This is a genomic window from Paenibacillus sp. V4I7, assembly GCF_030817275.1.
GTDB lineage: Bacteria > Bacillota > Bacilli > Paenibacillales > NBRC-103111 > Paenibacillus_E.
In genome coordinates this window covers 7163015-7393700 of the sequence record NZ_JAUSZD010000002.1, presented here as the reverse complement: position 1 = coordinate 7393700, position 230686 = coordinate 7163015, and the positions used below count along the sequence as shown (strand labels likewise).

Annotated in this window: 214 protein-coding genes, 3 tRNA genes, 3 rRNA genes, 2 pseudogenes and 3 riboswitches (2 of these 225 cut by a window edge); of the genes and pseudogenes, 107 read left to right on the top strand and 115 right to left on the bottom strand. The window is 45.2% G+C overall.

From position 1 onward, the window contains the following. The 5 genes from QFZ80_RS34580 to QFZ80_RS34560 all read right to left on the bottom strand — a co-directional run. On the bottom strand, positions 1-497 hold the 5' end (the start) of the coding sequence (locus tag QFZ80_RS34580; RefSeq protein WP_307563236.1) for a hypothetical protein. It extends 520 nt beyond the left edge of the window; 497 of the gene's 1017 nt are visible here — the first part of the coding sequence; it begins with the start codon at positions 495-497; its stop codon lies beyond the left edge, outside the window. Positions 498-624: 127 nt separating this feature from the next. Continuing rightward, a complete protein-coding gene (locus QFZ80_RS34575; RefSeq protein WP_307563233.1) occupies positions 625-2151 on the bottom strand; it encodes a nucleoporin-interacting protein in 1527 nt (508 codons plus the stop codon). Beyond that, complete coding sequence (locus QFZ80_RS34570; protein WP_307550812.1) at positions 2148-2894, bottom strand: glycosyltransferase family 2 protein; 747 nt, start codon at positions 2892-2894, stop codon at positions 2148-2150. The genes QFZ80_RS34575 and QFZ80_RS34570 overlap by 4 nt, the downstream gene beginning before the upstream one ends. Next, positions 2887-4347 (bottom strand): alkaline phosphatase family protein, encoded by a 1461-nt coding sequence (locus QFZ80_RS34565; RefSeq protein WP_307563231.1) that lies wholly within the window; start codon positions 4345-4347, stop codon positions 2887-2889. Before QFZ80_RS34565 ends, QFZ80_RS34570 begins: the two co-directional genes overlap by 8 nt. Before the next feature lies 1 nt (position 4348). Then, entirely contained in the window at positions 4349-5317 is a 969-nt protein-coding gene (locus tag QFZ80_RS34560; protein ID WP_307563229.1) for a lysylphosphatidylglycerol synthase transmembrane domain-containing protein, read from the bottom strand. 239 nt (positions 5318-5556) lie between these two features. Between QFZ80_RS34560 and QFZ80_RS34555 the strand changes: the two genes are divergently transcribed. From QFZ80_RS34555 to QFZ80_RS34535, 5 genes are all read left to right on the top strand, one after another. After that, complete coding sequence (locus QFZ80_RS34555) at positions 5557-6519, top strand: carbohydrate ABC transporter permease (RefSeq protein WP_373460286.1); 963 nt, start codon at positions 5557-5559, stop codon at positions 6517-6519. After that, positions 6516-7367, top strand: a complete 852-nt coding sequence (locus QFZ80_RS34550) for a carbohydrate ABC transporter permease (protein WP_307563227.1) — start codon at positions 6516-6518, stop codon at positions 7365-7367. The genes QFZ80_RS34555 and QFZ80_RS34550 overlap by 4 nt, the downstream gene beginning before the upstream one ends. Before the next feature lie 78 nt (positions 7368-7445). Then, positions 7446-9206, top strand: a complete 1761-nt coding sequence (locus QFZ80_RS34545) for a sensor histidine kinase (protein ID WP_307563225.1) — start codon at positions 7446-7448, stop codon at positions 9204-9206. After that, positions 9184-10800 carry a response regulator transcription factor gene (locus QFZ80_RS34540; RefSeq protein ID WP_307563223.1) on the top strand — a complete coding sequence of 539 codons (1617 nt, stop codon included), beginning with the start codon at positions 9184-9186 and terminating at the stop codon, positions 10798-10800. The genes QFZ80_RS34545 and QFZ80_RS34540 overlap by 23 nt, the downstream gene beginning before the upstream one ends. A gap of 133 nt (positions 10801-10933) precedes the next feature. Further along, positions 10934-12253: an ABC transporter substrate-binding protein gene (locus QFZ80_RS34535; protein ID WP_307563221.1), complete on the top strand. Its 1320-nt coding sequence runs from the start codon at positions 10934-10936 to the stop codon at positions 12251-12253. Between the two features lie 135 nt (positions 12254-12388). Here QFZ80_RS34535 and QFZ80_RS34530 read toward each other — a convergent pair whose 3' ends face one another. The 20 genes from QFZ80_RS34530 to desA form a co-directional block, all read right to left on the bottom strand. Continuing rightward, the gene (locus tag QFZ80_RS34530; protein WP_028555213.1) at positions 12389-12589 is read right to left on the bottom strand and encodes a cold-shock protein; all 201 of its coding nucleotides are present in this window, start codon (positions 12587-12589) and stop codon (positions 12389-12391) included. Positions 12590-12764: 175 nt separating this feature from the next. Then, positions 12765-12977 (bottom strand): helix-turn-helix domain-containing protein, encoded by a 213-nt coding sequence (locus QFZ80_RS34525; RefSeq protein ID WP_029196808.1) that lies wholly within the window; start codon positions 12975-12977, stop codon positions 12765-12767. Between the two features lie 13 nt (positions 12978-12990). Further along, the gene (locus QFZ80_RS34520) at positions 12991-13392 is read right to left on the bottom strand and encodes a pyrophosphohydrolase domain-containing protein (RefSeq protein ID WP_307550827.1); all 402 of its coding nucleotides are present in this window, start codon (positions 13390-13392) and stop codon (positions 12991-12993) included. Positions 13393-13588: 196 nt separating this feature from the next. After that, on the bottom strand, positions 13589-14137 hold the full coding sequence (locus QFZ80_RS34515; protein ID WP_307550828.1) for a C40 family peptidase: 549 nt from the start codon (positions 14135-14137) through the stop codon (positions 13589-13591). 158 nt (positions 14138-14295) lie between these two features. Then, entirely contained in the window at positions 14296-15492 is a 1197-nt protein-coding gene (locus QFZ80_RS34510; protein WP_307563219.1) for a response regulator, read from the bottom strand. Positions 15493-15495: 3 nt separating this feature from the next. Beyond that, the gene (locus QFZ80_RS34505) at positions 15496-17259 is read right to left on the bottom strand and encodes a sensor histidine kinase (protein ID WP_307563217.1); all 1764 of its coding nucleotides are present in this window, start codon (positions 17257-17259) and stop codon (positions 15496-15498) included. A 168-nt stretch (positions 17260-17427) separates the two neighbouring features. Next, entirely contained in the window at positions 17428-18309 is an 882-nt protein-coding gene (locus QFZ80_RS34500; protein ID WP_307550832.1) for a carbohydrate ABC transporter permease, read from the bottom strand. Positions 18310-18326: 17 nt separating this feature from the next. Next, on the bottom strand, positions 18327-19217 hold the full coding sequence (locus tag QFZ80_RS34495; RefSeq protein WP_171687942.1) for a carbohydrate ABC transporter permease: 891 nt from the start codon (positions 19215-19217) through the stop codon (positions 18327-18329). A 94-nt stretch (positions 19218-19311) separates the two neighbouring features. After that, a complete protein-coding gene (locus tag QFZ80_RS34490; RefSeq protein ID WP_307563215.1) occupies positions 19312-20664 on the bottom strand; it encodes an extracellular solute-binding protein in 1353 nt (450 codons plus the stop codon). Between the two features lie 434 nt (positions 20665-21098). Beyond that, the gene (locus tag QFZ80_RS34485) at positions 21099-23402 is read right to left on the bottom strand and encodes a DUF4962 domain-containing protein (protein WP_307563213.1); all 2304 of its coding nucleotides are present in this window, start codon (positions 23400-23402) and stop codon (positions 21099-21101) included. 22 nt (positions 23403-23424) lie between these two features. Further along, positions 23425-25518, bottom strand: a complete 2094-nt coding sequence (locus QFZ80_RS34480; RefSeq protein WP_307563211.1) for a heparinase II/III domain-containing protein — start codon at positions 25516-25518, stop codon at positions 23425-23427. Further along, positions 25515-26282 (bottom strand): SDR family NAD(P)-dependent oxidoreductase, encoded by a 768-nt coding sequence (locus tag QFZ80_RS34475; protein WP_307563209.1) that lies wholly within the window; start codon positions 26280-26282, stop codon positions 25515-25517. Before QFZ80_RS34475 ends, QFZ80_RS34480 begins: the two co-directional genes overlap by 4 nt. A gap of 66 nt (positions 26283-26348) precedes the next feature. Then, positions 26349-28196, bottom strand: a complete 1848-nt coding sequence (locus QFZ80_RS34470) for a cache domain-containing sensor histidine kinase (protein WP_307563207.1) — start codon at positions 28194-28196, stop codon at positions 26349-26351. Further along, positions 28193-29233, bottom strand: a complete 1041-nt coding sequence (locus QFZ80_RS34465; protein WP_307563205.1) for a response regulator transcription factor — start codon at positions 29231-29233, stop codon at positions 28193-28195. Before QFZ80_RS34465 ends, QFZ80_RS34470 begins: the two co-directional genes overlap by 4 nt. An 89-nt stretch (positions 29234-29322) precedes the next feature. Next, positions 29323-30906 (bottom strand): extracellular solute-binding protein, encoded by a 1584-nt coding sequence (locus tag QFZ80_RS34460; RefSeq protein ID WP_307563203.1) that lies wholly within the window; start codon positions 30904-30906, stop codon positions 29323-29325. A 153-nt stretch (positions 30907-31059) separates the two neighbouring features. Then, positions 31060-31941 carry a carbohydrate ABC transporter permease gene (locus QFZ80_RS34455; protein ID WP_307550849.1) on the bottom strand — a complete coding sequence of 294 codons (882 nt, stop codon included), beginning with the start codon at positions 31939-31941 and terminating at the stop codon, positions 31060-31062. Positions 31942-31959: 18 nt separating this feature from the next. Next, positions 31960-32922 (bottom strand): ABC transporter permease, encoded by a 963-nt coding sequence (locus QFZ80_RS34450; RefSeq protein ID WP_307550851.1) that lies wholly within the window; start codon positions 32920-32922, stop codon positions 31960-31962. A 239-nt stretch (positions 32923-33161) separates the two neighbouring features. Next, positions 33162-36272: an MMPL family transporter gene (locus tag QFZ80_RS34445; RefSeq protein ID WP_307563202.1), complete on the bottom strand. Its 3111-nt coding sequence runs from the start codon at positions 36270-36272 to the stop codon at positions 33162-33164. A gap of 67 nt (positions 36273-36339) precedes the next feature. Further along, positions 36340-36966, bottom strand: coding sequence for a TetR/AcrR family transcriptional regulator (locus QFZ80_RS34440; RefSeq protein WP_307550853.1), 627 nt, complete (start codon positions 36964-36966; stop codon positions 36340-36342). Between the two features lie 139 nt (positions 36967-37105). Beyond that, entirely contained in the window at positions 37106-38140 is a 1035-nt protein-coding gene (gene desA / locus QFZ80_RS34435; protein WP_307550855.1) for a Delta(5) desaturase DesA, read from the bottom strand. Between the two features lie 591 nt (positions 38141-38731). Here desA and QFZ80_RS34430 point away from each other — a divergent pair. Next, entirely contained in the window at positions 38732-39727 is a 996-nt protein-coding gene (locus QFZ80_RS34430; RefSeq protein WP_307563200.1) for an LLM class flavin-dependent oxidoreductase, read from the top strand. A gap of 168 nt (positions 39728-39895) precedes the next feature. Here QFZ80_RS34430 and QFZ80_RS34425 read toward each other — a convergent pair whose 3' ends face one another. The 7 genes from QFZ80_RS34425 to QFZ80_RS34395 form a co-directional block, all read right to left on the bottom strand. Next, complete coding sequence (locus tag QFZ80_RS34425) at positions 39896-40507, bottom strand: flavin reductase family protein (protein ID WP_307550859.1); 612 nt, start codon at positions 40505-40507, stop codon at positions 39896-39898. A 31-nt stretch (positions 40508-40538) separates the two neighbouring features. Further along, positions 40539-41147, bottom strand: a complete 609-nt coding sequence (locus QFZ80_RS34420; protein WP_307563198.1) for an alpha/beta hydrolase — start codon at positions 41145-41147, stop codon at positions 40539-40541. Further along, positions 41144-42097, bottom strand: coding sequence for a ring-cleaving dioxygenase (locus tag QFZ80_RS34415; RefSeq protein ID WP_307563196.1), 954 nt, complete (start codon positions 42095-42097; stop codon positions 41144-41146). The genes QFZ80_RS34420 and QFZ80_RS34415 overlap by 4 nt, the downstream gene beginning before the upstream one ends. Before the next feature lie 63 nt (positions 42098-42160). Continuing rightward, positions 42161-42562 (bottom strand): DoxX family protein, encoded by a 402-nt coding sequence (locus tag QFZ80_RS34410; RefSeq protein ID WP_307563194.1) that lies wholly within the window; start codon positions 42560-42562, stop codon positions 42161-42163. Between the two features lie 84 nt (positions 42563-42646). Beyond that, the gene (locus QFZ80_RS34405) at positions 42647-43090 is read right to left on the bottom strand and encodes a MarR family winged helix-turn-helix transcriptional regulator (protein ID WP_307550865.1); all 444 of its coding nucleotides are present in this window, start codon (positions 43088-43090) and stop codon (positions 42647-42649) included. A gap of 425 nt (positions 43091-43515) precedes the next feature. Beyond that, complete coding sequence (locus QFZ80_RS34400) at positions 43516-45264, bottom strand: ABC transporter ATP-binding protein (RefSeq protein ID WP_307563192.1); 1749 nt, start codon at positions 45262-45264, stop codon at positions 43516-43518. Between the two features lie 26 nt (positions 45265-45290). Continuing rightward, positions 45291-47036, bottom strand: a complete 1746-nt coding sequence (locus QFZ80_RS34395; RefSeq protein ID WP_307555839.1) for an ABC transporter ATP-binding protein — start codon at positions 47034-47036, stop codon at positions 45291-45293. 273 nt (positions 47037-47309) lie between these two features. Between QFZ80_RS34395 and QFZ80_RS34390 the strand changes: the two genes are divergently transcribed. Beyond that, a complete protein-coding gene (locus QFZ80_RS34390; protein WP_307550869.1) occupies positions 47310-48995 on the top strand; it encodes a hypothetical protein in 1686 nt (561 codons plus the stop codon). A gap of 203 nt (positions 48996-49198) precedes the next feature. Next, positions 49199-50587: a threonine synthase gene (gene thrC / locus QFZ80_RS34385; protein WP_307563190.1), complete on the top strand. Its 1389-nt coding sequence runs from the start codon at positions 49199-49201 to the stop codon at positions 50585-50587. Positions 50588-50652: 65 nt separating this feature from the next. Here the strand turns inward: thrC and QFZ80_RS34380 are convergent, their stop codons facing one another. Beyond that, positions 50653-51276 (bottom strand): glycosyltransferase, encoded by a 624-nt coding sequence (locus QFZ80_RS34380; RefSeq protein ID WP_307563188.1) that lies wholly within the window; start codon positions 51274-51276, stop codon positions 50653-50655. Positions 51277-51553: 277 nt separating this feature from the next. Between QFZ80_RS34380 and QFZ80_RS34375 the strand changes: the two genes are divergently transcribed. After that, a complete protein-coding gene (locus QFZ80_RS34375; RefSeq protein ID WP_307564306.1) occupies positions 51554-52060 on the top strand; it encodes a hypothetical protein in 507 nt (168 codons plus the stop codon). 613 nt (positions 52061-52673) lie between these two features. On the opposite strand, the gene QFZ80_RS34370 is transcribed toward QFZ80_RS34375, so the two are convergent. From QFZ80_RS34370 to rlmN, 4 genes are all read right to left on the bottom strand, one after another. Further along, positions 52674-53366: a dioxygenase family protein gene (locus QFZ80_RS34370; RefSeq protein ID WP_307550875.1), complete on the bottom strand. Its 693-nt coding sequence runs from the start codon at positions 53364-53366 to the stop codon at positions 52674-52676. A gap of 138 nt (positions 53367-53504) precedes the next feature. Then, positions 53505-54107, bottom strand: coding sequence for a DNA-3-methyladenine glycosylase (locus QFZ80_RS34365; RefSeq protein ID WP_307550876.1), 603 nt, complete (start codon positions 54105-54107; stop codon positions 53505-53507). Beyond that, the gene (locus QFZ80_RS34360; protein ID WP_307563186.1) at positions 54108-54683 is read right to left on the bottom strand and encodes a uracil-DNA glycosylase; all 576 of its coding nucleotides are present in this window, start codon (positions 54681-54683) and stop codon (positions 54108-54110) included. 114 nt (positions 54684-54797) lie between these two features. Beyond that, the gene (gene rlmN / locus QFZ80_RS34355; protein ID WP_307550880.1) at positions 54798-55895 is read right to left on the bottom strand and encodes a dual-specificity RNA methyltransferase RlmN; all 1098 of its coding nucleotides are present in this window, start codon (positions 55893-55895) and stop codon (positions 54798-54800) included. Between the two features lie 245 nt (positions 55896-56140). Between rlmN and QFZ80_RS34350 the strand changes: the two genes are divergently transcribed. Together QFZ80_RS34350 and QFZ80_RS34345 are read left to right on the top strand one after the other, a co-directional pair. Next, entirely contained in the window at positions 56141-56560 is a 420-nt protein-coding gene (locus QFZ80_RS34350) for a hypothetical protein (protein WP_307563184.1), read from the top strand. Between the two features lie 114 nt (positions 56561-56674). After that, positions 56675-56848, top strand: a pseudogene (locus QFZ80_RS34345) (small acid-soluble spore protein H); the annotation flags it as partial. Between the two features lie 130 nt (positions 56849-56978). Here the strand turns inward: QFZ80_RS34345 and QFZ80_RS34340 are convergent. Beyond that, positions 56979-58349, bottom strand: a complete 1371-nt coding sequence (locus QFZ80_RS34340) for a sodium-dependent transporter (RefSeq protein ID WP_307550883.1) — start codon at positions 58347-58349, stop codon at positions 56979-56981. Between the two features lie 193 nt (positions 58350-58542). On the opposite strand from QFZ80_RS34340, the gene QFZ80_RS34335 reads away from it, so the two are divergent. Continuing rightward, entirely contained in the window at positions 58543-58968 is a 426-nt protein-coding gene (locus QFZ80_RS34335) for a DUF6843 domain-containing protein (protein ID WP_307563182.1), read from the top strand. Between the two features lie 182 nt (positions 58969-59150). Here QFZ80_RS34335 and hxlB read toward each other — a convergent pair whose 3' ends face one another. The 3 genes from hxlB to QFZ80_RS34320 form a co-directional block, all read right to left on the bottom strand. After that, the gene (gene hxlB, locus QFZ80_RS34330; RefSeq protein ID WP_307550887.1) at positions 59151-59708 is read right to left on the bottom strand and encodes a 6-phospho-3-hexuloisomerase; all 558 of its coding nucleotides are present in this window, start codon (positions 59706-59708) and stop codon (positions 59151-59153) included. 5 nt (positions 59709-59713) lie between these two features. Then, entirely contained in the window at positions 59714-60349 is a 636-nt protein-coding gene (hxlA, locus tag QFZ80_RS34325; protein WP_307550888.1) for a 3-hexulose-6-phosphate synthase, read from the bottom strand. A gap of 191 nt (positions 60350-60540) precedes the next feature. Further along, positions 60541-60861, bottom strand: coding sequence for a winged helix-turn-helix transcriptional regulator (locus QFZ80_RS34320; protein ID WP_307550889.1), 321 nt, complete (start codon positions 60859-60861; stop codon positions 60541-60543). Positions 60862-61020: 159 nt separating this feature from the next. Here QFZ80_RS34320 and QFZ80_RS34315 point away from each other — a divergent pair, with 159 nt between their 5' ends. Continuing rightward, positions 61021-62049, top strand: coding sequence for an NADH:flavin oxidoreductase/NADH oxidase (locus QFZ80_RS34315; RefSeq protein ID WP_307563180.1), 1029 nt, complete (start codon positions 61021-61023; stop codon positions 62047-62049). Positions 62050-62271: 222 nt separating this feature from the next. After that, the gene (locus QFZ80_RS34310; protein WP_307563178.1) at positions 62272-63465 is read left to right on the top strand and encodes an MFS transporter; all 1194 of its coding nucleotides are present in this window, start codon (positions 62272-62274) and stop codon (positions 63463-63465) included. Between the two features lie 22 nt (positions 63466-63487). Here QFZ80_RS34310 and QFZ80_RS34305 read toward each other — a convergent pair whose 3' ends face one another. The 5 genes from QFZ80_RS34305 to QFZ80_RS34285 all read right to left on the bottom strand — a co-directional run bounded on the left by QFZ80_RS34305 (position 63488) and on the right by QFZ80_RS34285 (position 69661). Beyond that, positions 63488-63742, bottom strand: a complete 255-nt coding sequence (locus QFZ80_RS34305) for a hypothetical protein (RefSeq protein ID WP_307550893.1) — start codon at positions 63740-63742, stop codon at positions 63488-63490. Positions 63743-64158: 416 nt separating this feature from the next. Further along, the gene (locus tag QFZ80_RS34300; protein ID WP_307563176.1) at positions 64159-65610 is read right to left on the bottom strand and encodes a sugar porter family MFS transporter; all 1452 of its coding nucleotides are present in this window, start codon (positions 65608-65610) and stop codon (positions 64159-64161) included. A gap of 259 nt (positions 65611-65869) precedes the next feature. Further along, on the bottom strand, positions 65870-67237 hold the full coding sequence (locus tag QFZ80_RS34295; RefSeq protein WP_307563174.1) for a response regulator transcription factor: 1368 nt from the start codon (positions 67235-67237) through the stop codon (positions 65870-65872). Then, positions 67212-68675 carry a sensor histidine kinase gene (locus QFZ80_RS34290; protein ID WP_307563172.1) on the bottom strand — a complete coding sequence of 488 codons (1464 nt, stop codon included), beginning with the start codon at positions 68673-68675 and terminating at the stop codon, positions 67212-67214. Before QFZ80_RS34290 ends, QFZ80_RS34295 begins: the two co-directional genes overlap by 26 nt. Then, a complete protein-coding gene (locus tag QFZ80_RS34285) occupies positions 68672-69661 on the bottom strand; it encodes a sugar-binding protein (RefSeq protein WP_307563170.1) in 990 nt (329 codons plus the stop codon). The genes QFZ80_RS34290 and QFZ80_RS34285 overlap by 4 nt, the downstream gene beginning before the upstream one ends. Positions 69662-69812: 151 nt before the next feature. Between QFZ80_RS34285 and QFZ80_RS34280 the strand changes: the two genes are divergently transcribed. From QFZ80_RS34280 to QFZ80_RS34270, 3 genes are all read left to right on the top strand, one after another. Then, positions 69813-71378, top strand: a complete 1566-nt coding sequence (locus QFZ80_RS34280) for a catalase (RefSeq protein ID WP_373460266.1) — start codon at positions 69813-69815, stop codon at positions 71376-71378. Positions 71379-71583: 205 nt separating this feature from the next. Then, positions 71584-72630 (top strand): phosphotransferase, encoded by a 1047-nt coding sequence (locus QFZ80_RS34275; RefSeq protein WP_307550898.1) that lies wholly within the window; start codon positions 71584-71586, stop codon positions 72628-72630. Continuing rightward, complete coding sequence (locus QFZ80_RS34270) at positions 72602-73504, top strand: phosphotransferase (protein WP_307563168.1); 903 nt, start codon at positions 72602-72604, stop codon at positions 73502-73504. Before QFZ80_RS34275 ends, QFZ80_RS34270 begins: the two co-directional genes overlap by 29 nt. Positions 73505-73630: 126 nt before the next feature. On the opposite strand, the gene QFZ80_RS34265 is transcribed toward QFZ80_RS34270, so the two are convergent. The 6 genes from QFZ80_RS34265 to adh all read right to left on the bottom strand — a co-directional run bounded on the left by QFZ80_RS34265 (position 73631) and on the right by adh (position 84520). Beyond that, positions 73631-79540, bottom strand: a complete 5910-nt coding sequence (locus QFZ80_RS34265) for an OmpL47-type beta-barrel domain-containing protein (RefSeq protein ID WP_307563166.1) — start codon at positions 79538-79540, stop codon at positions 73631-73633. Positions 79541-79634: 94 nt separating this feature from the next. Next, a riboswitch (cyclic di-GMP riboswitch) is annotated at positions 79635-79726 on the bottom strand. A 353-nt stretch (positions 79727-80079) separates the two neighbouring features. Continuing rightward, positions 80080-80538 carry a hypothetical protein gene (locus QFZ80_RS34260; protein WP_307550901.1) on the bottom strand — a complete coding sequence of 153 codons (459 nt, stop codon included), beginning with the start codon at positions 80536-80538 and terminating at the stop codon, positions 80080-80082. A gap of 34 nt (positions 80539-80572) precedes the next feature. Beyond that, positions 80573-81019, bottom strand: a complete 447-nt coding sequence (locus tag QFZ80_RS34255; RefSeq protein ID WP_307563163.1) for a hypothetical protein — start codon at positions 81017-81019, stop codon at positions 80573-80575. Beyond that, positions 81016-82212, bottom strand: a complete 1197-nt coding sequence (locus tag QFZ80_RS34250) for a ParM/StbA family protein (RefSeq protein WP_307550905.1) — start codon at positions 82210-82212, stop codon at positions 81016-81018. The genes QFZ80_RS34255 and QFZ80_RS34250 overlap by 4 nt, the downstream gene beginning before the upstream one ends. 409 nt (positions 82213-82621) lie before the next feature. Then, on the bottom strand, positions 82622-82987 hold the full coding sequence (locus tag QFZ80_RS34245; protein ID WP_307437019.1) for a DUF779 domain-containing protein: 366 nt from the start codon (positions 82985-82987) through the stop codon (positions 82622-82624). 12 nt (positions 82988-82999) lie between these two features. Then, positions 83000-84520 carry an aldehyde dehydrogenase gene (gene adh, locus QFZ80_RS34240; protein ID WP_307563161.1) on the bottom strand — a complete coding sequence of 507 codons (1521 nt, stop codon included), beginning with the start codon at positions 84518-84520 and terminating at the stop codon, positions 83000-83002. Positions 84521-84759: 239 nt separating this feature from the next. Between adh and QFZ80_RS34235 the strand changes: the two genes are divergently transcribed. From QFZ80_RS34235 to QFZ80_RS34220, 4 genes are all read left to right on the top strand, one after another. Beyond that, positions 84760-86511, top strand: a complete 1752-nt coding sequence (locus QFZ80_RS34235) for a sigma-54-dependent Fis family transcriptional regulator (protein ID WP_307555843.1) — start codon at positions 84760-84762, stop codon at positions 86509-86511. Positions 86512-86630: 119 nt separating this feature from the next. Continuing rightward, on the top strand, positions 86631-87605 hold the full coding sequence (locus QFZ80_RS34230; protein ID WP_307563159.1) for a helix-turn-helix transcriptional regulator: 975 nt from the start codon (positions 86631-86633) through the stop codon (positions 87603-87605). A 62-nt stretch (positions 87606-87667) separates the two neighbouring features. Further along, positions 87668-88063: a VOC family protein gene (locus QFZ80_RS34225; protein ID WP_307563157.1), complete on the top strand. Its 396-nt coding sequence runs from the start codon at positions 87668-87670 to the stop codon at positions 88061-88063. A gap of 4 nt (positions 88064-88067) precedes the next feature. Then, a complete protein-coding gene (locus QFZ80_RS34220; protein ID WP_307563155.1) occupies positions 88068-88577 on the top strand; it encodes a DinB family protein in 510 nt (169 codons plus the stop codon). A 30-nt stretch (positions 88578-88607) separates the two neighbouring features. On the opposite strand, the gene QFZ80_RS34215 is transcribed toward QFZ80_RS34220, so the two are convergent. From QFZ80_RS34215 to QFZ80_RS34190, 6 genes are all read right to left on the bottom strand, one after another. After that, positions 88608-89597 (bottom strand): asparaginase, encoded by a 990-nt coding sequence (locus QFZ80_RS34215; protein WP_307550918.1) that lies wholly within the window; start codon positions 89595-89597, stop codon positions 88608-88610. Positions 89598-89721: 124 nt separating this feature from the next. After that, positions 89722-90444 (bottom strand): amino acid ABC transporter ATP-binding protein, encoded by a 723-nt coding sequence (locus QFZ80_RS34210; RefSeq protein WP_307550919.1) that lies wholly within the window; start codon positions 90442-90444, stop codon positions 89722-89724. Beyond that, positions 90441-91097, bottom strand: a complete 657-nt coding sequence (locus tag QFZ80_RS34205) for an amino acid ABC transporter permease (RefSeq protein ID WP_307563153.1) — start codon at positions 91095-91097, stop codon at positions 90441-90443. Before QFZ80_RS34205 ends, QFZ80_RS34210 begins: the two co-directional genes overlap by 4 nt. 95 nt (positions 91098-91192) lie before the next feature. Further along, entirely contained in the window at positions 91193-91999 is an 807-nt protein-coding gene (locus QFZ80_RS34200) for a transporter substrate-binding domain-containing protein (RefSeq protein ID WP_307550922.1), read from the bottom strand. 288 nt (positions 92000-92287) lie between these two features. Beyond that, entirely contained in the window at positions 92288-93181 is an 894-nt protein-coding gene (locus QFZ80_RS34195) for a response regulator (RefSeq protein WP_307563151.1), read from the bottom strand. Further along, a complete protein-coding gene (locus tag QFZ80_RS34190) occupies positions 93156-94469 on the bottom strand; it encodes an ATP-binding protein (protein ID WP_307563150.1) in 1314 nt (437 codons plus the stop codon). The genes QFZ80_RS34195 and QFZ80_RS34190 overlap by 26 nt, the downstream gene beginning before the upstream one ends. A 263-nt stretch (positions 94470-94732) precedes the next feature. Here QFZ80_RS34190 and QFZ80_RS34185 point away from each other — a divergent pair, with 263 nt between their 5' ends. The 3 genes from QFZ80_RS34185 (at position 94733) to QFZ80_RS34175 (ending at position 98468) form a co-directional block, all read left to right on the top strand. After that, positions 94733-95287, top strand: a complete 555-nt coding sequence (locus QFZ80_RS34185; protein WP_307563148.1) for a DUF3231 family protein — start codon at positions 94733-94735, stop codon at positions 95285-95287. Positions 95288-95526: 239 nt separating this feature from the next. Then, on the top strand, positions 95527-96729 hold the full coding sequence (locus tag QFZ80_RS34180) for a quaternary amine ABC transporter ATP-binding protein (RefSeq protein ID WP_307563146.1): 1203 nt from the start codon (positions 95527-95529) through the stop codon (positions 96727-96729). Then, positions 96729-98468, top strand: coding sequence for a glycine betaine ABC transporter substrate-binding protein (locus QFZ80_RS34175; RefSeq protein WP_307563144.1), 1740 nt, complete (start codon positions 96729-96731; stop codon positions 98466-98468). The genes QFZ80_RS34180 and QFZ80_RS34175 overlap by 1 nt, the downstream gene beginning before the upstream one ends. 95 nt (positions 98469-98563) lie before the next feature. Here QFZ80_RS34175 and QFZ80_RS34170 read toward each other — a convergent pair whose 3' ends face one another. From QFZ80_RS34170 to QFZ80_RS34155, 4 genes are all read right to left on the bottom strand, one after another. Next, the gene (locus QFZ80_RS34170; protein ID WP_307563142.1) at positions 98564-100987 is read right to left on the bottom strand and encodes a bifunctional diguanylate cyclase/phosphodiesterase; all 2424 of its coding nucleotides are present in this window, start codon (positions 100985-100987) and stop codon (positions 98564-98566) included. Between the two features lie 498 nt (positions 100988-101485). After that, entirely contained in the window at positions 101486-102502 is a 1017-nt protein-coding gene (locus QFZ80_RS34165) for an SDR family oxidoreductase (protein WP_307563140.1), read from the bottom strand. 346 nt (positions 102503-102848) lie between these two features. Next, a complete protein-coding gene (locus QFZ80_RS34160) occupies positions 102849-103619 on the bottom strand; it encodes an SDR family NAD(P)-dependent oxidoreductase (RefSeq protein ID WP_307563136.1) in 771 nt (256 codons plus the stop codon). Between the two features lie 59 nt (positions 103620-103678). Further along, positions 103679-104251: a TetR/AcrR family transcriptional regulator gene (locus QFZ80_RS34155; RefSeq protein WP_307563134.1), complete on the bottom strand. Its 573-nt coding sequence runs from the start codon at positions 104249-104251 to the stop codon at positions 103679-103681. Positions 104252-104504: 253 nt separating this feature from the next. Between QFZ80_RS34155 and QFZ80_RS34150 the strand changes: the two genes are divergently transcribed. Genes QFZ80_RS34150 through QFZ80_RS34140 form a run of 3 tightly spaced genes read left to right on the top strand, consistent with a single transcriptional unit; the run spans position 104505 to position 105713 of the window. Next, positions 104505-104756: a hypothetical protein gene (locus QFZ80_RS34150; RefSeq protein WP_307563132.1), complete on the top strand. Its 252-nt coding sequence runs from the start codon at positions 104505-104507 to the stop codon at positions 104754-104756. Beyond that, the gene (locus QFZ80_RS34145; RefSeq protein WP_307563130.1) at positions 104704-105519 is read left to right on the top strand and encodes a serine hydrolase domain-containing protein; all 816 of its coding nucleotides are present in this window, start codon (positions 104704-104706) and stop codon (positions 105517-105519) included. Before QFZ80_RS34150 ends, QFZ80_RS34145 begins: the two co-directional genes overlap by 53 nt. After that, positions 105462-105713, top strand: a complete 252-nt coding sequence (locus QFZ80_RS34140; RefSeq protein WP_307563128.1) for a YhfC family glutamic-type intramembrane protease — start codon at positions 105462-105464, stop codon at positions 105711-105713. The genes QFZ80_RS34145 and QFZ80_RS34140 overlap by 58 nt, the downstream gene beginning before the upstream one ends. Before the next feature lie 140 nt (positions 105714-105853). Here the strand turns inward: QFZ80_RS34140 and QFZ80_RS34135 are convergent, their stop codons facing one another. From QFZ80_RS34135 to QFZ80_RS34125, 3 genes are read right to left on the bottom strand one after another with little or no spacing between them, the layout of a single operon-like run. Next, positions 105854-107620, bottom strand: a complete 1767-nt coding sequence (locus QFZ80_RS34135) for a carbohydrate-binding domain-containing protein (RefSeq protein WP_307563125.1) — start codon at positions 107618-107620, stop codon at positions 105854-105856. 21 nt (positions 107621-107641) lie between these two features. Beyond that, on the bottom strand, positions 107642-108322 hold the full coding sequence (locus QFZ80_RS34130) for a DUF4956 domain-containing protein (RefSeq protein WP_307563123.1): 681 nt from the start codon (positions 108320-108322) through the stop codon (positions 107642-107644). Further along, a complete protein-coding gene (locus tag QFZ80_RS34125) occupies positions 108319-109056 on the bottom strand; it encodes a polyphosphate polymerase domain-containing protein (protein WP_307550939.1) in 738 nt (245 codons plus the stop codon). Before QFZ80_RS34125 ends, QFZ80_RS34130 begins: the two co-directional genes overlap by 4 nt. Positions 109057-109270: 214 nt before the next feature. Between QFZ80_RS34125 and QFZ80_RS34120 the strand changes: the two genes are divergently transcribed. Together QFZ80_RS34120 and QFZ80_RS34115 are read left to right on the top strand one after the other, a co-directional pair. After that, positions 109271-109948 carry a response regulator transcription factor gene (locus QFZ80_RS34120; RefSeq protein WP_307550940.1) on the top strand — a complete coding sequence of 226 codons (678 nt, stop codon included), beginning with the start codon at positions 109271-109273 and terminating at the stop codon, positions 109946-109948. Beyond that, positions 109948-111207, top strand: coding sequence for a sensor histidine kinase (locus QFZ80_RS34115; RefSeq protein ID WP_307550942.1), 1260 nt, complete (start codon positions 109948-109950; stop codon positions 111205-111207). Before QFZ80_RS34120 ends, QFZ80_RS34115 begins: the two co-directional genes overlap by 1 nt. A 141-nt stretch (positions 111208-111348) precedes the next feature. On the opposite strand, the gene QFZ80_RS34110 is transcribed toward QFZ80_RS34115, so the two are convergent. The 5 genes and pseudogenes from QFZ80_RS34110 to QFZ80_RS34090 all read right to left on the bottom strand — a co-directional run bounded on the left by QFZ80_RS34110 (position 111349) and on the right by QFZ80_RS34090 (position 114299). Continuing rightward, positions 111349-111990 (bottom strand): MarC family protein, encoded by a 642-nt coding sequence (locus QFZ80_RS34110; protein ID WP_307550943.1) that lies wholly within the window; start codon positions 111988-111990, stop codon positions 111349-111351. A gap of 49 nt (positions 111991-112039) precedes the next feature. Then, positions 112040-112197: pseudogene (locus QFZ80_RS34105) on the bottom strand (winged helix-turn-helix transcriptional regulator); the annotation flags it as partial. Positions 112198-112243: 46 nt separating this feature from the next. Further along, positions 112244-112723, bottom strand: coding sequence for a 23S rRNA (pseudouridine(1915)-N(3))-methyltransferase RlmH (gene rlmH / locus QFZ80_RS34100; RefSeq protein WP_307550944.1), 480 nt, complete (start codon positions 112721-112723; stop codon positions 112244-112246). A 99-nt stretch (positions 112724-112822) separates the two neighbouring features. Next, a complete protein-coding gene (locus QFZ80_RS34095) occupies positions 112823-112990 on the bottom strand; it encodes a CxxH/CxxC protein (RefSeq protein WP_063860151.1) in 168 nt (55 codons plus the stop codon). Between the two features lie 85 nt (positions 112991-113075). Then, positions 113076-114299, bottom strand: coding sequence for a S1C family serine protease (locus QFZ80_RS34090; protein ID WP_307550946.1), 1224 nt, complete (start codon positions 114297-114299; stop codon positions 113076-113078). A 222-nt stretch (positions 114300-114521) separates the two neighbouring features. Between QFZ80_RS34090 and QFZ80_RS34085 the strand changes: the two genes are divergently transcribed. Then, a complete protein-coding gene (locus QFZ80_RS34085) occupies positions 114522-114731 on the top strand; it encodes a hypothetical protein (protein WP_029196124.1) in 210 nt (69 codons plus the stop codon). Here QFZ80_RS34085 and QFZ80_RS34080 read toward each other — a convergent pair. The 6 genes from QFZ80_RS34080 to QFZ80_RS34055 all read right to left on the bottom strand — a co-directional run bounded on the left by QFZ80_RS34080 (position 114700) and on the right by QFZ80_RS34055 (position 122055). Beyond that, a complete protein-coding gene (locus tag QFZ80_RS34080) occupies positions 114700-115500 on the bottom strand; it encodes an MBL fold metallo-hydrolase (RefSeq protein WP_029196125.1) in 801 nt (266 codons plus the stop codon). The two genes, QFZ80_RS34085 and QFZ80_RS34080, sit on opposite strands and share 32 nt — an antisense overlap. 65 nt (positions 115501-115565) lie before the next feature. After that, entirely contained in the window at positions 115566-116384 is an 819-nt protein-coding gene (gene yycI / locus QFZ80_RS34075; protein WP_307563120.1) for a two-component system regulatory protein YycI, read from the bottom strand. Positions 116385-116419: 35 nt separating this feature from the next. Beyond that, positions 116420-117709: a YycH family regulatory protein gene (locus QFZ80_RS34070; RefSeq protein WP_307563118.1), complete on the bottom strand. Its 1290-nt coding sequence runs from the start codon at positions 117707-117709 to the stop codon at positions 116420-116422. Further along, positions 117706-119538, bottom strand: coding sequence for a cell wall metabolism sensor histidine kinase WalK (walK, locus tag QFZ80_RS34065; RefSeq protein WP_307563116.1), 1833 nt, complete (start codon positions 119536-119538; stop codon positions 117706-117708). The genes QFZ80_RS34070 and walK overlap by 4 nt, the downstream gene beginning before the upstream one ends. Before the next feature lie 2 nt (positions 119539-119540). Continuing rightward, positions 119541-120260: a response regulator YycF gene (gene yycF / locus QFZ80_RS34060; protein ID WP_029196128.1), complete on the bottom strand. Its 720-nt coding sequence runs from the start codon at positions 120258-120260 to the stop codon at positions 119541-119543. Between the two features lie 250 nt (positions 120261-120510). Further along, entirely contained in the window at positions 120511-122055 is a 1545-nt protein-coding gene (locus tag QFZ80_RS34055; RefSeq protein WP_307550957.1) for a M23 family metallopeptidase, read from the bottom strand. Between the two features lie 271 nt (positions 122056-122326). Between QFZ80_RS34055 and QFZ80_RS34050 the strand changes: the two genes are divergently transcribed. Further along, the gene (locus QFZ80_RS34050) at positions 122327-122587 is read left to right on the top strand and encodes a hypothetical protein (protein ID WP_307550958.1); all 261 of its coding nucleotides are present in this window, start codon (positions 122327-122329) and stop codon (positions 122585-122587) included. Here the strand turns inward: QFZ80_RS34050 and QFZ80_RS34045 are convergent. The 11 genes from QFZ80_RS34045 to rpsF all read right to left on the bottom strand — a co-directional run bounded on the left by QFZ80_RS34045 (position 122584) and on the right by rpsF (position 132407). Then, a complete protein-coding gene (locus tag QFZ80_RS34045) occupies positions 122584-123246 on the bottom strand; it encodes a hypothetical protein (RefSeq protein ID WP_307550960.1) in 663 nt (220 codons plus the stop codon). The two genes, QFZ80_RS34050 and QFZ80_RS34045, sit on opposite strands and share 4 nt — an antisense overlap. A gap of 169 nt (positions 123247-123415) precedes the next feature. Beyond that, a complete protein-coding gene (locus QFZ80_RS34040) occupies positions 123416-124702 on the bottom strand; it encodes an adenylosuccinate synthase (protein WP_307563113.1) in 1287 nt (428 codons plus the stop codon). Between the two features lie 444 nt (positions 124703-125146). Next, the gene (gene dnaB / locus QFZ80_RS34035; protein WP_307436910.1) at positions 125147-126511 is read right to left on the bottom strand and encodes a replicative DNA helicase; all 1365 of its coding nucleotides are present in this window, start codon (positions 126509-126511) and stop codon (positions 125147-125149) included. Between the two features lie 615 nt (positions 126512-127126). Beyond that, complete coding sequence (gene rplI / locus QFZ80_RS34030) at positions 127127-127576, bottom strand: 50S ribosomal protein L9 (RefSeq protein ID WP_056838752.1); 450 nt, start codon at positions 127574-127576, stop codon at positions 127127-127129. Next, a complete protein-coding gene (locus QFZ80_RS34025; RefSeq protein ID WP_307550965.1) occupies positions 127573-129543 on the bottom strand; it encodes a DHH family phosphoesterase in 1971 nt (656 codons plus the stop codon). The genes rplI and QFZ80_RS34025 overlap by 4 nt, the downstream gene beginning before the upstream one ends. Before the next feature lie 18 nt (positions 129544-129561). Further along, the gene (locus QFZ80_RS34020) at positions 129562-130476 is read right to left on the bottom strand and encodes a DUF2232 domain-containing protein (RefSeq protein WP_307550967.1); all 915 of its coding nucleotides are present in this window, start codon (positions 130474-130476) and stop codon (positions 129562-129564) included. A gap of 6 nt (positions 130477-130482) precedes the next feature. Then, on the bottom strand, positions 130483-130794 hold the full coding sequence (locus QFZ80_RS34015) for a MazG-like family protein (RefSeq protein WP_029196137.1): 312 nt from the start codon (positions 130792-130794) through the stop codon (positions 130483-130485). A 72-nt stretch (positions 130795-130866) separates the two neighbouring features. Continuing rightward, positions 130867-131205: a cupin domain-containing protein gene (locus tag QFZ80_RS34010; RefSeq protein ID WP_307563111.1), complete on the bottom strand. Its 339-nt coding sequence runs from the start codon at positions 131203-131205 to the stop codon at positions 130867-130869. Positions 131206-131287: 82 nt separating this feature from the next. Further along, positions 131288-131575: a 30S ribosomal protein S18 gene (gene rpsR / locus QFZ80_RS34005; RefSeq protein ID WP_029196139.1), complete on the bottom strand. Its 288-nt coding sequence runs from the start codon at positions 131573-131575 to the stop codon at positions 131288-131290. Positions 131576-131598: 23 nt separating this feature from the next. After that, entirely contained in the window at positions 131599-132084 is a 486-nt protein-coding gene (gene ssb / locus QFZ80_RS34000) for a single-stranded DNA-binding protein (protein WP_029196140.1), read from the bottom strand. 35 nt (positions 132085-132119) lie between these two features. Then, complete coding sequence (gene rpsF / locus QFZ80_RS33995; protein ID WP_028557223.1) at positions 132120-132407, bottom strand: 30S ribosomal protein S6; 288 nt, start codon at positions 132405-132407, stop codon at positions 132120-132122. A gap of 242 nt (positions 132408-132649) precedes the next feature. Between rpsF and QFZ80_RS33990 the strand changes: the two genes are divergently transcribed. Then, positions 132650-132841, top strand: a complete 192-nt coding sequence (locus QFZ80_RS33990; RefSeq protein ID WP_307550969.1) for a YjzC family protein — start codon at positions 132650-132652, stop codon at positions 132839-132841. 25 nt (positions 132842-132866) lie between these two features. Next, complete coding sequence (locus QFZ80_RS33985) at positions 132867-133139, top strand: hypothetical protein (protein ID WP_307550970.1); 273 nt, start codon at positions 132867-132869, stop codon at positions 133137-133139. A 68-nt stretch (positions 133140-133207) separates the two neighbouring features. On the opposite strand, the gene QFZ80_RS33980 is transcribed toward QFZ80_RS33985, so the two are convergent. Genes QFZ80_RS33980 through QFZ80_RS33960 form a run of 5 tightly spaced genes read right to left on the bottom strand, consistent with a single transcriptional unit; the run spans position 133208 to position 138127 of the window. Beyond that, positions 133208-133903 carry a response regulator transcription factor gene (locus QFZ80_RS33980; RefSeq protein WP_307564304.1) on the bottom strand — a complete coding sequence of 232 codons (696 nt, stop codon included), beginning with the start codon at positions 133901-133903 and terminating at the stop codon, positions 133208-133210. Positions 133904-133920: 17 nt separating this feature from the next. Then, positions 133921-135348: a sensor histidine kinase gene (locus QFZ80_RS33975; protein WP_307563108.1), complete on the bottom strand. Its 1428-nt coding sequence runs from the start codon at positions 135346-135348 to the stop codon at positions 133921-133923. Positions 135349-135360: 12 nt separating this feature from the next. Continuing rightward, the gene (locus QFZ80_RS33970; RefSeq protein WP_307550973.1) at positions 135361-136113 is read right to left on the bottom strand and encodes an ABC transporter permease subunit; all 753 of its coding nucleotides are present in this window, start codon (positions 136111-136113) and stop codon (positions 135361-135363) included. Then, entirely contained in the window at positions 136100-136825 is a 726-nt protein-coding gene (locus QFZ80_RS33965) for an ABC transporter ATP-binding protein (RefSeq protein ID WP_307550974.1), read from the bottom strand. The genes QFZ80_RS33970 and QFZ80_RS33965 overlap by 14 nt, the downstream gene beginning before the upstream one ends. 60 nt (positions 136826-136885) lie before the next feature. Further along, on the bottom strand, positions 136886-138127 hold the full coding sequence (locus tag QFZ80_RS33960; RefSeq protein ID WP_307550976.1) for a hypothetical protein: 1242 nt from the start codon (positions 138125-138127) through the stop codon (positions 136886-136888). A gap of 194 nt (positions 138128-138321) precedes the next feature. Between QFZ80_RS33960 and QFZ80_RS33955 the strand changes: the two genes are divergently transcribed. Next, on the top strand, positions 138322-139686 hold the full coding sequence (locus QFZ80_RS33955) for a right-handed parallel beta-helix repeat-containing protein (RefSeq protein WP_307563106.1): 1365 nt from the start codon (positions 138322-138324) through the stop codon (positions 139684-139686). Positions 139687-139734: 48 nt separating this feature from the next. Here the strand turns inward: QFZ80_RS33955 and QFZ80_RS33950 are convergent, their stop codons facing one another. The 5 genes from QFZ80_RS33950 to QFZ80_RS33930 all read right to left on the bottom strand — a co-directional run bounded on the left by QFZ80_RS33950 (position 139735) and on the right by QFZ80_RS33930 (position 141848). After that, positions 139735-140169, bottom strand: coding sequence for a hypothetical protein (locus QFZ80_RS33950; RefSeq protein WP_307550980.1), 435 nt, complete (start codon positions 140167-140169; stop codon positions 139735-139737). 160 nt (positions 140170-140329) lie between these two features. Continuing rightward, positions 140330-140417, bottom strand: a tRNA-Ser gene (locus QFZ80_RS33945). Between the two features lie 69 nt (positions 140418-140486). Further along, positions 140487-140702 (bottom strand): DUF951 domain-containing protein, encoded by a 216-nt coding sequence (locus QFZ80_RS33940; RefSeq protein ID WP_029196148.1) that lies wholly within the window; start codon positions 140700-140702, stop codon positions 140487-140489. Between the two features lie 51 nt (positions 140703-140753). Continuing rightward, complete coding sequence (locus QFZ80_RS33935) at positions 140754-141593, bottom strand: mechanosensitive ion channel family protein (RefSeq protein ID WP_307550983.1); 840 nt, start codon at positions 141591-141593, stop codon at positions 140754-140756. 18 nt (positions 141594-141611) lie between these two features. Next, on the bottom strand, positions 141612-141848 hold the full coding sequence (locus QFZ80_RS33930; RefSeq protein WP_082615209.1) for a putative Se/S carrier protein: 237 nt from the start codon (positions 141846-141848) through the stop codon (positions 141612-141614). A 97-nt stretch (positions 141849-141945) separates the two neighbouring features. Between QFZ80_RS33930 and yyaC the strand changes: the two genes are divergently transcribed. Further along, positions 141946-142569 (top strand): spore protease YyaC, encoded by a 624-nt coding sequence (gene yyaC, locus QFZ80_RS33925; RefSeq protein ID WP_307550985.1) that lies wholly within the window; start codon positions 141946-141948, stop codon positions 142567-142569. Here yyaC and QFZ80_RS33920 read toward each other — a convergent pair. From QFZ80_RS33920 to rpmH, 12 genes are all read right to left on the bottom strand, one after another. Beyond that, positions 142544-143035 (bottom strand): DUF4446 family protein, encoded by a 492-nt coding sequence (locus QFZ80_RS33920; RefSeq protein ID WP_307550987.1) that lies wholly within the window; start codon positions 143033-143035, stop codon positions 142544-142546. The genes yyaC and QFZ80_RS33920 overlap by 26 nt on opposite strands. A gap of 15 nt (positions 143036-143050) precedes the next feature. After that, positions 143051-144211: an aminotransferase class V-fold PLP-dependent enzyme gene (locus QFZ80_RS33915; protein ID WP_307563103.1), complete on the bottom strand. Its 1161-nt coding sequence runs from the start codon at positions 144209-144211 to the stop codon at positions 143051-143053. 172 nt (positions 144212-144383) lie between these two features. After that, a complete protein-coding gene (locus tag QFZ80_RS33910; RefSeq protein WP_307550990.1) occupies positions 144384-145256 on the bottom strand; it encodes a ParB/RepB/Spo0J family partition protein in 873 nt (290 codons plus the stop codon). Then, entirely contained in the window at positions 145253-146011 is a 759-nt protein-coding gene (locus tag QFZ80_RS33905; RefSeq protein ID WP_307550992.1) for a ParA family protein, read from the bottom strand. Before QFZ80_RS33905 ends, QFZ80_RS33910 begins: the two co-directional genes overlap by 4 nt. Positions 146012-146172: 161 nt before the next feature. Continuing rightward, positions 146173-146988, bottom strand: coding sequence for a nucleoid occlusion protein (gene noc / locus QFZ80_RS33900; RefSeq protein ID WP_307563101.1), 816 nt, complete (start codon positions 146986-146988; stop codon positions 146173-146175). A 334-nt stretch (positions 146989-147322) separates the two neighbouring features. Next, positions 147323-148051 carry a 16S rRNA (guanine(527)-N(7))-methyltransferase RsmG gene (gene rsmG / locus QFZ80_RS33895; protein WP_307563099.1) on the bottom strand — a complete coding sequence of 243 codons (729 nt, stop codon included), beginning with the start codon at positions 148049-148051 and terminating at the stop codon, positions 147323-147325. 3 nt (positions 148052-148054) lie between these two features. Then, positions 148055-149950 (bottom strand): tRNA uridine-5-carboxymethylaminomethyl(34) synthesis enzyme MnmG, encoded by a 1896-nt coding sequence (gene mnmG, locus QFZ80_RS33890; protein WP_307563095.1) that lies wholly within the window; start codon positions 149948-149950, stop codon positions 148055-148057. A 46-nt stretch (positions 149951-149996) separates the two neighbouring features. Continuing rightward, positions 149997-151373, bottom strand: a complete 1377-nt coding sequence (mnmE, locus tag QFZ80_RS33885; protein WP_307563093.1) for a tRNA uridine-5-carboxymethylaminomethyl(34) synthesis GTPase MnmE — start codon at positions 151371-151373, stop codon at positions 149997-149999. Between the two features lie 71 nt (positions 151374-151444). Then, on the bottom strand, positions 151445-152062 hold the full coding sequence (gene jag, locus QFZ80_RS33880; RefSeq protein WP_307563091.1) for an RNA-binding cell elongation regulator Jag/EloR: 618 nt from the start codon (positions 152060-152062) through the stop codon (positions 151445-151447). Further along, positions 152059-152829, bottom strand: coding sequence for a membrane protein insertase YidC (yidC, locus tag QFZ80_RS33875; protein ID WP_307551004.1), 771 nt, complete (start codon positions 152827-152829; stop codon positions 152059-152061). Before yidC ends, jag begins: the two co-directional genes overlap by 4 nt. A gap of 71 nt (positions 152830-152900) precedes the next feature. Then, complete coding sequence (rnpA, locus tag QFZ80_RS33870; protein ID WP_307563090.1) at positions 152901-153260, bottom strand: ribonuclease P protein component; 360 nt, start codon at positions 153258-153260, stop codon at positions 152901-152903. Between the two features lie 147 nt (positions 153261-153407). After that, the gene (rpmH, locus tag QFZ80_RS33865) at positions 153408-153542 is read right to left on the bottom strand and encodes a 50S ribosomal protein L34 (RefSeq protein ID WP_029196162.1); all 135 of its coding nucleotides are present in this window, start codon (positions 153540-153542) and stop codon (positions 153408-153410) included. Positions 153543-154173: 631 nt separating this feature from the next. Between rpmH and dnaA the strand changes: the two genes are divergently transcribed. The 21 genes from dnaA to QFZ80_RS33760 all read left to right on the top strand — a co-directional run bounded on the left by dnaA (position 154174) and on the right by QFZ80_RS33760 (position 177782). After that, positions 154174-155538, top strand: a complete 1365-nt coding sequence (gene dnaA, locus QFZ80_RS33860; RefSeq protein WP_307551007.1) for a chromosomal replication initiator protein DnaA — start codon at positions 154174-154176, stop codon at positions 155536-155538. A gap of 179 nt (positions 155539-155717) precedes the next feature. Continuing rightward, positions 155718-156860, top strand: coding sequence for a DNA polymerase III subunit beta (gene dnaN, locus QFZ80_RS33855; protein ID WP_307551009.1), 1143 nt, complete (start codon positions 155718-155720; stop codon positions 156858-156860). Between the two features lie 12 nt (positions 156861-156872). After that, positions 156873-157088: a S4 domain-containing protein YaaA gene (yaaA, locus tag QFZ80_RS33850; protein WP_047684005.1), complete on the top strand. Its 216-nt coding sequence runs from the start codon at positions 156873-156875 to the stop codon at positions 157086-157088. Positions 157089-157116: 28 nt separating this feature from the next. Next, a complete protein-coding gene (gene recF, locus QFZ80_RS33845; protein ID WP_307551010.1) occupies positions 157117-158235 on the top strand; it encodes a DNA replication/repair protein RecF in 1119 nt (372 codons plus the stop codon). Positions 158236-158240: 5 nt separating this feature from the next. Further along, positions 158241-158489, top strand: a complete 249-nt coding sequence (remB, locus tag QFZ80_RS33840; RefSeq protein ID WP_307551012.1) for an extracellular matrix regulator RemB — start codon at positions 158241-158243, stop codon at positions 158487-158489. Positions 158490-158640: 151 nt separating this feature from the next. Further along, positions 158641-160557 (top strand): DNA topoisomerase (ATP-hydrolyzing) subunit B, encoded by a 1917-nt coding sequence (gene gyrB / locus QFZ80_RS33835; protein ID WP_307436812.1) that lies wholly within the window; start codon positions 158641-158643, stop codon positions 160555-160557. 46 nt (positions 160558-160603) lie between these two features. Beyond that, on the top strand, positions 160604-163096 hold the full coding sequence (gene gyrA, locus QFZ80_RS33830; protein WP_307563089.1) for a DNA gyrase subunit A: 2493 nt from the start codon (positions 160604-160606) through the stop codon (positions 163094-163096). An 81-nt stretch (positions 163097-163177) separates the two neighbouring features. After that, positions 163178-164245, top strand: coding sequence for an HD-GYP domain-containing protein (locus tag QFZ80_RS33825; protein ID WP_307563088.1), 1068 nt, complete (start codon positions 163178-163180; stop codon positions 164243-164245). Positions 164246-164592: 347 nt separating this feature from the next. Further along, positions 164593-166134 (top strand): 16S ribosomal RNA (locus tag QFZ80_RS33820). 200 nt (positions 166135-166334) lie between these two features. Further along, a 23S ribosomal RNA gene (locus tag QFZ80_RS33815) occupies positions 166335-169251 on the top strand. A 70-nt stretch (positions 169252-169321) separates the two neighbouring features. Further along, positions 169322-169438: ribosomal RNA gene (gene rrf, locus QFZ80_RS33810) — 5S ribosomal RNA — on the top strand. Together the 16S, 23S and 5S rRNA genes form the textbook arrangement of a ribosomal RNA operon. Before the next feature lie 104 nt (positions 169439-169542). Next, complete coding sequence (locus tag QFZ80_RS33805; protein WP_307551018.1) at positions 169543-170745, top strand: putative glycoside hydrolase; 1203 nt, start codon at positions 169543-169545, stop codon at positions 170743-170745. A 163-nt stretch (positions 170746-170908) separates the two neighbouring features. Further along, positions 170909-172366 carry an IMP dehydrogenase gene (guaB, locus tag QFZ80_RS33800; protein WP_307551021.1) on the top strand — a complete coding sequence of 486 codons (1458 nt, stop codon included), beginning with the start codon at positions 170909-170911 and terminating at the stop codon, positions 172364-172366. Positions 172367-172482: 116 nt separating this feature from the next. Then, a complete protein-coding gene (locus QFZ80_RS33795; protein ID WP_307563087.1) occupies positions 172483-173829 on the top strand; it encodes a D-alanyl-D-alanine carboxypeptidase family protein in 1347 nt (448 codons plus the stop codon). Between the two features lie 121 nt (positions 173830-173950). Further along, positions 173951-174832, top strand: a complete 882-nt coding sequence (pdxS, locus tag QFZ80_RS33790) for a pyridoxal 5'-phosphate synthase lyase subunit PdxS (protein WP_307551025.1) — start codon at positions 173951-173953, stop codon at positions 174830-174832. Further along, positions 174832-175410: a pyridoxal 5'-phosphate synthase glutaminase subunit PdxT gene (pdxT, locus tag QFZ80_RS33785; RefSeq protein ID WP_261303411.1), complete on the top strand. Its 579-nt coding sequence runs from the start codon at positions 174832-174834 to the stop codon at positions 175408-175410. Before pdxS ends, pdxT begins: the two co-directional genes overlap by 1 nt. 94 nt (positions 175411-175504) lie before the next feature. Continuing rightward, positions 175505-176785, top strand: coding sequence for a serine--tRNA ligase (gene serS, locus QFZ80_RS33780; RefSeq protein WP_307551027.1), 1281 nt, complete (start codon positions 175505-175507; stop codon positions 176783-176785). An 83-nt stretch (positions 176786-176868) separates the two neighbouring features. Beyond that, a tRNA-Ser gene (locus tag QFZ80_RS33775) sits at positions 176869-176955 on the top strand. A 129-nt stretch (positions 176956-177084) separates the two neighbouring features. Continuing rightward, on the top strand, positions 177085-177432 hold the full coding sequence (locus tag QFZ80_RS33770) for a hypothetical protein (RefSeq protein ID WP_307551029.1): 348 nt from the start codon (positions 177085-177087) through the stop codon (positions 177430-177432). A 20-nt stretch (positions 177433-177452) separates the two neighbouring features. Beyond that, positions 177453-177614: a hypothetical protein gene (locus QFZ80_RS33765; protein WP_307551030.1), complete on the top strand. Its 162-nt coding sequence runs from the start codon at positions 177453-177455 to the stop codon at positions 177612-177614. After that, entirely contained in the window at positions 177615-177782 is a 168-nt protein-coding gene (locus QFZ80_RS33760) for a small acid-soluble spore protein P (RefSeq protein WP_307551031.1), read from the top strand. Positions 177783-178045: 263 nt separating this feature from the next. On the opposite strand, the gene QFZ80_RS33755 is transcribed toward QFZ80_RS33760, so the two are convergent. The 4 genes from QFZ80_RS33755 to QFZ80_RS33740 form a co-directional block, all read right to left on the bottom strand. Next, positions 178046-179257: a hypothetical protein gene (locus tag QFZ80_RS33755; RefSeq protein ID WP_307563086.1), complete on the bottom strand. Its 1212-nt coding sequence runs from the start codon at positions 179255-179257 to the stop codon at positions 178046-178048. Positions 179258-179279: 22 nt separating this feature from the next. Continuing rightward, positions 179280-179726 carry a hypothetical protein gene (locus QFZ80_RS33750; protein WP_307563085.1) on the bottom strand — a complete coding sequence of 149 codons (447 nt, stop codon included), beginning with the start codon at positions 179724-179726 and terminating at the stop codon, positions 179280-179282. After that, positions 179723-180253 (bottom strand): sigma-70 family RNA polymerase sigma factor, encoded by a 531-nt coding sequence (locus QFZ80_RS33745; RefSeq protein ID WP_307563084.1) that lies wholly within the window; start codon positions 180251-180253, stop codon positions 179723-179725. Before QFZ80_RS33745 ends, QFZ80_RS33750 begins: the two co-directional genes overlap by 4 nt. A 132-nt stretch (positions 180254-180385) precedes the next feature. Next, positions 180386-181594, bottom strand: coding sequence for an MFS transporter (locus QFZ80_RS33740; RefSeq protein ID WP_307563082.1), 1209 nt, complete (start codon positions 181592-181594; stop codon positions 180386-180388). A gap of 277 nt (positions 181595-181871) precedes the next feature. Between QFZ80_RS33740 and QFZ80_RS33735 the strand changes: the two genes are divergently transcribed. Then, the gene (locus QFZ80_RS33735) at positions 181872-182708 is read left to right on the top strand and encodes a stalk domain-containing protein (RefSeq protein ID WP_307563080.1); all 837 of its coding nucleotides are present in this window, start codon (positions 181872-181874) and stop codon (positions 182706-182708) included. Positions 182709-182812: 104 nt separating this feature from the next. Here the strand turns inward: QFZ80_RS33735 and QFZ80_RS33730 are convergent. Continuing rightward, positions 182813-182886 (bottom strand) — tRNA-Arg (locus tag QFZ80_RS33730). A 167-nt stretch (positions 182887-183053) separates the two neighbouring features. On the opposite strand from QFZ80_RS33730, the gene QFZ80_RS39230 reads away from it, so the two are divergent. After that, positions 183054-183134, top strand: a complete 81-nt coding sequence (locus QFZ80_RS39230; protein WP_373460450.1) for a DUF1697 domain-containing protein — start codon at positions 183054-183056, stop codon at positions 183132-183134. Positions 183135-183272: 138 nt separating this feature from the next. Here the strand turns inward: QFZ80_RS39230 and tadA are convergent, their stop codons facing one another. Beyond that, on the bottom strand, positions 183273-183710 hold the full coding sequence (gene tadA, locus QFZ80_RS33725) for a tRNA adenosine(34) deaminase TadA (RefSeq protein WP_307555854.1): 438 nt from the start codon (positions 183708-183710) through the stop codon (positions 183273-183275). Between the two features lie 279 nt (positions 183711-183989). Next, a riboswitch (cyclic di-GMP riboswitch) is annotated at positions 183990-184076 on the top strand. Positions 184077-184179: 103 nt separating this feature from the next. Between tadA and QFZ80_RS33720 the strand changes: the two genes are divergently transcribed. From QFZ80_RS33720 to QFZ80_RS33480, 49 genes are all read left to right on the top strand, one after another. Next, positions 184180-184914 carry a PilZ domain-containing protein gene (locus tag QFZ80_RS33720; RefSeq protein ID WP_307551042.1) on the top strand — a complete coding sequence of 245 codons (735 nt, stop codon included), beginning with the start codon at positions 184180-184182 and terminating at the stop codon, positions 184912-184914. 78 nt (positions 184915-184992) lie between these two features. After that, on the top strand, positions 184993-186093 hold the full coding sequence (ychF, locus tag QFZ80_RS33715) for a redox-regulated ATPase YchF (protein WP_307551044.1): 1101 nt from the start codon (positions 184993-184995) through the stop codon (positions 186091-186093). A 36-nt stretch (positions 186094-186129) separates the two neighbouring features. Further along, on the top strand, positions 186130-187206 hold the full coding sequence (gene prfA / locus QFZ80_RS33710) for a peptide chain release factor 1 (RefSeq protein WP_307563078.1): 1077 nt from the start codon (positions 186130-186132) through the stop codon (positions 187204-187206). Further along, positions 187206-188087, top strand: coding sequence for a peptide chain release factor N(5)-glutamine methyltransferase (gene prmC, locus QFZ80_RS33705; protein WP_307563076.1), 882 nt, complete (start codon positions 187206-187208; stop codon positions 188085-188087). The genes prfA and prmC overlap by 1 nt, the downstream gene beginning before the upstream one ends. A 139-nt stretch (positions 188088-188226) precedes the next feature. Then, positions 188227-188991 carry a stage II sporulation protein R gene (spoIIR, locus tag QFZ80_RS33700; RefSeq protein WP_307551049.1) on the top strand — a complete coding sequence of 255 codons (765 nt, stop codon included), beginning with the start codon at positions 188227-188229 and terminating at the stop codon, positions 188989-188991. Between the two features lie 62 nt (positions 188992-189053). Further along, positions 189054-190127 (top strand): L-threonylcarbamoyladenylate synthase, encoded by a 1074-nt coding sequence (locus tag QFZ80_RS33695; RefSeq protein ID WP_307563074.1) that lies wholly within the window; start codon positions 189054-189056, stop codon positions 190125-190127. A gap of 64 nt (positions 190128-190191) precedes the next feature. Then, the gene (locus QFZ80_RS33690) at positions 190192-190752 is read left to right on the top strand and encodes a manganese efflux pump MntP (RefSeq protein ID WP_307551053.1); all 561 of its coding nucleotides are present in this window, start codon (positions 190192-190194) and stop codon (positions 190750-190752) included. 58 nt (positions 190753-190810) lie between these two features. Then, positions 190811-191404 (top strand): low molecular weight protein arginine phosphatase, encoded by a 594-nt coding sequence (locus tag QFZ80_RS33685; RefSeq protein WP_307551055.1) that lies wholly within the window; start codon positions 190811-190813, stop codon positions 191402-191404. Positions 191405-191480: 76 nt separating this feature from the next. Then, a riboswitch (ZMP/ZTP riboswitch) is annotated at positions 191481-191561 on the top strand. A gap of 103 nt (positions 191562-191664) precedes the next feature. After that, positions 191665-192123: a ribose 5-phosphate isomerase B gene (rpiB, locus tag QFZ80_RS33680; RefSeq protein WP_057303723.1), complete on the top strand. Its 459-nt coding sequence runs from the start codon at positions 191665-191667 to the stop codon at positions 192121-192123. Positions 192124-192163: 40 nt separating this feature from the next. Continuing rightward, the gene (locus QFZ80_RS33675; protein ID WP_373460449.1) at positions 192164-192769 is read left to right on the top strand and encodes a TIGR01440 family protein; all 606 of its coding nucleotides are present in this window, start codon (positions 192164-192166) and stop codon (positions 192767-192769) included. 65 nt (positions 192770-192834) lie between these two features. Beyond that, positions 192835-194085 carry a serine hydroxymethyltransferase gene (locus QFZ80_RS33670; RefSeq protein ID WP_307551059.1) on the top strand — a complete coding sequence of 417 codons (1251 nt, stop codon included), beginning with the start codon at positions 192835-192837 and terminating at the stop codon, positions 194083-194085. Positions 194086-194223: 138 nt separating this feature from the next. Then, on the top strand, positions 194224-196062 hold the full coding sequence (locus QFZ80_RS33665; protein ID WP_307563070.1) for an ABC transporter substrate-binding protein: 1839 nt from the start codon (positions 194224-194226) through the stop codon (positions 196060-196062). Between the two features lie 194 nt (positions 196063-196256). Continuing rightward, complete coding sequence (upp, locus tag QFZ80_RS33660) at positions 196257-196886, top strand: uracil phosphoribosyltransferase (protein ID WP_029195667.1); 630 nt, start codon at positions 196257-196259, stop codon at positions 196884-196886. Between the two features lie 95 nt (positions 196887-196981). Next, positions 196982-198118 carry a non-hydrolyzing UDP-N-acetylglucosamine 2-epimerase gene (gene wecB / locus QFZ80_RS33655; RefSeq protein WP_307563068.1) on the top strand — a complete coding sequence of 379 codons (1137 nt, stop codon included), beginning with the start codon at positions 196982-196984 and terminating at the stop codon, positions 198116-198118. A 213-nt stretch (positions 198119-198331) separates the two neighbouring features. Continuing rightward, positions 198332-198556 (top strand): AtpZ/AtpI family protein, encoded by a 225-nt coding sequence (locus QFZ80_RS33650; RefSeq protein ID WP_307551066.1) that lies wholly within the window; start codon positions 198332-198334, stop codon positions 198554-198556. Next, positions 198549-198920 carry an ATP synthase subunit I gene (locus tag QFZ80_RS33645; protein ID WP_307551067.1) on the top strand — a complete coding sequence of 124 codons (372 nt, stop codon included), beginning with the start codon at positions 198549-198551 and terminating at the stop codon, positions 198918-198920. Before QFZ80_RS33650 ends, QFZ80_RS33645 begins: the two co-directional genes overlap by 8 nt. A gap of 26 nt (positions 198921-198946) precedes the next feature. Continuing rightward, positions 198947-199720, top strand: a complete 774-nt coding sequence (gene atpB / locus QFZ80_RS33640; RefSeq protein WP_307551069.1) for a F0F1 ATP synthase subunit A — start codon at positions 198947-198949, stop codon at positions 199718-199720. Between the two features lie 85 nt (positions 199721-199805). After that, the gene (gene atpE, locus QFZ80_RS33635) at positions 199806-200021 is read left to right on the top strand and encodes a F0F1 ATP synthase subunit C (RefSeq protein ID WP_025850351.1); all 216 of its coding nucleotides are present in this window, start codon (positions 199806-199808) and stop codon (positions 200019-200021) included. An 85-nt stretch (positions 200022-200106) separates the two neighbouring features. Beyond that, the gene (gene atpF / locus QFZ80_RS33630; RefSeq protein ID WP_307551075.1) at positions 200107-200592 is read left to right on the top strand and encodes a F0F1 ATP synthase subunit B; all 486 of its coding nucleotides are present in this window, start codon (positions 200107-200109) and stop codon (positions 200590-200592) included. After that, positions 200589-201131, top strand: coding sequence for a F0F1 ATP synthase subunit delta (locus tag QFZ80_RS33625; RefSeq protein ID WP_307551077.1), 543 nt, complete (start codon positions 200589-200591; stop codon positions 201129-201131). The genes atpF and QFZ80_RS33625 overlap by 4 nt, the downstream gene beginning before the upstream one ends. An 18-nt stretch (positions 201132-201149) precedes the next feature. After that, positions 201150-202664 carry a F0F1 ATP synthase subunit alpha gene (gene atpA, locus QFZ80_RS33620; RefSeq protein WP_307551079.1) on the top strand — a complete coding sequence of 505 codons (1515 nt, stop codon included), beginning with the start codon at positions 201150-201152 and terminating at the stop codon, positions 202662-202664. Between the two features lie 128 nt (positions 202665-202792). Continuing rightward, entirely contained in the window at positions 202793-203650 is an 858-nt protein-coding gene (atpG, locus tag QFZ80_RS33615) for an ATP synthase F1 subunit gamma (protein ID WP_307551080.1), read from the top strand. 45 nt (positions 203651-203695) lie between these two features. Then, entirely contained in the window at positions 203696-205093 is a 1398-nt protein-coding gene (atpD, locus tag QFZ80_RS33610) for a F0F1 ATP synthase subunit beta (RefSeq protein WP_307551082.1), read from the top strand. A 78-nt stretch (positions 205094-205171) separates the two neighbouring features. Continuing rightward, a complete protein-coding gene (locus QFZ80_RS33605; RefSeq protein ID WP_307551084.1) occupies positions 205172-205576 on the top strand; it encodes a F0F1 ATP synthase subunit epsilon in 405 nt (134 codons plus the stop codon). A gap of 229 nt (positions 205577-205805) precedes the next feature. Continuing rightward, a complete protein-coding gene (locus QFZ80_RS33600; protein WP_307551085.1) occupies positions 205806-206171 on the top strand; it encodes an NADH-quinone oxidoreductase subunit A in 366 nt (121 codons plus the stop codon). Next, complete coding sequence (locus tag QFZ80_RS33595; RefSeq protein ID WP_189020038.1) at positions 206156-206674, top strand: NuoB/complex I 20 kDa subunit family protein; 519 nt, start codon at positions 206156-206158, stop codon at positions 206672-206674. Before QFZ80_RS33600 ends, QFZ80_RS33595 begins: the two co-directional genes overlap by 16 nt. A 302-nt stretch (positions 206675-206976) precedes the next feature. Further along, positions 206977-207720 (top strand): NADH-quinone oxidoreductase subunit C, encoded by a 744-nt coding sequence (locus tag QFZ80_RS33590; protein WP_307551087.1) that lies wholly within the window; start codon positions 206977-206979, stop codon positions 207718-207720. A gap of 3 nt (positions 207721-207723) precedes the next feature. Continuing rightward, positions 207724-208824: an NADH-quinone oxidoreductase subunit D gene (locus tag QFZ80_RS33585; protein WP_307551089.1), complete on the top strand. Its 1101-nt coding sequence runs from the start codon at positions 207724-207726 to the stop codon at positions 208822-208824. Further along, entirely contained in the window at positions 208824-209828 is a 1005-nt protein-coding gene (nuoH, locus tag QFZ80_RS33580; protein ID WP_307551091.1) for an NADH-quinone oxidoreductase subunit NuoH, read from the top strand. Before QFZ80_RS33585 ends, nuoH begins: the two co-directional genes overlap by 1 nt. 101 nt (positions 209829-209929) lie before the next feature. Continuing rightward, a complete protein-coding gene (nuoI, locus tag QFZ80_RS33575) occupies positions 209930-210382 on the top strand; it encodes an NADH-quinone oxidoreductase subunit NuoI (protein ID WP_029195651.1) in 453 nt (150 codons plus the stop codon). Then, positions 210375-210905 carry an NADH-quinone oxidoreductase subunit J gene (locus QFZ80_RS33570; protein ID WP_307551093.1) on the top strand — a complete coding sequence of 177 codons (531 nt, stop codon included), beginning with the start codon at positions 210375-210377 and terminating at the stop codon, positions 210903-210905. The genes nuoI and QFZ80_RS33570 overlap by 8 nt, the downstream gene beginning before the upstream one ends. A 2-nt stretch (positions 210906-210907) precedes the next feature. Continuing rightward, a complete protein-coding gene (gene nuoK, locus QFZ80_RS33565) occupies positions 210908-211219 on the top strand; it encodes an NADH-quinone oxidoreductase subunit NuoK (RefSeq protein ID WP_029195649.1) in 312 nt (103 codons plus the stop codon). 15 nt (positions 211220-211234) lie between these two features. Next, positions 211235-213166 carry an NADH-quinone oxidoreductase subunit L gene (gene nuoL, locus QFZ80_RS33560; RefSeq protein ID WP_307551095.1) on the top strand — a complete coding sequence of 644 codons (1932 nt, stop codon included), beginning with the start codon at positions 211235-211237 and terminating at the stop codon, positions 213164-213166. Then, positions 213156-214778, top strand: a complete 1623-nt coding sequence (locus tag QFZ80_RS33555; RefSeq protein ID WP_307551097.1) for a complex I subunit 4 family protein — start codon at positions 213156-213158, stop codon at positions 214776-214778. Before nuoL ends, QFZ80_RS33555 begins: the two co-directional genes overlap by 11 nt. A 4-nt stretch (positions 214779-214782) precedes the next feature. After that, positions 214783-216294, top strand: a complete 1512-nt coding sequence (locus QFZ80_RS33550; RefSeq protein WP_307551099.1) for an NADH-quinone oxidoreductase subunit N — start codon at positions 214783-214785, stop codon at positions 216292-216294. Between the two features lie 319 nt (positions 216295-216613). Beyond that, positions 216614-219142, top strand: coding sequence for a S8 family peptidase (locus QFZ80_RS33545; protein ID WP_307563065.1), 2529 nt, complete (start codon positions 216614-216616; stop codon positions 219140-219142). Positions 219143-219161: 19 nt separating this feature from the next. Continuing rightward, positions 219162-219422: a DUF1146 family protein gene (locus tag QFZ80_RS33540; RefSeq protein ID WP_246321231.1), complete on the top strand. Its 261-nt coding sequence runs from the start codon at positions 219162-219164 to the stop codon at positions 219420-219422. Positions 219423-219620: 198 nt separating this feature from the next. Beyond that, positions 219621-220940 (top strand): UDP-N-acetylglucosamine 1-carboxyvinyltransferase, encoded by a 1320-nt coding sequence (gene murA, locus QFZ80_RS33535; RefSeq protein ID WP_307555856.1) that lies wholly within the window; start codon positions 219621-219623, stop codon positions 220938-220940. Positions 220941-221165: 225 nt separating this feature from the next. Further along, entirely contained in the window at positions 221166-222218 is a 1053-nt protein-coding gene (spoIID, locus tag QFZ80_RS33530) for a stage II sporulation protein D (RefSeq protein ID WP_307563063.1), read from the top strand. A gap of 82 nt (positions 222219-222300) precedes the next feature. Beyond that, positions 222301-223035, top strand: a complete 735-nt coding sequence (locus tag QFZ80_RS33525; RefSeq protein ID WP_307551104.1) for a M23 family metallopeptidase — start codon at positions 222301-222303, stop codon at positions 223033-223035. Positions 223036-223305: 270 nt separating this feature from the next. Next, the gene (gene spoIIID, locus QFZ80_RS33520; RefSeq protein WP_047682268.1) at positions 223306-223596 is read left to right on the top strand and encodes a sporulation transcriptional regulator SpoIIID; all 291 of its coding nucleotides are present in this window, start codon (positions 223306-223308) and stop codon (positions 223594-223596) included. 167 nt (positions 223597-223763) lie between these two features. Beyond that, positions 223764-224762: a rod shape-determining protein gene (gene mreB, locus QFZ80_RS33515; RefSeq protein WP_029195639.1), complete on the top strand. Its 999-nt coding sequence runs from the start codon at positions 223764-223766 to the stop codon at positions 224760-224762. A 28-nt stretch (positions 224763-224790) separates the two neighbouring features. Then, positions 224791-225684 (top strand): flagellar hook-basal body protein, encoded by an 894-nt coding sequence (locus QFZ80_RS33510; protein WP_307563061.1) that lies wholly within the window; start codon positions 224791-224793, stop codon positions 225682-225684. A 24-nt stretch (positions 225685-225708) separates the two neighbouring features. Then, positions 225709-226575, top strand: a complete 867-nt coding sequence (locus QFZ80_RS33505) for a flagellar hook-basal body protein (protein WP_307563059.1) — start codon at positions 225709-225711, stop codon at positions 226573-226575. A 26-nt stretch (positions 226576-226601) separates the two neighbouring features. Then, positions 226602-226820 carry a DNA-directed RNA polymerase subunit beta gene (locus QFZ80_RS33500; RefSeq protein WP_307551109.1) on the top strand — a complete coding sequence of 73 codons (219 nt, stop codon included), beginning with the start codon at positions 226602-226604 and terminating at the stop codon, positions 226818-226820. Positions 226821-226922: 102 nt separating this feature from the next. Then, positions 226923-227441, top strand: a complete 519-nt coding sequence (locus QFZ80_RS33495) for a CDP-alcohol phosphatidyltransferase family protein (RefSeq protein ID WP_307551111.1) — start codon at positions 226923-226925, stop codon at positions 227439-227441. A gap of 278 nt (positions 227442-227719) precedes the next feature. Continuing rightward, complete coding sequence (gene fabZ / locus QFZ80_RS33490; RefSeq protein ID WP_029195635.1) at positions 227720-228148, top strand: 3-hydroxyacyl-ACP dehydratase FabZ; 429 nt, start codon at positions 227720-227722, stop codon at positions 228146-228148. A 24-nt stretch (positions 228149-228172) separates the two neighbouring features. Next, positions 228173-229876, top strand: coding sequence for a phospho-sugar mutase (locus QFZ80_RS33485; protein WP_373460448.1), 1704 nt, complete (start codon positions 228173-228175; stop codon positions 229874-229876). A 175-nt stretch (positions 229877-230051) separates the two neighbouring features. Then, positions 230052-230686, top strand: the start of a protein-coding gene (locus QFZ80_RS33480) for a DUF5693 family protein (protein ID WP_373460226.1). Its footprint extends 1420 nt past the window's final position; 635 of the gene's 2055 nt are visible here — the first part of the coding sequence; its start codon is at positions 230052-230054; the stop codon falls past the right edge of the window.

Below are 230686 nucleotides of genomic sequence, written 5' to 3'. Positions count from 1 at the left end.
CCTACGCCGAACAACCCAGGATTCCCCAGCGCTTCAAGCGCAGCATCGAAAGCTTTATTCATTTCACTCGTACCCGCCCCGACATAAGGCGCCAGTGTGTCAAAGGTCGCCTTAGCTTTGGCTAGCAAGAGTTTAGACTCTGCATAATCATCAATGCCTTTAGCAGCGTAGGTGAACCGTCGATCCAAGTTCATAACGAGGACGGCTTTGAAATTAGCAATGACTAATTTACTATCTTTGGCCTGGAAATTAGCATCTAGTGTGGCACCTATTCCTTCGCCGAAGTGCGATACGAGTTCTGCTCTTCTCTCCTTGTAGGCGCCTTCCGCAGCGTTCCAATCGTTCGCCCCATCTCCAATACTGGATTGCACCAGTTTAAAAGTTTCAGCAACATCTTCTGTATTAGCGTCACCATACGAATAGGCCAGCGCGGAGGACGGCAGGATGATCAATGCCGCTAGAACAAAAGTCATGCCGGCTAGTAGCCATCGTTTCATATCTTCACCCCTGCTATGATTGTTTGGAATCTCGTTGTCGTTGATAATCATTTTCATTGATAATGATAATCATTATGTATTCATGTGTCAACCATTATTTTGCTCTACTAAAAAGAAAAAAACCGACTTAACGCACCCACTCATATAAAATGACGTGAGCATAAGCCGGATCAAACAAAGCGTCTGACTTAAAGTCGCCGATCTGCTTCAAATGCTCCTTCACCGATTTGCCTTGCTGCTCAAAGCCTCGAACAACATGATCGGTTAGCAGTACTCGCCGCTCGGGATTCGCCCCAGCCAACGCTTGAAAGTACCCATACGTATAGATGCGCTCATGATCGTAGTCCGCCTGCAAGTACTGCAGAACTCTCGTTTCTTCCCATGTAAACAGCAGGAGAGACTCTTGCAGGCTGCTTACATAGTCATGAAGCTGATAAACGGCTGGCTCTTCCACGACCTGCCGTTTCTGAAGCTGAGCCCCGTAGACGACTTGAATGGATATGAGGCTAATGAGGAGGGCGTATAGGATCGTTGGTGCTATTCTCAATAGACGCTTCCCACGCGTGGGTGTCCTTAATCCCTCTGCGGTACGAATGATAAAAACAAACATAAGAAGCAATATCGGGGCAACGACAGGAACGATATGACGCGGTTTCTCAATGTTTTGACCAAAAAGAGCCCATAGGGTGTACAGAACGGCACAGCCAACGAGCCAGAAGATATAAAGGCGATTCTCATTGCCCTGCACAGCTGGAGGAGCGAATCTCCGACCCATAACTGCTGCAGCAACCATAATAACAAGCCAAAAGCCAATGAGAATGGAACCGCCCAGCAGTGCTGATCCCAGTAAATTGTGTCCGATGAGTTGATAGATTCGTTCTCCCAGCGGCATCGGGGTAGAAATGACGCCGCCGCCCCATTCGGAAAAGTGTCCTTCAACGAAAGCTATAGAAAGCTTCCAGAAGCCAGCTATGGTTCCTTCGGAAAGCACCAATCCAGCTATCCAAAGCAGTTGAAACAACAGCGCAGCCAAGGCCGAGCACCCCAGTCTCAACCATCTCCGCCAACCTCTCGCACCATACTTCCAAATCCCGTACCAGAGCGGCACTAGCGCTAGACCGTATGGAAAGAAGGATAGGCGTGTACCCATAAGGAAGCCGAACATCAGCAGCGCTAGACCATGGCGAAGCATTGAACCGGGACGATCCATCGCAAAGCGGATACTCCAAAGAAACCACCACAATAAGGCCATACCCGCACACTCCGACATGGGACGTGAGGACATGAGCCAAATGTAGGGGCTGCTTAATACGAGCGCAGGCAGTAAAAGACTCTTTATGCCGCTGCTCGTCAGACGATTTGCCAGTAAAAACATCGGAAGCGCGGAGCTTAAGGCTGCTAGGGTATTGAAGACAGATAAAGCTTTAACGGGATTATTCATCCACTGGTTAATAAGCCATCCGCCTAGAATGAAATACGGATAACCTGGAAAATGAGGCTGCATGGCGAGAAGATCATACCTATGTAGAGCCAATGTAAAATCGACCTCGTCCCACGTTCGCGCAAAGGGGCTGGCGTAGATAATACTCAGGCACGTCACTCCAGCAATAACCGCAGCTGCGAACAGCGCCAACCATCTTGCATTGCGTCTCATACGCCCGCATCATCTCGATTCGTCTGTGGATTCACATTGCGTTTGGCGACAGGGCGTCTCATTTCTTTATAGATCGCCGGAAGAACGGAGGTTACATATTGTCTGAATTTGATGAAAGATTGGCCTTTGGTCCGGACTTGGTATGAGATAGGAATCTCCTCCAATCGGTAGCCCTGACGAACCAAGTTTAACGTGAGCACCTGGGCGTAATTGTAGTCGTGGACAATAACGGCATTCTCCATCGCATCGCGGGAAAACCCGCGCATCCCGGATTGGCCGTCATAAATCCATCTGCGCAGCAGAATCGCCTGCAGCAGTGTGAACGTATAGTTGCCTAAGCGGCGATGCAGCTTCATGCCTTGAATTTGCCCTTTGAAGCGTGAGCCGAAGGTGTAGTCCGCGCGCCCGGCGATGATGGGTTCAAGGACACCGGGAATTTGCTCCGGCGGATACTCATTATCCGCATCAATCATGATGCCAATGTCAGCGCCGAGCAGGCAGCATTGCTTCAGCCCTTCACGAACGGCAGCGCCGAGCCCTTTATTGTGCGGGAACGACACGATGTGGTCGGCTCCCGCTTCCCGAGCGACGGCGACCGTGCGGTCCTTGGACCCGTCGTCGATCACGAGCACCTCCACCTCATACTGGGGGTGGAAAGCTCTCGGCACGCGGGCAATAACCCCGCTGATATTCTCTTCTTCGTTATGCGCAGGCATAAAAACGATGATTTTCTTCTTAGTCATGATGCTTGATAGCCTCCGATAGGACGGGTCCGCGACTATGGCTCGGGAATGGCGCGCCCAGTAGATAAGCTAGAGTTGGAGCCATAGATACAAGGGAATGCTTTTCATCAATGCGATGGCCGGACTCAATCGCTGGACCATGCAGGAAGAAAGGCACATAGCGCTCACCTTCATCCAAATGGCCATGCCCGCCAATACCATCAGCCTGTCCATGATCGGCACATATGATAAGTGTCGTATTCTCCATCATGCCGCGCTCTTCAAGCCAGCCTACAAATTCTTCAATTAATTTATCGGCTTCTGCAATTTTTTGCGTGTAATCGTCATATAAAACGCCTCGGCTGTGACCCGTTTGGTCAACACCAATCAATTGGGCAACGAGTAAATCCGGGTTTTGTTCGGCCATGATCTTCTTCGCCCGTTCGATAATATTACGATCTGCGACATCGTTGTGCATCACAGCGGTCACACTCTCAACATCGTCTCCCATGGAGTCGATTAAGTGCGCTATACCGAGCAGACGCCCTTTTTTCCCAACCTTACGCAGCGAATCAAAAATACTTTCAACCCGAATACCCAGCCTCCAAACCATATTGGAGCGAATACCATGCTCGCGCGGGTAAGTCCCCGTGAACATCGAAGAGAAACATACCACGGTACGCGCAGGATACACGGTTTCCATTTGAGCATACTCTGTGCCTTCTGCTCGCAGTTTCTTCATAAATGGCGCGTCAGCTTCTTCAAAGCGCTCTTTGCGCATCCCGTCCACGACAATCACAATAACCTTCTTGTTCAGTGCTTCTCCGCCTGCTTGTACATCGCTTGAATCGCGTGTGTACGTAGGGATTTCGGCTGGTTTCCAATCAAACAAATACCGGTGGAGAATGAAGCTGTATATCAGCAATCCACCCGCAAATAGAAGTCCCGTACCCACATCAGCGGAAATACCCCCCTCGAACTGACGGTAATAATGATTCCATACGAAAAGCAGCAGCAAAAACTTAGGCATCTGCTCCTGCGCATTGCCGCTAGTTGAGTCACTATTTTTCAGAACAAGCTTCCAGAACCGTGTGAAATTCCACCAAGTCGTCCCAATTCGTAGATGATAGTAAAAAGTGCCCCAGAAATACACCGTAAAGAAGTAGAACAACCCAAGCGCTAGCAAGTAAAGCGAGAAATCAGACCGCTCCCAAATCAGCAGCGCAGCAATTAACGGCATCCATAAATAATTTCGTAAAAAAAGCGGAAAATCGAAGCAATAATATAGTACAAAAAGAGGGAGGGTCACCAGCAACCCTAGTCCGGCAGCAGACCAAAAGCTAGGATCGGACAATACACCGATATGATAGAGCAAAAAGACGCCCACAACGAAAATCGGGGTAAACGGTTTTCCCTCATTTAGCAAGTTCCAGCAGCGAGCTGCTACAATTTCAAACGATGAAGCTTTTTTCATGTTAATCATCCTTCCGTACGTTGCCATTCAATGATGGTTTTTTGTGACTCGTAAGCCGTCCAATCCAGGTTTTCATCTCGCTCCAACGTAAGGGCATTCGCACAAGTGAATACGCCCCTAATGTATAGGCAAATAGAAATTTAAATGTATGCGACACAAGCGCCGCTCTATAAGCATCCTTACCATCCACACCCAACAAGACAAGAGACCCGCTCATAGTACTCTCATAAGTACCTATCCCACCTGGGGTAATATGAAAAATTTGTCCGGCAATCGTCATACTATTCGCCCAAACGAGCGAGATTGTCCCAAGCTGCAAGCCGATCATGTGAACAACAGCAAAGATAACACCAGCTTCTAGGATCCAGCTTAGAGCAATTAAGCCTATGATGACGACCCCTTTGCCAGAGAGCATTTTAAGATGAAAATAGGCCGAATGCTTCGCTATAAACGGAATTTTGCGAATCACAGGCAGGTAATGCGCTGTTGCCAGAATCACCGTTCCCCCAGCCAGCACCGTCACCCATATCCAAGAAGAGGGGAGTCCTAACCGTACGATGCCGATTCCCCCAATGCCAGCAAGCACGAGCATATCAAGCAATCGCATGACCGCAACGGAATGGAACGCATCTTCCCACGATTTTCCTCCATGCTTCATATATAAACCGGCACGAACGCCATCTCCCGCTTTGACCGGAAGTACATGATTGACGAGCAAGCTATAGCTAATGGCATGAAAATAGATGCTGAATCGCACCTCGGGTCCTGCGTAAATTCGCCAAGCTGCTGCCTTTAGGAGGAAGGAGAGCAGGTAGATAACAAACATGAAGACCAACCATTGCGGTTGATGAAAAAGCAGCCCTACGTCGCGTAGCCATTCCTTTGAATCAAACCATTGCCATGTTAAAAAAATAGAACAAACGATTAAAAGGAGCGCCATGAAACGAACAATTTGTTTCTTAGTTGGCATATTTGTTGTGACCTTCTTCTTTTAGTTAAGGGTACCTCAAACTATATAAATGTGAGAATGAGAATCATGGTCAGTATAGGTGGTTTAGGGGGCTACGTCAACCTAATCTTACTCTTTTGTAACTGCAAAGATTTGTTCGATTGTGAATGAATTGTGTTCATTACTCTCATTTTTCGGGTGGGCAATACCTTTTATACTTAACATAAAGGTGTTATTGAAATGAAAGGCGGTTTATCCCGATGAAGCCTGAAACTAGCATGTCTCCCCAAAAGCTTTCTTCACGCAAGCTGACAACAGCTTTTACCCTGAAAGGACGCTGGGAATCGCCCATAGCTGGGTATCTATTTATTTCCCCGTGGTTACTTGGATTTCTGCTGTTAACCTTATGGCCGATGATTCAATCGATGTATTACTCTTTCACGAAATATACGTTGTTAGATGCGCCAGAGTGGATTGGTCTGCGAAACTATGAGCGTATTTTTGCAGACGATGAAATGTTTCGTCAATCATTGAAAATAACGATTCTTTTCGTCGTTTTATCCGTGCCCCTCAAACTCTTTAGCGCCTTAATGGTTGCTATGGTGCTCAATAAGAAAATAAAAGGGATTTCTGTTTACCGAACGTTCATCTATTTGCCTTCACTAATAGGGAGCAGCATTGCTGTGGCTATTCTTTGGCAAAATATTTTCGGTATTAGCGGTTTCATCAATCGATTTTTAAGTTATTTCGGTATTGAAGGAATCAGTTGGATTAGCAATCCCAATACGGCATTAGGCACCTTAATTATTCTGGTTGCTTGGCAGTTTGGTTCTTCGATGGTTATTTTCCTAGCCGGATTAAAACAAATACCTGCCGAGTTATATGAGGCTTCTTCCGTGGATGGGGCATCTATAATCAGACAGTTTGTCAGTATTACCTTGCCTATGCTGTCGCCTGTTCTGTTGTTTAATCTGGTGCTGCAGACAATCGGTTCCTTTCAAATGTTTACCCAAGCCTTCATCATTACGAAAGGCGGACCCATTAACTCCACGTATATGTACGCTTTATACCTATATGATCGCGCCTTTTCTAGATATGAGATGGGTTATGCTTCCGCTCTGGCATGGATACTCCTTGTGGTGATTGCGATCGTAACGGCTTTAATTTTCGCCTCATCCCGTTACTGGGTATTCTATGAAACCGAAGGAGGGAGAAGAAAATGAGAAACCATCTGATTGGCTTCCGGACTTTCCGAACGCATTTCTTATTAGCATTATTTAGTCTAGTCATGATATATCCCATGTTATGGTGGGTGGGAGCTGCCTTTAAATCAAACGCGGAGATGAGCTCACCTAGTTTTTTCCCTACGGAGTGGTTATGGAGCAACTTCAGTCAAGGGTGGGTGGCCATCCCTAAGTTTACCTTTACTCATTTTTATCTGAATACATTTGAACTGATTGGCGGAGTTCTAATCACTTCTATCGTTTCCTGCAGCTTGGTGGCTTTTGGTTTCGCACGATTGGACTTTCCTCTGAAAAATTTCTGGTTTTCCATTCTGATGGTCACCCTGATGCTGCCAAGTCAAGTGACACTGGTTCCCCAGTACATCATGTTTAATTCTTGGGGTTGGGTCAATACGTATCTGCCTTTCTATGTTCCACATGCCTTAGCAGGCGGTATCGGAGGACCTTTCTTTATCTTCCTGTTGGTGCAATTTATTCGCGGGATTCCGCGGGAGCTGGATGAATCGGCCAAAATGGACGGCTGCAGCTGGTTCGGCATTTACCTACGAATTGTGCTGCCCTTAACGAAACCCGCACTCGTAACGGTCGCCATTTATTGTTTCCTTTGGAATTGGGACGATTTCTTCGGACATTTGCTGTATATCAATTCTGTGAGCAAATACACCGTCGGTCTTGCCTTGAAGCTGTTCGTCGACAGCCAATCTGCACTTCCGTGGGGACAATTACTTGCCATGTCACTCGTTTCTATTATTCCGTCACTGATTCTCTTTTTTATGGCGCAGCGCCATTTTGTCGATGGCATTGCTTCAGGTGCAGTGAAAGGATAAAATAATAGGATAAAAAAAAGGTTGCGCTACCTGCAGCCTTTTTTCCACTTTTATGGAAGTAATTGAGGGGGAGCTGCTGTGTTTAACTTATTCAAGCGCGTTCGCATCGGTCGCCTGTTCTTTGGAAGCTTCGCCGCATTCATTGCCGTGCTGCTGCTCATTTCCTCCTGGATCAGTTACAGCTTAACTTCACGTGAGTTAGCTAGCAATACCGCCAACTATCAGCAGGATTTGTTAAATGAATTGAATAAGCGCCTAGTGACTCAGCTGAACTCTATTGAGCAAATGTCTCTCGCAGCCTCCAGAAATATCGATATTATCGGGTATGATCCTCTGGAAAGTGACTTGTTTGAGCTAAAAAAACGTAAGGAAGATTTAGTAAATCTACTGGCCAGTATTACCTATAGCACGACGATGGTACAATCCATTTATTTATATATCGATCGTCCGTTTGTGACAGATGCCCACGGTCCAATTCGCGTTTATGATTGGCGTAAGGTAAAGGATGAAGACTGGTTTTCAGACATCCAGAATAATGATTTTGCATGGATTAAAGAACGTACGATTCAAACCAATACGGGCTCGTTAACGGTTACTAGCTTTGCAAGAAAGCTGTACAATAACTCGGGCATCTATTACGGTTTGCTATTACTCAACGTGAAATCATCCGAGATCCAGAATTTAATTCGAGGTGAAACGGAGGGAAGAAGCAGACTGCTAGTTGACGCTGGCGGCAGAACAATTGCTGCCATAGGCGATCCTAACTTACAAGAGAGTGAGCTGGAGAAGATTAGGTTGATTCAAGAGAAGTCCGGAAGTGTTCATTTAAAAGCGAAACAACAAAATGAATCCTTACTCGTTTGGAGTAAATCCCCCTCGAACTGGACATTAGTTGAGGTGACACCGTGGAAGAGTATTATTCATGGCAGTATCCGATTAGCGCTAATTCTCTTAACCGTTGGTTTATCCGCCATTTTTATCGCTTCCTTTTTCACTTTCTTTATATCCAGACAATTCACTAATCCCATTCGACTTTTGGTTGCTTTTATGAGTAAGCTTCCCGATCGGGGTCTTGTTTCGGACTTGCCTACGGATTACACCAATGAGTTTGGAAATTTATTTAACGGCTATCGTAAACAAATGGAACGAATTGAGGAACTTTTAACATCCTTGAAAGCTCAGCACAAACGCCAACGCGAAGCCGAAATTAAGGCGCTGCAGGCCATGATCAATCCCCATTTTCTATACAACACATTGGATCAACTAAACTGGCTAGCTATTGATTCCGGTCAAACTAAAATCAGCAAGATCCTCTCCTTAATGGGTAAAATGTTTCGCATTGGCCTATCCAATGGTGAGACATTGATTCCCATCGCAGATGAGATGACTCATGTCGAATGTTATTTGCAAATTCAGCAAATTCGTTGGGGCGATCGCTTGGCGTTTACCATTTCCGTTGATGATACAGCCAAAGATCTCTATATACCGAGATTAACCCTGCAGCCATTTATCGAAAATGCGATCATCCACGGTTTTCACGGGCGAAAAAAAGGAGAAATCCGAGTAAGTGTGCAGCTGCTAGGGCAAGACATCCAATTTCAAGTTTGGGATGATGGTGTAGGGCTGCGACCCAATTGGGATCAACCTAAGGCAAGGAAAACAGGCGGTTACGGATTACGAAATGTGAAAGAACGAATTGAGGCTTATTTCGGGTCTCCTTATGGGGTCCATATTACAAGTACGGAAGGCAGGGGCACCGAAGTCACCCTTCTTTTGCCGCAAATCCAAAATAAAGAAGAAGTCGAGGAGAGGTATCATGTGGAAAATACTCATTATTGATGACGACTTTCAAGTGTTGGAGGGTATGAAGAAGGCTATTCCTTGGGAGTCCATTGACGCAGAATTAGTGGGTGAAGCCAGTGATGGCGCCGAAGGTTTAGATATGGTCAGACAAACCCAACCGGACATCGTGATTACGGATATTTACATGCCCGTGATGAACGGCCTGGAAATGATCGAGAAGCTCCGAGAGACGAACTTTCCCGGTGAACTGATTATCCTTAGCGGTTACGCCGACTTCCAGTATGCCCGGCAGGCTTTGCGGCTGCAGGTTAGTGATTATTTGTCCAAGCCCGTAACCATTGAAGAGCTGGGGGCTGTGCTAGCCAAAGTCATTAAAGAACTGGAAACGAAAGAGCTGAAAAAAATAGAGCAAGAAGAAGTCAAAAGAAGGCTGATGATGTATGAGCCCTTTGTGCAGCAAGAATGGTTGAAGTCGGTCATTACCGGCACCTTTAATGAAACGATTGCCGCGGAAAGCATTCAGCTATCTGAACAATCCTACTGGCTGCAAAGAAACCACCTCGTGATGGGTATAGAGCTGATGAGCACTGTTCGCACGGTTAACCTATCGCTAATTGATTGGAATTTGTTTCGTTTTGCATTAGCCAATATTATTCGTGAAATCTTGGCTGAAGATTGGCCTGAGTCCGACTTTATTGAGCTTCACAGCCATCATGCCGCGATTATGTTTCATATTGAGCGTTCGAGTGTAATAGATGACGTTATGCGTAGGATTCAATTGATTGGCGAGCGTATCACGGACTGTGTCCTTACTTACCTGCGGCTAACGATCCGTCTAGGGTTAGGCCAGATGAAGCAATCCTGGCAGGAAATATCGGATTCCACCGAGGAAGCCTTTCTAGATTTATTACAAATGACCATCAACCCGCCGCTTGCACAAGAACATCCCTCTACGGTTCCATCAGAGAAGGAACTTGCTATTCGTCCTATTAAGTTTTATCAAGAGCTTGCGGAAGCGATTGTCTATTCCAAAGAAGAAACCGCTGCACAGATTGTGGAAGCTTATATCAACCGTCTGCAATCCATGTCAACCATAACCCCGGCATACTTGCAGTATTTATGTACAGAGCTGTGGACTATATTTGCTTACTCCTTATACAGCGTAGGGATTGTGCTTGATGAACTGTTTCCAGAAATAAAGCTGCAGTCGGAAATTATTCAAATCCAAACGCCGGAGCAATTACAGCAATGGCTGGGGGGCAAAATTCATATCATAGCAACTAGCCGCCATTGGAACGAGAATTCCAAACATAAAGAAGCGGTTGATTTCATGATTCAGTATGCACACGATCACTATGCCGAAGAGATCAGCTTGGAAGATATGTCGAAGCAGCTTTACTTGTCTCGCAATTATTTGAATCAAATATTCAAGAAAGCGACCGGTGAAACCTTCACGAACTACGTTATACAAGTGCGGATGAAGAAGGCACAAGCCCTCCTGGCCGAAGGCAAATATTTGATTTATGAGATATCCGAAAAAGTTGGCTATAAAAACGTCCCTTATTTTAGCTCTATTTTCAAAAAATATAATGGCATCAGCCCAAGTGAAGTAAGTAAGAGTGGGTTATAACCGGGAATGTACCTATTTGTATAATATTGTGATCAATAGTGAAAGAAGTGTGTTCATTACTCTCCTTTTTCTTCTTTTTAGTTGTCCTATAATTAACTTGTAAAGATAATGAGGTAGTGAAAGGGGATTTTCAATGAACGTGCAGATGAGAAAATGGAGCATGCTCTCGATGACTGCCATGATAGCGCTGTCCCTAAGTGCATGTGGTTCCGGAAACACACCAAGTACTACGGGAAGCAGCCCTGCAGCTGCAACAGCAGCACCCGCGGCTACAACCTCCCAGCCCGTTAAGCTCCGCATTGTATGGTGGGGTTCACAGGCAAGGCACGACGCTACATTAAAAGCACTAGATGCGTATACAAAGAAACATCCGAATGTGACCTTTGAGCCAGAATTTTCTGGGTTTGATGGATACGCGGATAAGCTGGCTACTCAAGCTGCAGCCAAAAATGCTCCGGACATTATCCAAATGGATCCGGCATGGCTCGCCGAGTATGCAGGAAGAAACCAGCTGGCTGACTTATCCAAAGGCATTCGTACCGAAGATATCGATAAATCGCTCGTGGATTCAGGGAAGTTTAAGGATAAGCTTTATGCCATCGCTCTAGGCAATAATGCAACGGGCATGATCTACAATAAGAATGCCGTTGAGAAACTAGGGGTCACTCCTCCCAAAAACGGTTGGACATGGGATGAATACTTCCAATTCGGTAAAGATGCTAAAGCCAAGCTTGATAAAGACAAATATGTGTTGATGGATGGGACATCCGATTATACCATGTATTCTTCTTATCAAATTAGCCAAGGCAAAGGCTACCCGATAACGGTAGACGGTAAATTCAATTTCGATAAAGAAACGTGGCTAACCTATGTTAAAAAATACACGGAGTTGCGAACAGCCGGGGTCATTCCACCCGCTGAAATCGCCAGCACAGATAAAGAATCGGACGCGAAGCTGGATTTAATGAACAATGACAGTGTATTGATGAAACGCACTTTCGCCGCTCTATTCCCTGGTTATGAGGGTGTTAAGCCTGGTGCTTACTCACTCATTGCTCAGCCTAAAGGGCCACAATCCAGCGGATTTCTGAAGCCTTCCATGTTCTGGTCCATAAGTGCTGATTCCAAGTATGCCGAAGAATCCAAGAAATTCATCGATTGGTTCGTGAATGATAGCGAAGCCGCAGACATTCTAACGACAACACGTGGCGTGCCGGTTTCCAAAAAAATGCTCGATTACTTAACACCTAAGTTAACTGCCGCAGATAAATTACAAATTGAACTCATTAAAACTGTTGCTCCTGACGCTCAGCCTTTCAATGCTGGGGCTAAAGGCTGGAGTAATTATACAGCTAAAGATTATAAGAGTATCGGTGAAAAAGTGATGTTCGGCAAAATAACACCAGAAGCTGCTTATGAGGAGCTTGTGAAAAAAGCAAAAGATTATCAATAATTTACATGAGTAAGGAGCCTCTTAGAGGCTCTTTATTTTTATATGGCTGCCTTTGGAGCAGAACGCAAAAAAGAACGACCCTCAACGTGATGTTAAGAGGCCGTTCTTCGAGAATGCTATTTGTGCAAGCTAAGCTTACAGTTTTACAACGTTCTCAGCTTGTGGTCCGCGGTTGCCTTGAACTACGTTGAACTCAACGCGTTGGCCTTCGTCCAAAGATTTGAAACCTTCGCCAGTGATTGCGGAGAAATGTACGAATACATCGTTGCCGCCTTCAACTTCGATAAAGCCAAATCCTTTTTCTGCGTTAAACCATTTTACTGTTCCTACTGCCATGGGTAATACCTCCAAAGTTTTATTAACATGTCTTTTTTCTTGTTTCGAACAAAAAAATTACACATTGGAAAAGGTTTCATTAACTTAATGATAACCCTTTGCAATACGCAATTCAGGGTGAATCTTTAAGACTTAACATTACTTTACCACACAATATCATGTAATGCAATTGTCCCTAGAAGGGATTTCTTGCTAAAGATAAGAACTCTTCCCTGTCCTCTATTTTCAAGGCAATAGCAAGTGCTAATGCGACATCTTTCGACGGCTCGATTCGACCATTTTCGATAGAATTAAGGATGGAATAGCTGATTCCAGCCTTCTCACCAAGCTTACGGAGAGTTAGATTTTGCTGCTGTCTGAGCTCTTTTAATTTCGTATGAAACGCCACTGTTGCGCCCTCCTCAGCCATTTTGGTTGCCTTGCTGCCTGCGAATTTCGGCTTTAATTTTGTCGAATGGGTCCTGCCAATGGGGGGGCTTGATGGTCTTGCCGGTCTCATTTTTATGAACTTGTCCATCGGGCCATACCTTGGACATATTTGCATGCTGAACAATATCAAAAATCGGTCCAGGCTCTACACCCATTTCAACCAATGTACCAAGGACAAAATATAACTCATCGATCATCGCATCCACTTCGTCTTCCAGTGTGGCTGCTTCTTTAAACTCCTGGAGTTCCTCCTCCATCCAAGCTAGACGAGCCGCTTTGCGGCTTTCGGAAAGGCGCTTTGGAGATGTGCCTACGGGATGCTCAAACGTCTCATGAAACTTTTTAACATCATCAAATGCTTTTTTTAAGGTCATTTCGTTTCTTCTGCTCCCTTGCAAACGGTTTTCTTTTATATACCATTTAAAAGTACCCTCGGTCAACAAAAAGCCCTAACTCGATTCTCCTTCGATGGTGGTAAGTACTTCACCATGATAGGAGATCGAGTGAGGGCTTGAGGAGGTAGATTGAGGCTTAAGCGCGGATTTCGCGCTTAAGCAGGCTTGTCCATTTTTATAAACGACGGCCTGTAATGAATCTATCTTTCCAGTAGCTTTGGTTTAAATCAAGAATAACTACACCAGAGCTTGGCGTGTTGCTAATGAATTTACCATTGCCAACATAAATACCGACATGATTAATGCGGCCGGGTTTCGTCGTGCTGAACATGACTAAATCACCCTTACGCAAGTTTGCTTTCTTTTTAATAGGCGTTCCTAGCTTTGCTTGATCATCGGATCCCCAAGGAATCGTGATGCCATTCTTTTTGAAAACAAGCTGTGTGAACGAGGAACAGTCTAACCTTAAACGTTGAATGTCTCGGACACCGAAACGATATTTCACTCTGCCTACATAGGACTTGGCTGTACGGACAATGCTATCTGCTCGCGACGCACTTATCGCTGTGCTTGTAACGTCAAGCGCATCTATAGTGCTGCCTGCTTCAACAGCAGCATGGGCAGCTTGCGGGCTCCACAGTACGCCTCCCGCGGTCAACAAGGAAAGACTAAGGCTTATCCCTACTAACGATTTACTAAGGCGGTTCTTATCTATGAAAATCATGATTGATTTCCTCCTTCTTGATCGTGAATATTAGGTATGACCTGTGCTACAACCATAGCACAAGATTACCCGCCTAATATTTACCACAAAAAAGAGAAAGTCGCTAACCGCCTAGCTTTATTACCATTTCTGAGAATTTGATGAGAATTTGATGAAAATCATTCCCTTGACACATATTTGTCTGGTTTATCTCCCGAATTCTCCTGACGATATTCCGAAGGGGTTACGCCGTACTTTTTGCGGAAAACTTGCGAGAAGTGGCGCATATCATGATACCCGATACGTTCGGCCACGTCAGCAAGCTTGAGTTTGGGATTCATCAGCAGCTGTTTCGCTTGCTCCAAACGCAGGTGAATAACGTACTCCTTGAAGCCTTGACCCGTCTTCTGCTTAAAAAGCTGACTAAAGTAGACAGAGTTTAAGTAAACGATCGAAGCGACCTTCTCTAGCGATAGATCGGCATGGTAGTGCGTGCGGATATATTGCAGGGCAACTTCTATAGAGCGATCGCTGCCGCTGGCATGGTGCTCGTAGACCTGCGTCGTAGACGCTTGCCTCATGCGCTGTACTTCTGCCGGCACCGCCTGGAAGCAGTCGATCAGCTCAGAGCTCATCATCTGGAAGGGCACCTTCAGGTACTTCACGAGATGGCTGCGCAGCTCATCCACCAACAGGGTCATGCTGCCACCTTCCGGCAGCGTAACAAGTCCTAGCAGGCTCTTGCTGTCGTGCACCGTCACGAAGCCCTTGCCGTAGCGCTCGATAAGCTCAAGCAGGACGTTCTCGATAATGAAATTTTCGAGGAAGACAGGCTTATCCGTCTCCATTTTAACCATAATAAGATGAAAATAAGGGTGCTGCTCCATGAAGGGTCCCATATCGATGCGCCCCGTGTCCAAGCCTTGTGCCCAGCGCTGGAAGACGGCTTCCTGCAAGTATTTGCGGTTGGTCTTCAGCAGTTCAGCCTCTTCGATCAGCTCCGTATCACGCGTAACTTCTTCACTAAGCTTGCTGATCATATCAATCAAAACCTCTTTGCCGATCGGCTTAAGCAAATAGTCCTTCGCCCCTAGCCGCACTGCCTCCTGAGCGTAAGCAAACTCCGAATAGGCCGAAATGACAACCCATTTCACATGGGGATGCCGGCTCCGAGACATATTCATGAGTTCTAGACCGGTCATGCCCGGCATCAGAATGTCCGTGAGAACGATATGAATCTGATGGCTGCGCAGCAGCGTGACGGCTTGCTCCGCATTCGCAGCCAGATGAACCTTATGCTCGGGGAAACGGTTCTGCAGCGTACGCTGAATGCCCTCTCGTATGACTGTTTCATCATCTACGATGAGAATGTCCATGTTTTACATTCCTTTCCGAGGAAGCGGCATCGCGATGATGACCGTTGTTCCTTCCCCTTGTTTACTATGAATACGGAGCCCGTAGGCATCTCCGAACATTAATGCTATGCGGCGGTGAACATTGGTAAGTCCAATGCCCCGTCTTGTTTTCACAGAAGGACTTGCCGCTTGGCCGGAGTTTGGCGCTATAGACTGCTCCATTTTCATCGAAGTAACCACACCGCTTACCTCCGTTGTATCCGCGCGCAGCAGCTCCTGCATTTCCTCTAAGGTGCTCTCCGGCATACCGACCCCGTTATCATTAATAATGATATGAAGCTCTTGCTCATGGACCTCCGTAAATACATGGAGATTACCCGGCTCACGGGAAGGCTCCAGCCCATATTTAACGGCGTTCTCGATGATCGGCTGCAAGGTCATTTTCGGGAGGATGACATCCAGATAATCGGGATCAATTTGTATGTCTGTGCTAACCCTACCCTCTAAACGGCTCTCAATAATCGTGATGTAATGCCGCATTTGATCCAGCTCCTGCCGCAGCGTCGTCTTAGACGCTTCCTGCCAGTCGCTGCTGTATCGAAACATATGGGACAGGGCCAAGATTACCTTGCCTAATCGATCGTTCTCCCGCTCATCCAACATCCAATAAATCATATCCAAGGTGTTGTAGAGGAAATGAGGATTAACCTGCGATTGAAGCGCCTGCAGCTCCGCATTCTTCTCACTCATGGAAGAGAGTGTAATGCGCTCAATAAGCTCCTCCATCCGGTTCACCATTCGATTAAACGATGAAACCAACGAATTAATTTCCTCAAACGACTTCACCGTCACAGAGCCTTTGAAATTCCCCATTTCTACTTGCTTCATCTCGCGGATGAGAAGCTTGAGCGGTGATGCAATGTTGCGGGAAATGAGACTTGCCAAAGCGGTCGACAAAATAACGAGTACAACAATAACCACATACAAATACTCTCTTGTTTTCACGACCTCAGCGTTAATATCCCCTTTGGGGGTTAAGCCGATGACCGTCCAATCCGACATCTTCGCCTTCGCGGCGACGATCAGTTGATCCGTCCGATCATCAACGATGATCTCATTGGATTGAGGACGCGGAAGCCCGCTGAAAGAAGGCGGAATGACCTGCTCTTCCGCGGTAGAAGCGATCATCCGATTCTCGCGATCAACAATATACACGAGGCTGTTCGGACTGATGGTCACATTCGAAAGTGCATCTAGAATCGGACGCGGATTCGTTTCAATGAGCATAACGCCTATCACTCGGTGGTCTGTTAAATCATACAGCTTGCGCCCAAATATGAATAACGGATCCTTCTGAAACTGATTGATGACAGAGCCTTGGAATAGCCCAAGCCAAACCATCTCTCCGGATGAATCCTGCAGCTTCCGGTACCACACCGAGGATGGATAGTTCGTGTCCATAACACTATGGAATCCTCGTTCGTAGTTATAGTTTTTGCCGGCATTCGTAATCACATGAATTCCGACAATATCATCGCGTGAGTAATAGATAGCCCCTAAGATATTGGTAATCGTGCGCTCATTAATAATGCTAATAGCTTCATCCTTATTAGTATCGCGATCTTGGATTAATCTGAGCAGCTCAAAATTGCTGTTCAGTGATTTCGTAATACTGTCATAGCCTTGCAGCAGCAAATCAAATAAACCTACCGTTTGAGAAATATTTTTCTCCGCCAAATCACTAATTTTACTATGGATGATATCCGTCGTCTTCTTATAATAAAGCACGCTTCCCAAGAGGAACGAGAACTAACATGCAGGAGATAAAGAGAAGAAATAGCCGGTTATGAATGGAGTGTAAGCCTCGTGTCACTTGGTTGTCGATCCCCTTTCGCTATACGCTATTTCCTATTTTATCATAGGCATCCTAAGAAACAGCAAAAAGAGAGGGGTGAATTAACCCTTCACCGCTCCCGCTACCATACCTTTTGTAATTTTATCAGCTAACAAGAAATAGATGAGAATGACCGGCAGCGCGCCCAGTACAAGGAAGGCACCGATTGCTCCGTAGTTAACCGAATATTGACTGACGAAGCTGTTCACCCCGAAAGGCAGCGTCTTCAGCCGCTCGGACGAGATGAAAGTCGCCGCGAGAATGTACTCGTTCCAAATACTAATGAAAGTTAAAATACAGACTGTCATCATTGGAGGAACCGAAATCGGTAAGATGATACTGCGGAAAATCCGGAAAACCCCCGCGCCATCCATAACCGCGGATTCCTCAATCTCACTCGGAATGGATTTCATAAATCCACTGAGGATAAAGACCGCAATCGGCGTCTGGAACGCTATATATGGAAGAATGATCGATATATGCGTGTTCAGTGCATGTAGATTTTTGAAAATAATCATGAGCGGCAATAACGTTGCCTGCAGCGGCACCATCATCCCGATGAGGAAAATGACCATCACGAGCTGACCATATTTCCAGCGGAAACGGGAGATCGCGAACGAAGCCAGCGAACTGAGCAGCAGGACGCTCACCATCGTAACCGAAGTGACGAATAGGCTGTTTTTCAAATATTGAAAATAGTGCCCCGCCTTGATCGCATCCGTGAAATTCTTCCATTGAAGCGTATGAGGGAGAGCAAAAAATTGGCCCGACAGGATTTCTTCATTGCTTTTTAATGAATAAATGGCCAGCCAAAGCAGCGGATATACTTGCGTAACCACGAGTAGGGAAAGAAAGGCGATCACGATGATTTTGACGATAGAGAGGCGTTTGCGTCTCCGAATGGTTGCAGGCTTAGCCGAAGCTATTTCCCGTGCGGTCTGCATGGTAACACTCCCCTCCTTCATGAAAATCTTCTCTCTAGTCGGTTGAATACCGCATTAATAATAACCGTTGCGATCAAACACATGCCAACCAAGAAAGCCGCAATCGCGCTTCCATACCCATATTTCATGGAGAGGAAGGACATGTTGTACATATGCGTGGAAATCACGTCTGTCGCGTGTGCTGGTCCCCCTGCGGTCATGACCATGACCATGTCGAAAGCTTGCAGCGAGCCGATGAAGGCGAGGACGATCGATATTTTAAAAATCGGAATATTCATAGGGAAAGTAATATGCCAGTCGGCTTTAAGCCCCTCGGCTCCGTCAATCCGGGCTGCTTCATAAATATCAGCAGGGATGTTCTGAATACCGGTAAACTGGATCAGCGTATGGTAACCTAAGTACTGCCATAGGGCTACAAAATAGAGAGAATACATCGCAATCTTAGGATCTGTCAGCCACGATCTCGTCCAACCATGTAAATTCAACATGTCGAGCACTTGATTGAGCATGCCCCCCATCGCAGCGGGGTTATAGATCGTTTTCCACAATTGACCGATGATGACGACGGATAAAATAACAGGTAAAAAGTAACTCGAAACGAGAAAATTCGGTTTTTTGATAAATCGGTTCAAGAGAATAGCTACACCTAAAGCGACCGGAATTTCAGCCATGGAAAACACAGCAAACATCAATGTACGGCGAACAGAGGGCCAGAATACAGGATCTGCGAAAAGCAGCGTTTGAAAATTTTTGAGACCGACGAATGTCGACTCGCCAATTCCGTTCCAATCCAGCAATCCACTGTAAAGAGACACGAGAATCGGGACGAAAACGAGACTAACATAGATCAGTAAACACGGTAGTACAAACATGGCAATCGTCCACTTGGAGACTCTTAACACATTCACTTGGCTCGCCTCCTTCCTGGCATATACCAATCGGAATTTACCTTCAGCCCTTTGCGGCGCTCAAGATAAATTCCGATTCGGCTGCTAATTCATCTTATTTTTTATTCGTTTCGTAAGCGGTTTGGTGCTCTTTGCCCACTTCAGCAGGATCTTTCTTCTGTACGAAAAGGTTTTGGATGCTTGTTAAGTGTCCTTGAGCTGTTCCTGGGTTCATCGTATTGTCGAACGCAAGGTCGCCGCCTTTCACTTGTTTGAACAAACCAAGCACTTCCATCGCCATATCGGAATAACCAGCGGCTTTAAAGTCGCCGTCTACTTTTTGTGCGATACCTACAGCGCCTTTTACAGCGAAAGCTTCTTTAGGGAAGTTCAGCATGAAGTAGTTCAAGAAATCTTTGGTTTCTTTCAAATGTTTGCTGTTTGCAGATACGGCGAACGCGCTTCCTGGAGCAAGCATGAACTCGTCTGGGTTCCCTTTACCTTTAACAGTTGGGAATTTGAACACGCCAACTTTACCATTAACGGAAGATGTTTCGATTCCGCCAGTTGCCCAACTGCCCATGTAGTACATAGCAGCTTTGCCTGTTTTGAACAAATTTTCACCCGCATTGTAGTCAAAAGAAGTTGCGCCTTCTTGGAACGCGCCAGCTTGAACCAAGTCTTGGAAGCTGCTTACAGCATCTGTAAATGCCGGATCAGCAAACGTCTTTTTGCCATCAACAACGGCTTGCAGGAAGCCTGGGCCGCCATTTGTGCGAAGCAATACGTTCATGAACAAGAAGGAACCCGTCCAGGAATCTTTTTCACCGATAGCCATTGGCTGAATGCCTTTGCCCTTCAGTGTTTTTACAGCTGCAACCATTTCTTCGAAAGTCTTCGGCACTTCAACGCCAGCTTGTTTGAACAAGTCTTTGTTGTAATAAACGAGACCGATGTTGTTGCCATCAGGCAAAGCGTAGATGTTGTTGTTGAATGTGTACCAGTTCAGGATGCCTTCTTGGAACGTCGCTTTAAGTCCGTTTTGCTCAACCATGTCGTTCAACGGTGCGAACAGGCCTGCATCAACGAAAGGTTTCATTTGAGCGGACGGGTTCACGATTGTGATATCAGGCACTTCTTTGGAAGCCGCTTGTGTTTTGAGCTTCAGCTTTTGTTGATCTGTGTTCAGGGAGTCAAGCTCGATCTTGATGTTCGGATTTTTCGTTTGAAAATCGTTAACGATTTTCTTCAACATGCCGTTCTTTGGATCGGTTGGATCCGGATATATATTTTGGAACGTGATCGTAATGTTCTCCTGCTTTTTAGCTGGTGCTGTCGCTGTCGGAGCCGCGCTTGTTTTCGTATCTGTTGTGCTGCCGCTCGTGCTTCCACCCGCACCGCAAGCTGTTAAGCTGATAGCTAGGAAGCTAGCTGCAACGACGCTTAATGCTTTGTATTTAGTTACCAATGTGAATCCCCCTCGTTTGTTGGTTGTTCTTGATGTCCTTATTATCGCTCGAATATGGTAACCCTTACAATGTGGGAACTATAGGTATGATGTTTGATTTTTATAGGTTTATGTTGGAATGGGTGTGGATGTTTGGTATGAGGAGTGGTGGGGGTGGGTGATACAGTGAATGTTGGATAGGAGTGACAAGTGCGAGTGGCGATGGAATGACGGACCCATACCTATACCCGACTAACCTCTCCCTTATCCGCTTCCTTGCAAAAAACAAAATAATCCTCCCTTCTGGCCGATAGACACTTATTCATACTCTCAGAGCTATTTTCTATATAAAAAACAAATAGCTTCCAATACGGCAAAAAGATCAACCTCTCACGCTAGTTCAGCGAATAAGAGGTCGATCTTTAAAGATAAATGATGAGTGCAGCTTATAAAAACTAGTAAGCCTTCGGTACCTCGACTCTGTTCGTTACACCATCTTCAGTGAAATAAATATGTGTGTCGAAGCCTTGATCATCCATGAAATAGGACACGTATTTCGGCTCGCCGTGCTTGATCGGCACGAGGAGTGTCGCGATGCGGTGGCTGCGTGCCGACTTCGTCGTTGCCTTCAGATGCCAGTGCAGCGGCAGTCCCTCGATTTCGGCTGGATCCACATCCGAAAAGCCTTGATGCTGTGTCAGCTCCAACTCACCAGATGAACAATAGACGAAACGGCCGTCCATATCCGCCTTGCGGCCTTGGACTTTGAAAGTCTGTCCGTTCATCTTCATTTCATACAGGGTCTGGAACAGCCAGTCAATAGAGCCTGTCTGCGACAGGTCGATATGGTCGACGACAACAACGTACGTGCCGAAGAAGTATAGCTCGCGTACGTAACGCTCCAAATACGGAACGTACTCCTTATATGCTGCTGTTGCGTTACTACGGGAATAACCGTAGCCTTTGCGCTGCTCGGCAACTTCAACAAACCCATTAGCCGCCATGTTCAGCACTTTATTCTTCTCGGCATATTGACCCAAACCGTCAATCAAAATATTGTTCGTCGAATGCGTCTGTCTGCGCCAGTTCATATGCATTGTGCTGCTGAATGCCACGTAATAACCGCTTTCAATGGCAAGCGGTTCCCCGTAAGCATGCAGCAGGAAGCCATTCTGGTCGCCATGACTATGGCTGACGGAGCCGTATTTGCTGCTCTTCGTCAGCAGCATGATATGGCGCTCCGGATCGGCCATTTGCGAGTGAAACGCCACCCAGCCGATGTCGCGGAACCATTTGACCGGCTCGATATTCGCATCTGTTGGGGCGATAGCTTCCACTTGCGGATAATCATGACGGTAGACCATTTCGTCGAATCGGAAATCCCACCAACCATAGTTGTAAAATTTCATTTCCGAATCGGTATCCGTTTCACGTACCCGCTCAAAATACCACTGGTACAGACCGTTACCAGTCACACCGGCGAACTGACGGATGTTAAAGCCAGTTTTCAAGCTAACCGGATCGCCAAGTGTCGATTGGTCACCGAAGCTTGCGCGAAGGGTATCCGGGCTGAATGCGTAAAGCGGGAAATCGCCTGTTTTCGTGAAAAACGGTCTTTGATAAAAATTAATGCCTGTATATTTCTTCAGCAAATTCATCGCTTCCGTGACAAAGGCCATCCCGGTCGTCCAATACATCGGACCTTCCGCCCAGCCTCCATCCGGTCCGCCCCAAGGCGAATATAAGCACGCATAGTATTCAAGGGTATAATCAAGCCATTCACGAACTTCCGGCTCCTCATTCAAGAGCGCGATGCAGCACGGGACCAATACACTGGATAACGAACGCACCGCATGGCTGTCGAACGGCACGTGATGAATCTTGGAATGCTCAATAACATGCTGGGCGATTTGACGCGTACGGGCGAGCAGGACTTGCCGCACCTGCTTACGCTCATCCTCTGTTAACCGAGCATAAAGCCAATCATAACCCCATGCGATTGCTCCAGCCATACGGAAGGAGGCTTCGTCGTTGTAGTCGCGGCTTGTTGTACCGTTCACGTCCCAGCTGCACAGATGGAGCAGCCACGTTTTCGCGCGATCTAGCAGCGTTTCGTCATTCAAAATTGTACCGGCTACCACGAGATGGCGAACCGCATAGAGAGCTTCCTGGGTATCCATGTACATTTGTCGCCATAGCTTAGCTACACGTTTATTACCCGGATATGGCAGCGGCTCTGTAATCAGCTCACGCTCAATCCAAGGCTTAACGGATTTCTCGTAAAAGATGTCAAATCCGCAATATACCGGATCTGCAGCTAGCCCGCTGCGAAAGGCATCAAGCTCAGCCGACTGCAGCCATAATCTAGGATGCTGGGAAGATGCTTCCGCGTATCGGCGTTCTCTGTTAGGCAGCGGTGTTTCCGGTAGATCGGCTGGCACCTCGAAGCGTCGAACGAGGCTCCAGACGGTTTGGGAGCCATCTTCCTGGAGAAGGGCGTACCGCCAGAAATAGGTGCCTGGGGTTAGCGCATCATCCGGTGTATATAAGTTATATGGAATTGGCTTTATCGTTTGTGTGTCAGCCTGAGAGAAGGCCTCTGAATGCGAGATTTGCAGTACATAGCGATCATGCTCCAATTGTGCAGGAATCCACGTGAAACGAGGTGGGTTTTCCAGCAGTACGGTCTGCTCATTCGGTTCGTATTGTACAGTTAAAACGCCGCTCTGCGGTTCGTATAATGGCGACAATGAAGTCATATCCATTCTCCTCCGGGTGTTCTTATATTAAAAGCAAGCCTTTATCAGCTATTAATTGAATGTGTTTTGAGCTGTTCGTTTGTCCCGGTATAGAAATGGCGATTTCCTGTGTGGAAACGCGAGTAAGTTCAGCGCGGCTGCCTGCACGATACACATGAATAAAGTCAGCCTTGCAGTCATTGCGACGGTGAAGCATCGCTGTAAGCGACTGACTCGGATCAACGGAGTCACCCGGTGTCTGTACAGCGAGAAGCTCATCGCCCGGCTGCACAAGCGCCGTATGGAACACGGTCGCGGCGGAGCCGTTAGGATCAGAGCCTAGGGCATAGGATACGCTCAATTGAGCTGAACCACTTGCCTCGATCGAATCGCTAGGCACGAACTGGCCGATGATCGGCAGATTTTGCTCAGTGACAGTGATGGCATTGGAAGCAGCATCCTTCTGTTCAATGAGAAGTTTGTAAACTTCATCTCGGCTGAGCGACTGCTCCGAATGCGTTTGAACAGCAGGATGCATCCACCACTCGATGCTCTTCGGCTCTTCTCCTGAGAGTTCGACTTGGAACCAATCCAGCAGCCAATCGCCAGTAAGAAGCAGATGGCGATTCAACGTACATCCTTCGTAGGCTTCTGTTGACTGCAGCCAAGTATAGACGGTTGAATCCGTAGCTTCATAGCGGACGCAGCGCCCTTCATGCGGCGCTTGGGATCGGCCATCCAGCGACACGGTGTTGTGGCTGGCTGTTTCGGCAAACCACGATTTCCGCATGGGCGAGCCGTAAGGCACCATCCCGAAATCGGGCGTCAGGGTTTGCTCCGTATGCATCAAGGTCAGATGCAGCTTGTCGTAATGGCCGTGGGACCCGCCGTGCTCGCCGAAGTCGGCGAGGAACGAAAGCGGGTTCCCGGCTGCGCGGCCGATGATGAAGCCGGCGTCCGGCCAGAGCCGCGACTCACGCGGCTCTAGGGCAGGCGCGCGGTCAGCGGCCTCGCCAGCGCCGTAGAGCAGCGCCTCGAGCTGCTCGCCGCCGGCAGCGCCTAGCTGCCGGTACGCTTCGCGCAGGACCGGCGCTAGCCCGGCGATGCCGTAGATCGCGAGCCCCTGCTCCGCGATCTCGGCGATCTCGCGGGCGTAGGGGTCCCGCGCGAGCGGCCCGTCATGCAGGGCCGGCAGCGCGCCCTGGTCGTCGGCCAGATCGGCCAGGGCCTCGAGCATGCCGCGCATGGATTGGCCGTCTGCGCCTGTCGTGGCGTAGAGATCAATACCGAATCGCCGCGCCATCTCTGCAGAGATTAAGTACGCGCGAAGCACGAATACGTGGTAGTACGTGCTTCCCTCGAACTCCAGCTGATCGGCCTTCACGCCGATCGATAAGTGATGCTTGAAGCCGCCTTGGCCTTCAATTAACTCTTCCAGTTCCGCTTGCTCTCCACGAGCTGCATAGACACAAGATAATGACGCGTTCAGCCAAGCGGTGTAGTTGTTCTCCGCATTGTTCCGCTCATGAATCAGGATGTGCCGATATTCTTCCATACTCCCCGCGAGTAAACCTAAGAAGGCGTCAATCGCCGCCTGCTCCTTCGCCTCGAAAACAACCCCCTCATCGCGCAGTAACAAATAAGCGCGAATCAAGGTCGTGGACCAGATCGCCTCGGTCAGTGCCTGGTGAAAAGCACGCCCCTTCAACATCCAGCTCTGAGCTTCGGGATGCACGGGGTAGAGCGGAAACTGCTCTGCGTACTCTACGAGCAGCCTTTTACTAATCTGCGCGTACGACTTTTCGCCCAGAGCTGCATAAACAGCCGCTGACTGCAAAGCCACCCGTGCAAGGGACTGGTGCTTAAATACAAGCCAAGCTCCTCGGTATACTTCTCCCTCGATTTTGCAACCGTGCGGACATAGAAATTCGGACGCATCCAGCTGCATTGTATCGAACATCAGTTCGGTATGATGGTGTGGACAGACATACTGGTGCCACCAACCCCCAGGATCCTTAGGAATGGAAAGGCTGCCTGCTTGCAGCAGCCTATCAATTTCCTCTTTCAATATATGTGCTGTACGGCCTGCCCAAGTCAGTTTTCCCAGCTTTTCGCCTAGCCTCAGCGCGGTACTCATCGCATCATCATCCCGCCGTTAATTTCGATCGTTTCACCCGTTACGTAGGCAGCTAGATCGGAAGCAAGGTAAAGCACTGCGCCTGCTACATCATCTGGTGTTCCTTCACGCTGCAGCGGAATGCCATTCACAGTTGCTTGGCGTGCTGTTTCCGTCGTGAATGTCGCGTGGAACATCGTATTGCCGATAAAGCCAGGGGAGACATTATTCACAGTAATACCACTTGCCGCTACTTCCTTGGCTAATCCCTTGGAGAATGTTTGTACAGCTGCTTTACTTGCTGCATATATGCTGGAACCAGGTCCGCCGCCGTTATGCGCAGCAACCGACGTCATATTCACGATACGGCCGTAGCCCTTCGCTTTCATGCCGGCAAGCACTCTTTTGGACATGAACACGGCACTCTTTACATTTACATCCATAATACGGTTATACATCTCTTCAAACATTTCGGAATTCGCAACACGTTGAACGAGATGGCCTGCATTGTTCACGAGAATATCAATCGTCCCACCCAAAGCTTGCTCAACTTCGCTAACGAGTCTGTCGATTTGCTCCAAATTCGTAACATCCGCCTGTACCAATACAGCCTCGCCACCTGCCGCTTGAATGGCTGCTACAACTTCTTGCCCTTGTGTAACGTTATTCAAGCAGTTCACACCAACCTTCGCCCCATTGCTAGCCAGAGCTAATGCAATTGCGCGTCCAATCCCCGCGTTAGATCCTGTCACCAGTGCAATTTTCCCCGTCAAATCGATATTCATATGAATTCCTCCCATGTATGTGTATATACAATTTTTCTTTGTCCCACTTAGCGCTACAAAACACCCTCACCCGCGCAACCGAGGCCTCACCGTCTCCGGCATTGTCATCGTCAAACAGGTCCCTCGTCCCCACTCACTGTCTATAGACAGTCCGTAGGCCTCGCCGAACACCATCTGGATCCGACGGTGGACGTTCATGAGTCCAATACCGCCACCTTGGGATTCGCCTGTCTCTTCCGGCTCCGCCAAACGGTTTTCCTCCAGCTTCGTGCGCAGCTCGGCGAGCCTCTCCGGCTTCATGCCTGTGCCATTGTCTTCGATAAACACTTGGAACAATCCGCCTTCTTTGCGGGCATCGATGCGAATGAAATGATGCGGTTCCACACCATCCGGGAATGCATGCTGAAAAATATTTTCGATGAGCGGCTGTAATGTCAACCGAACCATCTTCTCCAACAGCAACCCTGGCGGGATCGCAACATCAATTTCAAACTCTTTTCCCGTTCGGTGCTGCAAAACAATCATATAATTGCGTACATGATTCAGTTCATTCGCTACTGTAATTTCTTCTAAATTCGTCTGCACCGAGTAGCGGAGCATGAAAGCCATCGCTTCTACCATCTCTGTAATTTCACTGGAATCCTGAACAATTGCATAACAATTGATCGTTTCCAATGTGTTATATAAAAAATGCGGATTGATCTGCAGCTGCAAGGACTGAAACTCTGCCCGCTGCCGTTCAAGCTTCGTCTCACCTAGCTCAAGCTGGTTCTTTTGCTGCTCCAGCTCGGCTTCATACACCCGCTCGATCATATCGGAAAGACGCGTCACCATTAGATTGTAGCTGTGAATAAGCCCCCCGATCTCATCCGTTCGGCCAATCTCGTCGATGTACTGCCAGTTTCCTTTTTCCGTTTCCCGCATGCTGTCTTTCAGCCCTCGTATGGGGGCAATAATAGACCGGCCGAAACGGTAGGCCAACCATAGCGCGATAGCCAGTGTAACCAGACCAACGATGATGGTCGTTGTTCGAATCGTATCGGCTGGACGACGCAGCTCCTCAACTGGCATTGATGCGACAAGGTTCCAATCTGAGTAGCCGGATTTCCGTGATACAAACATACGTTCTTCCCCGTTGTATTTATGAAGGAATGTCTGATTGCCACTCGCCAAAACGAGCGATGACAGTTCGTCTTGAGGCTTCCGCTCGCTCATCGAACGAGGATAGATGTAGTTACCGGCATCGTCCACGATGAAGAAAAAGCCCTTTTTCCCTAGACTCACACGATCCCAAGTCTTTGCTAACTCATCTAGCTTAATCTCAATGGCAACAACCCCACGATTCTCATCTCCGTAAGAAGGCCCTCTTACTTTACGTGCCATTGTCACGACAGAGCCTTGATCAACCGGACGTATGCTCATGTTAAGCAGTGCTATTTTGCCATTACCAGGCGTCATTTTCATCAAATTATCATACTTCTCTTGCACCAACACGGGATCAAAGTTAAACAGATTTTGGTTTTCATAGATGACTGAACGTCCATGCTGCCCCACTACATAAATCATGTTTAACTGCTTATACAGCGTGACGATAGACTCCACAGATGCGAGTGCAAATTTCTTGATTTTATCCGAATACACATAATACTCATACGCATCATCTGGTTTGATTTCCATGAAAGCCCGCACATCAGAGTTGGACGAAAAGGCATTGCTAAGCAGCTCGTAAGCCTGCAAATAGCTATCCGTCTGATAGTTCGCACTGTCGACCATTTGCTCCATATACTGCTTCACTTGGTCGTCTAACGCCCGTGATGATTGCCAATAAGATACTGCGCCTACGGACAAAAGTGACAGCACGATCACAATGAGAAAGTACGTATAAATTTGACCTGACAACGTCTTTCTTTTCATGAACGGATACCCATTTGTTGTCGATATTCGGACGGGAGGCAGCCTTCGTATTTCTTAAACGTTTTTGTAAAATGGGGATGATCGGCGTAACCGACCTCACCCGAAATATCTGTAATTCGCCACTGTGGCTGTTGAAGCAGCTTCTTCGCCTTTTCCATGCGTCTGCGTGTTCGGTACTGCACGAATGTTTCTGTCGTACTTTGCTTAAACAGTTGGCTGAAATAAGAAGGATTAAGCCCGATAAAGTCAGCCACCTCTTCTAAGGATACTTCCTCAGCGAGATGCGTCTCTATATAGTGCTTGGCTTCCTCAACAGGGTCCTTAAGCTTGCCTTTGCGTTTGATTCGAAGCTCATCCAGATACCCACTTACCGTAGTCGTGAAGCGAAGCCACGCTTCCTCCTCGCTCACAACGCCGGTTAAATCTAGCTCACCCTGCATGAAATATACATCCCTCACATTTAACCTTTGGTGCAGGAGGGTGTGGATCTCTTGCAAAATATCGCTAACCCGGTTGAGCTTGAGCTTATTCGCCTTCAGCTCCGCCTGAATTTCCTCTACGACGCCATTTAATTCCTCCTGCTGCAGCATCCACACGGCTTGCTCCATGCGCCCTACCCACTGTTCCAACTTCGTTACAGCAACGAAGGATTCGGAGCTTACTTTACTTTGGTTACGAATTAGCTTCTCTAACACGTGCTGAAATCCCTTAATGTTGACGGGCTTCAGTAAGTACTCTTTCACCCCGTAAGACACGCATTTCTGCGCATATTCGAAATCACCATAGCCGGAAATGACCACAACTTGTATGTCGGCATCCATTTCTGCAACACGGGCACATAACTCCAGCCCATCCATCTTAGGCATCCGAATATCGGTGAACAGGAAGTCAGGTCGTTCCTCTTGAATCCGCTGCAGCGCGACAACGCCATTCTCAGCCGTTCGCAGGCTTTCGATGGGGAGCTCCGATTGTTCAACGAGTTTCTGTAAGCCTTTGCGTATCATCGGTTCGTCATCGACAATGAGTATGCGGTACATGAGGAATGCTCCTTTCAAACCCTTATGAAATGCACGCTCCCCACGGGCTTGTGGGCACGTGAGGAGGCGGTCATGCTCAGCAGATGAGCTTATTTACGCGGCATCGACACCGTCGTACCGGATTCTTTACTATTGAATTTCTCTGTTGCTTCCTTGATTACTTCATTTCCGCCTTTGGATTTCCACTCCTCCAATACTTTCGGCCAGTCGGAGATCGGCTCTTTGCCGTACACCATTTTCACCATGTGCTGGAGAATGACTGGAGGCGCTTGGTCGGAAAGCGGTGAAATATCAGGGTTTTTCATTAAAGATTCAAGACGTGGCTCGAAGCTCATACCATCGCGTCCTTCATTTTTTAACGTTGTATCATAGACATTCATTAATTTCTTACCTTCTTCAGTCAAGCTGAGTGTCCCTTTATTATAAGTCGTATCTTGGACAAGCCACAAGAAGGATTGACGGTAACGCTCTTCATCTACACCTGCTGTATCCGTTGGGGCTTTGTAGTCGATTTTGCCATCCACCGTTTTGTAAGTGTCACCTTCAATACCGAAAGTAAAGTATTTCTCTGCCTCATCGGACATCATCCAATCGAAGAACTGGATGATTTGCGCAGCATTTTTAGCATTTTTATTGATGAAGTAAGCACGCGGCGCAGGTCCGTACAAGTAGTGGCCGCCTTTGCCATCCGGTCCTGTCGGGGATGCGATAATCTCGATATCACCCGTTGGAACTGTTGTTTTTAGCTGTGTTTCCCATTGCAGCAATTCATTTGCATTCATGGACCACATCCCTGCTTTACCCGCAAGAATAGTGTTTTTGAATACTGTGGCGTTGATCGTTGCGAATTCTTTATTGATCAAGCCTTCATCAAACATTGTTTTGTACGTTTGCAGCGCTTTCGTCATATTCTCTGTGTCGAAGAATTTAGGCAGAACTTGATCGCCTGATTTCTCGAACATGGATAGGTAAGGGAACACATCGAATGCACCGAAGAAGGAGTCTGAATACTTGAAGTTTTCACGACCCATGTACGGGTTCTCAACGCCCATTTCTTTGAACTTGCGAAGTACGGCCATGTACTCGTCCACTGTTTTTGGAACCCCTAGGCCTGTTTTGTCGAGTAAATCTTTACGAATGAAAATGGCGCGGCGGGATGGGTTGGACAAGTATTCAGGAATAGCGAAAATTTTACCTTGGTAAGTTACGTTATCCCAGGCGTCTTTCGGCACTTTTTTGAGCAGATTCGGTCCATACTTCTTCAACAATTCATCAAGTGGCGTGAACACGCCAGCCTTCACGGAACCTGCCATTTCTTTACCGTTCACACCACCACTGCCCTGTACAACGTCAGGAATGTCATTGGTTGCAAACATCTGAATCATTTTTTGCTCATATTCTTTGTGAGGAACAAGTACGATATTCATATCGGAGTTCGTCATTTCTTCTAACTTTTTCACCCATTTGTCTTGATTAATATCAGGTGACTTCTCTACATGTCCGAATGCGAGTGTACGCAAGGAGATGGAGAATTTCGTTTTTTCAGCAGGCTTTGTGCTTGACGTGCCAGCCGCCGCGCTTGAAGCCGGTTGTTCAGCGGTTTTAGAAGAGCATGCAACCAGCAAACTGGCCATCATTACTGCTGCCATCGTGGTGGGAATCCATTTTTTCATTTCTACCCCTCTTTTCATTTCACTAAGATATGAACGCTTTCACATCTTCATTGTAAAAGCGTTTACAAATTGCCGATATGGAATGTCTTTAGTTCGATTTGTCTTTTTTTTAGAATGCTGTAGAAATTGTTGATTCCATACAGCACTATTTCCTTAAGATTTTACAGAACCCACCATCATTCCTTTAACAAAATGACGCTGCAAGAACGGATAGATCAGAATAATTGGGAGCGTCGCAATAATAATGGTCGCCATCTTGATGCCTTCCGGATCCATATTCGCAAGTCCGCTGAATTGGGAAGCGTTCGGATCAATACTGATATCCTCGGACACTATCAATTGACGGAGCTTTACCTGAAGCGGCCATAAGGCAGGCTTGTTGATGTAGTACAGTGCACTCTGGTACGTATTCCAGTGACCCACCGCATAAAAGATCCCTAGAGAGGCCATAACCGGTTTGGACAATGGAAGCACGATATTCCAGATCATTCTGAGCTCGGAACAGCCGTCAATACGTCCGGAATCAATCAGCTCACTCGGAATTTGCAAGAAGAACGACCGCATGACGAAAAAGTTGAAAGCACTGATAGCGCCTGGAAGCATTAAAGCCCAAAGGGAATTCGTCAAATGTAAGTTTTTCATCAAAATAAAGTTTGGAATCAGTGGAGCTGTGAATACCATCGTAATGAGAACCATGATTACTACAACGTTACGGCCAGCATATTCTGGTCTAGACACCGGATAGGCCAATGATGCCGTGGCGATGAGATTGATCAGGGTACCCACTACTGTAATATACACGGTTACTCCGAAGGAACGCCAGATTGCTGCGTCACTGAACACATATTGATAGTTGATCGTTGTAAATTGAACAGGCAGGAAGAGCACCTTACCATTCACAATGGCTTCCGAAGAGCTGAACGATTGGGCTATCACGTTTAAGAACGGCAGGAGCATCGCCAGCGATAAGAGAGTCAGAAAAAGCACATTAAAGATGTTAAAAACTTGCCAGCCGGCTGTCGGCTTGCGATTCATAAAGCGTTCACCTCCGTCTTAATACAAGCTTTCACCCGTTGTTTTTTTACTTAGCATATTTCCAGTGACAATAAAGATCACGCCGACTAACGCTTTGAAAAGTCCAATAGCGGTCGTATAGCTGAATTGTTGACCTAGCAACCCTGCGGTGTAAATATACGTATCTAGAATTTCACCATTTTCTTTATTTAACGGGTTCAAGAACACATAAACGCGCTCGAATCCAAAGTCCAAAAATTTACCGATATGAAGGAGGAACAAAATCATAATGGTTGGTAGAAGCGACGGTAGCGTAATTGAAATGGTTTGTCTCCAGCGGTTCGCGCCATCCACCTCAGAAGCTTCATACAGATCCGGATTAATTCCTGCTAGTGCGGCCAAATAAATGATCGTACCGTAGCCGGAATCACGCCAAATACCCGAGGAAATGAGCACTGTACGAATCCATGACTCTTCACCCATGAAATAAATCGGCTCGAAACCTAACCAAGTGATGAAATGGTTCAAAGCTCCCGTTGAAGGAGAAAGAATACCAATCGCAATCCCGCTCACAATAACCCACGATAAGAAGTGAGGCATGTAAACAACGGTTTGAAGTAAACGCTTGTACACTACAACGCGCAGCTCGTTAAGCAGCAAGGCGAGTATGATTGGCGCCGGAAAAGCCAGTACCAGATCATAAATGCCGATCAGAATCGTATTCTTCAAAATCTTGAGGAAGTCATAGTGGGCAAACATCCGTGTGAAATGCTCGAACCCAACCCATTCACTTCCCTTGAAGCCATCAAAAATGTTGTAATCTTGAAAAGCAATGACTGAACCTAACAAGGGCACATACTTGAAAACAATAAAATACAAAATCCCTGGCAGCGATATCAAATACAGCGCCTTATACTTCCAGAACGTTCGCAGAAAGGAACTGCCTTTACGTGCCTGCGAGCGCTGATTCATCTTTTTTACCGCTTGTGCGTTGACCGCCATTCTTGGCCCCCCTCACTATTCTTCGCTGATGTTATATCTACATCGTACCCTGCTAAAGCGCTTGCAACAATGGATTGTCTTTTCACTCACTTGTGTTTTTTTTAGGTAATGGGAAGTGGATCTGTACGGCTTGCACTAGACGTAAGACTGAATTTCATCGTTAAAGCCACCACATTCACAACAAAAAAAAACGCCACCCACAAATGTGGGAGGCGCCTATCAATCCATTCACTTCATGCTCACGCGGTTCTACTCTCCGTGGACACTTGCCTAGCCGCTGACTTCCGCTTCATCCGCAGTGCCTCAGGCATAGCGAGCAAAGCCGGCAGCAGCATCGGCAGCAAAATAAAGCAGAGTACAACGAGCCCCACGATCACGGCAACGGCTAGCTCAATCAGCAAAACTAGGCCTGATGGAACCAACGTCGCGAAGGTACCGCCGAGGATGACCATAGCCGAGATCACCACGCCGCCGATATGCTTAGCGGCCTGAACAATCGCCTTAGACGGCGATAAATCGCCCAGCTCTTTATATCGCATCATCAGGAAGATGCTGTAGTCGACACCGACGGCGATGATGATGATGAAGGAGAAGAACGGTACGAAAGACGAAACGCCGTCTGCACCGATGATTTTATCTGTAACGATATTGGTAGCGGTCATCGCAACATAGTAGGAAATCACTAAGGACACGATGATATAGACCGCTGGCCAGAAGGACCGTATCACGAACAACAGGACAATAAATACGCCAATGATCACGATGATCGCCGTGCTATTGAACGATTCTAGCTGTGCTTTGTTCGTGTCATAGGTCGTGGAGCTTGGTCCCGCGGCACCGACTTTCGCTTTCTCCAGCATCGTGCCTTTCAAACTAGACGCTAGCTCGGCGTTAATCCCCTCAATGGTGTCCATAGCCGCTGATGAGTACGGATCATCCTTCAGAATGACAATGAGTTTTGTACTCTTGCGATCTTTGGACATGAAGCTATCCAGCGATTTGACGAAATCCTCGCTAGTTAGCGCTTCTTTCGGAATGAAGAACGTTTTCGAGCTGTTCAGCTGCGTCAGGAACTGGCTCGTTTTTCCAAGCCCTTCGGACACATCGCCAAGTCCGTTGCCGCTTTGGCCGAGGCCGTCCTTCAACTGGCTCATCCCGCCAGCCAAGCCCGACAAGCCCTCGTTCAGCTTCTGCTGACCGTCCTTGACGCTGCCCAGCGCGTCATTCAGCTTCGCCATGTTCGCGGCGATCTCTTGGCTGCCCGCACTGCCTTGCTTCAGCCCCTTCGCGAGCGCCTCTGAGCCGCTCTGCAGTGAAGCCAATCCCGCAGCCAGTTGCGCCTGCGCGCCGTTAATCTGCGTAAGTCCCGCAGCAGCCTCAGCGAAAGAGCCATTCAACTTGGCGGCATTCGCGCCAAGCTCCTTCAGCCCGCCGTTCAGCTGGGCGAGTCCGGATTCCAAGCCCTCTCCCGTCTGCTTCAGCTTGATGTAGTCGCTATCCGAAGACAGTTGGCTGTACTTTGCACCTAGCCCGCCAATAAGCCCGTTCATCCCAGTCAGCCCCTGCTGAATACCAGGAAGCTTTCCTTCAATCTGACGATAACCGTCAGTTAAGGCACTATAACCCTGCTGCAGCTGTGTAAGTCCGCTGCTAATCTTCGACGTATTGGCATCGACTTGCGTCATGCCGTCCTTTAAGCTCGCAATGCCCGCAGTTAGCTCCGCAGCTCCGTCGGCACCCTGCGCAATACCCTTCGATACTTGCCCAAGCGCAACAGTAATCTGACTGTAACCATCCTGAACCTTACCCGTTCCCTCAACTAACTGGTCGGTGCCGGACAAATCCGGACTGACCAGTTTGCTCTGCATCAAATTCAAACCATCTTTTATTTGATTGACACCCTTCTGCGAAGCCGTAATTCCTTCTGCGACAGTCGACGTTTGCGTCGAAATATAGAAGTTATCAATCGGCTTCGACTGTGGCTGCGTCACACTGGACACCTTATCCACGCCGGGTACACTCTTCAATTTGTCCGTTAGCTTATCAATTGCGGCTAATCCGTCATTATTATCAAGTGCTTTATCATTCTCAATCACGACCATGGTCGGCAGTGCTTGGCCTCGGCTAAAATGATCCGCTACAAGGCTGAATCCTTTGGTGGATTCATGGTCATTCCCTAACTCTTTCAACTGGTCAAAAGACAACTTCTGATGGTTGGAAAGGGCAATCGGAATCATCACAATCAGAATAAGCAGCGTTGTGATCACTGGTCTTTTCACAGCAATGGCCGTCAAGCCCGCCCAAAATTTACTTTCCTTATGTCCGGTTGCACCCTTGGAAGGCCAATACAACTTACTGCCCAGTACTTTCATAAGAAAAGGAGTCACTGTCATAATTTCAAGTAAGAGCACCGCGGTACCAATAGCCACCACATTGCCTGATTTATAAATACCAAAATCCGAGAACGTCAAGCTCGCGAAAGCAATAAATACAGTCAAAATACTATAAAAAATCGTTTTCCCAGCCGTTTTATACGTCACAATAATCGCTTCATCCACGGACAAACCATGGGATAATTCTTCTTTAAACCGATTAAACAACAAGATGTTATAGTCAGTTCCAATGCCGAAAAGAATTAAAATTAACAGCATTTGCGTGACACTTGTCACTGGAAACTCGAACTTATCAATAAGCTGCGCGGCAATCCCCATGGAGCATAGGTAGGAAATACCCACAGCAAGCAGCGAGACGATTGGAATAACAATGGAACGGAACATAATGACTAACACCGCTAAAATGAAAATCACCGTTAACGCCGCACTTTTTTCCACACCCGACTCGGATGCTTTGATGTAATCGTTCTGAATGAAGTCCTCACCTGAGAGGTAGTAATCCACGTTCACATCTTTCAAAACAGCATCAAATTCCTGCTGAATCTCATCGACATGACGTCCTCTTTTATCCAAACTAAAGCTAGCCATTAACGTCGTCTGATCCTCCGAAATAAGCGAGGACTTCGCATCAGGCAGTGAGAAAGGATCAAGCAATTGATCGAAACCAAGCTCCGCTTGATGATTCTTCATAGAAGTTATACCTGACTCGATTTGCTTCATATCCGCATCTGACAGTTTATTCGGGTTGTGGAACACGATGATATCGCTAGTCCCTTCTACTCCATTCATTTTGTTCAAAATCGATGCAGCAACCTTGGACGGACTGTCCTTTGGCAGCGGATCTTGGCCCCTAAGCCCTAAAATAGCATTCACATCGGGTTGAAAAACCGTGAGAACTACGGTGGCTACCAACCATAAGGCGATAATCGTCCAGCGCCATTTAATAATTTGTTTCATCTCTCTAATTCCTCCTCCGATTACAAATCGTTAGTAAACAAGCGTTCATTTTTGAGTCAAAAAAATTTTAGCACTGTCCTTGAAGCTTTATTTTTTCTGAAATACCCGCAGAATACAGGTACAACAGCTCATCAACTAGCACCTTAATGGTATCGCCATCCTCATAATCGCGCAGAATAAGGCTCATGCCCTCTATAAGCGTGACAGCTAGCATCCGGGCAGATTGCTGCTCATTCACTTCGAGCGGGGCCGGAGTTTCCTTCGTGGTGGCGAACACGTTCTCCAAAATTTGATACACCAAAGTAATGAGTTCCTGTTTCACGGTTTCGTACCGTGAGCCTTCACTCAGATTTAGGAGGATAGTTAATTCAACACTCGATTGCTTGAAAAGCTGCAAAATCGTCGCATCAATTTTACGCAAAATAACGAGATGATCAGCAGTTTCCTTGCACAATTTGAAATCAACCTCATTCTTGATCTCTAGGGTGTAAGAAGCAAGCTGCTCATAGACCGGTTGAATCAACTCATAGAATAGGTCTTCTTTGTTTTTAAAATACCGATAAATATTGCCCGGTGTAATACCCGCAGCGTCTGCAATATGCCGTATAGAAGCTTTCATATAACCATGTTTCTTGAATTCGGACAATGCCGCTTGGCGGATACTCTTTTTTACGTCATCTTTTAATACCTGCATATAATAAACACCCGTTCACTTTTTGGCGTAATGGAATGATTATAACGTGTGTACTTCCTTTTTTGCAAGCATGAAATCAAAAAAAAAGCCGACAACCTAAGCAGCATGCTACTTGAGGCCGTCGACTCTTCTTTAAGATTTACTCTGCCTTCGTTTTGAGCGTCTCGATGATTCTTTTCGACTTGAAAGGCTTGAGATCTTTGAACTGTATGAACTTCTTTGATTCCTCGTTCCAAATACGGAACTTAAGGGATTCTAAGCTTGTCCTCAGAGTAACCGTCTGAACTTTGCGCAGCTCAGCGTTCTTGTTATGAACCTTTTCCAAATAGTAATTAGGAACTCGCGGGCTCAGATGGTGAATATGGTGAAAGCCGATATTACCTGTAATCCAGTGCAGAACTCTAGGCAATTTGTAGAAAGAGCTTCCATGCATAGCTGCCTTCATATAATCCCATTCCGCGTCATTCTCATAGTATGAGTCTTCATAGTTGTGCTGAACGTAGAAAAGCCAAATCCCAGCCATACCTGAAATTAGAAACATTGGACCTTGGACTAGGAGGAATGATTCCCAACCCATACCCCAACAAAGCAGCACGATACTTCCAACAATGCCCAAGTTCGTGATGTACGTATTCATACGTTCTTTCATTCCTGCTTTTTTGCGATTAAAACGGTAATCAATCAAAAAGATGAAAATGGGTCCGACAATAAACATCACAAACGGATTTCTGTAAACCCGATAATAAAGTCTTCTAAGCGGAGAAGATGCCATATATTCGTCAACCGTTAGTGTCCAGATATCGCCGACACCTCTGCGATCCAAATTACCGCTGGATGCGTGATGGACGGAGTGGGTATGACGCCACTGATGATAAGGGACAAACGTCAAAATGCCTGTAAGTGTACCAACAATTTCATTCGCTAATTTATTTTTGAAAAAAGATTTGTGACAGCAATCATGGAAAATAATGAAGATTCGAATCAGGAATCCTGCTGCAATAATGTCTAGCACGAACGTAAGCCAGATAGAAACCGAAAGACTTAGAAAAGCGAAATACCAAAGCATAAAAAAGGGACCTAATGTATTAATGATTTGCCACACACTGTACTTGATATGTGGTCTTTCGTAAGGCGCGATGTCAGACCGCCACCCACCTTTGTCTTGTTGACTCATTCTAATTAAAGCTCCTTCTCTCCGTTTCATACCGGACTGATTTGTGCCACCTGATGTAGTACGTTAGGAATTCAATTAAGTTCCCCTTATAAGAGAAGAAATGTTACATTGCCCTCTCATCATAAGTTCCAAAATGCTTTTTGTAAAATGCAATATAAGTCATATGTGCATGAAGTCATATTTTCACTATTCTACATGACCCAAAAATCATCCTGCGAATGGCAACCTAACCCTTATTTTCCCATAAAAAGAGGTTTCTCATATGGAAGATACTTCCACTCGATTTAGTAAATAGGAAGTTGTACTTATTACAACATTAGGCGAACAAGTCGTCGTTATACCCTTCAAATATTGCAAAAATACAATAATTTCTCCCTATCTCAAACATCCCTTAAATAATTGTTTCCATATATGTAATAATTATGTTCATTTTATAAGGGAATTTCTGTGAACAAATAGGTAAGTCTAAGTGAACAAATGATGAACATTGCTTTCTGGTCACAGGAGGTATCTACTCCTAGCTTGGCCAATTTATGCGGGCCTTACTTAATACTGGTATAGTAGTATATATAAAAAATGGAGGACTATTCAATGATACCTATATCCGTTTTAGACTTGGCTCCCGTTATTGCTGGCGGAACGCCAAGAGATTCATTTCACCGTTCCGTAGATCTAGCCCGACACGTTGAAAAGTGGGGCTACCATAGATATTGGCTCGCCGAACATCATAACATGCCGGGCATTGCCAGCTCCGCCACATCACTCGTCATCGGATATATCGCTATGGCTACGGAGAAGATCCGCGTAGGCTCCGGCGGCATCATGCTGCCTAACCACGCACCGCTCGTCATCGCCGAGCAGTTTGGAACGTTGGAATCGTTGTTTCCGGGGCGCATCGATCTTGGTTTAGGACGTGCGCCTGGCTCCGATCAGGCTGCGGCAAGAGCACTACGCCGCGGCTTAGGCAGCGACGGTCAAGACTTCCCGGAGCAGCTGAGTGAGCTCCGAGGCTATCTCAACCCGGCGCTGGGTACAGGTGTACCAGGAGTGCGCGCCGTGCCGGGCGAAGGGCTAGACATCCCGATCTGGCTGCTCGGATCGAGTGACTTCAGCGCCCAGCTGGCCGGTCAGTTGGGGCTTCCTTTCGCTTTCGCCAGCCATTTCGCTCCCGATTATTTGCTGGCGGCTCTTGATCTATACCGCCGCCAGTTCCGCCCTTCTGGCGCGCTTGAAAAGCCGTACGCGATGGTCGGCGTTAACATTATTGCAGCCGAAACCGATGAGGAAGCCCAGCATTTGGCGACGTCGCAGCACCAGCAATTTCTAAACATCGTGCGCGGCCGTCCTGGCATGCTGAGTCCACCCGTCGCCAGCATGGAGCCCTTATGGAGTCCTCAAGAGAAAGCTTACGTTCACAAGGCTTTAAGCTTCTCCATCGTAGGCAGTAAAGACACCGTCCGCGAGAAGCTTGCTAAGCTTCAGCAGCAAACGGCAGCCGATGAGTGGATCATCGCAGGCCAGATTTATGATCACACAGCTCGCTTGAGGTCTTATGAAATTGTGGCCGAGGTTGTCAAAGAGATCTAGAGAGGTCCCTGCTGCCGGTTCTTGGATTGATCCTTGGTTTAATCAGCTATAGACAGGACCTCAGAGAGAAACGGGCTTCGGCTTTAATGAGTTAATGTAGCAAAAAGAGGGCACCCCTTACGTGGGAGTGTCCTCTTTCTATGCTAAGTAGCTTTCCTTTTTATTTATTCAAACGGGCCGATCCATCGCAAATTGTTCGCCCAATTTCGCATATGAGCTGCCGGCCAGGCGACTAACTGGCTTAAGTCCATTCGGGTCAATATGACCGTTCTCATATAAAGAATCAGCGATATGAAACTGTACGACTCTTCCGATTAGTAAATCGGCTGCAGGAGCATCCTCGGTTCCGCCAAGTGTGATGACTTGCTCCAAGACACATTCCATACGTATGCTCGCTTCGGCGATGCCCGGTACGGCAATCTTGACACTAGCCACGGGTGTAAGTCCGGCTAAAGAAACTTCACTTTCGTCGGGCGCTAACGGAGCAGCGGTTTGGTTAATCTGGTCGATGTACGATTCGTCAGAGATATGAACGACGAAAGCCCCAGTATCGACGGCGTTTCGCGAAGTGTCCTTGCGAACACCCTGCTTCCTTTGCACCGAGATAGCAACCATTGGAGGATTTGCCGTCACAATTGTAAAATAACTATACGGTGCAGCATTGAGCACACCCTCCGAGGATAGGGATGTAACAAATGCGATCGGCCTTGGAATTATGCTGCCTATCAATAGCTTATAGTTTTCCCGCTCACTTTGACTCGATGGATCAATAGATATCACAAAGCATCTCCCACCTTTACTAGACTCGGCCTCATGATAAATTCGTCTTAAACCACGTCCCTGCCGCTTCTACCTCTGAACGCGTCAACTGATGCCCTGCTTGTTCCCAGTGAACGGCAACAGTTGATCCCGCTTCACTTAACAGCTTCTGTAATTCCTCTGTCTCCTGCGGGGAGCAGATCGGATCGTTCTGACCCGCTCCAATAAAGACGGGAATACCCGAGAGATCCGGCAGTTGAATGCCTCGCCGCGGCACCATCGGATGATGGAGAATGGCTCCTCGCAGTGCATTTGGATAGTGAAATAAAAGACTTCCGGCGATGTTTGCACCGTTCGAGTAGCCGATGGCTACGAGATTCTGACGATCAAAGCCGTGTTCCACGGCAGCTTGATCGAGGAAATCGTACAATTCCTTGGTACGGAAGATGAGGTCCTCCTCATCAAAGATTCCCTCAGCCAGCCGGCGAAAAAACCGCGGCATGCCATTCTCAAGCACATTACCTCTAACGCTTAGCACTGACGATGTCGGTGAAATCGCTTGAGCTAGAGGCAGAAGATCACGTTCAGTGCCTCCCGTACCATGAAAGAGCACGAGTACAGGTGCCGTTACATCCGTTCCCTTTTGAAAGATATGCTTCATTGTTTTTTCGCCTCCAATACACGTACTTGAATCGGCGGAAGATTACGCTCGATTTGTTCACGGCTCTCCTCGAACCATTCCGGCAGCATCAGTTTCTCACCTAGCGCCTCAGGCTGTTCATCACGTGCAAAGCCCGGAGGATCCGTTGCAATCTCAAAGAGTATGCCGCCTTCTTCACGGAAGTAGATCGCGTTAAAATATTGACGATCAACGATCGGCGTAGGTTGGAACCCATTTGTCTGTACATGGCTTCTCCAGAGGGCATGCTCAGCATCATCTTTGGCGCGCCATGCAATATGATGGACGGTACCTGCTCCTCCAGCTCCATAGGCCATCGGGGTTACATTAATATCAACGATGTTCCCTAAATCTCCGAAGGATTTAAAACGAGCATAAGCTCCCTCTTGCCCTACTTTCTGAAGCCCCATCACCTGCTCTAGCAGCTGAGAAGTTTTGTCAGGTGCCGTGCTGTAGAGAACAGCACCGCCGAAGCCTTTGATCGCTTTATCCGTTGGAATGCCGCCGAATGACCATTGACTAAGCGCTCCTTGCTCGCGCTCTACGATTTCAAGTTTCAGACCATCCCGATCCTCGAATTGAAGGTATGTCTCTGCGAATCTTTGTGTTTTTTCAAAAGGAATGTCAAATTGCGTTAGACGCTCTTCCCAGAAAGATAGACTACCTGTAGGTACAGCATACGTCGTGATACCGACTTGACCGCCGCCGATACGTCCTTTGCGAGAGTGCGCCCATGGGAAGAAGGTGATGATAGTCCCCGGACTTCCCGTTTCATTACCAAAGTACAGATGGTACACTTCAGGTGCGTCGAAGTTAATCGTTTTTTTGATCATCCGAAGCCCTAGAACCCCTGCATAAAAATCAACCGTTTCCTGTGCATTTTGTACGAAAGCCGTTATATGGTGAATACCTGCTGTTTGTTGTTGTGTCATTGAATCCAACTCCTTTAGTTTAGTTTAATTATTCCAGACCTGATTTAAAAGTATCCAAGATTATTAATTGAATAAAGCGTCGACGGAGTAAGCTCCTGCACCCATTAATGCCACACCTACTGCAATTGCAATGAGCAGCAAATTGTATTCATAACCGCCCGCCGTAGCCCAGTAGCCGTTCTTAGCGTGTACTTTGACAATCGCAACGACCATGGTCATGACAATGAGCAATGAAGCAAAGACTGTACCTAAGCCAGCGGCGAACAACGCACCGCCTACGAACTCCATAAGTCCTGCCATAACCGCCATAGCAACACCAGGTTTAATGCCGATGGATTCCATCCAGCCGCCCGTTCCTTTCGGACCATAGCCTCCGAACCAACCAAACAACTTCTGTGCCCCATGCGCCATAAAGCTTAATCCAACAACCAAACGAATGATTAATAATCCCAATGCGATACTCATATTCATTCTCCTCCAATTTAAGAATCTCTATTTTAAGATATTAGTTAAAAGGTTAAGTAGTTAACACCTCTTATGGGGGGCAAACTACTTGAAACCATCCTGAGCAAACTTACCGAGCTTCTTCAACAATTGACTAGCTATCTTCTTCTCTTCTGACGTAAGTCCAGCTACCGCTTTCTCTATAACCTCGGTATGCTTGGGAAATACCTCTTCAATAAATTGCTTCCCTTTTTCTGTAATTTCTGCAAAAACGAGTCTACGGTCTTCGGATGATGTTTTTCGCTTTACGAACTCTTTCTTCTCCAGCTTATCTACAACATAGGTGATATTCCCGCTGCTCATAAGCACCTTGCCGCCAATCTGTTGAATCGGCTGCGCACCTCTATGATAAAGCAGCTCTAGAACACCGAATTCGGTTCGATTCAATCCATAATTCCGAATATCGCGGTCCCCATGGGCGTTGACCCATTCACTTGCTCTGGAGAGTGCAATATAGAGATCTAATGAATCATTTCTCTGTTCACTCATTTGGTTCACCTCATTTCTTTTATCATTTTGCTTCGCTGTGGTGTGCGTGCTGTGCTGCGAAATCTTAGTTTGTAATATCTTGATTTAAAGATACTTTATTTTGAGATAGATGTCAATGGGTATTTTTAAAATAATGTTCTTCCTTTTATCATTCTGCTTATAAAGCGATTATATCCACTTAGCTAGCCCGAAATAGAAACAAGTCGATATGGTTAAAAAGCGTTCTTTTTGCTGCACTTTTTGCAGGTTCTTTCTAAATATGTGGTCTAATCACGGAAATACATGCACTTTTTGCATCTTCTTAAAACAAAATGGCCTGATCTCGGCAAAATGACAAAAGGATAAACCATCCCCTATCGGGAAAGGCTCATCCTCTTGCAACACGTCTTAAGCTTCAGTTATAGGCAGGGCTTTATACGCTTAGGTCAGCCTACAACAGCTGACTCGCCCTTCTGCAGCTGATACATCTTCGCATATCGGCCACCCAGCGCCATCAGCGTCTCATGGTTGCCACGCTCGGCAATCTCGCCGCGGTGCAGCACGAGAATTTGATCAGCGTCGCGAATCGTCGACAGCCTATGCGCGATGACCAAAGTCGTGCGACCTTCGCTTACCACTTTCAACGCTCGCTGGATCAGCCCCTCCGTCTCACTGTCGATGCTGGCTGTCGCTTCATCCAAGATGAGAATCGACGGGTCGAAGGCCAACGCACGCGCGAATGAAATGAGCTGTCTTTGGCCGGAAGAGAGGGTGCTTCCCCTCTCCACAACCTGCTCATCATAGCCGTTAGGCAGCTGCTCGATGAAGGAGGCCGCGCCTACATCACTTAGCGCATTTTTCACGCGCTCAAGCGAAATCTCCTTATTATAGAGGCTCACATTGAATTTGATATCTCCGGCAAACAAGAACGGATCCTGCAAAACAATGCCCATATGCTTGCGCAGCGCTTGCTTGGACATCCCCCGGATGTCGCGTCCATCAATCGTAATGCTGCCTTCATCCGGTTCATAGAAACCTAGCAGCAGGTTCATGATGGAGCTTTTGCCTGAGCCTGTATGTCCGACCAAGGCTACGGTTTCCCCTTTGCGAGCTTCGAACGAAATATGCTTCAGCACGTTTTCCCCTGCTTTATAGGCAAAGGTTACGTTCTCGAACTTCACGACGCCTTCCGGGCGGCTGACCTTATCGGTCTTCTCTACCTCTTGACCTTCCATGTCTAGGATAGTGAACACCTTATCCGCGGAAACAAAGGCTCTTTGCGCATTCGTCAATTGATCGAAAATCCCGATAATCGGTTGAAAGATCCGCCCCAAATAATCGATGAAAGCATAAAACACCCCGAAAGAAATCACAGCTGTCAACGATTCCCGGCCAAAATACCAAATGACCATAGCCGTCACTAAACTACCGATGGTCCCCACAATATTACGAGAGGATAAGGAAAAAATGCGGAACTGCTTAAGTTGATTCACATAGCGATCCTTGTTCAGTACTTCGAATTCCTCAAGCGTCACTTTCTCCCGGCGAAAAGCTTGAATAATTGGCATTACTACGATCGATTCATTAATCATCGCGTTCATATCACTCAGCCGTGCACGCATAATGGTGATGAAGATTTTCGAATATTTTAAGTGAACGACCATAATTAAAGCAAAGATAGGCGGCAGCACCAAGCAAAACAGAGCGAGATGCCAATCTAGAATGAATAAAGCTATGAAGATGCCCGTTAGCTGCATCATGCTTACGACAAACGTCGCCATGAAGCTCATGAATAAGTCGCGGACCGCCTCGGTATCGTTCGCAATTCGAGATACAACCTGCCCGATCGGCGTGTTATCGAAATAGCGCAGCGAAATGCGCTGAATGTGCTGCATTAAGTCCATGCGCATGTTTTTGATAATTTGCAAAGCCGTAGATTGGAGCAAATAGGCTTGCAAGAAATTACAAACGCTTGCTATAAGGAGCAGTCCCATATATAAGCCTAACAGCTTAAGTACAGGTGCCATCGAACGAGTGTCTGTAGACAAATGCTGATCGATAATGGTTTTGGTTATATAAGGTCCGCCCAGCTCGGCGCCTACTGCGCAGCAAAGAATGAGCAGCGCGCCGATAATCCTGAACTTATAGACGAGCGCATACGAAATCAGCCTTCTCGCCGTGGACGGTTTCTGCATCTTGTCGTCCTCCCTTCTTATTTTTGTCATTCTTCCAAACTCGCTTCCATTTGTTGACGCTCCCACTGCTCTCGGTACCAGCCGCCGAACAACATCAGCTCTTCGTGGGTACCTTCTTCGACGATTCGCCCCTCATCTAGGACGAGGATCCAATTCGCATGGCTCACAGCCGAGAGTCGGTGCGTGCTGATCAATGTCGTTCTGCCCGCACGTTCCTTACGGATATGCTGGAGGATGCGGCTTTCCGTACGCGCATCGACAGCGGATAACGAGTCATCCAGCAGCAGGATTTCCGAGTCGATCAGAAGCGCTCTAGCAATTGCCAAACGCTGCTTCTGTCCACCGGACAGCATGACGCCATTTTCGCCGACAATTGTCGCTAAGCCTTCTGGCATTTGCTCGATATCCTGGGTAAAAGAGGCCATCTCAACAGCCCGTGCAATCTCTTCCGGCGAAGCGTTGTGCTTACCCAGCGCGACATTGTCGCGAATAGATTTTGACAGCAGCAGGTGCTCCTGCGGAACGTAGGCCACCCAACGCTTCACTTGATCCAAGGCGATTCTCTCAATCGGCACACCCGCGAACAGCAGCTTACCTGGTTCAATCGGGAATTGCCGCAGCAGCTGCTTCAGCAGCGTGCTTTTGCCGCTACCCGTCCGACCTACAATCCCTAGCGTCTGCCCTCTTTCTAGTTGAAAAGAAACGTTAACGAGACTTGGATGGTTTGCTGTCGGATAGGTAAAGGTTAACTCCTTCATCTCGATACGCTCCGGCACACTCACCGAAATCGGTGCATCGGCATCCACAATATCCGCTTTTTGCATCAGCGCTGTATCCAGACGGTCAGCCGAGGCACTACCGCGCTGCAGAACATTAATAAACTCGCCGAAAGAAATCATCGGCCAGATCAGCATACCTAGGTAAATATTAAATGAAATCAGCTGACCCAGCGTGATCTCATTATGAAAGACCATATAGGAGCCATATCCAATGCCTATCGAATAACTTAGACCCACAATTAACGATGTAAGTGGCTGAAAAAGCGCATTCAACATGGATACGCGTCTATTCTTATTCATCACTTCCGACGTAACTTTATCGAAGGCGACTAGGTCATGATCTTCCTGAACATAAGAACGAATCACACGAATACCGGAGATGGACTCAAGTGCATGATCATTCATTTGGCCAAAAGAGGCCTGTGCAGCAAGGAACCGAACTCTCACTTTTTGACCCAGCTTACTAATCACGAAGGCTAGAAAAGGCAGAGGAATCAGCGCCGCAATCATTAATTTGAAGCTAATGAGGGAGATCATCGTAATAATAACGACGGATGCCCCAACCAACGTGTGAACGAGTGTCATAACGCCGTAACCAGCAGTCTGGCCAATAGCGAGCACGTCATTAGTGGCTAATGCCATTAACTGACCCGTGCTGTTTCGTTGGAAGAAAGCCGGTGTCATTTTCGTCAGATGAGCCAGCAAACGCCCTCTGAGCACTTTCTCAACGAGTGCCGAATTGCCGAATAGGGTCGTGATCCAAACATAAGTAATTACATATAGTAGGAGAGACAAGCTTACAAGCAGAAGGACCGTCTGACTTAGGCTAGATGCCGTTAAACTGCCGCTGCCAATCTGATCGATTGTATTCCCTATCATTTTAGGCGGAATTGTCGCCAATAAATTCACACAGATCATCAAGCTGATAGCAAGCACGTAGTATTTCCATCTTTCTTTGAAAAACCACCGCAATTTCATTACAAAAGACAAGATTTCCACCCCTTTCCATTTTAGTGTGCACATATTGATTCTATAGATTACCCGTGATCAAGTCTACGCCAAAATAAATTTAAATAAAACTTCCCGTCGTTTAGGGTCGATTTCAAATTCAGCCAATCCTCAGCATTTACTCAGAAATCATTCAGCGGAATATCAGCTGGTTTTCAGGGTTCCTTCATTCCATTTTCAGGAAGGAAATCTATACTTCAATTTGTAGAGACCAGAAGGAAAAACTGGAAAATTCAAATCGGAAGGATGGCGTATTTTATGAAAAAACATTTCGTGGTATTAATGGGGGTAGCTGTATTAGCCACCTCGACTAGCGGCCTTGTATTACCGGTACATTCAGCGTACGCGAGTGATGCTCTTACGCCTGACAGTCAGACTCAAGAGGCAGCAACTTCAGACGAGGCTGCATCAATAACTGTAGATTATCCTACCTTGGTATTAAACAGGTGGCTGAGCAAACTAGACCAGTATACCGCCGTAGCAGCAGATATAGATAGTAGTGATGTACTTAACGCAATTGCAAATAATCAAAGCCTAGCAGCCGCTTCCGGGCTGGGACAATCAGATTTAGTTGCAAAGCTCACCGATTTCTTCTTACAAGATCTTGCTTATCAGGTTAAAACAGGCGAACTTACACAGAAAGAATCAACACAACTTCAACAGCTTGCCACTTCTCGAATTAATGATCTCGTTTCCGGTAGTTGGAAAAAAACGGCTCTTACGACGTCCATACATAACAATGGCTCTGAAATTATTCATAATCGCCTGCAAAACATCATCTCGGATACAGCAAGTATTGCAACAGACATTAACTCCTCTGGGCTAAGAGCTGCCCTTCGCAATGGTCAGAGCTTAGCCGAAGCTACTGGGATTGACGCTGGTACATTGACAGATTCCTTGACAGCCATGCTAAATAGTGACTTGCAGGCGGCTGTAACAACCGGCGGGCTCCAAGCCGACCTTCTCGATAAAGCCGAGCAAACCGGAGCTGCGGCTGTGGCACAGATTGTCAGGGAGAAAGGATACGATATAGCAACAACGAGCTGGATGGAGAAATACGGGCAATCTGTTCTCTCCGATAAGATGGATTGGACCATTCAAGCAACAGCTATCTTCGCAAGTAAAGATTATAGCGACGTGGTTGACGCTCTGAGCGCTGGACAAAGTTTGGTTTCGGCGTCGGGTCTGGCCTATGACGACTTACTCTCCCAATTAACGAGCAACATAAACCAAGGGTTCGAAACCGAATGGCAAGCCGGTAATATCTCTGCTAAATTGGCGAGCCAGCTCGAGCAAAGTGCTGCCAAACAACTAGGCGATGCTATCACACAAAATGGATACGGACAAAGCATTGTCGGCAGCAGCAACAAAGGAATCGCTGCTGAAAGTATACGCTCCATCATCAGCGATAGCGCCGGGTACATCGGTTCTCCTGTAGGTGACCTGGAAGCCGCGTTAGGTTCAGGAAAAACGCTGGTAGAGGCAACAAACCTCGCAGACGACGAGCTTCTTGGGGTTCTGCAATCTAGAGTTGATAATTATTTGAGCCGAGCAGTTCAAAATGGCTGGTTGAATGCCAGTGATAAAGATGCAACGAAACAAGATGCTTATGCATTGCTGAATGATGCCATCGGTACACGAGGCTACAAGGTCCCGGTTGATGCGAAAAGCTACTTGGCAGAACGCTTGGACCGTATTATGAATGATGTCGCTACCGTTTCGAATATCGAGGTTGCTGATTTGACGAAGCGTGTAGCACAAGGTCAGAGTTTGGCACAAGCAGCACAAACAGATTCCGATTCCTTGCTCTATAAATTGTTAGCTCAAGCGAACGAGAATATGAATGCCTTCGTGACTGCTGGAAGTGTCAGCGAAGATGACGCTGCCGCATTCAAAACCGATTATGCATCAGGTGTCAGTCAACTGCTGAGCATTAACGATTAATTCCACTTGCAAGAATAGGTGTGAATGGACATGTGATTCTCAGATAATAAAATTAGCATCGTTGCACGTGGTAATAATAAAGGCAAATCTACGAACCCTTCCACTGTTGGAGGGTTTTCTTGCTCATTTGTAAAGTATCTACACTGTCCAAATGGTCTGATTTTTGATACAATAACTGAAAATTCAATCGTAAGGGGACTCATATGGAATACATTAGCACTCGCGGAAAAGTAGAACCCATCGGCTTCATTGATGCCATCTTGATGGGATTGGCAGACGACGGCGGTTTACTTGTTCCTAAGCATATCCCACAATTATCGGCAGACACGTTACAGAAGTGGCAACAGCTCTCCTACTCGGAGTTGGCTCTTGAAATCTTCTCGCTATATGTGAATAACGAAATCCCTCGCAATGAGCTGAAGCAGCTCGTTGACGATAGCTATGCAACCTTTCGGGATGACGCTGTGACACCGGTCAAACGTCTGAACGACGGCACGTACGTGCTGGAATTGTTCCACGGACCTACTTTTGCTTTCAAAGACATCGCTCTTCAATTCTTGGGCAATCTCTACTCGTACGTATCTCGCAAAACGAATTCGATTATCCATATTCTTGGAGCCACTTCAGGGGATACAGGAGCTTCAGCGATTGAAGGTGTACGAGGTAAAGAAGGCATCCGAATCTGTATCCTTCACCCACACGGGAAGGTCAGCAAGGTTCAAGAATTGCAGATGACCACCGTTGATGACGCGAATGTGCTGAATCTTTCCGTTGAAGGCACTTTCGACGACTGCCAGCGTATTATTAAGGAATTGTTCGCCGACGTCGAGTTCAAGCACCGCTACCATTTGCGCGCGATTAACTCAATCAACATTGCCCGCATTTTGGCACAAACGGTATATTACTTTTATGCTTACTTCCAATTAGCGAAAAATAATCAGGCTGAGAAGGTCAATTTCAGTGTGCCGACTGGTAACTTCGGCGATATCTTTGCTGGTTACTTGGCACAGAAAATGGGTCTTCCCATCCATAAACTCATTCTCGCAACGAACGAAAACAATATTCTTGAACGTTTCGTACAGGACGGTGTTTACCAACCAGGAGCGTTCCGTGGAACACACAGTCCTTCCATGGACATTCAAGTGGCTAGCAACTTCGAGCGCTACTTGTTCTACCTCTATGGCGAAGACGCGCAAGCTGTCTCGGCCATCATGGATCAGTTCAAGGCTGAAGGCCGTGTTGTTATCCCTGCTGATAAGCTGCAAGCCGTGCAAGCTGACTTCGCTGCCTATGGCGTTCAGAATGAAGAGTGCCTCGACACAATCAGCGAGTACTATGAGAAATACGCGTATCTGCTCGATCCGCACACAGCTTGCGGGGTAGCTGCTGCTGACAAACTCGCTGTAGATGGTGAAGTGACGGTTGCCCTTTCGACCGCTCATCCAGCTAAATTCGATGAGTCGATCCGTTTGCGCAGCATTGAGCAGACTTATCCACAGCAAATTCAAGCGCTATTCGATAAGCCGCAGTTCCAGACGGTCGTTGGTGGTACGAACGACGAGATCAAGGATCAACTCGTTAAGTTTTTCTAATGATGCGAAGAAGCCCCGAAGACGATTGTCTTCGAGGCTTTTTTATTTATACTTGTTTATCCCCGTTACTTAAACTGTTTAGGAAATTGTTTTATGATCCCATCCGAAAGAAGATCAGCTAGCATAATAATATGCTCCTCGCCCTGATCGAACGCAGCAATATCCGCATCCCAGTCCTTTTTGAGCCTAGCTGACACGTTGTTTGTGAGCAATTGCAAGTGCCCATATAACATATCTTGTAGAGTTTTCATGGGCCAATTCGGATTCGCTTTACTGAGAAATGCGGCGGTATCATCAGCATTCCGATACCATTCCTTATTATACTTCTCGAAATCAGGCGCATTGCCGCTTTTGGCTGCAGCTACAACTTTGCCCGCTATGACGATATGCTCTGTCAACAGGTCTCCTAACTTATTACCGGCTGCTTCCCCATAATAAGGTTTTATCGCATTTCCGATATCCTTCTGATTCTTAAGTAGTCTAGCCAGCACTTTCTCTTGATCTTCTAGACCAGCTAGGGCGCTTACGAGGTAGCTTCTCGTCCATAGCATATGCTCGAGCCATAGCTTTCTTAAGTCACCTTTCAGCTTTACCATCGATTGGCTGTAGCATTGCATTTTTACGACGGCGTGTTCGTCCACTACCTTAGCCTCTGCTCTGAGCGGAACAACACTTAAGGCAATGGACATTTATAGCAGCGTTACCTTTACAAACTTGCCTTTCATCAACATCACTCCTTTTGGCATAAATCGGTGTACATTCCGTTTATTGTGTGCTTGTGGACTATTTTCATTCATGAAACTCATTCACGTTCTCAAACAAGAAAGGAAGACCACAACGCAGTAAAAATCAGTCCTCCGACCGATACCCATCCTCCCCCTGAGTAGGAAGACACTTATCCCTTGTCATGATATTCTTAAAGTAATTAAGAATGGATAATAACATTTAGGAGTGAGCATGTTGAATATGAATCGCAGCGCCTTTCTTGGCCCTATATTAATTATCTTAGGGATTTTTATGTTTCTAAAAGGTGATAGTACGTTCAATACCGGTACCATCTTTGAGTATTTCTGGCCAACTTTGTTCGTCATACCCGTGGGCGTATTTTTCCACTGGTTATACTTCTTCATCCTGCAGCGGCGGGGTGTTGGCGTGCTTGTCCCAGGAGGGATCGTTTTAACGACTGGCGTCATCTGCCAAATCTCCATGCTGTTCGATATCTGGCACCTTATGTGGCCTGGATTTATGCTGGCTGTTGCTGTCGGTTTATTCGAACTGTATTGGTTCGGAGGACGAAATAAATGGTTACTCATCCCGATTAACATTCTAACCGTCATGTCCCTTTTGTTCTTCGCCATTTTCTCTATAGGCTCGATTTTCAGCCAATTTTTCCACAACCAACCGATAATCGCCATCGTTCTCATCATAGCAGGCGGCTTCATGATGTTTACGCGTAATCGGAAAACAATGTAATCCTTTCAAGAATACGGATTACACCCTCCTTTTGACGAGAGGGTTTGTTAGTTAATGCGGTAAGTTTAGACGCAAACTTTTATCATCACAAAAGTCGCTTATTCCAGAAATGTTTGGTCAAAGGTATTCTTAAAGTTGTATAATGTACAACTTTACGTAGGCTAAAACAGCTTCATCCCCGCGAATGTTGTAGAAAATACAACAATACTTTAGAGAATTAGCTCAATTCAATGAAATTAGGCTAAATTGTTGTACGACCTACAACATTTACAGCTTATTGAGAAGAAACCAACGGAATTGTTGTACTTTGTACAACTTTTGCGGGGAATAGACCGAAGACAAGAACAAGAACAAAGAAAAAAGTCAAACACAAAGTCAAGGTCAAAGACAGATAGAGACTAAGGGCAGGCCCCCCTCCCTCTCCTCCTCCAACCAGAACCCAGACCCAAAAAACCAACTCACCAAATGAAAAATCACTTACCAACCATCTCAATCTGCAAAACCCACAATTAAAGAAGCTAAATCAGGGGACAAGCTCTGCTTACCCAAGAAACAAAATTCTTACCTATTTAAGACGAAAAGGAGCCTCATGATTTCTCATGGGCTCCTTTATTTATACCTTTACAACGAATTGATAGGAGCCCGACTGACTGCCATCAGCATTGCTTTTAATATCCATCAGCAGTGCTTTGTTGTAGATGCCATCCTTCGCATTACCCGCTTCATTCGGGAAAAAAAGTTGACTCGTCAGCACCTGACCATTCGGCGCCTGCACCTTCACATGGATATGGCGTGTTCGCCCTGGGTACAAGCCCGGTACAACCGTTTCTAATGTAAACTTGCCTTTATCATCCGTATATTGATGCCCCCGAAGGGTGAAGCCTTTGTTATCATATTGACCGTCGGCATCTGCTTGCCAGAAGTCTAATAACGCATGCGCAACCGGTTTACACGACGTGGATACAACGTAGCCTACAAGCGTAAGCTTCGTCCCTTTCATCCCTTGCTCTAGCAGGGAGCTTTTCTCCGGCGAGTTAGGTGTAAAATACGGACCTTCCGTGACTGCTGGCGTCATCTCCTCTGGTGAACCACACGCAGGTGTTGGCTCCAGATTTGCAGCTTTCGGTGATTCGCTCGCTGTTTCCTTTGCTTGATTACCTTCAGGCTGCGTCGTTGCTCCTCCGCCCAAATTGATTCCACAGGCTGCTAACGCCGCACTGGTGACCATTAAAACACTGGATACCAAGAACCGACGACGCGTTATTTTCTTATTTATAGATTTCAGCTCATTTTGCTTTTCTTCCATTGTCGTCCCCCCCATTTCAAAACTCTTGTACGAATATAATAGCATGGAACTGGGGGAATTCCCTGAAATTCAGCCTAAGATTGGCTTAAAGTTTACTGAAAACAGGTACAGGATAGACGAAAAAATGCAGCTCCTTAGCTATTTTGAAACAAAAGGGTTCCCTTCAACCCAGAATCGCCACGGGTATTCTCTGGCTTCTCCACTATTGTCGATGCCGATTCTTGGTCCAGCAGCAACGGATTCTACTGGTTTTCCTTCCGCAATGTAGAGAGGACGCTCAAAAAAAGGTCTTCCATAATCCTCTTTTACAATGCCCATTGCTTTTGTTAGTTTGCCGGGACCGTTGGTGAGCTCCTTTAGTTTTTTATCATGGCCGCGGCGATCATACATGTGATCAATTCCAGTACAGGGCTCCACAGCTCGAATTAAGACAGCCTCTGGATGGCCTAGCTCCCCGCTTACTATGTTCACTAGACAATGGGTATGCATCACATAGGTATAGACATAGCCCGGAGGGCCGAACATCACTTCCGTTCTCGGTGTCCTGCGATTGCCAAAGCTATGAGCGGCGCGGTCCCCGGGACCTATGTAGGCTTCTGTTTCAACAATCCAGCCTGAAGATATGCCTAATTCGGTTTCTTTCACAAGCAATTTACCGAGCAGCGACCGAGCCAAGAACAGTGTGGGCTGCTCAAAAAATGCAGCAGTAACAGGTTGGGAAGACAGAACATCTACCTCCATTTAAGTCATTTCCTTGATCCTCTGAGCAACAAGCTTAATATCCTCGGTGAAATATTTCATGAGGACGGGTCTTCGGCGTACAGCGAGTGGATGATAAGAGAAAGCAGCAGGTAACCCTTGGAACGTGTGCCACCTACCCCTGTAACTTTTTACATCGGCTTCAACATCCGGAAACATAGACTCCATAACAACATTCCCTAGTCCAAACAACAAACTGGGTTTCTTCTCTTCAAGCTGAAGCTTTAAATGGGAAGAGCATGCCTCTCTGGCTACGGGCTTGTTATAGGCTCGAATCGGACGGCACTTCAATAAATAACTTACATAAACCAAGCCCAAATCCAGCCCCGCTTCCCTTATCCCCATCTGTAAAGTTTCCCTTGTACTGCATATGAAAGCTTGTCCCTCCTTGTCTTCACGGGCACCCGGGTTATCCATAATAATGAAAATCGGAGCTTCGGGATTACCTTCCCCCCAAATCACGCGGTGGCGCTGCTTGGAGAGCTCACATTGCTGGCATCCGATGGCATGAGAAGGTGCAATTTCCTCCTGTAGAATAACGGCTTTGAAATCTAACATGCTTACATCTCCTATCCCAGTTGGTTCTAAAAACATTTTTCCCTATATGCCGGAGCCGCTATTCTTAACGAAAAAAGAACCCGATCAGCATCTGATGGGTTCTCGCCTTGTCTATTAGCCTACAACCAAACTATCCTGACCCAGGTTATCCCCTGTGGATTGTTTGATCTGTTTACTTCTTAATTGTCCACAAGCGGCATCAATATCCGTTCCATGCTCAAGGCGAACACTGCAGCTAATGCCCTGCTTTTTCAACGTATCATAGAAAGCCCGCACGGATTCCCGCTCGCTCCGTTGATATTGACTATGCTCATCTACTGGATTGTAAGGAATCAAGTTCACGTTGGCAAGGTGGCGAATATGCTGGATGAGCTCTGCTAATTGCAGCGCATGCTCTCTCCCGTCGTTAACATCCTTCAGCAAAATGTACTCCAATGTAATTCTCCGGTTCGTTTTGGCCAAATAGTACTCGATCGCCTGCATTAATTTCTCTATCGGAATCGCTTTGTTTATTTTCATGATCCGGGTACGAAGCTCGTTCGTCGGGGCATGCAGAGAAATCGCAAGATTTACCTTCAAATCTGAGTCCGCGAATTCGATAATTTTATTAGCAAGACCACTAGTTGATACTGTAATATGTCTAGCGGCAATGTCTAGGCCTTTTTGGTCTTTCACAACGCGGATAAAATCAACCATATTTTCGAAATTATCAAATGGCTCGCCAATGCCCATCACAACAATGTGGCTGACTCGTTCGTCTTTGGCCGCTTTGTCCAAATGAAACTGAACCTTCATAATTTGTTCCACGACTTCTGCGCTGGATAGATCACGACTTTTGGCCAAAAGCCCGCTCGCACAGAAGCTGCACCCAATGTTACAGCCGACCTGCGTCGTTACACACACGGACAACCCGAATTTATGTCTCATCAACACGGTCTCGATCAAATTACCATCCTGCAGCTTGAAAAGGAACTTCATCGTACCGTCCGCTGATTCTTGCCTCGTATGTTCAGTCAACGTCTGAATGACGAAATGCTCTTCCAGACTCTGAATACAATCCTGCTTCACATCCGTCATCTCTGAAAAGTCGGTTACCCGCTTCCGATATAGCCAATCCCAGACTTGTAATGCCCGCGATTTTTTGTGTCCATTTTGCTCAAGCCATGCAATCAATTGATCCAACGTTAATCCATAGATGGATTGTTTATTCATCGTTATCCTCTTTTCAAGACTTTCACATACAGTCCTATTCTACTAAGCAGCCGAAGCGTACCATCTGTTTATTATTGTGCCAAAAATCCTTCATGAACACAAGGGGAGTGAGAAGTCATACCCGTTCCTTTATCTACCTCTTATTTTACCATCCTTTTTTCGAATAATACGCTATTCTACTAATCTATTAATCCATTCAGTTTCCACCACTTTTACATAGAATAGGATAAAAGGAAGTGAGAAGAATGGCATCCAAAACAGAGAAGTTCCCTATTTATTTTAAAACCCAAGCGGTCCTACTTAAAAAACGTCGTGTGCGTCCTACTCAAATTCCTATTATTAGAGCAACCTGGTCTATCGAAGCTAATGGATTTAGAGGCCTGCTAAACACTACTGTCGGCAGTAATGGTTTTGTGACAGGAACGGTATTTTGGAATCCTATCCGAGGGTGGTACGATGTACCTTCTGGTAAAATTACTTTTCTAAGATTTGTGACGGGTGGCAGCATCGCAGGAATCAACAATCAGCTCTATGAGGGCTATATTCAAAGGTCAACAATCAACCGCGGGATCACTTTAACCGGTTCATTTATTACAGTTGGTGACGGTACATCTGCTCAGCTGAATAAATTTAGCTGGGTAGCAAGAGCTATCATCTTAATATAAGAATTAACTAAAATATAAGGCACCTCCAAAAAGCTAAAGCTGGGGGTGTCTTTCCATGAATACATCCTTTCACATACACAAATAATGTAACTAGTACGTGAAGGAGGCCAAAAAATGAACAATCAACGCGCTCAAGAGATTGCTGTTTCACCTGTCATGGTTGATGTTACTTATAATGGGACGCCGATCTACATCCAACATGTTGACGACAAGAATGAAACCGCCAGAATTTATCCCTTGGATCAACCGGAAAATGAGCAAAGTGTCCCTTTGAGCAGTCTAGTCGAGAGCTCTCAAATGTTGGAGATGGAAGATATTAAAATGATATGCCCATTGCCGAACGATTGAAAAGAAATAAGAAGAAAAGAAAGAGGATACCTTCGCGGTATCCTCTTGACTAATGATATTGGGTACAGATCTATGAAAATTTAATTATACCTATCGAATGCAAGAATACACAAACGATAAGAACAGGAGCTACTACGCGCAGTAAAAACATCCAGGCTTTATACCAAAACCCTTTCAAACCTGCTTCTTCTCCAGCCTTTTTCCACGCGTATCCCGTAAACAAGGTAACGACTAACCCACCGAATGGCATCAGAACATAGGAAGTAATGAAGTCCATCCAATCAAAAATGCTTTTACCTCCAGGATTGAAATCCCCTAGCACACCTCCAACAGAAAGCCCTGAAGGAACACCTACTAAGAAGCAAAGGATGGATAAGATAACCGCTGATTTTTTGCGGCTCCACTGCCATTTATGCATGGCATAAGCGACTGGTACTTCTAAAATGGAAATCGCTGAAGTCAACGCCGCAATGGCTAGGAGCAAGAAGAATAGACCACCAAAGAAGAAGCCAAATGGCATTTGCGAGAACGCTGCAGGCAGCGCCATGAACGCCAAGCCTACGCCTTCGCCAGGCTGAAGCCCGTAAGAAAACACTGTTGGGAAAATGACTAGTCCCGCGATGAAAGCATATACCAAATCACCGAAACCAATGGCGAGAGTTGCTGTGCCAAGTGATTGTCTTTTTTCCACATAGGACCCATAGGTTAACATACAGCCCATCCCTAGCGATAAGGAAAAGAACGCATGTCCCAAAGCAACTAGCGCAGACTCCGCGTCCAGCTTGGAGAAGTCAGGTTTTAAGAAGAAGGATACCCCTTCTCCCGCTCCTGGGAGCGTAAGCGAACGGACCATAAGAACCAGTAGGATGATGAGAAATCCGGGAATCAAAACTTTGTTGAATTTCTCGATACCACCAGAAACCCCTTTAGCAAGAACCCCGCCCGTAACCACCATAACAACAGCCTGCCAGAAGATAGGCCAGTAGCCCGAAGCGAATGATAGGAACTTGTCTTTATAGTCGGAGCCCTCTTGGAACAAGATGCCAGTAAATGACTCTACTGTATAATGGAGTGTCCATCCCGCGACTACCGCGTAATAGGACATGATCATGAAAGCGGTAAGAATCGATAATAACCCGAATGCTCCCCAGTATTTTTTGCCCGTCAGATTAAAGAAAGATACCGATGCGTTACCTCTACCGCCGCGGCCAATCGTCATTTCTGCAAGTAAAATAGGTAAGCCTACAATAATTAAACATATGATGAATAATAGGAAAAAGGCGGCACCGCCATGTTTACCCGTAATGTAGGGAAACTTCCACATGTTGCCCAGCCCTACCGAGCTGCCGATCGCAGCCAAAATAAAACCTGTAGACGTAAAACGCTCAACCGTTCCTGTTTTTTTGCCTGCTGCTTGTCCTGATGTCTGATCGTTGCTCATGATGAATGATGAACTCCTAACGTTATTTTGATGCCATAATATTACTGGAGAATCCGTCTCTCGTCACCTTGTAAAATTTCACAAGTTCCCAACAGCAGAAATACGTAGTGAAAATCTCTATTCTTGTTCCTTATTCTCTGTTGTTAGGCGACATTTATGTAATGGAAACTAACCTTAGAAAGCAGGGATATTTGTGAAGAAGATACTAGGTATTGCTAGCACAGTCTCGGTAATTGTCTGTCTAATATTAGGGACAATAATTATTTTCGGCAATCCGGATAATCCAACTCATAAGTTTCTATTACCCAAAGAATATTCGGGGTGGATAGAAGTTGTATTTGATCAACCTGAATTTCCTGCGTTGAAACATGAAGGGAATTACATTGTTTATGAAGTCCCGCCCTCTGGAAAAATAAAGACCTCAAGTAGAAACATTAGTGGCTCTATGGTTTTTTATTATGTTGATTATAATGGACAAAAAACAAAACTTCCTGAGACTGTGATAATGATACATGGTTTAGGAACTAGTTCTGGGGAAATAGGGAACGCTGATGGCACAACAACTAAAATACCAGAAAAACTCCGTTTTTTTGTTGGGACAAAAGAGCAATGGGAGTAAAAACCACTTATCGCAGATTTCCCATACTAACGAATCGACTTTCCTCTATCTAGAAGTCTGGCGAGACTTTCCCTTGCAATCGACATAAAAACAAAAAATGAGAAGGCAAGATTAACCTTGCCATCTCATTTTTTGTTTTCTGAGTCCCTAAGTGAATTTATTTATTTTTGAGACAGACCCGTTTATTCCAAATTAGCGTGTCGACCAAACATGGTCGTGGAGTCGTAACCTTTTTTCTCCATTAACCGAAGGATGACAGCGTCAAAGAATAGCAAGAGAGTTTGCTCAAATAGCGAGCCCATTGGTTGTATGGTGGAGTAATTGCTAGACGACTTATCTTTAGGCGAGCCAGGAAGCTTAACGACGATATCCGCAAGCTGTCCGATCTTTGATTCTGGGAATATCGTTACTAGCGCGACAGAAGCCTGCAAGGTTTTGGCCTTCTCTGCCATCGATAAGAGACTCTTGGTTTCCCCAGAACCTGATCCGATGATCAGCATGTCTTTTTCCGTGACATTTGGCGTGATCGACTCACCCACAACGTAAGCATCAATGCCCATATGCATCAGCCTCATTGCGAAAGCTTTGGCCATCAAGCCGGATCTACCGGCCCCAGCTACAAAAACCTTGCTTGACTCCATGATCCGCTCTACAAAACGATCCGCTTGATCGTCATTCAGCTGGTTGGCACCCTGCTGCAGCTCATGAAGGATTTCAGCTAAATACAGATTCGTTTCCATGCGAATTAAGATCCTTGTTTGATCAATTTCTGCATTTCTGCGGCTGCAGCTTGCTGGTCTTCTTGTCCAGTAATACCTCCGCCGACAATAACAAGATCAGGATTCGCTTTGATAACTTCCGGAAGTGTACTTAATTTAATGCCTCCCGCAATCGCTGTTTTGGCCTGCTTCACAACACGCTTGATCGTCAGAAGATCTTCAAATGAATTCTTTCCGACTGCTTGTAGATCATAACCTGTGTGCACACAGATATAATCAACGCCGAGTGCGTCGATCTCTTGAGCACGCTGCTCAAGATTTTTCACAGAGATCATATCAACCAGAATTTGTTTGCCTTGTTTTCTAGCTTCTTCTACAGCACCTTTGATCGTCATGTCTTCGGAGGCACCTAATACGGTAACGATGTCTGCTCCTGCTTCGGATGCTTTCATAACTTCGTAGCCAGCGGCGTCCATAATTTTCAAGTCAGCCAATACTCTGAGGTTAGGAAAAGCTGCTTTGATTTCTTTGACCGCGCGAAGTCCTTCATTAATGACAACCGGTGTGCCAATTTCAACGATATCTATATATGCTTCCACTTCTTTCACCAATTTCTTGGCTTGCGGAATGTCGACAAGATCTAACGCTAATTGAAGTTCCATGGATGACTCGCTCCTCATATAATTTTGTTTTGTATTGTTCATGGGTCCAATTGTACGATGATACTTTTCGAAAAGGAAGTACGCACTATTCAGTGACGTAGTACCCATTTGGAAACTATGAATGACAAAAAAGACCGTCAACACGAAGTTAAAGGTCCCTACAACTTGAATTTTTTTGTAACATTTGAGCTTCAGTTAATTCGTTCTTGGTGGTTATGCCCCCAATCAGCCATTACATTGAGCACTTCCTCCATGGTTAGGCCATATTGCGTTAAAGAATATTCGACTTTCGGAGGTACTTGAACGAATACTTCCCGATGGATAATGCCGTCATCCTCTAATTCGCGTAGTTGTTGGGTTAACATTTTTTGCGTAATGTCAGGCATCCCTCTTTTTAACTCGCCAAAGCGTTTGACGCCGTCCATCAGATGACAAAGAATGACCAGCTTCCATTTGCCGCCAATGACTTTCAAGGTCATTTCTACCGAGTTCTTAAATCGTTGATCGCCCATGGTAACGACTCCTTTAGTATACTTTTTGATACTATAGTACTTAAAAGTAGGTACTTGCTTTTAGTTGCAATACCATTAATAATAAATGGCGTGACTATCAGTTGCAATAGGAACCCTTGTTAGGGTTGTCTTCATAAATAGCTAAAAGGAGAGATGACTATGACTCAGAAATTATTTGCTTCCTATGATCTGAAAGGTTTACACATAAATAATCGCATTGTTATGGCGCCAATGTGTCAATATTCGGTTACAGCTAAAGACGGAAAGCCAAATGAATGGCACTATGTTCACTATCTTAGCCGCGCTATTGGCGGTACAGGCCTCATTATTATGGAAATGACGGATGTTGATCCCGATGGGCGCATTACCGATTTCGACTTAGGCATATGGTCAGACGAGCAGATTCCGGCCTTCGCCAAAATTATTGACGGTGTACACGCGCATAACACAAAAATCGGGATTCAGATCGCTCATGCGGGACGCAAAGCAGAAGACGCGGCAGTCCCAGTTGCCCCATCTGCGATACAGTTTCCGGGATCAGCTTACAAAATGCCTCGCGCCCTTGCAACCGAAGAGGTTCAAGACGTGGTTAAAAAATTCGGTGATGCAGCCCGCCGCGCTGTACAAGCTGGTGTGGATACGATCGAGCTTCATGGAGCACACGGCTATTTGATCCATCAGTTCCAATCGCCTCTAACGAATAAAAGAGACGATGTTTACGGTCAAGACCTTGCCCGCTTTGGTGTAGAAGTCATTCAAGCCGTAAAGAAAGAAATGCCTGCTGACATGCCGCTCATCTTCCGCATCTCCGCAGTGGAGTATGTCGATGGCGGATATGATATTGATCATGCTATCGAGCTGTCCAAAGCCTACCAAGCTGCAGGAGTAGATGCTTTTCATGTGAGTTCTGGCGGAGAAGGACCTGCTGGAGAGAGAAAACCAGGCAATTACCCGGGCTATCAGGTTCCGTTCGCACGTAAAATCCGCGAGGCGCTGAATGTACCCGTTATTGCTGTAGGTATGCTCGAAGATCCAGCGCTTGCTGAATCCGTTATCGGCAGCGAAGATGCTGACTTCGTAGCGATTGCCCGTGGCATGCTGCGTGATCCGTACTGGGCAACACATGCTGCCATTACGCTTCGCAATGAACCAAATAATATTCCAAAACAATATATTCGAGCTTACTAATATGAAAAAAAGGAGCCACCCTTAGATAATTAAGGGCGGCTTCTTTTAATAAAATGTCCAATCGCTCGACAAAAAAACGCACCTCTTTACATATTTTTTAAAAGAAATGTCTTGATTATAAGCTTTGAAAACTAAATAATATGAAAAAGATCTTATTGATCGGCACGACTTGATTACGATTGGAGCTTTAGTACACACAAGAGAAAGGTTGACACTGACATCATGGAGTTATCACACCGTATTACCAAGGAGCAAGCAACCAAAGAACCGTTCCCTATCTCTATACTTTCCCTTACAGTAGGCGCTTTTGCCATTGGAATGACTGAATTTGTTATCATGGGTCTGCTGCCTAATGTCGCTAATGATTTGCATGTCAGCATCTCATCCGCAGGACAACTCATTACGATGTATGCCCTCGGGGTAGCTATCGGTGCGCCAATCCTGACGGTTCTCACCCACCGAATCCCGCAAAAGAAACTGTTATGTCTGCTTATGCTTTTATTCATTCTCGGTAACGGAATCTCTGTTTTCGCGCCAAGCTATGCCATTTTGATGGGAGCCCGTATGATAACCGCATTGACACACGGGACATTCTTTGGAGTTGGGGCTGTTATCGCCTCCAATCTTGTACGTCCGGACAAGCGTGCCGGGGCCGTATCCATCATGATGGCTGGCCTAACCATTGCCAATATTATCGGTGTTCCTCTGGGGACATTCATCGGTCAACACATGGGGTGGCGATCCTCATTTGGCGCGATAGCGATCATGGGAATCATTGCATTAATCGGCATTCTTATCTTTATACCGCAAATTCGGCATGACAAACCAGCGAGTATCGTTAAGCAGATTAGCGCTCTCGCCAAGCCCAAGCTTCTTCTATATCTGCTGATCGGAGCACTAGGTAACGCCGGCCTATTCGCCGTATTTACTTATATTACGCCACTGCTAGTGCAAGTCAGCGGTTTTGCTGAACATAGCGTAACTTGGATCCTCGTTCTCTTCGGCTGTGGAGTAACCATCGGCAATATCGTCGGCGGAAAGCTTGCAGACTGGAAGCTGATGCCCTCCATACTGGGACTTTACCTTTCGATATGTGTCATTCTTACCCTCTTCACCTTTACCATTTATAGTCCGGTCGCTGCCGTCTTGACTATATTTCTGTGGGGAGCTGCTTCCTTCGCTGTGTTTCCTGGGCTGCAAGTACGTATTATGAGCCTTGCACAGGCGGCACCAGCACTTGCCTCTACCTCCAGTCATTCAGCTGGTAATCTAGGAAATGCCGCCGGTGCTTTCATTGGGGGATGGGTCATTACACATCTAGCAATCACAGCCCTCCCTTGGGTCGGTGCCATACTCGTAGGACTGGCGCTGATCTTAGGATTTGCTTGCTATATAGTAGAACGCAAACCCGCATAATCAACGCTAGTGATTCCCATAATTATAATTGTTTTGTGGGATGTTGGTATTGAGGCGCTGCATGGGGATGACTTGTCGTGTTGGCATACGAGGGATAGGCCTGCCGCTTATGCATTTCTGACACACATTCGTCCGTAGGTCCAATCACAATGGTTTGATTATCTAGAGGTTTAAGAGTTTTCCTCAATAGTTCAGGATTAGTTTTTAATCGGTTTTTATTGACATCAAAAAAGTATTGAACATCTGGTTGCGTATAATCTATATCAGGTGTCGCCAATTCGGAACAACTCCATTTCGCACGTAATTACATATCTGCATGATATGCGTTGGATGTTAATTCGTGACAGATGACTAGTTTTGGCAGAAGGGATCGTAAAAAAGAACCTCGAGCTCCTTTTTGTGGAGTTGAGGTTCTTTCTTTTTACGCATATGTGCGACCGTTCCTATTACCACCCATCTAAAAGGAACAAGGATGCGCTATTTCACTGAGATCTGCATAAATTTGGGTTCAAGCGGAACGACGATGCGTTATTTGACCATTTTTGCGTCTGCAACGTGTTTTTTAAACAAATAAGGTATCCTCGTTCCGTGATATGCCTGTTTAGCTCTCATTTGCTCAAAATAACGAATCGTCGTTCCTTTTCATGATAACAGGGGTTCGATAACCGCCATTATCGCGCTATAACGAGCAACTCAAGATTCACGTGTGTTAGAAAAAGTTCTATATGGGAGGCCTTCTTCTTCTTTGCTTTTATTCGCAGTAGATGCTTTTTTCGAAGACCACAAGGCTTCGATCTCTTCCAGCGATTTCCCCTTTGTCTCTGGTACTAGACGCCAAGTGAAAAAGAAAGTAAGTACGGACATGAAACCGAATATCCAGAATGTCACCGCTGGCCCTGCAGAACCAAGCATCGGAGGAAAGGTCTGTGATACGATATAATCCGCTGTCCATAGCGCCATAGAAGCTATCGCCGTAGCTTTTCCACGAATACGGTTCGGGAAAATTTCGGACATAATCACCCACACGACTGGCCCAAGCGATACAGCAAAGGAAGCCACATACAATAAAATAAAGATTAGCACCAATGGCCCGGAAGGTTGTCCCGTTTGAAAGGCGGCACCTATTACAACTAGGCACACTGTCATTGAGGCAGATCCAACAAGTAGAAGGACCTTACGTCCCACCTTATCGATGAGCCATATAGCAAGAATAGTGAAAAGGAAATTAATCAAACCGACCAAAATGGTCTGAATCAGCGAAGCATTCGTGCCAGCACCCGTTTCTTTAAAAATTTCTGGGGCATAGTACATAATCGCGTTAATTCCCGTAACTTGCTGGAGAACTGCCAGTCCCACTCCTACGATTAAAGCAAGCCGCAAAGCTGGGCTGAACAGTTGGCGGATCGATCCGCTTTCCTGACTGAACGATTCCTTGATATCCAGTACTTCCTGTCTGGCCAGTTCGTCGCCGTGAATCTTAAGTAAAATCGGAAGAGACTCTGCTGCTCTCCCCTGCTTGATCAACCATCTCGGACTTTCAGGCACAAAGAAAAGCAGTACTAAGAACAGCAAGCCCGGAAGAACCCCGAAGCCAAACATCCATCGCCAAGCAGTTGAAATATCCCATGCGTCGTCCCCATACCCCGCAATGCCCATGTTGATGAAATATACGAGGAAGATACCGGTCACCGTCGCGAACTGATTCAGAGCTACAAGACGGCCGCGATACTTGGCAGGCGCTATTTCCGCGTTATAAAGAGGACATAGCGTAGAGGTAATACCAATCCCAAGTCCGCCAATAATTCGGGCAATAATATAGCCGGTGAACGTATCTGGAATGGCGGAACCGATGGACCCGATAATGAATAGGATCGCAGCCATAATCAGCACTTTTTTCCGACCGAACCTATCCCCCAGCATACCGGATCCTGCTGCTCCAACGATACACCCGATGATTAAGCTGGAGACCGCCCAACCCACTTCCACCTCACTTAGGTCGAAACGTTCTTTCATAAAACCGATTGCACCCGACACAACAGCTGTATCAAATCCAAATAGTAAACCGCCCAAAGCGGCAACCATCGAAACTAGCGTGACAAACTTCATGCTTACTTGTTGGTCTTGATTGTTTTTATGTGAGCTCATAAGCGATTATCCCTTCTGACTTATTCGCACTTATATGCGAGTCTTTTATCATGAACAACTCGTAAATCCGTCTAATGCGAGACTCATTATACCATGCGTTTTGTTCAAGCTAGGGGCCAATTCCCTTCACTTATTTGTTGTTTACAAGCATAATCTTGATGCCTGCAATTAACCGTCAGATATAGAGCGGCAGACTAGCACATTCTTGTTCGGTAACAACAAAAAAGTCCATGCATCTCTGCATGAACCTTAGTCTTTATTACAGTTGGTTGCGGTACTCAGTAGGAGTTACCCCTGTTACCTTTTTAAATACCCGGCTAAAGTAATTAGGATCTTTATAACCCACCATATAACAGACTTCCTTTAAGCTGAATTGCCTGTCCTTTATGAATTCCTTGGCCCTTTCAATCCGCAGCCTTGTCACATAATCAATGAAGGTTTCTCCCGTTTGCTGCTTGAATACTTTGCTAAAGTAATAAGGGTTCAAGTGGACATGCTCCGCCACGTCTTCAAGGGAAAGCTCCTCGCGGAATTTATCTTGAATAAACGTGATCGCGTTGTCTAGGACACTCCATGTTCGCTGTTCACGTTCCTCGCGGATTCGTTTGATGGCCAATTCTACGTAAGTACGTTCAGAAGTATTGTCTGAAATAAACTTATCAGCTATTTCCCGCTCTCCTTCCAGGGAAAGCATTTTCAAATCCTCAAAAGAGCAAAGGTTACCCCATGTTTTAGGATACGTGGATGCGAAGACGGCTTCAAAATACGATCTCCTTATCCCCTCAATATCCATTTGAACGGACCCGGTGCCTACATTAGCGTCTATACTACGCTGTTGGTGAAGTATCTCCACTAGCTTAGCGCCTAGGATGTCAGCCTCTTCCCGTAATACCTCATCCTTGATTTCTGCCTTCTCCAGAAGAAAGATGACCATGTGCAAATGGACCATAGAACTGACCACACAACCGGCCCTATTCTTGATAAATCCTTTGGCGAAGTTTTTTGCCGTTTCGTAAAGCTTTTTCTTTTCGATGCCTAATTCCTGCTCGGAGGTATGCCCGAATTCCGGCAAGGCGAGCACAAGCGCACAACCTTTATCTATGGAAATGTCGAGGATATCAGCTAGATACCCCACCTCGGTGTCATTTACTTGATCTGACATAAAGACCAGAGCCATTTCCGTTTCCGCCAACGGGAGCAGCTGGAAGTACTTATCGCGTATTGCGAACTCCTCGTCGCGCTTTCTTTGGTCCTGTTCAATCTCAGCTACCATCCGCTGGAGGAGTGCGACGATTTGTTCGCGTTTAGCCGGTTTGATCAGATACTCTTTTACCCCCAAGGAAAGGGCTTCTTTGGCGTATTCAAAATGTTCATAGGCTGTAACCAGAACCATCTTGATCTGCGGACTATGAGCCTTGATTTCCTTTAACGCTTCAAGGCCTTGAATGCCCGGCATTCGAATATCCATCAGCACGATATGCGGCCGAAATTCATCTGCCTTTTGAATAGCTACGCGACCATTCTCTGCATGAATAATTTCAAAGGTATTCGGCATCATTCGGGTCACAATCCATTCAATGCCTTCTCTTTCTAAAGCTTCATCATCTGCGATCAGTAGGCGATACATCTCCATCCCCCTTTCCTGCAGCAGGAAGCCGGATGAGGACAGTCGTCCCCCGGCCCGGTTCACTGTGAATATCTACAAGATTCTTCCTATCATAGAATAATTCGAGTCTTTTAAAGACATTACGCGTCCCTAATCCCGTGGATTGTCCCTTTTCTTGGCCAAGCAGCGGTTCCGATTCGAAGTGAAGCAGAGACTCACGGACTTCCTCGCTCATGCCGATCCCATTATCTGAAATGGCAACCCTTACTTCACCAGTCCCGCAAGCAATGATCAGCTTAATCTCAGCCCCTTCTTCCATTCCCTCAATACCGTGGACAAAGACATTCTCAAGGATCGGTTGAAGGGTTAGCATGGGAACGTAAACGTCCAGTCCGCTCTCGTCAATTTCTGTTATGAACTGAATCCGGTCACGAAAGCGAGCCTGTTGGATGGTAAAGTACTCTTTGGCATGCTCGACCTCATCCCTGAGCGTCACCGGACGATCCAATTTCCGAAGATTATACCGAAGAAGATTCGACATGGATACCGTAAGATCGCTAGTTTTTTCAGCACCCTCAAGCAGAGCAAGCTTGGATATGACATTCAAGGAATTAAAGAGAAAGTGCGGGTTGATCTGATTTTGTAAAACTTCCAGCTCCAATTCTTTGACCAGCTTGTCCTTTTCCAAGCTTTCTTTCTCTTTCATAATAAGTTCCTTCAAATTGTCTTGCATGCGCCCAAATGCTTTAGATAACATACCAAACTCATTATGCTCACTGATCTGCGGTGGGGGAGCTTGCAAATTCCCGTCTGAAATTTGTTGAGCCGTTAAGGCCAACTGCTTGATCGGTCGGGTAATACCTAGGGAAATCCAATAAGCAAACAAGACACTTATCAGCGTATTCAAGATAAAGATAGCGACTCCCCAATGATTCATAACTTCCGTTTGGATAAGAATTTGTCTGTAGAAGGGCTGATAATAACTGAGTTCCAAGTCAATAAGATGATGTCCTTCTGCTTGGATGAACGCTGCTGTCTGCTCTGCCTCTTCGTAGAAAGCCGCATAAGCCAAAGAACCTTGGTTATTTAAAGCCTCTATGACACCCGCTTCTTGCCCTATAAACGTATCGATCATGTTTCGATAGCTGCGGACTGTAAGATCAGTAGTTGGAATAATCGTCTCCTGTGCAGACAAGCTTTCCCGCAGAAGATTGAGCTCATCCCTCTGACTTATATATGCCTTGCGGCTGTTCTCTGTTCGATCCATTAAGTAAACATTCAGAGCACGAAGGTTCCCCTGCGTTTGTCCGGCAATTTGCTTGTACAATAGTACCCGATCCAGCATCACATTATAGCTTTGCTGCACCGTTCTTCCGCTTTCAAAGATGAAATAAGCAACTGCGTTATTCAAAATGAAAAGCGCCGGTATGACAATAAAAAGCATTCTACGTATATTCATGGGCTGCCCACACTAGCTTTCAAGTGATTTCTATCCAGAATCTCCGTAGTAGTGAAGTGCTGAACAGGAATGGAGCCCCCTTTGAGAATTTCCGCTAGCAAATAAACCGATTTGAATCCAATCTCTTTAGGCTGCTGAACGATGGAAGCTAGGATTGCTCCTTGGGCGATACCCTGTTTGGTTTCCTCCAGGTCATCAAATCCGTACACGCTTACATCTGCTCGATTCGCTGCCTTCAGTCCTTCCACGATACCGACAGCATCTAAAGAGCTAAATCCGACCATCGTCTGGATACTTGCGTATTGGTTTAACATAGCTTCTGTCTGCTTAGCGGCTTGAATTCGTGAAATATTCGATGAGCGGACAGCTACGATTTCAAAACCTGGCGTATTTCGAATAATTGAACGGAATCCCTCTAGACGCAGCTGTTGATTATCCGCCAGTTCGCTTCCGATCATGACACCGACACGGCCTTTCCCGCCAGCCTCTTTCACCACAAGCTCTCCCATGCGTTTGCCTGCTTCCCAATTATCTGTTCCCACGTAGGCAAGTCGCCGGCTCTCCGGCTCATCTGCATCTACTGTAAGCAATGGAATACCTTGATCTATTGCCTTGCTGATCAGTTGATCGTAGTGCTGCTCCTTTATCCCTTGCACGATAATGGCATCCGGCTTGGCAGCAATCGATTTCTCTAGGAGATTCATTTGTTCTGAAGGATTTATGCGAATCGGCCCCATGTAATCAATCTTCATACCCAGCTGCGCCGCGGCTTCTTTTGCTCCCAACTCCACCGTTCTCCAGAATGGATTGTCGATCTCTTGAGCAATAAGCACGACGTGCTTGATACGTTTATCCTCTACCCTGCTTTGTTCCATTTGCCCGACCAAGTAATCGATCTTAAGCGAGGAAGATAAAAACTGAAATAAAAAATAACAGAAAACAAGAAATATGCCTATCAGCCCCACCGTCCACTTTTTCTTTGACATGGAGCACCCCCGAAGTTTAGTAAAAAATATAGATTTATTATACAGAGCCTGCAGATAAAACGGAAATCACGTTTAGTATTCGATGATGAATAATTTTCCTATACATGGCAAAAGGTACTATTGACAATTTAAGGAAGGATGAATGGAGACAATGGACAACCATAATCAAGAGATGACTTTAACGAATCGGCAAGGTCATCCGATTTCAGATAATCAAAACATACGAACAATTGGAAATCGAGGACCGTCAACGCTCGAAAACTACCACTATATCGAGAAAATATCCCATTTTGATCGGGAGCGAATTCCAGAACGTGTTGTACATGCACGCGGTGCCGGTGCCCATGGATATTTTGAGGCGTATGGTAAACTGGGTAATGGTCCTATCTCTACCTATACACGTGCCAAGCTTTTTCAAGAGGCTGGTAAACAGACCCCTGTATTTGTCCGATTTTCTACGGTCGTTCACGGCAATTACTCTCCAGAAACATTTCGTGATCCGCGAGGGTTCGCCACAAAGTTTTATACCGAGGACGGTAACTGGGACTTAGTCGGCAACAACTTGAAGATATTTTTTATTCGCGATCCGTTGAAATTCCCGGACATGGTTCATGCCTTCAAACCAGACCCCGTTACCAACCTGCAAAACCCTGAGAAAATGTTCGATTTCGTATCGAACTCTCCTGAGGCCACTCACATGATCACATTCCTGTTCTCTCCGTGGGGGATTCCAGCCAACTATAGACAAATGCAGGGGTCTGGTGTGAATACCTACAAGTGGGTCAACCAAGACGGACAAGCCGTATTAGTCAAGTATCATTGGGAACCGTTGAAGCAAGGAATGAAGAACCTGACTCAAAAGGAAGCAGAGGGCATACAGGCCAAAAACGTAAGTCATGCCACGCAGGATTTGTATGAAGCTATCGAACGCGGTGAGTACCCAGAATGGGAGCTCTGTGTTCAAATCTTGAGTGATGACGAGCATCCTGAGCTCGATTTCGACCCGCTTGATCCGACTAAGCTTTGGGATCATGAACAATTTCCTTTTTTACCTGTGGGCAAAATGGTGCTGAATAAGAACCCCGAAAATTACTTTGCTGAAGTCGAGCAAGCAGCTTTCGGTACGGGGGTTCTGGTAGATGGTCTCGATTTTTCCGATGACAAGCTTCTGCAGGGCCGAACCTTCTCCTACTCCGATACCCAGCGATACCGCGTGGGAACGAACTACCTTCAGCTGCCGATTAATGCCCCCAAAACACGTATAGCGACGAACCAACGGGATGGGCAAATGACCATCATGGTTGATCGCGCCCCCGGGCAGAATCCGCATGTGAATTACGAGCCCTCCTCACTTGGCGGGTTAAAAGAAGCAGTTCCTTCCGGTAAAGAACATCAACCTATGTATAATGACAAATTGGTCCGTGAAAAAATTAGCCGAACCAATGATTTCAAACAAGCCGGAGATACCTATCGCAAATTTGAAGATTGGGAACGCGATGAATTGATTGCGAATTTGGTAAATGCGCTGAAGATATGTAAGCCAATGATCCAGAGTAAAATGATCGAACATTTCACAAAGGCCGATCCTGATTACGGTCGACGTGTTTCAGAAGGTCTTACTCAAGCTAACGTCGATTCGACACACCTCGGATCCACTTCTGAAAGAGATGGCGCTGAAATTGCCGAGAACTCAGGAAAGCGAACAGATGGATACTAAAAATTAAAAAATAAGGACGAAACATTTGTTTCAGGAAATGACCGAGTAAGGCTCACAGCCTTCCGGTCATTTTTTCGTTCCCTTGCTGCCCAAATGGAAAGTTTTTACTGTAACTCGTGGCAATAGACCATACAGACGTACCCCTTAATGAATAGTCTAGGTATTAGCTACTCCTTCCCCATCTTAAATAAAGCGAGGTTGCTACATGGCAAATCCCTATACGAAAAACCGAATTCATAAAATTACTCGCCGTTTCGGCCTGCTGCCGCTCCGGTCAGGCACGGTTGCGTCCTTTTACCGAGAAAACGCCATCATTCAAGTACAAACGGAAACGGGCACCTTTGCCATGAAACCCTTTTTTCGAAATACACTCCTCCGCACGAGTACCGTTCATCAAATGAAAACAACAGCAGCGTATATAGAACTCATGATGAATAGTGGATTCAGTTACATGCCCAAATGGCTCACTACCCCTTCCGGGAAGCTATGGACTTTACACCTTGGACGCCCCTTCTATATGACCGAGTGGATAAAAGGAAGGAATTTGGAAACGAATGAAGATTTTGAAGAGCTTGGCCGGGGCCTTGCCACCCTACATACTACATCCAGTGGTCTCCTTGACACTAAAGGGCCCTTCACGCATAAACAAATCGAATTATGGAAAATCCAAGATCGCTTCTTTCGTAGACGAATGGCAACAGCTATCCAAACGCATGAACGGAACCGTAAATGGTACAAAAAATACGGAAAATACTGTAAGCGTCTCACCGATCAAGCATGGGCTAACTTAAGCAGCCCTGAGATTGAAGATCTTATGAAGAAGGAATCGGAGCATCCCGCATTGATACACAACGATATTACTTCCCCTAATGTCATTATTTCTGAAAATGGCCAGCTGTTCATTATCGATTGGGACCGTGTTAAAGTGGGATCCATCTATGTGGATCTTGCGAAAGCGCTCATGAATACTACACAATTCAATCCCGATTTCATACTAGCGTTATTAAAAGGGTACGAGGAACGGCGTCCTTTAGATGAGACCGAGCGTAAATTAATTTCGTCCTTATATGGATTACCTCGGGAAGCTTGGCACGCTACTCGGTTCCCTCATCAATCAAGAAGCCGTGAAATGCTTGAAATTTTGGAAAAAACCTGGCATCCCCGATTAAAAGCCATGGATTTATTAGATGAATGGACAAAATCAATCCCTAAGGAGAATGAGCATGAAGATGTCCATGAAGTCACAGATTGAACAAACGTATGGCATAAAAATTAAAGAAACTATGCAAATAAAAGATATTTATAAGATTCGGACCACGAACGAGACTTATTGTTTAAAAAGTTACGCTTTCCCGGAAGAGGAGGTCCGGTTTATTACCCGGATTTTATCCTATATGGATGAGCGTGGTTTTACTCGCAGTCAAAAGGTTTCTCCTACAGTGGAGCAATCGCCCTACATGACTTATGATGGCCTTTCCTACACATTAACGAATTGGGTTGACGGCCAGAGGCCGGACTTTACGAGGAAGAAAGACTTAAAGAAAAGCATTCGAACTTTAGCCAAGTTCCATTCTATAGCGGAAGGATTTCCTACTGCCGAAGCTCCCGAAGCTAGAATTCGTTATATGGGGCTGGATCACGAGATTAACGAATATAAAACCTTGCTCAGTTCATACAAAATTACCGCACATTTAGCAGCACTTAGTGAGGACGTACTAGATCATTTACAACAGCCCAAAGTGATAGAGGCTATTGATACGGAACAAAAGGTTTCTGCATTTGTTCATGGCGATTACAATTATCCCAATCTCATGAAAGACAAACGGCGGAAACTGCATTTGATCGATTTTGACAACACTTCGCTCCACACCAGAATGAAGGATTTGTCCCATATTCTTCATCGAAACGCCCTCTGGGACGGTTCGGAGATGCTTCGTTGGATCGATTATTATCAGAAATATCGTCCCTTGAGCTCATCTGATCTCAGCCTTCTTCATGCCCTTTTATCTGCACCTTATCATGTGGTCCGGAACATTAGGATTGGCGGTATTCGTTTGGCCAAAGAGGTTATTCCGACAACCGCCCATTTGAACAAGTATCAGCGTGAGCTTAGGGCGTTACTGTAATCGGAGATTAAGTGCAAAGATCCCCAAGCTCACATTAGAGTGAACTTGGGGATTTTTGCACTTGTTTTTGGCCGCTTGGCTATTTCTTCTTATCATATCCACGCTGCTCCAGCAGTTCTTTTCACATTACTTTTGTACTTTAACTATGGTCTGACCGACTACCAAAAATCCATCTACAAGACCTCGGAATTCCAGGCTTTCATTTGGTCCTGTCCAAGTAAAATCGGAGCGTTCGAACTTGAATTGTCCGTTCTTTGCTTGATTATAATAACCATTATTGCTAGATAATGCCTTAACGCCATTAAGCACAGCAGTATTAAGATCAAATCCTTCGCTTTTGAACCCTTCAGGTAAATTCACACGAACAGTAAACACACCATTATTGCCTTTGATTACTGTTGGTGTTACTTCAATGGAGCCCGCGATGTAAACAATAAATTGTTTTTGAATCGTCGTACTTAAGCCTGCAGCATTAATTGCGTTTACTGAGATTGTATAGATCCCTGGCTTATCCAATTTAATTACACTTTCATTAGCAATTGGTTTGACCACAGATTCGCCTGGCCCCTTAACTGTCATACTATCGGAAACAATGCCCGACAAAATATCTCGTGTAGAATAACTTAATGTTAACATCGTGTTGAGCTTGTACTCACCACTCAAATTCATTGTGATTTCTGGCGCCGTACGGTCGATCTTCACTTCTACCATCTGTGTCTTCTCTGCGTTTCCTGCTTGGTCAACCGAGTAGAAGCTGACCTGACTCACGCCTTCTTGGCTCACATTCACGATTGTTCCTTCTGAGTACTCTCCACCGTTCACGGAGTACAGCGTCTTGGCTACGCCGCTTTGGCTATCCGCCGCTGCCAGCGTCACAGTTGCATCGGACTTCGTCCAGCCTTCTGTCGCGGTCGCTGTAGTTACTGGTGCTGTACGGTCAATCTTCACTTCTACAGCCTGTGCCTTCTCTACGTTCCCTGCTTGGTCAACCGAGTAGAAGCTCACTTGGCTCACACCTTCTTGACTCACCGTCACGCTCGTGCCTTCTGCATAGTCTCCGCCGTTCACGGAATACAGCGTCTTGGCTACGCCACTTTGGCTATCCGCCACTGCCAGCGTCACAGTTGCATCGGACTTCGTCCAGCCTTCTGTCGCGGTCGCTGTAGTCACTGGTGCTGTACGGTCAATCTTCACTTCTACGGTCTGTGCCTTCTCTGCGTTGCCCACTTGGTCAACCGAGTAGAAGCTGACCTGGCTCACGCCTTCTTGGCTCACTTTCACGCTTGTGCCTTCTGAGTACTCTCCACCGTTCACAGAGTACAGCGTCTTAGCTACACCGCTTTGGCTATCCGCCGCTTCCAGCGTCACAGTTACTTCCTTAGACCATCCTTGAATTTCACTTGCCTTTGTTAACGGAGCGATTTTGTCAATCTTCACATAAATGATTTTTGTCGCTTCTGTGTTGCCTACTTTATCTACAGAATAATAAGATATTTTATTTAATCCTTCTTGGCTGACATTAACGGTAGTCCCCGATATGAAAGCTTGGTCATTCAAAGAATAGAACGTATTGGCAACTCCTGTTTCATTATCGGTTGCCGATAATGTTACTGCAGCACTTTGATTCGTCCAATCCGTTGGTGCAGTTGCTTTCGTTACCGGTGCCTCCGTATCGATGATCAGCTTTGCCTCAACTGTGTTAGAAGGATCCGATTCACCAAATGAATTACTATACGAAGCTACATAATACAGGTGGTTCGCGTAAGATAGGTTATTTACTGTATAGGACAGGTTGTTTAAGTTTTTAACTAGCAATATTGGTTGTCCATTTACAATTTCATATACGTTATAACCATTAGTGTATGTAATAAAATTCCATGTAATTACAGCGCTTGTTGGACTTAGCAGCCTCAAACCTGCCACTGGAGATTGCATGTCAGGGTAAATGATATCAAATGTTAACCTATTGGAAGGTGCAGACTCTCCAAAACGTGTATTATAAATGACTAATTCATAATTATGCGTTTTCTCACTCAAGTTGTAGATCTGGGTTGTTAGAGCAGTACCTTTATAGATTAACTGGCGTGTTCCGCCCGTCACTTCATATACGCGATATTCATTAGCCCAAGCTGCCGCCGTCCAAGTTAATGTCAGATTATTAGCATTCGTGACTGTACCTTTTAATTGCGACGGCTGAAGTACGGGCCATGTCAAATTGAAAGCTGAGATACCCGCCTTCGGCGATTCACCGAATCGATCACTATAGGAGTAAATCTCATAGTTATAGTCACCTTCTGGCATGTTGGTAAACGTTACGGTTGTACCCGTCTGTATTTTTTTCAATTCTCTTTGCCCATCTACGATTTGGTAGACGCGATAAGACGTAGCATAAGTTACGGTTCCCCATTTTAAAGTAATGTCATTGCCATTCGTGACACTTTTCGTCACATTGCCTGGAGCTTGCAAGATCGGATGTACCAGCGTATACGTGAGCTGGCGTCCCTCTGGGGACTCACCGAAACGGCTGCTATAGGAGTGCACTTCATACGTATAATCACCTGCTGGCATGTTGGTATATGCTACAGTGGTTCCGGTCAATGTGCTTTTCAACACCTTTTCACCATCAACTACTTGATAAACCTTATAAGAATTAGCGTAAGTTGAAGTTCCCCACTTTAAAGTAATATCATTACCATTCGTAATCATCTGCGTTAATGTAGCAGGTGCCTGCATCACAGGGAAATCCAAAGTAAAGCTTACACTTGCTCCATCTGGAGATTCCCCGAATCGAGTTCCAAATGCATGAACTACATAGGTGTATTCACCTTTAGGCATGTTTGCAAAAGTAACTGATGTTGCTGGTTGCGATTTCTTTAGAACTTTCTCACCGTTAATTACTTGATAAATATTATAGGATGTTACATTAGCAACGGCCCCCCACTGTAGGGTGATATCATTGCCGTTCACAATAGTTTGGGTCACCTGTTCCGGTGCAGCAGTCCAATTCTGATCTAACGTAAAACTAACCTGACTCCCCTCAGGGGATTCACCGAAACGAGTGCTGTATGAATGGACTTCATACTTGTAGTCGCCCGCAGGTGAGCGTAGATAACTTACGGAAGTAGAGATCACTGTGCTTTTCAACACCTTCTGACCGTCAACGATTTGATATACCTTATAAGAGTTTGCATAAGGGACTGCTCCCCACTTAAGGCTGATGTCATTACCGTTTGCAATCGTCTGGGTCAGACTTCCTGGCGCTTGCATGACTGGGAAAACCATGGAGAGGATCACTTTACTTCCTTCCAACGACTCTCCGAATTTAGTACTCACAGAGCGAACAACATAAGTATGTTCCCCCGCTGTCACATTCGTGTACGTTACTGTCAACGTGGTTACTGTACTTTTTAGAACCTCTGCGCCATTCACAATTTCATATACTTTGTAGCTGTTAGCATAGGGTACTGTATCCCATGTTAAAACCACATCGTTACCATTCTGTACTTTTGATGCTAGATTACCCGGACCTACCATTGTCGGTAGAATCAATTTGAAGCTAACCTCTGCTCCCTCAGGTGATTCTCCCAAAATCGTTGAATAGGAATCAACTACATATTGATAGTCCCCGCCAGGAATGTTCGTATAGGTAACCGTTAAGCTTGTAAGCGTGCTTTTCAATACTTTTTGGCCATCAATAATCTGGTACACTTTATAGCTTGTTGCGTAAGGTACGGAAGTCCACTTCAATGTAAGATCATTCACATTCGCCAAACTGTAAGTCAAGCTAGCAGGAGCTTGCATCGTTTGACCGTTCAAAGTGAATGTCAATCTCGTTCCCTCTGGGGATTCTCCAAAACGGGTTGAAACCGTATGAACTACATACGTATAATCACCAGGCTGCATATTGGTATAAGATACCGTTGTTGTCGCTACTGTGCTTTTCAATACTTTTTGATCGTTTACAATTTGATATACTTTATAGCTATTGCCATAAGCTGCTGCGTCCCACTTTAAAGAAAACGCCGTAGCCGATGTTACACTCTGCACCAAATTGGTTGGTGGCAGAATCGTTGGAAGTACGATAGAGAAAATTACCTGGGTACCTTCAGCCGATTCTCCAAATCGTGTGGAATTCGAGTGAATTTCATACGTGTAATCTCCTGCTGCCAGGTTTGTATAGGTCACCGTCGTACCTGTCACCGTTGATTTCAATACTTTTTGACCACCCGAAACTTGGTACACTTTGTAGTTGGTTGCATTTGCGACAGCCGTCCAAGTTAATACGACATCTGTCACATTTTGAACCTTTGCAATCGGATTGCCCGGAGCTACCATGGTAACAGCATCTACCGTAAATGATACCTGGCTCCCTGCTACGGATTCCCCATATCGATCGCTATAGGAATGAACCTCGTACAGGTAAACACCAGCCGGCATATTGGCATAGGTCACGGTCGTTCCGGTTACTGTACTTTTAAATACCTTTGTACCATCTACGATTTGATACACTTTATACGCCGTAGCATTAGGTGCAACCGTCCATGTAAGTACAATGTCATTTACATTCTGGAATTTGTATGCGAAATTCCCCGGAGCAGCCATGGCTACTTCCCCAACGGTTAAGGCAGTTTGGGTTCCTTCGGCAGACTCACCAAAACGGGTGCTAACAGAATGAACCTCGTATACATAGTCACCCGCAGGCATATTGATGTAGGTAACCGTCGTGCCTGTTACCGTACTTTTCAGTACTTTCTCGTCACCGATAACTTGATAGATTTTATAGGAGGTAGCATTAGATGCAACTGTCCAAGTCAGAACGATATCGGTCAAGTTTTGCAGTTTGGAAGTGAACGTTGCGGGAGGAGTCATCGTGACTCCTCCTATAGTCAAGGAAACTGTGCTACCGTCTGTTGACTCGCCAAACAAGTTGCTTAACGAATGAACCTCATATACATAATCGCCGGTTGGCATATTCGTAAATGTAACCGTCGTACCGGTAACTGTATTTTTTAACACTTTTTCTCCATCGATTACTTGATACACTTTGTAAGAGGTTGCGTTGATCGCTGCATTCCAAGTCAGTACCACGTCATTCACATTTTGAAGTTTAAAAGTCAGGTTGCTCGGCGGCACCATCATCCCTACGGTTAAGGAAACCGTGCTGCCCTCGACAGATTCTCCGAAACGGTCACTGAAAGAGTGAATGACATATGTATAATTTCCAGCGGGCAAATTCATGTAGGATACAGTTGTACCCGTTATTTGGCTGCTTTTTATAACTTTTTGATTATCAATAATTTGATAGACATTATAACCAGTTGCATAAGCAGCAGCATTCCATTTCAATGTAACGTCATCGGTAGCCACCGTATACGTTAAACCATTTGGAGCCGTCATAGCCGGATATCCGACAGTAACTTCTACTGGCGTAGAGTTAGGAGATTCACCGTACAAAGTATGACTAGCTGTTACTGTATATGTATATATTCCCTCAGCGGTATTGTTGACTGTAAAAGTTCTTGCTGTCCCTGAATAGACTAATTTTCTTCCATCCTCTTGATTTTCATACAAATGATAGGTTTGTACATTAGGAGCTGTTCCCCAGTTCAAAACGATATTGTTACCATTTTGTAAGGTGTATGTTAAAGAGGTTGGAGCTGTCATATCGGGATAAACAATGTTAACATCCACCGGAGCACAAGGGCCAGATTCGCCTTCAGAACTTAAGGTGGATACAACATAACTGTAGGACCCCTCCGCCAGATTATTTATAGTAAGACTAGCTGTTGTTGTTGTCCCAACATTAATAAGCTGCCCATAGGTGATGCTGTATACAGTGTATCCTGTAGCTCCATACACCGGGCTCCACGTTAATTTCACATCATCTGGCGTTAGAAGTTGAGTAGCAAGATTGCTTGGAGGTAAGATAGTTCCGTTGTCTGTTGCTCCCCACGCATGTAATCCTGGAAAGATTAATTGAACAAATAAAAGCAGTGTGAGAACCATAGACATTTGTCTTGATTTCTTCATTGACATCTGACATTCCTTCCTTTCTTATAATAAGGATTAATGATCTCAAAAAAAAGAAAAGAACCTTATACAAGGTTCATAGAAAAACACTATGATTCCCTGTGGTAACCGGCTGCCATCCGCGTTTTTAATACGCGTTTCAGGCCCTTGGCTTTGCGTCTCACAGTTTCCTGCAATTTGCCCTTTTCACTTGAGATTTCGATATTTCCATCTCTGCCATAATACTATATTCCTAGTAATTTGAATAGGTAAATTTAACTATATAATCAAACCCCACATATATTCTAGTACTTTTGATCTTCTTAATTAGTTGAAAATCCAATGATTGTCCTATATTCATCAAAGTTTCATTGTAATTCGACAATATTTGAATGGATACCCCTTTATACATGATGTTGTATACAATATGAACATCGAGCCATTTAGAGTCTTTCAAACTTAAACAAATAGACCATGCTTCTACAAATGTAGATAGCATGGCCTATTTTAAGTCCCCTCAGACTTGCGGGTGATATACAAAAATTGATTCTTATGTCATCTATACCTTAGTTAGCAATTTTACTCCATACAGGGTACTCTTCCAAGTACCCATATTCGTACAATTCCTTAAGAGCCTTGCGTATGCTATGTTCATCCTCGCCCGATTCACTGGATAGTTCCACTAGATCGTCTAGGTTGATGTTCGGGTTCTCTTTGCAAAACGTAAGCAAGCCCTTAGCAGCCCACGAAAGTCGATCGTCTTGGAAATCTCCAACCATACGACGGAATATTTTATGCGAGACAATTCTCATCTCCACGAGTTGCTGCAAAGCCTTGGTCGCCTGCTTGAGACTCATGCGACCGAGCTTAGCGATATCAGATAATCCTGGCATATTCGATTCCGAAGAATAACATTTCAAGACGATAAAAGTCATTTGTGTATAAATATCCATGCCGGGATGGTGAAAAACTTCATCTGAAAGATTAAAATGACGCGCTGCGTCCTTAGCTTGTCCGTTGTCCATCTGATGTCCTCCTTTTCATTATCATGGAGTTCACCTACTCATTATTGTTGCCATGATCCGAGGGTTGTACTAGCTTTCCCGAATTATGCCGAGATTGCCGGAATATTTGCGCCAAGCTGAATTTTTTCTGATCATTGGCACTCAGGATCTCCTTCTTTGGCTGGTTGAAATCATCATTCGATTCATGAGAAGGTTCAATAGGCTCTGCCGAATCCATGTCACTATAGCTGTCTGCTAGAGAAACGGCATCATCCATGTCCGAGACCATTTCTTTCCCGGGAAATAATTCTACAACCGGTCGCTTACTCGATTGCTCTTCACGAACATATCTTGTCAAAATATCCATGATTCCTTGACTGAAAATACCTTCCATTTTCAACTGATTCAAATAGTCGATAACCTCAGACGGAGTATCTGACGGAATATAGAGGGTAACATCCTTACCGGAACGAACGTAAACGGTGGATCTCCGCTTTTTCAATCCGAACCGCTCCCGCTCTCAGATACTCCTTCAGAATCAGCACTAGCTGCCGCGGATTCGTCCGCATGTTTCAGCGCGTGGTCAAGCATAAGAAAGGTGCCTCGCACATTCCGGAATTGGCTGTGTTCCACGCTATCAAACTTAATGGGCAAGCCCAACTCAGCGTTTAGTTTCTCAATCCAAGGCTGCAAAACGACTGCTCCACCGCCGATAAACCAAAATTCGTTGGCGTAGCGAACATGCTTCCAAGAGTTGCGGGCGTATTTCAGCACTTTCTCCGCTAATATGCGCATGTGCCGGTTAATAAGGCTTGTCATGTCAAAAACAACCTTACCCTCCGCATAAATCTCATACTCTTTGTTGACCAGCATGAGGGTCAATTCCGCCGTGCTAGCGATCAATTCCTCGCCTTGCGAATTAACCTCGTTGCGAATGCTCTCTAAAGCATCATTGAGGTAGATCTTAGCGCCGGTAGAGTGCCGCTGATCCAGATCGAGACCGGGTTTGAAGAACGCGATATCCATGTCAACACCACCAACATCGGCAATGCCGAAGCCTTTATGGGATAGATGCGATTTGGAAGTGGCCTCAAGGTCGTAAACACCGGATACATCGTCTATGCTGATATCGGTAGGAAGCGAAAATTCCATTTCCACCGTTATCCCTTTAAATACGGGGGTCGTCCCGAATGTAACGGAATGTACGCCTCCTGTAATCTTATGAGCAAATTCCTCACGGAATTTCGTTATTTCACGAATCGGCAGACCTGTACCCAAGTTGACAGCGGCTTTAATCCGCTTTTTCCCCCGCCTAATGGCATCCTCATGTTTCTTGGCAATGGCATACGCCGCAGCCGTAAGGAGTGTCACCATTGTTTCGGGTCTCTGGGCCTTCTTTTGCACCGCTTTATCCCCTACAATTTCATGAATAATCCCTTCGTCACCGATCGCTAAGTTACCCACGTAAACATGTCGGTACTGATCGCTCTCTATCGAAGGCGATGTAATCTGTACGTCAAGAAAATCCAAGGGATCACCTTGTTCCATCAAAAGAAATCGTTCACCAAACGGTTGTGCTAGTACATTAGGAAAAATAAAGTTTTTGTCCAAATGGTCGTAAATCACTTTAACGTGACTGCTGCCATTATCAATAGACAGCGTGATGGTAGTGGTTAAGACTTCGTTCTTTGTCAAGTCTATTCCCCTCTCCTCAACCTTATTGTTTATATAAAGATTCGCGTAACAAGGCCCAATTGAGAGGGTGTTTGGAATAATTGGTATTTTTAGCTGCTAGTTGGAATGAACTTTAAAGTTTAAAGTTTAAGATTTGAACTTTAAGATTTAAGCTTTAAACTGTACGATTTAAACGTTAAGATTTAAACTTTAAAGTTTAGGATTTAAATGTAAAGTTTAAACTTGTTACAAAAGATACAACAATTCCAGCCAAAAGTAACTCTAATGCAGCCTTTCTGCGATTTGCGTCATGGTCATAGGCCAATATAGGAGGAGCCTTTCTTGTAAAAGGCTGCCTGCAGCACAAAAAAACCTGTTCCCTTCGTCAAGGAAAGAGAACAGGGTTATTAATCCTATCTTATAAAAAAGCTTAGAGACCCAACACACGCCGCTCCTCATCCGAGAACATCCTCGAGCGAGTCAGAAAACGTCGCCCTTCCGGCCCCTCAAGCGAGAACATCCCACCTCTGCCGGGCACCACGTCGATGATGAGCATCGTATTCTTCCAATAATCGTATTGCGACTTGCTCATATAGAAAGGGGCGCCGCCTATATCCCCCAGCCATACGTCGCTATCGCCGATAAGGAACTCCCCTTGCGCGTAGCACATCGGAGAGCTGCCATCGCAGCATCCGCCAGATTGATGGAACATGACAGGGCCATGTTTGGCCTTTACAATTTCGATTAGCTCTAGAGCGGCATCGGTAGCAACGACCTTGCTCACTTCTATCGTCATCGTACGGCTCTCTTAGAAGAAGCCCAGTGCGTCGGGGCTGTAACTGACGAGTAGATTTTTGGTTTGCTGGTAATGGGAGAGCATCATTTTGTGATTCTCGCGGCCAATGCCCGAGCTCTTATAGCCGCCGAAGGCAGCATGGGCAGGATACGCATGATAGCAATTCGTCCATACGCGGCCGGCTTGAATGCTGCGCCCCATCCGGTAGGCCGTGGTCATGTCGCGCGTCCAAACACCGGAGCCAAGACCATAGAGCGTGTCATTCGCGATCGCCAGCGCCTCTTCCTGATCCTTGAACGTCGTAACGGAAAGAACCGGTCCGAAAATCTCCTCTTGGAAGATTCTCATTTTGTTATGCCCCTTCAGAACTGTCGGCTGAATGTAGTAGCCCTCGGAGATATCTCCATCTACCTTTGCCCGATCTCCGCCGATCAGACATTCGGCCCCTTCCTGTGCACCGATATTGATATAGCTCATAATTTTCTCAACTTGCTCGGTAGAGGCTTGTGCGCCAATCATCGTTTCCGTATCCAGAGGGTTACCCTGTTTGATGGCAGCGACTCGCTTCAAGGCTCTTTCCATAAATTGATCATAAATCGATTCCTGAATTAATGCGCGTGACGGGCTGGTGCAGACTTCTCCTTGATTCAGGGCGAACATTGCAAAGCCTTCGAGCGCTTTATTGAAGAAAGCGTCATCACGTGCGACCACATCCTCAAAGAAAATGTTTGGTGACTTACCACCCAGCTCCAAGGTGACCGGAATCAGGTTTTGCGAAGCATACTGCATAATTAAACGGCCTGTCGTTGTCTCGCCGGTAAAGGCGATTTTCGCGATCCGGCTGCTCGAGGCAAGCGGTTTACCGGCTTCAAGTCCGAAACCATTGACGATATTAAGTACGCCTGGCGGCAGCAAATCTTGAATGAGCTCTATCAGCACCAGTATGGATGCCGGCGTTTGCTCAGCGGGCTTCAGAACGACCGCATTTCCGGCCGCAAGTGCTGGTGCAAGCTTCCATGTCGCCATAAGCAATGGAAAGTTCCACGGTATAATCTGACCGACGACGCCAAGAGGCTCATTGAAATGGTAAGCTACCATATTGTCATCCAATTGGCTGAGCGAACCCTCCTGGGCGCGAATGCATCCTGCAAAATAGCGAAAATGATCGATCGCCAGTGGCAGATCAGCCGCGAGCGTTTCTCGAACCGGCTTCCCGTTATCCCAGGTCTCAGCAACCGCGAGCATTTCCAAATTCGCTTCCATCCGATCAGCAATTTTATTTAAAATGACGGCACGCTCCGCAACGGACGTGCGCCCCCATGCGTCCTTTGCAGCATGCGCAGCATCTAAAGCCATCTCGATATCCTCTGAAGTAGAGCGTGGAACCTCGCAGAAAACACGGTTATTTACAGGTGATGGATTATCAAAGTATTGACCCTTAATAGGCGCAGTCCACTGCCCTCCGATAAAATTTTCGTACCGTTTTTTAAACGTAACCTTTGATCCGTTTTGTCCAGGTTGTGCATAAATCATTTAGCTCAGCCTCCTTAAAATGGAATACGTTAAATATATAAGCAAGGATCGTGCCAACATATGGAATGCCGTCCAATAAGGCAATATGGTGAGCGCTTACTAGTTTTTGTTCCGATCTGAAACAACGGAAGTGTTCCATTTTGGGACATTCTTTCTTTCAGCTCTCCATTAATAAAAGCAACTATGATATGATCGGATTAGGAAACCGATTGCAATGGAGGTGTTTATTTTTGCTATCCGTGGAAAATAACTTTTTATCAGAAGCGGCGGCGTCATCTTGGAAGCGCTGTCACGAACTTGGTTTAATGCCCACCGACCCCATTGACGACGACATCTTAACCGGAAGCCACATGCAATCTCTGTTAAGGCAAAACGAGCAAACCATACATTATACGGAGCAAATATTCGAGCAAATGCACACAGGCATCAAGCAATCCGGTCAGATGGCGCTGCTTATCGATTCGGAGGGAACCATTATTCACACGGTTGGAGATATCGATTTCTCCCGCCGGGCGTTAGCGGTTCAGCTGCAAGTAGGAGCAAATTGGGCAGAGAGAAGAAAAGGAACAAATGCCATAGGTGTCGCCCTCGCAGAGAAAAAAGCCGTGCGTGTGCATGCCGAAGAGCATTATTTCAACTCCAATCACTTCTTGACCTGCGCCTCGGCACCCGTCTTCAATTCAATCGGCGAACTGATCGGTATCATCAATATTAGCGGCAAACAAGAGAATTACCACGCCTATACGTTTACACTTGCCTGTATGGCAGCCCATTCCCTACAGAATAAAATTCTGCTGGAAGAGTCGAAGAAGGAGCATCTCATTACCCTCAGAGAACTCGAGCATTCCTCACTAAATCATCCTTTACCGCTGCTTTCTCTAAGCCGGGATAACCGCATCCTTCGTGCTAATCATGCCGCCATCCGCATTGTTGGAAGTGACGCAATTGGCAAAGTGTTTACGAAGTTGGAAGGCTTTTCGGTCGAAACCATTCATAATGAGCATCAGAAGCTGTGGCAGTCCGTCTCCATTCAGAAGCAAGCGGCAAACGAGCAGCATTTGTATGCGTTTAGGGATATTGTCGGTACGTGTCCGACCCTCTTACAGAAGAAAGAACTAGCCAAGAAGGCGGCAGCGACTGATTTTCCTGTCTTATTATTAGGTGAAAGCGGTGTGGGGAAAGAATTGTTCGCGCAATCCATTCATACCGCCAGCACACGGTCGGCAGAGCCGTTCATTGCACTGAATTGCAGCGCCATCCCGGACAGCCTGGTCGAGAGTGAATTGTTCGGATACGCTCGCGGGGCTTTCACGGGAGCGAACAAAGACGGTAATGCCGGGAAATTCGAGGCCGCGCACAAAGGTACTATTTTTCTAGATGAGATAGGCGACATGCCTCTTCGTGCGCAAGCTGCTTTACTAAGAGTACTCCAGGAAGGCGTGATTACTCCGGTAGGCAGCGCGAAGAGCAAAGCAATTGACATTAGAGTCATTGCTGCAACGAATAAGGACTTGGCCACGGAGATTAAAGCAGGCCGATTTCGGGCTGATCTATATTACCGATTGAAGGTGATACATATTACGCTGCCGTCATTACGAAAGAGAAGCGATATTTTGACATTAGCCGATCATTTACTCCAAAAGCACGCTTCGCCCTGTCCATTTATAACGGAAGCAGCGCAGCAAAAGCTGTTAACCTACAGCTGGCCGGGCAATATAAGAGAGCTTAGTGGCATTCTTATGCAGGCGGTCTTCCTAGCTGGAGGACAGGCGATTGACGCTGAGCATCTATCGTTCGAAGAATCCGATGAGGCTGTGCAAGCAGGGCCAGGCAAAGATCACCCACTCACGTTGAAGGACGCGGAAATCACGGCGATCAAGAAGGCGTTGAAAAACTCGGAATGGAACCTTAGCAAAGCCGCCGGACAATTGAAAATCGGAAGAACGACGCTATATCGTAAAATTGAGGAGTACGGCATAACGTTATTTTAACGGTATATTTTTATAAAGCTAGCGCCCTATCTCTTCGAGATTGGGTGTTTTTTTCATCGGTCTGTCAATGGTATGATGGAGGCGTATGGAAAGCATTTCCTAGGAAAGGAATATGGGTTATGTCAAAAGCAGATCATATGCTTTCTATCCTGTGGTTGCTCAAATCTCAGAAGCGAATAACAGCTAAGCAGCTTGCTGAGAAGCTGGAAATAAACATCCGAACCGTCTATCGATACATCGATGCTTTATGTGCCAGCGGAGTCCCGATTATTTCCGATTCCGGGCATCATGGCGGTTATAGCTTGCTCGGTCAGTTCAATGAAGCTCCGCTTGTATTTGATCTGGATGAACAAAAAGCGTTAATTCATGCGGCCGCTTTTGCCCAGGAGGCGGGGTATCCGTTTGGAGAGAAATTAAGTCAGGCCGTCGCCAAGCTGAAAATGTATACCAATGAAGAACAACGCCATCAAATCCATTTACATGAGCAAGGTCTTGACGTCATTCTTCCCCAAGCTGATGCTTCGCAAGTATCCCTGCTTCAAGAAGTGGAAATGGCGGTGGCTCAAAGCGTAACGATATTTATGGATTATCAAAAAGGCTACGGATCTGTAACAGAAGCTCGTCATTTGGATCCTTACGGACTTGTTTGCTGGAAAAGCAAATGGTATGTGGTAGGTCATTGTCATCTTCGTAAAGAAATTCGAAGCTTTCGTATCGATCGTATTCGAAAGTTGGCTACGACGGAGAAGACTTTTGAACGGCCTGCTGATTTCTCGGCGCGTCAATTTATCCTTTCAGGTGTACTGCCTGATTCGGATAAGCCAGATGAGCTTATCTCTGTCAAAATTACAGGAAGAGAGCAAGCACTAGATGATCTATGTGGTCATTGGTTTCTAGCCCATTCGTTGGTAGAACGTTCGCAGCTTGAAGCTCATTTTAAACTGGAAGAGCGATACATCCGGTTTGATCTTCCCTACTTTCTTCTGACTTATGGGGGCACCCTTCGCATTAAAGAACCGCTGCTGCTCCAAAACCAAATGATTGAGGTAACCAAAAATTCACACAATTATTATGCGGCGGCGCAGCTTGACTGACCATTTCTGTCAGTGAAGATGGGCTACAATGGGTCTTAGGTGAAACCTAAGGAGGAAAATAGATGAATTTATTGCAAGTTCGTATTTTGGTTGATGATTTTCACAAAAGCGCAGCTTTTTATAGGGATCAATTAGAATTGAAAGCTGACTGGTATGAGGAGTCAATGGAGTACGCGTTGTTTAACACGGGCGCTGCTCGTATCGAGCTGCTGTCCCGCAAAGCAATGGGCGAAGCACTGGGAGAAGATTTAGGGCAAAGCGGCAGCTATGCAACGAATTTTGTACTCAATATTGAAGTTGAAAATATAGATGATACCTACCATCGTTTATCAAAAAAAGGCGTCGAATTTGTCAAAGAACCATTTAATCATCCGACATGGAATGGACGACTTGCCCATTTTCGGGATGCTGATGGCACATTAATAGAACTCTATCAAGCAAATAAAAAGGAGAATTGATCCGATGTCTACTCAAATTATCAAAAATTACGAGTATCATGTATGGGCTAATAAGCGCGTTTTCACTCGTTTAGAGGAACTGCCGGAGGAGATTTTGCTGCAGGAGATGAGCGATGTATTTCCAACCATACATGCCGGCCTTGTGCACATCTACAGAGTGGATACTGTCTGGTTGTCCGGCATGAAGGGAAGCAGCTATGAGCAAACCAGAGAGTTAATCGTCACTGTTGAAGAAAAGACCAAGGGGAAAAGCTTGAAACAACTAGAGGCCGCATTCTCGGAGCTAGCCGAGGCTTACAGAGCCTTTTTGAATAGTGATGTCGATTGGCAAGCTATGAAAGACTTTCCGAATCCGAAATATGGCGTCCTGCATGCCAGCAACGAAGAGCTTATCCAGCACGTTGTTAATCACGGCACTTACCACCGCGGCAACATCACTTCAATGCTCCGTCAACTCGGACATGCAGGTGTATCTAGTGATTATGTGTTTTACTTATTTGATGTAAATAAGTGAATAAGATCCGCTATCGAAATAACTCGCTTTTTACAATGTGGTATCACCGGCGATCGACATTTCCATCATTTCCTTTACCTCTTTGAGGTCATTGGTCTTGCCTAAAGCCCACATCAATTTCGGAACAATTGCTTCTTTATTCATATCCTTCGACGAAATAATCTGTTCTCTGCCTACTCTACGCCCAACTTCATAAAGCGTCAAATCGCCGCCTTCTTCCAGACATTGTGTCGTAATGACAACAGCGACTCCAGCTTCTGTTAGCTCAATGATTTTCGGAAGAAGGTTGCGCCCTTGGGTAGGAACCCCTCCTAAACCAAAGCCTTCGATAATCACACCTCTATAGTGTTGTTTCAGATAGTCGAAAAGCTCAGGCTTCGTACCTGGATGCAGCTTTAACAAAAAAACATCGGGACAGAGCGATATATCTAGCTTTATCTCTTTATTTTGTATAGGTACAACAGACGCAGTGTACTTGATTTCGTCGCCATCAAAGCAAGCTACATAAGGATGATTTATGCTTTCAAAAGCATCGTAACTGCGTGTTCTCACTTTCACAGCTCTTGTCCCGTTAATCACCTTGCCATCAAAAACAATAAATACACCACCAATGTCTTCACACGCAAACTGGGCAGCGTTACGCATGTTATGGATGGCATCTGTATGATTGTTGTGGATTGGAACTTGAGAACCTGTAATAACAACCGGCTTACTCAAGTTTTGCAGCATATAGGAAAGCGCGGCTGACGTATAACTCATCGTATCTGTTCCATGCGTGATAACAAATCCATCATAATCATCATAATGCTTATGGACGGCTTCCGCGATGCGGACCCAAAATTCAGGCTGCATATTTGTGCTGTCAATTTCCATCAGTACATTACTGTCTACCTTATACAGGTGATTTTGTGCGGGCAAATAGCTTATCAGTTCATCGGCCGTCATCCCCGGGGTCAATCCATCCTCCCCAACGACGGACGCGATGGTTCCACCCGTAGCTAACAAAAGTATCTTTTTCATAGAAACGTTCCTTTCGCATGGTTTCCGCTTACATAAAAGAGCAATAAGTAGAAAACCTCTATCAAGACCGTTCAACGATGAGCGACCTTCTAGAGGTGTGTTTGTATACCTATTATAAATCCATCTATAGGATTTTGCTAAGAAATGCTTGGGTACGTTCGTGTTTGGGGGAATCGAATAGTTCGGAAGGCGTTCCTTCTTCTACGATATACCCTCCATCCATGAAGATTACACGATCTGCCACCTCGCGAGCGAAGCCCATTTCATGCGTGACGACAATCATGGTGATCCCCTCATGGGCTAAATCCTTCATTACTTGCAGCACTTCGCCTACCATCTCGGGGTCTAAGGCCGAAGTTGGTTCATCGAATAACATAACACGTGGATTCATAGCCAGCGCACGAGCAATGGCTACACGCTGCTGTTGTCCGCCAGACAACTGGTCAGGGTATGCATCCCGCTTCCCAGCCAAGCCCACTTTGGTCAGCAGTTCCATGGATTTTTGTTCATTTTGCTGCTTATCTATCTTTTTAATGTGTTTCGGGGCCAACATGATATTTTCCAATACAGTCAGATGAGGGAATAAGTTAAAGAGCTGAAAAACCATCCCTACATTTTGGCGCAATTGATCGATATTCGTGGTAGGTGAAGTGACTTCGACATCGCCGATCACTACTTTTCCAGACGTTACATCCTCAAGAAGATTCAGACAACGTAGGAATGTACTCTTTCCTGATCCAGAGGGTCCAATAACACAAACCACTTCTTTCTCTCGAATCGTAGTAGAAATATCTTTCAGTACTTCGTTCGTACCGAATTTCTTTTTCAAGTTTTGTACGACGATCATTTGGAAGCATACCTCCTCTCAAATACGTGAGATAAGCGGGATAAAGCATAGATGATAATAAAGTAGATGACACCCACGACTCCCCATATCTCAAAAGCACGATAGTTAGCAGAGATAATAATCTCCCCGCTCTGTGTCAACTCGCTAATTCCAATGACGGACAATAGGGAAGTATCCTTAATACTTACAATGAATTGATTGACAAAAGCAGGCACCATCCGGCGAATGGCTTGTGGCAAAACAACCAACCGCATCGTCAACCATTTACTTAACCCTAACGATCGCGCCGCTTCCGTCTGTCCCTTACTAATAGAGACAATACCCGCTCGGAAAATCTCTGAGATATAAGCGCCCGCATTTAAACTGATGGCAATAATACCTGCGGTCTCTGCCGGTATCCGAATATCAAAGAAAGCGGGGATACCAAAGTACTCAAAGAAGACCTGCACTAATAGCGGTGTTCCCCGAATGATATCAACATAAGAAGTAGCGATAGCCCGAAGAATTTTACTAGAAGAAACATTCATCAAACCCGTAATTAAACCTATAAGAAAAGCGATCGGTAAAGAGATGATAACAATTTTAAAGGTAATTAGAGCGCCTTTCAACAACATGGGTAGTGCATCTAAAATAACCTGCAACGAGGAAGTCACCGGACCCCAACCCTTCCTTTGATTGAATTCATAATGACGCTAACCTTCTGAAGCCCATTGAACATTGGGTGACAAAAGGTTAGCGCTTGTGTTATCTATTTTGTGGATTTACCCAGATAAGTGTTGATAATTTCATCATATTTACCGTTAGCTTTTATCTTCTTGAGTCCATCATTAATTTTTTTCAACAATTCCTCGTTATCTTTTCTGACCGCGATACCGTAGTGATCGCCGTTCAAACGATCCCCAACAATTTTCAGCTTAGAATTAGGATCAACGGCAATTTTATACGAGATCACCGGAAAATCTTCAATCGTTACATCGGCATTTTTATTGGCGACTTCTTGATACATGGCCGGACTATCATCGAAATACTTAACTGTCGCGCCATATTTTTTACCATATTCATCTGCTTGTTTTGCTCCGGAAGTACCTTTCTTAATAGCAATAACTTTCCCCTTCAAGTCTTCGGGAGTTTTGATGGTTGTATTATCTTCTCGAACGATTAGCGAAAGTCCAGCTTGGTAATACGGATCCGAAAGGCTAACAACCTGTTTACGTTCGTCCGTAATACTGATACCAGCGATAGCACCATCCAGTTGTTTCGATGTAATAGCTGGTATAATTCCTTTGAAGTCCATAGGTTTTAATTCAACTTCAAATCCCTCTTCTTTAGCTATTGCGTTAATTAAATCAATATCTATTCCAATGTACTTGCCATCTTTTTGAAACTCGAAAGGGGGATACGTCGCATCTGTACCAAACGTATATTTTTTAGCTGTTGTTGTTTGTGCAGGTTGGGTAGTCTGCGTAGACTTATTATCCGTAGTTGCACCATTTCCACAAGCACTAAGTGTTAAAGCTATAACCGTTCCAAGTACTACTGATAAACCTTTTTTCATGTAAGAACCCCTTTTCCTCTATTAAATTTGAGATCGAATGATTCGATCTGTTTGTAAATTCATACTACCTCCTGCTCTACAGCAACATACAGAATCCTACAAAAACAATTACACGACATGAAAATAAAGTTTACATGCGAGACGATTAATTTTACTTGAAAAAATTGTATCCGATTACATTTCGTATTGGTATCTATTTCATGTGATGATATATCACAGTGAAATAAAAAAAGGAATCCAAACCTTCAGTCCATACTATCTCCAGACTTGAGAGGTTGAATTCCTTACTCAATTATTTAATTTTTCTAGTATCTCCATATAAAAAACTTGTAAAAATTTTTTAATGTTTACTTTTCCTTTATCGGGCTGCAGTTCTTCGTCCATGACTTTCATCCTCATCCGAATATCCTGGAAATCAAAGTACAGCGGCGCGTAATACTCGAACTTAGGATTACTATAATCGGTTAAACCAATGGAAGCCATATTATTTAATGCAGCCATGATCGTCCGTCGAATGCGTTGTTCAATCGCCTTACTTTCTTTCTCAATATCTTTCTGGCCTTGTTTATAGGTGTTGGCGACAGACTCATACAATTCTTTTAAAGGAGGGAAACTAGTTGCCTCTCTATGTTCGATGGCATTCTCCATTAAAGCTATAATGTCTTTACTGCCAATCTCACCGATGATTCCCAAATCCATTAGAATAGCCTTCACCACATCACGAACTTTTCGTTCTATACGGGGAGAGGACGGTCCAGCGATATCTAATTTTGCTAAAGATTGCTTGATCTCAGAAACATACCGCTCATATTTCCACTGCTCATTGACTTTGCTCAATACGTGCTCTACTTCCACGCGATTAATCGGCTTATGGATGAAGAACTCGATTCCTTTTTGATAAGCTTCCCCTACCATGTCCTTATTTTCAATTTGTGAAATCATAATAAATTTTCCGTCATACCCACTGTTTTTCAATTGCGTGATGGTCTCAATACCATCCTGATCAGGCATCAATAAATCAATCAACACGACATCGGGCTTCGATTTAAGGATCATTCGAGCCCCCTCAATTCCACCTTCCGCCGTCCCCATAACCTCGCCAATGCCGCATTCATCAATAATATCTTGCAGCATACTTCTGCAAACGACATCATCATCAACGATCATAATTGAAAGTGCCATCGACTCTACCCTCTTTAATTAGACTTGTAATTGGGAGACGAACAACAAACTGAGTACCACTTGCTTTCTCCGATGATGCTACGGCAATACTTCCTCCAAAGGAATGAACAATATCGCGCACATGAGAAAGACCGATCCCGGTTGCTGCTATCCCTTCTTCAGTGTATTTTGTCGTGTAACCAGGTTCGAAAATGAGTTCCTTTTTATGATCAGGAATTCCTTTTCCGGAATCTATGACGTTAAAATATACGTCGTCTTCTTTTTCAAAGACCCGAATATGTATGGTTCCATTTTTCTCTATAGCTTCTACCGCATTGGCAACTAAGTTATTTATGATCGTCAGCAAAGGCACATAGTGCGACGTGTTCAGATTAAATGCCAGTTCTTTTTCAATGATAACCTTTTTCCTTAACATTTCGCTATATTCTTGATTTCCTTTTACAACAAAGTGCATGATCTCCGAAAGACTCATATGAACAACAACTTCACTATCGAATAATTTCAATAATCCTGCCAAAATACGTTGGGAATCCTTCTTTACTTCATGGATTTGTTGGGCAATTCCTAACGTACGCTGACTATAGCCTTTGAGGTTATCTTCATTCAATTTCCTATAGAGGTCATAGCTATCCGCGGTAATCCCCTCTATGGTATCCATGGCTTTTTTCAAATAAAAGGCTTCTCCATACAAACCAGAGTTGATGTTCAGCATCTGCTCCATCCGTTTTTCCTGCTCAGCGTGGAGCAAACGCATCTGACTAATAACAATGCTGTTGTACAAACCGATTACAAAATAACTGCGTACTACGGCTATGACCATTATAAGGAACCATTCTTTAAAATAAAAGGTATACGTTCCGAGGAAAACCCCACGTAATAAGAGCTCCGTTTCATTAGAAACGAAGTCAATTAATGTTATATATCCACCTAACATGAGGGGGTGAAATTCAGTCAATCTTTTTCGAAGCTTGCTCATTCCAAATGCAAATACAACATAATAACAACCGGCTGCTGCATTATTCTGTAAGCTCTCCAAGATCGTAAATGATTGCACGTGAGTGATCCAATCTCCAGACTGAACGATCATGCTAACGATCCCCGTTAGGAGACCCGTTTTCACATAGGGTAGATGCGGCATAAGTAATAAAAAGAACAAAAAGATACTAACTCCCAGACCAATGCGGAAATAATCGTTGCTAAAGGGATTTATCTTGAATTGTGCGCCAGTGGCCGTTGCAATAGCGATTACGATCATTTGCAATCTTTCGTTTTTGACTAAATTCTGCATCTCTCGATCACACCTACTTGGGGGGTCAGACTTTATCCGCTACCCATGAACTAAATAAATTTCTAACGCTTTATACTAACATACATGATCCATCATTTGAATAAAAGCTTAGCCGTCATTTATGATAAGGTTCACCTTACACGCAAATATGAAACGGCTAAATGTTTGCATATCAGTCTCTCCTTGGCACACTTTTAGTATGAATAAAAAAGATGGCCAAGTAAACAATATGCAAATAAATGACAATGTAGGGAGGAATCATAATGGTCGGCATATTGGAAGCAGCAATTACTACAATTAAATCTTTGACAGATGAAGAAAAACCCCAACCACTTCATGTAGGAGAGGTGATGGCTTGTTGGATTTACTTGGCGGGCCTTGAAATAGCCAAAGTAACTGTTCAAGCAGGTATAAATACCACGAATGATGAGGATCTGAAAGCCATGCTTAAGGAAGATTTGGAACTCAATCATAGTCAACGGGATCGCCTCTATGATTTCATGCTTAAGGAAGGTATTACTTTACCGCCTGCTCATGAAAATATGCCTCACTCGGATTCTAACAGTATTCCGCTTGGTGTTAAATTGACGGATGAAGTGCTTGTCAACGAATTATCTTTTAAAATCGTTAGTTTGATTCTCCGTGCCGCAGGTGCCAATGCAGAATCGATTCGAACCGATTTCGGTATAATGTTTCTTCAATTCCAAGCAGAAAAAGTCATGTTGGGGTCAAAATTAAAACAATTAATGATACAACGCGGGTGGATTAAAATGCCGCCGTTTTTCATTCCACCTGGCTCCCAGCAATCATCAACATAAACCTTTATGGGGCCACCTTTAAGTCTCAAACTCTCAGGAAAGCCCCTTTTAAAAAATCTGAACTCCGTTTCGTCAATCTACATCTATGAGAATGAATTTCCCAATCACCACACCCGCATACATCCCGCCTGTTTCAATTCCCGCTATTATGTTTATATAATTACTACGGCTTTTTTGATCGGAGAGGAAATATCTGATTTAAGGATAGTCTGATTTCAACTAAACAACAGGAGGTAACTATGCACATTGTTGAAGTCAATAATTTGACAAAGGTATTCGGACAAGATCCCAAGAAGGCCCTTTTGCTTCTTGATAAAGGATGGTCCAAAAAGCAAATATACGAAGAAACGAAGCATACCATTGGTGTAAATAAGGTCAATTTCACCATACAGGCTGGCGAAATCTTCGTAATTATGGGATTGTCCGGAAGCGGTAAATCTACGCTGGTTCGTCTATTGAATCGTCTGATTGAACCCACCTCTGGAACAATTCTCATTGATGGCGAGAACATTGTTTCGATGAACCATGAACAGCTTCGTCAAGTTAGGCGTCGCAAGATCAGTATGGTTTTCCAGAAATTCTCCTTGTTTCCGCATAAAACAATCATTGAGAATGTGGAGTTTGGACTGGAGATTCAAGGCGGATCCAAGCAGGCCAATCGGCAAAAGGCGCTGGAATCTTTGGAGCTTGTCGGTTTAAAAGGATTGGAGGACAGCCATCCCGACCAACTGAGCGGAGGCATGCAGCAGCGGGTTGGACTAGCGCGCGCTTTGGCGAACGATCCTGATGTTTTGCTCATGGATGAGGCGTTCAGCGCACTGGATCCTTTAATTCGTAAAGATATGCAGGATGAACTGCTGGAGCTCCAGGATAAAATGAAAAAGACAATTATTTTCATTACACATGATTTGGACGAAGCCTTGCGAATTGGTGACAGAATCGCTCTTATGCGAGAGGGTTCCGTTGTCCAAATTGGGACACCGGAAGAAATATTAATGAATCCAGCGAACAAGTACGTGGAACGATTCGTAGAGGATGTCGATCTGTCCAAAGTATTAACGGCTGCACACGTGATGCGCAGGCCAGAAACAATCACTTTGGAACGAGGACCTAGGGTTGCCTTGCAGTTAATGCAGGATAGTGGGATTTCGAACCTGTACGTTGTGGACAAAGCAAAACGGCTCATTGGCGCCATTACTGCAGAAGATGCAGTTCTTGCAGTCAAAGATCATAAAACGATTGGGGATATCGTCATCCGTGATGTGCTTACAGTCCCGCCTGATATCCATTTAAATGAATGCTTCGAGCTTATTAGCAGTGCTAAAATTCCGGTTACAGTGGTCGATGAAAAAGGCCGTTTACTAGGCATTATAGTTCGTGGCGCAGTCCTAGCTGCTATCGCAGGCACCCATGATATTACTGACAAGAAGGTGAACCCCTAATGTTCACGAAAATTCCTTTGGACCGCTGGGTCGAGTCCATCATCAGTTGGTTCAATACCCACTTTGCCTTCCTGTTTAACTTCTTCTCATCCGTCATTAGTGGGATCGTAGGCGGATTTACTTTCTTATTTCATGCCTTCCCCGCTATCGTTGTTATCATACTTCTAACGCTCCTTGCTTACTATTTCGGCAAGTGGCGGTTGGCGCTATTCGCCGTGCTCGGATTGCTGCTTATCCGTAATCTCGGATACTGGGACTCCACAATGGACACATTGGCTTTGGTTTTAACCTCTGCCCTTATTTCCATTATTCTTGGACTGCCACTCGGGATCTGGTGTGCCAGAAACCGTTCGGTGAGGAGTACATTGACCCCGATGTTGGATTTTATGCAGACGATGCCGGCGTTTGTATACCTCATTCCCGCGGTTACTTTTTTCGGTCTTGGCGTGGTACCAGGGGTTATCGCCTCCGTTATTTTCTCTATTCCGCCGACCATACGCTTAACGAACCTCGGTATCCTGCAGGTACCTGCCGATTTAGTGGAAGCTGCGGATGCATTCGGGTCAACCCCGGCTCAGAAGCTTTTCAAAGTACAGTTTCCATTGGCATTGCCTACCATATTAGCCGGGATCAACCAAACCATTATGCTGTCTCTATCGATGGTGGTCATTGCTTCAATGATTGGAGCACAGGGCGTCGGAGCCGACGTATACCGGGCGGTGACTCAATTGAAGACGGGCCAGGGATTTGAGGCAGGACTTGCTGTTGTCGTTTTGGCTATCCTTCTGGACCGATTAACACAGAGCGTCATTGGAAAGAAAAGAAAAGGGAACAAGTCTTTCGCATTAAAGAAGCCCTTGGTAATCACAGCCATAGCCGCTTTCTGCATCATTGCTATCTTAATTGGAATAGGGAAGAAAGCTCCTGTTTCGAATAGTACGTTTGTTGGAGACCAGGTGGGTTACAGCATTATTGGCATTGACCCCGGTTCCGGCTTAATGAATGCTTCGGAAAAAGCACTTACGGCTTATAATCTTACCTCATGGAAGCTAATTGAGGGTTCCAGTACGGCTATGACTATTGCCTTAGACAAAGCCTATAAGGAAGGCAAGCCCATTATTGTAACCGGTTGGACACCACACTGGATGTTTTCTAAGTATGATCTAAAATATTTGACGGATCCAAAAAACGTATTCGGTGGAGATGAGGAGATTCACACGATTGTACGTCTCCATTTACAAGCCGATCATCCTTCAGCCTACCAATTCCTCGATAAATTTCAGTGGAAACCTGCAGATATGGAACAAGTGATGGCGAAAATCCAAGAGGGTCAGAAACCCGAGGAGTCGGCCTCGCAGTGGGTGGAGACTAACCCGGATAAAGTGAATGCATGGATTAGCGGTATTCCCAAAGCGAATGGGAAGAAGTTAAAGCTTGCCTATGTAGCGTGGGATTCTGAAATTGCGAGTACAAATGTGGTTAAATACGTGCTGGAAAGCAAGCTGGGATACCAAGTGGACATGCTTCAGGTGGAGGCAGGACCCATGTGGGCGGGTATCGCTAGCGGGGATGCCGATGCCATGGTTGCAGCTTGGCTGCCAACCACGCATAAAGATTATTATGAGAAGTTTAAAGGTAAATTCGAGGACTTGGGACCCAACCTGATTGGAACCAAGCTCGGTCTAGTTGTTCCCAAATATATGAACATTACTTCCATTGAGGATCTGGCTAAAAGATAGCGGGATGTAATACGTAAATGACTGGATAAGTATATACTTGTCCAGTCATTTTTGTATGAGGATCACCTTCTCAAGGGTGGCGTCTACTACTACTATTATGAACGGTTCTTTAAGAAAATGGAAAGTTCTTCACCCGATACTGGGCGGCTAATAAAGTATCCTTGCGCTTCGTTACATTGTCTCTGTTGAAGGAAATGTAACTGCTCCTGCGTTTCAACACCTTCCGCAATCACTTTTAAATCCAGATTATGTGCCATATCGATGATGGTATGAACAAGTGCTGCATCCTTTGAATCCTCAAAAATATTACTTGTAAAAGAGCGATCGATTTTTAAACTGTCGATAGGGAATAGTTTCAAATAACTTAAAGAAGAATATCCGGTTCCAAAATCGTCAATGGATAGATGAATACCCATTGCTTTTAGTTTCTGCATCGTAGTAATTGCATACTTCGAATCTTGGATGATGCTTTCCGTGAGTTCAAGCTCAAGATATTGAGGGTCAAGCTCCGTGTCTTTTAAAGTTTTACTGACCACCTCAAATAAATTGTTTTGTTGAAATTGACGGGAAGATATATTTACAGCGATACGTAAAGGTGGATAGCCTGTATTTTGCCAAATTTTATTTTGGAGGCATGCTTCATAAAGCACCCATTCGCCTATTGGAATGATCAATCCAGTCTCCTCGGCTAAGGGGATAAACTCATCGGGCGATATATTTCCCCATTCCGGATGCTGCCAACGGATCAGGGCTTCTACACCAATCACTTTACCGGAAATGACATCAATCTGCGGTTGATAGTAAACCTTAAATTCGCCGCGTTCCAAACCTTTGCGCAGTCCCATCTCTAACTTCATCTTTTGGGACACCGCTTCATTCATGTCAGGTGTATAAAACTGGAAATTATTTTTTCCTTGCTCCTTTACACGGTACATGGCTGTATCCGCATTCTTGATCAAGGTTTCTATATCCCTGCCATCGGATGGATATAAACTGATCCCAATGGATGGGGTTAGAAACATCTCGTGATCGCTTAACACAACCGATTGCGTGAATACGTTGACTATTTTTTGGGCTTTTTTCGTAATGTCGTCAGAAGTAATATTGGGGAGAAGCACAATAAATTCATCTCCACCTTGGCGTGAAACGGTATCCATTTTACCCATGCAGCCTTTAATTCGTTTGGCAACCTCAATCAATAAACGATCACCTATGGCATGTCCTAGCGTGTCGTTGATATATTTGAAACGATCCAAATCGATAAACATAATCCCTATAATTTGTTTATTTTCACTTGCCTGATCCAATGCTTGCGTGAGGCGATCATTGAGTAAACGTCGATTTGGCAATCCTGTCAAAGGATCAAGATATACCATATGATTGATTTTTTCTTCCGTTTTTTTGCGTTCCGTAATATCTCGAATGATGCTGCTGAAGTAGGTATTTCCTTCCTCTACCCACGCTGCAAGGGAAATTTCGATTGGAAATTCACTTCCGTCTTCTCTCAGTCCTTGTAATTCGACGGTTTTCCCAATAACGTGAGGTTTGCCTGTGGTAAGGTAACGTTCCATTCCTTTTTTATGAGCTTCTCTGTATCGTTCAGGTATTAAGATTTGCAGCATTTTACCTAAAATATCTTTTTCTTGATACCCAAAAATGAGCTGGGCTCCGGTGTTCCATGAAATAATGGTACCCTTGCTGTCGGCTAAAATAATAGCGTCGTTAGCGGACTCGATCACGGAACGGAATTTTCTTTCTGACCCCAAAGATTGTGATTCAAAACGGTTCTCAACAAAAGTGCTGATAAACACCAATCCCAGAATGATCAGCATGCCAATGCCAATCGAATACGCTAGAAGAGTATTATCGAACGATGATCCCGACAAGCTGATATGGTTATGATCGTGTGTGAACGTTGCTGCCGACATCCCAGTGAAATGCATGCCTGATATAGCAACCCCCATAATGACAGCACTTCCTACTTTTCTCCACCCAAAATCCGGTTTATTCGAATTTTGTTTCGCCCAAAACAATAGAAGTAAGGCTACTAATGATACGACAAATGCGATGATGGCAGAAAGAGCCCATAGAAAACGATTATATGTAATTGTTGCTTCCATCACCATGGCTTCCATCCCGGTATAGTGCATAGAAACAATTCCAATCCCAATGAAAAGGGCACCTATGATGACTTGGAATGTACGCATAGAAGGTTGACTTACCATATGCAATGCTAACCCCGATGAAAAAATGGCAGGAAGAATCGAAACAATGACCAGCGTTACATTGTAAGTGACCGGAATAGACAAATGGAATGCAAGCATAGCTATAAAATGCATGGACCAAATGCCCATCCCCATCGCAAATGCTCCGCCAGATAACCATATGTAACGGGCATTGCCTTTTGCTTTATGTATACGAATTCCTAGATCCAATGCAGCAAATGAAGCAATAATGGCGATTATAATAGAAAGAAGGACTAGGGGGAAGTCATAGGTGTTTGAGAGTCTCTCCATCATGTTTCTCCTTATTTGTCTCAGAAAACGACAATTTCCAATTATATTCGACTAGTTTCCTCCTATTCCCTGCTTAGATAATTCCACCTTTATGGAAGGAAGCATCTTTAATCAACACAAAAAGAAAAGGCTAGGAAAAAGCTCTCCTGACCTTTTCTTTGACTTTTGCATTATCACCAACGAGCCTTCATAGTAGGTCATATTCTCATCAAAGCTCGCCGCTCCGCTTGCGGTTTACATGGATCACAGACTCCTAATACCTGACCGCTTTCGGATGAATAAAAATAAAGACGTTTGGCTTTTTTTCGACAAAAACTACAAGTTTGTTTGTTCTGTTTATTCACCGAATTCTTCTTTTGTTTAAGTGATAATTGAACTACTTTTCTTGTCTCTAGTTTATCTCTAGCCTTGCGTGCAAACATGAACAAAAAAATAAGAACGCATATCAAAATAATGATTAAAAATAACCAATACATGGCTGATCCCTACCTTTGGAATGACCTATTCAGTTATATTCCTTACAGCAGCATCTAATGCATGGATAACCTTATCACACCAATGATCAAATTCCTTATCCTCTGTTTGATGTTCAGGATGGGCTAGAATGTAGGCGATCGTTTGCCTAATCCCTTGATCAAATCGCGTGTTTGCAACAAATTCGGGAACAAGTCGTTTCAGCTTTGAATTATCAAATACGACCGAATTAGCCTTATCTCCTAGCAACCCACCTCTGTAATCCTCCTTACTGCATGCAGCCAGAAATTCAGATGAAACATGGACTGCTTTAAGTTTCACTCCAAGGGCATCAGCAATTACCTCGTAAATTTGATTCCAGGTAACCGTCTCATCTGAAGTAATATGAACGGACTCACCAATCGCATGAATATTGCCCATTAAACCAATAAAACCTTTAGCAAACTCACTATTGTGTGTCATTGTCCACAGGGAAGTACCATCTCCATGAATGATGACGGGCTTGTTCTCCAGCATTCGCTTAGCAACCTGCCAGGTACCCTTACTTCCATGTACGCCAAGTGGAATCGAACGTTCACTATAGGTGTGACTCGGTCTTACGATCGTTATCGGAAAGCCTTTCTCACGATACTGCTTCATTAAATATTCTTCACACGCAATCTTATTTCTGGAATACTCCCAATATGGGTTTGATAAAGGAGTTCCCTCTGTAATTCTATAATCGGATAAAGGGGTTTGGTAGGCAGAAGCCGAGCTAATAAACATAAATTGTTTCGTTTTACCCTTAAATAAGCGATAATCTCTTTCCAACTGAACCGGCTTAAATGCTATGAAATCTGCAACGACATCAAACTCCAAGTTTTCAATAAGCTTAGATACATGATCTTCATCATTAATATCCGCTTTCAAAATGTTTACGCCAGCTGGCAAGTCCTCATTCCTTGTACCTCTATTTAAAAGATAAAGCTCGCATCCTTTTTCTAACAACTGCTTGGTGATTGCAGAGCTAATCGTCCCTGTACCTCCAATAAATAGCGCTCTCATATCAAATCTCCCTCCGTTAATGTTGATATCTTCCATACAATTTAACAGATCTTGTTACTCAATCATTCGACGTTGCTATCAGAAAACCTCCCCTTGGAGCCAAGCAATTCGCTTAAAAAGCAGCGTTGCCAGTGAGCGATCAGATCATTCGGATCGGCGCGGTAGGTACATTGCTCCTTGGATTTGTGTATGGCCTATTTACGAATTGAGGATGAAAAGAAGAGGCCCTCCTGATTAAGGAAAGCCTCTTTGTTTTATGGGCTGTTGTGAGAAGAGACCCTATTAATGGAACTAGCTTTGCCATATCTGGATCTTCTAACTACTAGGTTTCTATTACATAGTGAAGTTAATGTTTGCCAGCAGTTACACCACCATCAACAGGTAAAATAGCTCCCGTAATCCAGCTTGCTTCCTCACTAGCCAAGAATAAGATGGCGGATACCATATCCTTAGGCTGACCAATTCTTCCAAGTGGATGAAATGCATGAAAACTATCTAATACATTTCTAATTTGATCTTGGGGGACGAAGCTATTGTAAACGGGTGTTTCTACTACAGCAGGAGCGACAGTATTGACACGAATTTGATCTTTGGCAAATTCTATGGCTAGATTGCGTGTTAACGCGTGTCTACCCGCCATGGCAGCTGAGTATGCACTTGAAGGTGTAGCACCAATAGCTTGAGTCGCCCACATGGAACCAACAGAGACGATTGCTCCGCTACCACGCTTTATCATTTCAGGGATGACAGCTTGCGCGATAAAAAACGTTCCTTTCACTATGGTATCCATATAAGAGTTAAAGTCTGTCTCGGTATGATCTAGAAAAGGTGTTGGCTTAAAAATTCCTGTGCTTGCAATCAAAATGTCGACACCGCCAAATTTTTTAACGGTTTCTTCAACAATCTTTGTAGAGGTTTCAAGATTTCTTATATCTCCTGCTACCGTAAGCACGTGTTCTCCTGTTGGATCAATTTCTCTCGCAGCATCCATTAATACTTGCTCCCGACGGCCATTGATAACAACATTCGCTCCCAATTTTACTAATTGAATCGCTGTTGCTTTTCCCATGCCACTGCCGCCACCTGTAATAATAGCCACTTTTCCTTGAAAGTTCATTTTTATAATCTCCCTCATCTACCTATCAATAGGTAGTTTATATTTAGAAAATAACTGCTTTAGTTATTAGCTAAAGCAGTTATTAATTCTTCGGCTATCTCATCGAATTTCTCAATGTCTTTAAAACTGCGTGCGAGCAATTGTGCGCCTTGAAGTGCTGCAAGAAACTTATGGGCTTGAGTCTTTGCTGTACCTTTGAAGGTTAGCGTTCCCGCTTTTAATCCATGATTCATTACTTGCTCCAGCCATGTCAGATTGACGGAAAAGTAACGGGTGAGTCTGTCTTGCACTTTCTCTGGTAACGTAATGTAGTCAGTTGAGTACATCACACCTAAGCAGAGACGAAAGTCTTCCATGGGTCCAGCTTTGTAAAGCGTAGTGAATTTACGCAGCTTTTCCAAGTCATTTTGTGTTAGCTCATCAATTTGAGTTAAAGCATGAGTAAATTTATCATGATACCGAGCGACTAATGCCTCTCCCAAGTCTGCTTTGTTTGGGAAATGATAATGAATGCTTGCTTTGCGAATTCCGACTTCTTTTGAGATGTCTGCATAACTGAATGCATTATATCCTAGTGTTTGAACCAGCAGCTGTGCAGTATCCAAAATATAATCCAAAGTGTTATTGTTCATACCCATATATTACCTATCAGTAGGTAGTCTGTCAAATGTTTTTTCTCTACCTCTTGACTGAAAACAAGGCGACACACAGTCAACTTATTAGACATCCCGGATCTGATCCGATTTCTGAGATTAGACCATCGACAAGATGGCTATTTTCAGCATCATTTCTTTTGTTGGAGTAACTTGAAATTTTTTCTAAATGTAATATCGTCATGATATCATTTAAATATAATGACCTTCGTCTAAAGGAGGAATGACGTGAATGAACAAGCAGTTTACGGCATGCATGTCGGAAAAGCGTATTCGGCGATGGACGGAACGCCCCAACCATCAGTTAACCGTCGGATTGGTTCACCATTCCACGCGTTCGATCTGGACTTCGGGACAGGGCAACGGAGTTGATTCATCCAAATTCCTATATGAGATTGGCTCGATTACCAAAACAATGACTGGGCCTGTTATTGGCAATCGGCGAGCAGAATGGCGTCTGGCGTCGTTCCGACCGGCTGTCTGACTTCGTTCCTGAATGGTCCTCCAGCCCATTTGTCAGAGGGACAACTTTGCTGCATCTGGCTACTCACACGTCCGGTCTACCAGAAGTGCCTAAAAATATGAAAGGAACCATCATCGATCGACTGAATCCTTATGCGAATTACAAGGATGACGATTTAATCAGCGCTGTTGCATCTGAAAGTCTGAAGAAAAGCAATAAACATAGCTATTCCAATTATGGTTTTGGTTTGCTGGGTTGGCTGTTGTCGAGACGATTAGGCGTTAGCCTGGATGAAGCCTTGCGCGATCTAGTGTTTAAACCTCTTGGAATGACCAATAGTGCTGTACAACTTCCTGATGTCCAACGTGATCATCTGCTTCCCGTCTTCAATGCCAAGGGGAAACCGGTGCCGCATTGGGATTTTGGGGATACGATGGCTGGAGCTGGGGCCGTTCGTTCGACTGTTTACGATATGCTTCATTACATGGAAGCTCATTTGAGTGACGCCGATCACTCCCTGTCTGCCGCGCTTGCGGAATGCAGGAAAGCGCAGCATGACATTTTCCCGAGCAGGGGGATCGGCATCGGTTATGGCTGGATGTTCTTCAGAGAGAAGGATGGTTCTACTACGCACTGGCACAACTACCCTGCTTACAAAGGAGTTGTTCAAAACCGACCTCGCTACAGGCTCAAAGACCGAATGATTCATACACCGCAACATGAATATTGGTTAGGCGCGTTCGAGCGCATACCGGCGAATTTATCCAAATTGCACTTTCATTAACTGTTTTGTACGGGATTCGGACAAGAAAGGCCGTGTACTTGCTTTATGCGGTTTTGATTCATGCTCTAATCGATTTTTTTTGCGGGTCTTTATCAAGCCAAGATGTTACCGTTGTGGGTAATCGAATGTATAGTGTGGCTATGGGGGCTCGTTGCCGTAATTGTGATTGTGAAGTCAAAGAAATGGTTTGCTAAATTGTAACATGTAGTTTCTCTCCACGGCTCTCTGTAAAAGGCGAATTTAAAGGGCACCCGAATTGGGTACCCTTTAATTCGCAGTGATCCTCGAAGACAGCCTCGATCACCCTTGGAAATTCGTGAGCTAACTTGATCAATTACTGCGTCCTTTGCAGCGGTTCTCCACCACCTGCCGGTGGCATTCCACCTCTGCCTCCGCCCTGTCCTCGATTGCCGCCGGGCCCTCCCATCCCGCTTCTTGCCGCGGTCACACCCGATTCGGACAACCAGGTTATGACACTCGACGTTGTAAAATCAACCACCTTAGTGCCACCTTGGTACTCGCCGCCGTCATAGAGGCCGTTCACTTGACTACCAGTCGACGTTCCTCCCGAGCTAAGCGTGTACGAAGCATCCTTCTTCATTGTCGGGGAGCTGACGAACAAAGACTGATAGCTTTTCGGCGGTGTAAATGTTAGAACCGTATTGCCATCGCTATCTTCCAGATGAACCATAGCGCCTGCTTGCTGCGCTTTCGAATAGATCATCAGTACGCCTGGCTGTGTCGATTGCTCGGACGTGGCTTGCGCCATGCCGGAGCTGCCTGCGGCAACCAGAAATCCGCCCGTCATTTCGAATGTCCCGTCGTAATCCAAGGAGCCATTGCCGTTCTCAATTGGCCCATTAACGATAACAGTACCGCCGGTCATTGCAATCGAACCGTTCGAATCTAAACCATCGCCTTTCGAATCAACCGTTAGATTCCCTCCGCTAATCGTAAGTTTGTTGCTTGAAGCGGTGCCAGATTGATTTCCACCAGGTCCACCGAGCCCACCTCCACCAGCGGTTTCGGCATCTCCCGATGAGATATTCACGCCGTCGTCACTCGAGACAACACTTGTTTTACCGTCTGAGATCACGACCATAGGGGCTTCGATCCCTTCATTGCTATTGGCGATATCGATCGTGCCTCCCGCGATTACGATCGAGACCTCCGCATGGATTCCATCGTCGCCGGCATTAATAAGCACTTCTCCCCCATTTACGTGAAGACCGCCGCTGCTGTGCAAGGCATCTTCACCGGAATTGATGTTTAACGAACCGCCGGCAATGTCAATGTAACCTTCGGAGCCCTCTGTATCGTTCGACGTTTTGATCCCGTGTCCTCCCGCTTCTATGGTCATACTGCCTTCTTGGACAGCCACCAAATCGCGCCCCATAAGTGCATCGTCAACGGCATGAATATCAAGTGTTCCTCCCGTTATTTTCAGCTTATCCTTACTCGTGATCCCATTGTTATAATTTCCTTGAACAACGAGCTTTCCGGTACCATTGATCGTAAGATCGTCTTTGCTGAAGATAGCCGAATTGGGTTCGTCTGTTGACGCATCCGGGTAGACGTACGTTTTTCCGTCTGATACCAGATTCGTTGTTCCCTCTGGCAATGAGATAATCGTCTTCCCTGCTTCTTCGACGAAGATAGCCGAGGTATTGCTGTTATAAATCTCCGCTCCGTTTAATACCAAGCGAACGATTCCTTCATCCTTTACGTTAACAGCGATTTGACCGTTATCCAGTTTCCCGCTCACTACATACGTTCCGGCCGCTGTGATCGAAACGGTGCTTTCCTTCGCCTCTGCCCCTGACCCGTTAATCGTTGCCGTGGTACCATTCAGCTTGATTTCGGTAGGATTGGATGCACTCCAATCCATGTACTTGTCATCGTCGGCATACTCAACCTTCTGGATTAAATCGGTACTGGTTGCTTGTACCCCTGACGCGGCGGTTGCCGTCGGTTGAACCGATACAGTCGGTGAGGCCTCTGTATTGGAAGTTGAAGTGTCGGTTTGATTGCTGCATGCTGATGCTATAACAGCACATAATAGAACTACTCCCGCTTGTTTTGTTATTAAAAGTTTTTTCATATCTCATCTACCTCTCTCATTTTAGTATTCTGATACGGTTGGACTCATCGTTAGGGTAATATCCAAGTTTCCGTTCCTGCACCTGACAGCATCGAGGAATTCTTTCTGGTTCGTGAGATGATCAATGGTAACCAGGTATACAAGCTCATACAAACTACCCAGCTCGGTCGTTCTAACCTTTCTCAACTCGTAATCAATCTTAAAAGTCTTGAAGATCTCATCAAAAGCTTCTTCGTACCCCAAATTTTCTGGGATCGTGACTTTCAGCAATTTCTGTGCGGATTTTTTAGCTCCAAATTTGATAGCTTTCAGAAAAAACATGAGTAAGCAAAGAGCAATCGTGAACAGCACCGCGTAACCGAATGATCCTACGCCGCAAGCCAGTCCTGCAGCCATTGTGAATAAGACGAACGCGATATCTTTCGGATCTCCGGGAGCGCTTCTAAACCTGATAATGGAAAATGCTCCGGCAAGACTAAAAGCTCTAGCGATGTTGTTGCCGATCAACAGGATAATAACCGCTATAATCACAGGCAGCACAATCATTGTCAAAGTGAAACTCTGATTATACATAGGTTGAGTTTTCATATAAGTGAAGCTGATAATCGCACCTAGTGCGATAGAAATCAGGATGGTTAACAACGCATGGACTAAGGTTAACTCCGAACTCGATGCCGCCTGAGCAAAAATGGATTCTATCATAATTGAATTCTCTCCCCCGCAAATCTTTCATTTCGCATTTTTTTGTATTCATTACCGTACTTGGAGAAGCTTGTTCGAAACATATGGTGTTCCGACAGCATTCTCGACAACCAGAGGGGTATTGTTTTCTCCGCCTTCACTTCCATCAACCATTGCCCGCGGCTGATTAGCGATTCCCCTTGATCCCCATTTTCAAGCTTGAGGTCATACCTCCTAGATCGGATATTCGTATCAAATGTAATCCGCAGATCTCGGTTATTTTTGCAAAACATCGCAATTCGGTCATAAGCCAGATACACTTTGGGCTGCAGGTCATATCGCTGAAGGAAGTATTTGATTTCCTGGATAACTTGCTTGTTCATATAAGACTTGAATTCCGGCTCAACACCAGAGCGGGCAAAATCATAAGCCTCGTTCAGCATTAGCGCCGTTCTTCTTTTGTTCACTAAACCGAACACCTTCTTCTTAAGCTCTAAGTACACCTTGCCATCCTCTTCAGGAATGCCGTAGGCTCTTATTCGGAGTTTCTCCCTGTACTTTGGTTTCGCCAAGCTATTCCTGATTAAAGAATCATGTTCGGTATCGTAATACATGTTGCTTATCGAATAGAACTTATCGTTTTTGTTGTATTCATCGAGCTCCATATATTCAAGCAATCGGTTATATAAAACGTAAAAGGCTTTGCTATCCATCAGATACTTGTTTTCATATCGGTTGAATACTTCAATCGCCATGGTGATGTTCCCCTTTCTCCTTTGCAAGTGCTTGCTGCTTCATGTCTGTATATTAGCCCTCGAACCTTTAGTGAAACTTAAATGTCGAATGCCATGTTAATTTTTTGTTAAGCTCTAGGCTCGTGTTAAGATTAAGTTTGATTAAAGGTTCGATCCCTATAATGAAGTCATGCAGCGCGGCTTTATCAAACTGACATAAAAAGGGGAAGCATTCATGAGAATATTAATTGTAGAAGATGAAGTTCATTTAGCTGAGGCTTTAACCCAAATCTTAAAAAAACACAATTACTCCGTCGACGCCGTTCATGATGGCCAATCTGGGCTGGATCATGCATTAAGCGGCATATATGATCTGTTATTGCTCGACATTATGTTGCCTGAGATGGATGGCATCACCTTATTGAAGACAATTCGCAGCAAAGGGATCTCGACTCCCGTTATCTTGCTTACAGCTAGGGGCGAAATATCCGATAAGATCTCAGGTCTGGATTACGGCGCAGACGACTATGTAGCCAAACCGTTTTCGACCGAGGAACTGCTCGCGAGAATTAGAGCGGCTTTAAGACGCAAGGGCGAGGTTGTGCCGGAGGATGCGTTAAAGTTCGGAGATATCGAATTGAATACAGGGAATCTCAAGCTTACGTGCAAAGGAAAGGAACTCAAGCTGATTTTAAAAGAAAGCGAATTACTGGAGCTGCTGATGTCGAGGAAGCTTTCGGTAACATCTAAAGAACAGATCATCGAAAAGCTTTGGGGTTTCGATTCCGAGGTTGAACATAACAACGTGGAAGTTTACATCTCATTTTTACGAAAAAAAATTGCATTTCTAAATTCGTCAGTCCGAATAAACACCATTAGAGGCGTAGGCTATGTATTGGAGGTGACCTCCTAATGTTCAGCAAGCTTCGCAATCGATTTCTTATCGCTAACTTGGTCATCATCTCTTTCATCATGCTCTTGGCCTTTGCTGCCATTTATACGATTACCTATCAGAATGTACAGCGCGATATCGAAATGGAGCTGCATAAAGTATCCGACTTCTTCCTCAAGCCTAGCGGAAAAAAGGGAGAGCCGCGACCAGACGGGGATCATCCCCCACAAGAGTCCAAGGTAAATGCCAACCTTTCGCCGGAACGCTCAGTCTCTTTCTTATTGCAAACAGACGCACAGTGGAAGATCACAGCCACCAAATCCCGATTTGACATGGACACCGAATTCTACGACCTTGCAATAAAGAAAGCCGCCTCCAATAACTCGGATAACGGCCAATTTAACCTAGATGGCAATACATGGGCTTATATCGTGCAGAAAAATGAAACGGGAAATTCCGTCGTCTACCTCGACGTCACTGCTCAGCAGAACATCCTTAAGAATCTAGTTTATACGTTCTCCATCGTGGGATTGGTTATGCTCATCGTCATCTTCTTTACGAGCCGATTTTTTGCAAACCGCTCCATCGCTCCGGTCAGAGAAGCCTTCAATAAACAGAAGCAATTTATCGCCGACGCTTCCCACGAATTGAAAACGCCATTAGCCGTCATTAACACCAATGCGGACGTTCTCTTATCCAATAGCGAAGATACGATTCACAATCAATCGAAGTGGCTGCACCGTATCAAGTCAGAGACGGAAAGAATGAAGACGTTGACCAATGATCTCCTGTACCTAACTGAAATGGATGATTCCAGAGCAAGTATGATTTTCACGAACTTCAACGTGAGCGAATCTGTTGAAAGCGTCATTCTAACGATGGAAGCCGTTATGTTCGAGAACAATATTTCACTTAATTATGAGATTGAACCTAACTTGACCCTACACGGCAACAGCGAGCAAATTAAACAAGTGATCATGATTCTCTTGGATAATGCCATCAAATACACCAATGCTAAAGGATCTATCTCACTAACCTTCAAGAAGCATCATAACGATATTAGGCTAAAGGTGACCAACACAGGCGAAGGCATCTCACCCGAGCACCTGGAAAGAATCTTCGACCGCTTCTACCGCGCTGATGCATCTCGTTCACGCAAGCAAGGCGGCTATGGCCTGGGACTAGCTATAGCCAAATCCATTGTCGAGCAGCATAAAGGAAAGATTTACGCGAAAAGTGTACTGAATGAGACCACGTCGTTTTACGTTCAACTTCCATAAGGGTAGGACGAAGAGCCACAGACCCCGCTAATGAGCTTCTTTTCTGTAGTACTACAATTACAGCTAACGAAAAAAAGCCCCATGAAAGGGCTTTTAAACGTTTCTTCACCACTATTTACGGTACGGTTTAACGTAACACCGCTAAGGCGATATTTTCAAAATTTGCTGGATAATTGGCGTAGCTCCACTAACCATAAACTCAATGGCAATCACCATAACAATTAGTCCCATTAAACGCATTAGCACATTGTTGCCTGTTGGACCAATCAATCGATAAATTGTAGTTGAGTTAACAAGGACAATGTATGTAAGCATAAGTACAACCGCAATCACAGCTATTAATATAATCTTCTCCATAACATTTGTCGTAGATTCCATAAGAACAATTCCATTAGTAATTGCACCAGGACCACAAATCATTGGAATAGCCAATGGTGTAATGGAAATATCATTTACATATGCATCGACATCCGCTTTATCAACCTTTGTACGAACAAGTCGTGCCTGAAGCATATCCTGTCCCATTAAAATGAAAATAACCCCACCGACAATCTTTAAACTGTTAATTGAAATGTTGAAAAAGTGAAATACCCATTCGCCCGTAGTTGAAAAAATGAGCAATGTAAAAAATGAAACAATTACTGCTTTACGAGCAGTATGGACTTTCTTCTGTGCTTCAAGATCGGCTGTCATCGACATAAAGATGGGCATGATGGCAAGTGGATTAATAAGTGTAAAGAATGAAGTGAGGCTCAGCAATAAAAATGATGTGTACAGTTCCATGTAGTATCTCCTAGTTGTATGCTCTTCCTTGTCTATTTTTTAATAGTTCTTAATCCGTATTGGTAATGTCCTTTTCCAAAGAATGAATTCCCTGCTTAATGGCCACCATTCTTTTGGTTCCCCAATCATACATCATATCAACTATGGGTATAAAGTCATCCTAAGTTCAGTCATGGAATATTCAACCTTTGGGGGGACTTCAGGATATGCTCAATTCGATACACACCCTAAATCTTTCCTCATTATCATACCGTTATTTATGATACGGTTCCCCCCGATTTATCCGCATCGCACGATAAATCTGCTCCACCAGCACCAGCCGCATCAGCTGGTGCGGCAGCGTCATGCGGCCAAAAGACAGCCGCATATCCGCACGGCGCAGCAGCTCGCTCGATAGCCCCAGCGAGCCGCCGATCACGAAGGCCACCTGGCTTCGCCCATAGGTGGCCAACTTATCGAGCGAGCCTGCCAGCTGCTCGCTCGTCCACATCTCTCCGTCGATAGCCAGCGCCACGACGTACACGTCCGATCCGAGCTTGGCTAATAGCCGCTCGCCTTCCTTCACCCGCACCTGCTGTTCCTCAGCAGGGCTCATGTTCTCCGGTGCCTTCTCATCCGGCACCTCGATCATCTGCACCTTGGCATACGGCCCAAGGCGCTTCACATACTCCGCGATCCCGTCCACGAGATAGCGCTCCTTCAATTTCCCTACGGTTAATATCTGTATATGCATATCCGACAATCTCCCCTCATTTGATCCAATCAAACTCGTCCAGTTCGTGTGGATCGACCCGCTCCCAACCCAAACAAAAAAGGAAGGCCTCCGCCTTCCTCATACAACTAGAAATCGCGCTAACTCCTTGCAGTGTTCGCAGTGCGTCGGCGGCTCCCAACTAGCGAAGTGGGTCTTCTGCAGATCCACAATGTCCGGAGCTTCCTCATACTCATCAACAAACTCATCAATCGCGATTTCTACATGATCTTTACAAACTACATGCATGCAAGTACCTCTCATCCGCAATGTTTCTGTCCACGCATATCTTGTATCTCTTCAAATATCACTTATCTTGTATCTTCATCATTCATCACTTATCCATCGCTTCAACCAATGTAACCACCGCACTCAGCTTCTTACCGCCGCGGTAGTACACCACGTTGACCTTATCGCCGATCTTCTTCTCGGTGTACAAATATTTCCGCAGCGAGATTGTGCTGTCTATTTTGCGGTCATCTAACTGGACAATGACATCCTGCGCTTTGAGGCCCGCATCTTTGGCAGGTCCCGACACATCGAAGACGATAACTCCAGTCTTAACATCTGCAGGGAGCTTTAATACATCCGTCCCTTTAAAAGCTTGCAGTTCCTGCGTCGAAACACCCATCAACGGTCTTTTCACCTTTTGATCCTTGATCAAGCTCTCAATAATTGGCTTCGCACTATTAATAGGAATGGCAAAACCTAACCCTTCCACACCCGTATCTGATATCTTCATGGAATTGATTCCGATAACCTTGCCCTCAATATTCACTAGAGGTCCACCGCTGTTCCCTTGGTTGATAGCCGCATCCGTTTGGATAACATCCATCTCCCAGTCATAATCCGTGCCTTCACGTGCCAGCGAAACCGGTATCGTTCGTTTTGGCGAAGAAATGATACCTTGGGTAACGGTTGGCGAGAATCCAAGTCCAAGTGGGTTCCCTACTGCAATCGCCATCTCCCCAGCTCGCAGCGTTTCGGAGTCGCCAAATTCAGCAAGTACTTTGATGTCTTTTCCATCTGCTTCCAGTACAGCCAAATCCGTAATCCGATCGCGACCGATAAGAGTAGCTTTGCGATGCTCCCCTTGGAAATTAACAATTTCGAACTGGTTCCCATTCTCAACAACGTGACTATTCGTCACAATTCGAACTTTATCACCATTCCTTGCGAAAATAACACCCGAGCCGATCCCGAGTCCGCTCTCTTGCCCTTTATCATCCTTCTTCGAGGAAATAACGCTGACCACAGCAGGCTTTATTTTCTCCGTTGCCGCCACGACCGAATCGTTGATGTTCATCGGATGTGCTTCCGCCATTGCCGCAGAAGCTGGTATAGCTAGCGCCGCCTCAGACGAGTCACTTTTCCCGAAGCCGCCTACTAACCCGATCAGCAAAAGCATGGCCAACGCTCCGCCTACGCCAGCAATGAGGGCCACATTCCGTCTGCGACCCGCGAAGCTTGTGAATGCCCCTGTCCCTTTGGGACGCCAAGAATCCTGGCGCTGTCTGGACCTCTTGGTGGAATAAAAATCATCATCAAACAAACTCATATCGGTCCCTCCTCGCTGATGGGGGTTAAACCATGCCGCTCTCGCCTTGGATTGTTTATTTTATCTTGGATTGTTTTTCGATCTTGCCTTGTATTGTTATATTTCAAAAAACAGGAATGTTTCGTTCACTTCTTGCCTACAATAATAGTAAACCAAATCTCTTAACGAAATACTAGAGTTAACTGAAATTTTAAATCATACAAATAAAGGAGATTGCTCAGAATGAACCGTATTCCTTCCCATTTTGATGAAATTAACATGATTGGTAAGCTCGCTGACCTCAAAGATAGCCACTACCACCAGTCCCTCGTCCTCTCATCTCTCATTCAAGTTCTGATCGATAAGGGTCTCATCACCGCGCAGGAGATCCAGCTCAAATCCAAAGAACTCGACGCTGCGCTTACTCCGAATCCAATACATCCCATTTCGTAGAGCGGTCAAAATATGTATCCATCAGCCGCAGCTGTTTAGCTTCAGGGGCACGCTCTTGTACTATGTTATTCACGGTTAGCCTGGCCAAATCCATTAAATTATGGTCACGGCTTAAATGAGCCATATAGACGGATTTCGTCTTGTGCGTCAGCACGTCACAGAGCGCTTCCCCTGCAGCTTCATTGGATAAATGACCCTTGTCCCCAAGGATGCGACGCTTAATACTCCATGGATAGTGCCCCACGCGCAGCATGTCCACATCGTGATTTGTCTCCAGTACCAAGCTATCTGAATCCGTAATCTTTTCTTTGACTTTCTCACTCATGTATCCCAAGTCCGTTACAACGCTTAACTTCTGTTCCCCTTCATAAAAGCAATACCCCACCGGCTCCGCTGCATCATGTGATATTCCGAATGATTCAACACGCAGCGTACCGAATTCCTCGATACCTCCGGTTTCCATGACCCGCTTATTGCCTTCCGCGATCACACCGATCTGACGATCAAGCTCTTCCCAAGTCTTCTCATTCGCGTAGATTGGCAAATCATATTTGCGAGCCAGTGCTCCAAGCCCTTTAATATGATCTGAATGCTCATGTGTGACCAGAATGGCATCAATACTGCTCGCCTCGAGCTCACGTTCCTTCATTAACAGCTCCATCTTCTTGGCGCTAAATCCCACATCAATCAGCAGCTTGATTTCACCATTGTCAACCACCGTCGCATTACCCGTCGAACCGCTCGACAGTACCGTAAACCTCATACCCATCTTCCCTACTCCTCTATGCCTACATGTCATCCATCTAGCCGTCCATTGTTGACTATCACACTTGCTTACTTCTTATCCTTGCTCTTGTCCCCAGGGTTCTCAGTTGTTATCGCGCCATTCACTTGTGTACCAAATGGTGCCAATTCAGACCCTTTCTGCGGAGACTCAACCGCTCCATTGAAAGCTTGCAAATAATAAATATCTCCGTTATCGATCCTAATCCGCCAGTGCGGAAACATCGGTTGCGTTTCTGAATTATACGGCGGTGCATGATATCCCAGTCTGACTTCCGTAATAATGGCGCCATCACTCAAATAATTGTCCACTAAGCTGCGAACAGCTAATTGAGCGGGGATCAACTTCTGCTCCGTCTGCTCTACTCCTGATTCTACTTCAACGTAAGCTTGACGGTAACTGGTAATTTCTCCATTTTTCTCCCTCAGCTCCACCTTGACATCGAAGAGCGGAATCTTGCCATATAGCTGGGTGAACACATAAACACCATTTCGACTAATCGCTGAATCTAATTGGTATAATCCAAAATTCGGAATCTCAGATTGTGCTTGAACTTCTTTACTAGCCCCTTTACCAAGCAGATTGCTCATGATAATTGGCGTTTTTAGCGTTTTCAGTTCACCCGGCTTCATATTGTCGTCGTACTTCACCGTGATGACTTTCATCTTCGGTTGATCCGTCGGTAACTCATCCATTAGCCGTATATTTTTATTTCGGAGTGCTTGATTCAGCTCTTCTATGGTACTCGATGTGTCCAAAGCGATTTCCGTCTTATTGGAACGATTGGTGGACCAAAGTTGGAAACCAAGAATCATATTCAACATCAAAAAGGAACAAATCAAAATCGTCTTAGCCCGACTCCAATTCATAATCTCACCAACCTTTCCTCAGAAGTGGAAAATGCTTACTCCATATAATCATACGTACCATCGCGCAGTTCAACAGCCCATGTTGCCGTCAATACAAGCGTCTTTTCCGTTACTACTGGACGATACGCCGGGAAAATAGACACAATACTAGAACGTTTCTGATAATACTGCAGCCTTTCTTCCAAAGCGTCACCAGACATGATTTCGAAATCACGTCGTTGTACTGTCTTCAAATCGGGAATAATCATCGATCTCTCGAATCCAGAAATAATCCCTTTCTGAACTTGCATTTTCATAGAACCAAAGCCCTCCGGCTGCGGCGTAATAATCGGCAAGGATTCATAGTACTGTCGGAACGTGAACGAGTGATTATCGATTAACTGCTTCTGCGGCGTGCGGGAAACCACATATTTCCCATCCCAGCCGATATGCTGATTAATAAATTTGATTCCAGCCTGCAAATCTTCCAATACCTCTGTTTTACTTTCCACTGGCGCAACAGGATCCGAATACGTAACCCACCGCAGATCTCGATTTAACTGGAAACCGCGCTTACTATCCGTATAAATTTCAGAACCATCCCGTTCTTTGAGATAACGTGTAATGCCAGGATCGACGAATAGACTTTGTTTCAATTGGTCTGCCGTCAGCAAGCTATAAGTAAATATATAATTGGGCAGTCGAAGCGGCTTTATTGGGAGATAGTAATCTCCACTGTTTGTCGTTTTGTATAGATTCGTCAGATCACCAAATGCAGCGAAATTTTCCACGTCTTTACTTGTAAAATCGGCCCCGATGACTTCGTACCCAACGCCCGGGGAATCTGTAAAGAAGAAAGCACGAACATCCTCGTTATTGCCCTTGGAGTAGATCCAAATTCGCGTTATTTTATCATTATCAATCGGTATTTCGCCTTCAATTCGAAGAAGCTGCTGAAGAATGGTAAAAGGGATACCGTCCCGGAACCGAATCTCAACCCCTTGCTGTTTCGTTCGAACTTCTTCCCAGTTCACATTGACCAAATACATCGACGTTTTGCGAAAGCCTTTAAAACTTCGCTGCTTAATATTATCGAGCAATCGTGTGTAGTAGTAATTGTTTGGATACAGAACAGAGTGCTGCTGATTGCCTAAATGAACGATAATTTGATCAGGGAATAGCATGTCATGCAGCTCCGATTGCTTCCCTAATGTCTCCGTCTGAACATAATTACTTTGTTGGATAGGCTCTATCTTCGGCGGGTTGTACGAAGCTAGATAAAAGCTTTGATACAAGCTCGTCCCAATCAAGACAACAAGAAGAATGGATTTCAGACTCTCGATCATAGTTCATCTTCCTCCTCTTGCTGAATCGGCAGTGTGAATACAACACGAGTGCCTTGTGCCAGTTCCGACTCCAAAATGATCGAGCCGCCATGTGCTTTTACTATTTCCCGGGCAATAGATAGACCTAACCCTGTACCGCCCATATTGCGGGAACGTGCCTTGTCCACCCGATAGAATCGGTCAAAAATACGGGATAAATCTTTCTTCGGAATACCGATTCCGTTATCTTGGACCGAAATTTCCAGCACATCCTTCTCGATCTTCCTCGCTTCTAGCCGGATGGCCCCTTCATCGCCCGTATACTTAATCGCATTCGACACGAGGTTGTCGAGTACTTGATCAATTTTATCCCGATCGAGCAGCAAACTGGTCACGCCCTGCTCCACATGAATTAGAATTTGAATCTTCCGCTGCTGCAGCTGGAAGGAGAACCGGTCGGCTACCTCCTCCAGCATCTCGCTCACCAGCGTCGAGGATTTACTCATCATCGATTGCTTGGAATCAAGCCTCGATAGATGCAAGAGATCCGTCACTAAGCGGATCATCCGCTCCGTCTCGCTGCGCGTAACACTAATAAAGCGTGAAGCCAGCTGCGGCTCCTCGATCGCGCCATCATCGAGCGCTTCCAGATAGCTCTTGATCGTCGTCAGCGGCGTACGCAACTCATGCGACACATTCGCTACGAACTCGCGCCTCGCCTGCTCCAGCTTCTCCTGATCCGTTACGTCCTGCAGCACCGCAATAATCCCGTTCTGTCCTTCACCTCGGCGATGAATCGGCGTGAACGTGATACGTACGGATAACTGCTCATCGTCATCGGGGAGATTAATATCCAGCAGTGTCGTACTAACATGCCCTTGGAGGAAACCGCGAATCGTGTCCATCGGAATACCGAGCACCTCGGATATATCCAGACCGAGCGTCGTTTCCTCTTCCGTTTGCAGAATCTGCTTCGCCCTGCGGTTAAGCACGATGACATGACCTTTATCGTCCGTGGCAATGATTCCATCATTCATATTCGTTAAGATCGAAGCGAGCTTCTCCTTCTCTTCTTCATTCAGCGAGAGCGCTTCTTTGAGCCTATTCATCATAAAATTAAACGTATGACCGAGCTGTCCAATCTCATCGGTCCCTTGAATAATAACCTGTTGATCAAAGTTACCCTCGGCGACAGCCGTCGCCTGCTTCGTAATCTCTTTGATCGGATTCGTAATCGTACTGGTAAGAAGCACACCAAGAATAGCGGTTAGCCCCAGAGCGATCAAGGTTCCCGAGATGAGGATGCGGTTAATCGATCGGATCGTTTTATAAACATCTTCCATGGAAGCTATAATGTATACTGCACCCAGGACACGGGCACCGCTGCCTACCGGCTTGGCGATAATGACCTTCCGATAACCATCCTCATCCGTGAAGATCCGTTGGTTATCCTTAATCCCCTGCAGCGCCCTGATGACTTCCGGCTGTGTGTTTTTTTGTTTCAAATGATTAGGAACCGATGTACTAATGACGTTCCCGTTCGCATCTATAATTTGAATTTCCGCATTATTAATGGAAAATAAATTGCTGACGAATTCATTCAAATCCGCATATGTCTTCTTGCCTTCAGCAGCGTTCTTGCTGTCCTGATCCCCTGTGAGGTACGACCCTACAAAGCCGGTCAGCAGCGTCACCTGACTGTTGCGTGAAGTCAAAAAGTCATTCTTGAAATACGTCTCGACTGTCTTATAGAAATACACGCCAATGAGCTGCATCGCGATCAGAATGAGTAAGACATAAATTATAATCAGCTTCGCTTGAATCGATTGAAAGAAGCGGATGCCCTTCATGCTCAGAAGCCTCCGGCCTTAGGACTGCGCATTAAGTAACCGAGACCCCTGCGCGTCATAATATACTCCGGACGGCTCGGGTCCGTCTCCAGCTTCTCGCGTAAGCGCCGAATCGTTACATCGACTGTTCGTACGTCGCCGAAATATTCAAAGCCCCACACAGCCTGCAGCAGGTGCTCGCGTGTCATCACTTTGCCTGAATTTTTGGCCAAATATTGAATAAGCTCGAACTCCCGATGCGTCAAATCGAGTGGTGTACCATCTTTATACACCATGTACATGTCGTTATCGATAAACAGGGCATGAATACGCATTCCATTGCGCTGCGTGTCAGACTCGCTTGGAGCCGACTGCGCTTTCGTCTGTCTGCGCAGGTGCGCCTTCACTCGGGCAAGCAGCTCTCTAGTGCCGAAAGGCTTGGTCACATAGTCGTCTGCGCCCATCTCTAGGCCAAGCACTTTATCCAGTTCTGTATCTTTAGCTGTAAGCATAATGATAGGAGTATTCAGCTTCGAGCGAACCTCTCGGCACACATCCATCCCATCCTTCACAGGCAGCATGAGATCCAACAATATCAGATCGGGCTGCTCAGAGAAAGCAAGCTCTACAGCGCTTCCGCCGTCATACGCACAGATGACCTGGTAGCCCTCTTTTTCCAAATTAAATTTCAAAATATCTGCAATCGGTTGTTCGTCATCCACCACGAGAATTTTACCAAACAAACCTACCACCGCCTACTCAAGGATAAATGACTACGTCCTACTAGGACGAGCATGTAAAGTCAGTCTATTTCCTGCATACTACCCTCTATTTTATCATACATTCAAGTGAGAATACCTCTATCGAGGCAAATCAATATTGAACGACCAAATAGTATGCGTATTCCGGTTATGCCTAAGCTTATTCTTCATATTTTGAAAAAAAGAGACAAGGCCCCCGAGTTGTCCGGTTTGACCTTGCCTCTATCTCATCTTAACGATTTAAATACTTTAATGGGTTTTCCACACTGCCACTTTTGTGAATCTCAAAATGCAAGTGAACACCTGTGGAGTCGCCTGTACTTCCCATAATACCGATTTTATCGCCTTTCTCGACGATAGTACCTTCGGTCGTGGTGATTTTGCTCAAATGACCATATAACGTCTCGTAACCGTTCAAATGATTAATAATGATATAATTGCCGTAATCGGATTTATAACCGCTATCCGTGACTTTGCCGTTATCGGCCGCCATGATATTCCTGTTGCCTGTGATATCAATCCCTTTGTGAAGCTTACCCCATCGCACGCCGAACGTACTTGAAATACTTGGAGAAATGACTGGCCACGCGAACTTCCCTGAGCCTTCGCCTTGAATGACTTTGGTTCCTTTTTTCACCTTAGCCATAACAGGTTTATCAATGATCTCTTCATTCACAAGCTTCTCTTCGGTCATTAAACCATCGACCTTCGTCACTTGTATCGTAACCTTCTTCAGCCCATTCTTCCCAGCGGTTATCGGTTGAACAACACCTACGCGAAGTGAATCATCTTTCACATACTCAGTGTCGTATTGAATCTCCTGATTCTGTACAACCCGTTCTGTTGTCTTAACAGAGAGCGTTGGTTTGAGCACCGTCACATCAAGTTGGTTGCCAATTTTCAGCTTATCATCTTGAATGCCGGGGTTTTTATCATAAATGAATTGCTTCGTAATCCCTAATTTCTTCGCGATACAGGAAACGCAATCTCCTTCGACAACCGTATACTTGGCTGGCTGTACATCACCGGTCTTGAGCTTCTTAACGACATCTTCCGGTTTAGCCAAATCATCGGGTTCGATAGGAACTTCCTTGGTATCCACCTGCTGAATAAACTCTACTTTCTCGAGTTCCGATGGTGCTGTTGTGATATCCTCACCTAACCCTGTTGATAGGACAGCCACCTTAGCGGTTTCCTTGGCTTTAGGCGCAAAGGGTGCACTTACTTGTTCAAGAATCTGATCAGCCGTCTGCTGATCCTTCACAATTGCGATGGTTTTCCCATCTACCTTCAATTCAATGCCGACCGGTTGCGGCACAAGCAGCTTATCAAGTGTTGCCAAAACAGCTGAATCATCAGATTTTACGTTGAAAGCCCTTTCAGACTCATAGGTGACTCCATTTGTTTTCAACACGACATGTACATCTGGGAATTTTTGTTGCACTTCTTGCGGTTTTCTTTGCTTATATTCATCAATAATTTTATTGTCACTTACAATACCTATTTCTTGGCCATCCAGCTTCACATGGTACACATTCACCATGCCTGCTTCTACATATTGATGTCCAGTAAACGTAATTATCCCAGTTAGCGCGATTGCACTAACTCCCAGAGCAAGGGACCATTTATGTCGTTTCATTACCGTTAGCGTCGTTGTTGTCGTTGATTCTTCCAGCTGCTTGTCTGATATTGATTCATTTCCGGTCAAGCTTTCTCGCTTAGGCGTGAATCTCTTGATGAGATCCATGACAAAGCGCATTCCCCTGAAACCTGTCATGATCTTCTCCCTTTGAACGGTTTTGCATCCGTAGATACATAAATAAACCTTGATTAGACATAATATCCATAAAGGATGTCAGCCTTTTGTTAAATTTAACACACTTTCTCTGCCTATTTCAACAAAATACTCGAAATCCATGTGATAGATTCGTGTCCATCACCAAAAGAAGGCACTAAAAATTCAATTTTTTGTATGAAAATCCAAGAGATTATGCGCATTGCTCCAAGGATTGACGAATTAGCATGAAAATTGAAAGGGGACATCAACGATGGAAGTTAATTTGGCGGCCACATTCCAAAATAGGGATAATTTAGAGCAAGCGGCTGAAGTACTTAAACTACAAGGTGTACTAGATATCAAATTCGATAATGGCGTAGTACCTAGTTCTGATCAACAAGCTGACAGCTTCATTCAATCCGTAGACAGCTTTGCTGCTGAGCCTTCCTTTGCACTCATGGTAAGTGTTGAGAAGTCACGCTATCGCCAAGCTGAGGATACGATTATCAAATACGGCGGACAACTCCATTAATACTTGCTTAGGATATCTGTAAGCTGCTTCAATTCCTTCTCACTTAAGTGCTTTTTAAGCGTGTCATTGACTTGCTTTAACTCCTCTGTGGTAATCCCATCTTCGAGCAAAACGGATAGATTCTGCACGTCACTTTGCGGCAGCTTGGCAACAACTAGAGAAAATATTTTCATCTTATCGTCGCTAGAGAGTGCTTCTTTCTTTTTGGCAAAATCCTCCGTCGACATGACGAGTTCCTTTTTCTGCTCGTTCGCTTCACTTCGCGCTCTTCCCATAACGGCTACGGCATCATCCTTGGCTCCTTGGGAAGCATCATCACCGTCATTAGAACTAACTCCACTTGTGGGAAGTTGATCGTTTGGACTAGGGCTAGATAGGCTTCCAGACGGGTTGAGACTAGGAACAGGCTTCGTAGGTGCAGGGCTTTCAGATGGGGCAGCTTGCTTCCCCCCGTCTCTACGCATAACTATATTCAGCTCCCCCGCCAATCTTGCAGCAAATTCGTTAAATTGAACCTTTTTACCCAAAGCTGGGATCTGATATTGTCGAAAAATATCCTCCACATACATGTTTACAACATACCATGTCGTAAACATCGAAATCGATGTAATCAGGACTGTTCCAATGACGATCTTACTTAACCATGCTATTATTTTCATACTCGCTATCACTCCTGGCGCAAAATCATGTTCCTCCCTCCCAGTATTGACGAAATCATCTCCATTAAATCCCTTTTTGATAAAAAAGAAATCCTCTAAGCTGTAAACAGCCTAGAGGATTTCTTAAGTTATTCAGGAAAAGCGAACATTTCGCCTTATTTGGTTATGATTAAGCGTAGATTGGACGAACTAGGTTCGTTTGCTCACGGTTACGACCTACGGAGAAGATCGCGATTGGAATACCTGTCAGTTGGGAAACACGCTCCACATAATGTCTGGCGTTCTCAGGCAGATCGCTCAACGTACGTGCGCCAGTTACATCTTCTGTCCAACCTGGAAGCTCTTCATATACAGCTTCACACTCGGAGATAGCTTTCAGGCTAGCTGGGTAGTGCTCAATTAACTCGCCGCGGTACATGTAGCCAGTGCAAATTTTCACCGTTTCAAGACCAGTCAGAACGTCAATGGAATTAAGGGACAAGCCTGTGATTCCGCTAACGCGTCTTGCGTGACGAACAACAACGCTGTCGAACCAACCAACACGACGTGGACGACCTGTTACTGTACCGTATTCAAAGCCTTTTTCACGAATCCAAGCACCGATTTCATTGTCCAGTTCTGTAGGGAACGGGCCATCGCCGACACGCGTCGTGTACGCTTTTGCCACACCGATGATGTTGTGGATCTTCGTTGGGCCTACACCAGAACCGATGCATACACCACCTGCGGTTGGGTTCGAGGAGGTAACATACGGATATGTACCTTGGTCGATATCCAACATAACGCCTTGTGCGCCTTCAAACAATACCCTGCGCCCTTGATCAATGTATTGGTTCAATACAACCGACGTATCCGTTACATATGGACGAATGACTTCAGCGTACTCGAGATATTCTTTGAGAATTGGTTCTACATCAAGACCCTGTGAACCGTAAACTTGCTCAATCACAACATTTTTCTCTGCAACGATGCGTCTAAGCTTAAATTCAAACTCTTCCGCGTCCATCAGATCAGCGATACGAATACCATTACGAGCTGCTTTATCCATATAACAAGGTCCGATCCCTTTGCGGGTCGTACCAATTTTGCTATCACCTTTACGATCTTCTTCCAGACCATCCATCAATAAATGATACGGCATAATGACATGCGCGCGGTCACTGATGTTAAGGTTCGTCGTCGTAAAACCATTATCATGAATGTAGTTAATTTCTTCAATGAGCGCAGCCGGGTTAATAACCATGCCATTCCCGATTACACAAGCTTTATCTTTGTAAAAAATACCTGAGGGAATCATCGTTAGCTTATATTTCTTCCCGCTAATAATGATCGTATGGCCTGCGTTGTTACCACCTTGATAACGAGCAACGACCTCAGCAGATTCCGCTAAGAAATCCGTGATTTTCCCTTTCCCTTCATCTCCCCATTGCGTACCGACAACAACAACCGTTGACATATGCACTTACCTCCGTACGGTGACGAATCACCCATAATGAGCCGTTATGGCTTTTAGTACCACAGAGAGAAGTTGGACTTCATTAAAGCGCTAAAGCGTCTAGCGTCCATCGTACTTTCCCTCTGGCGATGCAAATACCTCTATACACCGTTGCATACTTGGCGAACCGGTTCAGAGGGCTTACTCACCGCAAAGGAACATCCAGGTTTCTTCGGCAGTCATCTGCAGGAAGTGAACCTACCTTACGGCATGAAAAACGACCTTATCTCGAAGTTGCCTTGCGAAAAGCAGGCATTCGACCAAGGTTTTTTTCACCGTCTCTAGTGTAGCAGTCCCCCTGAGCAAAGTCAATTAAAAACGAACAATTACACAGGTGCCCGTATAATCGTTCGGATATTGCGCAAACTAATAGGTTAGCCCTCTGAAAATTAAAAAAAGCAGCCGTCAATACTGCGCGGCTGCTGCTTCTTGGTGACTTCGATCCATATTCACGAACTTATTAAATTGCTTCAAGAAAGCAAGCTCTACGGTTCCTACAGGACCGTTCCGCTGCTTAGCAATAATAATTTCGATAATATTCTTCTTCTCGGATTCCTTATCGTAGTAATCGTCCCGGTAGAGGAACGCTACGATGTCGGCATCTTGCTCGATGGAACCCGATTCCCTAAGGTCAGACATCATCGGACGCTTGTCTTGCCGCTGCTCTACACCCCGGCTCAGCTGCGAGAGCGCGATGACCGGAACGTTGAGCTCACGCGCAATTTGCTTCAGCGTACGGGAGATCTCAGAGACCTCCTGCTGACGGTTATCGCCTTTGCCGCGGCCGGCAATCAGCTGCAGGTAGTCGATGAGGATCATGCCGAGCCCCTTCTCCTGCTGCAGACGACGGCACTTCGCGCGGATGTCCGCGACCGTAATCGATGGTGAATCATCGATGTAGATGTTCGCTTCGGACAAAGCGCCAATCGCCATCGTCAGCTTCTCCCAGTCGTCGCCCTCGAGATACCCTGTCCGCATGCGGTTGGCATCGACGTTCGCTTCCGCGCAGATCATACGCTGTACGAGCTGCGCCGCGCCCATCTCCAGGGAGAAGATGGCGACGGTTTCCTTGGCCCGCACGCCAACGTTCTGCGCAACGTTCAGCGCGAACGCGGTCTTACCTACGGAAGGACGGGCGGCCAAGATAACAAGGTCCGAACGCTGGAAGCCGGACGTCATCTTGTCCAGGTCAATGAAGCCCGAAGGGATCCCCGTTGACCCTCCCTTATTCGAGTAAAGCTGCTCCACTTTCTCGAATACTTCCATGAGCACATCGCGAATAACCACGAATCCGCTTGAGCTGCGGCGCTGCGAGATCTCAAGGATCTTCGCCTCCGCCTCGCTGAGCATTGACCCTACATCGTCCTCATTGGCATAGCCATTGGAGACGATTTGGGTCGCCGTGCGGATAAGGCGGCGCAACATTGACTTCTCCTCGACGATAGCTGCGTAGTAGTCAATGTTTGCTGCTGTTGGCACCGCATTAGCCAACTCAGAAAGATACGTCACGCCGCCAATCTCTTCAAGCTGCTGCTTGTTCTGTAGGCGCGATGTGAGCGTGATCAGGTCGACGGGCTCCTGCTCTTCTGCGAGTTCTACGATCGACTCGAAGATGCGTTGATGTGTACCACGATAGAAGTCGTCGCTTGATATCCGCTCCATGGCGGTAATCAAGGCTTCGCCGTGAATCAAAATAGCACCGAGTACGGCTTGCTCGGCTTCTATATTTTGTGGGGGTACACGATCCATAAACATATTATCTCCGCTCATGCTGCTGTACCCGCCTTTCTTTTCGTTAGTTAGTTTAATAGGCTTGCATCACAAATGGATGAGAAACTCTTCAATCGCTTTCTATCATCCATGGTTCATCTTTTAGTCTTCTGCTTAAACTACTAATCTATCTTTCATTTCAAACTCAACGAACTAGTGACTGCGTCTACAGACCGTTATTCGTCCTATTTCAGCAACTTCATACGCTAGGAACCTTACCAATTCCTAAGTTTCCGCCGCATGATCGAACAGTTTGCTACTCCAAGTACTCTGGATATTGGGCTATTAGGTATCTAATTTGGTGCCTAGAAGTGGCACAACCAGCTAATCTATCATTTCAGGTTGCACTTTACGCTTTAAACTTCACTCTTTGATCTCTTAAACTCTCTTACGCTCTCTAAACTCTTAAATATCTCTACAGACATCTAATAAAATACCTCGAAGTAAACTACGAAAATTACCTCGTAGATTCACTAACCGCGGTATAACCTCACAATAGATAAGAGCCCCTCCAAGGGACTCTAACCTGCATCCATGTTCTTTCTCCGTAACGCATTTTTCTCTTGCTCTGTAACGCTGTTCTCTCTTACTCCGGAACGCCCGTCACTCCGCTTCTTACTTCTCTTCCGTCACGTGCACGTTCAAGCTAGCCGTTACTTCACTGTGCAGCTTCACAGCAACCTTCGTCACACCAAGTGTACGAATTGGATCTTCCAGCACGATTTTGCGCTTATCGATTACGATCTTGTACTGCTTCTCTAGAATCTCTGCGATTTGCTTGCTAGGGATGGCTCCGAATAGACGTCCACCTTCACCGGCTTTCGCCTTGATTTGAACGGTCATTTCACCAAGCTTCTCACCGAGTGCTTGAGCATCGGCTTTTTCTTGATCCTTGCGGCGCTGCTCGGCTTTTTTCTGATTATCCAGCACCTTAACGGTTCCTTGTGTAGCTGGAGCAGCAAGTCCCTGCGCGATTAGGAAATTCTGTGCGTAGCCCTCAGATACTTCTTTCACTTCGCCCTTCTTACCTTGGCCTTTTACGTCTTTTAGTAAAATGACTTTCATTCGAAAAGTCCCTCCTCTTCCTGCATTTCCTCAAGTACTTTCTTCAATCGATTCGTTGCTTCCTCTAAAGTGCCATCTATCTGCGTAGCTGCATTCGTTAAATGCCCGCCTCCGCCCAGACGCTCCATAACGATCTGAACGTTCATCTGTCCTAGCGATCTTGCGCTAATCCCGATCAATCCGTCCGGTCGTTCGGCGATGACAAAGGATGCCATAATATTCGTCATATTCAACAATGTATCAGCTACTTGCGCAATCATCAACTGAGAATATTTGCGATTTGGCTCAGCAACTGCCAATGCGATATGCTCGTAAATCGTTTCTGTAAGTTTTATGACCTCTGCTCTCTCGATATACGAATCGAGATCTTCCTTCAGCAATCGCTGGATTAAAGAGGAATCAGCACCATTTCGGCGCAAATAGGATGCCGCTTCGAAGGTTCTTGCTCCTGTACGGAGGCTGAAACTCTTCGTATCCACCACGATCCCAGCCAGCAGCATCGTTGCTTCCAACACTTCCATGGTTAGCTTCTCATTGATATATTGAAGCAGCTCCGTCACAAGCTCACACGTTGAAGAAGCATACGGCTCCATATAAACCAGTATCGCATCATGGATGAACTCCTCACTACGGCGATGGTGATCGACCACCACGACCCTGTGTGTCTGCTGCAGCAGCTTAGGTTCGGCTACCATGGACGCCTTATGTGTGTCCAAAACAACCGCCAGCGAGCGCTGTGTCGTAATCTGCATCGCCTGTTCCGGCGTAATGAACCAACGATGCAGCCGCTCATCGGCAGCAATCGTCTCCATCACCTTCTGAATCGAAGGATTGACGCCCTCCAGTACAATGTAGCCTTCCTTCCCGACAACCTGTACAGCCTTCAAGACACCAATCGCTGCGCCAACGGAGTCCATATCAGGGAACCGATGACCCATGATGATCACTTTATCGCTATCCTTCATTAGATCACGCAAAGCGTGAGAAATGACTCTAGCTCGAACCCGCGTACGCTTCTCAACCGCATTCGTTCTTCCGCCATAAAAGGAAAGTCGCTGCCCGACTTTGACCGTTACCTGATCGCCGCCGCGGCCGAGTGACATATCTAGTCCCATCTGTGCCATTTGACCAAGTTCCATGAGCTGCTCAGCTCCTGAGGCGATCCCAATACTAAGCGTCAAAGGAAGCTTATTTTCAATCGTCAAGTCCCGCACTTCATCCAGGATCTCAAAACGCGTTTGTTCCAGTTGGCGCAAAGCCTTCTGATCCATCAGAATAAGGAAACGATCCGACGACGTCCGGCGCAAATAGATCTGATACTTCTGAGCCCATTCGGTAATCTCACCAGTCACCTTAGCCAGCATAATACTGCGGGTCTGATCATCGAGACCTTGCGTCGACTCCTCTAGATTATCCATCATTACGATGCCGATCGCTGTTTTCTCATCTTCATACTTCTTCGCCAAAATCGCTTGCTCCGTTATTTCACGGAAATAAAGCAGCCGCTCCTCAGGCCGAATCCATACTTGATAAATAAACTTTCCAATGGACAGCTCCAGCTTGTCACTTTTGTCGTTTTTGTCCTTTTTGCTTTTCAGATCTGGGAAGAACTCAAATAGCGACTCGCCAATGACCGAATCCTTCTCAAGCATTTTTGCTACAAAAGGGTTGTGCCATTCGATGCGCTTCTCTTCATTATATAAAATAATGCCGATGGGAAGGCCACTCATGACTTCATTGCCCGCTTTTTTTACCCGATGTGTAATCGTTCCGACGTACGTATTTAATTCTCTACGAAAAGCAGTCTCCGCTTGCAGCGTAAAGTAAGCTAATACACCACAGATCAGGAAGGCTGTAAGGCCCAGCCACCATTTGAACATATAAATAATGGCTGTCAAAATGATGAGTAGGACGAAAATCCACACGATATGTTGACCGTGCCACCGCTTCAAAAGGAACTTCGGCATTCGAACTAGCTCCTAATCCTATTTATTTTTCTTGAACCGTTCTCGGATTGGAAACGCAACATCAAATACCCCTAATAAGCTGTATACGATAAATAAAGGAGGCATGAAGCAAACTAATACAATCGCCACGATTGGTAATATAGGTTTCCACTTGTTTGCATGGGCAACAAAGAATAGAAAGCAAATCGCCTGAATAGCAAAGGCTAGCATAAGCATCGGCATCGCATTCATTAGTAGCGTAGAAATCAACGAAATTGAAGCCGGATTAGTAAATAAATCTAAAACAAATACGACTAGATAGATCCAGACAAGCGATTTCTGCAGCATCCACTCCCTCATCGGGCGTAATCCTGGAATCCCTTCTCCAGTTTTGTTGAGCAGCCAGCGGCTAATGCCGTGGGACACAAACGTGTAGAATAGGGCTATGAAAATTAAATATAAAGGAATCACTTGCACGATGAAATTAACATACCAATCCTGATCTTTCGGCAAAATATCGCGAATTCCTGGAGGCATAGTCGCTATACTTTCCATCATGAATTGCTTGAACTTCGCAACCGGATCAAATCCGAGCGCGTACCCGATAACGAGACTCACCAGTGACTCTGCCAGAATCGTGATAATTCCTGCCGTTAATACTGATCTTGCCGCGGCTTTACGTTTATATAAGTTACCCATGACCAGAACAGGCGGTAAGAAGAATAAAGAAACCGACATGAGGAATATCCCTTGCCATTGGGTAAGTATATAAACAACGAGCAAGCTGAGCACATAGCTAATGACGAAACGCCTTGTACTTGATTTTACATATAACATTAGAACTGGAATCATGAGAAAACTAAATGTGAAAATAATAAAAGGCGTCATTAAAGATAGCAATGAGACAATCGTCACTGCGCTCCATATGATGCTTTGCCAACTTTGTTTCCCCAACCGGGCTCACCTCTTACGTAAATGTTCTTCTAACGATGAAATGTCGCCGTACCAGTCCTCAAGTTGATGGCCCTCTTGGCGGTGCTTCTTCATTTTCTCTACAATAGCTTCGTCTAAACTGTGAAAGGAAATGCCTAGTCTTCTGCCTAGGATGTAACCGCTCGAAATTAAGCTGGCTAATCCATCTACAATTTTCACATGGCTGCCTTCCCATATGCCTTTGAGCAGATGAGCCACATGATCTACGACTTCTGTCTTGAGCCATTCAATGACTTTGGCCCGTCTGGCTAGGTCAACATCCTTTTCCCTATTCAGCAACCGTCATCTCTCCTCATTAGCAATGACTATTGTGTCAATTATACCACAAATAGGCACAAGAAAAGAAAGCCTCTACAGAGCTGTTCGATCTCCCTGCGTTGATGGTGTTGAAATCACTAGAAATTCGACAGCTTCGAAGGATTCGTTACGAATTTGGTGCGGAATACCGGCCAAGATCGTACAACCTTCCTGGGACTTCAGAGTGATGATCGTACCATCGATCCACATCTTAGCTTCTCCACTTAAAATAAAGAAAAACTGCTTCGCCTTTTGATGCACATGCTTGACTTCACTTGCGCCAACCGGCATTCGCTCTTGGATAATTGTCCTATCCGCATCCCGCTCTAGGTACCAGCCGTCGCAAGCATCGCCCCATATGTAGTGTTCAGCCTGCTCTTTGTGGATTTTCACGATTGGTTTCTCCCTTCGTCGTTTGCTTCTTGACATACAAAAAAAGACAGCCGTTAGATACAGCTGCCTTCTTGGTTTAACCCTATTCCGTTGTGTAAGGCAACAATGCGATTGTACGGGAGCGCTTGATAGCGATCGTCAATGCACGTTGGTACTTAGCGGAAGTACCAGTTACACGTCTAGGAAGAATCTTCCCGCGCTCACTGATGAACTTTTTAAGAGTTTCAATATCTTTATAGTCAATGTGCTTGATTTTGTTTACTGTGAAGTAACAAACCTTACGACGTTTACCTTTACCGCCTTTACCACGAGGAGCAAATTTGCGGTCGCCGCGATCTTCACTGTTGTTATCTCTTTTTTGGAAAGCCATTAGTTTGTTCAGTCCTTTCTACTTTAGAATGGCAAGTCATCATCGGAAATATCGATCGGTTTTCCGTCATCAATGAAAGGATCCTGCTGTTCGCGCGATCCACCGCCACGATTGCCACTGCCGCTTCCGCCGCCGTAGCTTGCGTTTGCGTTAGATGATCCGCCTTCTTCGCGATTACCGCCGCTGTTGCTAGATTCAAGGAAACGTACATTATCGGCAATAACTTCGGTCACATAAACGCGCTTGCCCTCATTGTTGTCGTAATTCCGTACCTGAATACGTCCTTCCACTGCTGTTAAACGACCTTTACGCAAATAGTTCGCACATGTTTCGGCAAGCTGCCTCCACGTGACGATATTGATAAAGTCCGCTTCCCGTTCTTTCGACTGAGAGTTCGTGAAAGGGCGGTCTACTGCAAGTGTAAATTGTGTAACAGCTACGCCAGCTGGCGTATATCGAAGTTCTGGATCTTTGGTCAATCGACCGATAAGAATAACACGGTTCAACATGGAACAACCCTCCTGACGAAAATACTGGCATGCATTTAAGCTACGTCGTTTACGATTAAGTGACGAATAACTTCGTCCGAAATCTTAAGTACGCGATCAAGTTCAGTTACAACAGCAGGTTCTGCGTTGAAGTGTACCAGCACATAGTGCCCGTCACGGAACTTCTTGATCTCATACGCAAGACGGCGTTTGCCCATCAGGTCATGTTTGGAGATTTCTCCCCCACCGTTCGTGATGATGCCTTGGAACTTTTCTACCGTAGATTGAACAACTTCTTGTTCAACGTCTGTACGAATGATGTACATCAGTTCATATTTGCGCATGTATTTCACCTCCTTTTGGACTAAGCGGCTCCTCTTTAAAGCTTGTCAGACAAGCGAAGGAGCAAGGAGCGAGGATTCTTATTCAAAACTCGCACCTGAATACTATAGCAAATCGAGCGACAGATTACAAGTTTTTCTCTAATAAACTGCGAAGGAGGAAGCTGGTAACGGGATTCATACATGCTTCCCCTCCAAAGGGGTAATCTAAAGACGATTGTTATTCTTAAGAAGAGGTGATCATCGTGGGTGAATGGACAGAATTCAATGCTGGCGATCATGTTCCTAACGACGGCGAGTATATGGAAATAGGCGAAAATGCTTTTCACATGGGCATCAACAATCCCAAAACCGTTACGTTGAAAAAAGGTGACACTTTCCCGGAAAATAGTAACCACAATCGAAAATGGCATCGAAAAAAGATAACGCTAAAATAAGTTCCCATGACTAGGAGAATGAGCTATGAGAACTACCACGTTTACCTGGCTGTTCACCTTTCTAGGTGCTGCCTTGTGCTTGGTTCATTATTTATTTCATGATCACGATGCCTTTTATATGCTGTTCTACGCGCTCAGTGTACCAGCATGGTTTGCATCAACATTTACGAACATCTATGAAATTTCCATGTTTCGAATGCTCATCATTTATGCGTTAACGATTGCCTCATGGGCCCTTGTTGGGTATATCATTGACCGTTTCTCTGTCAGCTATAGACGTCGGAATAGGAACTATTAGGATTAAAATGAATAGCTGGCCCTTATGTAGTTAAGCTACTTAAGGGCCAGCTATTTTCAATTGAATGATCAAACCATAAACCTGTACCCTGATCCCCAAACTGTTCCTATATACTGGGGTTTAGATGGGATCTCCTCAATTTTCTCTCTGATTCTGGCAATATGAACCGTTACGGTAGAGGTGTCGCTCATCGCATCCATCCCCCAGATTCTCTCAAAAAGTTCTTCTTTGCCAAATACCCGATTGGCATGCTGCAAAAGAAACGCAAGCAGGTCAAATTCCTTTTGCGCCAAAATAACTTCATTCCCGTTCACAAAAACTCTCCTGGCATCCTTTTGAACCTCAAGGCCTCTGACCTGAATCCTGCTTCCCTCATTCCCATTTCCAAACCGCTCTTTCATACGCTCAAATTTTTTTAGATGGGCACCAACCCGTGCTACCAGCTCACCCGAGCTGAACGGCTTTGTAATATAATCGTCCGCGCCGAGTCCTAAACCATTAATCTTATAGATTTCCTCTGCTCTAGCTGATACCAGAAGCACAGGAATATCATCCTGCTCACGCACTTTTCTCAAAACTTCAAACCCGTCCATATCCGGCAGCATGATATCTAATATAATGAGCTCGAATTCTTCCTCCTTTAGAGCTCTCAAACCCGCTGATCCGTTGTTCACCATCTTAACCGAATAACCGCTCAACTCAAGGTAATCCTTTTGCAAATTGGCGATGCTTTGGTCGTCCTCAACAATCAGAATTTTCTTCATCATAACCTCCAAACTTGCTAGAACTTCTTCAGAGAAATCATTATCCGAGTCCCCTCTCCTACGACACTCTTAGCCCATATATTCCCTTCGTGCCCTTCTACAATTTGCTTTGCGATAGCTAGACCTAGTCCGCTGCCGCTTTTTCTTGAAGGGTCTACCTGATAAAATCGTTCAAATATATAGGGGAGCTTATTCTCGGGTATTCCTTTACCATTGTCCTTTATTTCTATAATAGCAGACGTTCGTGTTTCCCTGAGTATAATGGCAATCTTTCCATCTATTTCTCCTGCATACATCACAGCATTATCAAGAATGTTCTGAATGACCCTCTTTAATCTTTCACGATCGATTAATACTTTGACAGGCTCCTTTAATTCGTTTATTAACTCTAAGGAAATATTAGCTTTTTCACACTCATATTTATGATCCGCTGCGCAATCCTCAAAATAGCTCACCAAATCGCTTTTCTCAAAATGATAAGGAAGCTGGTTCAAATCAAGCTTGGAATATAAAAGAAGATCATCGATCATAGCGTTCACCAAAATAGCTTTGGATCGTGCAGTTTCCAGGTACTCCTCAAGTTTCTCAGGCGTCTTGGCTACCCCATCTATAATCCCTTCAATATAACCTTTAATCGAAGTAACAGGCGTCTTTAAGTCATGAGAAATGCTTGAAACTAAAAACTTCCTGTTATCATCATATTTTTGCTGCACATAGACAGACTCCTTCAGCTTGATCCGCATTAACTCCAAGGTTCTGCCTAATTCCCGAATTTCGCCTTCGCCCTCTTCGGAAATCTCGCAGCTTAAATCCCCTTCCCTGATTTTAATAGCAGCGTCCTTTAACCTGGAAATCGGTAAAATAATTCCGCGTGAGAACTTATAAGAAATCCAAAAATTCATTAGCAAAAAAACAACGGTGAAAAAGCTGACTGTAAAAACGCCAAGCAGCACATAAAAGCCTGTTTTCACCTTGATTGGCGCAAGCAGCAGCAAAATGCCCCTATCGCCAGAAGGAAGTTTGTAATCCGCTCGGGTAAACATATAAGTTTTGCCATCAAGCTCTATCTCATCCAGACTAGCTGAATCGTCAGACAGCATTAGGCTTTTATCGATATCGAACTTATTAAAATTTTGTGTAGCGTACAAAACTTCTTTATTTATTAAAATGATCGCACTGGCATCCAAAGCGTTAACTCGATCAGAGAGCATTTGTTGATAGTTATGATCCAAGAGCTGCTCGAACTTAAAGGTCAGTGCTTCTCTTTTGATTTCGTTGATCGCTGCCCTAACTTCGAAGACTTTTTGAAACTCCTTCATACCGGCTTCGCGGCCAAAAACTTTCGTATAAGCAGCAACAAAAATAATGACAGCCAGGAACGTCAAACCAATGGAGACCAGTACAGCCAGCGTATTCATCGTGAAAAAACGTTTGGTTAAATGCATGTATATTCCTTTCTATATATCCTTCCTGTCAAACAAGTAATACCCCGTAGTAAATAACATGATACCACAGCCTGACATGATTAAGATCTGTCGGAATATTTTAAACACATTAATCGATTCAGAAATCCAGAGGGTGTACCAATCAAACATCGACGTAATAAAAAAACTCGAATAGGATGAGAACACAATACCCATAAAATTAAAACCGATAAACACCAGAATAGAGAGAAAAAATACAGCTAGTCCCCCCTGGATCACATTGGACAACAGGACGACGATAAGTGCAAACACAAATACGGGAAGAAAGGTTAAGCCATATGATAAAATCACCTTTACGATGCCCATGTAGCTGGCAGAGGCCGGATTAAATATAAATCCAACAAGCAAAGAAAGAAGCATAACAAACAAAAGGTTCCCAATAATAAATAATGCCAAATTTAAAACCTTCGCACTAAATATACCAAATCTGGAGACCGGCCTTAAGAGCGTTATTTTCATCGTATTCGACGAGGATTCACCGTTAAACATATCGATCGCTACAAAAATGGCAAACAGCGGTAAAAGCGTATAAGTGATAAACGTTAGCACCACTATGGGAAATTCCACACTCCCAACAACCCTTAATCCAAGGCCATGCTTAATCGTCGTTACGGCAATTTGCCCGATCACCACGGCAAGAATGGACAAAATCACGGCTGCAAGCATTTTTTTCTTTTTCAGCAGCTTCACGGATTCATTTATAAATGCAGCTTTAAACCCTGCCATTCCTGTCCACCTCACTTACAAAATAATTTTCAAGCGAAGAATAGTAAGAAAGAATATTCTGAGTATATTCGACGTTGACAAGCTTGCCTCCGTAAATAATTCCGATTCTTGTGCACGTTAATTCCACATCGTGAATCAAGTGGCTGGAAATAAAGAAAGTCGTGCCTTCCTGGGAAAGCTGTTTGATCAATTTCCTCATTTCCAGCATCCCCTCGACATCAAGTCCGTTTAAAGGCTCGTCCAAAATTAAAAGTTTTGGTTTGGACAGAATCGCAGCCGCTATCCCCAGCCTTTGTTTCATCCCGAGTGAAAATTTCTGTGATTTTTCATTTTTAAATTTCAACATGCCTGTGATTTCAAGACATTCATCGATTCTTCGCTGATCAATCTGCGGGTAAAACCTGGCGAACAATTTCAGGTTTTCATTTGCTGTTAAATATGGATACGATTCCGCTGTTTCGATCATACAGCCTACATGCTTCATGGCATTGACGTAATCTTCTAAAATGCTGGCGCCGAAAATCTTTACATCGCCACGGTCGGGTTTCGTGAGCCCGGTCATCATCTTCATGGCTGTTGTCTTCCCTGCGCCATTTGGTCCTAGAAAACCGAATATATCGCCTTGATCTACTTCTAAGTTTAACTCGCTTATTCCACGGCCATTCTTAAATGACTTGGTTAAGTCGTTTATTTCAATCGCCTTGACTGTCAATTCATCATCTCCCCAAAAAATGTTCAGGAAGCCGCATTTGCAGCCTCCTGAACCCCATTTCTATTCAAATATGCGTCTAAATTCTCCATCGTAATATGGTTTCGAGCTAGATTTGTACGAGTTTTTATCCATGACCTGTATACCCATTTCAAAATAAACCTTGCCGGCAGAGTTCGGATGAATCATTCCATTTTTTTGTTCACCCTTCGCATCTGTGTAAGTAAAAGTTGTAGATGATACTGGATTGTAGGCAAAGTCAAATGCATCCTTGTTTGGATACTCGCTCTCAAAACCAGGATAAACAGTTTCTGAATACTTTCCTGTCACTTTATCGCCTTCTACGCTTGTGATTTCAACCGTTCTCTCGCCAATCTTCACAAACTTGCCGTCTTTGTCCATAATAATATCATTTTTATATGTTCCCACATATTTGCTGCTGAATCCGCCCGAATAACTGACCTTCTCAACGTTCGCGCCTGTTAGGTCAGGCATGGCAATCTTCGTATTGCCAATCTCAGAAAGCTTCACAATGACATTTAGGTTTAAGTCATGCTGAACACCATTTTTATCTTTTCCCGATAGGGTAATATCACCCGTCACATTTTCCAGATAGCCTGCTTTATTTTCAACGGCCGTACCCACAACCTTTTTCACAAAAATGTCGCTCTCTATTCCCGGTAAATCCATCTCATCGTTAAGCATCTGCTTGATACCAAAGGAGGAGACAGCATTTACGACGGCTGGCACCTGTGCCTCGGACAAGCTGCCCGCATATACTTTTCCGCCGTCATTCCCTTCCTCTACTTGCACATAATCTTTCAGAGAGCCAACCACAGCGTCAACAATCTTTTCGATCTCCGCTGCTCCCTTCTCTTTAAACGGGTTGTCGAACTGAGCTGGTCCTTTCCTGTTCACATTAGCCGGATATTCCGTTACGTAATAGGTATCCTCCATGCCGCTTTTCCTAACTGAAAGCTTATTGTCGGAATACGAATAATTGGAGGTGGTTTCGCCATTTGCTTCTTTAGTCACCGTATTTTCTTCAGACGTTTGTTTTGCCGTATCCATTTTCTTGATCGTGGAAGCTTGAAGCAAGGTTTGATTATTATCCTTCAACGTATACAACGCCTCGACCGTATAGTTGTTCAAATCCTTTTCCATGAGTGCAGCCGTGTTTTTTGCTGAATCTTTCAGCCGGTCATATCCAGATCCAAGCAGTGTATCGGCAAAAGCAGTAGATACGAATAGACAGGCTCCAATCGTAAATGAAAGTACAGTAATTCCTTTTTTGCTAAGTTTCATCTTGGTTCTCCTTTAATACGATTTAGGGGAAACGTTTCCTTACTATTTATTTTAATATAGGCTTATTGAATCCATCTAAATGAATTATTAACAAAGTATTAACTCTGTTTCGATGATACTTCTGCTCTTCCCGTTCTGTTCGCTCTATCTTATAATTTACTATATCTACCATTCCTTTGATGAGGTGAAATTTTTTGAACGAAAATAAAGATAGACAGCGTGAAGTAGCATCTTCTGATCTAAACCCTCCGCCCCAATCTACACCCTCTTTTAGCCGTAGAAAACTGCTCGCTTCAATTGGCGGCGCAGGTTTAGCTTTTTTAGCAGGAGACATCTTCACAAATAGCTCAACTGCTCAAGCAGCATCTCCTTCCACACTTATTTACAATGTCAAAGATTTCGGAGCCCGCGGCAACCGACGCTATGATGAAGACGATGCTCCTTACATCCAAAGCGCTATCGACACGGCCGCTCTATCAGGTGGCATAGTCTACATTCCGCCAGGCATGTACTTCCTCAAGATACCTTTACGCGTAAGCACGAACGTTACCATAATGGGGGCCGGCAGCAGCAGTATCCTTCGGTCATCCACCCATAAATTTGGACTCCTTAACTTATCTGCCGTTCAACATGTACATATCCAGGGGTTGTCTTTTCAAGGAATTGGTTCCTTCGGAAACGCCTCAGTGCCACGAATTGAATGTGGAATTGCGCTCGACCAAGCTACCGACATTACCATCACAGACTGCACCTTTTCAATGGTCGATAATGGCGTAAAATCCGTTGATTCTAACCGAGTTGTTGTAGAGAACTGTACCTTCGATAACATCATCGGAACGCTGGATTACGATACCCAAGGTTATGGCATCTGGTGCAGTAATGGTAAAAATCATCATTTTGTACAAAATCAATTCAACATGCTGTTTCAACCATGTATCACTTTGACCAATGGCTCCAGTCGTTCTGTCATCGCGAGAAATCGCATGCAGAAATGCTACCAATCTGGAGTTGACCTTTTATCCGGTCCCAAAGAAGAACCGTGTCAGTTTAATACCGTTTCCGACAACATCATTGAGAGTTTCAAAAATTCAAGCGGAAATAAAGGTTATACCTATGGCATCCGCCTCAAGGGTCACTGCGTCTCCAATATGATTACTGCTAATACTTTATATGATATCGATGATATTGGTATTCAGTTAGTGGGGCAAGCGGACATTCAACAAAAACGCCCTCATCGCAATATCATATCCAATAACCAGCTCCAAACTATAGGTAATAACGGTATTGTCCTCATTAACGCTTATGATAATCAGATTCGTCAGAATTCTATTCGTAGTTGTAAAACAGACGGCATTTTACTCGTTGCCGAAGGCAAAGACAGCGGTTCGTACTCGGATAACAATCAGTTAATAGGTAATAGCCTAAACAGCTGTACCAAAGCACCGATCCGAATCTCGGATGCCAATTGCCGAGAAACTATTCTCTTTGGCAATGTGGGTTCAGGCAATGGTGAGAAAATTTTTAATAAAGGCACAAATACAACCACTTCTGCCCTTTAAGAAAGAAGGCCACACAACCCAGTTGGGTGTGCGGCCTTTTTGCTGTCGCTATTTCTGATAAACTCGTTTCTCCGATATCTTACCATCTGCGAAGAAAACGAGCTGCACGTAATAACCAGGTTGATTGGATATCTCGAAATCATACGTTTTCTTTCCATTCTCTTCTTTAACCAGCTTACCTTTGGATCCTGTCAGCTTCACCATATCATCGTAGGTGCCTGTCATACTTATTTTATCAGCCTGTTCCTTCGTTATCTTAGGAAGCGGCTCATCCTTCGTCACATTGTCGCCAGCCTTCGGTGTCGCAGTAGCCGCTGTTCCACCCGTCGTTGGGCTGCTTATCCCGCCAGGCGTCGCAGTAGCCGCTGGAGAAGGCTGTTCAGTCACGCCAGCAGTAGGACTTGCTGTGCCCCCCTCATCCTTCTTGGCGCACCCTGTGATGACCACAGCTAGCACCAGAAGCATCATTAACCAAATTCTCAAAACGATCTACCTCCTTCATTTTACCTATGCCTAGATATGGAGTTATTTTGCTTCCTTTTCTTGCCTTTTATTCCCTATCTGCAAAGCAAAAGAGCCCCCTACGTCTTCATAGACGTAAAAGGCTCTTAATTTGTTTCAATATGTTGGTTCCACTAAAGTACGGAAAGAGTGGGAGTCGAACCCACGCACGCCTCGCGACGCCTAACTGATTTCGAGTCAGCCCCCTTGGACCACTTGGGTACCTTTCCATGAAAAGCGAGAACAGGACTTATTGTATCAAAAAAGTCAGGCTCTCGCAAGTGTTTTTCCTGAATCCGTTAGGAGGACTCTTCTTGTATCTCTGTATTCGATCGAAGAACTTTTTTTAGCTTACTTTCGAACTTCGTTCTCGGCACTAACACACTGTGTTTACAGCCTACACATTTGATCCGAATATCCATGCCCATCCGAATGATTTCCATTTCATTGGTGCCACACGGATGGGGCTTTTTCATTTGCACAATATCGCCAAGTTGATACTGCTTCTTCTCCATTCGTCTGCCACCGCCTTTTCCGAATTTATGGATATGATCGATCTTCTTGGGTTATAGCACTTCTATTTGTGTGATATTGAGTTGCTTTTTAATCTCGATATTCAAAAGTCTCGTGACATTAAATTGTCTAGTCGGCTTGCACTCCGCGATAATGCGAATCTTCAAATCCGTTGTCCCAACCATCTGAACACCAAGCACCTCAGGTTCTTTCACAATATCATCGGTAAGCAGTTGAACTTGTTTCACCGTTTCCTTGAGAATTTCCGTAGCCTTATCAATATCCAAATGAAGAGGAATCGTCACATCAACTACGGCAAGTGAATTGTAAGTGGAAAAATTGGTGACTTGTTTGATATTCCCATTTGGAATAATATGCACTTCACCGGTCCAGCTCTTAATCCGGGTCACTCTAATCCCGATTTCTTCCACTGTACCTTTGAATGAATCAATCTGAATGACATCCCCCACCCCGAATTGATCCTCAAATATGATGAAGAACCCTGTTATTACATCCTTCACCAAACTCTGTGCCCCGAAACCAATCGCTAGCCCGAGTACACCTGCACCAGCTAGTAAAGGACCTATATTCAACCCTACTTGCCCTAGTATAAGCATAATGCATATGAGATTGATCGTGTACGCTATTAGATTATGTATGAGGCTCCCTATTGTGTTCGTTCTTCTTCTATCAAATTTCAATGGCGACTTATCTCTTGCTGAAATCATATGAGCAATTGTTTTATCAGCTATTTTTATGCAAATTTTAGCTACAAAATAGATTAATATAATCTTGACAACAATCCAAAATATCGAAGCTATCATTTCCGGTTTACTTATATGTTCCTGTATCCATTGACCTAAATCTGCAAAAAACTTAGTTACAAAGGCCATGTGAAGCCCCCCTTAATTTCATTCCATCGTAACATATTTATCCTCATTTTTAAAATAGATGCCTCTTATTTCCACATTTTCAGAATGAATAATGTCTCTTACTTGTTCTAAATTCTCTCCTGGAAATTCGATAGACAGTGCGCAGCCCGCGGTGATTTCTTTCGGAGTTGGTCTTATGTCAATCTCGATATCTGCATACTCTAGCAGCATTTCTGCCCTCAATGCTTGTTGAGTAGAATCGAACGCTAGCAACATGATTGAAAGTTTCAGGGAAAGTCCCCCTCTTCTACGTATAAATGTCCCTATCTCTCCATATACTAGTAAAAAAAGTAGTAACATTTGGAGGGATACGATGAAATTCCAATTTGGTTTCGATGGAGTGAAAAATACGGTTCTAGAACCACTGAAAATTCAACATACAGATGCCGATACTCCTTATCTTCTCTCAAAGCATTTGCACACCATCTTTAGCAAACTACCAACCTATCAACCTATCGTTGTCATATGTGTAGGGACCGATCGTTCTACTGGTGATTCGTTAGGGCCACTTGTTGGCTCTCATTTGAATCGAACAACCAACCTCCGCAACCTCCATCTTTTCGGTACGTTAGATGAGCCTGTCCATGCCATGAATTTAGCAGAAACCGTGGATAAAATCCATAACCAGTTCCAAAACCCCTTCATCGTTGCCATCGATGCCTGCCTTGGTCAAGTATCCAGTGTCGGTTGCATTCAGGTTGCTGATGGACCTCTTAAACCGGGTGCCGGTGTTAATAAAGATTTACCTCCAGTTGGTAACATCCATGTCACTGGAATTGTAAACGTCGGTGGATTTATGGAGTATTTCGTCCTGCAGAACACGCGGCTTAGCTTAGTAATGAATATGGCCAATATTATTGGTGACGCTCTTCATTCAGCTTTGCGTCGCACGCAATCTTATGCACCTAATGCTACGACTGCTTTAAAGTTTGATTAATCGCTTCTTTTTCTTCAGGGCTTAGCGTATAGGTTGATTGTGCATTCTGAACTGGCTTAGCATACAAATACATCTGTTCACGGCTATGTATACCTGTTAGAATGACCCCATCTTGATAATCATCTAATATAGCTAGTGTAAAGCTTAAATCACTTCCACCTTCATTAAAGGCATTATAGCGATGTATTGTGACCTTTGACTTCGTCTTCATCATTCCTTGACGAATCGTTTCAACCTTGGCTGAAGTCGCTATTGATTCGGCCTTTTGCTCGTTCAATCCTTTTTGCATATCAATAATAAGTTGTTCCACATTCTCTGCATGTGAGCCGTTCATCATTTGTTTATATTGTTTACGCAAAGAACTTAATTTAATGGATACAACTAACAGGAAAATAAATAGCACAACGATTAATGCGAAACAAGTTAATACAATGACCTCACCATCAAGGCCAAACATTTCCCCCATGATTTATCCCTCTTTCTACTTCGCATACTGCGTTTGAATCTCTTTTACAGCATCAATCAAGGCTTCCACTTCATTATCCGTTGTAAAATAACCAATACTCGCTCTTACCGCACCTTTAGCCAAAGTTCCAGCAGTTTCATGGGCAAGTGGCGTACAATGATAGCCTGAACGAACAGCAATTTGAAAAGATTGATCCAGGATAAAGGCCACTTCCGATGAATCCGCATCGTTGATATTAAAGGAAACAATTCCTGTTTTATTTTGTCCAAGCGTCGGCCCAAGAACCGTGACTCCTTCAATTCCCAGTAACCCTTCCATCAGGAGCTGAGTTTGACGCCACTCTTTTTCATGAATCTTTTCTACGGTTTCAGCCAAAACAAATCTCACGCCTTCATTCAGTCCTGCTATTCCAACTGTGTTTTGTGTCCCGGCTTCATAGCGGTCTGGTCGCACGGTGGGTTGGTGTATGGCCTCCGATTGACTCCCCGTGCCTCCATGTAATAGCGGCTCTAAATCAATGTCCGGATGAATGTATAAACCACCTGTTCCCTGAGGCCCCAGGAGCCCCTTGTGGCCCGGGAATGCCAACATATCAATATTCATACCCACTACATCAATAGGCAGTATGCCGGCGCTTTGAGCCGCGTCTACGAGCAACCTAACGCCTTGAGAACGACAGATATCTCCTATTTCACCAACTGGCATAATTGTTCCCAACAGATTTGAACTATGATTGACAACAACTAACGTTGTATTGGGCTGAAATACCTTTTTCAACTCATCTAATCGAATATTACCTTGTTCATCACTAGGGATATACGTAAGTTCAACCTGAGCAGAAGCTTTCAAATATTCAAGCGGTCTACGTACGGAGTTATGCTCAATATTGGTGCATATCACGTGGTCCCCGGGTTTTACGAAGCCTTTAATCGCTTGATTCAGCGCATGGGTTGTATTTAATGCAAACGATATATCATTCGGATTTCTAATCCCGAATAAACGCGCTGTATTTTTTCGTGTCTCAAATAATACCCTACTGGCTTTCACTGCCATCTGATGACTGCCTCTGCCTGGATTGGCTGCGAACTCCTGCATACATTGCATCATGGCATCCATTACGGCAGGCGGCTTTGGCCACGAAGATGCCGCTTGATCAAAATACATAACACCCTTCATTAAGTCACCCTCTCTCATGGATAAAAGGCTCACCCCGTCCTTAAAGACGAGGTCGCTTGATAAGGTTGGTGCAAAGCACGCTAGTTGTAAACTTACTCATCAACTCATAAATATAGCATACCTTAGTTTGATCTTTCAGTTCGAAAGAAAACCATCGGTATGCTATCTAATTTTAAGAGATTTTTCCTTGAAGTAATTCTAGTAGACGGTTTAAATCGTCTTTGGAATAGTAGAGAAGTTCAATCCTACCTTTATCCTGCTGATGTTTGATTTTCACCGTCGTACGGTAAATATCTCTCAACTGATCTTCGGCTTGATTAATATATGGATCTCTATTTTTTTCTTTTTGCTTACTTCTTTCTTTTTCTTGCCCTGGTGTCTCTTCCAACGTTTTAACAGCTTCTTCTAGCTCACGTACACTCCATTGTTTACTAATAGTTGTTTCCGCGAGTTCTTTCTTCACCTTATCATCCTTCACACCCACAATAGCTCTAGCATGTCCCATTGATAATGTTCCACGTGAAACATATTGTTTAATGGATTCAGGCAGTTGCAGCAATCTCAGAAAGTTAGCAATATGAGATCTACTCTTTCCAACCTTTGCAGAAAGCTCTTCTTGTGTGAGAGAAAACTGATCGATGATACCTTGATACGCAAAAGCAATTTCCATCGCATTGAGATCTTCACGTTGTACATTCTCAATCAAAGCGATTTCCATAACTTGTTGATCCGAAAAGTTTCTTTCAACAGCAGGAATTGTCGCAATCCCAGTTACTTGAGAAGCACGGAACCTCCGCTCACCCGCAATAATCTCGTAACCCTTGAGAACTTTACGAACGATAATCGGTTGAATAACACCGTGTTCTTTGATTGAATCAGCTAACTCTCTAATACTATCTTCATTAAAGTTTTTTCTAGGTTGGTATGGGTTTGCTCTCAATTGAGATAATGGTATTTGAATAACTTTATCACTATCATCGATATGTAAAGAAGTAATTAAAGCATCCAATCCCTTACCTAAACCTTTAGAAAGGCCTTTGGTCATACAGAGATCACTTCCTTCGCAAGCTCTAAATACACTTCCGCGCCTTTTGATCTGGGATCATACGTAATAATAGATTGTCCATGACTGGGCGCTTCACTTAAGCGAACATTTCTTGGAATAATCGTTTGGTATACTTTTGTCTGGAAATATTTTTTAACTTCTTCAATAACTTGTATACCAAGATTAGTTCTTGCATCGAACATCGTCAACAAAACGCCTTCAATTTGAAGCCCTGTATTAAGATGCTTTTGAACTAAGCGGACAGTATTGAGCAGCTGGCTTAATCCTTCAAGCGCATAGTATTCACACTGAATTGGAATAATGACAGAATCGGCAGCAGTTAATGAGTTAATGGTTAGAAGGCCTAGTGACGGAGGACAATCAATAAGGATGTAATCATATAAATGTTTCACTAACTGGAGGGATTTCTTTAATCGTACTTCCCTTGAAATTGTTGGTACAAGTTCTATTTCAGCTCCTGCTAACTGAATCGTTGCAGGTACTATTTTGAGATTTGGAACATTGGTCTCTACCGTTGCATCTTTGGGATGAACATCATTAATTAGTACATCATAAATACAATTAACAACATCCGCTTTGTTTATACCAATGCCACTTGTTGTATTGCCTTGTGGGTCGATGTCAACGAGAAGCACCCTTTTCCCTAAAGAGGCTAGGGAAGCACCTAAATTCACAGAAGTTGTCGTCTTGCCGACGCCACCCTTCTGATTTGTTATTGCAATTATTTTAGACAAAACCATTTCACCTCAATCGCTTATGTTCCAAATGCCATACTAAAGCAGTATTACTATCTTAACATATCTATGAGCGAGTTACCTTATCAATATTTGATAGTTTATGTTCATAAGATGCAAAAAAACGGCTTGCGCCGTTTAAGGTAGCAATAAATGCCTTATTATCGTTTAGGAATCTTAATTATAATTTCGTAATGATCATCATGATCTTGCTCAGATGTATTAATATTTAAACCAGAACTCGAAACCATCTCAACGGATTGACGAATCGTATTTAGAGCTAACCGAACATCCTTCGAAAAAGAGACGCGACGAGATTTCTTGATTTTAGTAGCTTCCTTCAAAAAATTAATCTTAATTTCTGTTTGCTTTACATTCAACTCTTTGGCGATGATTTCTTCAAGCACTTTAACTTGTAAATCCTCTTGATCAAGCGCCAACAATGCTCTGGCATGGCGTTCAGTAATTTTCCGTTCCATTAATGCCATCTTAACAGGTTCGCTTAGATGTAATAATCGAATCTTATTTGCAATTGTGGATTGGCTTTTACCAAGACGCTGAGCTAAGCTTTCCTGTGTTAAATCATGCATCTCAATTAATTGTTGGTAAGCAGCAGCCTCTTCTATTGCGGTAAGCCCTTCGCGCTGTAAATTTTCAATAAGAGCAATAGATGCTGCTTGAGAATCATTAAAATCACGTACAATCGCAGGGATTGTATCGAGACCCAACTTTTTAACAGCTCTTAGACGTCGTTCACCAGCAATTAGTTCGAACGTGTTGTTCTTAACTCTGACAACAATGGGCTGAATGATACCATGAGTTCGAATAGTTTGCATTAGCTCATCAATTCGATCATCATCAAACAGCAACCTTGGCTGATACGGACTTGGAATAATACTATTCACCGATATGTTCTTGACCTCGTCAGTCGTTGATCGATCTGATAGGCCAAATAGCTTTGAAATTTGTTCTTTCATAGGAAAACTTACCACCAACTCTTCCCGTAGTTTAAGCGACCAAAATGATCCAAAGATAGACGACCTCTTCGTCCTACACAAGGATAAACGGCATCTTCGTCCTTCAAGGACGAGTGCGTTTGTCAAGGTTGATGCGAAGCAAAAGTATAAACCTATACTTTCTTTTCAACGAACGAAAACATTTTGCCAATATTACGCCGAAGTAAAACTTGTGCAATCTCTTAAAATTACTTACCTATTAAGCTAGATTCGCTCTATTAATAATTCAACATAGAGTCCTTATTTCCTTCTATTTGACACTCGAATCCATGTAAATGTTTCACGTGGAACAAATTCACAGTTTGATTAAAGGCTCTTTCAGCGGGATACCTGCTTTTCGAGGATATTTAGCGGGAGTCGCTGCCAATTTATGAATTTCAACAAAATGCCTGATCGATTCCTCAATCGGGAGCTGCATACGATTCACCTTGATTACCTTCCCTTTCAACTCTGATAAACTGAATGAAGCCTCGCTTAGTTCCTCATCAATCTCTGAACCTTTCATTGCAATGAACGTTCCACCCTTCTTAACAAAAGGAAGGCAAAATTCATTCAAAACCTGCAGTCGCGCAACAGCTCTTGCAGTAACCAAATCAAATTGATCGCGATATTTAGGTAATCTAGCAATGTCTTCCGCTCTGCCATGAACACATTCGGTATCCGTAAGCCCGAGTTGAGAGACTAACTCTCTTAAAAACAAAATTCGCTTATTCAAAGAATCAACGATCGTAATTTTAAGATGTGGAAAAGCAATTTTCAAAGGAATACTTGGGAATCCGGCTCCAGAGCCAATATCTGCAACGGATGATACTTGTCCCACGTTATAATTAAAAGAAACAGAAAGAGAGTCATAGAAATGTTTCAAGTAAACTTGCTCTCTCTCTGTAATACCTGTTAAATTCATTTTCTCGTTCCACTCTACAAGAGTCTTGTAATATAACTCAAATTGATCAAGCTGATCTGTAGAAAGAGAAATTTGTTGTTTTTCTAATAACTGAACAAATTGTTGTTGAATAGCATCCATAAATTAACCTCTAGCCGCAATGACTCTATTATAGTGTTCCAAATAAACGAGCAGGATAGAAATGTCTGAAGGTGTAACGCCACCTATACGTGATGCTTGACCAATGGAAATCGGGCGAATTTTAGCTAGTTTTTGCTTAGCTTCCGTCGCAATACCGTGTATTTCACTATACTCAATATCATCCGGAATTTTCTTCTTTTCCATCTTACGTAAACGTTCTACTTGATTGCTTTGTTTTTCAATGTAACCAGCATATTTTACTTGAATTCCTACTTGTTCTTTCATTTCATCGTCAAGCTCAAGTGGAGAAGGAGTCATTTGTTCAATATGTTTATATTCGATCTCTGGACGACGAAGCAGTCCAATAGCTGGCACTGAATTGTTTAAGATTACGCTATTCAAACTCTCAAGTAATTGTTGAACATGCGGCTCAGGTTTAACCTTAACCGTAGACAAACGTTCAATTTCTTGCTCAACCAAAGATTTCTTATTTAAAAATGCAGCATATCGTTCATCCGAAATTAAACCAATTTCATGACCGATTGGTGTTAATCTGAAATCAGCATTGTCATGACGAAGAAGTAAACGATATTCAGCGCGTGATGTGAGTAAACGATACGGCTCATTCGTCCCCTTCGTTACAAGATCATCAATTAAAACACCGATATATCCTTCCGATCTGTCCAAAACAATAGCTTCTTTCTCTTGAACTTTACGAGCTGCATTGATCCCAGCCATAACCCCTTGACCAGCAGCTTCCTCGTAGCCCGATGTTCCATTAATTTGTCCAGCAGTGAATAATCCACTAACTAGTTTCGTTTCCAATGAAGGTTTCAACTGAGTAGGAACCACCGCATCATATTCAATGGCATAACCGGTACGCATCATTTCCACTTTCTCTAATCCAGGGATTGAGCGCAGAATACCCAATTGAACATCTTCAGGCATGCTCGTTGATAACCCTTGAACATAATATTCCGAAGTATGACGTCCCTCTGGCTCTAGAAAGATTTGGTGCTTAGGTTTGTCAGCGAATCGAACGATTTTATCCTCAATGGATGGGCAATATCTTGGACCTGTTCCTTCAATAGCCCCCGAGAACATCGGAGCGCGGTGTAAATTAGAATTAATAATGTTATGAGTTTCCTCAGACGTGTAAGTTAACCAACATGGTAGCTGCTCATGGCCACCAATTTCTTCTTTTGTTTCAAATGAGAAAAACTTAGGCTCATCATCACCAGGTTGAATTTCCGTTTTACTAAAATCAATGGTATCCTTGTGAACGCGCGGCGGAGTCCCTGTTTTGAAACGAACGAGGTCAAAACCAAGTTTACGCAAGGATTCCGATAATTTAACAGAAGGCTGTTGATTATTTGGTCCGCTCTCATACATCAGCTCGCCCATAATAACTTTTCCTCTTAAATAAGTCCCCGTCGTTAATACGATTGCTTTTGAATAGTATTCAGCGCCTGTTTTAGTGATAACACCCTTACACACGCCGCCTTCAACAATGAGCTCCTCGGCCATACCTTGACGTAACGTCAAGTTTGGAGTCGCTTCGATTGTCTCTTTCATTTTATGTTGATACGCAAATTTATCCGCTTGTGCGCGCAGTGCATGTACCGCTGGGCCCTTCCCTGTATTCAGCATTCGCATCTGAATATACGTTTTGTCGATGTTACGACCCATTTCTCCACCAAGCGCGTCAATTTCACGAACAACGTGGCCCTTCGCAGGACCACCAATAGATGGATTGCAAGGCATGAATGCTACCATGTCTAAATTAATTGTTAATAAAAGCGTATTACAACCCATGCGTGCTGAGGCCAGAGCAGATTCACAACCTGCGTGTCCGGCACCGATGACAATAACATCATAATCACCTGCATGATATCCCATAATAAACGTCCCTCCCTCTTTTATGAAAACGCAAATGCTGTCGTTTTCATTTTCCTAAGCAAAATTGTGTAAATATTTGATCGATCAATGATTCACCAACTGAATCGCCAATAATCTCTCCAAGCTGCTCCCAAGCAGCTCGAATATCTATTTGAATCATATCAATAGGTACATATTGTTCATTAGCATCAAGTGCATCTTGTAACGAACGTTTAGCTTGCTTTAGTAGCGAAATATGACGAATATTACTAACATACGTCAAATCACTTGATTCTAGTTTACCCTCAAAGAAAATTGCCGCTATCGCTTTCTCCAAATCTTCAATACCCTTATTCTCAATCAAGGATAGCTCAACGATACGTTCCTGTGGAAAATAACTCAGAACTTGTTCAACATTTAGCTTTCTGCTCAAATCCGTCTTATTCAATATGACGATCGTTTGCTTATCAGCTAATTGTTTCATTAGAGCAATCTCATCGAATTCAAGCTCTTCATTACTATTTAGCACTAACAAAATAAGATCTGCTTCAGCTAAAGCAGTCTTCGATCGCTCAACTCCGATTTGTTCAACAAGATCCGACGTTTCCCTAATGCCCGCAGTATCCAGCAGCTTCAAAGGAATACCGCCAATATTCACGAATTCCTCAATAACGTCCCTTGTTGTACCTGGAATATCCGTTACTATTGCACGATTCTCCTGCGCTAATTCATTAAGAAGCGATGATTTGCCGACATTTGGCTTACCGACAATGGCCGTTTCAATACCTTCTCGCAATATCTTCCCTTGCTCCGCGGTTACCAAAAGACGGTCAATTTCAAGCATTACCGTGTCACACTTGCTCTTTATGAAAGTGTTCGTCATTTCTTCCACGTCATGCTCAGGATAATCAATATTCACTTCCACATGAGCCATTAATTCCACTAATATATAACGTAAATGCTTGATTTGCTTCGACAGATTTCCTTCTACTTGCTTCAAAGCTACCTTGAAAGCTCTATCCGATTTGGCCCGGATTAAATCGATCACTGCCTCAGCCTGGGTCAGATCAATCCGACCATTCAAGAAAGCTCGCTTCGTGAACTCGCCAGGTTCTGCTAACCGGACACCCTGCTGCAGCAATAGATCTAGCACTTTCTTCACAGAAACAATGCCCCCGTGACAGCTGACCTCCACGACATCTTCCATTGTAAATGAACGTGGAGCTTTCATTAACGTAACTAGAACCTCCTCTACCTTTTGGGCAGAAGCAGGTTCTATTATGAATCCATAATGTACCGTATGCGTCTCAGCAACAGATAATTTCGTTTTAGAGCGAAAAATACGTTCCACGAGTGGAACAGCTTCGTCTCCGCTCACACGAATAACCGCTATCCCACCCTCACCAAGCGGTGTAGAAATAGCAGCAATCGTATCATTTAACATAGTATTTACACCTCGAATTTACCTCATCTTAAAGAAAAAGCAATGACATGATCAAAGTCATTGCGGTAGCGTTATTTGACAGCGATAACCACCCGACGGTTCGGTTCTTCGCCTTTACTGTATGTTTTTACAACAGGATGACTCTGTAATTCAGCATGAATAATCTTACGTTCCTGAGAATTCATCGGTTCAAGAATCACTTCTTTTTTGGACTTAATCACTCGATTGGCCAGCCTAACTGCAAGCTCCTCCAACGTCTTTTTACGTCTGTCCCTGAAATTTTCCGCATCTAAGATGATACGAAAATGTGAATTCGCATACCGGTTTGCAACGATATTCACCAAATACTGCAAAGCATCCAGTGTTTGTCCTCTTTTACCGATCAGAATACCTAATTCAGAGCCACTCATATTCAAGACGAAGCCTTCACGATCTTTACGCGTATCTATGGTGATGGAAATCTGCATCGCTGAGAACATATCTTGTAAGAAAGCAATAGCTTCCTCAAGTGGATCTGGTATCAATTCAAGCTCTACTTTAGCTTCTTTGGAACCAATAAATCCGAACAACCCACGAGAGGGCTGTACCAAAATATGAATGTTTACACGATCCTCGGAAACTTGCCATTGAGATAAACCGGATTTAACCGCTAGCTCAATAGTCTTTCCAGTCACCACAATTTTTTTCATTTGGACAGGCCACCCTTATTATTTTGCGATCCGGACTTTTGCGATCCAGGAGAACCATAAATAAAGTAAGACTGAATGATTGTGAAGATGTTACCGTAAATCCAATAAAGCGGAAGCGCGGCTGCGAAATTCATGGACATCACGAAAATCATAACTGGGAAAATATATAATAAGCTTTTCATTTGTTGATTCATTTGGGAAGACATAAACATTTGCTGAATAAACGTTGTTGCCGCAGCAATAATCGGAAGAATGTATAGGTGATCCGGTTGTCCAAGATTCATCCATAAGAACGTATGCTCACGAATGTGATCATTCCGCATGATCGCTTGATAAAGAGCAATCAATATTGGCATTTGAACAATGATAGGGAAACATCCTGCTAATGGATTCACACCATTTTGCTGAAACAGCTTCATTGTTTCTTCCTGCTGTTTCTTTGCATCATCTTTATACTTTTCTTTAAGCTTCTTCATCTCAGGCTGCAGATCCTGCATCCGTTTGGAACTTTTGTACTGCTTAAGTGTAAGCGGTAAAATAATCAAACGAATGATCAAGGTAACAACCAAGATGGATAATCCGTATTGACCCCATAAATGAACTGCAAACCAGTCTAATGTCTGGGAAAGCGGGTACGTTAAATATTTAGTGAAAAAATTTGCTGTAGCAGGATCAATAGGTGCTGTAGCAGCGTCTGTTGGACTACATCCGGCCAACAGCAAGATCAACGCAGAGAGTGAAGCTAGCATATAAATTCGACGAGTCAAAATGAGATCCTCCTAAATATCTTTTCCATCATAAACTATAACACATCTTCAGCTCGCAAGGAAATATTACATCATTTTTTAATAGCATCATTTCTTTTTAATAAAGAAGCTTTGCGAATCACATGCCAGATACTTTTCTCCATCTCAGCATAGTCCATTTCGACCACTGGTTTTCTAGCCAATAAGATGTAGTCATAGTGTGGCGTCATATTCTCTTTTTTCAAACGGATAATTTCCTTCATCATTCGTCTGAGCCGGTTTCGAACAACAGCATTGCCTACCTTTTTACTAACAGACACGCCAAGGCGAAATTGTTCCAATTTAGGTTGGGGTAAATAATATAGTACAAATTGATGGTTAGCCATCGACTTCCCATATCGATATACCTTATTGAAGTCTTCTCTTTTAGCTAATCTATATATTTTTTCCACGATTATGTACGCTCCAGACAGATGACTCCGTAATTAAATTAGGTTCAATACAATATTAGTTAGCTTATATAGTTTTAACAGAATTAACACCATCTAAACCAATCCCTTAAAATGCAAAAAAAAAAGCCCCTTCCGGAGCCTCAATTTTTACGCGCTAAGAATTTTTCTTCCTTTAAGACGACGAGCTTGCAGAACTTTACGACCGTTCTTCGTGCTCATTCTTTTACGGAAACCATGATTCTTCTTACGCTTTCTCGTATTAGGGTTAAACGTCGGACCCATCTATAGCACCTCCCTACCTGAGGATATCCATCCTACAAAATTTCTACTACTCATTAAATCATTTCCACAGCAGAAAGTCAACCTATCCAAGTGCACAGGTGAAGAAGAGACTATTTCAGTAAAAATAAAAAAAAGAATAACCTGTGTATAAAATTTTACCGCCCAACAGAGAAGCTTGTCGAAAATTAACATAATATCAACAATATCTTGTGTTGTGAACAAAATCTATGCACAACTTGTTGTAAATGTGGATAATATCAAACAATCCGTTGATTAACAAGTAATCTTTTGATAAGATGATAATGTTTCTGTTGTGGATAGACACCACTAACCCTCCGACTTATCAACAACCTGTGGATAACATTGTGAACAATTTTCCCTCTACAAGAATAAGTCATTTCAACCGATCCTTAATAATGTGGATAAAATCGACAAAAATCGTCCTTTCTTGACCGCATCAGACATAAAGGTTCTTTTGTTGTTAACCGAGCAAGCTATATACAGATTTCGATTAAGTCAATCGTGTAATGTGAATTGCTTATTTTTCGAGATTTAACAATAAAGCTTTATAAACCGAACATATCTTTACTGGCCTTATGCCACATGTTTGATTTCAAAGGAGTGAATTACTGTGGAAGGCCATTCTACGGACTTATGGCAGCAAATTTTAACGATTATTCAAACTAAGCTCAGTAAACCAAGCTTCGACACCTGGCTTAAATCAACCAAAGCGACAGTGTTCAATGATTCAACTGTCGTTATTTGTGCGCCCAACAATTTTGCACAGGAATGGCTCGAAAGCCGGTATACCAAGCTAATTGAAGGAACAATCTATGACTTTACGGGTAAACAGGTTTCTGTGAAATTCATCATTGAAACGGAAGATCAGAAATCTCAGTCTACAGCAGTTCAGCCAGCTGTTTTCCCACCTAAAGGTCCTGCTATCGTTACAGGTGAAGAAAATTTCACCAATATGATGAATGCTAGGTATACCTTTGATACGTTCGTTATCGGATCCGGCAATCGATTTGCCCATGCTGCATCCTTAGCAGTTGCCGAGGCACCAGCTAAAGCATATAATCCCCTCTTTCTATATGGAGGAGTTGGTTTAGGTAAGACCCATTTAATGCATGCCATTGGCCACTATGTGTTAGAACATAACCCTGGGGCTCGTGTTTTATATATTTCATCAGAAAAGTTCACGAATGAATTTATTAATGCGGTCCGTGATAACCGCGGCGAAGGATTTCGTAATAAATATAGAACGATCGATGTATTGTTGATTGATGATATTCAATTCCTCGCTGGTAAAGAAGGTACGCAAGAGGAGTTTTTCCATACATTTAATGCACTTCATGAAGAAGGTAAACAAATTATTATTTCTAGTGACCGGCCACCTAAAGAAATTCCAACCCTGGAAGACCGGTTACGCTCGAGGTTTGAGTGGGGATTAATTACAGACATTCAGCCCCCTGATTTAGAAACACGCATAGCCATTCTTCGCAAGAAAGCGAAAGCAGAGAATCTGGAGATTCCGAATGAAGCGATGATCTATATCGCGAACCAAATCGATACGAATATTCGTGAGCTTGAAGGTGCTTTGATTCGAGTTGTTGCGTACTCATCCCTAATTAATCAGGATATTAGCGTGCATCTAACAGCCGAAGCATTGAAAGATATTATTCCATCGAATCGACCGCGGGTCATTACGATACAGGATATTCAGCAGCGGGTTGGAGAATTCTATGGTTTAAAGTTAGAGGATTTCAAAGCCCGTAAACGAACAAAAGCCGTCGCATTCCCTAGACAGGTTGCGATGTACCTGGCACGTGAGCTGACAGACTTCTCTTTGCCGAAAATCGGAGATAATTTTGGTGGGCGTGATCATACAACGGTTATCCATGCCCATGATAAAATATTACAACAATTAAAAGTAGATCAGGATCTTTACAAGATCGTTCATAATCTGACAGAACGCATCAAGAACCCCTCTTAATAACATTTAATTTTGGGCAAGTCTATGCACAATCTATTCACATGTGGATAGGCTTGATTTATATAAGGTTCATCCACATATCCACATATCCAGAGCCCCTACTGCTATTACTAATAAAGAATGTTATTATATAATGATTATGCTAACGCAATGAAAAAAAGAACCACAGGAGTGAAATCATGAAATTAACCATCCTAAAAGACCATCTAATTGAATCCATTGGTCACGTTTCCAAAGCCATATCTTCTCGTACAACCATACCTATCCTTACAGGGATCAAAATAGATGCAACCTTAAGCGGTGTAACCCTTACAGCAAGCGATACGGATATTTCCATTCAAAGCTTTACCCCTAGTGAGAATGACACGACTAAAATTATTGAACTATTTCAAGCCGGCAGTGTCGTTCTTCCAGCCAAATTCTTCGTCGAAATTATTCGTAAACTACCTGCACAATTAATCGAAATCGAAGTAAGAAATAACTTTCAAACGATTATTCGTTCGGGTTCTTCTGAAATTCAAATCATGGGGCTCGACCCAGATGAATATCCGCTGCTTCCAGAAATTGAAGAAAGTAAAATGCTTCGTTTGCCCAGCGATTTGCTGAAAACAATGATTAAGCAAACTTCTTATGCCGTATCAACCAATGAGTCTACGCCTATTCTTACGGGTGTCCTCTGGAACATCTCAGGTGATAAGTTAAAATTTATTGCTTGTGATCGTCATCGTCTCGCTAGTAGAGAAGTAACGGTCGATAATGATAATGCGCATCAACTGCCTAACATTGTTATCGCAGGCAGAACTCTGAATGAATTAAGCAAAATTTTGCCTGATCAAAATTCCCTTATAGATATAGTTATTTCCGACAATCAGGTTTTATTCAAAATTCATTCGATTTTATTCTATTCTCGTATTTTAGACGGAACTTACCCTGATACATCTAAGCTTATTCCGCAATCTTTTCAAACTGAAATGGTCGTACCAACCAAAGAATTGGCTGAAGCCATCGACCGTGCTTACTTACTTTCCAGAGAAGATAAGACGAATATTGTTAAAATGATGATGCTTGAAGACCAGACGATTGAGATTTCTTCAAGTTCTTCCGAGCTGGGAAAAGTAACGGAGCAAATTAACCTGCAGCATATTGCTGGTGAGTTACTCAAAATCTCATTTAACTCCAAATATATGCTCGATGCGCTTAAAGTCCTTGATTCCGAGTTTATTCACATCGGATTTACTGGAGCTATGCAGCCAATCATCATGAAGCCTCAAGATTCCACAAATATTCTGCAGCTTATTTTGCCGTATCGAACAACGAATTAAGGAGTGCGCTATATGAAACAGATCCCCATAAATACGGACTATATTACACTTGGACAGTTTCTGAAATTATCGGACTGTATATCCACAGGTGGACAAGCCAAATTTTTTGTTGTGGATACAAAAATTGAAGTGAACGGACAAGCAGAAAATCGTAGAGGCCGGAAACTCGTGCCGCAAGATGTGGTAACCGTGGAGGGTTTCGGACAATTCGAAGTCGTTAGCTCCTGATCGGATTAACCCAGGAGGATGGCCACCCATGTTTTTGAACAGACTCGTACTCAGTCATTACAGAAATTACGACCAGATTGAGCTAACAACGGATAGCAATGTGAATATATTCGTTGGACCTAACGCCCAGGGCAAAACTAATTTGTTGGAATCAATCTATGTAATGGCCATGACGAAATCACATCGCACCCATCAGGATAAAGAATTAATTGGCTGGAACGGTGAGCAGACGCAGCTGCATGCGGAAATTCAGAAACGATATGGCAGCTGTAAGCTGGATCTCTCCATTTCAACCAAAGGTAAAAAAGCAAAAATCAATGGCCTCGAACAAAAGAAGCTCAGTAACTTTATCGGTGCTTTGAATGTGGTCATGTTTGCCCCGGAAGACTTGGAGATCGTCAAAGGAACTCCGGGTATTAGAAGGCGTTTCCTCGATATGGAGATTGGCCAAGTACAGCCCTCCTATCTGCATGATTTATCGCAATATCAGAAAATATTGGTGCAGCGGAACAATTATTTAAAACAATCTTTCCCAGGAAAAACCGCGCCAGACGCGATGTTAGACATTTGGAATGAACAATTAGCACAGTATGGTGTTAAAATTATGAAAAAACGTCAAAGCTTTATTAAGAAGCTACAACAATGGGCGGAAACGATCCATAGAGGGATTACGAACGATAGTGAGGATCTTCTTATTCGCTATTCCCCCTCTTTTGACATGACACCGTTTGAAGATGAATCTGTTTTATTAGACCAATTTATGATAAAGTTATCATTGGTTAGAGATCAGGAATTCCGAAGAGGTGTTACGCTAGTGGGCCCTCATCGTGACGATCTTCTTTTTTACATCAACGACAAAGAAGTCCAAACGTATGGATCACAGGGTCAGCAGCGAACAACAGCGTTATCACTTAAGCTTGCAGAAATAGAGCTTATTCATGAGGAAGTTGGCGAGTATCCCCTATTATTGCTGGATGATGTTCTATCCGAGCTTGATGAGTATAGACAGACACAACTGATCCGTACATTTCAGCAGAAAGTCCAAACTTTTATTACAACAACCGGTCTGGAAAGTGTCCATTTGGATCAACTGGATCATGCTTCCGTGTTTCATGTTTTGAAAGGAAATGTAAGCGGCAGGAGCTGAGGAGCATGTTTATTCATTTGGGTGGAGAGAAAATTATTAGGGCATCCGAACTAGTTGCTATTTTCGATATCTCGATAGAGAAATCTTCCAAAATATCGAAACAATTCATACAGCAAGCATTAAAAGATAAAAAAACAGAGCAAATCGGCGAAGAAGATTGCAAATCACTCGTTGTTACGAAGAGTAAAGTGTATTATTCTCCAATTTCCTCTACCACGCTCAAGAAAAGAGCACATCAATTGTTAACGAATTAACCTTTTCTCCCCACATAAGAAAGTATAAGATTTCGGCATTCCGAAAACTGCTTTCTTGTTGGCGAATATACGTCCTCTAAGCGCGGTCGCTCATTTTCGAATGACTACGATAGAGGTTTCTCTCACTATAAAAAAGCAGGTGAAGAATAACATGTCTGTGAATCAAAATGCGTACGATGACAGTCAGATTCAGGTTCTGGAAGGTTTAGAGGCCGTTCGCAAAAGACCGGGGATGTACATTGGTTCAACCAGTGCCCGCGGACTTCATCATCTCGTATGGGAAGTTGTGGACAACAGTATCGATGAAGCTTTGGCCGGCTACTGTACAAAGATAGACGTCATCGTTCATAAGAATAATAGTGTTACCGTTATCGATAATGGCCGTGGAATCCCTGTCGGTGAAAATGCTAAGTTAAAAAGACCGACGCTCGAAGTTGTTCTAACGGTTCTTCATGCCGGTGGTAAGTTCGGTGGAGATGATTCCGGCTATAAAGTATCGGGTGGTCTACATGGTGTAGGTATCTCTGTTGTAAATGCGTTGTCTGAGCTGCTGACGGTTCAAGTTAAGCGTGATGGCAAAATTCATGAACAAGAGTATCGCCGCGGCGCGCCTCAGTACGACGTGAAGGTCATTGGCGAAACCGAAGAAACAGGGACACAAGTTACGTTTCAACCAGATCCGGAGATCTTCAAGGAAACGACGGAGTATGACTATGATATTCTCCAATCTAGAATTCGCGAGCTCGCTTTCTTGAATAAAGGAATCGAGATTAATTTAATTGATGAGCGTACGGACACGATCAATACACATCGATACGAGGGTGGGATTGTTTCCTTCGTTCAGCATTTGAACCGTAACCGTGAAGTCGTCAATGAAATGCCAATCTATGTGGAAGGCTCCAAGGATAATATCTCCATCGAGATTGCCCTTCAGTACAACGATAGCTATACCGAAAATATTTACTCCTTCGCGAATAACATCAATACACATGAGGGCGGTACTCACGAGTCCGGTTTTAAAAGCGCGCTAACGCGGATCTTGAATGACTATGCCCGCAAAAGTAATTCGTTGAAAGAAAGTGACTCCAACCTATCTGGGGATGATGTGCGCGAAGGTCTTGCTGCCATTATTTCCGTGAAAATTCCAGAGCCTCAATTTGAGGGTCAAACGAAGACTAAACTAGGAAATAGTGAAGTCCGTGGTATTGTAGAATCTCTATTTGCCGAGAAGCTGCAAGAATTTATGGAAGAGAATCCTGCTATTGCGAAGAAGATTCTTGAAAAGGGAATTCAAGCGGCAAGAGCTAGAGAAGCTGCGCGAAAAGCGAGAGAATTGACTCGTCGTAAAAGCGCACTGGAAGTAAGCGCGCTGCCAGGTAAACTAGCAGATTGCTCATCCAAGGATGCTTCTATTAGTGAGATTTACATCGTAGAAGGTGACTCTGCAGGCGGATCAGCTAAACAAGGACGTGATCGTCACTTCCAAGCTATTCTTCCACTTCGCGGAAAAATTTTGAATGTAGAGAAAGCTAGATTAGATCGTATTCTATCCAATACGGAAATTCGTGCGATGATTACAGCCTTTGGTACAGGGATAAGTGACGATTTCGATATCGCTAAGGCCCGTTATCACAAAATTATTATCATGACCGATGCTGACGTTGACGGAGCACATATTCGTACGCTCCTGCTTACTTTCTTCTACAGGTACATGAAAAAATTAATCGAAACCGGTTATGTGTATATTGCACAACCGCCACTTTTCAAGCTCGAAAGAAATAAAACGGTTCGCTATGCGTATAACGAAAAGCAAAGAGAAGCCATCATGCAGGAGTTTGGTGAAGGCGCCAAAGTCAATGTGCAGCGTTACAAAGGACTTGGCGAGATGAATCCAGAACAATTGTGGGAAACGACGATGGATCCGGAAAGCCGTACATTCCTTCAAGTAACGATCGAAGATGCGATTGAAGCAGATACGCTCTTTGATTCATTGATGGGAGATAACGTAGAACCTAGAAGAGATTTCATCGAGGAACATGCGAAGTACGTGAAAAATCTAGATATCTAAACGTCCTAGACGTTGCTAACGATGTAAGCTTTCAGGAGGAACATTCATGAGCGAAGAATTACATTCGCAAGTCAAAGAAATTGACATTTCTACCGAAATGCGTACATCTTTCTTAGACTATGCGATGAGTATCATTGTCAGTCGTGCACTGCCAGATGTAAGAGACGGTCTGAAGCCTGTTCATCGTCGTATCTTGTTTGCGATGTCAGAACTAGGCATGTCTCCAGATAAACCACATAAGAAATCGGCGAGAATCGTTGGCGAAGTTATCGGTAAGTACCATCCGCATGGAGACACTGCGGTATATGAGACGATGGTTCGAATGGCGCAAGATTTCTCACTTCGCTATATGCTGGTAGATGGTCATGGTAACTTTGGATCGATCGACGGTGATATGGCAGCGGCCATGCGTTATACCGAAGCTCGTTTGTCTAAGATCGCGATGGAACTTCTTCGTGATATTAACAGAGAGACAATTGACTATAAACCAAACTATGATGGCGAAGAACATGAACCGGTTGTTCTCCCTTCACGTTTTCCGAACTTGCTTGTGAACGGAAGCTCCGGGATTGCGGTAGGGATGGCTACGAATATTCCTCCTCATAACCTTCGTGAGGTTATCGAAGGCATCCAAATGATGATTGAAAATCCGGATATTACACCTCTTGAATTGATGCAAGCTATCAAGGGACCGGATTTCCCAACAGCTGGCTTTATCCTAGGCCGTGAGGGGATTAGACAAGCCTATCAAACAGGCAGAGGTTCTGTTACGATGCGCGCTAGAACCGTTATTGAAGAAAACAATAATAAAGCTAGAATCATTGTTAACGAGCTGCCTTATCAAGTGAATAAAGCTAGATTAGTTGAGAAAATTGCGGAACTTGTTCGGGAGAAAAAGATTGATGGTATCACGGATCTTCGAGATGAATCCGACCGTAACGGTATGCGCGTTGTCATCGAGCTTCGTCGCGACGTCAATCCGCATGTCGTTCTGAATAACTTGTTTAAACATACGGCCATGCAATCAAACTTCGGTATTATTATGCTCGCACTCGTCAACGGCGAACCAAGAGTTCTAAATCTTCGCGAGATGCTGCATTATTACCTCAAGCATCAGCAAGAAGTCATTCGCCGTAGAACTGAGTTTGATCTGCGCAAAGCGGAAGCGCGCGCGCACATTTTAGAAGGTTTGCGCATCGCACTTGATCACTTGGATCAAGTTATTGCCTTGATTCGTGCTTCCCGTACAACGGAAGAAGCTAGAGAAGGGCTCATGACTACGTTTAATTTGAGCCTCGATCAAGCTCAAGCTATTCTTGACATGCGTTTACAGCGTTTAACTGGCTTAGAACGTGAGAAAATCGAAGCTGAGTATGCCGAACTTATGAAGAAAATCGCAGAACTTAAAGCGATTCTTGCTGATGAGAATCTGATTCTAGCCATCATTAGCGAAGAATTGAATGAAATTAAAGAGAAATTCGGCGATGAGCGACGTTCCGAAATTACGGTTGGTGAGGAAAGCATCGAAGATGAAGACCTCATCCCGCGTGAAGATGTCGTTATCACGATTACGCATACGGGTTACATTAAGCGTCTTCCTGTTACGACGTATCGGAACCAGAAGCGTGGAGGACGTGGCATTGTCGGAATGGATACCAAGGACAATGACTTCGTCGAACACTTATTCGTAACGAATACGCATCATTATCTGATGTTCTTTACGAATAAAGGTAAGGTGTATCGTCTGAAAGCTTATGAGATTCCGGATTTGAGCCGGACGGCTCGTGGAACACCAATCATTAACTTAATCCAGATCGAGCAAGGTGAGACGGTTAATGCGGTGATTCCGGTAGAAAGCTTCGAAACGGAGCAATATTTATTCTTTGCAACGAAGCAAGGTGTTGTGAAGAAAACCCCGATTGACGATTATTCAAACATTCGTAAGGGTGGCTTAATCGCTATTAATTTACGGGAAGATGATGATCTCATTGGTGTTAAACTGACTGACGGTAACCAAGGTATTATTATGGGAACCAAGCTCGGCATGTCCATCCATTTCCCAGAACAAGATGTTCGTTCCATGGGTAGATCTGCTACTGGAGTTAAAGGGATACACCTGGATCCAGAAGATTCGGTTATTGATATGGACGTTGTCCATGAAGATAATAGTGTACTCATTGTAACGACCAAAGGCTTTGGTAAGAGAACGCCTGTTTCTGAGTATCGGATCCAGTCACGCGGTGGTAAAGGGATTAAGACCTTGAACGTCACGGATAAGAACGGCCCTATTGTCGGTCTTAAAGTGGTGCAAAATGATGAGGATCTTATGATTATTACAGCATCGGGTACGGTAATTCGTACAAGTATGGACGGGATTTCTATGATGGGTCGTAACACGCAGGGTGTACGCTTAATCAATATTCGTGAAGACGACGAAGTTGGAACCTTAGCTCGCGTGCAGAAAAATGAAGAGCAAAGCGAGAATGAGGAAGACGGCGATTGGGAAGAAACAGAAATAACTGAAACAGAAGAAGAATAAAATGTCGGGATGGGGCTTACAAACCCATCCCTTTTACTTTACAATAAGAAGTATAAGAAAAACTAAGGTGAGTGAATGATTGTGCCGACAGTAGCCGTTTCTCAATTAAAATATGGTGAAAGATTAGGCGATAACGTAATAACGAAATTGGGAAATGTACTTTTCAATAAAGGAAAAGTCATTAGTGAAAGAGAGATTGAGATTCTAAAAGCGTTTCTCATTTCATCTGTCTATATTGAGTCTAAGAATGGTGTAGAATCCGAAGCCACGAGTGAAGAAACGAAACTTAATGAAGTTGCAACCGTTCATCCTTTTTATATGGAATATCAGAATATGTTGAAGCTGCTTAAACGCGTCTTTTATCTCGCTAATGGTGGACAACCGTTTCCCATTTTAGATCTTCGAAACGGTCTTGAAGCACTCATTCAACATATTGACGCTTATAAAGTACTTACCTTCACACCGAAAAATCGCAGTTTGCAAGATTACATATATCACAAAAGTATTCAAGTCAGCTTAACCTCTTATTCACTAGCTAGATGGCATGGTCTTCCTCAGAAAGATCTGATGCAAATAGCGTTAGCCGGTCTTTTACATGACATTGGTATATCCAAAGTTGATCCAGCCATTCTTGAGAAGAAGAGTTCCCTAACAGCATCTGAAATGGATGAGATTAAACAACACACGTTAATCGGGTATCAGATTCTTAAAAATATTTCCGGTATTAACGAAGGTGTCAAATTAACGGCCATTCAGCATCATGAACGTGAGGATGGATCGGGTTATCCTTTAGGAGTTAAAGGTGACAAGATTCACATGTATGCCAAAATAGTAGCAATTGCTGATATATATAACGCTATGACCAATGAGCGTTATTATAAAACGGCTGTATCGCCGTATGTAGTACTAGAGCAGCTCTTCACAGAATCATTCGGTAAAGTAGATCCAACCCTGGTTCAAGTATTTATGAACAAGTCCACACAAATAAGCAATGGAACCATCGTAAAACTAAGCGATAACCGTGTAGGTGAGATTATATTCTCCGATCGCTCGCATCCTACCAGACCTTGGATTAATGTTAATGGAACCATCGTAAATTTAACATTAGAAAGAAGCCTATTCATTCAAGATGTTATTGGTCATATTTAAAAGCCATAGAGAGTAATGTTAACCCCCTACTGCAGGGGGCTTTCTTATTATTAAGAAATGATTAAGAAAAGCTTGCATTCTGCTTTTAGATTTGTTATATTACTCCTTGTCGCTTTGGCGGTCGAACGAAAGAACGAAAGAAAATTAAAAAAAGTTCTTGCAATCGAATAGGCTGATGTGGTATATTAATTAAGTCGCCTTTGAGGGGCGAAGGATTAAAATGAAAGAAATTGATCTTTGAAAACTGAACAACGAGTGAGTAAGCACGAACGAGAAATCGTTCAAAAAGAGATTGCAAAATCTCGCTAGCAAGTCAATGAGCATTTCAGCTTTCATATAGTTTTACTATTATGGAGAGTTTGATCCTGGCTCAGGACGAACGCTGGCGGCGTGCCTAATACATGCAAGTCGAGCGGATTTATCCTTCGGGATAAGTTAGCGGCGGACGGGTGAGTAACACGTAGGTAACCTGCCTATAAGATCGGGATAACTATCGGAAACGATAGCTAAGACCGGATAACTGGTTTTCTCGCATGAGAGAATCATGAAACACGGAGCAATCTGTGGCTTATAGATGGGCCTGCGGCGCATTAGCTAGTTGGTAGGGTAACGGCCTACCAAGGCGACGATGCGTAGCCGACCTGAGAGGGTGAACGGCCACACTGGGACTGAGACACGGCCCAGACTCCTACGGGAGGCAGCAGTAGGGAATCTTCCGCAATGGACGCAAGTCTGACGGAGCAACGCCGCGTGAGTGATGAAGGTTTTCGGATCGTAAAGCTCTGTTGCCCTAGACGAACAGCAAGGAGAGTAACTGCTCTTTGTGTGACGGTATAGGAGAAGAAAGCCCCGGCTAACTACGTGCCAGCAGCCGCGGTAATACGTAGGGGGCAAGCGTTGTCCGGAATTATTGGGCGTAAAGCGCGCGCAGGCGGTCAATTAAGTTGGGTGTTTAAGCCCGGGGCTCAACCCCGGTTCGCATCCAAAACTGGTTGACTTGAGTGTAGGAGAGGAAAGTGGAATTCCACGTGTAGCGGTGAAATGCGTAGAGATGTGGAGGAACACCAGTGGCGAAGGCGACTTTCTGGCCTATAACTGACGCTGAGGCGCGAAAGCGTGGGGAGCAAACAGGATTAGATACCCTGGTAGTCCACGCCGTAAACGATGCATACTAGGTGTTGGGGATTCGATTCCTCGGTGCCGAAGTTAACACAGTAAGTATGCCGCCTGGGGAGTACGCTCGCAAGAGTGAAACTCAAAGGAATTGACGGGGACCCGCACAAGCAGTGGAGTATGTGGTTTAATTCGAAGCAACGCGAAGAACCTTACCAGGTCTTGACATCCCGATGTAACACCTAGAGATAGGTGCCCTCTTCGGAGCATTGGAGACAGGTGGTGCATGGTTGTCGTCAGCTCGTGTCGTGAGATGTTGGGTTAAGTCCCGCAACGAGCGCAACCCTTGATCTTAGTTGCCAGCACTTTGGGTGGGCACTCTAAGATGACTGCCGGTGACAAACCGGAGGAAGGTGGGGATGACGTCAAATCATCATGCCCCTTATGACCTGGGCTACACACGTACTACAATGGTCGGTACAACGGGAAGCGAAGCCGCGAGGTGGAGCCAATCCTTATAAGCCGATCTCAGTTCGGATTGCAGGCTGCAACTCGCCTGCATGAAGTCGGAATTGCTAGTAATCGCGGATCAGCATGCCGCGGTGAATACGTTCCCGGGTCTTGTACACACCGCCCGTCACACCACGAGAGTTTACAACACCCGAAGTCGGTGGGGTAACCCGCAAGGGAGCCAGCCGCCGAAGGTGGGGTAGATGATTGGGGTGAAGTCGTAACAAGGTAGCCGTATCGGAAGGTGCGGCTGGATCACCTCCTTTCTATGGAGACTCGGATCTGATAGATCCAGTCAAGTGCGAAAGCACAAATCGCTTACTCACTCGTGTTCAGTTTTGAAAGAGCAATCTTTCAAAAGCATTACAGTTGTTCCTTGAAAACTAGATAACGAAACAAAACGTAAAGTAAGAACTTAGGTTGTGTAGTTTTCGGACTATACAAAAAAACTTTAAAGTTTTTTCTAGGTTAAGCTAGAAAGAGCACACGGAGGATGCCTAGGCACTAGGAGCCGAAGAAGGACGTGGCGAACGACGAAATGCCTCGGGGAGCCGTAAGCAGGCTTTGATCCGGGGATGTCCGAATGGGGGAACCCAGCTGTGGTAATGCGCAGTTACTCTATTGTGAATACATAGCAATAGTAGAGGCATACCCAGGGAACTGAAACATCTAAGTACCTGGAGGAAAAGAAAACAAAAGTGATTCCGTCAGTAGCGGCGAGCGAAAGCGGAATAGCCCAAACCAAGGAGCTTGCTCCTTGGGGTTGTAGGACCTCGTTATGGGGTTAGTTCGGTAGGCGAAGTGATCTGGAAAGGTCCGGCATAGAAGGTAAAAGCCCTGTAGCCAAAATCGAACGAAACCCCTAGAGGTATCCTGAGTACGGCGGGTCACGTGAAACCCCGTCGGAATCCGGCAGGACCATCTGCCAAGGCTAAATACTCCCTAGTGACCGATAGTGAAGCAGTACCGTGAGGGAAAGGTGAAAAGCACCGCGGAAGCGGAGTGAAAAAGAACCTGAAACCGTGTGCTTACAAGAAGTCAGAGCCCTCTATATGGGTGATGGCGTGCCTTTTGTAGAATGAACCGGCGAGTTACGTTCCCGTGCGAGGTTAAGTTGAAAAGACGGAGCCGCAGCGAAAGCGAGTCTGAATAGGGCGCTTTAGTACGTGGACGTAGACCCGAAACCGTGTGATCTACCCCTGTCCAGGGTGAAGGTGAGGTAACACTCACTGGAGGCCCGAACCCACGCATGTTGAAAAATGCGGGGATGAGGTGGGGGTAGCGGAGAAATTCCAATCGAACTCGGAGATAGCTGGTTCTCCCCGAAATAGCTTTAGGGCTAGCCTCGGATGTTGAGTTGTGGAGGTAAAGCACTGATTGGGTGCGGGGCCCGCCAAGGGTTACCAAGTCCAGTCAAACTCTGAATGCCACAAACTTAAATCCGGGAGTCAGACAGTGAGTGCTAAGATCCATTGTCAAAAGGGAAACAGCCCAGACCATCAGCTAAGGTCCCCAAGTGTGTGTTAAGTGGGAAAGGATGTGGAGTTGCACAGACAACCAGGATGTTGGCTTAGAAGCAGCCACCATTGAAAGAGTGCGTAATAGCTCACTGGTCGAGTGACTCTGCGCCGAAAATGTAACGGGGCTAAACACGCCACCGAAGCTATGGCTTGCACTTTAGTGCATGGGTAGGGGAGCGTTGTATGTACGTTGAATTCTGACCGTAAGGACAGGTGGAGCGCATACAAGTGAGAATGCCGGTATAAGTAACGAAAAGATCAGTGAGAATCTGATCCGCCGAAAACCTAAGGGTTCCTGAGGAAGGCTCGTCCGCTCAGGGTAAGTCGGGACCTAAGGCGAGGCCGAAAGGCGTAGTCGATGGACAACAGGTGGAAATTCCTGTACCACCGTAGCCGTTATGAGCGATGGAGTGACGCAGAAGGATAGTGACGCGAGCTGATGGATGCTCGTCCAAGCAGTGAGGCTGATGTGTAGGCAAATCCGCACATCGTAAGGCTGGGCTGTGATGGGGAGGGAAATTTAAGTACCGAAGGTCATGAGTTCACACTGCCAAGAAAAGCTTCTAGCCAGGCGAAGGTGCCCGTACCGCAAACCGACACAGGTGGGTGAGAAGAGAATTCTAAGGCGCGCGGAAGAACTCTCGTTAAGGAACTCGGCAAAATGACCCCGTAACTTCGGGAGAAGGGGTGCCTCGGTAGGGTGAATAGCCCGAGGGGGCCGCAGTGAAAAGGCCCAAGCGACTGTTTAGCAAAAACACAGGTCTGTGCGAAGCCGCAAGGCGAAGTATACGGGCTGACGCCTGCCCGGTGCTGGAAGGTTAAGAGGAGTGGTTAGGGCGCAAGCCCGAAGCTATGAATTGAAGCCCCAGTAAACGGCGGCCGTAACTATAACGGTCCTAAGGTAGCGAAATTCCTTGTCAGGTAAATTCTGACCCGCACGAATGGCGTAACGACTTGGGCGCTGTCTCAACGAGAGATCCGGTGAAATTTTAATACCTGTGAAGATGCAGGTTACCCGCGACAAGACGGAAAGACCCCATGGAGCTTTACTGCAGCTTGATATTGGACTTTGGTACGATCTGTACAGGATAGGTGGGAGCCTTTGAAGCCTGAGCGCCAGCTTGGGTGGAGGCATCGTTGGGATACCACCCTGATCGTATCGGAGTTCTAACCTGGTACCGTAATCCGGTATGGGGACAGTGTCAGGTGGGCAGTTTGACTGGGGCGGTCGCCTCCTAAAATGTAACGGAGGCGTTTAAAGGTTCCCTCAGAATGGTTGGAAATCATTCGCAGAGTGCAAAGGCATAAGGGAGCTTGACTGCGAGACCTACAAGTCGAGCAGGGACGAAAGTCGGACTTAGTGATCCGGTGGTACCGAATGGAAGGGCCATCGCTCAACGGATAAAAGCTACCCTGGGGATAACAGGCTTATCTCCCCCAAGAGTCCACATCGACGGGGAGGTTTGGCACCTCGATGTCGGCTCATCGCATCCTGGGGCTGAAGTAGGTCCCAAGGGTTGGGCTGTTCGCCCATTAAAGCGGTACGCGAGCTGGGTTCAGAACGTCGTGAGACAGTTCGGTCCCTATCTGTCGCGGGCGTAGGAAATTTGAGAGGAGCTGTCCTTAGTACGAGAGGACCGGGATGGACGTACCGCTGGTGTACCAGTTGTCTCGCCAGAGGCATCGCTGGGTAGCTATGTACGGAGGGGATAAGCGCTGAAAGCATCTAAGCGCGAAGCCCCCCTCAAGATGAGATTTCCCAGTATGTAAGACCCCTTGTAGACGACGAGGTTGATAGGTTCGAGGTGGAAGTGCAGCAATGCATGCAGCTGACGAATACTAATCGGTCGAGGGCTTAACCAAAATTCCTAAGTAATCTTACTTTACGCAAGTTTCGTATCTAGTTTTCAAGGCGCAAACCACGCTTTGACTGTTTGGTGATGATGGCGGAGGGGACCCACGCGTTCCCATCTCGAACACGACCGTTAAGCCCTCCAGCGTCGATGGTACTTGAACCGCAGGGTTCTGGGAGAGTAGAACGTTGCCAAGCACAAGATAAAGAGTCTTTTTGGAAGAAATTCCAGAAAGACTCTTTTTTTACATCAGTACAAAACGACATATTAAACCATACTAGCCCTATGAGGAGGGATTGGTATGGGTGCATCGATATACAGGAGATATTTGGGTGTTTTACTTCTTGGTTTCTTTTTGATACAGATGGTAAGTGGCTGCTCCGCGAAGATGGACTCGATCAAGGATGGTACAGATCCGCTCGGCGCTTTAAACAATTTAGGAAAGACATTGCCTATCTCAAGCAATGAAGAGAAGCTACTGTCATTAGATGACGTCAAGAACACGCCTCAAAAACCCACTAAGCAGATTGTAAAAGGGATTTACGTATCTGCCTGGTCAGCGGTAGGTAATAAATTTGAGCAGCTGGTTGACCTTGTGGATCAAACTGATCTGAATGCGATGGTTATCGATGTTAAGAACGATTCGGGACAAGTTACATATCCGTCAGCGATTCCTTTGGTGAATGAGATAGGGGCTAATAGCCATGTTATTATTCGTGATTTGAAAGCCAAGCTTCTAAGATTAAAGGAGAAGCACATATATACGATTGCGCGAGTCGTTGTTTTTAAAGATCCATATTTAAGCATGAAAAAAAGTAATTATGCGATGATGACTCAAGCGGGTAACGTGTGGAAGGATAGTAAAGGAACGGCTTGGGTTGACCCCTATAAGGAAGAAGTGTGGGATTATAACATTCAAGTTGCTAAGGAAGCAGCTTTATTAGGTTTTGATGAAATCCAGTTTGATTATGTGAGATTTCCTGAGAACGGCAAGAAAGTGGATCAGGAGGTCAAATTCGACAACCCTAATAAATGGACCAAAGCACAGGTAATCGAGAATTTCCTCAAGAAAGCCAAAGAACAAATTGGTGAAAGAACTTATTTATCTGCCGATGTCTTTGGATTAACAACTTCGTCTGATAATGATATGGGTATTGGACAAGATTGGTCGATGATCAGTAAGCAGGTGCATTATATTTCACCTATGTTGTATCCCTCTCATTATTCTAGCGGTGTATATGGGATTAAGAATCCTGATTTACAACCTTATGCGGTTATTCGTAAAGCAATCAGCGATGCAAATGGGAAGAACCAACTTTTACTGAAATCAGATAGCCAAATTGCGGAAATTAGACCGTGGTATCAAGATTTTACAGCCACTTGGGTGAAACCACATAAGAAATATGGGGCTATTGATGTTATGGAGCAAATTAAGGCGGCAAGGGAGCAAGGCGTGGAACAATTTTTGTTGTGGAACTCGAGCAGCACCTATTCGTATCGTTAACGGAATTGACTTATTCGGGCAGAAGGTTATCCGGTAGACTTGTCCTTTTCCTTGACACGAAAAATAGGCTTTTGTTAAGATTGCAATCATAAACAAAACGAATGAGAAGATTCATTCGAATAAAGCTTTCTTTCATAGAGAGCTCTAAGGAGGAATACGTGTTGTGAGGGAAGACAAGTTTGGTAAGGAAGGCTTAACGTTTGATGATGTATTGTTGGTGCCGAGAAAGTCTGAAGTGTTCGGTAAGGAGATCGACGTTTCTACCGTACTCGCGCCTCACGTGAAATTAAATATCCCGTTTATTAGCTCTGCTATGGATACTGTTACGGAATCTGCGCTTGCGATTGCAATGGCACGAGAAGGCGGTATCGGGATTATTCATAAGAATATGCCGATTGAGCTTCAAGCTGAGCATGTTGACCGTGTTAAGAGATCAGAGAGTGGCGTTATCACGAATCCTTTCTCACTAACACCCGAGCATCATGTTTATGACGCGGAAGAGTTGATGGCGAAATACCGTATATCTGGTGTACCGATTGTGAATGAAGCGAACAAGCTGGTGGGGATTTTAACGAACCGCGACCTGCGCTTTGTACATGATTATTCCATCAAAATCAAAGAAGTAATGACTCAGGAAGATTTGGTTACGGCTCCTGTGGGGACCACACTTCAACAAGCAGAAGGCATTCTTCAAAAACATAAAATTGAGAAATTGCCTTTGGTCGATGAGAATTTTGAGCTTAAAGGTTTAATCACTATTAAGGATATTGAGAAGGCCATTCAGTTCCCTAACTCCGCTAAGGATGCACAGGGTCGTTTACTCGCAGGCGCAGCTGTAGGTGTTTCTAAGGACGTTATGGAGAGAGCTGCAGCTCTTGTTAAAGCGGGCATTGACGTGATTGTCGTAGATTCTGCGCATGGTCATCACATTAATATCGCAGAAACCGTGAAAAAGCTTAGATCACAATATCCGGAACTGCCAATCATCGCAGGAAATGTAGCTACAGGTGACGGTACACGTGACCTCATTAAGGCTGGAGCATCCATGGTGAAGGTAGGAATTGGTCCTGGATCCATTTGTACAACAAGGGTTATTGCAGGGATTGGTGTTCCTCAGATTACAGCTATTTATGATTGTGCGCAAGCTGCAGCAGAGTTTGGCGTTCCTATTATCGCAGATGGCGGTATTAAGTACTCCGGTGATGTTGTCAAAGCGATCGCGGCCGGGGCTAGTGCGGTTATGATCGGTAGTCTTTTTGCTGGAACGGATGAGAGTCCTGGTGAATCGGAAATTTTCCAAGGGCGTAAATTCAAGGTGTATCGGGGTATGGGCTCATTAGGGGCGATGAAGGAAGGCAGCAAGGACCGTTATTTCCAAGAGAACGAGAGCAAGCTTGTTCCTGAGGGTATAGAGGGCCGTGTCGCTTATAAAGGGCCAATGGCGGATACAGTGTATCAACTAGTGGGCGGTCTACGTTCAGGTATGGGGTACTGTGGTGCTCGCAATATTCAAGAACTTATTAATGATACCCAGTTTATTCGAATTACGGGTGCAGGTTTAAAAGAAAGTCATCCGCATGATATTCAAATTACCAAAGAAGCACCTAATTACTCGTTATAATTGTCACAATATGGATGAATTTGGAGGCGTGGGAAATGAACCTACGTCTTCTTTTTTTTGTCTAATGTGGTGTGGTACAATATAACGTATTATTACATCATTAGGAGAGTGAAATTGTGAGATTTTTAAGTTTTACAAAGAAAAAGGTTGCTTTGGTGTTAGGTGTCAGTTTAATTGCTCAATCCTTACTTTTACATATACAACCAGCATATGCCGAGGATACCAAAGCACCAGCAACCACGACTGCACCAGCAGCCTCAACAGCACCAACGCCTGCACTCAATGAACCTAAACCAGTAGCTAAATCTGCGATTATTATGGAAGCGAGCACAGGAGCTGTGCTCTATGAATTAAATGCCGATGAAGCTTTCCCACCAGCAAGTATGGCCAAAATGATGACCGAGTATCTGGCTTTGGAGAGTATTAAAGAAGGTAAATTCAAATGGGATTCGCCAGTGACTGCAAGCAAAAATGCTGCGGACGTGATTGGGTCTGGACAACTGATTGCGGAAAATGAAACCCTGACTTTCAAAGATATGTTTAATGCGATGTCGATCTATTCTGCGAATGACGCTTCCGTGGCTTTTGCTGAATTGCTAGGAGGTACGGAAGAGAATTTTGCGAAGATGATGAACGAGAAAGCCAAACAACTAGGTATGTCGGACAAGGCTCATTTCATTAGCGCTACTGGGCTTTCACGTGCCGATCTCAAAAATCCGCCAGCATCTATTGAAGGTGAGACCAAAATGACTGCGCGAGATGCCGGCATTCTTGCCTATAATATCCTTAAGGATCATAAAGAAATTCTTGAATTTACGAAAATCCCAACTTTAAAATTAAGAGCTACAGATAAAACACCAATGATTAATTGGAACTGGATGCTAGAAGGAAATCAGAGCAACACCAATTTGAAAAAGTATGCTTATCAAGGACTGGATGGTTTGAAAACGGGTTCTACCGATGATGCAGGGTACTGTTTTACAGGGACAGCTGAACGAAACGGAATGCGTATTATCACTGTTGTTATGGGTACCAAAACAGAACCGGAACGTTTCAACGAAACGAGAAAGCTGCTCGATTATGGATTCAATAATTTCGAAATAAAACCTTTCCTAAATGCGAAGCAAGAAATAGATTCCTTGAAAATCGTAAACATTAAGAAAGGTGTTCAAACACAAGTGCCTCTAGTGACAAAGACGGGTCTAACGTTCATCGCTCGAAAAGGTGCGAAAGATACAGATTTTAAAATTACGGCAGAGCCGCTTGAAGAGAGCAAGCTCGTAGCACCTATTACGAAGGGCGATACGCTCGGCAAAGTGAAGGTAAGCTACAATGGGCAAGAAAAAACGGTTGATCTAATTGCCAATGATGATGTTCAAAAAGGCAGCTGGATTCGTCTCTTGTTCCGCTCCTTCAAAAACTTCTTCAGCGATATGTTTAAAGGGATTAAAGGCGGCTCCTAGACCAGAAAATGGGTTGTATATTACCCCTCCTTCATGTAAAATAATTGTTTAGAAGATTTACAATCGAATCGTGTAGGAAACTGCATGAAATTGGCATACAAGCTATAGGAGGAAATAAAGAATGGAAACAGGAACTTCCCGCGTTAAAACTGGAATGGCCGAAATGCAAAAAGGCGGCGTCATCATGGACGTTATGAACGCTGAGCAAGCTAAAATCGCAGAAGCAGCTGGTGCATCCGCTATTATGGCGCTTGAGCGCGTTCCCGCTGACATTCGTGCAGCTGGTGGCGTATCCCGTATGGCTGACCCTTCAATTGTTGAAGATGTGATGAGTGTAGTATCCATTCCAGTCATGGCGAAAGCAAGAATTGGACACTTCGTTGAAGCGAAAATTCTTGAATCCCTAGGCGTTGATTATATCGATGAGAGTGAAGTACTTACACCTGCGGATGAAGTATTCCACATCAACAAACGTGATTTCACGGTTCCTTTCGTATGTGGTTGCCGCGATCTTGGTGAAGCTTTGCGTCGTATCGGTGAAGGTGCTTCCATGCTTCGTACCAAAGGTGAGCCAGGAACTGGTAATATCGTAGAAGCTGTTCGTCATATGCGTACAATTCAAGGTCAAATTCGCAAAATCCAAGGGATGTCCAAGGATGAATTGATGTTTGAAGCAAAAACACTTGGCGCTCCGTATGAGTTGCTTCTACAAGTTCACGAAACAGGTAAATTGCCTGTTGTTAACTTCGCAGCTGGTGGTGTTTCCACACCTGCTGACGCAGCGCTTATGATGCACCTTGGTTCTGACGGTGTATTTGTTGGATCTGGTATTTTCAAATCCGATAACCCAGAGAAATTCGCGAAAGCGATTGTTGAAGCTGTAACTCACTACACAGACTATAAATTAATTGCAGAAATCTCCAAAAACCTGGGTGCCCCTATGAAGGGAATCGAAATTTCCAAGCTTCAAGCTTCCGAGCGTATGCAGGAGCGCGGCTGGTAATGACGAAGATCGGAGTTCTCGCGCTGCAAGGCGCGGTAGCAGAGCATATTCGTGGGATCGAGAAGGCTGGCGCTGAAGGCGTCGTTGTCAAACGAACCGAGCAGTTAGCTGATCTTGATGGGATTATTTTACCTGGTGGAGAGAGTACGACAATCGGCAAGTTAATGCGCACCTATGGTTTCATTGATGCGCTTCAGGAATTTTCTGCCGCGGGCAAGCCGATTTTCGGCACCTGCGCGGGGTTGATTGTCATCGCGAAAGAGATCACCGGACAGCCGGAAGCTCACCTTGAGCTGATGGATATCACGGTGGCTCGCAACGCGTTCGGTCGTCAGCGCGAAAGCTTTGAGACGGACTTGCCGATCAAAGGCATCGACGAGAACGTTCGCGCGGTCTTTATTCGAGCCCCACTGATCGAGAAGGTGGGACCTGGGGTAGATGTACTGGCTACGTATGACGGCCAGATTGTCGCAGCACAGCAAGGGCATCTCCTTGCTGCGTCGTTCCACCCAGAGCTGACAGACGACTTTCGTCTGCACAGCTATTTCTTAGACATGGTAAAGCAAAGACAAGCATAATTGATGGTACAAGCACCTTGATATCACCGGATTATAGCCGGTAAAGGTGCTTGCTTCCATATTCTAACCATTTTGCGCTAACGGAGGAATCTCCTTGTTTGATGTAAAGTTACTTCGAAGTGATTTGGCAGCTGTGCAAGCTGCAATGCAAAACCGCGGTAAACAAATTGAAGAGTTGAACGGCTTCACGAAATTAGATTTGAAGCGTAGAGAGCTCTTACAAGAAACTGAGCAGCTCAAAAACCGCCGAAATACAGTATCCCAAGAGGTAGCTGGGCGCAAAAGATCCGGCGAGAATGCGGATGAGCTGATCCAAGAAATGAAAGTCGTCGGAGACCGCATTAAAGAGCTCGATGACGAGATTCGCGTACTGGACGAGTCCTTACAGCAGATCTTGCTCTCCATCCCGAATATGCCCCATCCAAGCGTTCCTGTAGGCCGTACGGAAGAAGAGAATGTGGAACTGCGCCGTGTAGGCGAGATTCCACAATTCGATTACGAAGTGAAGCCGCATTGGGAAGTAGCGCAAGAGCTGGGCATACTGGATTTCGAAGCTGCGGCGAAGGTGACGGGTTCGCGTTTCGTTTTCTACAAAGGGCTTGGCGCAAGGCTGGAGCGAGCACTGATTAACTTCATGATGGACCTGCACAGCGATGAGCATGGTTACGAAGAGATGCTGCCTCCATATATCGTTAACCGCGATAGCTTGACGGGGACCGGACAGCTTCCTAAGTTTGAGGAAGATGTGTTTAAACTGGAGAATTCGGATTATTTCCTTATTCCGACAGCGGAAGTACCGGTAACGAATTATCATCGGGAAGATATTCTCACGAATGAGCAGCTTCCGGTTAATTTTGTTGCTTTCAGTGCATGTTTCCGTTCAGAAGCTGGATCTGCAGGTAGAGATACACGCGGCTTAATCAGACAGCACCAATTCAACAAAATTGAGCTCGTTAAGCTCGTTAAGCCCGAAGACTCCTACGATGAGCTGGAGAAGCTTACAGGGCATGCTGAGCGCGTTCTACAGCTGCTGAGACTGCCTTACCGTGTGTTGTCACTCTGCACAGGGGATATCGGCTTCACGTCGGCTAAGACGTACGATCTGGAAGTATGGCTGCCTAACAGCGGCGCATACCGTGAGATCTCCAGCTGCAGTAACTTCGAAGACTTCCAAGCTCGCAGAGCGAACATCCGCTTCCGCAGAGATGCGAAGGCGAAGCCGGAGTTTGTACATACGCTGAATGGTTCAGGTCTTGCGCTTGGTCGTACGGTGGCTGCGATTCTCGAAAATTACCAGCAAGCTGACGGTTCGATTCAGGTTCCTGAGGTTCTCATTCCTTACATGAACAATGTCAAAGTGATTACAAAAAAATAGCACTTGATTCTCCTATAAGATCTGTGCTACAATGCTTTTTGTCACTGCACAAGGTTGTCTCCCTACTCGGAGACACCTATCGTGGAGAGGTGGTCGAGTGGTTTAAGGCAGCGGTCTTGAAAACCGCCGAGGTCGCAAGGTCTCCGTGGGTTCGAATCCCACCCTCTCCGTAACCATGGTAATACCCCAACCAAGAAGTCATGCGATTCTTTCACGAATCGTGTGGCTTTTTTTGTTGTTTTTTTACATGGATAAAAGACGGGTGGGCTCCGCATTTTATACATGTGGAGGTGTTACCTATGAGCAAAGCTGACAAGCTAACGATTGATCAAGCTGAATTGGTAAATGAGTGGATGACGGTACTCCCGACAACGCTTCAGCCAACCGATCAGGCGCGTGTATGGGCCGATGAGGCCGATCCTCAGGCACTGAGGGTTCATATTATGGCGGCGGGGCATACGGGCTATACAATCGATTTTAAAGTCACCTACGTGGACGACAGAGAGGTTAAGGTTGAACTGACTGATGTGCAGCAGGGCACTACACACATTGATGAAACCAGCGAAATTGTGCAGAATCTGGTGGATGATTACGTTCGCCATATCCATGAATGCGCACAAGCCTTGCAGAGAGTTACACACGCCTAAAGGGTAGAGGAGAGTTCACAATGACCAAACAAAGAGCGGTTGATAAGAATTTACAGAATGTAGCTAAAGATTTTGAGGCTAGCCCTGTTAACAGCCATCAGGCTCAGCAAGCGCAGCAGCAAGTCAATGATCATAGACATCAAGATGCATTAAACCATGATAAGAATAGAGGAGACAAATAAATGTCTAAACCAAAATCATATTCCGCAGGTGATAATCTTATTGAGAATGGATCGGTAAAGAATAGTGATCGCAATAATAGTCCAGAGCCTCTTTCCGGATCTAAGAAAGTGAAGAATCAGAATCACTCCAGGGCTGCTCATGCAGAAGGCCGCGGTCACGAAAACTAAATTTCTCGAAGAAAAAATCTTTACAAAATGTTTAAAATCCACAAAACCGGACATACTATTTTTGTCGGTGAGCAGAGAGGTGTGGTTCCGTTGGAGCAATTAGCGAAAGGGAAACAACCGTTGCATAGAGGACTTTTCTACCTGTTATAATCAGGCTGGAGGGGATGTGCCAAAGACACTTACCGTGTTTTATAAGCAGATTTTCCTAAGGTTTACATGTAACATGGTTTAAAGAAATCATCAACACCGACAAAAAAGAACCCTTAGGGGTTCTTTTTTTCGTCGATTTCTAGATAGTGTTGAGGCATTGGATTGGATGGTTGGTGCGATGGATGAGCATCATCCGTAAATGTCGAAAACGTAGTAACGTGTTGTTTACGGTTCATTAACAAACGTACGCCGCCACCGATCAGCAGCAGGGCTACTATGAGGGTTTGGCTGAAATCCGTAATTAAATACATGTAATTCCTTGCGCTAGGTAGAATTTGATACATAAATTGAACAACAACATCTTTCAAGACATAGTAGCTGCCTAGTAGGATCAAAACCATGCCAATGGGGCGTTGATAAGCCGTCCAATTCTCGATAATCGGTTTATCAATCAGTGTACCATTTTCGTACTTCGTAATGCTCTGCAAGGCATCAAAAAAGCTAAAAAACCAAAGAATCGGGATCAAAAATAAAAACAGAGACAATCGGAGTACATCTAATATATAGATGGAGAAAAGGAAGATCGCCATGAGTTGGACGCCGCGTTTCGTCATAGAGAGGTACAAGTGAGCTGCACCTGGAAAAATGGCGATAATCGTTGCCAATGTCCGATTTTTGCGTCCGTAGTCATCCCCCAAATGGAAGTCTTCGAAAATACTGCGATCTACGAGCTCTAACCCCGATTGTTTATGCCCCTGTTGCTTCAGTGCATCAAACATCGTATAAAACCACAGAACTGGCAAGGCTAACAGAAAGGCAGTAAAGCCTTCGTTATGCGTCATGATGGTGACGAAGAATACTAATATCGCAACCCCAAAGAAGGAAACCATCGCCGTAAGTCCTCTATGCATTAACCCAAGCTGATAATGTCCGAGTCCAGGGATGAAGGAGAGCAGCATAATTTTTGTTTTTTCTTGTTGACCAGCCATTCGAGTGGAATAAGGATTGGCGTCCCACGAAGGCTGCTCTTTCTGCTCATACTGCTCAGACCCGTAAGAGCCAGGCAAGCGATAGGGCTGTGAGCGTAGCAGGAAGATAATCATATCCAGCATATTCACAACCCATGTTAAGGCGGCCAGTAAGGCAAGAAGAACCAGGAAGTCATCCGGGGCGTTTAAAAAAGCGACTCCGATGAAGATAAGGAATAACGATCCAAAGAATCCACCACCGTATAGGAGCCCGCGGAATAAGCGGTTCATATATAGATGACCTGCTCCAGGTAGGAAGGACAGCAGGAAAGCGACTAGGCTGCTTTTATTAGGCATTAAAGGTTTAACCTCCTTGTTTTTATTTATTTTGTAACGTGTCTAGCCACGTCAGTGTTTTATTTAACAATTGGTCCGATATCGGTTTATCTTTTTGTAGGGAGGAAGAGGTATTTATAGAGTTAGCAGGTTTAAATGAACCTACAGTGTCCAATTCCTGCGAAATTCCGTGAAAGAAGCCGGTAGCAACCAGGATGAGTGTAGCCGCTGCCGCAATACCGTAATGCAGCATTGTATAGTGGTACCAAGAGCGCTTAGTTCCTGTTGTACGAGCAATGATGGCATCCACATACCCTTGCGTATCCCTTTCCATGATCGGAAGTACAGTTTCCATTTGTTCCAAACATGTCATATACATCGTCAAGCATTCATCACACTGATATAGGTGAAGCTCCATCCCACTTAAAGTATCGGGTGACAGACGCTCTTCCACATATTGCTTCCACGCTTGTTCATTATAATGGTTCACAAGAATTCCTCCTCCTTCCAATTGTTACGGAGCCACTGCTTGGCTCTATATAGCTTGGATTCTACCGTTTTGACCGTCACCCCATGAGCATTGGCAATATCTTGATACGACTGATGATGAATATAGTAGGCCGTTAATACTTCATGATAGTTGGCAGGGATTTGATGGAGCTTCTTACGCACGAGCTCAGTCGTCTCATTTAACATCACTTCATGTTCCACACCATGCTCAAAATAACGATGAGTACCAGAGGATTGGATGGGTTCCCCCATCTCAGCCGTCATTTCTTCCTTACGCCTGCTGGCCGATCGTTTGAAATCGATAGCCCGGTTCACCGCGATGCGAGTCATCCAAGTTTTCAGACCCTTCATTTGATACTGAGGGAGGGAGAAATAAATCCGGGTCCAAACATCCTGTGATAAATCTTCGGCATCCTTAGCATGACGTACAATGGCATAGATCGTTTGGAACAAATGGTGACGATATGTTGTTACAAGCTCACGGAATGCTGCCTCATCGCCATTCAATATGCGCTTTACGAGTGCTTGTTCCTGAATATGCTTCTCCTCCTCTCCGCATGAATAGACGAAGGTTACCTTCAGTACCCCTGCACGCTTTCAAAAAGAAAAAGAACGAATCTTCAAGATCCGTTCCCCATGTTAAAGTGCTGCAGTAGAACTGCTAGGTTTGACTTGATGTTTAGGAGGCGCACTTCGTACGAACCAATGAGACAGAAGTGCGCTCAATACGCCAAGTACACCCAGCACAATAAATCCCTGATCCAGAGAGAACCAATCTCCGATTATGCCCATAAGAACGGGACCAATGAACATGCCGAGTCCATAAATGGCTTGGAAAAACCCCATTGCCGTCGCCCGCTTATCCGCTGGCATATGTTTAATACTCATCCCCATGAGTACCGTAAAAGAAAGTCCGCGACCAAAGCCTGCAAAAGCCTGTGTAACCATCAGCACCCAAAGGTGATGCGTAAAAGGAATCGTAAACGTAAATATCCCCATAAGAATAAAACCCCATACAATCATGCGCTTTTCCCCGTACCGGACAGCCCATCGCCGCCCGCCAAATAAGGAAGCTAGCGCTACCGGTATGTTGGCAAATAACGAGAGCATCGACAAGGAGAATTTATCAGCACCAAGTTCGATTGCATAAACGGGCGTAAATCCGAAAACCGTTGCGAATATGAGGACTTGCGACAAGATAGCGAGTAAGGACACGAACAGCAGCGTACGGTCAGTCGCAACGTCACCGATACCGCGCATCGTAATTTTAGGCGCATCGAGCTCAACTTTTTCTACAAGGAAAAGTGATCCAATCATACCCATCAAGCCTAGCACAGCTCCCAAAATGAAGACAGCCTCCCAGCCGAAGGAATCTGCCGCCCATCCAGCCGCAAGAATTCCTAGAACCTGCCCAAGTGAATTGAAGAAGGAGATCGTTCCGATCGCTTTCGTTGAATCTTCATGCTTATAGTAACTCGTAAATAATACGGTAAAATCAACCCAGGTTGCCGCGGCTGCGCCTGCCAGTGCTCGGAGAATAAGGATCCATGTGAAATCATGAGTGATCCATAGTCCTAAACCGGTTATAGCCGTAAATAGCAGGCCAAAGGTAATAAATAGCCTCCTCTTATGAAATCGGTCTGACATGATACCTACGGGAATTCGCAGCAGCATTTGGGAGATCCCGTACATACCGACAATCCATCCGGCCAACTGGTGGTTCCCGCCAAGGAATTCTACGTAAGGCGCCATAATGGGAACGCTCGTATACATCGACATCCAGAAGAGAAGTGTGACGATACAGAAGAGCGGAATGCGATAGGAGGATGGAGCTTTGATGCTTGTCATCGAAGTGGAAGCTCCTTTCGAATTAATTCTTGGTTTGAAATGAGGACTAACAAATCTATCGTTTATTATAGAACATCGATTGCGGCAAGGCTATGACTGGATGTTTGCAAAATAAGACAACGAGCGGAAATCGGCTGGATATTCCTTACCGTGCCTCATGATTTCTCTAACAAAAATGGATGATTGATGGAAACAGGTGCGTCTTGTAAATTGAAAGCAGCTGTTGACTGACCGTTTGTACCGACTAGTAGATATAAAAAAAAGGGGATTAATGTATATGACAAAAAAGAAAATGATTGCAACCGTTCTTTTGTTTCTTTGCTTTGCTGGCGTAGTAAATGCTTCAAGTATTCACGGTGAGTTTAATGGTGATCCAATCGTTAACGTTTTGTTTGGAGGAAAAGAGCTTCATGTAGAAGATGTGCCAGCTACTTTACGTGATGGTCGTACCCTAGTGCCACTTTATCTATTGAAACAAACCGGTGCCTCTGTAACGTGGGATTCTGAGAAATATAACGTTGACCTTACTTTCCCTAATCCTACAAAAGACTACGCCAATAGCATTCAGTCATTTAACACGAAAGCCAAAGAACATAGTGCCAAGAATGTTCAACTTATTTACAATGAGCATGGTCCATATATGAAAATAGATCTAGAACTATCCAATGATTCAAATAAAAATAACGATAATATCATCTTTCTATCTAGATTTGTTGCCAATTCACCCGCTGATATGCTGATTGTAAGTACCATACATAATAATAGAGTCATGAGTTTTATTGCAATAAATCGAACGGATGCGGAGGAATTTCTCAAGAACAAAACACCAGAGTTTGATTATATAAAAAAGTGGAGATTCCAGCAGATAAACGATACAACAGACATGTCGACTCCCAATAAGCTACCAGTGGTCCCTACACCAACACCAACTTCTACATTACCTGTTTCAGGACCTATTTGTCGGGAAATTATGACCAATTACGCAAAACAGATGCAAGATGCAGCAGAGTCATACAACGGAAACGGCAGTTCGGACTCCAAAGGGTTTGAGCAATATATCAACAAATTTAAAGAAAGTATGAATGCAGCTTTAAAAAGTAATCATTGCCCCTAACAATAGATCCAATTTAAAGGCAGTGTATTTTCTAAAAAACAATAAACGCCAGGTCAGCGGCTAATAACCGTTACCTGGCGTTTTCTTTGATTTTTGAAAGTATACGCGCCCGAGATGATTCGAACATCCGGCCTACAGTTTAGGAAACTGTTGCTCTATCCTGCTGAGCTACGGGCGCAAGGTAAGAATTATGATAGCACGAAGCCTTTCGTGGCGCAACCTTTTGAATAGGGTGGTTTTTCTTTGGGACAAGGAATGTTCATTTGAATGAAGAATAGGTTAGGGATTAAATTTAATTTCCTTTAATTATTAACGTAGAGGAAAGAACAAAATCAAGATGGCGGATTGAAAAAGACACTGGATGCAGCGGGACTTGCTCAGGTGCAAACGTATTTGCAAACCGGTAATGTCTTGTTTGTGTCGTAGGAGGAGGAGGAACCGCTGCGCCAGCGTATCGAGCAGAAGATCAGCAAAGCCGTAGGTGTTTCACCTTCCGTCATTTTGCGTACGATAAATAAACTGGCTGAGTTGGCAGCGGCGACGCAGAATTAGATGCAGGAACTTCTAAGCTTTACCGCGTAATTTACGGAAAAATTGGGTCAGCATCGTCGAACACTCTTCTTGCAAGACGCCACTAACGACATCGACACGGTGATTGAACCGGTCCTCCTGCAGCAAATTCATGAGCGTTCCGGCGCAGCCAGCCTTCGGATCAATGGTTCCGTAGATAACCTGAGGAATCCGCGATTGGACAATCGCACCCGCACACATCGGACAAGGCTCTAGGGTGACGTAGAGCTGGCAATCCAAAAGCCGCCAGGCTTGCAGATGTTCGCTCGCTTGTTTAATGGCGATCATTTCGGCATGAGCGAGAGGATCTAGGGTTGTTTCACGCAAATTGTAGCCTCGGCCAATGATTTGACCTTGATGGACCACGACCGCTCCAATCGGTACTTCTAGGATGGCTTCGGCTTTGAGAGCCTCTTGAATCGCTTCTTTCATCCAGGGGATATGTTCATCCACAGGGGGACACCTCGCTAATATATTTTTATCCACATGTGCATAACAATCGAACATTCATTCCGTTGTTAACAACCTGTGGATAGGTTTGTGGATAACTTGAAAAGCTGTGGATATTTAATCTTTCTACATTACATACAACAAAAAGAACAGCTATGCAAGGAATTTTGTTGATAATAGCAACTGTGCTAGGTATAATGATAGATATTAGTAGGTCTTTTAGACCATATAGAGCGAGAATAGGTAGAAATAAATAGCAAGGTTCGAAAATGGCAAACTTGTTGAAAAGCAAGGACGCAAAGCTGAGGGTCTACGGTTCTTTGGAACTATGGCAGCCTGGTTACCGAAAATCGATGCTTTCTTGATTAAGGTAATAGGCTGCTCCTACATAAAGGGGCAGTTTATTTTTATATAGGGAATAACTTGAGTAAAAGGAGAGGTATTAATTATAATGGCCAACGGGTATAACGTTATGAAATATTACGGAAGCAAGGAGGGATATGACGCTGATGTTCTAATCGATAGTAAGGCTATGTTGGGAAAGGACGATTTCGTAGCCACTGGCGTACTAACCTATGCACTTGGAGACATTATTGAGGTGGAATTACCGGAATACGATGTCTTTCAACTTGGGGATAAAGCGAAAATGACGGTTTATACCAAATCCGGCTTGTTTGTGATGAATACAACCGTTGTTGCCAAAGAATTCGGCTCCGTCATTGTCATTAATCCACCAGAAAATCGTAAAAAATTCGCAGAAAAACGGGAGTTTCCACGTGTGGATGTGAAACATACAGGTCTCTTATTCGGACTTCAGGATATGAATAAAAGAAATAAACATCAATTTGAAAATCCACTTGGCATTTCAATTAAAAATATATCCATTAATGGCTTAGGATTTACCATGAATGATAATTCTATGATTGATAAGATCGTTCAAAAGCATTCACAGCTCGAAGTTGAACTGGATTTGGGCTTTACGATGCCTTGTTCGATGGAAATTGTAAGAAAAGAAAAGGTTGAAAATGGTTTCTACTACGGGGCAAGTTATATCGACATTCCACAGGAGAAAACCAATGCCTTAAGGGGTTTTATCCTTACGAATCAGATCGAAACTTACTTCGTACAGAAGCGGGAAGCGCAATTTAAAAGAGCAACGGAAAAAAAGTCTGCGGCGAATCAATAGCCTTCAGGCTTTTTTTTGCGTTCCAAGTGCTATATAATAAGAAGGATGATTTTCGAAAATTAAGGAGTTGTAACTACAATGGCTTTGAAAGCAGGTATCGTCGGTCTACCGAACGTAGGAAAATCGACATTGTTTAATGCAATTACACAGGCGGGGGCAGAATCTGCGAATTATCCGTTTTGTACGATCGATCCGAATGTTGGGGTAGTTGAAGTACCAGACGAGAGATTGCAGAAGCTGGTAGAGATCGTTGTGCCTAAGAGCATTGTCCCGACAGCCTTTGAATTCGTTGATATTGCCGGTTTGGTAAAGGGCGCGAGCAAAGGTGAAGGGCTTGGAAATAAATTTTTGGCACACATTCGTGAAGTGGATGCCATTGTACATGTTGTTCGTTGTTTTGAAGATGATAATATTACCCACGTTTCCGGTAAAGTGGATCCGATCGGGGATATCGAAACGATTAACCTTGAATTAATTTTGGCAGATATTGAGTCGGTAGAGAAGAAGATTGAGCGTTCGCGCAAAAACCTCAAGGGCGGCGACAAAAAGGTTGTTGCTGAAGTGGAGTGTTTGGAGCGTATTAAAGAAGCGCTTTATGCAGATAAACCGGCACGCAGTTTGGATCTCAGCGAAGATGAGAAACTTCTCGTGCGCGATCTTCATTTATTGACCATGAAACCCGTGCTTTATGCGGCAAACGTGAGTGAAGATGAAGTAGCAACAGCAGACGAAAATCCTTTTGTTAAAATTGTGAAAGAATTTGCTGAGAGCGAAAACAACGAAGTGGTATCGATCAGTGCGAAGGTTGAATCCGAAATCGCCGAGTTGGAAGAAGAAGAAAAAGCGATGTTCCTCGAAGAGTTGGGACTTCAAGAGTCCGGCTTGAATAGATTGATTAAAGCAGCTTATAGAAAACTTGGCTTGTACACGTATTTCACAGCTGGGGTACAGGAAGTAAGAGCATGGACAATCCGCAAGGGAACGAAAGCTCCTCAAGCGGCTGGTGTTATTCATACCGATTTCGAACGTGGTTTTATTCGTGCTGAAGTCGTCTCTTATAATGATTTGGCAGCTGCAGGGTCGATGAATGGTGCGAAAGAGAAAGGCCAAGTGCGTCTCGAAGGTAAAGAGTATGTAGTGAATGATGGGGACGTTATGCATTTCAGATTTAATGTGTAATCAAACAAAAAAAAGTAAAGAAAGGAGTGATCCTATATGTTGGATCGACTTCAGTCCATTGTGGACCGCTATGAGAAATTAAGTGAGTTGCTGTGTGACCCAGATGTAACTAGTGATACAAAGAAGCTTAGAGAATACTCTAAGGAGCAATCCGATCTTCAAGAAGCATATGATGCTTATAATGAATATAAGAGTGTAAGCGAACAGTTGGCTGATGCTAAAGTAATGCAGGGCGAAAAGCTGGACGATGAAATGCGTGAAATGGTCAAAATGGAGATTGAAGAGCTTAGCGAGCAATCGGCCAAGTTGGAAGAACAACTTAGAATGCTCATGATGCCTAAAGACCCTAATGATGATAAGAACGTAATCGTCGAAATTCGCGGTGCGGCAGGCGGCGACGAAGCTGCTTTGTTCGCGGGTGATTTGTATCGCATGTATACACGCTATGCGGACGCACAAGGATGGAGAACGGAGATTCTCGATGCTTCTGTGAACGATTTGGGCGGGTTTAAAGAGATTATTTTCATGATTACCGGTAAAGGTGCTTATAGTAAGTTGAAGTATGAGAGTGGAGCGCACCGTGTACAACGTATTCCTGTAACGGAATCAGGCGGACGTATTCATACCTCAACGTCGACGGTAGTGGTTATGCCGGAAGCGGAAGATGTTGAGATTGTCATCCATGATGCGGATATTCGCGTGGATACGTTCTGTTCAAGTGGAGCGGGCGGTCAGTCGGTTAATACGACGAAATCTGCTGTGCGAGTAACGCACGTACCTACGGGAATCGTTGCGACTTGTCAGGATGGTAAATCGCAAAACTCGAATAAAGAGTCAGCACTGCGCGTGCTTCGTACACGTATTTCCGATAAAATGCGTGAGGAAGAGGAAGCGAAATATGCGGGCGAGCGTAAAAGCAAGGTTGGTACGGGTGACCGTTCCGAGCGGATTCGTACGTATAACTTCCCGCAAAGCCGGATTACCGATCACCGTATTGGTTTGACTTTGCATCGCTTAGAAACTGTGCTTAATGGTGACATGGCAGAGATCGTTTCGGCGCTCACGATTGCAGCGCAGTCCGATGCTTTGGATAACGGGGAGCAGGCAATGTGATGTCGACAGCTGCTAAGAGTTTAAGAGAAGCCTTTGTAGAGGCTTCTTCTTTTTTAGGGAAGCTCGGTGTAGCCGAGGCTGCTTCCTGTGTGGAACTACTGCTGCAGCACTTGCTCAGCTGCAGTCGGACGGAGCTGCTGTTCCGTTTTCCGGAACAGTTTCCTGTTGAGCTGGCGGAAACATGGCGCCAGCTAGTAGAGCGGAAGGCCGCGGGTGAGCCGGTGCAGTATATTATCGGCGAGCAGGATTTCTTCGGCCTTCCTTTTGCGGTTAGCCCGGCCGTGCTGATTCCGCGCCCGGAGACGGAGCTGCTCGTGGAAGCTTTGCTCCACGAGGGCTCACGTTTGTTCCCGCAAGGCGCTCCGCTGCTTGCGGATGTGGGCACCGGGAGCGGAGCGATCCCGGTGACGGTTGCACACGCGCGCCCTGCGTGGCGCGTGGCGGCCAGCGATATCTCCGCGGCAGCGCTGGAGATGGCTCGCGTGAATGCGCAGCGCCACGGCGTGGCTGCGCGGGTGGAGTGGCTCGAGGGGGACCTTCTCGAGCCCTTTATTGCGCGCCGGATCGCGCCGGATATACTGGTGTCTAACCCACCGTATATCCCTGATGGCGACCTGCCGGCGCTTCAGCCGGAGGTGCGGCTGTTTGAGCCGCACACGGCTTTATTCGGCGGTGTCGAGGGACTCGACCTGTACCGCCGGATGATCTCACAGCTGCCGCAGCTGCCGCGAATCCCGACTGTGGTCGGGTTCGAGGTGGGCATTCGGCAGGCGGAGGCTGTGGCGGCGATGCTGCGCGCCGCCGCTGACTGGGACGAGATCCGGTTCGTGTCGGATCTCCAGGGCATTGATCGCCATGTGATCGCGATCAGATCACTATAAATAGTGGGAGTTCGTAGCAATAGGAACGAACACTTCCAACTCTATCATTTTTCACAAATTTAAATAGATTACTAGGTTTAGCTCCTCCTCTTATTGCCCATACTGGCTAGTATAAGCGAAGGGAAAGGGGCTTTTCCTCATGGTTAAGAGATCTAATCGTCAAACTTATAAATCTTTATTATTAGTAGCTTTTGCACTTATTGTTATGATAACTTGTTGGGAATCGAATCGTTCAAATGCGGCTGTTATTTCGCCTACGATACCGGAAGAATCTATTCGCTTACGTATTCTAGCAAACTCCGATTCGGCGCAGGATCAAGCGTTGAAACGCGAGATTCGTGATGCTATTATTGCTCGTATGCAGGAGTGGGTCGTTGGACCCCAATCGCTGGATGACGCAAGAGAAGTAGTAAAAGCCCACTTGCCCGAGTTTGATATACTAGTTGGACAAATGATTCAAGCACGTGGCTATAGCTATTCACATACAGTTGAGCTCGGTAAAGTCCCTTTTCCAACAAAAATGTACGGAAATGAAGTGTACCCAGCGGGAGAATATGAAGCGCTGCGCGTGACGATTGGAACGGGGGAAGGTCAGAACTGGTGGTGTGTGTTGTTTCCGCCATTATGTTTCGTGGATTCCTTATCTGGAGAAGCGGTAGCATCGGCTGCTGTTGTAGCGAATACAGAGGATGTTGGAAAGGTAAAGTCATCTCCTACACCTACATCAGTACAGAAAGACAGTAAAGTTGCACCTACGGCTAAACCAGACAAGTCTAACCCTGTCGCTAAAGAGGTTAAGGATGCACAAGTGGAAGAAAAAACGGAATCCGTTGATGCTAAGCAGCCACAAGTTAAGTTTTTTATCTGGGAAATGGTGAAGAAGATCGTATCGTGGTTCAGCTAAGCTAAGATAAGTCACCTGTTACCATTTAGGATCAGAATTTTATTTTGAAGTTAGGATGATAGATGATCGTGACAAAATACTGGAAAGTGGATCAGGGTATAGGGACCGAGATAGGTGGGGATTTAGCTGAAGCTGCCCTGCTTCTCCAACGTGGTGAAACAGTAGCCTTTCCTACAGAGACTGTATATGGTCTTGGGGCAGACGCTACGAATACGGCAGCTGTCGAAAGGATTTTCTCTGCGAAAGGTCGGCCTTCAGATAACCCGCTGATTGTTCACATTGCCAATGTCGAACAGCTCTCAAGTTTAATTCTATCTGACCGTGTTACGGCGGATCATCGCCAGCTTATGGAGGCTTTCTGGCCGGGACCTCTTACCATTGTGCTGCCTGTGAAAACAGGTGGCATTTCGCCGTTAGTAACCGCTGGTCTTAAGACTGTGGGCGTGCGAATTCCGGATCACCCTGTGGCTTTGCAGCTTCTTCGTGAAGCGGGACTTCCTATAGCCGCGCCGAGTGCCAATAGCTCAGGCAGACCTAGTCCAACACTCGCCTCTCATGTCAAAGATGATTTAGATGGTCGGATTGGCGGGATTGTGGATGGTGGAGCAACTGGGGTTGGTGTCGAGTCGACTGTGATCGAGCTTATAGGCGGTGAGCTATACATTCTACGTCCTGGCGGTGTTACGTCAGAGCAGCTGCAATCGGCACTGCCTGCTATTCGGATTCATGAGCCAGAGCGGGAAGAGGTACAAGATTCCGAAACACCGCGTGCTCCGGGGATGAAGTATACACATTACGCACCAAAAGGATTTATGCATATCGTTCAAGGTGAAGATGCAGAAGTTGTTGCTGAATGGATTCAAAACGATATTGATGCGGCCAAGGCACGTGATGAATCAACGGGTATTCTTACTTTTGAGGAGAGAGCTTCTCATTACGATGCTGATTTGGTTATTGCCTGCGGATCATTATCGCAACCGGAAACAATTGCTCAGGATCTATATGCTGCCTTAAGGCAATTTGATCAAGAAGGCATTCAATATATTGCTGCAGAGGGTTGTCCAGAAACGGGGATTGGCCTTGCGATTATGAATCGACTTCGTAAAGCAGCAGGTCACCGGCTTGTACGTGTTTAGCTAGCATGATTCCCTGTTTGTCCGCATATCTTGAGAGAGAAACGTGGACAAGGGGGATAGCGCTATGCTCGCATCTGGGGTGGAATTTGGGCAGCTGGTAACAATTATTATTATGGCGATTGCTTTGGGCCTGGATGCATTTTCCTTAGGGATTGGCATAGGGATGAAGGGTATTCGTTTGATTGATATTATGAAAATTAGCTTCGTGATTGGTATTTTTCACGTTCTTATGCCTTTGATGGGGATGTTTATGGGGCAATATGTCTCTTTGCTGCTAGGGAATGTCGCTACAGCGGCCGGGGGGTGTTTGCTTATTCTTTTGGGTTCGCATATGGTATATAGTTCGATTCGTGGAGAAGAAGCGGCTTCTTTTGATCATAGGACAATTTGGGGTCTAACGATCTTTTCACTTAGTGTCAGTATTGATTCATTTTCCGTGGGTGTATCCCTTGGTATGTTCGCAACGGATATTGTGTTGACGGTGCTGATCTTTGGTCTGTTTGGAGGCTTGCTATCTATTGCCGGATTGTTGGTTGGCAGACGGGTAAGCGGCTGGGTAGGCGAGTATGGCGAGGCGTTTGGCGGACTTATTTTGCTCACGTTTGGGATCAAGTTTTTACTGTGATACAATATTGGTATAGAAAGTTTTCGTCTTAGCTTATGTTTACGATTAGGAGGGAATCATGTTGCGAATTCTATTTGTTTGTACAGGAAATACGTGCCGCAGTCCATTAGCAGAAGGTTTGCTGCGTATCAGGGTGCACCAAGAAGGACTTGCGGCGGAGGTTCGTTCAGCAGGGGTATCCGCGGTGACGGGCGGTCCAATTTCCCGAAATAGTGCATCGCTTTTACAGGAAGCGGGCTTCAAGGAGTCCATTAGTTCTTTGGCGATCCAAGAGTCTGAAGTGAATTGGGCTGATCTCATTTTGACTATGACGATGGGGCATAAACGCACGGTCATCCAGCGGTTTCCGAGTGCGATTGAGAAAACTTTTACGCTCAAAGAGTACGTCGAGGATGATGCTCGTATTTTACAGGCGATTGAGGAAAGGGAGCAGCTCGTTACAGAGCTTCAGCTCAAACAGGCTCTTTCGCAAGCCGTGTCTGTTGAAGAAAGAAGCCGCATTTTTAAACTTGAACATGCGATTCCTGACTTTGATATTTCTGACCCGTATGGAGGCTCCATAGAGATTTACCGACGAACGGCAGAGGAAATCAGCGGGAGTTTAGATAAATTGGTTCAGAAAATACGTGCACGAAACGAAGACTCCAAATAACTCAGGTTTCAGATATACGAATTGCGGATACATCTTTACACATGGGGTAGAATGCGATAAAATAGAGGTATCAATCAAGACTCAATGTAACTGGCGACGAGTGGGAGTAACCACAATGGAGCATTGAGCTATACGGCCGGTCGCCTGGGCAAAAGAGCAACGCGCGTTTTCTAGCGTGTCCGCTCTTTTTTTCGTTTTCTGGTGAGCTTTGGGATATAATAGGATGGTCGAATTCGAACAAGCAAAGGAGCGTTCTATTCATGAAAATTGCCTTAGGTGCGGATCATGCAGGCTATCGTTTGAAAGATGTTATCATTCCTTTTATTGAGTCATTAGGTCACCAAGTCGTCGATTACGGCTGCAGCTGTGCAGATTCGGTCGATTATCCCGACTATGCGCTTAAAGTTTGTGAGCAAGTGGTATCAGGCGAAGCTGACAAAGGGATTCTGATTTGTGGAACGGGTATCGGGATGTCGATTGCCGCGAATAAGGTTCCGGGTATCCGATGTGCACTCGTACACGATCTATTTTCAGCGAAAGCGACGCGCGAGCACAATGATACGAACGTACTTGCCCTAGGGGAACGTGTTATTGGACCGGGTGTAGCGGAGGAAATCGTGAAAATCTGGCTCGAAACCGAGTTTTCCCAAGGTGTTCGCCACCAGAATCGTATTAACAAAGTGCAAAGTATCGAAGACCGTTTCACATTGCATCCATAGCATATTTCCTAACGGAAAATTCCAGAAACGAGGGATCATGATGACAGATTCCATTCTTTCTAATGTTGCCGAGGCTTTTGAAACGAATCTTCGGGAATTGGTCAAAGTCGGCAATCTAAGATCAGGTCACATTCTGATTATCGGAACGAGCACGAGTGAAATTCTCGGGCATAGGATCGGTACCTCAGGTACGCTTGATGCGGCTAAGCCGCTCTTCGAAACGGCGCAGCGCATAAGCCGCGAGTTCAGGCTGCACTTAGCCTTTCAATGCTGTGAGCATTTGAACCGTGCAATCGTTATTGAGGAAGAGCTGCTATTGCGTGCGCCTCAGCTTGAGCCAGTCTCAGTCATTCCAGTGCCAAAGGCCGGAGGTTCGATGGCCTCCTATGCGTATCGCCATTTCACGAAGCCGGTCGTTGTCGAGACGATTCAGGCACATGCCGGAATCGATATTGGCAGCACGCTCATCGGGATGCATCTGCGCCCAGTTGCTGTGCCAGCAAGGCCGCCAGTGCGTAATATTGGCCATGCCTATGTAACGATGGCTTTTACCCGGCCTAAGCTGATTGGAGGTACAAGAGCTGTATACCTACCTGATGAAGCGGAACAACTCTATCAAACAGCCGCACCCGATGCAGATTGTTAAACTTTTAAGATATCAAATTGAATTAAGACTTATCAGATAAGACTACCCTGTAGGAGGAATTTAATATGACAAACTTTTTGAGCAAACAAGATCCTAAAATTGTAGCAGCCATGAACCTTGAACTTGCCCGTCAACGTGACAAAATTGAGCTTATTGCATCTGAAAACATCGTTAGCCAAGCTGTTCTTGAAGCTATGGGTACAGTGTTAACGAACAAATATGCAGAAGGTTACCCAGGCAAAAGATATTATGGCGGCTGCGAGCACGTAGACATCGTTGAAGATATCGCTCGCGATCGCGCAAAAGAGCTTTTCGGTGCTGAGCACGCGAACGTTCAACCGCATTCCGGCGCACAAGCCAACATGGCTGTTTACTTGGCAGCTCTAAACCCTGGAGATACGGTACTGGGTATGAACCTGGCACATGGTGGTCACTTAACGCACGGCAGCCCCGTGAATGCATCCGGTATTCTCTACAACTTCGTTGCTTACGGTGTAAGCGAGAAAGATTTCCGCATTGATTACGACGATGTTCGTAAAGCTGCATTCAAACACAAGCCTCGCATGCTCGTAGCTGGCGCAAGTGCTTACCCGCGTACGATCGATTTCGAAGCTTTGGCTTCTATCGCTAATGATGTAGGCGCGCTGTTCTTCGTCGATATGGCTCATATCGCAGGTCTTGTTGCTGCTGGTCTGCATCCGAACCCAGTGCCGCATGCACATTTCGTAACGACAACAACGCATAAAACGCTTCGCGGTCCTCGCGGCGGTATGATTCTTACGCGCAAAGCTTGGGCAGCAGCGATCGATAAAGCCGTTTTCCCAGGTACCCAAGGTGGTCCTTTGATGCACACTATTGCAGCAAAAGCTGTTTCCTTCGGTGAAGCTCTGCAACCAGATTTCAAAACATACGGACAAAACGTGATCAACAATGCGCAAGCATTGGCGACTGCTTTAACAGCTGAAGGTATTAACCTTGTTTCCGGCGGTACGGATAACCACTTGATGCTGATCGATTTGCGCAGCTTGAACATTTCGGGTAAAGATGCTGAGCACGTTCTAGACGAAATTGGTATTACAGCTAACAAAAACGCGATTCCTTTTGACCCAACAAGCCCGTTCATTACTAGCGGTATCCGTCTAGGTACACCGGCTGTAACATCCCGTGGTATGAATGAAGAAGCAATGAAAACAATCGCGAAAGTGATTGGACTTACCCTGAAAAATCCGAAAGACGAAGCTGTTTTGGAGAAAGCACGCGGTTTAGTGAAAGACCTGACAGCTCAGTATCCGCTTTACCCAGGTTTAACTTATTAATTGTAATTTGAAAATATGTTCAGGCCGGCTCTCTGGAGTCGGCTTTTTTTTACCCTTTTATCGGTCCAGGGGCTGTTGACGAAAGTATGGGGGCAGACCTATACTTCTTGATAATTCGTGTAAAAGGAGGTTGCATCCATGCAGCTTGTTTTACAGTACGTGCAGTTGAAATCAACCATCATGCGGGTTCACAATTTTCAACAAATCGATATGGATGTGCCCGTGTCCGTTGAAGAAATAGCCGGTTACCTGTATTGTACGGAACGCAATGTGAAAATACTGATTCGTAAGATGATTGAGATGGCATGGATTTCCTGGACACCGGGTCGCGGGCGCGGCAACCGTTCTATGATCCGGTTTCTGGCTTCCGTCGAGGATCTATTGTTTACTGAAGCGAAATTGCATGTTGAACAGGGGAATTTGAACAGTGCGATGAGTTTGTTTCAAATAGAAGGATTGGATCCAGGAGTCATGGATCGATTCTTAGCTTGGTTAGGAAGTTACTTCGGGTATAGAGGGACCCTGGAGTCTGGCGATCCTGAAACCCTTCGATTGCCAATGCAGATGAGAGTCTTGACCCTAGACCCTGTGGATGTGCTATTCTCTGGTGATCTCCATTTCGTGAAGCAGGCTTTCGATACGCTGATCTATTTTGATCCTGCTTGCGGCAGCTTAGAGCCAGGTTTGGCCCATGAGTGGGAATGTAATGAGAATGCAACGATCTGGACGTTTTATTTACGTAAACGGGTGCGATTCCATCATGGTCGTGAGATGACATCGGCAGATGTGGTCTTTTCACTTAATCGGGTACGCAAGCTAGGCACGGAAGATTCTCCAAACCGATGGCTGCTGGAATCCGTCAGAGACATCCGCGCAGTGGATCGGCTGACCGTAAGAGTCGAGTTGAATGCGCCGAATTATATGTTTCCTCACTACGTAAGTTCCTATCAGGCCGCGATCGTACCGGCTGATGTGTACAGTGCTCAGAAAGTGAGTGATCCGGGCATGCTGCCCGTCGGGACGGGTCCGTTCCGGATTACGAGGTATGATGAAGGAGGCGTAACATTCGAAGCATTCGAGGATTATTACCGGGAGTCCGCCCACCTGGATCGGATCGAACTGCTTTGCGTGCCGGAAATGGTAAGTGAGCGAAGGTGGCAGCAGCTGAACTTCCAAATGGGCAAGCTCAGTCATTCTAAACAGCCGGCACCGGCGCATTGGTGCAAAAAAGAAATCATGATGCTGGGTTCCAGCATGTTAGTCTTTAATTTACGAAAGGAAGGGCCTCAGCAGGATATCCGTTTTCGTCAAGCGCTGCAGCTAGTTCTTAACCGTAGCGGTATGATTAAGGAACTGGGACTATATAATGCGATACCTGCCGCGGATTTCTTGCCGACCGGTTCGCCAGTCGAACTGCCGGATGATGACCAACCTGAACGTGCTAGAGAATTACTAAGTCAATGCGGATATGAAGACCAGCCGATAACGATGATTTTCACCCCGAAAAACCGTGCCCTAGCTGAATGGGTTCATGCTCGATGCCTCGAAATCGGAATTCAGGTAGTTCTACAGGAATATTCTTTTGAGGAAATGTCCAAGGTGCATAGGATGCAATGTGCAGATATCGTTGTCGGAGGGGTTGTCGCAGATGACGATGAGGCCCGTTGTCTGATTGAGATGTATAAGATAGGCAACTTGGCGCTGCGCGTATACGCGACCGATGAGCAGCGCAGAACGTTCGATGAAACAATTGCCTCCATCGAAGCAGAGCCTGACAGTCAGGTGCGTTTGCAACGAATCCGCTCCATGCAAGGATTATTATCGCAAAACCAATCGGTCTTATTTCTTCTTCATACGACCCAACAATTAGTGTATAGCCCACACCTTCAAGGTATTTCTTTCAATACGCTCGGTTGGTTTGATTTCAAGAGCATCTGGTTCTGCCCCGAAATCGTTGAAGTGACAGATCAAGAATAATAAATATCATGTTATACCAAAGCCGCTCGGGTGAATAATCCTAGTGGTTTTTTCTTGTCTAAAGGATATTCACGGGAGCTTTGGTTTTACAGAGGATAAGTTGGATAACATATGATATAATGGACGAGGTTTGTCGTTCCATGACGATATTTTTTTGTGAAATACATATAAAGCGCAGTTTTTAGGAGGAAATTATGGGGAAGTTATTTATTTGTGATCATCCGCTAATTCAACATAAGCTAACTTATATTCGGGATGAGAATACGAAAACAAAGGATTTTCGAGATCTCGTAGACGAGGTTGCGACATTAATGGCCTATGAGATTACGAGAGATATTCCACTTGAGCATGTACAGGTGAAAACGCCAGTGACTACAGCAGATTGCCGTATTATTTCGGGCAGAATGCTGGGACTCATTCCGATCCTGCGTGCAGGTTTGGGTATGGTAGACGGGATACTTAAGCTGATTCCGGCTGCTAAAGTTGGACATGTTGGCCTGTACCGTGATCCTGACACGCTTCAGCCTGTCGAATATTATGTGAAGCTGCCGACGGATGTTCTGGAGAGGGAGTTAATTGTCATTGACCCGATGCTGGCCACAGGCGGATCCGCGAATATGGCGATTGAAGTGCTGAAACGCAGAGGCTGTACACAAATGAAGCTGATGTGTTTAATTGCAGCACCAGAAGGGATCAAAGCTGTTCAACAAGAGCATCCTGATGTTGATATTTATGTAGCCGCCGTTGACGACTACTTGAACGATCATGGCTATATCGTACCGGGACTTGGTGACGCAGGAGATCGTCTGTTCGGCACTAAATAATTGGCTTACGAAGATAGCTTTGCTATGCAAAGCTCTAAGGTTAATGCTTACGAAGTTAGCTTTCTTACAGAAAGCTCTAAGGGGAGAAGAAACCGATGAAACGTTTAAAAGTGATTACGATCTTCGGAACAAGACCCGAAGCGATTAAAATGGCTCCGCTTATTTTGGAGCTGGAGAAGCATCCTGAACATATTGAGTCCCTTGTCTGTGTGACAGCTCAACATCGACAAATGCTCGACCAAGTGCTGGATATTTTCAAAATCAAACCTGATTTCGACTTGAACGTCATGAAAGACCGTCAAACGCTGAATGAAATTACGATGCGTGTACTGCAAGGTTTGGAGCCTGTCTTCCAAGAAGCTAAGCCTGACCTCATTCTCGTGCATGGCGATACGTTGACAACATTCCTTGCAAGCTATGCGGCATTCATGCAGCAAATCCAAGTGGGACATGTCGAGGCAGGGCTTCGTACGTGGAACAAAATGTCCCCTTACCCAGAGGAAATGAACCGTCAATTAACGGGAGTGCTAGCGGATCTACACTTTGCACCAACGCAGCAATCGGCTGATAATCTGCGGAAAGAAAATAAATCTGAATCCCAGATATATGTGACGGGGAATACGGTTACGGATGTGTTTAAATACACGGTACAAGAGAAATTTGAACACCCTGTATTGGAATGGGCAGCGGGCCGTAAGCTAATCTTGATGACGGCGCATCGCCGTGAAGCGCAAGGTGAGCCTCACCGTCAAATCTTCCGTGCTGTCAAACGTATTGCGGATGAGTTCGAAGATATTGCGATCGTTTATCCCGTGCATCCAAGTCCTGCAGTTAAGGAACCTGCACATGAGATCCTGGGCAATCATCCACGCATCAAGCTGGTAGACCCATTTGACGTTTTCGAGTTCCACAACTTCTATCCGCACGCCCATATGATCCTGACAGACTCTGGTGGTCTTCAAGAAGAAGCGCCGTCTTTTGGTGTGCCGGTTCTAGTTCTGCGCGATACGACAGAACGTCCGGAGGGTATTCAGGCAGGTACGCTCGAACTCGTTGGAACGGATGAGGAAGTGGTCTATGAGTGTGCTCGCGCGCTTCTAACGGATCCAGATTTATACAACAAAATGAGTCAAGCCGCCAACCCTTATGGGGATGGAAAATCGTCCGAACGCATCGTGCAAGCGATACTTTATCACTTCGGCAAGACCTCTGAGCGTCCGGAAGCATTCTAACCGTGACAAAATCATGACAAACGCTACAGCGTACAGTTGTACTGTTTGGTTTGGAATCTCGCAAACCCTAGAGCCGCAAGGCTCTGAGGAGTTTCTCACAAAGAGACTTGTGAAGTTATGTCAATTGACAAAAGAAAGACCGCTCCGATACAATATATGAGGATTCACCTGCATGGCCCAAAATCCCTCTAGAAACGAAAGGCGTTGACGATTTTGGAATCACCAAGGCCAGATGACAATCCATGGCGTGCTGCGGGTCTAGTATCTGCTATCGGATTAGAAGTTGTAATCTGTACAGCTATAGGATATGTATGTGGAAAGTATTTCGGTGGTTCAAAAGGGTGGATCATAACTGGCGTGATGATCGGTTTTTTCCTGGGCATTGGCACCGCAGTGATGATGCTTAAGAAGTTCTTGGAGGACGACCGACATGAATGACCACATGAAAACCCTTTATCGAGCAGAGCTGCTCTGCATCTCTGTCTGCTTGCTCATTTGGAGTATAGCTCCGTCTTATCGGACTTATGCGATAGGATTTCTAGTAGGATCCATTGTAAGCGCCATTAATGCTAGGATGCTTATGATGAAAATTAAATCCGTATCCCTGCAAGGTGAAAGTGCGGCTCCGAAGCGTTTGAACGCTGGATTTGTATCCAGAGCCTGCATGGCCATCATAGCCATGATGGTTGCAGTAAAGTTTCCAGAGCAAGTCAGTGTAGTTTTCACCATTATTGGATTATTTTATATCCAATTGGTTACACTCCTGATGGGTATTCTTTTTATTTTTAAACGTAAATCGTGAGTGCATGGAAAGGGGTGAAAAGGTAAATGCATGAGTTTCCCGTGCTACACTTTGGTGGTTTAAATATTGACCTATCGACGTTCTTGGCGATTTTAGTCACTTTCGTTATTGTATTGTCGGTTTCTCTTGTTTCCGTGAGAAATCTTTCGGTTACCAGCCCATCAAAAATGCAAAATTTCTTAGAGTGGGTTGTTGAATTTGTTCATAATCTAATTGCCAGCACAATGCCGCTTAAGTACGCGAAAGCCTACATTTCATTGGGCGTGACATTAATTATGTTCATCTTTGTTGCTAACTTACTTGGTCTACCATTCGGTATCGTTACTGAGCATCATAGTGAGTTTAAGCTGTTCGGTCAGACGATTCTGTCTGATGCAACGATTCATGAGTTGGAGGCAAAAGGTAAACACGCAGAAATTGCTTGGTGGAAATCACCAACAGCAGATGTTTCCGTTACTTTTGGTCTAGCAATCATCGTGTTCGTTATTACCCACTTTTTGGGTCTTACACGTAATACGAAGCATTATTTGAAACATTATATTGAGCCGTTTTGGTTCTTCTTCCCTTTGAATATCATCAAGGAGGTTTCCAAACCGCTTACACTTGGCTTGCGTTTGTATGCAAATATTTTCGCAGGAGAAGTGTTGATTGCAACCATCTTGATGGCTGGCGGATTCGGTATTCCACTCTTGATTGGCTGGCAAGCATTCAGTATTTTCGTAGGTGCGATCCAAGCGTTCTTGTTTACCATCCTTACGATGGTATACATTTCACAGTCTACCGTACACGAAGAGCATTAATCGAAGTCCAATTCAACTGATACAGGTTGAGATGAGATAATCTAGACTAACTTAAAACTTACTTTTAATGAGGAGGATTTACAAAATGGAATTTTTAGCAGCAGCTTTAGCAATTGGTTTAGGCGCATTAGGTGCAGGTATTGGTAACGGTTTGATCGTGAGCAAAACAGTTGAGGGTATCGCTCGTCAACCAGAACTTCGCGGAACTTTGCAAACAACTATGTTTATCGGTGTTGGTATCGTAGAGGTTGTTCCGATTATCGGTGTTGTACTTGGATTCTTGATCTTCTTTGGAGCTTAATCTCAAAGATGAGTAGGTTTGGCGCGGACGGCCTAAGCCATCCACGCCTTCGTTTTGCTTGAGATGACCGAAAGGAGTGACATGAATGGGTTGGCACTGGGAGTCGTTTGTATTTGCGATTATTGCCTTTTTGATTTTGTATTTGCTGCTTAATAAGTATGCATTTGGTCCGCTTGTCGATATTATGGAGAAGCGCAGACAACTGATTGCAGAACAAGTAGGTTCCGCCGATAAAAATCGTCAGGAAGCTGAGAAGCTTGTTACAGAGCAGAAAGAAGCTTTCCAAGAAGCACGCAAAGAAGCATATGATCTGATTGAAGAAGCTAGAAATACTAGCAATAAACAAGCAGAGACAATTATTACCCAAGCGAAAGAGGAAGCTTCCCGATTGAAGGAAGATGCCCTTCGTGCGATCGACATAGAGAAGAACAAAGCAGTTGCTGAGCTTCGTAGCGAAGTGGGAGCACTTTCCGTGAAAATTGCTTCTAAGATCGTTGAGAAAGAAGTAGATGCAGCAGCTCAACAAGGCATCGTTGACCAATACCTCAAAAAGGTAGGGGACAACGCATGAGTGACATCGTCGTAGCGAAGAGATACGCCAAGGCGCTGTTCGAACTCGCTTCGGAACGCGGCATTATTGCACAAGTCGAGGATGACCTGGGAGCTGTTGTAGCTTCCTTGCAGGATCATGCGGACTTTAAAAAGCTGCTTCAGCATCCGAATGTTGCCGTATCGGTAAAAACGGATATGCTGCAAAAAACTTTTGAGGGCAAAGTTTCAGAGACGGTCCTTAATACCTTGCAAATGCTCGTTTCCCGAAGAAGGGAAGCACTTCTGACGACTTTATATACGGATTATGTAAAAATTGCGAATGAAGCGCTTGGGCAGGCATCCGCTATTGTCTATACGCCATTTGAACTATCCGAAGATAAGGTTCAAGACATTGCAGATCACTTTGGAAAAGTGACAGGCAAAAAGCTTCGTATTCAAACGGTGATTGACCCCGCTTTACTTGGAGGCATTCAAGTACGTATCGGTGATCGTTTGTACGATGGCAGCTTGTCCGGTAAACTAGAACGTTTGCAAAAATCGTTAACACAAGCACTGTAAGAATAGGGGTGAAGTTCGTTGAGTATCAAACCGGAAGAAATCAGTTCACTAATTAAACAACAGATTGAAAATTATAAATCCGATTTGCAAGTGGTTGAAGTAGGTACTGTTATTCAAGTTGGTGATGGTATCGCTCGTGCTCACGGTTTGGAAAACGTAATGGCAGGCGAGCTGCTTGAGTTTCCAAGTGGCGTTCTAGGGTATGCATTTAACCTGGAAGAAAGCAACGTAGGTATCGTTATTCTAGGGCCTTACAAAGATATTCGTGAAGGCGACCAAGTTAAACGTACTGGCCGCATCATGGAAATTCCTGTAGGTGATGGGCTTCTCGGCCGTGTTGTTAACCCATTGGGTCAACCAGTCGATGGTAAAGGTCCTATCGAAACAACTGGATTCCGTCCAATCGAATCCCCAGCACCAGGCGTTATGGCCCGTAAATCGGTACATGAGCCTATGCAAACAGGGATCAAAGCGATTGACGCGATGGTACCAGTTGGCCGTGGACAACGTGAGTTGCTCATCGGTGACCGTCAAACAGGTAAAACAGCGATCGCAATCGATTCGATCATCAACCAAAAAGGCAACGGCGTTAAATGTATCTACGTTGCTATCGGTCAAAAGCAATCCACAGTCGTAGGTGTTGTTGAAACACTTCGTCACGCTGGCGCTTTGGACTACACAATCGTTGTAACAGCTTCTGCTTCTGAGCCTTCACCAATGCTTTGGTTGGCTCCGTACGCAGGTTGCGCAATGGGTGAGTACTTCATGTACAAAGGCGAGCACGTGTTGATCGTCTATGATGACTTGTCCAAACAAGCAGCTGCTTACCGTGAGTTGTCTCTCTTGCTTCGTCGTCCACCGGGTCGTGAAGCTTATCCAGGGGATGTTTTCTACTTGCACTCCCGTCTTCTAGAGCGTGCTGCGAAACTGAATGATGAATTAGGTGGCGGTTCCATGACGGCACTTCCTTTCATTGAGACACAAGCAGGCGATATCTCAGCATACATTCCTACGAACGTAATTTCGATTACGGACGGACAAATCTTCTTAGAATCCGACTTGTTCTACTCAGGTCAGCGTCCAGCGGTTAACGTTGGTAACTCTGTATCCCGTGTAGGGGGCTCTGCACAAACGAAAGCGATGAAGAAAGTTGCCGGAACACTACGTGTTGACTTGGCACAATATCGTGAGCTTGCTGCATTTGCTGCATTCGGATCTGACTTGGATAAAGCTACTCAATCGCGTTTGGACCGTGGTGTTCGTACGCTTGAAATTTTGAAACAAGGTGTTCACCAACCGATGTCTTTGGAAAAGCAAGTTGCTTCCCTTTACACGGTTGTTAAAGGGCATGTGGATGATCTTCCTGTTCAAGACGTAACGCGTTTTGAAGGTCAATTCTTGGCTTACTTGGAATCGAACCGTCCAGAAATTCTACACAGCATTCGTGATACGAAGGACATCACTCCGGATAACGATAAAGCGCTGGTAGAAGCAATTGTTCAATTCAAAAAGAGCTTCGCAGCTTCTGTATAAATCATGATGGCAGAGCTTCCTGTTGAAGTGAAGTTCTGCCTACCGTGTTAATCCTGGGCAGGCTGATCGCCTGAATTCAGGTCTTCGAATGAAGGCTTTTCTAAGCCTCAAAAGAGAGGTGAGCAGGTATGGCAAAAGGAATGCGCGAGATTAAGCGCCAAATCAAGTCCACACAAAACACGAAACAAATTACGAGAGCGATGGAAATGGTCTCTGCAGCGAATTTGAGACGAGCACAACGTTCTGCGGAAGCAGCACGTCCTTACTCCGATAAGTTAAAAGAAGTCGTTCAAAGCATTGCAGCTGGAAGCAAAGGGATCCAACATCCGATGCTGCAGTCACGCGAAGTGAAGAAGACAGGCTATTTAGTAATCACCTCGGATCGTGGATTGGCTGGAGGCTACAACGCTAACGTGTTGCGGAAGGTCATGACCGAGATTCGTGAAAACCATAAATCAACAGCTGAATATTCGATTTTTGTAATCGGACGTAAAGGTAGTAATTACTTCCGCAAACGCAACATGCCAGTTGTGGAAGAAGTGACAGGTGTTCCGGATTCACCAACATTCGCGGATATTAAAGCTGTAGCTACTGCAGCAGTGAAGAACTTCGAGGACGGTACGTACGACCAGTTGTTCGTGGTATACAACCAATTCAAAAATGCGATTACCCAAATTCCAACCATGATCCGCCTGCTTCCTATGGAAGAAGTTACTGGCGTGGCTGCTGCTAGTTATGAGTATGAGCCATCACCGGAAGGCGTACTGGAAGTATTGCTGCCTAAATATGCCGAAACGCTTATTTACAGTGCAGTATTGGAAGGTAAAGCAAGTGAGTTCGGTGCGAGAATGACAGCGATGAATTCCGCTACGAAGAATGCAACGAAAATGATCAGCGGCTACACATTAGCCTACAACCGTGCGCGTCAAGCTTCGATTACCCAGGAAATATCGGAAATTGTTGCCGGAGCGAGCGCGAACGCATGATATTAAAGCTTCTACGGAAGCAAAGCTTTTCTTAGGAGGGAAACCATGAGCAAAGGGCGCGTTGTAACAATTACAGGGCCAGTCGTCGACATTGAGTTCGAACGCGGACAACTCCCTGAAATCTTGAATGCCATCAAGATTGAAAGAAATGATAATGGCGTACTATCCACTATGACAGTCGAAGCAGCAGTTCACCTTGGTGACAACTTGGTTCGTTGTATCGCAATGTCCTCGACTGATGGACTTGTACGTGGAGCAGTAGCTGAAGATACAAAAGCTGCAATTACCGTTCCGGTTGGCGCAGCAACACTTGGTCGCGTGTTTAACGTATTGGGAGAGCCAATCGATGGTATCGAAGGCGTTGACCGTACATTTACAAGCGGCATTCACAAAGAAGCTCCAGCTTTCGACAACTTGTCGACAAAAGCAGAGATTCTTGAAACAGGAATTAAAGTTATCGACCTTATGGCTCCTTATGTTAAGGGTGGTAAAATCGGTCTCTTCGGCGGCGCGGGTGTAGGTAAAACCGTTACAATGCAAGAGTTGATCCACAACATTGCACAAGAGCATGGCGGTATCTCCGTTTTCGCAGGCGTTGGTGAGCGTACTCGTGAAGGTAATGACCTTTACCACGAAATGAAAGACTCCGGCGTTATTGCAAAAACAGCGATGGTATTCGGTCAAATGAACGAGCCTCCAGGCGCGCGTCTTCGCGTAGCTTTGTCCGGTTTGACAATGGCTGAGTACTTCCGTGATGAAGAAGGCAAAGACGTTCTTCTTTTCATCGATAACATCTTCCGCTTTACACAAGCAGGTTCTGAGGTTTCCGCTTTGCTGGGCCGTATGCCATCAGCAGTAGGTTACCAACCGACTCTAGCAACAGAGATGGGTCAACTACAAGAGCGTATTACGTCCACGAAAAAAGGTTCCGTTACTTCCATTCAAGCGATTTACGTTCCTGCCGATGACTATACGGATCCGGCTCCTGCAACGGCGTTCGCTCACTTGGACGCAACAACGAACTTGGAGCGTAGTATTGCTGCAGCAGGTATCTTCCCTGCGGTAGATCCACTTGCATCTTCTTCCCGTATCTTGACACCAGAAACACTTGGCGAAGAGCATTACAAAGTAGCACAAGGCGTTAAACAAGTTCTTCAACGTTACAAAGAGCTTCTGGATATCATCGCGATCTTGGGTATGGATGAGTTGTCTGATGAGGACAAATTGGTCGTTACTCGTGCGCGTCGTCTCCGTCTGTTCCTGTCCCAGCCGCTTCACGTTGCTGAGCCATTCAACGGATTCCCAGGCTTGTACGTGCCATTGAAGGATACCGTGCGCAGTTTCAAAGAAGTTCTTGAAGGTAAGCACGACAATCTTCCTGAAGTTGCTTTCCACAACGTGGGAACGATCGAGGACGCTATCGAGAAAGCAAAAACACTGTAACTTTTGCCGAGCAAAACGATCAGGCAACGCTTACGAAGATAGTTTACCTACGGTAAACGCTAAGGGAGGAGAATCCAAGTGAGTACATTCCTACTGGAAATTGTTACCCCGGAACGCAAAGTGTACGCTGAAGAAGTGAACATGGTTAGCGTGAAGGGTGTTGAAGGGGAGCTTGGAATTCTGCCGAATCACATTCCACTGGTCACTCCATTGCGAATTGCACCGATTACTGTGAAGAAAACGGGCTCTAAAGACGAAGTTATCGCAGTGAATGGCGGTTTCATGGAAGTGCGCAAGGATAAGGTGGTTATACTGGCGGAAAGCGCCGAGCTACCAGAACATATTGATATCGATCGTGCGAAAGCAGCGAAAGAACGTGCGGAGAAACGTCTTGCTGAAACTAAGCAAGACAACGTTGACTTCAAACGTGCGGAAGCCTCTCTTCAAAGAGCATTAAATCGTATTAGTGTGTCCGGGAAATAATAGATGTTTGAACGAAAAGCGGGGGAACTTAGGTTCCTCCGCTTTTTTTCGAACAGGAAGATTAATTAAAGATAATTATGGAAAATCTACTCACTAGGAATGAAAAGTGGGGTTTGGAATTAGTCATCGACGCCCAAAAGGCTTTTTGTTATAATATTGTAGGTGAATATTACCAAAACTAACAGGACACACAAGAAAAGCAAATACGAATGGAGGCGGTTACATTCACATGTATACAAATAACTATGTTATAGTAGCGATTTTTCTAGGGTTAGGTATTCTCCTCCCTGTGGTAGCGCTAACGGTAGGCAAATGGTTAAGACCGAGTAAACCTGTCGAGGAGAAGTATACGACGTATGAGAGTGGAAACGAGCCTGTAGGTGAGGGACAAATCCGGTTTAACATTCGTTATTATTTATTTGCTTTGATGTTTGTCATCTTTGATGTGGAGACCGTGTTCCTATATCCGTGGGCGGTTGCGTTTAACCAGCTTGGACTTTTTGCCTTAGTGGAAATGTGTATTTTTGTAGCCTTGCTAGCCATTGGATTAATATACGCTTGGAAGAAGAAGGTGCTGCAATGGACTTCAGTCTAGAGTCAATATCTCCCGAAGAACGGGAAGAATTAAATCGCAATGTCTTTATGACGACACTGGAGCAAGTAAAAGCTTGGGCTCGCAGTAATTCGCTTTGGCCGTTAACTTTTGGTCTGGCCTGTTGTGCCATCGAAATGATGGGTACAGGCGGATCTCACTATGATTTAGACCGTTTCGGAGTCATCTTCCGTACGTCTCCTAGACAATCTGATGTCATGATTGTGGCGGGGACTGTAACGAAGAAAATGGCTCCTTTGCTGCGCCGTCTTTACGAACAAATGCCTGAACCAAAGTGGGTCATTGCGATGGGGTCCTGCGCTACGGCAGGTGGACCTTATATAAAGTCATATTCCGTTGTTAAGGGAGTTGACCAAATCGTTCCGGTTGATGTTTATATTCCGGGTTGTCCACCGAACCCGGCTGCACTCATTTATGGGATAAACAAGCTTCAGGAGAAGATTCGCTATGAAGCGAAGACTGGGAAGCAGGTGACCAATCGATGAGTGATGAGAAGAAGCTGGAGGAGAAGGTAGGCCCGTCTCCAACTGCTGATGGTAAGAAAGTGAATGAATCGCCCTTAGAGGAAGCAATCGCTGAAGTGGGCGATCTTACGCCGGAGGCGCGCGCGAGTAAGACGCCGCTTAGCGCGGACCTGCAGGCCGCGGTAGATCGCGCTGCGGAGATACAGGCGGCTGACCCGGCTGCGCAGACGACGAGCGAGCCGAGCGACGCGCCTGCGGCTGAGCTCGCAGAGCAAGCTGCAAGAAGCGGTGACGCGGGCGCAGCAAAGGGCAGCGATGCAGCCGTGAGCGCCAACGCGCTAGCAGCGCCAAGCAGTGACGCGGCAGCGGAGCGTGCCGCGGCGAGAGCCGCCCGCCAAGCTGCGCGGGCGGCCGCTGAGCCGACGGGCGAGCCCGCGTCGGCAGAAGCACCAACCCCAGCGTCTGCGGAAGCTGGGGACGACGAGAAGGCGGCCAAAGCACAGGCCGCCGCAGAAGCACGCGCTGCGCGAGCTAGCGCGCGCGGGGCGAAGACGGAGTCGGCGGAGCCTGAAGCGCCGAAGGAGCCTTCACCGAACCAGCCGCTGCTTGATCGGCTGGTTGCTATCTTGAAAGCCGACGTTGGCGAAGACACCGTCGTCGACGCTTTCATCAACGAAAGGGACGCGCATCGCCCTTACGTGGTCATTCACAGCTCACGCTGGCTGCAGGCTGCACGGACGCTCAGGGATCATGAAGAGCTTCGCTGCAACTACTTGCGCAATCTCTCGGGTGTGGACCAAGAGACTCACCTAGAGGTGGCCTATCATCTCCTTTCGCTCACAAACAAGCAGGAATATTGTGTGAAAGTGAAAACAGATCGAGAGAAACCGAGCATTCCTTCTGTGGCTCCAGTATGGGCTACCGCGGATTGGAATGAGCGGGAAGTGTATGACCTACTGGGTATCGATTTCCCAGGTCACCCTAACTTAGTAAGAATCATGATGCCTGACGATTGGGTCGGCCATCCACTGCGCAAAGATTACGAACCGCTTGACCCGGAGGTGTAGCTCGTGTTACGGACAGAAGAACTCCTGTTGAACGTTGGTCCTCAGCATCCTAGTACGCACGGGGTTTTCCGCGTGATCGTGAAGCTTGATGGAGAAGTTATTAGAGAAGCAATACCCGTGATGGGTTATCTACATAGAGGAACAGAGAAATTAGCTGAGAACCTTAGCTATACACAAATTATTCCTTACACGGACCGCATGGATTACGTATCGGCGATGACAACCAACTACGTGCTTGTGAATGCCGTAGAGAAAATGATGCAGCTTGAAGTGCCAGAACGAGCGGAGTTCCTTCGCTTAATCGTGATGGAGCTTCAACGTATCGCCTCACACATGGTGTGGTGGGGTACTTATTTGCTGGACATCGGTGCGATGAGCCCGTTCTTATATGCGTTCCGTGATCGGGAAATTATCATTGATCTGTTCAATGAATTATGCGGAGCTCGTCTAACTTACAACTACATGCGTGTAGGCGGGGTGAAGTGGGATGCTCCAGAAGGTTGGATCGATAAGGTTAAAAAATTTATTCCTTATATGTACGGTAAATTGGAAGAGTATCACACTTTAGTAACGGGGAATGAGATTTTTCTGTCCCGTATCAAGGGTGTAGGCAAGTATGATGCTGATACAGCCATTGCGTATGGCCTTAGCGGCGCTAACTTAAGATGTACGGGTGTAGATTGGGATATCCGCAAAACGCAGCCGTACAGCCTATACAGCCGCTTCCAGTTCGACGTACCTGTTCGCAGCGGCGGTGACTGCTATGATCGTTACTTGCTTCGGATGGAGGAAGTTAAGCAATCGCTTCGTATCCTGGAGCAAGCTGTGGAGCAGTTTCCTGAGCAAGGCGAAACCATGGGCAAGGTACCTAGAGTCATTCGTCCTCCAGAAGGGGAAGTGTATTCGGCTATCGAGTCTCCGCGTGGGGAAATTGGCTGCTATATTATTTCCAGGGGCAAAGCAGAGCCTTTCCGTCTGAAATTCCGCAGACCTTCCTTTGTGAATCTGCAAATTTTGCCCAAGCTGCTTGTCGGTGAGTCGATGACCAACTTGATAACGATTCTAGGCGGCATCGATATTGTCGTTGGGGAGGTGGATGCCTAATGGTGAATTTATTGGAGGAGAGTCTAACTTGGACGAACTTCTTCGTTTTCCTGTTCTGGGGCATCGTTATGCTGATGCTGGTCCTAGGCTTCGTAACCTATGCGATCTATTTCGAGCGTAAAGTTATCGGTTGGATGCAGATGCGGATCGGACCGAACCGAACGGGGCCTTTTGGGCTTCTGCAAAGTGTTGCGGACGTCTTCAAGCTTCTAATCAAAGAGGATACGATTCCTAAAAAAGCAGAGCGCGAGCTATTCATTCTGGCGCCTATCATCACGTTTATCCCTTCGTTCACGATTATTGCGACGATTCCATTTTCGGATCGGTTGTTTAATGCGAATTTGAATGTTGGTCTGCTCTTTTATGTAGCCCTAACGGGGATTTCTACGATTGGTATCATCCTCGGCGGTTGGGCATCGAATAACAAATATGCGCTGCTAGGCGGTATGCGTTCCGCGGCTCAAATGATTAGTTATGAGGTACCGCTCGTCATCTCCGTTATTGGTGTCATCATGATGACAGGCAGTTTAAATCTACATACAATCGTTGATCATCAAACAGGCGGTTTCTGGCATTGGAATTTCATTCCCCAGATTCTAGGCTTTATCATTTTCGTTATAGCCGGGGTCTCGGAGCTCAATCGAACGCCGTTTGACTTACCGGAAGCGGAGTCTGAGCTTGTTGCTGGTTACCATGTGGAATACAGTGGTTTCCGCTTCGCTTTTTTCATGCTATCAGAGTATGTTTACGTGTTCGTCATTGCTTCCCTTACGAGCTTGATTTTCCTGGGCGGATGGCACTCGCCGTTCCCATTCCTTGATTTCATTCCGGGTATTATCTGGTTCCTGCTGAAATTCTCTTCTGTTGTGTTCTTCCTATTCTGGCTGCGCGCGACGCTGCCTCGGGTACGGGTAGACCAACTGATGGGATTCGGCTGGAAAGTGCTGCTTCCACTAGCACTGGTCAATATGCTGATTACGGCGATCGTAATGACCATCATGTAGCAACTATAAAGCAAGCTTACGATGCAAGTTTCCTACGGAAACTCTAAGCCCACGCTTACGAAGCCAGTTTTGCTAAAGCAAAACTCTTAGGAGGGAAACGAATGAAGGGCATAATGAAAGGTTTAGGCGTAACGTTTAAAAGTATGACACAGAAAAAAATAACGTACGCATACCCTGACGTCCCGATTAAAATGCCGGACCGCTTTCGCGGTATTCAATATTTTGATCCAGAGAAATGCATAGTCTGTAATCAATGTGCGCGCGTTTGCCCGACAGAGTGTATTACTTTAACGGGTAAAGCGAATCCAGACCCTGAGAAAAAAGGGAAGGTTATCGATACGTACGATATTAACTTCGAAATTTGTATCCTGTGCGATCTCTGCACCGAGGTATGTCCGACGGAAGCGATCGTCATGACGAACAATTTTGAGCTGAGTACCTACAGTCGTGATGATCTGTTCAAAAATATGCAGTGGTTAAGCGAGAACACGCAAAATATCCGTCAAGAGAACAACTCAGCCTTGCCAAAAGGGGGGGCCAAAAAAGATGTTTAGCGGAATTGGTGATTTCTTATCCAACGGTTCAAGCTGGGCTTTCTTCGTCTTCGCTCTACTTGCAATTGGCGGAGCCATCTTCATGATTTCATTTACCAAAGTCGTTCATATGGTCATTGCCGTTGCCCTTACCTTTATTAGTTTGGCGGGGTTGTATGTCATTCTGGAGGCTGAGTTTGTAGCATTCGTGCAGGTGTTGATTTATGCCGGTGCGATCTCCATTCTGATGATCTTTGGAATCATGATGACGAAGCACAGACAAGGGGAAGAAGAAGAGCCTAAGCGTCCTTGGCATGAAGGCCTAGCGATTATTGGTGCTTTGGGATTGTTCGGAGTATTATTTTATGCCATTCAAAAAACGACCTTCGTCGCTTCAGGTACTCTGGATGCTGGCAAGGATAACACACTAGAAATCGGAAAACTGCTCTATAACGAGTACGTTATTCCTTTCGAAATCATGTCGGTGCTGCTGACGGTAGCCTTTATCGGTGCCATCGTGGTCGCGAAGAGAGAGGAGGATTAGCTGTGGGCAATATTATTACTCCCTATCTCACGCTGGCGGCAATCCTGTTCTGCATCGGCTTATACGGTGCGTTAACGAAGAAGAACGGGGTTATCGTCCTGCTTTCGATTGAGCTAATGCTGAATGCGGTGAACTTGAATTTGATTGCCTTTTCGAAGCTTGGTGATCATCCTGCTCTAACCGGGCAAATATTCTCGCTTTTCAACATCACCATAGCAGCTGCTGAGGCGGCTGTCGGGATCGCGATTCTCATTACCATTTACAGAAATAAAGGGACAGTAGAAGTTACGGATTTGGATTCTATGAAGCGCTAGGAGGCTAACAAGGATATGGTATCGGACTATTCACAGTACGCCTGGCTCATTCCGTTGTTTCCGCTGCTTGCTTTTCTAGCGCTTACGGCTATGGGACGTCAATTAAAAGATCTAGGTATTTACATCAGTATTTTCGCCATGCTGGCATCATTTATCGTGGCTTTGCTGATTTTCGTTGAACGAATTGGCGGTAAAGTGGAAGATTACACGTGGAATAAGCTGAATTGGCTGCAAGTGGGCGATTTCACGCTGAATATGGGCTTTGAGGTTAACAATTTGAACGCCTTGATGCTCGTGATTGTAACACTGGTGTCTTTGCTGGTGAATATTTATTCCAAAGGTTATATGAAAGGCGACGAGCGAATTCATGTGTTTTTTGGCTATATCGCTTTGTTCTCCTTCTCCATGCTTGGCCTTGTCATCTCAGAAAATATGCTGGAGCTGTTCATCTTCTGGGAGCTTGTAGGGGTATGTTCCTTCCTGCTCGTCGGATTCTGGTACTTTAAGCCAGAGGCGAAGGCTGCTGCGAAAAAGGCATTCATCGTTACCCGTATCGGTGACGTGGGCCTCTTTATTGCTATTCTGCTGCTTTACTGGTACATGCCAGGGCATGCGCTTGATTTCACATCTATTCATAATGCTTTTACAACGGGTAAAATCGACCCAACGATCATCACATGGATTGCTATTCTGATCTTCATCGGGGCGATGGGTAAGTCTGGTCAATTCCCGCTGCACACGTGGCTGCCAGATGCCATGGAAGGTCCAACGCCGATAAGTGCGCTAATCCACGCAGCAACGATGGTTGCCGCTGGGGTGTACCTCGTTGCGCGTACCTTTGACATTTTCCACGCATCGCCGGATGCTTTGCTTGTTGTTGCCTATGTGGGTGGTTTCACAGCGATCTTTGCGGCCACAATTGGTATTGCTCAGAACGATATCAAACGCATTCTCGCCTACTCGACGGTGAGTCAACTTGGCTATATGATGATGGCGCTGGGGATAGGTGTCTCCTATACGTCAGGAATGTTTCATTTGTTCACGCACGCCTTCTTCAAAGCGCTGCTCTTCTTGGGCGCAGGCAGTGTGATTCACGCTGTTCATACGCAAGACATTAACGAAATGGGCGGCTTATCCCGCAAAATGAAAATCACAACCTTGACATTCGCGATAGGCACGCTGGCACTCTCAGGTATTTTCCCTTTCGCAGGGTTCTGGTCGAAAGATATGATATTGACAGAAGCATACGAGCATAATCAGCTTTTATTCTGGGTCGGTGTCATTGCTGCCTTCTTCACAGCGTTCTATATGTCACGTCTATTCTTCCTCGTGTTTATGGGCTCGCCTAGAGGCAAAGCAAAGACTATTGATGATGGTCACGATGATCATGGACATGCAGCACATACCGCTCATGAACCCCATGAATCTCCGGCAACGATGACGACACCTCTGATTGTACTTGCAGTGCTTGCTATTGTTGCAGGCTTTGTGAATACGCCGTTTAACGAATGGCTCAGTCAGTGGTTGACAGGACATGAACATGATGAGAAGGCCAATTGGACCGTCATTATTTTGTCCACACTAGCTGGTGTGCTTGGTATTGGTCTCGGTTATCTCATTTATCTCAAACGTTCCATTCCGCGCGATGTGGTTTCCGGTAAAATGCCGTGGCTGTATACGCTGCTGAATCGCAAATATTTCATTGATGAAATCTACGACGGTGTCATTGTAAAACCGCTTCGCGGTTTAGGCTGGATACTCGAACTGATTGATGTGTATATCGTTGACGGTATTGTGCGTTTGGTTGCCTTCACTGTGGTCGGACTAGGTCGTCTAGGCTCGCGTCTCCAAAATGGTCAACTACAAACCTATGGTGTCATCATGATTTTGGGGATGCTGATTTTGGTACTCGCCATCGCAGGAAGGAGGTTCATCCATGCTGGCTAGTATACCCATCCTAAGTATGATCGCCTTCTCGCCTCTGCTTGGCGTTCTGGTCTTGCTCTTCATCCGTGGTGACCAAGGCCGTTTGATTAAAACAATTGGTATTGTCACGACACTGATCCCGCTTATTTTGGCGGCGTGGTTGTATAGTGATTACAATTATCAGGGTGATCCGATTCAGTATAAAGAACAGCTCGACTGGATCAAAGTTCCGCTTAATCACGAGGGAATTCAGCAAATTACTTCGTATTTCTTCGAGTTTAAGTATTCGTTGGCGGTTGACGGCATTTCCTTGCCGCTCGTGTTTCTAACCGCTCTTGTATCGTCAATGGCTGCTTTAGCTTCGGTGTATATTAAGAAACGCTGGAAAACGTATTACATTCTATTCTTGCTGCTTGAAACCGGCATGTTCGGAGTTTTCTTATCACAGGATCTATTCTTGTTCTTCTTGTTCTTCGAAATTACGCTCGTACCGATGTTCTTCTTAATTGGTATTTGGGGGTATATGAATCGGGAGCAAGCTGCCAATCGCTTCCTGCTTTACAATGGACTTGGCTCGGCGATCATGCTGATCGCGTTCTTAATTCTCGTCAGTACGGCTGGATTCAACCAGGTGCCTTCGCAGACAGAAGCTGTCATTTACTATAGCGGCGACATCCATACGATTGCACATAATTTGCTGCAAGATCCCGCCGCTTATGTAAATCAAGAAGGAACACCGTTCTTCCTTAGCAGGGCCATGAAGTGGACCGTGTTCATTATGCTGCTGGTCGCCTTCGGCATTAAGCTGCCGATCTTCCCGTTCCATACGTGGATGCTCAAAGTACATACAGAGGCTCCGCCTGCTGTTGTTATGATTCACTCCGGGATTTTGCTGAAAATGGGGGCCTACGGCCTCATCCGATTCGGTATTCTGTTCTTCCCGGGGGAAGCCAAGCAGATGGCGTGGATGCTGGCGCTCCTCGGCGTCATTAACATCGTGTACGGCGCGATTCTCGCCATGGTACAAAAGGATTTCAAGCTCGTGTTGGCCTACTCGAGTATTAGCCACATGGGCATCGTCCTTCTCGGTCTCGCCGCGTTTAACGTATCGGGCCTGCAGGGCGCTGTGTTCCAACTGATCTCACACGGCCTCATCTCGGCCCTGATGTTCTTGCTCGTAGGCAGCATCTACGAGCGAACCCAAACGACGCAGCTCGACCAACTAGGCGGTCTCGCGTCGTCCATACCTTTTATCAGCGGCATTCTGCTGGTCGCTGGTATGGCATCGCTCGGATTGCCGGGCTTATCCGGCTTCGTCAGTGAGTTCCTCGCGTTTCTCGGACTCTTTGAAACGCACCGAGTGTACGCGATAGTCGGTACACTCGGGATCATTCTCACCGCGGTTTACGTGCTGCGCGGGGTGCTGAATATCACGTTCGGCCCTAAACAGCCGAATCTGCAGCTGCAAGGCATGCGCGACGCCAGATTAATCGAGGCGGTGCCGATGATTACATTGGTGGCGTTCATTCTCTTGCTCGGTGTATACCCAAGCGTGCTGAGTCAGCCGCTTCAGCAAACGATAGGCAGCTTGGATCAATTGATCCACAGCGTAGCCGGGAAGATAGGAGGTTAGACCGGTGGAACAGATAAGACTCCATGTCGCTGATTTAGTGCATCTGCTCCCTGAGCTTTCGCTGGTTGCCACCGCGATCATCCTATCTCTCTTGGATTTGGTCCTCCCAAACAGGCTTAGTCGCTCCATCATTGGATGGCTGACGTTGGTTGGCATCGCTATTTCTGCGGTATTCGTTATTCTACAGTTGAATCCAGAAGAGGCTATTGGGCTGCTCAATAATAGCTACAGAGTTGATGATTTCTCGAATCTGCTCAAATTGTTCACTTTATTAGGTACTGGCTTCATTGTCTTGATGAGCTTAGGCTTCATCAAAGAAGAGGCCATTCCACATGTCGGGGAGTATTACTACTTCTATCTGCCCGCCGCGCTCGGTGCCATGATTATGTCATCCTCGGGTGACCTTATCACGCTGTATGTTGGGTTGGAGCTGTTGAGTATTACTTCTTACTTGCTTGTGGCTATGAAGAAGAAAGATAACAAATCTAACGAGGGTGCCTTCAAGTACTTGGTCATGGGCGGTATTTCATCTGCGATCATCTTGTATGGCATGTCCTTCTTATACGGGATGGTCGGTTCCAGCAATTTATCGCAGATTGGTGCTGCGCTTCCATCACTCGTAACTGCTTACGAGCCGCTGCTTTATGTAGCATTCTTCATGCTGTTAGCTGGCTTCGGCTTCAAAATCGCCGCTGCTCCGTTCCACAGCTGGGCACCGGATGTGTACCAAGGCGCACCGACGCCAGTGACGGCATTTTTGGCTGTCGTGTCCAAAGGTGCTGGCTTCGCCATCCTATTCCGCGTATTCTACGTGTTGTTTGGGTTTAGCAGCTTTGAAGACAGCAGTTTTCAATCGGATGTGTTCCTGGCCATATCGGTGATGGCTGCCATCGCGATGGTAACCGGTAATTTCATTGCACTGAAGCAAACAAATATGAAAAGGCTTTTGGCCTACTCAGGAATTGCCAATGCAGGTTACTTACTCGTTCCGATCGGAACTTACTTTTCCGGTACCCATTACGCGAACTTCTCTGAATTTATTTTCTATCTGATCGCGTACTTGTTTATGAATATCGGAGCTTTCGCTGTGCTGATGATTATTGAGCAGGCAGAAGGCCATACCGAAGCGAAGGGTTTCGCTGGCCTCTATTACAGGGCCCCTATAACAGCCGTAGCCATGGTACTCATCGTGCTTTCATTGGCCGGTATTCCTTTATCTGGCGGGTTTTTCGGGAAGCTCTACATCATCCTGGGAACGATGCAGACCCAACACTATTGGTTAGGGTCACTGATGATCGCTACTAGCGTTGTATCCTTCTACTACTATTTCAGCATCGTACGCCAAATGTTTATGCGCAGCGATTACGAGCCTGCCGAGATTAAGGTATCGATTCCGTTAGGGATAACGGTTTGGTTATGTGCTCTCATCAGCGTGGCGTTGGGCGTTGTTCCACACGTTGTACTGAAAGGTATTGAAGCCATTTTCAGTTTGACGAAGGATTTTCTGATTATGTAAATGTATGATTAAGCCTTTCCCTGCTTAAAAAGCGGGGGAAGGCTTTTTTTTTGGATTTAAATGAATCGGCTGATTACAGATGAATGAGACATTTGGCACTTTTGCAGCAAATAATTCCATAGGCTTCACGGTCTGTCATTTCGATGTACAATATACAGGAGAATGATTGACCACCGTCCCGTACCTACGTACAAAAATATTTTTCTCAAAGATCTGAACTTTTTGCGACGAAAAACCGTTATATGTATCGAGAAGACGGGTAATGTGGTATAGATAGAGAAGGAAAAAAGATCATACAAGAAAAAGGACCTGTGAATTCATGAAACGTACTCGACACCTTTGGCTCATCGTACTGATGATGCTTGTTGTGGAACTTACAGGGATGATAACTAAAGTAGAAGCAGCCTACCCGGTGTCGACGGATCCTATGAGGGTGAAACAAACCTATCTGGACATGATTCACATCGATCAAGCATGGGCTGCAGCAGGAGATTCCCGGACGCCCATCGTAGTAGCGGTCGTCGATACGGGCGTTGATCTTGTACATCCTGATTTAGTAGGTAATTTAGTAGATGGCGTGAACCTGCTTCAGCCTTCGAAAAAGCCTCAAGATGATAATGGACATGGAACGAACGTAGCAGGTATCATTGCGGCCACGTTCAATAACGATAAAGGGATTGCAGGCATAGCCCCTAATGCCAAGATTATGCCAATCAAAGCGTTAGAGGCCGACGGAACAGGCGGCGAAGCGAAGCTTGGTGAAGGCATCAAGTACGCAGTGGATCACGGCGCGAAAATCGTAGTGCTTTCCCTAGGGCTGAACAAATACTCCGATTATATGGCAGGCATTGTGCAGTATGCAGAGGATCGTAATGTACTGCTCGTTGCCGCTGTTGGCAATGAAAGTACAAGTGTGAAATACCCTGCGGCCTATCCAACTGTTCTAGCTGTAGGGGGCGTTAACTCAGAAAGGCTTGCTGACCCTCGTTCGAACTTTGGGCCGGAGCTGGATCTTGTGGCGCCCTGGGATGTATACACAACAGCACTCGGGGGCGGCTATCAGTATCAAGATGGAAGCTCCATGTCTGCACCACAGGTTGCCGCAGCAGCAGCTTTGGTAAGGGGCAAGTACCCGAGCATGAACGTGTATCAAGTTCGCGCGCAGCTCGAGCAGACGGCAGAAGACTTGGCGTCAGGGGGCTGGGATTCCAAAACGGGCTATGGCTTGTTAAGAGTGGATTTGGCACTTACGAAGCCGTACGTTGAGGATTACTTTGAGCCTAACGAAAATATGAATCAGGCTGCCAAATTGCCGGTTCATACGGCTGTTAAAGCTGTAATTAGCTCGGCACAAGACCAAGATTGGTACGCTATTGATGCGCCCTATGATGGGTTTATTAAATTATGGTTGAACAGTGCAGATAGCTCGGGTGTCCGAGTGCGATTTGATTCCGGAGAAACGTTTATCGCGAGTAGTACCTCGGACGGAAGTCAGCCTTTCATGGTCTCTGTGACCAAAGGGCGCACGTACGTGCAGCTGCAGACGGTGGATCGTTCCCGCAAGACAGCTTTAAATTACTCGATGCGAACGGATTTTGCTATTTATAAGGATCCATTTGAGGATAATGATAAGCAGTATAAAGCATTCGTTTTACCTGACCGGAGTCAATCTATCCGTGGTACTTTTCATCAAAAAGGAGATCTGGATTGGTTTGCAATACCCTTAGAACACTCAGGTGCAATGCGCGTAAGGCTATCCGTAGATACAGGGCGCATAGATCCAATGATCCTTTTTCAGAAAGAAGGGGAGAAGTCGATTACGATTGACCAAGCCGGTGACGGAGGTCTCGAAGTCAGCTCGCAAATGGATTTGCTTCCAGGTCATTATTACATTCGTATTAGCAATGTGAAGGATTACTCGGAGCCGATTACGGGTGAGTACACGCTAGAAATTGAATACACGCCAAAGCTGATCGATCCGAATGAGCCGAATGATAAATCGTACCAAGCTACTTTTGCTGCGATGAATTCCGTGTATGAGGGTGTATTTAGCAAAAACGATGACTTTGATTGGTTCGAATTCCGCATGAGCAAAGACAGCTTAGCTCAAGTGCGTTTAACGAACATTCCGACATCTCGCATTTTGTATGCAACCTTATATGATAGTTCTTTGAAGGAACAAGGTTTTTATAGAAATGATTATGGCTCTGACCAATTTTTTATCGAGAAAACCCTACCCGCAGGCACCTATTACATTAAACTTCAAGCCAATCAATGGTTTATGAGTCAAATGTATCGATTTAAAGTAGACAGTTACACCTTGGTGAGTGGATTTGTCGATATTGAGGGGCACTGGGCACAGGACGCCATTAGCCAGCTTACAGAGCAAGGTGTGATTAGCGGTTATGGGAACTATCGTTTTGCTCCAAATCAGCCCATTACACGTGCGGAGGCAGCAACGGTATTGACGCGAGCTTTGAAGCTGTCTAAGCGTCAGGAGCTGAGTTTCAGCGATATGGATGCTTCGCATTGGGCTTACGATTACGTAGCCAAAGCGGTTCAAGCGAATATTGTGGACGGCTACCCAGGCGGAACATTCGGGCCTGACCGTACGCTTACACGTATGGAGATGACACAGATGCTTGCACGCAGCATGAATATGACAGGGAAAAAACGGGGCAACTCACCTTTTAGCGATGTGAACGATACGTATTGGGGTGTGGGGATCCTGAAGCAAATGTCGGCGGATGGTTGGATAAGCGGCTATTCGGACGGCACCTTCCGGCCTGATGAGCAAGCAACACGAGCTGAATTCGTAACACTGCTCGCTAAAGTAATCAATCGGTAAACCCGAAGAGGAGTGACTTATGGCAGATACAGACAAATGGAATGAAGCGGCGAAATATGCTTCGATGATGAATATGGTGGATATTGCTGTCTACATCATGTGTATTGGCCTATCGTGGTGGGCGCTGCAAGCGTTCCGCTTCGATGTCCTGCTCAAAAGGCCTAAGGCCGCACAAGCGATTATGCTGCAAATTTTGCTTTCTATTGCACTCGGACATCTGGTCGCGAGCTTTTTCATCCAATATTTAGGCCTGTCCATGGGCTTTGGTAAGATGTTTTAATCACATTTTTCGAATAATGCGCAAGTTTGTTGTCAACAATGGATAATAGAACGGAATGAAAAACGAAACCTTATCCGAACTCTATGTAGGGCTGTTGGAATACCAAAAGAACACAGTTGTAACTGTAAGGGTTGAAATGATAAACTTAGGAAATGTGCAAAACCATGTAATTTAAAATAAGTGCGCGGAGGGACCATGATGAGCAAAATTATCGTCCGCGGTGGCCGAAAGTTAGCTGGCAATGTGAAAATCAACGGAGCAAAGAATGCGGTTCTACCGATTATTGCAGCTTCCATTCTGGGTTCGGAAGGTGAAAGCGTCATCCATGATGCGCCTCCCCTTGACGATGTACTAGTCATTAATAAAGTATTGCAAAGCTTAGGTATTGAAGTGGAATATAACCGTCAGGTTATTCGAGTTCGTGCTCACAACATTAACACATGTGAAGCATCTTATGATCTAGTCCGTAAAATGAGAGCCTCTTTCCTCGTGATGGGTCCTTTGTTAGCAAGGCTTGGTCAAGCGAGAATTTCGCTCCCTGGCGGCTGTGCGATTGGCACTAGGCCAATTGATCAGCATCTCAAAGGCTTTGAAGCAATGGGTGCCGATATTGAACTGGGTCAAGGGTATATCGAAGCTAAAGTGAAAGGGCGCCTGAAGGGTGCCAAGATTTATCTCGATGTAGCCAGTGTAGGAGCAACTGAGAACATCATGATGGCAGCTACGCTCGCTGAAGGCACAACCATCATTGAGAATGCTGCTAAAGAGCCGGAAATTGTCGATTTGGCGAATTACTTGAATGCCATGGGCGCAACGATTCGCGGGGCAGGAACAGGTGTTATTCGCATAGAAGGCGTAGAGAAACTTCGTGGGGTTGTACATACGGTTATTCCGGATCGCGTAGAAGCGGGTACATATATGATTGCCGCAGCTATTACTGGTAGTGAACTGTATATGGAGGGCGCTATTGGCGACCATCTCCGACCTGTTATTTCTAAAATGCAAGAAATGGGCGTTATCATCGAAGAAGATGAGAACGGTATTCGTGTCAGCGCTTCGGGGCCGCTTCGCGCGGTTGATGTGAAGACGCTGCCGTATCCGGGCTTCCCAACCGATATGCAGTCGCAAATGATGGCGCTGCTGATGGTGGCAGACGGCACGAGTCTCGTGACTGAGACCGTGTTCGAGAATCGGTTCATGCATGTCGAGGAATTCTCGAACATGAACGCTCATATCAAAGTCGATGGCCGTACAGCTATCGTGAGTGGTAATGCCAAGCTGCAGGGTGCGAAAGTATGCGCAACAGACCTGCGTGCAGGGGCGGCGCTTATTCTAGCGGCGTTAGCTGCAGAAGGTGAAACCGAGATTACAGGCGTTCACCATATTGATCGCGGCTATGTTGATATTACCGACGTACTGCGTGAGCTAGGTGCCGATATTTACAGATCGGTGCCGCAAGAAGTGGAGCAGGAAGCTGCGGAGTTGGGTTTTTTCAACATCCAGCCGACGCTTGCTTAGGATTGGTTTGAAGAGCCATTGGGGGGAACTCCGATGGTTCTTTTTTGTTGTAGAAATTACAACATGGTAATTACTATATCATGGCTACTTTACGAAGCTGCTGAACGCCGAATGCTCTAGCATCGCATTTTACCAGATAGTCCCTTGTTCTATTCTAGCAATCCCTCTCATAAGCTAAGTCATATCAACTACGTGCTAGTAAACGCGCTTATGGAGGCTGCTTAGATGATGTTCAAGAAGAAACGCGTGCTGGGCAAAGGGGTCATCCTTTGGATGGCTGTTTGCCTATCTTCCATGCTATGTGTGACTATTATTGTTCCAGGATTGCTAGTTAAGAAGATTCCGGATGGCAGCGCGATACCTCCCATCCAAATTGCGAAAAACGGACTGACCAAGGAAACAATCAACGAACAAGGCCTAATGATACCCGTGTATCTGACCAAGAAAGCAATAATTGAGACGGTACCGCTGGAACAGTATGTGAAAGGTGTGCTTGCCGCCGAAATGCCAGTTGAATTCGAACTGGAGGCGCTCAAAGCGCAGGCTATGGCGGCTAGGACTTATGTCGTGCGTAGAGTGCTAGAGAAGGATTACAGCAACATGCCGGTTAGCGATGCACTTGTGACTGACACAATTGCGCATCAAGCTTATCTCACGGAACAAGAGCTAAGAGACAGATGGGACAAGCGTTACGAGACGAATATGGCCAAAATCGATAGAGCCGTGAACGAAACGAAAGATCTAATCCTCACTTATGAGCATAAACCTATCAACGCCACCTTTTTCTCGACAAGTAATGGATACACCGAAAACTCGGAAGATTACTGGCCGTTCAAGAGTCCCTACCTGCGCAGTGTGCCAAGCCCCTGGGATATAAAGCTATCTTCTCGCTATCAAGAAACCGTTGATTTTAGTTACAAGAGTATGCTTCAGAAGCTAGGCGTTACGAGTATAGCAACAACAGGTACGAGCACCAAAAATATGAAAGTGCTGGCGTGGTCGGCCGGCCACCGGATTAAAACCATAACTATTGGCGGTAAAATATTTTCAGGTCGTGAAGTACGAGAGAAGCTAGGACTAGCATCCTCTCAATTTACGTGGAAATGGTCAGGCTCCAAAATCACGATTACCACCTACGGATATGGCCACGGTGTTGGCTTAAGTCAATGGGGCGCCAATGGTATGGCGAAGGAAGGTAAAACCGCGGAGCAAATCGCAACCTACTATTACACAGGCATCTCTATCGAAAAAGCGACACCTTTTATCCGAAAATCGTAATTCTTTAACGTTTCTATAAAAATATCTTTTTTCAAGTATAAAACCTTTAAATGTGTCAAGAATGGTTGATGAGGTGATAACCATGAATGATCAAAACAAAGGTTTTCAAAACGAAGAAGCTCCTAAAACTGCACAAGGAGCGCAAAGTACGACATCCACATGGAAGAGGTTGCTTGCTAAGAAGTGGGTATTCCCAGCAACGTATATGGCAGCAGCAGCAATTATCTTAACCTTAATGTGGGTGTACCAGGACGCCGGGACGAAGACAGTCAGCCAAGAAGATCTGGGCATTAAGGTTAGCAGCGACAAAGCGACAGACACTACCAAAGCACCGGACGGGGCGGTCGCGGTCAACGCACAAACCGAAACGATTCAGTGGCCTGTTAAAGACAGAACACTGGTTGATGTCTCCATCCCCTTCTATGACACGAATGCAACGAATGAAGTGAAGCAGACGGCAATGATCCAATATAACGATCAATTGACGCCGCATACTGCTATTGACTTGAAAGCCAAAGATGGCGCTGCCTTCGAAGTATTAGCTGCTCTGAGTGGCAAGGTGACAGCGGTTGAACAGAATCCGGTTGTTGGCAGTCTCGTTGAAATTACGCACAGCAATGGTTTGATCAGTGTTTACCAAAGCTTGTCCGAGGTGAAAGTAGCCAAAGGCGCTGAAGTGAAAAAAGGCGACATCATCGCAAAAGCAGGACGCAACGAGTTCGAGAAAGAGGAAGGCGTGCATCTGCACTTTGAAGTCCGCCAAGTTAGCGATAATGCAGCGATTAATCCAGAAACACTTTTAAACGCTAAGCAGTAATCAGTTTCGAGGCATAGGCGACCGCCTACATAGAAATAAGGGCAGCGGGTACATCCTGCTGCTTTTTTGCATGCATATAAGGAGTAGTTTTTACTTTGCTTCGCTTCACTTTTACCAAAAATGCTTGTCCGAAGGACGCCAGAAACGATTATTCTTGATTATTTTGAAAATAAATATGGGAAATGGGCTTGTCAGGCTTGGCTACGTAGAATATCTAGGCATGCCCCTCATATACTTTACCAAACTATCTCGAGTAGGGAGGCGAGGGGAGTGCACGATTACATCAAAGAGCGAACCATTAAGATTGGTACCTGTATCGTCGAGACCAAGAATACGGTTCGCACCATTGCGAAGGAATTCGGCGTTTCCAAAAGCACGGTGCACAAGGATTTGACGGAAAGACTACCGGAAATCAACCCGGACCTGGCCAATCAGGTGAAGCACATTCTGGAGTATCACAAATCCATCAGGCACCTTAGGGGAGGAGAAGCGACGAAAATTAAGTACCGAAAAACTCGAAATCCGAAGCTTTCCGAAAACCTGGTCACGGTCAAGTCCTAAAAGTACCCTTCATCCCGATAGGTTTCCTTCATACTTCCCGTGTCGAAATTTCACACAAAAAGAGGAATTAATGCATTTATAGCGAATTTAGCTTATAATTAGAACTATATACAAGAGCGCCGATTCTTCACGGGATGGACGGTAGGTTTAGGGAGGATTAACTAGAAATGTTAAGCAAGGATATTGGAATAGATCTCGGCACGGCAAATGTGCTTATTCATGTAAAAGGACGCGGTGTCGTGCTCGATGAGCCTTCCGTAGTAGCGATTGAAAGCGATACGAAACGCGTGCTGGCTGTTGGAGAAGAAGCTTTCCGCATGGTGGGTAGAACTCCAGGCAACATTATCGCGATTCGTCCATTGAAAGATGGCGTTATAGCGGACTTTGATATTACGGAAATGATGTTGAAGCATTTTATCGCAAAAGTAGGGGGCAAGAATTGGTATTCTCATCCGAGAATACTGATCTGCGCCCCTACCAACATCACCTCGGTTGAGCAGAAGGCGATTCGCGAAGCAGCTGAGCGCAGCGGTGCCCGAGAGGTATTCATGGAAGAAGAACCGAAGGCAGCAGCAATTGGTGCCGGCATGGACATCTTCCAGCCTAGCGGCAATATGGTTGTAGATATCGGCGGAGGGACGACGGATGTGGCTGTGTTATCCATGGGTGACATCGTCACCTCCTCCTCCATTAAGATTGCAGGCGACAAATTCGATATTGCGATCACGAAATATATCAAAAATAAGTACAAGCTGCTGATTGGTGAACGGACGAGCGAAGATATTAAGCTGAAAATCGGAACGGTATATCCACACGGTAGAGATCAAGAGATGGATATTCGCGGTAGAGATATGGTATCCGGTTTACCACTTACAATCACGATTCACTCCAGTGAAGTTCAGGAAGCGCTGTGGGATCCAGTATCCTCCATCGTGACTGCGGCGAAGAGTGTATTGGAGCGAACACCTCCAGAGCTATCGGCAGACATTATTGACCGCGGTGTTATTTTGACAGGTGGCGGAGCTTTGCTGCATGGGCTCGACCAACTGCTGGCGGACGAACTGAAAGTACCTGTATTAATTGCGGAAGATCCGATGTCCTGTGTCGTTAAAGGAACAGGTATTATGCTCGATAACTTAGATAAGGTTACCAAACGTAAATTTTAATTAGACATACTACCCAAGAGGTGAAGAGATGTTAAGAGGACTGTATACCGCGGCGGCAGGCATGATCTCCGAACAGCGCAGACACGACACCATTACGAATAATATTGCCAACATTAATTCCCCAGGATTTAAACAAGGCAATGCTTTGTCTCGATCGTTCCCGGAGATGCTGATATCGACGATTCGCGGTGGACAAGGTGCCTCGACAGCTCCCCTTGGGAGGATGAGTTTAGGTGTATTCTCCGAGGAGAGTATCTCCATTCATGCGCAGGGCGATTTGCAGGAAACGCAAAACCCCTTCGATTTTGCCCTTGTTTCGAACATACAAGTGCCTGGTATGACCTTTGATGCTTCAGGTAAGTTCGTGAGTCCGGACGGAGAACGCACGTTCCAGCCGCAGGCACTGTTTACGGTGTTGAACGCGGATGGTGAGCAGCGGTATTCCTTGAACGGAAAGTTCACCGTTGATACTGCAGGCCAGCTAGTTAATGCCAACGGGAACCTTGTGCTAGGCCGAGATGGACAACCCTTGCTGTTGATTGATGGAGCGGGTCAGCCGATTCACTCCTTCAAGGTGACAGACAAGGGTGAGTTCCTTGATGGGAATGGTCTTCCGCTTCTGGGGCCGACTGGCCAACCCGTAGGATTGATGCTCTCGCGTGCAGAGAATCCGAATCTATTGCTGCGTGAAGGTAACGGGCTGCTGCGCATTAATCCAGGCGACGAAGCGACTGTAACCCAGGTTGCTGTAGGTGACCAAGTAGAGGTTCGTCAAGGCTTCATAGAACGCTCTAATGTTGACTCCGCGCAATCGATGGTCGATATGATGTCAGCGCTTCGTGCTTATGAAGCCAACCAAAAAGTCATCCAATCTTATGATAAAAGTATGGAAAAAGCCGCGAATGAAGTTGGGCGCGTCTAATCTAGCTTGCGAAGGAGCAGGACCATGAACAACTCCATGATTAACTCATCGGTATCCATGCATAGCTTACAGCAAAAGCTGGATATTCTCTCCAATAACATTGCGAATGTGAATACGAACGGTTTTAAGAAGAAGGAAGCTTCCTTCGAGGACGTTCTGACTAACGTCAAGACGCAGCCAGAAGGATTCCGTCAGCAAGGCCGGTTCTCACCACTTGGTTTTAACCAAGGGTGGGGCTCGAAGTTAGTTCAAATCCAGACGAATTTGTCTCAAGGACCTATTCAGCCCACGGGTGAAGTGACGGATTTTGCGATTCAAGGGGACGGGCTGTTTGAAGTATCCATCAGTAAGGCAGATGAGAACGGCAACCCCGTGTTCCAGCCAGCGTGGACTCGTAATGGTGCTTTCAGTTTAAGTCCGGATGCGACTGGCGGAACCGTGCTTACAACCAAAGAAGGTCACTTCATTACTGGCGTGGATGGCAACCCGATTCGTATACCTGCTGGTTTTCGACCTGTCGTTGAACCGAACGGTACGATCAAAGGATACAATGAGCAGGATCCAAGTGCAGCACCCATTAATTTGGGACAGATCAAGCTAGTTCGCGTTGTACGTCCACAACTGCTCCAAGACGTTGGAGATAACCTTTATGCGATTCCTAATGGCATAACGGCTGCGGAGAAGGCGAATATCTTACAAGATGTGAACCCCTTGGTTGATAACCCGGCAAACCGTGTTAGCCTTATGCAGGGTTTTCTGGAGCAATCCAATGTTACTCTTGCGGATGAAATGACAGATCTGGTGATCGTGCAAAGAGCGCTTCAACTCAATTCCCGAGCTATTACATCCTCGGATCAGATGATGAATATCGCTAATAATTTGCGCGCCTGATCTTAGAAAGGGAGGGATAGGGCTCGATGTCAGACAAGCCTGCTCCACCAAAGAAGAAACCAAGGCCGAAATGGCTTCATATTATATGGCTTATTTTCAAAATCATTCGTATTCCAGTGCTATGCGTGCTGGCTGTTTTTATCGGCCTATGGATAGGCTATACCAAGCTTGGTCATCAGCCAGCGGGGGAAATCTTTCATATGAGTACTTGGCGGCATTTATACGATCTGGTATTTGCGAATTAACTCTAACTCCCGCATGGGAGTTTTATTTTTGTGTAAGCAGCGGTATAATGAATGAAGGTTAAATGTACCAGATATCGGATACTAACGCGCAGGAGGGGTACTTTGAATATACCGAACATGCTCACCATCAGCAGGTTTGTTCTAATCCCTGTGTACCTCGTGATTTTTTTTAATGGCCATATCCAAGTTGCCTTTTTTATTTTACTGGCAGCCGGACTTACGGATATCCTAGATGGCTATATCGCAAGAACGCGCGGGCTTATCACACCAGTTGGTGTCATGCTGGATCCACTCGCGGATAAGAGCATGATGATTGCAGTGATCCTATCTCTGCTCATCTCAGAGTTGATTCCTTGGCAGGCAGCTGCGGCGATGTTCATTCGTGATTTAGGTATGATTATGGGCTCTGCTTTCTTTCACTTTAGGGGCAAATTAACGGTTCCCGCCAATGTGATGGGAAAGTTAACGACGGTTCTGTACTATTTTGCTATCCTCTTCATCGTTTTTCATTTAACATTTGCCATTACCTATTTGTGGTTTGTAATCGGGGTCTCATTCCTAACTTCCTTCATTTATATTATTCAGTTCCTTGTATTAAATCGAGGAGCCAAATTGAAATAATATATACTACGTGAGAAAACCTTTATCGAGGCCATTCAAAGATGAGCGACCGCTTTTAGAGGTAGGTTTTATCGCCAATAAGCAAGCGGTTTTCGGGAACCGAAAACTTATACTATCTTATGTGGAAAAAAGAGCTTATGTATAAGTCTGTAACACAGCCCTGTACATAAGCTCCCCTATATGAACCTTCATTTCTGCAGTTAATGAAGGGACATCCCTATTGTAAGTGATTACCTTGTATTTTATACAAGCATTTTGAAAGGAGTTTTTAACCCGCTATGCTAGATATTAATCAGATTCAAGAGATCATTCCTCATCGCCCTCCCTTCTTGCTTGTTGACCGTATTTTGGAGGTCGAAGAAGGTGTTAGAGCTGTAGGTATAAAGAATGTTACGATCAATGAACCGTTCTTCGCAGGACACTTTCCTGGCTATCCGGTTATGCCCGGTGTGCTGATTGTGGAAGCTTTGGCACAAGTAGGTGCTGTGGCTGTTCTGTCGATGCCTGAATACAAAGGTAAAATTGGTTTATTTGCGGGTGCGGATGGTATTCGTTGGCGCCAACAGGTCGTACCTGGTGATACACTTACTTTAGAGATGACGATTACGCGTGTAAAAGGAACCATTGTCAAAGGCCAAGCTGTGGCTAAGGTAGGCGACAAAGTGGTAGTCGAAGGCGAGCTTATGTTCGCCCTTGCTAATAAATAACCCATAGATAAAAAGGAGATGAACCTGACTACTATGACGCGTGTACAAACAGAGTATCAATTATGGTTAGAGGATCCAGCAGTGGATGCCGAAACGAAGAAAGAACTGCGTGCTATTCGGGAAGATGAAAGAGAAATTGAGGATCGCTTTTATAGAGACCTTGAATTTGGCACAGGAGGACTTCGCGGCGTGATTGGCGCTGGAACGAATCGAATCAACGTGTATACCGTTGGACGCGCAAGCCAAGGCTTGGCACAATATGTGAATGGAACAGGCGCTACAAGTCCTTCCATTGTTCTAGCTTATGATTCACGTCATATGTCGCCCGAGTTCGCTTTAGAATCTGCTCTCGTGTTCGCAGGGAATGGAATCAAGGCTTATCTCTTTAAAACGCTGCACGCGACACCACAGCTATCCTTTGCAGTGAGATACTTAGGTGCGTCCGCAGGGGTTGTCGTTACAGCTAGTCACAACCCACCTGAATATAATGGATATAAAGTATATGGAGCAGACGGGGGACAACTCGTTCCTGAGTTTGCGGAGCAAGTCATTGCACAGGTACAGAGCATCGATTCCTTCAACAAGGTCAAGAAAATAACCCAGCAAGAAGCGGAAGCGCAAGGGCTGCTTTCTTGGTTAGGTGAAGAGGTCGATCAAGCGTACATCGAGGCCGTAACTGCGATTAGCCAAAATCCAGATGTGATTAAGCAGATCGAAGGCGATTTCCGCATCATCTTCACTCCTTTACATGGAGCGGGTAATGTGCCGGTACGCGAAGTGCTGAAAGCAGTTGGCTTCGGACAAGTACGTGTTGTAGCCGAGCAAGAGCTGCCGGATGCACAGTTCTCGACTGTTAAGTCTCCGAATCCGGAGGAGCGGGAAGCTTTTACACTCGCAATTGCACAAGCGAAAGACTGGGATGCCGATATCATCATCGGAACCGACCCTGATGCCGATCGCATGGGAGCAGTTGTGAAGGATCCGAACGGCGAGTATGTCGTTTTGTCAGGTAATCAGTCTGGTGCCATCATTGTAAATTATTTATTATCAAGCTTGAAAGAGCGTGGAACACTGCCTGCGAACGGCGTTGTCGTCAAAACGATCGTTACAAGCGAAATGGGCGCAGTTATCGCCAATCATTACGGTGTTCCTACATTAAATACATTAACCGGCTTTAAGTATATCGGGGAGAAAATGTCCCAGTTCGAACAAAACGGTGAATATACGTTCTTATTCGGATATGAAGAAAGCTATGGCTACTTGGCCGGGGACTATGCCCGAGATAAGGATGCAGTTATTGCAGCGATGCTGATTGCTGAAGCTGCAGCTTATTATAAGAAGCAAGGCAAGACTTTATATGAAGTCCTTCAAGAACTGTACGAATCCTTTGGTTACTTTTTGGAAAAGCTTGAATCAAGGACGCTGAAAGGGAAAGACGGCGTAGAACAAATAGGGCGCATCATGGAAGCTTGGAGAACGAATCCGCCAACGGAGATCAGTGGCACTCGTGTAAGCCAAGTGGAAGATTACGCAGAGGGCATAAATGGCCTTCCACGTGAAAATGTGCTGAAATTTAAGCTGGATGATGGTTCATGGTTCTGCTTGCGTCCTTCTGGAACGGAACCGAAAATCAAGTTTTATTTTGCAGTACAAGGATCTACAGGTCCAGCAGCCGCACAGCAGCTGGATGGCATCATTCAATATGTGCTTAACCGTGTAGACGGATAATGAAATAGGAAAACTGAACCTCTTCAGAACCTAAGTCAGGGATAGGTCGTCTAATGAATAGATGGAAATTAAATCCGCATTCATTTGGCCTATTACCCGAGGTAGGACCTGAAGGGGTTTTCGAATGTAAGTACATGCTTTACGAAGAAAGCTTTCTATTGGAAAGCTCTAAGGAGTGGACAATTTGGCACAATGGTATCAAACATGGAATAAACCTCTCAAAAATCTCCTATGGTGGCTCGTCATTATTGGAATGGTAGTCTCCCTTCCGCTAGCCTACACACGTCACCAAACGGAAACTTCGGCCAATCAAGTCGAGTTTGTTTTCGATTATCGTGATTTGTTGGATATTTCGGATATTCAGACGAATCCGCAGACTTTTGTCACTGAGCAGTTGAAGAATATGAAAGCAGCGGGCATTAGCTCAATGGCCGTGTATGAGAGTACACTAGCGGAGCTTAAAGAGAGCCGCCGCATCGAGGTATATAACTCTCGAGACGCTGCCGCACTTACCCAGACCTTGGGTGATCCTAAAGAGAATTTTACTTACGTGCTGTTCGCAGACAGTGCCGCACAGCAAAAGCTGGAGCCTTTGATTCAGAAAACGTTCGCGGATCTGAAGGTTGGCACGAAGCCGTGGAGTTTCAAAAATAGAAACGGACTCATCATCCAAATGAGCATGGACGATGCATCGATCAAGGGTATGGACCCAGACCCGATGACATTACAAATGCTGAAAGATCAAGGGTTCCAAATCGTGGTTCGTCTATCGAATCGCAGACCCTTTGTAACCAATGAAATGGATCGCCT

What these genes read in the sequence shown, in the direction of transcription:
- QFZ80_RS34575 (WP_307563233.1), bottom strand. Translation starts at nt 2,151, where the DNA reads ATGAGACGCAATGCAAGATGGTTGGCGCTGTTCGCAGCTGCGGTTATT.
- QFZ80_RS34570 (WP_307550812.1), bottom strand. Translation starts at nt 2,894, where the DNA reads ATGACTAAGAAGAAAATCATCGTTTTTATGCCTGCGCATAACGAAGAA.
- QFZ80_RS34565 (WP_307563231.1), bottom strand. Translation starts at nt 4,347, where the DNA reads ATGAAAAAAGCTTCATCGTTTGAAATTGTAGCAGCTCGCTGCTGGAAC.
- QFZ80_RS34560 (WP_307563229.1), bottom strand. Translation starts at nt 5,317, where the DNA reads ATGCCAACTAAGAAACAAATTGTTCGTTTCATGGCGCTCCTTTTAATC.
- QFZ80_RS34555 (WP_373460286.1), top strand. Translation starts at nt 5,557, where the DNA reads ATGAAGCCTGAAACTAGCATGTCTCCCCAAAAGCTTTCTTCACGCAAG.
- QFZ80_RS34550 (WP_307563227.1), top strand. Translation starts at nt 6,516, where the DNA reads ATGAGAAACCATCTGATTGGCTTCCGGACTTTCCGAACGCATTTCTTA.
- QFZ80_RS34540 (WP_307563223.1), top strand. Translation starts at nt 9,184, where the DNA reads ATGTGGAAAATACTCATTATTGATGACGACTTTCAAGTGTTGGAGGGT.
- QFZ80_RS34535 (WP_307563221.1), top strand. Translation starts at nt 10,934, where the DNA reads ATGAACGTGCAGATGAGAAAATGGAGCATGCTCTCGATGACTGCCATG.
- QFZ80_RS34530 (WP_028555213.1), bottom strand. Translation starts at nt 12,589, where the DNA reads ATGGCAGTAGGAACAGTAAAATGGTTTAACGCAGAAAAAGGATTTGGC.
- QFZ80_RS34520 (WP_307550827.1), bottom strand. Translation starts at nt 13,392, where the DNA reads ATGACCTTAAAAAAAGCATTTGATGATGTTAAAAAGTTTCATGAGACG.
- QFZ80_RS34515 (WP_307550828.1), bottom strand. Translation starts at nt 14,137, where the DNA reads ATGATTTTCATAGATAAGAACCGCCTTAGTAAATCGTTAGTAGGGATA.
- QFZ80_RS34510 (WP_307563219.1), bottom strand. Translation starts at nt 15,492, where the DNA reads ATGGACATTCTCATCGTAGATGATGAAACAGTCATACGAGAGGGCATT.
- QFZ80_RS34500 (WP_307550832.1), bottom strand. Translation starts at nt 18,309, where the DNA reads ATGCAGACCGCACGGGAAATAGCTTCGGCTAAGCCTGCAACCATTCGG.
- QFZ80_RS34485 (WP_307563213.1), bottom strand. Translation starts at nt 23,402, where the DNA reads ATGACTTCATTGTCGCCATTATACGAACCGCAGAGCGGCGTTTTAACT.
- QFZ80_RS34480 (WP_307563211.1), bottom strand. Translation starts at nt 25,518, where the DNA reads ATGAGTACCGCGCTGAGGCTAGGCGAAAAGCTGGGAAAACTGACTTGG.
- QFZ80_RS34475 (WP_307563209.1), bottom strand. Translation starts at nt 26,282, where the DNA reads ATGAATATCGATTTGACGGGGAAAATTGCACTGGTGACAGGATCTAAC.
- QFZ80_RS34470 (WP_307563207.1), bottom strand. Translation starts at nt 28,196, where the DNA reads ATGAAAAGAAAGACGTTGTCAGGTCAAATTTATACGTACTTTCTCATT.
- QFZ80_RS34465 (WP_307563205.1), bottom strand. Translation starts at nt 29,233, where the DNA reads ATGTACCGCATACTCATTGTCGATGACGAACCGATGATACGCAAAGGC.
- QFZ80_RS34460 (WP_307563203.1), bottom strand. Translation starts at nt 30,906, where the DNA reads ATGAAAAAATGGATTCCCACCACGATGGCAGCAGTAATGATGGCCAGT.
- QFZ80_RS34455 (WP_307550849.1), bottom strand. Translation starts at nt 31,941, where the DNA reads ATGAATCGCAAGCCGACAGCCGGCTGGCAAGTTTTTAACATCTTTAAT.
- QFZ80_RS34450 (WP_307550851.1), bottom strand. Translation starts at nt 32,922, where the DNA reads ATGGCGGTCAACGCACAAGCGGTAAAAAAGATGAATCAGCGCTCGCAG.
- QFZ80_RS34445 (WP_307563202.1), bottom strand. Translation starts at nt 36,272, where the DNA reads ATGAAACAAATTATTAAATGGCGCTGGACGATTATCGCCTTATGGTTG.
- QFZ80_RS34440 (WP_307550853.1), bottom strand. Translation starts at nt 36,966, where the DNA reads ATGCAGGTATTAAAAGATGACGTAAAAAAGAGTATCCGCCAAGCGGCA.
- desA (WP_307550855.1), bottom strand. Translation starts at nt 38,140, where the DNA reads ATGAGTCAACAAGACAAAGGTGGGTGGCGGTCTGACATCGCGCCTTAC.
- QFZ80_RS34430 (WP_307563200.1), top strand. Translation starts at nt 38,732, where the DNA reads ATGATACCTATATCCGTTTTAGACTTGGCTCCCGTTATTGCTGGCGGA.
- QFZ80_RS34420 (WP_307563198.1), bottom strand. Translation starts at nt 41,147, where the DNA reads ATGAAGCATATCTTTCAAAAGGGAACGGATGTAACGGCACCTGTACTC.
- QFZ80_RS34415 (WP_307563196.1), bottom strand. Translation starts at nt 42,097, where the DNA reads ATGACACAACAACAAACAGCAGGTATTCACCATATAACGGCTTTCGTA.
- QFZ80_RS34410 (WP_307563194.1), bottom strand. Translation starts at nt 42,562, where the DNA reads ATGAGTATCGCATTGGGATTATTAATCATTCGTTTGGTTGTTGGATTA.
- QFZ80_RS34405 (WP_307550865.1), bottom strand. Translation starts at nt 43,090, where the DNA reads ATGAGTGAACAGAGAAATGATTCATTAGATCTCTATATTGCACTCTCC.
- QFZ80_RS34400 (WP_307563192.1), bottom strand. Translation starts at nt 45,264, where the DNA reads ATGCAGAAACCGTCCACGGCGAGAAGGCTGATTTCGTATGCGCTCGTC.
- QFZ80_RS34390 (WP_307550869.1), top strand. Translation starts at nt 47,310, where the DNA reads ATGAAAAAACATTTCGTGGTATTAATGGGGGTAGCTGTATTAGCCACC.
- thrC (WP_307563190.1), top strand. Translation starts at nt 49,199, where the DNA reads ATGGAATACATTAGCACTCGCGGAAAAGTAGAACCCATCGGCTTCATT.
- QFZ80_RS34380 (WP_307563188.1), bottom strand. Translation starts at nt 51,276, where the DNA reads ATGTCCATTGCCTTAAGTGTTGTTCCGCTCAGAGCAGAGGCTAAGGTA.
- QFZ80_RS34375 (WP_307564306.1), top strand. Translation starts at nt 51,554, where the DNA reads ATGAATCGCAGCGCCTTTCTTGGCCCTATATTAATTATCTTAGGGATT.
- QFZ80_RS34370 (WP_307550875.1), bottom strand. Translation starts at nt 53,366, where the DNA reads ATGGAAGAAAAGCAAAATGAGCTGAAATCTATAAATAAGAAAATAACG.
- QFZ80_RS34365 (WP_307550876.1), bottom strand. Translation starts at nt 54,107, where the DNA reads ATGGAGGTAGATGTTCTGTCTTCCCAACCTGTTACTGCTGCATTTTTT.
- QFZ80_RS34360 (WP_307563186.1), bottom strand. Translation starts at nt 54,683, where the DNA reads ATGTTAGATTTCAAAGCCGTTATTCTACAGGAGGAAATTGCACCTTCT.
- rlmN (WP_307550880.1), bottom strand. Translation starts at nt 55,895, where the DNA reads ATGAATAAACAATCCATCTATGGATTAACGTTGGATCAATTGATTGCA.
- QFZ80_RS34350 (WP_307563184.1), top strand. Translation starts at nt 56,141, where the DNA reads ATGGCATCCAAAACAGAGAAGTTCCCTATTTATTTTAAAACCCAAGCG.
- QFZ80_RS34340 (WP_307550883.1), bottom strand. Translation starts at nt 58,349, where the DNA reads ATGAGCAACGATCAGACATCAGGACAAGCAGCAGGCAAAAAAACAGGA.
- hxlB (WP_307550887.1), bottom strand. Translation starts at nt 59,708, where the DNA reads ATGGAAACGAATCTGTATTTAGCTGAAATCCTTCATGAGCTGCAGCAG.
- hxlA (WP_307550888.1), bottom strand. Translation starts at nt 60,349, where the DNA reads ATGGAACTTCAATTAGCGTTAGATCTTGTCGACATTCCGCAAGCCAAG.
- QFZ80_RS34320 (WP_307550889.1), bottom strand. Translation starts at nt 60,861, where the DNA reads ATGGGCGATCAACGATTTAAGAACTCGGTAGAAATGACCTTGAAAGTC.
- QFZ80_RS34315 (WP_307563180.1), top strand. Translation starts at nt 61,021, where the DNA reads ATGACTCAGAAATTATTTGCTTCCTATGATCTGAAAGGTTTACACATA.
- QFZ80_RS34310 (WP_307563178.1), top strand. Translation starts at nt 62,272, where the DNA reads ATGGAGTTATCACACCGTATTACCAAGGAGCAAGCAACCAAAGAACCG.
- QFZ80_RS34300 (WP_307563176.1), bottom strand. Translation starts at nt 65,610, where the DNA reads ATGAGCTCACATAAAAACAATCAAGACCAACAAGTAAGCATGAAGTTT.
- QFZ80_RS34295 (WP_307563174.1), bottom strand. Translation starts at nt 67,237, where the DNA reads ATGTATCGCCTACTGATCGCAGATGATGAAGCTTTAGAAAGAGAAGGC.
- QFZ80_RS34290 (WP_307563172.1), bottom strand. Translation starts at nt 68,675, where the DNA reads ATGAATATACGTAGAATGCTTTTTATTGTCATACCGGCGCTTTTCATT.
- QFZ80_RS34285 (WP_307563170.1), bottom strand. Translation starts at nt 69,661, where the DNA reads ATGTCAAAGAAAAAGTGGACGGTGGGGCTGATAGGCATATTTCTTGTT.
- QFZ80_RS34280 (WP_373460266.1), top strand. Translation starts at nt 69,813, where the DNA reads ATGGACAACCATAATCAAGAGATGACTTTAACGAATCGGCAAGGTCAT.
- QFZ80_RS34275 (WP_307550898.1), top strand. Translation starts at nt 71,584, where the DNA reads ATGGCAAATCCCTATACGAAAAACCGAATTCATAAAATTACTCGCCGT.
- QFZ80_RS34270 (WP_307563168.1), top strand. Translation starts at nt 72,602, where the DNA reads ATGAAGATGTCCATGAAGTCACAGATTGAACAAACGTATGGCATAAAA.
- QFZ80_RS34265 (WP_307563166.1), bottom strand. Translation starts at nt 79,540, where the DNA reads ATGTCAATGAAGAAATCAAGACAAATGTCTATGGTTCTCACACTGCTT.
- QFZ80_RS34260 (WP_307550901.1), bottom strand. Translation starts at nt 80,538, where the DNA reads ATGGACAACGGACAAGCTAAGGACGCAGCGCGTCATTTTAATCTTTCA.
- QFZ80_RS34245 (WP_307437019.1), bottom strand. Translation starts at nt 82,987, where the DNA reads ATGACGATAGAAGTGAGCAAGGTCGTTGCTACCGATGCCGCTCTAGAG.
- adh (WP_307563161.1), bottom strand. Translation starts at nt 84,520, where the DNA reads ATGATTTATGCACAACCTGGACAAAACGGATCAAAGGTTACGTTTAAA.
- QFZ80_RS34230 (WP_307563159.1), top strand. Translation starts at nt 86,631, where the DNA reads ATGTCAAAAGCAGATCATATGCTTTCTATCCTGTGGTTGCTCAAATCT.
- QFZ80_RS34225 (WP_307563157.1), top strand. Translation starts at nt 87,668, where the DNA reads ATGAATTTATTGCAAGTTCGTATTTTGGTTGATGATTTTCACAAAAGC.
- QFZ80_RS34220 (WP_307563155.1), top strand. Translation starts at nt 88,068, where the DNA reads ATGTCTACTCAAATTATCAAAAATTACGAGTATCATGTATGGGCTAAT.
- QFZ80_RS34215 (WP_307550918.1), bottom strand. Translation starts at nt 89,597, where the DNA reads ATGAAAAAGATACTTTTGTTAGCTACGGGTGGAACCATCGCGTCCGTC.
- QFZ80_RS34210 (WP_307550919.1), bottom strand. Translation starts at nt 90,444, where the DNA reads ATGATCGTCGTACAAAACTTGAAAAAGAAATTCGGTACGAACGAAGTA.
- QFZ80_RS34200 (WP_307550922.1), bottom strand. Translation starts at nt 91,999, where the DNA reads ATGAAAAAAGGTTTATCAGTAGTACTTGGAACGGTTATAGCTTTAACA.
- QFZ80_RS34195 (WP_307563151.1), bottom strand. Translation starts at nt 93,181, where the DNA reads ATGGCACTTTCAATTATGATCGTTGATGATGATGTCGTTTGCAGAAGT.
- QFZ80_RS34190 (WP_307563150.1), bottom strand. Translation starts at nt 94,469, where the DNA reads ATGCAGAATTTAGTCAAAAACGAAAGATTGCAAATGATCGTAATCGCT.
- QFZ80_RS34185 (WP_307563148.1), top strand. Translation starts at nt 94,733, where the DNA reads ATGGTCGGCATATTGGAAGCAGCAATTACTACAATTAAATCTTTGACA.
- QFZ80_RS34180 (WP_307563146.1), top strand. Translation starts at nt 95,527, where the DNA reads ATGCACATTGTTGAAGTCAATAATTTGACAAAGGTATTCGGACAAGAT.
- QFZ80_RS34175 (WP_307563144.1), top strand. Translation starts at nt 96,729, where the DNA reads ATGTTCACGAAAATTCCTTTGGACCGCTGGGTCGAGTCCATCATCAGT.
- QFZ80_RS34170 (WP_307563142.1), bottom strand. Translation starts at nt 100,987, where the DNA reads ATGATGGAGAGACTCTCAAACACCTATGACTTCCCCCTAGTCCTTCTT.
- QFZ80_RS34165 (WP_307563140.1), bottom strand. Translation starts at nt 102,502, where the DNA reads ATGAGAGCGCTATTTATTGGAGGTACAGGGACGATTAGCTCTGCAATC.
- QFZ80_RS34160 (WP_307563136.1), bottom strand. Translation starts at nt 103,619, where the DNA reads ATGAACTTTCAAGGAAAAGTGGCTATTATTACAGGTGGCGGCAGTGGC.
- QFZ80_RS34155 (WP_307563134.1), bottom strand. Translation starts at nt 104,251, where the DNA reads ATGAACAATAACACTTTGGATTATATTTTGGATACTGCACAGCTGCTG.
- QFZ80_RS34150 (WP_307563132.1), top strand. Translation starts at nt 104,505, where the DNA reads ATGAACAAGCAGTTTACGGCATGCATGTCGGAAAAGCGTATTCGGCGA.
- QFZ80_RS34135 (WP_307563125.1), bottom strand. Translation starts at nt 107,620, where the DNA reads ATGAAAAAACTTTTAATAACAAAACAAGCGGGAGTAGTTCTATTATGT.
- QFZ80_RS34130 (WP_307563123.1), bottom strand. Translation starts at nt 108,322, where the DNA reads ATGATAGAATCCATTTTTGCTCAGGCGGCATCGAGTTCGGAGTTAACC.
- QFZ80_RS34125 (WP_307550939.1), bottom strand. Translation starts at nt 109,056, where the DNA reads ATGGCGATTGAAGTATTCAACCGATATGAAAACAAGTATCTGATGGAT.
- QFZ80_RS34120 (WP_307550940.1), top strand. Translation starts at nt 109,271, where the DNA reads ATGAGAATATTAATTGTAGAAGATGAAGTTCATTTAGCTGAGGCTTTA.
- QFZ80_RS34115 (WP_307550942.1), top strand. Translation starts at nt 109,948, where the DNA reads ATGTTCAGCAAGCTTCGCAATCGATTTCTTATCGCTAACTTGGTCATC.
- QFZ80_RS34110 (WP_307550943.1), bottom strand. Translation starts at nt 111,990, where the DNA reads ATGGAACTGTACACATCATTTTTATTGCTGAGCCTCACTTCATTCTTT.
- rlmH (WP_307550944.1), bottom strand. Translation starts at nt 112,723, where the DNA reads ATGCATATACAGATATTAACCGTAGGGAAATTGAAGGAGCGCTATCTC.
- QFZ80_RS34095 (WP_063860151.1), bottom strand. Translation starts at nt 112,990, where the DNA reads ATGCATGTAGTTTGTAAAGATCATGTAGAAATCGCGATTGATGAGTTT.
- QFZ80_RS34090 (WP_307550946.1), bottom strand. Translation starts at nt 114,299, where the DNA reads ATGAGTTTGTTTGATGATGATTTTTATTCCACCAAGAGGTCCAGACAG.
- QFZ80_RS34085 (WP_029196124.1), top strand. Translation starts at nt 114,522, where the DNA reads ATGAACCGTATTCCTTCCCATTTTGATGAAATTAACATGATTGGTAAG.
- QFZ80_RS34080 (WP_029196125.1), bottom strand. Translation starts at nt 115,500, where the DNA reads ATGGGTATGAGGTTTACGGTACTGTCGAGCGGTTCGACGGGTAATGCG.
- yycI (WP_307563120.1), bottom strand. Translation starts at nt 116,384, where the DNA reads ATGAATTGGAGTCGGGCTAAGACGATTTTGATTTGTTCCTTTTTGATG.
- QFZ80_RS34070 (WP_307563118.1), bottom strand. Translation starts at nt 117,709, where the DNA reads ATGATCGAGAGTCTGAAATCCATTCTTCTTGTTGTCTTGATTGGGACG.
- walK (WP_307563116.1), bottom strand. Translation starts at nt 119,538, where the DNA reads ATGAAGGGCATCCGCTTCTTTCAATCGATTCAAGCGAAGCTGATTATA.
- QFZ80_RS34055 (WP_307550957.1), bottom strand. Translation starts at nt 122,055, where the DNA reads ATGACAGGTTTCAGGGGAATGCGCTTTGTCATGGATCTCATCAAGAGA.
- QFZ80_RS34050 (WP_307550958.1), top strand. Translation starts at nt 122,327, where the DNA reads ATGGAAGTTAATTTGGCGGCCACATTCCAAAATAGGGATAATTTAGAG.
- QFZ80_RS34045 (WP_307550960.1), bottom strand. Translation starts at nt 123,246, where the DNA reads ATGAAAATAATAGCATGGTTAAGTAAGATCGTCATTGGAACAGTCCTG.
- QFZ80_RS34040 (WP_307563113.1), bottom strand. Translation starts at nt 124,702, where the DNA reads ATGTCAACGGTTGTTGTTGTCGGTACGCAATGGGGAGATGAAGGGAAA.
- dnaB (WP_307436910.1), bottom strand. Translation starts at nt 126,511, where the DNA reads ATGAGCGGAGATAATATGTTTATGGATCGTGTACCCCCACAAAATATA.
- rplI (WP_056838752.1), bottom strand. Translation starts at nt 127,576, where the DNA reads ATGAAAGTCATTTTACTAAAAGACGTAAAAGGCCAAGGTAAGAAGGGC.
- QFZ80_RS34025 (WP_307550965.1), bottom strand. Translation starts at nt 129,543, where the DNA reads ATGCCGAAGTTCCTTTTGAAGCGGTGGCACGGTCAACATATCGTGTGG.
- rpsR (WP_029196139.1), bottom strand. Translation starts at nt 131,575, where the DNA reads ATGGCTTTCCAAAAAAGAGATAACAACAGTGAAGATCGCGGCGACCGC.
- ssb (WP_029196140.1), bottom strand. Translation starts at nt 132,084, where the DNA reads ATGTTGAACCGTGTTATTCTTATCGGTCGATTGACCAAAGATCCAGAA.
- rpsF (WP_028557223.1), bottom strand. Translation starts at nt 132,407, where the DNA reads ATGCGCAAATATGAACTGATGTACATCATTCGTACAGACGTTGAACAA.
- QFZ80_RS33985 (WP_307550970.1), top strand. Translation starts at nt 132,867, where the DNA reads ATGAGAACTACCACGTTTACCTGGCTGTTCACCTTTCTAGGTGCTGCC.
- QFZ80_RS33980 (WP_307564304.1), bottom strand. Translation starts at nt 133,903, where the DNA reads ATGAAGAAAATTCTGATTGTTGAGGACGACCAAAGCATCGCCAATTTG.
- QFZ80_RS33975 (WP_307563108.1), bottom strand. Translation starts at nt 135,348, where the DNA reads ATGCATTTAACCAAACGTTTTTTCACGATGAATACGCTGGCTGTACTG.
- QFZ80_RS33970 (WP_307550973.1), bottom strand. Translation starts at nt 136,113, where the DNA reads ATGGCAGGGTTTAAAGCTGCATTTATAAATGAATCCGTGAAGCTGCTG.
- QFZ80_RS33960 (WP_307550976.1), bottom strand. Translation starts at nt 138,127, where the DNA reads ATGAAACTTAGCAAAAAAGGAATTACTGTACTTTCATTTACGATTGGA.
- QFZ80_RS33940 (WP_029196148.1), bottom strand. Translation starts at nt 140,702, where the DNA reads ATGGAGAAGAAGCAGTATCAACTTGGCGATATTGTGCAAATGAAAAAG.
- QFZ80_RS33935 (WP_307550983.1), bottom strand. Translation starts at nt 141,593, where the DNA reads ATGGCCTTTGTAACTAAGTTTTTTGCAGATTTAGGTCAATGGATACAG.
- QFZ80_RS33930 (WP_082615209.1), bottom strand. Translation starts at nt 141,848, where the DNA reads ATGTTGCTAGCGTTCGATTCTACTCAACAAGCATTGAGGGCAGAAATG.
- yyaC (WP_307550985.1), top strand. Translation starts at nt 141,946, where the DNA reads ATGAAATTCCAATTTGGTTTCGATGGAGTGAAAAATACGGTTCTAGAA.
- QFZ80_RS33920 (WP_307550987.1), bottom strand. Translation starts at nt 143,035, where the DNA reads ATGGGGGAAATGTTTGGCCTTGATGGTGAGGTCATTGTATTAACTTGT.
- QFZ80_RS33915 (WP_307563103.1), bottom strand. Translation starts at nt 144,211, where the DNA reads ATGAAGGGTGTTATGTATTTTGATCAAGCGGCATCTTCGTGGCCAAAG.
- QFZ80_RS33910 (WP_307550990.1), bottom strand. Translation starts at nt 145,256, where the DNA reads ATGACCAAAGGCCTTTCTAAAGGTTTAGGTAAGGGATTGGATGCTTTA.
- noc (WP_307563101.1), bottom strand. Translation starts at nt 146,988, where the DNA reads ATGAAAGAACAAATTTCAAAGCTATTTGGCCTATCAGATCGATCAACG.
- rsmG (WP_307563099.1), bottom strand. Translation starts at nt 148,051, where the DNA reads ATGGATGCTATTCAACAACAATTTGTTCAGTTATTAGAAAAACAACAA.
- mnmG (WP_307563095.1), bottom strand. Translation starts at nt 149,950, where the DNA reads ATGGGATATCATGCAGGTGATTATGATGTTATTGTCATCGGTGCCGGA.
- mnmE (WP_307563093.1), bottom strand. Translation starts at nt 151,373, where the DNA reads ATGTTAAATGATACGATTGCTGCTATTTCTACACCGCTTGGTGAGGGT.
- jag (WP_307563091.1), bottom strand. Translation starts at nt 152,062, where the DNA reads ATGAAAAAAATTGTGGTGACTGGAAAGACTATTGAGCTAGCGGTTAAA.
- rpmH (WP_029196162.1), bottom strand. Translation starts at nt 153,542, where the DNA reads ATGGGTCCGACGTTTAACCCTAATACGAGAAAGCGTAAGAAGAATCAT.
- dnaN (WP_307551009.1), top strand. Translation starts at nt 155,718, where the DNA reads ATGAAATTAACCATCCTAAAAGACCATCTAATTGAATCCATTGGTCAC.
- yaaA (WP_047684005.1), top strand. Translation starts at nt 156,873, where the DNA reads ATGAAACAGATCCCCATAAATACGGACTATATTACACTTGGACAGTTT.
- recF (WP_307551010.1), top strand. Translation starts at nt 157,117, where the DNA reads ATGTTTTTGAACAGACTCGTACTCAGTCATTACAGAAATTACGACCAG.
- remB (WP_307551012.1), top strand. Translation starts at nt 158,241, where the DNA reads ATGTTTATTCATTTGGGTGGAGAGAAAATTATTAGGGCATCCGAACTA.
- gyrB (WP_307436812.1), top strand. Translation starts at nt 158,641, where the DNA reads ATGTCTGTGAATCAAAATGCGTACGATGACAGTCAGATTCAGGTTCTG.
- gyrA (WP_307563089.1), top strand. Translation starts at nt 160,604, where the DNA reads ATGAGCGAAGAATTACATTCGCAAGTCAAAGAAATTGACATTTCTACC.
- QFZ80_RS33805 (WP_307551018.1), top strand. Translation starts at nt 169,543, where the DNA reads ATGGGTGCATCGATATACAGGAGATATTTGGGTGTTTTACTTCTTGGT.
- pdxS (WP_307551025.1), top strand. Translation starts at nt 173,951, where the DNA reads ATGGAAACAGGAACTTCCCGCGTTAAAACTGGAATGGCCGAAATGCAA.
- pdxT (WP_261303411.1), top strand. Translation starts at nt 174,832, where the DNA reads ATGACGAAGATCGGAGTTCTCGCGCTGCAAGGCGCGGTAGCAGAGCAT.
- QFZ80_RS33770 (WP_307551029.1), top strand. Translation starts at nt 177,085, where the DNA reads ATGAGCAAAGCTGACAAGCTAACGATTGATCAAGCTGAATTGGTAAAT.
- QFZ80_RS33765 (WP_307551030.1), top strand. Translation starts at nt 177,453, where the DNA reads ATGACCAAACAAAGAGCGGTTGATAAGAATTTACAGAATGTAGCTAAA.
- QFZ80_RS33760 (WP_307551031.1), top strand. Translation starts at nt 177,615, where the DNA reads ATGTCTAAACCAAAATCATATTCCGCAGGTGATAATCTTATTGAGAAT.
- QFZ80_RS33755 (WP_307563086.1), bottom strand. Translation starts at nt 179,257, where the DNA reads ATGCCTAATAAAAGCAGCCTAGTCGCTTTCCTGCTGTCCTTCCTACCT.
- QFZ80_RS33740 (WP_307563082.1), bottom strand. Translation starts at nt 181,594, where the DNA reads ATGACAAGCATCAAAGCTCCATCCTCCTATCGCATTCCGCTCTTCTGT.
- QFZ80_RS33735 (WP_307563080.1), top strand. Translation starts at nt 181,872, where the DNA reads ATGACAAAAAAGAAAATGATTGCAACCGTTCTTTTGTTTCTTTGCTTT.
- tadA (WP_307555854.1), bottom strand. Translation starts at nt 183,710, where the DNA reads ATGAAAGAAGCGATTCAAGAGGCTCTCAAAGCCGAAGCCATCCTAGAA.
- QFZ80_RS33720 (WP_307551042.1), top strand. Translation starts at nt 184,180, where the DNA reads ATGGCCAACGGGTATAACGTTATGAAATATTACGGAAGCAAGGAGGGA.
- ychF (WP_307551044.1), top strand. Translation starts at nt 184,993, where the DNA reads ATGGCTTTGAAAGCAGGTATCGTCGGTCTACCGAACGTAGGAAAATCG.
- prfA (WP_307563078.1), top strand. Translation starts at nt 186,130, where the DNA reads ATGTTGGATCGACTTCAGTCCATTGTGGACCGCTATGAGAAATTAAGT.
- prmC (WP_307563076.1), top strand. Translation starts at nt 187,206, where the DNA reads ATGTCGACAGCTGCTAAGAGTTTAAGAGAAGCCTTTGTAGAGGCTTCT.
- spoIIR (WP_307551049.1), top strand. Translation starts at nt 188,227, where the DNA reads ATGGTTAAGAGATCTAATCGTCAAACTTATAAATCTTTATTATTAGTA.
- QFZ80_RS33695 (WP_307563074.1), top strand. Translation starts at nt 189,054, where the DNA reads ATGATCGTGACAAAATACTGGAAAGTGGATCAGGGTATAGGGACCGAG.
- QFZ80_RS33690 (WP_307551053.1), top strand. Translation starts at nt 190,192, where the DNA reads ATGCTCGCATCTGGGGTGGAATTTGGGCAGCTGGTAACAATTATTATT.
- QFZ80_RS33685 (WP_307551055.1), top strand. Translation starts at nt 190,811, where the DNA reads ATGTTGCGAATTCTATTTGTTTGTACAGGAAATACGTGCCGCAGTCCA.
- rpiB (WP_057303723.1), top strand. Translation starts at nt 191,665, where the DNA reads ATGAAAATTGCCTTAGGTGCGGATCATGCAGGCTATCGTTTGAAAGAT.
- QFZ80_RS33675 (WP_373460449.1), top strand. Translation starts at nt 192,164, where the DNA reads ATGACAGATTCCATTCTTTCTAATGTTGCCGAGGCTTTTGAAACGAAT.
- QFZ80_RS33670 (WP_307551059.1), top strand. Translation starts at nt 192,835, where the DNA reads ATGACAAACTTTTTGAGCAAACAAGATCCTAAAATTGTAGCAGCCATG.
- QFZ80_RS33665 (WP_307563070.1), top strand. Translation starts at nt 194,224, where the DNA reads ATGCAGCTTGTTTTACAGTACGTGCAGTTGAAATCAACCATCATGCGG.
- upp (WP_029195667.1), top strand. Translation starts at nt 196,257, where the DNA reads ATGGGGAAGTTATTTATTTGTGATCATCCGCTAATTCAACATAAGCTA.
- wecB (WP_307563068.1), top strand. Translation starts at nt 196,982, where the DNA reads ATGAAACGTTTAAAAGTGATTACGATCTTCGGAACAAGACCCGAAGCG.
- QFZ80_RS33645 (WP_307551067.1), top strand. Translation starts at nt 198,549, where the DNA reads ATGAATGACCACATGAAAACCCTTTATCGAGCAGAGCTGCTCTGCATC.
- atpB (WP_307551069.1), top strand. Translation starts at nt 198,947, where the DNA reads ATGCATGAGTTTCCCGTGCTACACTTTGGTGGTTTAAATATTGACCTA.
- atpE (WP_025850351.1), top strand. Translation starts at nt 199,806, where the DNA reads ATGGAATTTTTAGCAGCAGCTTTAGCAATTGGTTTAGGCGCATTAGGT.
- atpF (WP_307551075.1), top strand. Translation starts at nt 200,107, where the DNA reads ATGGGTTGGCACTGGGAGTCGTTTGTATTTGCGATTATTGCCTTTTTG.
- QFZ80_RS33625 (WP_307551077.1), top strand. Translation starts at nt 200,589, where the DNA reads ATGAGTGACATCGTCGTAGCGAAGAGATACGCCAAGGCGCTGTTCGAA.
- atpG (WP_307551080.1), top strand. Translation starts at nt 202,793, where the DNA reads ATGGCAAAAGGAATGCGCGAGATTAAGCGCCAAATCAAGTCCACACAA.
- atpD (WP_307551082.1), top strand. Translation starts at nt 203,696, where the DNA reads ATGAGCAAAGGGCGCGTTGTAACAATTACAGGGCCAGTCGTCGACATT.
- QFZ80_RS33600 (WP_307551085.1), top strand. Translation starts at nt 205,806, where the DNA reads ATGTATACAAATAACTATGTTATAGTAGCGATTTTTCTAGGGTTAGGT.
- QFZ80_RS33595 (WP_189020038.1), top strand. Translation starts at nt 206,156, where the DNA reads ATGGACTTCAGTCTAGAGTCAATATCTCCCGAAGAACGGGAAGAATTA.
- nuoH (WP_307551091.1), top strand. Translation starts at nt 208,824, where the DNA reads ATGGTGAATTTATTGGAGGAGAGTCTAACTTGGACGAACTTCTTCGTT.
- nuoI (WP_029195651.1), top strand. Translation starts at nt 209,930, where the DNA reads ATGAAGGGCATAATGAAAGGTTTAGGCGTAACGTTTAAAAGTATGACA.
- QFZ80_RS33570 (WP_307551093.1), top strand. Translation starts at nt 210,375, where the DNA reads ATGTTTAGCGGAATTGGTGATTTCTTATCCAACGGTTCAAGCTGGGCT.
- nuoL (WP_307551095.1), top strand. Translation starts at nt 211,235, where the DNA reads ATGGTATCGGACTATTCACAGTACGCCTGGCTCATTCCGTTGTTTCCG.
- QFZ80_RS33555 (WP_307551097.1), top strand. Translation starts at nt 213,156, where the DNA reads ATGCTGGCTAGTATACCCATCCTAAGTATGATCGCCTTCTCGCCTCTG.
- QFZ80_RS33545 (WP_307563065.1), top strand. Translation starts at nt 216,614, where the DNA reads ATGAAACGTACTCGACACCTTTGGCTCATCGTACTGATGATGCTTGTT.
- QFZ80_RS33540 (WP_246321231.1), top strand. Translation starts at nt 219,162, where the DNA reads ATGGCAGATACAGACAAATGGAATGAAGCGGCGAAATATGCTTCGATG.
- murA (WP_307555856.1), top strand. Translation starts at nt 219,621, where the DNA reads ATGAGCAAAATTATCGTCCGCGGTGGCCGAAAGTTAGCTGGCAATGTG.
- spoIID (WP_307563063.1), top strand. Translation starts at nt 221,166, where the DNA reads ATGATGTTCAAGAAGAAACGCGTGCTGGGCAAAGGGGTCATCCTTTGG.
- QFZ80_RS33525 (WP_307551104.1), top strand. Translation starts at nt 222,301, where the DNA reads ATGAATGATCAAAACAAAGGTTTTCAAAACGAAGAAGCTCCTAAAACT.
- mreB (WP_029195639.1), top strand. Translation starts at nt 223,764, where the DNA reads ATGTTAAGCAAGGATATTGGAATAGATCTCGGCACGGCAAATGTGCTT.
- QFZ80_RS33510 (WP_307563061.1), top strand. Translation starts at nt 224,791, where the DNA reads ATGTTAAGAGGACTGTATACCGCGGCGGCAGGCATGATCTCCGAACAG.
- QFZ80_RS33505 (WP_307563059.1), top strand. Translation starts at nt 225,709, where the DNA reads ATGAACAACTCCATGATTAACTCATCGGTATCCATGCATAGCTTACAG.
- QFZ80_RS33500 (WP_307551109.1), top strand. Translation starts at nt 226,602, where the DNA reads ATGTCAGACAAGCCTGCTCCACCAAAGAAGAAACCAAGGCCGAAATGG.
- fabZ (WP_029195635.1), top strand. Translation starts at nt 227,720, where the DNA reads ATGCTAGATATTAATCAGATTCAAGAGATCATTCCTCATCGCCCTCCC.